A 230,686-nucleotide genomic window follows, 5' to 3' on the forward strand; every position below is an offset into this window, starting at 1 on the left:
TATCGGCCAAATAGGGCTCCAGAAACGGCTCGATCCGCCGGTTGAATGTTTGGGTAAGCTTGGCTGTCCCAACAGCCGACTGCGCAAACTGCACAGCCGAGGCCGAGAGTTCTGGGCTCAGTAACGGACTCGCCATCAAAGACGCCGTAAGCGGAGCGGCCGCTGCCAGCTGACTTTGGCGGGGTGCTGCTACGTCGGCGACAACGGGCTCGATCGGGCGGTCGAGCGGAATAAGGCTATACAAGTCCACCGTTGTGCCGTATACTTCGTTCAACCGACGGCTTTCGGCGGCGTAGGGTTTTGTTTTGTCGGCCGGATACGCGTCAACAAATACGGTAGCCGTCTGGTAATTGCCATTGGCCAGCTTAAACTCGATGGTGTGGCTCCGGCGGCCGGCGTTCCGATTTTGCTGAATCCGGTGAATTTCTTCTTTTCCATTGACGCCGGGGACAGCGCCGCGCCCGTAGAGTTGAATCAGCTTGACCGCGGCGATATGGTTGTGCATCTGCTCCGCGTAGGCATACCATTTTTGTGCTTCGGTGAGATTGGCCGGGGTGCCTAACCCTTTTTCATGGATGTAGCCCAAGGCGAAGTAAGCGAAGGAGCCAGTTTCTTTCCGAAGACTCTCGGTATAATCCTGAATGGCGGCTTTGTAGAGCTTGCTGCTGATAAACGGATCGTGCTCAACCGCCTGCTCATAGGCCTCGACCATCGGCTGCGTTTGCTTGGCAGCCCGGTGCAGTTCACTAACAAAGAGGTAGCCTTCCATCTGATCGGGCTGCATTGTCAGGGCCTTCTGATAGGCGGCGAGGCTTTCCTCAAAACGGCTCTGCATCTGCAAGGCATAGCCAAGCAGCACATAATGCTGTGGGGTTGCTTTGGACGAAGCGATCAACTCGTTTACCTGTTTTTCGAGCTGCCGGTAGGGCATTACCGCCCGAAGCACGGATATGGTATGGCTCGGCTGAAACAGCCCTTCGGCCAGCAGGTCGAGACTTTTCAGGTAAGCGCGCAGAGCCTGATCGGTGAGGCCCTGTCCCCAACGGGCATTTCCCAACAGCGTCCAGTAGCAGGCCGATTTCGGCGCTAGTGCCAGTGCCGCCGAGGCTTCGCGGTGCGCGTCGTCGTACCGTTTGGTCTGGCAGTAAATAGCCGACAGCATCGCGCGCACGTCGGGCTGCGTGCTATCGGTAGCTGCCAAGGCTTGAAACGAAACGGCCGCACTATCCAGTTGTCGTAAACTGTATTGCTTATAGGCCTTGGTCGTAAGATTCTGCCCTACAAGTACTTGCGCCTGAGTTGCTATCAACAAGAAGCAAAAGCTGAAAACGCGCATAAAGAATTCGTTAGCGTAGAGGCTCAAATTTCAAGTACTGAATACGTGTATTTACTTAAGTATATACCGTACCTAGTTTTGTTAAAATCAAGTTACATGTACGCTAGTTTATTAGCAAATTTTAGACCAGTTTCTTTGTGAACGGAAATGAAACGGGATTATTCGCTAAAGGGTTAATAGACAAACTATTACGGCGATATGGGTCGAGACTTTTTACGTACTGATATGAACATAAATCAGGTTGTATTAGGTGGCTACAAAATCGAATTTAGTAGCTACTTATTTACTCATGTATAGGATCGGTAAATGAATTTACAGAGTCGCTCCTTTTCTAAGTAATGACCTGACATATGTTGTGGTTGGCGACGAAGGACTGAGCTAGTGGCCGGTTCAACTACTTCGCTCGACCTATACCCGGCCAATGCTTACTTTATAGACTGCCTTTATTGGCGTGGTCACACAAAAAATAGGTAAGCGGTTGCCCTGGGTTGCGCCTAAACGCGGCTGATAACGCCTCGTGCGAACATGAACGAAGCCGGGTACGTTGATAGGATATGACGACACAGCCGTACACCGATATCGCACTGGGCGATCTGGAAACCTTCCGTCAGCAGCCGGGTGCGCTGGTGGTAGATGTGCGCGATGAGTGGGAGTTTGAGGAGTTTAACCTCGGCGGCATCAATATACCGCTGGCCGATATACGTACCCGGCGGGCCGAGCTAACTCCCTATGACCCACTGATCGTGCTCTGTACCAACGGGGTACGGAGCCGGGTAGCCGCCAAAGACCTCTTACGCCACCCCGACTTCAGCCACAAGATGATTTACCACGTGGCCGGTGGTCTGGTCGACGCCGAATAGCTGTAGCCAGGGTATAAGACGAGTGGGTCGACTCAGTAAGCCTAGGTCACGATCACGAACCCCGATTTTGCGGCTTCTTTCTCGACGGGGGGAACGTAGATCTGCATCAATTCATGCACGTTGATACGAATCATCTGCGAAATCTGATTGAGGGGCAGGTTGTTTCGTTCTATACCAAACGGATCCTGAATCTCTTCACCGATAATTTCCAGTCCAACCATGACATACGAAACCGCCATCACGGCCGGGATGGTGAGGTAACCATACTCGTCGACGATGGTGAAGGGCATGATGCCGATGTAGAAGAGGATAAAGAGCTTGATGAAAAAGCTGTAGGAGAACGGGATAGGGGTGCTACGAATGCGCTCGCAGATACCGGCTACATCAAGAAAGACAATGATCAGGTTGTTTAAATTGATAAGCTGGGGATCAGTCAGCAGGCCCTCGCGGTACAACGTCTCGGTCCGCTGCCGCATCTGCGCGACAATCCCGTTGGGTACGTGGTCGTAGAGGTTCAGCGTGCTTAGCTGGCCCTGGCTACTCTCTTCCAATTCGCCCGCATTGCTGGGCCGATCGTTGCGCAGGTGATTTTTCAGGGCAAAGGCGAAATTGGCAATCGCTTTGGTGAAAAACAGGCGGTCGTTGTGGCGTTGCGCCGGCAGCAGGGCACTCATGTAAGCCGCTAGGTTGCGGCTGTTGTTGACGAGCGTCCCCCAGGTACGTCGGCCCTCGTAGAAACGATCGTAGGCCGTGTTGGTGCGGAACAGGATCAGCAAGCTGAGCAGAATGCCCATCGTCGACAAGAACTCACTGGGCGTATCTTTCAGGCGGAGGTCAACGAAGCGAATCTCAACGATGGTGATCATGGTGACGTAGGCAAATACCCAAGCCAATCGCTTCATCAATGAACGGGCAGTAGTGCCGGTGTGGAAGTGCCATATGGCCCGGAACCAGTCGTCTTTCTGGTAAATAATCATACTAACGGTTGAGCAGCGGGCGTGAAAATACCCTATACGCCTAACTGCTCAACGGACTAAACTGTTAGCTCGCCCGTGAAGACTCGTTGGGCCGGCCCGATCAAATAGATGTCGGTAAAACGCCCGTCTGGCTGCGGACTGAACGACACCTGCAAGGCGCCGCCCACCACCCGGATGGCCACCGGGCTTGGCAGGCCGTGGTGCCGATAGGCGGCCAGTGCCGCCGCCGTTACGCCCGTGCCACACGAATAGGTTTCATCTTCCACGCCCCGCTCATAGGTACGTACCGACAGGCTTCGGCCGCCATCGGCCAGTTGCGTAAAATTGACGTTGGTACCACCCGGTGCAAAGGCCGCGCTGTACCGAATGGCCCGCCCCTCGGCTACTACATCGTATTCGTCGACGTCATCGATAAATTGAACCACGTGGGGCGACCCCGTATTCAGAAACGTGTGGCCGGGCTGAACGTCCATGCCGGCTACGTCGCTCATGTGCAGGTGAACCAGCTCGTTGCGGACCTCGGCGGTGTGCTCGCCATCGACGGCCAGAAAGCGGGTTGTGCGCTCAAAGAGGCCCAAATCATGTGCAAACCGCACGATGCAACGACCGCCATTGCCACACATGCTGCCTTCGGCACCATCCGCATTGAAATACACCATCCGGAAGTCATAGTCGGGGTGGTTTTGCAGCAGGATGAGCCCATCGGCGCCAATGCCAAACCGCCGATGGCACAGGTGAGCAATCAACGCCTGATCATGAGCCGGAAAGGTCTGCGCCCGATCGTCGATCAGCACAAAATCGTTGCCGGTTCCCTGGTATTTGTAGAAAGTCATGAGTGAGAGTATCGTTTGGGTGGAGTTTTGGGTTTTTAGTTTGATGTTCGCGGCCAGTTCAGGTTGAGATCGGCTCTCCGGTTAACGTTAAACTGGCAACGCCGAGCGGAACACGTCAAACTGAAAACGAAAAAAGGCCACTCGTGTGGAGTAGCCTTCTTATTGGTATGGGGAAGCGCAGTGCTTATGCGGCTACGGCTTTCTTTACGATGCGCTCCTTAACACGAGCAGCTTTACCCTGACGACCACGGAGGTAGAACAGGCGGGCACGGCGTACTTTACCGAGGCGCACGACTTCGATTTTATCGACGTTCGGCGACAGCACAGGGAAGATACGCTCAACACCAACACCGTTTGAAATTTTGCGAACCGTGAAGGTTTCGCCGTTGGTGTTCGGGTTGCGGCGCTGGATAACAGTACCCGTGAAAACCTGGATACGCTCTTTGTTACCTTCGCGGATTTTTACGTGAACATTTACCGTATCACCGGCGCGGAACACGGGAAGATCGGCCCGCCGTTGGGCGTTGTCGGCTTCCACTAATTTTATCAGATCACTCATGACCGTATTGTATATCGTCAGTAGATTTTTCAGAATCGAGGCGCAAAGATAGTATTTTATTCCTTGATAGAAAATAGTTTTGCCGAATACAGCCTTGCATTGCAGCCAGTTGCCGTAGCTTTCTGCCTTATTATGAAGATTTTGGACGTTGAGCAGATTCGCCAACTTGATAAATATACCATTGCCAATGAACCGATAGCCCCGATTCAGCTCATGGAGCGGGCCTCGCAAGCCTTCGTCGACTGGTTCAGGATGCGCTTCGATGCGCTGACGCCCGTGAAGATTTTTTGTGGGCTGGGCAACAACGGCGGCGACGGTCTGGCGATTGCGCGGTTACTCATTCAAGCCAATTACATTGTTGAAGTGTTTGTGGTGCGCCACGCGCCCCGCGAGTCCGACGACTTTGCCCACAACCACCGGCGGCTGAAGCTGCTGATCAACCCCCACTACATTGAAAAGCCGGGCGACATGCCCACGCTGCGCCAGAAAGACGTAGTGATCGATGCGATCCTGGGGTCGGGAATCTCGCGGCCGGTCGAGGGGATTGTCAAAGTAGTCGTCGAAGCGATCAACCGGGCACCAGCACAGGTCGTAGCGGTTGATATTGCCAGCGGGCTGTATGCCAACCAGCCCAACCAACCCGGTGAGGTGGCCGTTCAGCCCGACTATACGGTGACGTTTGAACTGCCTAAACTGGCGCTGCTGCTGCCCGGCAATGCCCGGTGGGTAGGCGAGTGGCACATGGTGGATATTGGCCTGCATCAGCGCTTTATCGATCAGGCACCCACGCCTTTTTACTACACGACCGACGACGAGGCACGCCTGCTGCTCCGGCGGCGCGACAAGTTTTCGCATAAAGGCACGTTTGGTCATGCGTTGCTGCTGGTCGGCAGCTACGGCAAAATGGGCGCGGCGGTGCTGGCGGCGCGCGCCTGCCTGCGGTCGGGTGTGGGCCTGCTGACTGTGCAGGTGCCGCACTGTGGCTATGAGGTACTGCAAACGGCCGTGCCGGAGGCCATGTGCCGCCCCGATGTGAACGAGCGCGTGCTGACAGGCCCGAGTGAAGTCGACGGACCGGCGCTGGCCGATTACTCGGCACTTGGGCTGGGGCCGGGCATTGGCAAAGCCCCTGAGACGGTGCGGTTTCTGCGCGAAGTGATGACCGCTTTTAACCGCCCGATGGTGATTGATGCCGACGCGCTGAACCTGATTGCCGAGCACCGCGACCTGATGGGGTTGCTGCCCGAAAACAGTATTCTGACGCCTCACCCAAAGGAATTTGAGCGACTGACGCAGCGGTGGCAGAACGATTACGACAAACTCGAATTGCTGCGTGATTTTGCTCAGCGTAAGCAGGTGATCGTGGTGCTGAAAGGAGCATACACGGCCGTGGCCTTACCGAATGGCGAAGTGCATTTCAACTCAACCGGCAACCCCGGCATGAGCACGGGCGGCACCGGCGATGTGCTGACGGGTGTGCTAACGGCCCTGCTTGCGCAAGGCTATGACCCTATCGAGGCAGCGGTGTTGGGTGTGTTTGCGCATGGGCAGGCGGGCGATGTAGCCGCCCGTGAACGCGGGCAGATTGGCCTTACGGCCTCCGATGTGGTTGATGGATTGCGGTGGGACTAGTGTGGCAACGCTTCCCGATAGCTGTAGATAAAATTCTACAGTGGTAACCCTGTTGACTATTAACTGGATAGCCCGTACGCTAAACTTTTACGTACCCAAAAACGCCGCTCAATCAACCACGTAATTGTACGCGGCCTCCTTCCGTACTTCTGCGCTATAGGCCTTTTTCTGTGGGCATCATCTTTGTTGACTGCTTAGCAAGCTCAACTAAACGCAACCACGACCATGGCAAACTACACACAACGAGAATGGCGTATGGGCCAATCGGCTCCCAAAGCACGTACTGATTTGGGGCAGACAGCTACCCTGGGTGGTATCACGCTGGCGCTCTTTGCCTACATCGTTTACCATTTCATCTATCCGCTGGTTGCGAAAGGACTTCTCTTTTAGCGAAAACTTGCTGAAAACATAACAAGGCCTGGTTCTGTCTGAACCGGGCTTTTTGTTTTATCGAAGCAACAGGTACGTTGCCCAGGCCGATACGTAAGCCAGCACGCTCATGTAGCCTAGCTGCACGAGGGGCCATGTCCAGCCTTTAGTTTCGCGGTAGGTGGTGGCGATGGTGCTCATGCACATCATAGCGAAGACGTAGAAAACCAGCAGCGACCACGCTACGGCGGGCGTATACATGGGCCCACCTGTATCGGCGTTCCGTTCGGCTTTTAGGCGCTGCCGAATGGTGGTGTCATCGCCGGTATCGCCAGCACCCAGGCTGTAGATTGTCGACATGGTGCCAACAAACACCTCACGGGCGGCAAACGAAGCCAGCAAGGCCACGCCGATTTTCCAGTCGTAGCCCAGCGGTTTGATAGCTGGTTCGATGAAGTGCCCGAAATGACCCGCATACGAAGCTTCCAGTCGTTGAGCGGCAACGGCGTTGGCAACCTGCTCCTCGGGCTGGCCTTGTTGTTGCTGACGAATCCGGGCTTCGGCGTCGTCCATACTGTTGCCAGGGCCGTAGCTCGCCAGCACCCACAGGATAATCGAAATGGCCAGGATAACCCGACCTGCTTCAAACACAAACGACCGTACGCTTTCCCAGACCGTCAGCCCGACGTGATTCCAGCGTGGGGCTTTGAAGGTGGGCAGTTCCATCACAAACAGGCTGCGTTCCTTTGTTTTCAGCACGAGTTTAAAGACCCAGGCCGCCGCCAGTGCCGATAATAGCCCCAGCAGATATAGACTCATCAGGGCCAGCCCCTGTAGGTTGAACAAGCCCAACACCCGTCTGTCGGGCACGACGAGCGCGATCAGGATGGTGTAAATGGGTAGACGTGCCGAGCAACTCATGAGCGGCGTAACCAGAATAGTAATGAGCCGATCGCGGCGGGAACCGATGGCGCGCGTGGCCATGATGGCCGGTACGGCGCAGGCAACGCCCGAAATGAGCGGCACGACCGACCGGCCGTTCAGCCCGAATTTCCGCATGATGCGGTCCATCAGAACCATGACCCGCGACATATAGCCCGATTCTTCGAGCAGCGAGACGAGCAGGAACAGAAAAGCGATTTGCGGGATAAACACCAGAATGCCCCCGATGCCCGCCAATACGCCATCCGTCAGCAGATCGGTGAGCGGGCCCGCCGGCAGGCTGTCTTTGAGGGTGCCATTCAGCCAGGCAACGCCTTCGTCGATGGCATCCATGAATGGCGTGGCCCAGGCAAAAATGACCTGGAAAATCAGCAGTAAAATAAACCCGAAAATGGCGTAGCCCCAGATGGGATGCAGCAAAACCCGGTCGAGCCGTTGGCTCCAGGTGGGTTGATTCGCCGGGCGGCTATCGGTGACGGCATCGGTGATGATGCCCGCGATGAGTTCGTAGCGGCGGATGGTTTCACGAACCTGAAAAGCCGGTTCGCTGAATTCGTATTTGCTGATGAGGCGGTCGAGCCCTTCGCGTTGCTGTTTGGTTAGGAACGTAAACCCATCGTGCTGGATAATGTATTGCAGCGCGAGGTAATTGTTGCTCAGGTTGTACTGCTGCTTGGTCTCAGCGATGAGGCCGGGCCGCGCTTGGCTGGGCCACGTTTGGTCGGCCTTTGTTGGATCTACCTGCGTTTGGCCGGGGCCTGCCTGGTTGGGTAGGTCCGTGTCAGTGTCCAGCAGGTTAGGTGCTGCTTGAATCAGGTCGGGGCGGGTCAGGCTTTCCAGCGTGGAACCCGGCATAACTGGATCAGGTACGTTGCTGGTAATGCCTTCGGCCAATACGGGGTCGGTTTCGGGGTCGAAGAAGAGCGATTCGGCAATGACCGGCTCATCAAGCTGCTGCAAAATGGCTTTACGAAGCAACTCGAGGCCTTCACCCGTCCGGGCGTTGATCCGCACAACGGGGATGCCCAGTCGCATGGACAACCGTACCGCGTTGACCTCCTGCTGTTGCTGACGGGCTACGTCGAGCATGTTCAGAGCCAACACCGTAGGCACGCGCAGGTCCATGATCTGCGTGAAGAGCAATAAATTTCGGCGTAGGTTAGACGCGTCAAGCACAACGACCGCCACATCCGGATAGTCGGGGTGGGTGGGATTCGCCAGAATGTCGGTGACAATCTGCTCGTCGAGCGACTTGGGGTAGATGGAATAAACGCCGGGTAAGTCAACGACGGTGGCGTCGAGCTGGGGCGTCAACGACATGACGCCCGACTTTTTGTCCATCGTTACACCGGGGAAATTCCCGGTTTTCTGACGGAGGCCCGTGAGCTGATTAAAAAGAGACGATTTTCCGGCGTTGGGATTACCTACTAACGCCAGGACGGGCGACGTTTTCAAAGGAACAAACGACCCCGAAGGGCCGCACTACTCAACAACAATGGTGGCGGCTTCGGCCCGGCGCATCGACAGGCAGTAGCCCGACACGTTCAGGCAAATGGGGTCGCCGAGGGGGGCCTTGCAATGCAGGCAAACCTCTTCACCCGGTAAACAGCCCATTTCGAGCAGTTTAATCGACGCCCACTGATCGCTAAACGATTTGATCCGGGCGCGTTCGCCGGGTTTCAGATCTGCTACCGTTCGATTACTCATGGTGTCGTTTATTTAGACTTCGTTTAAACTAACGCAAGTTTACAGCGGAAAGTTTTTCTTTCCAAAAGGTGATTGGCTCTTATTTGTCAGCCGCTGTTCTGATCGCCGTCAGCGCAAGGCAGGAAAGGAGGATACAAGCCCGTTGGGTACCGGATTCTGCTGGTTCAGGCGGGACAACGGACGTTTCGGGTAGTTTGTGTTACATTCGATTAACGAAATCACGAATTTTGCCGTTAACGAAATGGGCAATGCGTTACGACGTTTTAAGCGGCGTCTTTCGTTGCTGATACGGCCCCTGTTTACCCACCCCTGAATGCAGTCGTTCATTAAGATACTCCTGAAAACGCTGTTGCTGCTGGTGCTGGCATTGGCGACGCTATGGGTATTGTTGCAGTTGCCGCCGGTACAGACGATGGTGGTGCAACGTGCGGCCAAATGGGCCACCGAGAAGCTGGGTATGGACGTGAGCATCGGGCGGGCGTCGATCAAGTGGTTTGATACGCTGACGCTCGAAGAGGTACAGGTACGTGATTACGAACACCGGCCCATGATCCGAATCGGGCGGCTCGAAGTTGACTATAACCTGCAAAACCTGCTCGATTCATCGGCGCACAACCTACACCTCGACGAGGCCGTACTCTACCGGCCCGACGTGCAACTGGTGTATAACCCGAAGACGGGTGACCTGAATCTCGACGAATTTATTGCGGCTATCGAGCGGTTGACGTCGGACCCCAAAGCGCCTCCGAGTGATGTCCACACGCCCTTTACCATCGGGCGGGTTACGCTGGTTGATGGGCAGTTTTCGCTCGACGATCCGAATGAGCCACGCATGAAGAACCCCGCCGATTTTGACTACAATCATTTTCGACTAACGGGGATTCAGGGAAAAGCGCGCAATTTTCTGGTGCTGGGCGATACCATTGCCATCGAAACGCAGGGGCTTCAGACGGTCGACAAACGGTCGGGGTTGCGGGTGAAAAAGCTGGATACGCGCTTTCTGTATTCGGCCAAGAAAATGGAATTCGCCAACCTGTATCTGGCGGTCAACAATTCGGTGATTCGCAACTACGTCTCTTTCCTATATAATAGGGCGGGCGATATGGGCGATTTCAACGAGAAAGTGGCCATCCGGGCGCAGTTCAAAAATAGCGTCGTGCAATCGGCCGATCTGGGTGCTTTTTCGGAGTATGTGCGTAGCCTGAACGAAACCTGGCGACTGACGGGTAGCCTGCGCGGGCGGGTAGTCGATCTGGCGCTGGTCGATACCGACCTGCGGTTTGGCGCGGGTGGCCGGAGCCGGCTGGTGGGGGATCTGGCGTTTGTGGGGCTGCCCGAAACCGACAAGAATCTGCGCGTCAATCTGCGCATTCGGCCGTCGCTGATTACAATGGCCGACATTCGGCAGTATTACCCCGACCCGGCGTTTAACCAGACGATGGGCAAGCTGGGGACGGTGGCCTTCAACACCAATTTCGCCGGTACGTTCAGCGATTTTACCATGAAGGGGCAGTTTAGTACGGCGCTGGGGCGGGTAGGGGGAGACCTGAAACTCAAACTGGCCGACGACCCCAACCAAACGACTTACGCTGCCGACCTGGTCGCCGATAATTTTCAGGTTGGCCAGTTGATTGATCAACCCGGGACCATACAGGCTGTAACGGGCCGGGGAAGACTGGTGGGCCACGGCACCGACCTGAGCCGGGCGGCCGCCGACGTCGACGGGCAGTTTGCCCGGTTGGGATTTGGCGGTTACGACTATAAAAATGTGGTGGTGCAGGGGAACTTGCAAAAGGCTTATTTCGACGGCCACGTGGCGTTGCGCGATCCGAATGCGAAGCTGGACCTCGACGGCGAGTTTGACCTGCGGGGCCCGAGAAACCGGTTCGATGTGCGGGGTACGTTGCAGGAAGCGAACCTGCGAGCCCTGGGCTTCACGCGTGATTCATTGGCGGTCAGTACCTATGTTCGGGCTGAGCTGGAAGGCAACACCATTGACCAACTGACCGGAACCGCCAACTTTCGGAACGCCACCCTAACGCTGAACCGCCGGAATCTGATTATCGATTCGTTGTCGGTCAGTTCGACCATCGAAGGGGCTGAAAATCGCTACCTGAACATCAATTCGGATTTTCTGACGGCCCGGTTGCAGGGTAACTACGCGCCCCAACGCACGATCGCCGATCTGCAAACGCTAGTCGACGAATACCGGCTTTATTTTACGGGCGATGCTGAAGGGCGTCAGGCGTATTACGCACAGAAGCAGCAGCGCTCATCGCGAACCAATCCGGCTCCGTATCATATCGATTACCTAACGTCTGTGCGGGATGCCCGCCCGTTGCTGGCCTTCCTGGGGTTGCCGGCGTATCTGGCGCCCGGCACCAAGCTGGTAGGGCGTTATAATGCCGACAATACGCAGTTTATCACGGCTAATCTGACGACGGATTCGCTGTATTACGGCGGCTACGGGTTTGGTGTAACGGACCTTGACCTCAACACGTCGAAGTTTACGAATAGCGAAGCCGTGCTGGCATCGGCCATCCTGAATTCGGAGCGCCAAAAGCTGGGTGGCCTGTTGCCCACCCAGGGGCTGGCTGTGGAAGCGTCGTGGGATGTCGACCATATTACCTTTACCAGTAGCGTACGGCAAACGGGCACAACCAATCAGGCCGATCTGAACGGGGAACTGGCGTTCAAAGGCGATGCCATTGACCTCACGTTCCGGCAGTCGAAACTGAAACTGCTGGATACTGACTGGACGCTGAACTCGGAAAGTCTGGTGCGGATGGTCGGTAATGAGTTTACGCTTCGGAACGTGACGGTATCGAACCAGAATCAGTTTGTGACGGCGTCGGGCAAAGTGTCGGCTGATTCGGCGCAACGGCTGCTGTTGCAGGCGCGTGATTTTCAGTTGAGCTCGCTCAATCCGGTGCTGAACACAAAACTCGGGGGGCTGCTCAACGGGACCGTCACGCTGCGTGATTTGTACCGTGCTGCCATTGTCGAGAGTCAGTTTAACGTGTCGGGATTGGCTTATGAAAATTCGATTATCGGTAATGTGCTGGGGCAGGGGGCCTACGATCCGGCGCAGGAACGGGTGAACATAGACGTGCGCCTGATTCGTGACCGCATCGACGTGCTGGCGCTCACAGGTACGTATACCCCGCAGCTGAAAACCAATTCGCTCAACTTAAGAGCGTTATTGAACAATACGGAACTGCGGCTGGTGGAGCCGTTTACCAAAGGGCTGTTCTCCAATTTTGCCGGCACCATAGCAGGTCAGGTCGATATCAAGGGAACGCCCAATGCCCCACTGCTGAGTGGTGCCATCGACGTGCAGCGCGGGCATGCTACGTTCGACTACCTGAAGGCTGATCTGTTTTTCGACAATAAAATCTATTTCGGCGAAAACGAGATCATCACGCGCCGCATGACGATCCGCGACGCCGACGGAAACACGGCGATTTTGCGGGGGGGCGTTTACCACGATAACTTCAAGTATTTCCAACTCGACTTTTCGGCTGATCTACAGCGGTTTAAAATACTGAACACGACCGCCAAAGATAACGACGTATTCTATGGGCAAGGGATCGTAACGGGTAACGCCAAAATATTCGGGCCGCTCAACAACCTGACGATCAATGCCGATGTACGAAGCGACAAGGGCACCCGTATTTATATTCCACTCGATGGCGCCGCGACCGTAGGGGAGCAGGATTACATTCAGTTCGTCAGCCGCCGCGCGCGTACCGACACGGTCAAAACGGCTCCCACGTCGGCAGTCGATGTGTCGGGGATCAAGATGGATTTTAAGTTCGATATTACGCCCGATGCGTATTGCGAAGTGCAGTTCGATAAGCAGGCGGGCGATATTATCCGCATGAACGGTGAAGGGCGGATTGCCATGCGGATCGACACGAAAGGCGATTTCACGATGACAGGTACGTATGGGATCACGCAAGGGGATTACACCTTCACGTTCCAGAACCTGATCAACAAAAAATTCCTGATTCGACCCAATAGCCGCCTCACCTGGACCGGCGACCCCTACGGCGCGATGCTTGACCTGACGGCGGCCTATACGCAATCAACGGCGTTAGGGGCTCTGTTGCCAGTTACTAACAGTAACGACGTATCGACCAACTCACCGGATCGGACGCGGCGTTATCCCGTTGACCTGCTGATCCGGCTGACAGGGTTGCTGACTAAGCCCGACATCAGCTTCGATTTGAACGTGAAAGAATACCCGGCCTCGTCGACGTTCCGGCAGGCGGTGACCGCGTTTGAAAACCGACTTCAGAGTAATGAACAGGAATTGAACCGGCAAGTCAGTAGCCTCCTGCTGTTCAACCAGTTGATCCCCGAAGGGTCAAATCTGTTCAACTCCGACGGGATTGGGAATGCCCTGGGCGAGATTGTCTCGAACCGGCTGAGCCAGTTGTTCTCCAATGTGGATGAAAAGTTGGACGTAGGTGTTTCGCTGGGTAACATCAACTCGCTGCTCGGTACCCCAACCGGCTCACAGCAGGCGGATAACCTGCTCAATAACCTGCAATTGCGCTTCTCGTACCGGCTCCTCAACGACCGGTTGCGCGTCAGCCGCGATGGCGGCTTTACCTATGGACAAAGCCAAGCAAGCGCTGCCAGCTTATTAGGTGAGTGGACCATCGAATACCTGATTTCGCCGGACGGCCGCCTGCGGGCCAAGGTCTATAACCGGAACCAGCAAAGTGCGCTGGTTCCGATTATCAACACCGCTACCTTGACGCCGAGTGGTGGGGTTAGCCTGCTGTATACCCGGTCGTTCAACCACCTGCTGGGTGCCCGTTCGCCCAAGCCCGGCATCGCGCCAGCCGAACCTGAACAGCCTGCGCCGCCCACCACGGGCACACAGCCGTTGGCTACGCCGCCATCGTCGGCCTCCATGGATCTGTCGGGCAATCAGTAAGGTTATTCCTTGTTTACCGTTACGCGTACGGTGTTGATGCGGGTTCCCTGCACCGATTCGACCACCAGCGTGTAGGGCGCTACCTCGAATACCTCACCGGCGTTGGGAATGTCTTCGTTGATCGACAGAATAAGCCCGCCTAAGGTATCGTAATCGCCTTCGGGCAGCGACCAGCCGTATTTTTCGTTCAAGTCGTCGATCTCGTGGCGAGCCGAGAGGCGGTAGGTACGTTCGTCGATCTGCTGTTCAGCCCAGTCTTCGTTGACGTCATATTCGTCCTGAATTTCGCCGAAAATCTGTTCAACAATATCCTCCACGGTGATCAGACCGGCGGTGCCGCCAAATTCATCGACCACCAGCGCCAGACTCTTTCGCTCGCTCAGAAAGCGCAGCAGCAGATCACGCGCGGCCATGGTTTCGGGCACCATCAGGATGGGCGAGAGTACGGCTTCGATCGAATGTGGATTGCCAAATAGCCCCAGTACGTGGCAATAGCCGATCACGTCATCAATGTTGTCGCGATACACCAGAATTTTAGAATGACCGCTTTGTTGAAACGCCAGCCTCAGGTTGTCGACGGTATCGTCGGCAGAGACAGCGGCGATTTCGGTGCGGGGGACGAGGCAATCACGTACCCGAACGTCGCGAAACTCGATGGCATTGTTAAAGATGCGGGCATCGACTTCCACCTCCTGTTCCGCTTCATTGGCATGAGTTGCGTTTGGGCGTTGGTTAAGCTGTTGCAGGTAGTTGTTCAGATCAGTGAGGCCAAACACGGGGCGCAGTTCGTCGATGTTGTGCCGGAGCACGTACCGGTTGAAGAGCCGCGCCATGCCCACCAGCACCTGCACAACGGGCGCAATGCCTTTGTAAATTACCCACAGCGGAACGGCCAGCTTTTCCAGAAATGCATCGGGATGGATCAGCGCCAGACTCTTGGGTACGTAATCCGCAAAGGGCAGGAAAATCAGCGTCAGAATCAGCGTTTCCAGCGCCAGCAGTGCCACGGGGCTGTCGAGGTGATCGGGCAGCGCGGCCTCCATTACGGGGTTCAATGCCGTTACGCCCAGCACCGCATACAACACCAAGAATAAGGTGTTGCCCGTCAGGGTGGTGCCAATAAACAGGATGGGATTTTTCAGGAAACCCGATACGAGTTTTTCGCTCAGCGGCCCCTGTTTGCTATGCAGATCGAAGTAAAGCCGGTTAACGGAGGTATAGGCCGTCTCGACGGCGGCAAAGAAACCCGTGGCCACCAGCGCCAGCAACGCACCAATCAGAAGCGAATATTCCATGTGTTATTGGCTAAAAACGATGCTGACGCGCAAGGGCTTGCGCGTCAGCATCGTTTCGGAAGTTAGTTCTTACCAGACTGTGGTTTTACCTTCTTGGTTGAATTGGCCTTCTTGCGGTCTTCGGCCATTTGCCTGATCGTGGGCGATACATCTTTGCTCGCCTGCCGGTCGCGTTGCCGGAAATACTGGAACGCGAAGAGGAAAATGAGCGCAAACAGCAGCAGATCGTAACTGCTCGAAAAGCCCACGCGCAATACTTCCAGCAGCCAGAGTAACAGCGCGCCGATGAAGGCACAGAGTAATAGGGTGTCGCGAAGTTTCATACAGATGAGGCCGAAGCGGTAACGTCGGCAGGGCTATACATGAGCAGCTTATTTAACAACCGAAACGGGGGCGTTGGTGTTACGCTTGCTCTTCTGCGTCTCCTTCTCATCTTTGTCGACCATCTTGCGGTTTTCGCGGTAACGCCGCCCGGCCGCCATCGTGAAGCCCACAACCAGCACCATCGTGCCAATCCAGAGCAGGTTGATGAGCGGTTTCTCCGACGCTTTCATCACGACATAATCGCGCTGGGTGCGGTTGGCGGCGAACGTAAATTTGCCCGTCTGCGGGTCGATGCTGTTCAGCGAGAGCCGGACGCCCAGTTCGTCGCTTGTTTCGGCGGGGTGCGCCACCATACCTTCCCGAATGATGAAGGCGGGCTGCATTAGTACCTCACGCTCTTTGTCGAGGATACGTACCTGTGCTTTCACCGCTGCATCGCCGGGACCGAGCGTCACGCCCTCCACTTCGTTAGTGCGGACGACGTTGTCCAAAATCGCCACGTAGTCGTTCAGGAAGAACGTGTCTTTCATGGCCACGGCATACGTTTCGGTCTTCGCCCACTGATTTTCGGCGTTCGGGTCAGGTACCGATGAGACGAAGGTGTAGAGATCACGACCAACGTTACGCTTGATGTCGGGGGAAGCCAACAAGCCCATCCGTTCATTGACCTGCGCGCGGGGATACAGCGAGAAGATCTTGCCGTTCGGGTCGCGGTACTCAATCTCGTAATAGGTGTTTTCGGGGTAAAGAGCGACCGTGTCACCTTTGGCGTGATATGCCTTGCCATTGAGCGTCAAATCCTGTTTGGCAACCCCGTGGAAGTCGCCGTCGATGACATCGACTGCCTTGCGGGGAACGTACCCAGGCATGTCGCGCACTTCCAGACGCTGTCCGCGGTAGGTGATCTGATAGTCGCCCATTCGTACGGGCTGATTGAGCCACAGCAGTACGTTCTCCTTGTTTTCGCGGTTATCGTTTTTGGTAAACTCTTCACTGCGCGAGATCATCAGGCCGCTGTTGTTCAGCGATACCACTTTCGAATAGCCCGACGAGAACAGAATCCCGATGAGCATCAGGGCCACGCCAATGTGCGAAACAGCCCCGCCCGACAGCCGGTAATTGCCCCGGACGATGCCCAGCAGGATCGACCCGTTGGCCATCACGGCAAACAGCGCCGTCGTCAGCAGCACCATGTAGACGGGATTCTTCACGCCACCCAGCACGATCATCGCCGCCGAGACCAGCAGAGTCAGAATCAAGGGGTTCATGAGGTTATTCATGCTGCCTTTGCCGGCTTTGCGCCACCACACGTATTGGCCCACGCCCGTCAGCACGGCGATCACGCTGAAAAACCAAATCTGAAACTTGTTATAGTGCGCCACCTGATCGGCCGGAAGGGCCAGGTTCGACGCTTTGCCGAACAGCTCGGCCACTTTATTGTAAACCGGAATCGACGTGGTCGATAGTACCTGAAAACCAGCCAGGCACAGCACCACCGCGCCCAGGAATAGCCAGAACTCTTTGGTATACACCGATACTTCCTGCTCATCGGCCGGTACGAGGTGCCATTTGGCAGCCACCAGCGCGATCGACAGGCCGACAAACACCAGCAGATAAACCAGCAATTGCCCCGACAGTCCCAGATCAGTAAACGAGTGCACCGACGCGTTGCCCAGGATACCCGACCGGGCCAGGAATGTTGAATAGATGATGAGCAGGAACTGCGCGATCGTCAGGATAATGGCGGTTTTCAGGCCGGTACTGCTCTTCTTGGCAATCAGCATGGTGTGCATGCCGGCTACCATAATCAGCCAAGGAACGTAGACGGCGTTCTCGACGGGGTCCCAGTTCCAGTAACCGCCGAAGTTCAGGGTTTCATAAGCCCAGTAGCCACCCATCAGAATGCCAACGCCCAACACAACGGCGCCAACCAGCATCCAGGGTAACGATGGACGTACCCAGCCCAATGGTTGGTTGCGCCACAAACCGGCGATGCAGTAAGCAAACGGGACCAGCGCCAACGCAAAACCCAGAAACAGGGTTGGCGGGTGAATCACCATCCAGTAATTCTGCAACAGCGGGTTCAGGCCTTTGCCGTCCTCCGGAATAAACGCCGGGTCCATGGTGTACACCGGCGCGTCGGGCATCGCTTCTTTCAGCAGCAGGAAAGGCGATGAGCCAATCTTCAAATCACCGAACACGACGCCCAGAATCATCGACGCCAGAAACGCCTGAACCAGCGCAAAGACGGTCAGCATGGGGCCTTCCCAGCGGCTACCGGCCGTGCGGGTCAGCACAATCCCGATCGTCGCATTCCAGAAAAGCCACAGCAGAAAGCTCCCTTCCTGACCTTCCCAAAAGCAGGAGATCATGAAATGCACTGGCAGGGCCAGCGACGAGTGGCTCCAGGCGTACTGGTACTCAAACCGGTGATTATAAATGATATAGAATAGACTGGCGACTACGCCCACAATGGCCAGGCCGTGCACGTAAAAGGCCAACCGGGCCAACTGCTTCCAGTTTGCTTCTTCGGCAGGCGTGTCGGCTGCCAACGTTGTTTTCAGGTATGCAAACGTGGCCACCAGCGCCGTCACAAACGACACGATCACAAACAAATGGCCCAGATTCCCTACGGATAAATCCATAAATCAGAGATTGTTCAATGTTCAAGGTCCAAGGTTCGAAGTGGCTCTACCAAAGCGCAGCCCTGAACGGTGAACGTTGAACTATAATATGATTACAGCTTCGCCGTTTTCGCTTCGTGCTCGGTCGTTTCCAGCTTGCCTTCCTGGTATTTCGATGGGCATTTGAGCAGAATTTTCTGCGCCTGGAACTGATCGTTCTGCATGGCACCAATTACCACAACCTGCTCCGAACGGTCGAAGTCGGCGGGTTTGGGGCTGTGGTAAACGCACTTTTGCACGCGGTTCTCATTGTCGACCAGCGTAAATTCAAAATGGTTGGGGTCAACTTGCGGCTGGTAGACCATACCCTCGGCTTTGCCATTGGCGTCCTTTTTCAGCTTACCAACCACGTGAACCTGATCGGCGTCGCCATCCTGCGCCAGCTCAATGGCTTTCCCGAACGTAACATATGTGCTGGCATCGCCGTAGGAGGTAACCACGATGCCGATCGCAATGGCGATCACTACGATACCGATGATGTGAGAGAGTTTCATAATAAACGGTAGAACGAATGAACTCAGCGGGTAGGCCGGTCTGCCGAGGTAGCCGACCGGTTGGTTAATGGACGTTTCTGGTCGTTTACCTCACGCTCCAGCTTGCCGATTTTGCTGTCGAGCCGAACCAGATAGATAACGATCCCTACGAACACAATGGCAATGACGGCCACAACGACCCATATTTTGCCATCGGCCCGGAGTTGGTCGGCCATCTCGACCGGCTGTTGAGCCATTACAGACTGGCTGCCCAGCAACAGGGTCAGCAACGGAAGAAAACGAAGCATTGATAAACGAGTCATTGGTCGATTGTCGGCAGCACGTTTGTATCCGCCACCAATGACGAATGCCTCATGCCTACGGACGAAAAGAAAACGGGCGGCCCGCCGCTACGGCCATACCCTATTTTCCAACAAAGATACGGCCCGTTTTATTCCTCTCTACTGATAGATTTAAACCTCTTCCATGATTACCCGCAGGCGGCGGTAACGTACCCGGAGTTGGGTAATCCAGACGCCCAGCAGCGTAAAGCCAATAATGGCCGGATAAAAGACCATCCGCATCTGATTATCCATGTCGTATTTGCCAAAAGCAGGGTTCCCGCCATTACCGGGGTGTAACGAATCGGTTTGGCGAGGCAGGATGAAAATGAGTGGAATGAAGACGCAAAACGCCAGAATGTTATAGACAGCGGAAATACGCGCCCGCCGTTGTTCGTCGTCAAAAGCGCCGCGCAGCACCAGATACGCCATATAAAGCAGCATGCTGACCGCCACACCGTTCAGTTTGGGGTCGTTAGGCCAGGGATCACCCCAGGTAAAGTTGGCCCACATGGAGCCGGTTGCGCACCCTAATAGCCCAAAGACGATGGCGGTATTGGCAAACTCGACCGAGAGTAGGTCGTCGTCCAGCTGGTTTTTCCGAAGAAACCGAACCGCAAAAAACAACGAGGCTAGCATAAGCGTGATCATGCCAAACCAGAGCGGCACGTGAAAGTAAACGTTGCGGATGCTCTCGTTCAGAACTGGTTGGCGGGGCGTTGGACCCAGCAACCCCCAGAAAAGCGTATACGTCAGAATCAGGACCGCCAGGCCCTTCCACCAGTTTTGTTTCATGGGTGTATGTGTCGAAGGTCTAATGTTCAAAGGTGTTTCCTGTTGGCGTCAGCTACATAGGCCAGTAAACCTCGAACGTTGAACGTAGTATTTAGCTCTTCCACAAAAACGGGAAGAGGAGGTAAGAAAGTGCCAGCACAATGGCGTCGATGGCCAGAATAGTCCGCAGTTCGTCGAAACTAACGGAGCGGTCTAGGCCATCCATCGCATTCTTTGACACATTTAAGAGCAAGAGTAAAAGCGGCAAAATCACGGGGAAGCTCAGAATCGCCATGAGCGTAGCCGCGTTTTCGGCTTTGGCCGCAATGCCCGCCACCAATGTCAGCGAGGCCGCAAAGCCAATAGCCCCCAGCAGCAGACTACCCACGTAGAGCCAGTGGTCTTCCACGGGGCTACCCAGCACAAAGGCGTATACACTATACCCCAACAGCGCCAGCGCCAGCATTAGCCCGGTGTTGTACACAATCTTGGCGACGATGATCTGCTGCGGACTGGCCAATGTATGGTAATAAAGCTGTCGGCCGGCCCGTTCCTGTACAAACGTCTTGGCAATGGCGTTAATCGCCGTGAACAACTGAATCAGCCAGAAGAGCGTGTTCCAGACAATGGGCGATAACTCACCCCGTTTGGCATTGAAACTTAAATAGCAGATGAATACGGCCCCGACGATGTACAGCAACATGCCGTTGAGCGCATACCGCTGCCGCCATTCGAGGCGAAATTCCTTTTCAATGAGTGTACCGATCTGCGCTAACGATTCCCGCATAGACCACAAAAGTACGGCAGAACGAGCAAGTATGCGTTACTTAGCCGGGCACTTCCAGATTAGAAAAAAGAAAGCGTCGGCCCATCTCTGCTGGTGTAGTTCTGGCAGGGCACACGACCGAATTGCTGACGATTTCAGGGGTATGCCGCTGACATCGTAGCCCCCCGCCCGATACACCCCCAACGTGACATTACCCGCCTATTCATGTCTTAACAGCGTTCGTTTGCCGGTAACCCAACTGTATGCTTGTTCACTCGTCACTTATTGCTTCACCCAGGAATGCTGCATTTCGCTCCAAGGCTGCTTTCTACGAGCTGTCGGTTGTGTTACCGTGCCTGAATGAAGCTGAAACGCTGGCAACCTGTCTGGACGACATCTGGACAGTGGCCGATGGGCACGAGATGGACCTCGAAATACTGGTGGTGGATAATGGCAGCACCGACGGGTCGGCTCAAATTGCCGAAGCCAGCGGTGCACGCGTGGTAAACGTGGCGCAGCGAGGCTACGGAAATGCCCTGATCGGAGGAATAAGCGCGGCGCGGGGACGCTACGTCATCACAATCGACGCAGACGGTTCTTACGATGTCAACGATATGCCCCGGTTGCTCGATCAGCTTCGGCTGGGCTACGATCTGGTTATCGGGAATCGATTTCTGGGTGGTATTCAGCGCCGGGCTATGTCGGTACTGGAGCGCTACCTGGGCAACCCGATCCTGTCCATTATTGGCCGGGTGCTGTTCAACGTAACCCTAGGCGATTTTCACTGCGGGTTGCGCGGTATCAACCGGCAGGCGGCACTACGCTGGCAACTCACCGAACCGGGTATGGAGTTTACCAGCGAACTGATTGTGAAGGCCGCGTTGCATAAGGCTCGCATGGCCGAAGTGCCCGTTTCACTGCGCCCCGACGGTCGGTCCCGGTCGCCGCACCTGCGCCCCTGGCGCGATGGCTGGCGGCACCTGAGCCTGATGCTCCGTTATTACCTGCACCCACCCATCCGCTGAGTAACATCTGGCTGGGTACGTTCACGTTCCGTTAGAAAAAGTTTTTGTCAAAAGTTTGCCCGAATGAGTTTCATTTGTTTACTTTGAATCACAAAGTACTTTCAGCACAATGTTGTATCCAGAGAAGTTTTTTGGAACACAGCAGTATCCCACCGTTTCGTCGTCACAGGGAGAGGGCCTTCGGGCACTCGCCTTGCTGACGGGAGCCTGCTTGGTTATGGCCTCGGCCCGTGGCGTCATCAGCCACAATTGGTGGTTCTTCGTCTGTTTGACCTGGAACCTGTTTTTAGCCTGGTTTCCGCTGGGCATCATGCTCATACACCGTGATCTGTTTGAGTCGGGGTTTCTGAAGCGGGGTACGTTGGCCAAACGCGTGACGCTGGTCTTCCTGGCCTTCTGGCTGCTGTTCATGCCCAACGCCCCTTACATCATCACCGACCTGTTTCATCTGCGTCAGGTGGGGGGCGAGTTAGTCTATTTCGACACGCTAATGATGTTTCTGGGGGCGTTGACAGGGCTGCTGGCTGGTTTGTACAGTACCTTGCTGGCGCATCGGGCGCTGCTGGGCATCACAGATCGGCTACCTTTGCAACCTCTGCTGGTGTGGGGGGCGATGCTGGGCTGTCAGGCACTGGCTGGCTTTGGGATCTACCTCGGCCGGTTCATCCGCTGGAACAGCTGGGATCTGGCCACCAACCCGATGCTGCTAACCCGAAGCCTGTGGGCCTCGCTCCACGATTCGCTGGCGCAGAAAGTATCGCTGACCTATGGCCTCGGGCTAATGGTCATCTACGTCGCTTTTTATATGTATGCTAATGCTCGACGTTCGTAAAGTATGGCGAAGCTTTCGGTATGCCGGTCAGGGTATCATCGATCTCTTTCGGTACGAAAACAACGCCAAAGTTCACTTGCTGGCGGCGGGCGTAGCCCTGGGGCTGGGTCTTTGGCTGGGCCTCACCAACCTTGAGTGGGCGCTGCTCACGATGCAGATTGGGCTGGTCTGGGCGGCCGAAGCGTTCAATACTGCCCTCGAAAAGCTAGCCGATCGCGTCACGACGGCGCACGACCCGCTGATTCGCGCCACCAAAGATTTAGCGTCCGGGGCCGTTCTGCTCGTGGCAATCATGGCGGTCGCGGTTGCCTTGTTTATCTTCGTGCCAAAACTGGCGCTACTGTACACGAATTGACCCCAACCAGCCTACGCATCGCTAAACGGCCCCTTATCGCTTTCCTACTCCCATGACAGAATCGCGCGAACATCTACAAACGCTGACCGAAATCAGGGGTCTGATGGAGCGGTCGACGAAATTTTTGTCGCTGAGCGGCCTGTCGGGCGTATCGGCGGGGCTGATTGCGCTGGCGGGTGGTATCGTAGCCTACCTGCGGCTGCGCACCAACTGGCTGACGGTTTTCGAATCGGAACAATACACGCAAAATGGTCGGGCTATCCTGAGCTACCGCGCCCTGTTTGAATTTCTGGCCTTCGACGCGATGGCCGTCCTGATCGGGTCGCTGCTGGCCGCCTGGTATTTTACCTCGCGCAAAGCCCGCCGACAAGGCCAAACCGTCTGGACGGCCGCCTCGCGACGACTCTTGTGGGCGTTGCTGGTGCCACTGGGTGTGGGCGGTCTGTTTTGCCTGGGCCTCGTCTATCACCGGCTGATCTGGCTGGTGTGCCCAACCATGTTGACCTTCTATGGTCTGACGCTCCTGAACGCCAGCCGGTATACCTATCGCGATCTGGAATACCTGGGTTTGTGCCAGATGGGGTTGGGGCTGATTTCGCTCTTCCTGACGGGCTACGGCCTGCTATTGTGGACGATTGGCTTTGGGGTGCTACACATTGTGTATGGTACGCTTATGTGGTACAAATATGACCGGCCCACGGCAGGGCATACTACTGCATGACGAACGATTTGCTGGCCCGATTTAATAAAGCCTTCGAAAGTAAGGCCCGCCTCAGCATCATGTCGGTGCTGATGGTTAATGACGCGGTCAGTTTTAACGAGTTGAAAGAACTGCTGGGCCTCACCGACGGTAATCTGGCCACACACCTGCGCGCACTGGAAGAGCAGGGCTACGTGCTAGTGCAGAAGCAGTTTGTGGGCCGGAAGCCCAATACAACGTACCTGGCTACCGAAGCCGGAAAGCAGGCATTCGCCGACCACCTCAACGCTCTGGAAGCCTTCATTCGGGGGGCAGTGTAAGCCAACAAGCAAAACATGGATAAAAAGTAAGCCACTGGCGACACCTGATCGTTTATAGGTCATACCTGTCTCGCTCGCCTCGCTTACTACCATGAAAGACCCCATTGTGCCGTTCGATCTGGAACGGATGTTCATCGATCAATTTCCGATAACGTACCTGGGCGAGGTCGCCCTCCGAACACTGATCATGTTCGTGATTCTGCTGGCGGCGCTGACCGTATCGGGCAAGCGCGAGGTACGGCAACTCTCGGTTTATGAACTGGTATTGCTGATCGGGCTGGGCTCGGCGGCGGGCGACCCCATGTTTTACCACGACGTGCCGCTGGGGGCCTCCATCGTCGTTTTTGTGGTCATGATGAGCGCCTACAAGTTCATTACTCGCCTCAGCGACCGCAACAAGGCGATCCGTGAACGTATAGAAGGCAAACCCGTCTACGTGATTCAGGATGGCTGCATACTGACCCAAAACTTCGACGATGAAGACCTAGGCCAGGACGAATTGTTCGTCGACCTGCGACAGGCCGGGCTGGAGCACCTTGGGCAGGTCCGGCTGGCCATATTGGAGCCCAATGGGTCGCTGAGTGTCTATCCGTATCCCGATGATGAGGTGCGTCCGGGGTTACCCGTGTTACCACACCTGCTCAAAGAGCAAAACCGCCTGGTCGAAACAACAGGTACGTATGCGTGTTCACACTGCGGACACACACAAATCAGGCACCCTGGTACAAACCAATCTGTACCTTGTCCGGTATGTAACCACGAGCAGTGGGTGAAAACAATTGGCCCTGTTGGCGCTTATACCGCTAAATAAGTTGATCCCTTTTGCCCCAATTTAATATACTAAATATGTCGCTGTATTCCGTTAGAAGCCCATATTGCGCCCTTTCGCCAAGGACAGATTTCTCCGTTCGGTCAAAAAGTTGAATCTGGCAATGAAGGGGTTGCTTGTGTCGGAGGCAGTCGCGAACTTAGAAAAACTAAACAAATTGGTTAATCAGACTACAAGCACCTAACTATGTTCAATTTTGATAATACAATGCCCGGCGCCTGGCCTGGCTTGCGCGAGATTCCCCCCAGTTTGTCGCCCATCAGCATGAACAAGACGTTGTACGTCGCTAAGTTCACCGATGAGCTACCTATGCAGCCCGAGGCCGTTCCCGAACTGGAATCGGTCGAGGATGTAATGGAACACTTCAAGCCGGAAGTAACCGTGATGCTGGAAGACGGCGACGGGCAGCAGATGGCCGAAACCTTCAAATTTTCCCGACTGGGCGATTTTACGCCGGAAGGCATCGTCGACCAAAGCCTGTATTTGCAGGAGCTGACCAATCAGATGAATGATCTACAGCGGATCAACCATCAGCTGCGGTCGAATCGGATGCTGCAATACGCGCTGCAAAACCAACAGGCAAAAAGTACCATGCTGGCGATGATTCAGCAGATGATCGATGAAATTGATCAGGCCGACTAACGCGAAACGATCAATCCACCCTGCTTCTTCCCCCCAACAACATGGCTGAACAGCGCACAAACCAACCGGCGGCCCAACAAGCTGCCGAACGCGAGGCTGCTACCTCACGGACGTTTACGCAAAATATTGCCGAGCTTCAACAGCTCAAATTCGGTGGTTTCAAACTGCTCGAAACCACGATCGAGGGCGCTGATAGCCTGAACCCGGAACGCCGCGCCAAACGGGAAATTTTCCTGAAAGAAAACGATCGGCGTCGCGACCGGCAGGCCCTGAAAAAACGCCTTGAACTCTGGAAAGAAATCCTCTCGACAGAAGGCGCCAGCGTAGCCGATATGGCCGAAACAACGCAACAGAAGTTCGATACCACGGAGGCGCTTTACAAGCAGAATATCAAAGAAGTCATCGAAAACAGCCGCGAACTGGAAGCGACCTATCGCGGGCTGGCGCTCTACTTCGCCAACTCGCACCAGAGTGGGTTCAAAGTTCGGAATGTGGTGTTTGTCAATGCAGGCCTGAGTCAGCTCGACCCGGCCAACGTGTACAACAACGACATGATCGATTTTATCCGCAACGAAGTGCATCAGGTCTACAACCGCTTCGATTTGCAGGAAAGCTACTCGCTCATGGTGATTCCCGGCTATCTGGGCAAGAAAACCGTAGTTGATGCCTGGGCCAAGATTGCCTCCGATCACAAGCTTATGCTCATCACCGACTATCGGAACATGGGCGACCTGAAAGATACCATCAAGGAATTCCAGCGTGAGCGGCTTTCACAGGACGTACCCCGGTTTGCCAACGTCATCATGACCGTGAACCACCTGGTCGGGCGGGGTAAATATGATGAGTTTGAGGAAGAAGAAGACCTGTATATCGACCCATCAACGGCCCTGGCGGGCAAGATGCACCAGAACCTGATTTCGCAGGTATCGGCCGGTTTGCAGTTTGGCGCCCTCGAAGAAGTCGACGGGGTTCGGATGGATCTGCTCAAAACCGAGGTAGGCGAACTGGAAGGGCTTGGGCTAGTACCCATGACCAAAGAGTTTGCCCGGATTATTCCGTTCTCGGGCAAAACGCTCTTCGCCGGTAACAACGTAGGTCTGAAAACCTACTCGGTTGTGCGGGTTTTCGACTGGTTGATGAAAGTCATGATGAACTTCCTCAACAAGCGGGCCATGGAAAACTGGAGCGGCAAGGTGGAAAAGCAACTGACCGACGAGATTGTGGCGTTCCTCGACCGTATCAAAGGACCCGGCAAGATCATCGACAAATTTGATCCGCCTAAATTCCGGCAAGACCCGATTCAGCCCGACCGTATTATCGTGGACTTGAACATCACTCCCTTCTTCCCGGCCAAAACATTTATTATCAACCTGACCGGCGAGCGCGGCCGAAACGAAGAGACGGGCCGTCGTAACGATTTCAAAGCCGAAGTTCGGTAAGTAATTCTCTTTTTGGGCAAAAGCAGGTAACGTATTCTGAGTACGTCTGCTATGCTTTTGCCCACACCTGCCCACGTTGCCTTTGTCTAGGAATACGTGCCGTTAACTAATTCAAATGACGGCTGTGTATGGCGCTCTTAGTAAATTTAGATTGCAAAATCGGTCATATAGCGGGAGCAATGACCAGCCGCATTCAGTTCTCATTTTAGTTTAGTTTGCTGGGCCTAACCTATTGGCAGGTCATCGTTACTAGTCAACACATGCGATACTCTGTGGCTGAATCAGAAACGGATTCGTAATGTTCAGACCAATCGAAAACGCTTATGGCTCAACAGGTTAAACCAGAAATTGTAATTGGGGGTACAACACTGGAGCATTTCACCCATTTGCAAATCGACCAGTCGCTTTTCACGCATCATACGTTTCAAATTGCCGTACCCTTTGAGGTACTGGAAAATAAGAATGACTTCTTTTTCAAGAAGTCGCACAGCTCGATGGTTGGCAAACCGGCCTCCATCAAGTTCAAGCCAATCTACAAAAATGTCTCTGCCGATTTTCAATTTGCGGGTATCGTAACGGAACTGACGCTGATTAATAACAGCGACATGACCAATAGCTTCCTCATCAAAGGGCACAGCCCGACGTTTCTGATGGAAGATGGCGTACAACGCCGGGCCTGGGTGGAGAAAGACCTGAGTACGATTGTAAATGATGTCTTGGGGGCTTACTCGTTCAACAAAGGTGTAAACGTCAATTTCAAGGATAAGATTGACTACAAGACGCAATACGACGAGAGTAACTGGGATTTTCTGCGGCGAGTGTGTCAGGAGTATGGCGAATGGTGCTATTACACAGGAAACAAGCTGATTGTGGGCGAAACGCCGCTCAAAGAAGAACCGTTTGTGGCGGATGGCGTACAGCATTTTTCGATGTCGGTAGGAGTGAAGCCCAATCAGATCGAGATGATGCACTACAACTACAAGAAGCACGAACGCTACAGCGGAAAAAGCAAGCCGTTGAGTGCGCTGGGTACGTTCGGTACGTTTGCCTACCAGACCTCATCGTCCCTGTTTGGTAATTCGTCGTTGTTATGGCCACTCCGCGATGCCCAATCTAAAGGCGATGTGGATTCAGCCGTCGACGCTATGAACAAAACCAATGCGACGGATATGGTGCGGTTCAACGGCCACGGCGAAAATCCGAATTTGGGCGTAGGTGTCGTAGTGAATGTAACGGCGCAAAAACTGGAGAAACCCAACGTATTCAAGCAGGAGAGCGGTGGCAAATACCGGATCAATCACATCACGCACACGGTGGATGAAGTCGGTAATTACGCCAACGATTTCGAGGCGGTTCCGTATTCGGCCGAGGCACCACCGCGCAACCCGTATGTGCATACACCCACGGCTCTGCCAGAAATTGCTACGGTAAAATTTAATAATGATCCGTTGCAATTGGGGCGCGTAAAAGTTGAGTTTCACTGGCCCAATCAATTAGTGGCCAAATCGAGTTGGATTCGGGTGGCTTTCCCCTATACGGGAAGTGATCGGGGTTCGTTGTTCATTCCGGAAGTAGACGATCAGGTGGTGATCAGCTACGAAGCCAATCACGTTGATTTCCCGATGGTTGTCGGAAGTATTTACCATAAAAGCCCGAGTACGAATTATTGGTTTCCCAACAACGAGCAGAAGATTATTCGCACGAAAGGCGGGAATAAAATTGTAATGAAAGATAAACCTGGCGAACAGGAATTTTTTATTACCAATGCCAATAACAAAAACGTGGGTTTGCACGTCTCATTCAAAGGCGATGGTAAAATTCAGATTTATGCCGAAAATGGCGAGATCGAAGTACGAGCGAAGAATATAAAAATGCACGCGAAAGAGAATATTGAATTGCAGGCAAAGAATATTCAAATGCAGGCTAGTCAGAATGCAAGCTTGAAATCAGGTAGTAGCACCGAGATAAACGGCACAACTACTGATGTGAAGGGTAGCACTGTGAATGTGAAAGGGTCGATTGTGAAAATTAATTAGCACCAATAGTAGTATCCGAATCATAAATTAAGTTTCAACCAAACCAATTTACAACTATGGCTGCATCAGCAGTTGCCGCATACTTTACCGCCGGTGGTGGCGAAGTAGAAGTCGTGCACCTCTCTTACGAGTTGTCGCGTTCGATTGATATGAAAGGCCGTCCCTCATCAGTAACGCAGGGCGGTGTAATTCACGTAGAGTTGGCCTCATCGGCGGAAGATACCGATCTGGCTAACTGGCTGGCTAACTCATACCTGGAGAAAGATGGCACGATCCGGTTCGTCGATCAGGATCAGGCTACGCTGAAGACCGTTGAGTTTAGCAAAGGCCGTTGCATTAAGTATGCTGAGCGTTTTGACAAGAAGCCTGCTCAGGAGACCACGGATCGTCCGGCGGCGACGTTCACGCTAACCATCTCGGCTGAGAAGATCACCTTCGCCGGCGCCGAGCACGATAATAACTGGTCAGACAAAGCATAAGCTTATCAGATTGTATCTGGTTCACCCGTCAGAATATGTTCCCCTGACGGGTGAATCGTTTTATCTAAAAAGAAGTCAACTGCTATTTATCTTATTGGGCTGTAAGTATATTTTGTGAACTATGTTTATAAAAAGAGCGGTAAGTCTTCACTGAATTTATATCCTCTCCGGATCGATTGGCCCTTCTGTATTGCCCTCCACTATGTCTGTGCCAACATCAACATCTGAAGCACTTCAGTTGTCAATACAAACCGTTCCGCGTTCATATCTGATCAGAACGGATACGGAAATGTATGTAGGAGATTTGTCGTATCACAATGTAAGTGAAGCCAGGTTACAGCTAGTTCGTCCAGAAAGCAGTCGGGTGGTAATGCGTAGCCTGTCGTATCGCCAGACAAACAATGAAGGTGAACATCAGAAAGAGGCGGCCTTGGCACAGCTCCGTCATACGCTCTCGCTAACACTCTGGCCTGATGGACGGATCAACTCCCTCGGTAATCAGCCCGAGTTATTGACCCGTTACAGGGCTATTCGTGCCAATTGGCGAAAACAGTATCCAACTGACAACGATTTTACGCCAGCTCATCTAGAATCTATAGAGCGTGTTTTTGCTGATCCTGATCACTTGATACGTACCATTAGTCAGGCACCTGAATTTGAACTGTTGCTACCTGCCATCTACGATCGCATCTACACCTATGATCAGCCGATTGCCGGGCCGCCGGCGATTATCACACCACTGACTGGATCGCTGACGATGCCTTTGCAGACCACCATTGTGCGCCGAAAGCCACAGTATCCTGACGTAGCGCTTGATTTGATGTTGACTGGACAGCTTGATAAAACGCTGTTTCCGTTTGACGACGCACGACGATGGCTACAGACATTGACAGGTGTTGTGGACATAGACCCTATGCCCTCTCTTCAGTATATATTGACGTTTGAATTCGACAAGCAGGGTAACCTGCTGTACGCTGGCCGGTTCGTGACCTGTATCTATGAAAACGTAGCCATGAGCAAAATGGTGACAACGGTTGGCCCAGATTCTCCCGTGTCATCTGCGACTAAACACTGAGCCATGTCTGAAAAGAAATACGTTCCAGATGGTACGTTCACAACCTGTGATAAAGGGGCCGGTTTCAGTACGTTGGGGGTGTTGCCAACGAGTTCACAACTGTATGGGAAGCTGCTCGCTAACGAGAACGATAAAATTACGGCGGTCAACATCAGACCGATGGGGCTTTGTTCCATCACTAAAATAGTATGTGTACCTGCTCCATTAATGTGGACGTCGGTCAAGAACAACGTTCAACGCGACGGAGGGCGCCTGTTGCAGGAAGATTCGACCATTCAGTGCACAATCGGGGGTAAAATCAGCCTGTCGTTCATCATGCCTGCCGGAGGGGTGGATGAGAACGAAGAACCCGGCTTCTGGGACCAGTTGGGGCAGAAGTACAACGATATTACGGGCAGTATCGAAAAGTGGAATGAAGAAAATCTGGGACCTCTGGGCAGTTATCTGAATTTCCAGATGGGTGTGACCGAAGGTTTCGTCAAAGGAGCGGTGGGGCTGGTCGAGGGGGTGTGGGGCCTTGCCAAATTTGCCGGTCGTATGGCTGCCGACCCCGTAGGCACGACGGTAAGCACGGCTAAAGCAGCCTGGCAGGCGGGTGGCGCCGCCATCGACTGGGCCAGTAAAGGTGAAAACTGGCAGAATCTAGGCAACCGGATTGCTAATGCGTCGCCGCGTGACTGGGGCAACGTGGTGGGGCAGGTTGGTTTTGAAGTAGCCGCTACGGCTGCTACCGGTGGGGCCGCTCAAGCAGCCCGTGCTGGTCGATTAGGCGCTGCGGCCGTGCGGGGCATGGAAATGGCCGATAAACTAGGCGATGCCGCCAGGTTAAGTCGGTTAGCGAGTGGAGCGAGCCGTGTGGCAGGAAAGGTAGCCCCCAGGGTGTTGGGGGCGGTAACCGACGGGGCGAAAGCGGTGGAGCGGGCGGGGCGGCGCCTACTGGACAAGTTGCCGCAGCCCCTTAAGTGTACGCTGCGGCTGGAGCCCGTCGATATGGGGTCAGGCACGATGCTGTCGATGCTAACCGATGTGACATTGCCCGGCCCGATCCCTTTCGAGTGGCAACGTACCTGGTATTCGCGCTCTGACTACAGTGGGCCTATGGGCCACGGCTGGCACCATCGCTACGACCTGGCACTCCGGCTGGAAGCGGAAGACGGAACCGCCGTACTGCGCATGGCGGATGGCCGCCAGACTGACTTCGCGCCGCCATTGCTGCCCGGCGAACCCGTTTTCGACCGTATCAACCGGCTGAGTCTGTACCGGGGCGACGAGGCCCAGCGTGAATGGCGGGTATGGCACCACGACGAGCATGTCTGGTATATGTTTGAGGCCCCCCGGCCCGACGGACCCATGCAGCCGCTGCAACGGATCGAAAACCGGGCGGGGCAGGCTATCCAGTTCAGCTATACGCCCGCGGGTCACCTGACCCGCATCATCGACTCGGCGGGGCGCGAACTCACCCTCGATACCGACGCACGAGGCCGCATTATCGCCTTGTATGGCCCAGATCCCGAGGAGCCCACGCAGCGCATACCCCTGATGGCCTACAGCTATGATGAACTTGGTAACATGGCCACCTACACCAATGCCGAGGGTTATCAGTCGGTGATGTACTATCAGGGACATCTGATGGTCAAGAAGACAGCGCCCAACGGCTTGTCGTTCTACTGGGAATACGACGGCCCCGACCATCACGCCCGTTGTATGCACAGTTGGGGCGATGGTGGCCTGCATGAGGGCTGGCTCAGTTACCCCGATGAAGAAACGACCATCCTGACTACTAGCGACGGTAAAACGACCTTCACGCATTACCGGGGGCTGGTTACCGACGAAGTGGACCCATTGGGGCGGTACAAACAATGGCTTTATAACGGATTTGATGAACTGGAAGTCGAGCGCGACGGAGCCGGGAACACCACGACCTTCGACTACGACCGCTGGGGGAACCTGATCGCCGTGGGCCACGCCGACGGGGCCACCGAAGCCTGGCAATATGACCCCGAAACCGGCGAACGCCTGATGGCCTCGACCGACGCCCGCGGGGGCAGCTATACGTACGGGTACGACGAGGCCGGTAATCTGGTCGAACGTACCGACCCGATGGGCGGCGTTACCCGCTATCAATACGACGGGCAGGCGCGGCTGACCAGCCTGACCAACGCGCTGGGGCAAACCACGCACCTGCGCTATGACGCCCACAGCAACCTGACGCACCTTGTAGCCCCCGACCAGACCATCCGCTCACGTACCTACGATGCGCTGGGTCGGCTGGTTACGCTGACGGACGAGGCAGGCTACCAGCAGCAACGTACCTACGACCGACTGGGCCAGCTCCTGACGGTTGCCGAGCCGGACGGAAGCCGACAGACGATGGCCTACGACGCGCTGGGCAATGTGGTGCAGGCCACGGGCGGGGGGCAGTCGGTCAGCTTCGACTACGTTGGGCTGGGGCAGTTGGCCTCGCGGCACCAGGGTGGCACCCGCATCGATTTCAGCTATGACCTCGACGAGCGGCTCACGGGCCTGCGCAACGAAAAAGGCGAGCAGTACCGCTTCGTGCTGGACCGGGCCGGGCAGGTTGTCGAAGAGATTGGGTTCGATGGGCTGCGCCGCCGCTACGAGCGCGACGCCGCCGGTCGGGTGGCGCGGGTACACCGACCCGACGGGCGCACGACGGCCTACGCCTACGATGGGGTGGGGCGGGTGACGGGCGTACGCTACGACGAAGGCCCCGACTCGCCGGGGGTGGTGCAAACCTACCGCTACGACGGGGTGGGGGCCGTGCTGGAAGCCCGCAGCGGCACTAGCCGCGTGGTGCTGGAACGCGATGCGCTGGGGCGGGTGGTAGCCGAGGTGCAGGACGGCGAGCGCATCGAGAGCACCTACGACGCCCTGGGCCAACGTACCCGGCTGACCTCCTCACTGGGGGCAGATCTACATTTTACCTACGACGAGGTAGGACAACTCCGGCAGCTTAGTAGCCAATCGGGGCCGCAGACCCAACCCTGGCAGGCGGGCTTTGCCTACGATAGCCGGGGGCTGGAAGTGCACCGGCAGTTGAGCGGCACCAGCCTGCGCTGGCAGTACGACGCCTTGGGCCGCCCCACCGAGCAAGGCATCGTGCTGGGGCGGGGCGGCTCCCAACGCCAGCGCCGCTACCACTGGCAGGGCTTCGATCAGCTAGCCCGCATCGAAGACAGCCTGCTGGGCACGACTAGCTTCGGCTATAACGCCCAGGGCTACCTCACCCAGGCCCGTTACACCGATGGGGGCCTAGACATCCGGCAGGCTGACGCGGTGGGTAACCTCTTTGGTAGCCTCCAGCAGCAGGATCGCCAGTATGGAGCGGGTGGGCGGCTGCTGGCCAGTGCCGAGGGCGTACGCTACCGCTATGACGGGGAGGGCAACCTCATCGAGAAACGCCTGCCCAACCGGCAGGGCAGTTGGCACTATCGCTGGGACAGCGCCGGGCAGTTGGTGAGCATCAGGCGGCCCGATGGCTACCGGGTGCAGTGTCAGTATGATGCGCTGGGCCGACGCACCCACAAGCAGTTCAGAGGCAAGCTTACCCGCTGGGTGTGGGACGGGGATGTGCCCCTGCACGAGTGGAGCCACTACACCCTTGACGGCCAGGCGGGCAGCCCCGATGAGTTGATCACGTGGCTGTTTGAAGATGGCAGCTTTGCCCCGCTGGCGCGGCTGACGCCCCAGACCCGCTACAGCGTAGTGGCCGACCACCTGGGTACGCCCCTAGAGCTAGTCGATGAGGGCGGGCAAGTGGTGTGGGGGGCGCAGCTCGACAGCTACGGGCGGGTTCGCCAAGGCACGGGCAAAGCATCCCTATGTCCGTTTCGCTATCAGGGTCAGTACGAGGACGCTGAGACGGGGCTGTACTACAACCGATTCCGCTACTACTCCCCGCAGGAGGGTTGCTATATTTCCCAGGATCCGATCAGATTGATAGGGGGCAAATCTACATTATACGGATATGTAGGCGACATTAACCTAGAAACCGATGAGTTAGGTTTACAAGGCGGAGGCTCTTACTCCCGAACCAGAAAAGCGAACGTAGGGGGGGAAACTAATCATATTCCAGCTTGGAACTCGATAGAACGAGCAAAGCAGCTTAACCCCAATTTGCCAAATGTGCCAACACATGGATCTACCCCTGCTACGCACATGGACACGCCTGATCATAGGCGGATGACTAGTACTGGAAGTTCGAGGGCGGCACGTCGGTGGCGACAGCAACAGGCTGACTTAATTGCAAGAAATAAGTTTGGCAAAGCCATGGAGATGGACATTCGTGAAATTCGCCGCAGATATGGTAATACGTACAATACTCATGTTCGCGAAATGCTTGATTATGCACACAATCAAAGCTTGATATCAGCTGCCGAACGAAATCGCCTTGCTAGGAAACTTTGTAGGGGCTAACAAAGAATCTGAAACTATTTCTCAATTAACAAACGGTCTTATGGATTTTGTCATTAAGCCTTATGAAGGCGCTTTACCATTGGTATTTGGAATGAATCGTGAAGAAGTGAGTTCAGTATTTCCTCAGATTGAGAAAAGTGACATCGAATCTTTTGGGTCATCTCAAGTAAATCTTGGCGATGATATTTATTTGAATTTTGAAGATGGTAAGCTTTCCGAGATAGAGTTTTATACAGCGAAGAATGATTATACTACAGGCGAACTAAGTGAATTGACACCAGACTTAAATCTAATCCTAGCTATTAATGGGCAGCAATTAGCTATACTGCAATTCGACAATACGTTAGATTTACTCAATCAAATTGATACGCCTAAATACGCAGATGGCGTTTGGATTTATCCAGCGATAGGCGCTACATTCTACGGCTATGATCGCTCTCAAGACTATCGTAGCTTTTGCTTATTCGACAAAACGTTGCTCTCGTTTCATATGGAAGGTGCAGAGGAGGCACCAAAGTCAACCAATCTCAGATCAATCGACTGAGCATAATTATATACGACTGAGCGAGCAACCTCATCGAGAAGCGCCTGCCCAACCGGCAGGGCAGTTGGCACTATCGCTGGGACAGGGCCGGGCAGTTGGTGAGCATCAGGCGGCCCGATGGCTACCGGGTGCAGTGCCAGTACGACGCGCTGGGCCGACGCACCCACAAGCAGTTCAGAGGCAAGCTCACCCGCTGGGTGTGGGACGGGGATGTGCCCCTGCACGAGTGGAGCCACTACACCCTTGACGGCCAGGCGGGCAGCCCCGATGAGTTGATCACGTGGCTGTTCGAGGCCGACAGTTTCGCCCCCCTGGCTCGGTTGAGCGCTCAGGTACGTTGCAGCGTGATGGTGGATCATCTGAACACGCCTTTGGAGCTGGTTGATGAGGGTGGTAAGATGTCAGCGTGATGTAGGGCGCGTCGAAGGAGGACTACTTGGCGCTTAGGCGTAGTACGTTGGCCGTCGGGCAAGAAGTAGTGCGCTCCGATGGTCAGTGGGTGGCTGTCACTCAGGTGGATCATCAGACGGAGCTCACCGAACCAATGGTGGTTTACAACATCGAGGTGGCCAACGCCTACACCTACTTTGTGGGCAAATGGATGTGATGGGTTATATTGCCACGGCCTGAGAAAAGAAGGCTAAGTAATTTGTAAAAAGATTATACCAAGGTAACAGTAGAAGCTGCGCAAAATAAGGCTGGTAATCTTACTGTATTCGGAAATACGATTGAAATATAGTGCTGCATAGCTATTTGCCAGAACCGACTAGAATCAATAAATAACTAACTCGTATGTGATATGGAGATGATAATACTGTCCTAGCAAAAGGGCTTATATGGTAATGTATTAAGTGCAAAACACATGTGAATAAGAATGGCACTGAAGTAAGTCCAAGAATAATGAAAATTAGCCCTTACGGTTCACTTAATGAAAGTGAATTAATAACTTTAGAGCAACATATTGGTTTCAGACTACCAGATGATTATCGTCGCTTCTTGGCGCGCACCAATGGCGGTCGGGTTGAAAATAGTATTTTTCATATTAGCGAACTTGACGAAGATGTATTATTAAATGTTTTCTTCGGTATTAATGTTGAAAAGAATAAAGTATTAAATCTATCATTTTGGTTTGATAAATATAGAGATGAGATCCCTGAACATAGTTTACTAATTGGTAATGAGCCTGGTGGCGGTTTTTTGCTATACATACCTTACGGTGAAGATTGCGGCGTTTATTTTTACGATGATAGCTATACGTTTGAGCAATCAAACGATGATGGTAATACGTATTATATCACCGAGACTTTTCAGGAATTTATTGATTCATTGTAAGAGCTTAAGAACTAATCTACTCTTATTCAACAGAAAATATAACTGATGATTTCTGTTAAGCAGATGTGGTATTCGGCGTAGTGAAATTTAGTCAAATAGTTTGTTGCAACAATTGTGTAATCCATTGGAAATCAATGCTTCTATGTATTATAGTTGACTCCAATGCCCAATGGTGGCCTATTACCTCGATAACTATCCGCTTGCTGCTATTTCCGGTGAGTCACGTTTAAGCAAAAGGAATATCTGCTGTACAGAGGCATTAATATTTCAACTTACCTGAAAGCAAACTTGGTTGTGACCACTATGAGCCGGGAAACGGACCACCCGATTTACTTACGGCTGGGCGGAGAGCGGCTTCAGACTCTGTCGTAACACTAATACGTCGATCGTCCTGTCTTACCAAACAAGGACAGGTACGCTGAGTTTATCAGCCCGTACCGGGAATCGCCGATAGGGGGTTATTTTTGTCGATTGACCAACCGACGGATAACGCACCTTATGAAGAAGCAACCGGCTGCTAAAGCCTCTACCCAACCAGCCACCAAACCTTCGCCTTCCACAGTTGCCCATACTGACCCTACGCTCGCTGATATAGCCGGTCAGCAGCGCGTTCGGATCGAGCGTGTATCGCCCGAAGTCGACGCTGGGTATGATCGGCCCGGCCGCTACCCCATCAAGGCAATCGTTGGTGATACCATTCCGGTCGAAGCCGATATCGTAGCAGACGGGCACGATATGCTGGCGGCGCGGCTGCTCTACCGCCATGCCGACGAGAAAGCGTGGCAGGAAGCTCCGATGACGCTGCTCGTCAATGACCGTTGGGCTGGTTCGTTTACGGTACAGAAGCTGGGTCGTTATCACTACACCATCGAGGCGTGGGTCGACCATATCGCGTCGTGGCAGCACGAAATTGAACTGAAAGTAAAAGACGGGCAACGGATCAGCAGCGAGCTGAAAGCGGGCGCGGTGCTGGTCGATGGTATGGCGCACCGGGCCGCCGGTGGCCCCAATGCCAACGCCCACGATGCGGCTGAGCTACTCCGTGCAGCGGCCCTGTTCCGCGAAGGGGCCAACCATGTTGCCGATGCCGAACCCGGCGATCCGTACGCCCGCGCCGTGGAACTGGCCGAGAGTGAGCAGTTTCTACACTGGGCGCAAACGTACCCGGAGCGGCAGCACCCTGCCCGCTATGCTGATCTGCCCAATGGGCTGAGCGTGGAGGTCGATCGGGCGGAGGCGGGTTTCAGCACTTGGTATTGCCTGTTTCCGCGTTCGGCCAGCCGGGAGGCGGGGCGCCACGGTACCTTCCGCGATGTGGAGGCGCTGCTGCCCCGCATTGCCGGTATGGGTTTCGACGTGCTGTATCTGCCGCCAATCCACCCCATCGGGACGGCGCATCGGAAGGGCAAAAATAACTCGGTAACCTGCCAGCCTGGCGAACCCGGGGTGCCTTATGGCATTGGGTCGGCTGAAGGCGGGCACGATGCGATCCACCCTGAATTGGGCACGGTCGATGACTTTAAACACCTCATCGCCGAGGCGAAAACGTACGGGATGGAGATTGCGATGGACCTGGCCATTCAATGCTCACCCGATCATCCCTGGGCAACCGAGCACCCTGAATGGTTCAAAAAACGGCCCGATGGCACCATTCAGTACGCCGAAAATCCGCCGAAGAAGTACCAGGATATCTACCCTGTTTACTTTGAAACGGAAGATTGGAAAGCACTTTGGGAGGAACTGAAGCGGGTATTGCTGATTTGGGCCGAGTGGGGTGTCAAGATCGTACGCGTCGACAATCCACATACCAAGCCGTTTGGCTTCTGGGAGTGGGTGATCGCCGAAGTGAAGAAGCATCATCCCGATATGCTGTTTCTCTCGGAAGCCTTTACGAAGCCTAAGGTGATGCAACAGCTGGCGAAAGTGGGCTTCGCGCATTCGTATACCTACTACACCTGGCGGACGACCAAAGCGGAGTTGCAACAGTATATGACCGAGCTGACGGCTGGTGAAATGCGGCACTACTTCCGACCAAACTTCTGGCCAACTACGCACGACATCAACCCGTACATTTTGCAGTCGGGTCACGAGCCGCAGTTTCTGATCCGGTATTTTCTGGCCGCCACGCTGTCGAGCAACTACGGCATCTACGGCCCCTCGTTTGAATTGATGGAGCACGTACCTGTGCCCAATAAAGAAGAGTACCTGAACTCAGAAAAGTACGAGATCCGGCTGTGGGACTGGGATCGGACCAACAAGCTAACGTACCTGATTGGCCTCACCAACCGGCTCCGGCGGACCAACGCGGCGTTGCAACAGACCAACAACCTCACGTTCTGCACCATCAATGACGACTTCCTGCTGGCGTACCTGAAAGTAACGGGCGACAACCGCCTGCTGACGATCGTGAATATGGACGCGTATAACCGGCGTAGTGGTGTAGTGCAGGTGCCGATCTGGCAGCTTGGTATCGCCCCTGACCAGCCTTATACCGTGCATGATCTGCTCACCGACAACCGCTACACCTGGCACGGCGAGTGGAACTACGTCGAACTCGACCCGTACATTTTGCCGATGCATATGTTCCGGATTGACTTATAAGCCGTTCAATGTCTAACGTCCAAGGTCCAAGGTTGGATGGCGCACGACTAAGATGCGTCAGCCAACCTTGGACCTTGGACGTTAGACATTGAACGGTTCAGTATCCCCCGTTGTACTTCCGAATGGCCCATTCGGTACCGGCCAGACCGAGGATGAGGAAAAAGAGCCAGCGCCAGTTGATCAGCTCGTTGAGCGACTCGGTGCTGCTGAGGCGGGCGGGCGTGTCGCGACTCGTAATTGCTTGGGCTACAGCGCCTGCGTTGGCGGCCTGATAAAATTTGCCACCCGTTTGTGACGCCAACTGCCGCAACATGGCGTGGTCGGCGGTTGTGTTGAGCGCTTCCAACTGAACCGTGCGGACAATGAACTGACCCGACGATTGTTCGGCCCGGTTATTCAGCGTGGCCGTTGCGCGATAGCGATAAACACCCTCGGGCAGGCGACTAACGTCGAACCGGCTGCTGGCTTCGGTGGGCGTGAACGTATACGTGCGGGTAATGTCGCGCTCATCGATTACTTCCAGCTTCACCGGTATGTCGTAGAGCCGTTCGTAAATGTCGTTGTAGAGTTCGGTTTCAAACGACACCGTTTCGCCCGCCGTAAACTCGTTGCGGATGGGGTAAACGCGCAGTTTTCGCCGGTCCTCTTTCACCGAGATCAGCTGCAATACTTTCTGCATCAGCTCGTCGATCACGTCCTGCTTGTCTGTCAGGGCGTATTCTTCGAGCCGCCATTGCCAGATGCCTTCCCCCATCAGTACGGCCGTTTTGCGGGCTCCGGTGGTGTTCAGCGCCAGCAGGGGCTTGGCCGTTTTCACCGTCCCGATCTGCTGCCACAATACCGTTTCGCTGCCCGGCTGAAGCTTGTACTCGCCGTAGGGCGACGTGAGCGGAGGCAGCTTATCGAGCAGTTCGAGCCGGGTAGGGTCGAGGTTGAGTTGCTTGAAATTGGTATTGAAAAACGCCGTTGCTTTGTCGGTCTGGTTGGGCGTTCCCTGAATGCTGACAACCGGGTTGATGGGGTTCAGGCCAGCCGTCGAGGTTTGCGTGCCGATTATGAAGAGCGTCGGGGTATTTTTCGCCAGCAGTTTCGTGAGGGCGGCATTGCCCAGATTGCTCAAATCAGGCAGCTGATGCAGAATCAGCAGGTCATACGCCTTGTCGATGGGAATACTGGTGCCCTCGGCGGTCGAAAGCGTACGCACGTCGACTTCGTAATTCTGATTTTTTTCGAGAATTGTCCGTAGCGCTTTCAGGTCGGGGTGGGGGGCCAGGCCCAGCAACAGCACCTTCTCGCGGCCATCGATCACCTCGATGTAAACATCCTGCCGGTTGTTGGCCGTGCTGAATTCACCCGCCTGTGGCAGCACCTCTACCGTGAGGCGCTGAACGCCCTTCTGCGTAGCCGATGTCTGGAACGAGACCTGCGCAAAGCTGCTCGCCTGATCGAATCGGACGGTTTGCCGACCCACTTCCCGCGTGCCCTGACGTAACACTACCGTCGCGCTGCGCCCCTGAAAACCATTGCTGACCACATCGGCCTGCACCGGAAAGGCATTGTTGAGGTACGCCACGCGGTTGGCCACGATGCCTTTCAGCGCGACGTCTTTCTTCGGGATAGTATCGCCCAGCCCGACCGTCTGCACCGCAAACGGGTAGGTGCCAAACGTGGGCGAAACGCCCTGATTGGTGATGCCGTCGGAAAGCAGAATCACGTCGGTCAGGTTGCGGCCCTCGTAATCGGAACGGATGCGCGACAGCATGCCCGACAGGTCGGTGGTGCGCTGCCGAAAAGGCGTTTGGCTGAGGTCGTCGGGTGCAGTTGTGTCGGAGAGGGTACGCACGGCCACGTCGAACCCTTTATCGACCAGTTGTTGCCGGGCCGATTGCAGAAGCGTAAGCGTCTGATTCAACGCCGGCCGACCCGCCGCCGCTACCGATTCGGAGTTATCGATCGCCAACACGACCGTCGGCTTCTCCCGAAAGGTCTGGGTGCTGCGGATCAGCGGATTCAGCAGCAGGAATGCCAGCAGCGATACCACCACAAAGCGTAGCACAGCCAGCCCCCACGTGAGCGCCCGGCTCCAGCCATTGGTGGGTACGTTGCCACTCGCCGTGGTGCCCGCCAACCGCCAGGGTTGGTAGAGCGCAGCCGCATACACCACGCCCGCCAGCAAACAGGCGAGAATCCAGACCGGCGACGTTTGAAAGATCAGGTTCATTCGTTAATGTATAATGCACAATGAACGATGTACAATGGACGATATTTTCTACTAACGTACCTGGCTGTTGGCAGCCCTTTATGCATTATATGTACATCGCTCTCTATACATTGTTCATTATACAGTATACATTGATTGTACGGGTCTCTAGGTCAGCATCCCGCCGTCCACCTGCAGCACCTGACCGGTGATGTAGCGGGAGAGGTCAGACGCCAGAAACAGGCAGGCATCGGCTACTTCGTCGGGTTGTCCCCCACGCTTCAGCGGAATACTCTGTTTCCATTCCTCAATCGATTTCTCGTTCAGTTCGCCCGTCATTTCGGTCTCGATAAAACCCGGTGCAATCGCGTTCGACCGGATGTTACGCGAGCCCAGTTCAAGCGCTACCGACTTCGTAAAGCCGATGATACCTGCCTTCGAAGCGGCGTAGTTAGCTTGTCCGGCGTTACCACGCAGGCCGACCACCGACGTCAGGTTGATGATCGAACCGGCTTTGGCTTTCATCATGGGCCGGATAGCTGCTTTCGTGAGGTTGAAGACCGACTTAAGATTTACCGTCAGCACCTCGTCCCACTGTTGTTCCGACATCCGCATCAGTAGCCCGTCGCGGGTGATACCGGCGTTGTTGATCAGCACGTCGAGGGTGCCAAAATCAGCCAGGACCTGCATAACGAGGTCATCGGCGGCTTTAAAATCAGACGCATCGGAGCGATAGCCTTTGGCCTTGATGCCAAAGGCGGCGAGTTCGGCTTCCAGCGCCTGCCCTTTTTCAACGCTCGACAAATAGGTGAACGCCACATTGGCCCCTTCCTGCGCAAACCGGAGGGCAATGGCCCGCCCGATCCCGCGTGATGCGCCCGTGATGAGGGCGACTTTTCCGGCAACTAAATTCATGAAATAGACTAATTGTATCGGCGACTTTCCAACGCTTCGGGCCAATCGGTGGTCATGTAACCGTTCTGTCTGACAACGTACCTGATCACGAAGCGCGATGACCGTTGAGCCAAAAATACAGTTTCGCCGCCGAAACGGATTACTTTTTCGTGCCGGTTACCGTAGTTGTTTTCTTGAGGCCCGAATCTTCCGACACACCCGTATAGATAAACTCACTATTGGCGGTGATTTGCCCCGTGGCCGAGTACTGCCCCGTGAAGGTGGTACCGTTCAGGATGATGCCCTCCGTCTTCTTGTCGATAACGGTGAAATTGTTGCCATTAAGCTCGCCCGTGACCCGCTCTTTGGTACCCGGAAAGTCGAAGTCGATAAAGATTTGAGAAGCCTGCTGCGTGCTTTTGCTGACGGTTACCGTACCACTGTTGCTTTCCGGGTTCAGTTCTTTACCGGCAAAGGTGATGCGGATATTATAGCCAACGGCGTAAGCGCCAACCATGCGGTCGCGCGGATCAATCGGTGTAACGTTATCACCTCCGCCCGATTTTTTGCAGGAAGCAAACAAGCCGACGCAGACGAAAAGTAGGAGTGCAAAGCGTTTCATGGGATTTGTGTCTATGGGTAATGAATCGGTGTCAAAAACCGTGCCTTTTGGCCTAGATTGATGGTGGATTTGGTAACGCCGCCAGCATCCGTAGAGGACAAAGGATCATTGACTAAACGAATAAACCCGCCCAATTAAGATTGACCAGTGCATAACTCTTTCCTAAACTGATTGTACCGATGCATAAACTACTTCTTTCCACGCTGCTTTTTCTGGTGACCGGCTGGGCTACGGCCCAGCAGCGCACCATCCGGGGGCGCGTGATCGACGCCGCTGACCGAACACCGCTGCCCGGCGTGGCTATCGCCTTAGAAGGCGGAGCCTTCGGCACAACAACCGACGCTAAAGGCCAGTTTAAGCTCACGATTCCTCTGGCCAGCAAAACGCTGCTGGCAAGCTACATCGGGTACGTTACGCAATCGGTCAACGTCCCGGCTGCAACCGATTCCGTGCTGATTCGGCTGGTCGCCGACGGCAAAAGCCTCAACGAAGTGGTGATTACAGGATACGCCACCGCTGCTAAACGGGAGGTCATGGGTTCGGTAGCGACCGTTCCGGGTAGCCGAAGAGCCCCCGCGCCCGGAAGTGCGCACTATTCAACCGCCGCCATCACGCCCGGTCGTAGCGTGTATGTCACAGTAACCCCTGACCGCGAAGCCGGGCAACTGACGGCGGGCGAAATTCACGATTACAGCAAATGGACGTTATGGGGCGACATTGCCCAGAAGGAACTGCGCGACTACCGGACCCTGTGGCGTGTGGCTCCCGCCGAACGGTATTCGGTGCAGGTGGTGTCGGCCAATGGCTTCCCGCTGATCGACGTACCCGTGCGGCTTTTCGACAACCAACGGCACCTGATCTGGGAAACCCGCACCGACAACACGGGTCGGAGCGAACTGTGGGCCAACTTGTTTCAGCCGGCCGATTCTACGGCGACGAATCGAGTTAAGGGCAAGGTGAGCGCTGAAGCGGTGGTAGCCGGAAAAACCTACACGCTGAACCGGCTCAGCCCGTTTGGCAAAGGCGACAACACACTGACCATTGAGCAACCTTGTGGGGATGCCGCCCAGACCGTCGACGTGGCGTTTGTGGTGGATGCCACCGGCTCGATGGGCGACGAAATTTCGTACCTCAAAGCTGAACTGACCGACGTGATCAGCCGGGCCAAACAGGCAGCGCCTAACAGCACCATCCGGCTGGGGAGTGTCTTTTACCGCGACCGCGGCGAGCAGTACCTGACCCGCCACAACGACTTCACCACGCAGCCCGATTCGGCCGTGGCGTTTATCAAAAACCAGGAAGCTATGGGTGGCGGTGATTACCCCGAAGCGGTCGATACGGCGCTTGCCGTCGCGCTGACGAAACTGACGTGGAGCCCAACGGCCAAAACCCGGCTGCTGTTTCTGGTGCTTGACGCCCCGCCGCACGACGATGCGGCGGCGATTGCCTCCTTGCAGCGGTCGGTGGCCAAAGCGGCGGCTATGGGCATCCGGCTTATTCCGCTGGCGGCCAGTGGCATCGATAAAAGCACCGAATACCTGTTGCGGTCGATGGCGCTCGGCACCAACGGCACTTACGTGTTCCTGACCGACGACAGCGGCATTGGCAACCCGCACATCAAGCCCACCACCGATCAGTACACCGTCGAGAAACTGAATGCGCTGCTGGTGCGGCTCATCGCCAAGTTCACCCAGACGACTGACTGTCAGCCGCCAACTGTCGCCAACGTACCCAACGCGACCCCGCCAGTGCGGTATACCGAGCAGGGGCAACCCGTCGACAGCACGGCCGCGCCCGCCCCGACGTTCCGGTATTTTCCGAACCCCACGCGCGACTACCTGACGATCGAAAACACGACCGCCATCGACGAACTCTTCGTGATGGACATCACGGGGAAAGTGCTGATGCGCGAAACGCCCAACCGGCCAGTCGCTCGCCTCGATATGCAAACGTACCCAACCGGTACGTACCTATTCCGCTTCAACGCCACCCAACGATGGCAAGCCGGCCGGTTTATCCTGCACCGGTGAGAATGAATAATGGATAATGTAGGATGTATAATGGGCGGGTGCATCAGTAATCGTGCGCCAGCCCATTATACATCCTACATTATCCATTATTCATTCTCTATTGAATCGGCGAGTAGTCGGTGGGTTTGAGGTAGAGCGACTCGACTTTGGTGGTCAGGCTGCCGTTGACCTCCGAGTCCGCCTTGACTTTGACCCAGCGTTTGTCTTTGCGGAATTCGTCAAAATGCTGCTTACCCTCGGCTTCGCTGGGGTGCGCCAGAATGTACATCAGCTTGGGCTGTTCGCCGTTTTTGGTTTCGGTCAGCCAGTAGGCAACGTTTTCCATGTCGTGCTTGCGGAACAGCTTGCGGGTGTGATCACGAAAACGAGTCAGCAGGTTGGGCAGCTTGTCGGGCGAAGCGGTGTAGGTACGTAGCTCGAACGTGCGCGGCGTCTTGGCCTGATGCGGTTCAATCTTGGGCGACAGATCCGATTCCATCATAAAGATCGACTCCACGCGCTCGACCAGCTTGCCGTTGGCCTCCGTCTTGGCCACCACAGCCCGCCATTCGGGATCGCTGCCGAAGGCTTTCCACGATGAGTCGCGGGCGGCGCGGCTGGGGTAGGCCAGCACGTAAATCAGCTCCTGCTTTGCCGGGTCGGTCGGTACCCAATAGCCAATGTTCTGCATCCCGTGTTTCTCGAAAATCTTGGTGGTATACTGCCGAAACCGGTCGACGATAGCGTCGTATTTACCGGGCATCGGGTAGTAGATCCGCATTTCGTAGTAGCGGGACGAAGCCGGAGGCGTTTCGGGCGGGGTTGCCAAAGCCGACAGCACACTGGTGAACAGACAGTACGTGAGGAGATAAACGGTTTTCATGGGACGATGAATGAAATAGAGGCTATTGAACGAGCCGGGGCCGGTGCCACGGGCGAATACCAAGCAATAAAGGGAATAGTCGGGTTGTCTACCGGTTTACCGTACTGGAAAGTGATAAACTCGATCGGCCCGAATGACCAGTGACAACAAACCCCATACAGCCGGATAACCAACCGACGTGGGACGCGTCCCAAACCGATTCCGGCATGGAAAGCAACTTACCAGACAGGGCGTTGAAAAATTGGGTATAATTGTCAGGTTAGCCGCTATTTTTGACGAAGACACCTGAATGATACCCACTTTATGCTGAGCCGCGTTGCCAACTCGATCTACTGGATGAATCGCTACATCGAACGGGCCGAAAATTACGCCCGCTTCATGAGCGTCAATTTCAACCTCGCCCTCGACCTGCCGCCCAACGTACCGCCGCAGTGGGAGCCGCTGCTGATTGCGACGGCCGACAATTACGGGTTCTACGAACATTACAAGGAAGCGACGCGCGAAAATGTCATCGAATACATGACGTTCGACAAGCGCAATCCGAATTCGATCGTGACGAGCCTCAACTACGCCCGCGAAAACGCCCGCACCGTGCGCGAAACGATTTCAAAGGAAATGTGGGAAAACCTGAATCAGCTCTACCACAAAGTGCAGAATTCGGCGGGTAACCATACCGACTGGAGCCTGGCACGTACCCAGTCGTTTTTTACCGACATCAGCCACGGCGCGCAGCTCTTCTATGGCATCATCGACGCGACAATCACGCGCAACGAAGCCTGGCATTTTGCCCGCGTGGGCCGCTTCACCGAACGGGCCGACAAAACCACCCGCTTTCTGGACGTAAAATACTTTACGCTGCTGACTCCCGCCGGCGGGGCGGCCTCTTCCACCCTCGATCTGGTGATCTGGACGGCGGTGTTGAAATCAGTATCGGCCTATAACATGTTTCGGCAGCAATATCGGAACCTGAGCCCGGCCAATATCGTCGAGTTTCTGATTCTCGACCGGCTGTTTCCGAGGTCGGTGGCGCACTGCATCCGGCAGGCCGAGCTGTCGCTCTACGAAATATCGGGTGTGCCCGTGTCGCAGGGGTTCAGCAACGGCGCTGAGCGGGCCATCAGCAAGTTGCGCAGCGACCTCGAATTCACGATCGTCGACGATATTTTCAAAGCGGGGCTGCATCAGTTTCTCGATCATTTCCAGACCGAGACCAACGTGATCGGCGATGCGATCTATAAAACCTATTTCGACCGAAAAGCCGTCGAAGCTTAACAGAAAGGGGCGATACCATCCGGCATCGCCCCTTCTTGTTATTAGTTAACAGTCATCCAAATCGCAGAAATAATAGGTCGTGGTCTGGCTCGCTCCGTCGGCGTCGGTAAAGGTGTAGGTCCGTTCGATCGGCTCGCCGGGCCTGACGGCGATAGGCGAGGTGAAGTAGGGCGCGTCGAATACAAAGGTGTGAAACTCCCCGTTTTCGCCGCAGGGATCGACACCTGCTGGCAGGTCGGCCACAAACTGCCGGTCGAGCACACGACCGCAAAACGACCGGTCGAGCACCTGCCCATTTACCGCGACGACGATCGTCTGGAAACCGGCCGCCCAGAACGCGTCGAGCAGGGCCATCGAATCGACTTTCCAGAGCGGGAATACGCCCGACAGACCGACCTGAGCCAGCTGCGTTTCGCGCCAGGTACGTAGGTCTTCCAGAAAAATATCGCCGAAGGCCGCGTGCGTGACGCCATCCGCCACCAGCGGCCGCAGCGTATCGGCCATTTGCTGGCTGTAATCGGTCATCGACGTAGTTTCGGGCAGGGCCAGTAGCTGAAGGTGTAACCCCAGCCGGTCGGCCTGCGCCTGCACAAGTTCCTGCCTGACGCCATGCATCGATACCCGGCCGTAGGCGCCGTTCACCGTGGTCAGCAGGCCCGTAATGGTATACTGGTCCTGCTGCTGAAGCCGATACAGTGCCAGGGCCGAGTCTTTACCCCCCGACCAGTTCATCAGCAGTTGTGGCCGTTCTGAATGCCGAGTCAGAAACGACGGGGTTGCCTTGCCTAACAATGGCTTACTTGATAAAAAAGGCCGTGGGTGCGATCTCAACCCGTACCGAGTCGATCAACTGGCCGGTTGCCTGATACCGATACACGTACCCCGCCTGCTTGTAGCTGGGCGTTACCCCCGCATACACCACGTTCGACTTCGTATCGAAGCCCAGACCCGTCAAGCCCGTGAACGTGCGGTTGAAAACCGGGGCCGTCGGGGTAATCGTGGCGTCGGTGATGCCGAAGCGATAGATCTGCCCCACCGGGTTATAATTCGCGTCGTACGAGGTGTATTTGTAGTATAGCGAACGACCGTCGGCGCTGGCCACCAGCCCGCTGGGCGAGCTGGCACTGGAGTTAGCACTGTTCGACGTACCCACGGGAATGGTGGCTTCGATGGCTTTGGTGGCCGGGTCGATACGCACCACGTTTTTACCTTGCGTACCCCACAGTTTACCGTTGGCGTCCACCACCAGCGGGCTGATCGAGCCCGTCACGGCGATGCTGGTTTTTAGGGCATCCGTTTGTGTGTCGATTACCTGGATGATGCGTTCGCCGCCCTGACCTGTCACGTACGCTTCGTTGCCCACGACCGTAACGCCCTCAGCTCCCTTTTGTAGCGTAATCCGTTTCGTGACTGTGTTCGAGGCCAGATCAACGACGGCGATATAGCCCGGATTGACGTAGAACGGTGATGAGCCGGTAGCTCCCCAGCAGGTAACATACACCTTGGTATCGCTGATACGGGCGGCAGCGCGTGGGTTTTCGATGTCGGGCGATGCCAGCGTTTTCACCGAGCGCAGCGAATCAGCCGTAACGATTTCCACCTTATCCAGCCCAGCCGCCGAATTATCGACTAGAATCAGCCCGCGGTTACCGGCTTCTACATACCCCGCGACACCCCCCGTCAGCGGACGGCCGTTTCGTACCTGAAACAAATTGGTTTGGGCCGTACTGCCCGTGCGCGGCAACCACGACAGCGTGCCGTTGTTGTCGGTGAAATTGCCGGAATTCAGCACAAAAACGCCGTCGGTATAGAGGCTGGCGGCGGGTTGGGGATCGGTGTTGCGGTTACAGGCCAGCAGCAGGGAGGTAAGCGTGGCTGCGCTCAACAGGCGCACCGAAAAAGAAGTCAGTTTCATTGTGTTGGGGAATTGGTGTCTACCAGCAGCACGAGCGTGAGTGCTACCGTGCGGCCCGGCATGACGTTACGTTTGACATTCAGGTAAAATTCATTGAAGAGGTTATCGACCTGCACCGTGGCCTGCCCGCGATAATGGCCCAGTCGCACGCCCGTTTGCGCCAGCAGGTTGACCAGCGTGTAGGGCGGGAGGTAGCTGCTGTTATCGAAGGTGTTGGGGCGGCGGTCGACGCCCTGCCAGGTCAGCGTAAGCCGGTGTTGGCCCCGTTGGGCAAAGGCAGTGGCAGAGGCCGTGTGCAGAGGCAGGTAGATGAGTTGCTTCCCAATCACGTCGCCCGCATACGGGTCATACACCGCCAACTGGCTCGACCGGGTGTAGGCGTATTGCCCGAAGCCGCCCAGCCGCCATACCCCCGCCGTAGTGGCCAGTTGGAGTTGGGCTTCGAGACCACGTGCCAGTACCTCCTGTAGATTCTCGACCCGGTAACCCCGGCTTGGATTCCAGTAGGTCCAGTCATACATGTGGTTGCGGAACGCGCTGAGGCTGAGCGAGCTGTTAAGGTTACCGGCGGAGCGCCCCAGCGTCAGGCCTACGTCTTGCGTGAAGCCGCGTTCGGGCCGGATGTTGGGGTTGCCCAGATCGCGCCAGTAGCGTTCGTTGAGCGTAGGCACGCGGTAGCTCCGCGCCACGTTGGCCCGCCCGTCGAGCCGCCAGCCGCGCCGGTCCAGCAGGCGATATTCCAGCCCCGCCGACGGGGTGAACGGTGGGTCGAAACGCGTGACAAATGCTTGCCGCAGGTTGATGGCCGCTACCAGCCGCGCCACCGGTTGATACCGAACCAGCGCGTAGAGATCAGACCGGTATTCGTGCAACGTACCGGCGACGTACCCATCGACCTGCGCTTCGTACCGCACGCCTTCGGCCCCTAACCGGATGGAAAGGTGCTGGCTGCCCATTGTCTGCTCGATTTCGTGCTCGGCGCGGAGCAGGAGCCGGTCAGTGCGCGTCCGGCTGGGATTGGTTTCGAAACCTGCCCCACGGCCGTAGTCGAGCAAATCGCGGATGTAGCCCAGCCGGAGCAGCGTATGCCCCGACAGGAAGCGACCCGCCTTCGCTTCGCCAAACGAATAATTGAGCAACGCCCGGTACGCGCCGCTTTGAGTGGTCTCGCGCCCCACCGGATCAGACGGCGAAACCGTCAGTTTAGTATCGGTAAACCAAAGGTTCAGCGACCATTGCCGGTTGCGGCTGTCGCGAAGGAAGAGGTCTTGAATAAGGCCGCGTTGCCCCGTTTGCAACGGTTCGACGAGGTAGCCGTTACGTTCAGTATAGGCTGGTTTGTAGGCCAAGAAACCACTGTACAGGTGCGTTTTACCGCTTAGCTGCCAGCCGTTGGCCCAGCGGTTAGCGTAGCGCGCCCCGGCCTGTGTCTGGTAGCTGCCCCAGGCACTCTGCCGGTGCCCGATGCTCGCCGTCAAGCCGCGTTGTTGCCAGGCGGGGGTGGTGTTGAGCAGGATGCTGCCGCCCACCGCATCGGACCCAACGCAGGAAGCCGCCGACCCGTATTGAATACTGAGTTGATCGAAGCCCGCGACGGGAATGGTCGAAAAGTCGGTTTGGCCGAGGCTGGGTACGTTGATATTGATGCCATTCCAGAGTACCGCCGTGTGGTTGGCCGACGTACCCCGCAGCCCTACCGTGGTGAGTTGGCCCGGTCCGTAATTCTTGAACTGCACCGGTGCTTGCAGGGCCAGCAGTTCGGCCAGCGACTGGTAGCGGTAGGCGTCGACCAGCGCCGAGTCTGCCCGTTGCACCTTGAGGCCGGCCATAAAACGTTCGGGCGACACACCGCGCACCATCACAGGCCGAAGTTGCCGTACCGACGTCGTATCCTGAGCCGTTGCAGCCAGCGAAACGACCAACCACGCCCAGGTGGTTAACCAGCGAAACATACACTTACAACAGAACGAGTGGCCCCTCCAGCGAACGGGACCAGGGTGTTCGGGCTATGGGCGGGACATCCTCCGTATCATCCCCAGAGCGGCGAATTGCAGGCAGGTCTCCTGACTTTGCTCACCGGTTCGCGCCTTCCCGATCGGGTCGATCAGTGGCGATGTAGCAAGAACCGGCTCGTTACGCGAGCAGTACAGTTGCGGGGACAGTCCCGGTTTCAACCCGAAAAATGGGCGTCCGGTGTTCCCTATTAAGCCGTCGGGCCAGCGCTGAGGCGGGCATTGGGCACCTGAATTCGCGGGCAAAGGTAAGGGCGAATCCGGGAAATGATACCGGGCTTGTGTAAAACAAAGCCTGTGGGCGAAGTCGACGATTGGCTATCGGCTTCGCCCACAGGTCGTTACTCCCACGTCAGGAACACCGATCGGTCGCGCAAAAAGGCGCTAATCCAGATGAGTACCATCGGCAATACCGCATTAAAGGGCGTGCCGTGCGACAGTTCCGTAGCAATGGCCCCGGCGAAATAGCAGGAGAGCAGAATGAAGCCCAGCTTTATGGTTTTGGGGTAGAGAAACAGCAGGGCAAAGCCAATTTCCATACACCCCAGCAGGATAGCGTATTGACCTACGCCCACTTTATTGAGGGTCTCAAGTATCTGTGCTGACTGAGTCAGTTTTAATACACCGCTCAAGATAACCATACCCGCAGCCAGCATCGTAACGATGATGGTCAGAATCTTTTTGATGTTAGCGTTCACAACTCGTCTTATTTAGAGGTCGATTTGGAGCCAGTGCCCCAGTGGCAGCCAGCCTTGGCAAACCTACAGCGGTATGGTTTCTTTTTGTTAGCAGTATCCCAAAGGATACCACTATCCTTGAGGATACCGGCCCGGTAATGGCGGCTGGGTATTATCTTTAGGGTATGAGCACACCAGTCGAAGCTACTGTGGCCGGTCAGGCTATTCCGCATTCCGAGCAAGCCTGTAACCAAAGCCTACAAGCCGTGCAGGATGCCCTGTATGTGCTGAATGGCAAATGGAAACTGCCAATTATTATTGCCCTGCGTTCGGGGCCCATCCGCTTTCGGGAGTTGCAGCGCGCTGTAACCGGCATCACGGCGAAAATACTCAGCAAGGAGCTGAAAGAGCTGGAAATGAATGAGTTTCTGACCCGCAACGTGTACCCAACCACGCCGGTAACGATTGAATACGAACTGACTCCCTATAGCGGTTCGCTCGACACGGTGATCGAGGCGTTGCGGGCCTGGGGCTTGCAGCATCGGACCCGCATCCTGAAAAAAGAGGTGCAGTAACGTACTTCACTTACGATACGCTGGGTAGCCGACGGGTTGTGGGGGTGGCTAATCCCAATCGGCGCATCCGGTAGGCCATGACCGCCGTTTGGCCCAGTTCATCGATAAGCCGCCAGTTGGCCACGACGCCCACGACCGCCCCAATGCCAGGCACCAGTTGCAACATTTTGGCCAGGTCGATATAATCGCGGTACTCCTGTTGAAAGGTGCGCCAGTCGAACTGATTGATGTCGTCGGGCAGGGTGTGGGCGTGTTCGTCCCAGCGTTCCATCTGGGCAAAAATGGCCTGCCGTCTGCTTTGGCTCGAAAACGCCAGTTGAAACACATGCAGCGCATACAGCCGTTCGCGGTAGTCTTTCACGTCGTAGCCATACAGCGCGGCGATATCGTACAACAGCTTCATTTTCAGGCTTAACAAAAGCGGAAAATCGGCCAGGCCAATCAGCAGGCCACCCGCGCCGGTGAGGCCGCCCTCGGCGGCACCCACCCGCTTGTACCAGGCAATGCGGTTGGCTACGTTGCTTTCGCACTCCGGCAGCGACTGATCGAGCACCGGCGTCGGGGCGGTGTATTCAGACCCCATCAGCACGGCCCGGGTCATGTGCTTGATGGCCCCGGTAATGACGGCATGGACTTTTTCGGGGATGATCCGGTTCATGCGCGTTTGCAGCGACTTTGCCAGACGGTTCATCACCGAGGGCCGTCGGCGCATCTGATCGGCCCAGGTTTGCATTTCGCGGCGGGCGGCTTCTTCGTAAGGGGTTGTGGGTACGTTCATGGCAGGATGTCGATGACCGGTAGGGCCAGCGTCTATTGCGTAAACAAAACAGCCCGGCGATTTGATTGATCGCCGGGCCATCTTCATGCTGCTGGGTACGTTCTACCGACCCGTATACCCGCCACCGTAGGCGCCTCCGCTGTTGGGTTGCCCCGGGTTGCCAAACGCGCTGGGCGCCACGCGGCGAGCCGGTTGACGGCGCGTAGCGATGATGCGGTCGCCATCGCGCAGGTGGTTTTCTTCGACGGTTTTGTAGGGGTCAACAAACTTCATGGGCTTCCACCAGGCGCGGCGCATGTAGAAATACCACTCGTAGAATTCGGCGCGGGCGTTGGCAATCTCGATCTGCCGGTTGGGGTGCTTGCGGTTGTCTTCGTCGAGGGTCAGTTTGAAGCCATCGCCCACCAGCATCACGTCGGGAATTTTCGAGCGCATGTCGTAGGGGTTGGGTTCGCCAAACTTCACGTCGAGGACAAACGTCACTACTTTGGTGTTGTTGCGGTCGCGCTCTGTGAGGTTGGGTAGCCGGATCAGCGGGTTGTATCGCCAGAGTTTGTAAATCTTCGGTGGAATCTGCTCGTATAGCTCAAACGCCCAGCGAATGAAGTAGGGGAGCGGAAACGCCATGATCGTGCTGGTGAGCGGTCGCACGTTGGCCTTGAATTCCTGTGCGGCCAGTGTTTCGAACAACCGGCCCCAACTGCCCATGAAAAACATGGTCAGCCCACCTACGATAGCCACACCGATGGTGAAGATCGACCCCAGCATGTAATCGTCGCGCCGGATCCAGCTCAGGCTACCCCGCATTATCACCACGTGCAGCATGCCAAGCAGGAAGACGATGCCCAGCAAGATGCCGTAGGTCCACAAAACAACGTTGGCGGTGCTAGGTAACAACTCGTTGATGATGATGGCATGACCCAGAAAAGCCAGTCCACCAAATACCAGAATTGTGCATAGCATGTACAGAATAATACCCCGTACTTCAGGCCGACGGATAAACCGCCCTTTCGCCTGGGAGACGGTGGTGGTAACTAACGAACGGGCTTCATTGCCAAAGTTGGGGGTATACATTCCTGTTGACGGTTGAGGGTTGGCGTTTAACGTTCAGAGCGGGTGCCAAAATAACGCAGCGACGGACACTAACGTTAAACGCCAGACGTCAAATGTTAAACTCCTTTATTAATCGTTAACTACTTCTGCTTCGGATTCGACTGTCCAGGTGAGCGCCGACTGATCGTCCAGATTGATGTGAAGCGTCGAGCCGGGGGTTAGCTCGCCGCTGATAATCATGCGCGAGATGGGGCGGCGTAGCTGACTGCGAATGACGCCTTTGAGCGGCCGGGCCCCATACCGCGGGGTAAATCCACTGAGGGCTAGTTGCTGCCGCGCCTCGGGGCTGATGGCCAGCGTAATCCCCTGTTTGCGCAGGGGCTCGGTGAGACCACGGAGGTGAATATCGAAAATCTTCACCACGTTGGCCTCCGAAATTGGGGCAAACGGCACAATCTCGGTAAGGCGGGCCAGGAATTCAGGCCGGAAGTGGCGGCTCATAATCTCCATTAGGTCGGCAGCGGCGGGGATGGTGCCTTCGCCAAACTGTTTCACCACAAATTCGCTGCCGATGTTGGAGGTAAACAGCACGACGGCGTTGCTGAAGTCGCCCTCTTTACCGAGTCGGTCGTGGAGTTTGCCTTCGTCCAGAATTTGCAGGAAGATGTCGAACACCGACGGGTGGGCCTTTTCGATTTCATCGAACAGCACGACTGAGTAAGGCTTCTCGCGGATTTTGTTCACCAGCAAACCACCCTGCTCGTAACCAACGTACCCGGGAGGGGCGCCGTACAGCAACGCGGCGGAGTGTTCTTCTTTAAACTCCGACATATCGAACCGGATCAGGAACGACTCATCGTTGAACAGGAAATCGGCTAGGGCTTTGGCCAACTCGGTTTTGCCGGTGCCGGTAGGTCCCAGCAGGAAGAAGGCCCCCGTGGGTTGCTTGCCAGTGCTGAGGCCCGCCCGTGCTTCTAGAATGGCCGCAGCCAGCGTTTCGACGGCATGGTCTTGCCCCACCACGCGCTGCCGCAACACCTCATCCATCCGTAACAGCCGGTCGCGCTCGTTGGTTTGTAGCTTACCCATCGGAATACCTGTTTTGGCGGCTACCAGGGCGGCAACGTCCTGCTTGCGTACCTGCTCGTGTGGGATGCTCGTCAGGGGGAGCAATTGGGCCAGCCGGTCGCGGAGGTAATCGGCCAGTACGTCGGGCAGTTCGATGGTGTCGGGCTGTGTTTCGTCGGGGAGTTGTTGTTGCAGAATGGGGCTGATCTTGTTCTGCATTTGCTGCAACAGCCAGCGGTATTCGGCCAGTTGCTCGGCGGGTTCGAGGTCGGCTACGCGCTCGCTCACGCTCTCCAATTCAGTCTGCAACGCCTTGATGTCTGACTCGGCCGTTTGGCCCATCGTGCGGATGGCGGCCATCGTGCGGTCAAGCAGATCGACGGCGGCGTCGGGTAGGCGACGGTCTTTCACGTACCGTTGCGCCAGCCGAACGGCTTCTTCAGCCACCCCCGGCTCAGTGGTCAGTTGGTGGTGCTCCTCGTAGCGCGGAATCAACGTACCCACCATGCGGGCGGCCGCTACGGTCGTGGGTTCATGCACGGGCAGCTGCTCGAACCGGCGGCTGAAGGCCTCGTCTTTCTCCACGTATTGCCGGTATTCGTCGAGGGTGGTAGCGCCCACGACGGTCAGCTCGCCCCGCGCCAGTTCGGGCTTGAGCAATTGGGAAACGCCCGCGCCCACCGACCCCTGCGGGTTGAGCAGCATGTGAATTTCGTCGATAAACAAAATCGGTTTATCGAGTTGCTTTAGCTCGCGGATAATGTTTTTGATGCGGTCTTCGACTTCCCCTTTGTAGGAAGCCCCCGCCACCAGTGAGCCCAGATCAAGTTCGTACAACTCAGACGCTTTGAGCGATTCGGGAACGGTGCCCGCCACAATGGCCTGCGCGAAGCCTTCCACGAGCGCTGTTTTGCCAACGCCCGGTTCGCCCAGCAACATCACGTTGGGTTTGGTGCGGCGCAGCAGAATTTCCAGCATCAGCCGCAGCTCGCGATCGCGGCCCAGAATCGGGTCGAGCTTGCCTTCGCGGGCTACGTCGGTTTTGTTCACGCAGAACCGGCTCAGGGCCGATTGACCCGTTTGGTCGGGTGCGCCCTCAGCCCCGCCCGCCGGAGCGGTACCGGTTGATTGCCCCGGTTGCAGTCCGTTCAGCACAATGCGTTCATCCTGAATGGCGTCGAGCACTTCTTTCTGGACCATCGGCAGCGACTTGAGCTGATCTTCCGAAAAGGCCACTTTGGGCTTGAGCAGGGCCGCCAGTACATGCACCGGCTCTACTTCCATGGTCTCGAACTGGGTGGCCATCAGATCGGCCAGTTGAAAGGCGGCCTGCGTCTGAAAGTCACTGGGCGGATTCTCAACGACTTTACCATTACGAGGCAGCAGTTCGATGCGGTAATCGGCCCAGTCGCGCAAAAAATGAACGTCTTTACCCAGCGCGGCTACCCAGCTAGCCAGGCCCACATCGTTGTGGAGCAGGCCTTTGAGCAGGTGGGGCGGCGACACGGCGGCATGCTGCGTTTCTTTAGCCAGCGCCTGGGCAATCTGAACGGCTCGTTTGGTGGAAGCAGATAAGGTCATGGGTGGAGGGAGGATGAACGGGCGTTGGGGCTTGTCGGGTTATCCGTTATTTATTTTGTTCATTTTCAATTAATTGGCCGGGGGCGCAGTTGGGGTCGTGGGGGAGTTGCTCCCAGCCAATTTTGCTCACCAGCATATGCTTCATTTCCTGTCGCTTAAAGCCGGTCAGGTTGGCTTCGTGTTCGGGAAACAGGCTCTGCGTATAGTTGACCATTGCTTTGGCCCGGATCACCGCCGAATTAACCAGACTGTCGTCATAGTCGGGGTTGCAGTGCACAAACGACCACAGATAGGGGTTCAGCTCGCCCGTTTTTTCATAAACGACCTGATACGCTTTGAACAACTTGAGCGCCTTGCGGTAATCTTCGCTCACCACCGGCGATGTCTGCCGGGCGGGGGCGTTGTTTTCCGTTGGGCCCGACGAATAAATCAGAACCGACGCCAGAATCAGGGCCAGACCGGCGAGGCTGATCATGCGGGTGTTGCGCTGCGTTTTCAGCCGATTGTATAACCCCTTCGACTGATCGCGCAAGTCGCCGACCCATTCCCGAACGGGCCACGGCTCACGAGGCGGAACTGGTGGTTTCGCGGGTGGTTGGGGGGGCGGGAAAACGGGGTCAGCAACGTCGCGCTGAGCCGGTACGTCTTCTACAGCAACATCCGGCGTTGCCGGCGCAGCCTGAGCCAGCGCTGTGTCGGCCTGGTCGGGTGCTGCCTCGGCAGTGTCTGTATTAACGTCATCCAACGGTTCGGTCAAGGTCAGCGGGCGCTCGTCGGGCAGGGTGGCTTCTGGCTGCTCGGCGACGGGCTCTTCGTCGACAAAAAAATCAGCCGGCCGATCGGGCGTGGGTACGTCCAGATCGGCGAAGGGCTCGTCGGGCGTTGGGGTCGCTACCTCAGCTACTACGGGCGTAGCCTCGGCAGGCTGGCTCGTCTTTTTGGTGCCTTTTTTCGTCGACCTGACCTCTGGCTCAGGCGTTACCCGAACAGGCTCAGGTACGTTAAACGACGCGAGCGGAGACACCGGGATTTTCTCGGCAGGAGTGGGCCAGATGGGGTCAAGCTGCTCGGTAAACTGCTGGGTACGTTGGTCATCGTCATCCGCTGGGTACGTTGGCCGGGGCTGGGCCTGTTCGGGTAATACCGAAACCGGTTCCACGGGGGGCAGCGATACCGAATCGAACGCGTCATCGTCGAAATCGACCGGGCGGTCGGCGATGGGTACGTCGGGTTCCAGAGGCTCAACGGGTTTGGCAAGGGCCAGTTGCAGCCGTAATTCGTTCAACTTCTGGCCCACCGACGGTAGCGAAGCCCGGCTCTCGATCGCTTCCAGTTGCTCGACGGCCTCTGCCAGTTGCCCGGCTTTGATGAGCTTGTCGGCTTCGATGAGCTGGGGTTGTATCGACAGCAATGCCAGCAGTTCATCCGTCGACTGAACACGTTCGGTAGGGTCGGCCAGCAAGCAGCGGCGGATAATCTGCTGATAGGGCTCCGGAATGGCTTCCATATCGGCCGGGTACCGCTGTTCGTCGGCGTTGCGCCAGAACGTGTACGCTTCTTCGCGTTGCAGATCGGGGAACGACCGCCGGGCAATCATGTATTTGCCCGTAATGATTTCGTACAGAATAATCCCGAAGGCCCACAGATCGGCGTTGTAGCTGAGGCTCTGCGAGCGCAACTGCTCAGGCGCCATGTAGGTAACCGTGCCGACGCGCATCGAATTTTGCATCAGCGTATGCGCCTCCGGGTTTTCGCTCAGCAGTTTACTGATCCCGAAATCGGCGATAACGGGCCGGTAGGCAGCTCCATCGGCATCAATGTATTTTACCAGCAGAATATTCTCCGGCTTGATGTCGCGGTGGATGACCTGATGACGGTGCAGGTGAGCCAGTCCTTTCAGAAACTCTTCAGTAAACCGCCGCTGTTGGGCTTCCGTCAGTTGATGCCAGGGGAGGGCATTGTGCGTCAGGTTACCATCGCGGTAGAATTTCATCACCAGAAATTCAAACGTACCGAAGGGCGTGGCGTAGCGGCCATAATACACGTAGCGCACCACAAACCGGTTGGGGGGCAGGGCCTGCGTGTGCGTAAACTCTTTCTCTAAGGTAATGAGATCACTGTCAGGGCTATACAGCCGTCGTTTGATGGCTACCTCTTCGTTGGTTTCCAGATCAACACCCCGATAAATTTCCCCATGCCCGCCCCTTGCCAGCGGCTGGCTGTAGTCGCAGGAAAATTGCTGGGTAAAGGCCTCGTAGGTTTCAAACTGTTGCTTACGGTATTCCACAACGTAGTGTGTTAAGCTGACATTCAATGAATGAATTCAGGTAGCCGACGCGACGGTTGCCGAGGGCAGCCTGTTTCACGTTGGCGGTTGATTCTCAACCCCTGTTCTTTTTTACCATCAGTTAATTTACGAAAAAAGCCGGTGTAACCAACCTCGTTCGCGGGGCTGTGGGTCGTCGAGTAATAAGGAGAAGTCGTTGGATGTCTCGGGGGGCGGGGCCGCCGTAGTTTCATGCAGCCGGGTCGACTGCGGCGGCGGCGGATAGTCGGGGTCGGGCAGCGGGGCAAGCGGCGCTACCTCCGCCACCCGGATGAGGTAACCCGAAAAATTGTCGCGGGAGCCGTCGGAGCAGGCCCGCAGAATATGACTTACCTTCTGGGAGTCGGAGAGGGTAGTCGTGCTCAGGATCCGAAGCAGGTCTTCGTTGTTCAGGCATTCCAGCACGCCATCGGTACACAGGAAAAAATAATCGTCGGCGGCAATGTCCTGGGTGATGTAGACGGTGATCGACGACGGCCGCCCGCTTCCCTGGATGGCCCGGGTAATCACGTTGCGGCGGGGATGATTGAGGGCTTCTTCGGGGGTGATCTGCTTGGCTCGGACCAATTCATTTACCAGCGAATGGTCGGTGGTCTGGTGGAGGATCGACGAGCCCCGAACGTGATAAACCCGGCTGTCGCCCACGTGCCCGATCGTCACGCCCTGTTCATGCAGGCTCAGCAGCGTCAGCGTTGTCGACATGCCCGTCAGGTTGGCTTCCGGCTCTTCGGCAATGGCCTGATCGAACGCTTCTTCAACGGCCTGCAGGGCCGACCGCACGAAGGGAGCCGTTACGGCAACGCCGGGATTGTTTTTGAAGTAACGAAACATGGCCTCGCCGGCCAGTAAGCTCGCTAGCTCGCCCCGTTGCGCCCCGCCTACACCGTCGCAGACGACAAACAGCCGGTCGTTGACAACCGCCCTGCCGGGCAAGGGCAGCACATAATCTTCGTTGTTGTCCCGACGGCCCCGTTCTGAGAAGCCAATGGGGGGGTAGATGGCCGTAACGCTATACATGGAGAAAAGGTCATTAGGCGTTGCCGTCATTCGCTTCGCTGTCATTTATTGATGATACACTCAACAAAAAATGGCAACGAATGACTTTGGATGACTACTTACTGACAGCGTTTATGTTAAAAAACGGTCGTTTTGTTCGGGTCATACTGCCCATCCTGTGTGTCGTTGGCATTGGATACCGAGCCGTCGGAGGCCTGATCAATCCCAAACCGAAGGATGGTGACACCGGCGGTGATAAAATCGTTGGGCTCGAGACAGATGCCGTCCTGCTGCTCTTTGACCTGTTTGTTGGCATACAATTGCAGCACGTGCGTTTGCTCTTCAGTCTGCCGCGTGATGCGGGTGCCATGCACACTGCCACAGTCAGACAGGATATAGGAAGGGCGGCGGTTATGAACCCGGCAGTCGATCTGGAAGTGCAGGCGACTCATCTTTTTATCTTCCGACGGGATGGGGTAATCGCAGACGTCGAAGTCCGATTTGCGGCCGTACGTCTGTACGCTGCCTTCCTCAATAGGCAGGCGGTGGATACCGCCATCGGTACTTTGTACTTCCAGATAGGCAATCTGCCGCCCGCTGGGTTCGTCGGCCAGGGCAATGGTTGGCGTGCCCGACGATGCGGGCGGAACCGGTCCCCCGTTTACGGCAGCGGCCCCCTGCGCCGTAGCTACGGCAACGGGTGGTGGAGCGGGTTCGGCTTCGCCGGCGCAGTAGACCAGGCATTTGGTGGGCTTGCCCGCCTGGCACACAACCATCGCCGTTTGGTCAACGGCCCAGGGAAGTGAGCTTTCGGTGTTGAAATGCTTTTTGCATTCCGGGCAGTTGAATCGGTAGAGTCCCATAGTAGACGTCGTGGTGGCTAAACCGTCCAAATCGCTCCGCATCCCGCCAGACAGCGGCCCTGCTTTTGATTGACTGAGCGTTGTAGTAGCATCTGAAAACTCGAATCGCGGGTTAGCGGAAACGGGGTGCCGCATTTGGGGCACGCATACAAGGTGGTCATTTTGGCGTCGATTTCGGCCAGCGTGCGGCGTTTCTGGGCCATCCGTTCAGCGCCCATCAGTCGACCCAATGCCATACCCACCACGGGCACGCCCATCAGCAGATCGGCGCCCTGATCAAGCAGGCTACGGCTTTCCAGTCCTTCTTTCAGGGATTCGTATTCGTTCCAGATGTGCTCCAGCTCCGCAAACTCCTTCGTGTAATCGTCGGGGTTACGCGTGAACGCTTTGGTGAGGCGGCGGTACGTAATTAACTGGTTGCCCATCCGAATCTGATCGTCGGGTTGCAGGCGTCGGCGCGTAATCCGAAACTCGTTGACAAACGTGCCGTTGGAACTGTTGTTATCTTCCAGCCAGAACTCATCGCCCAGCCGCATCACCTGCGCGTGCTGTTCCGATACCGACAGCGTCGGGATGACAATGTGGTTGTTCTTGCTCCGGCCAACCGTAACAACGGGCGGCTTCACGTTTGGTGCGGTCATAGGATGGATGGAAGGAAAGGGCATTCAGTGTGTCCGGTTTGCTGTCGACTCGCCAGGAAGCGGTCAACATCAAACCGGACACACCAAACGGTAAACGAACTGGTTACTCAGCCATGTGCAGGCCTACGTCGTGCCCACTGATCTGGTCATGCACCTGATCGTAATGATCGGCCACGTCGTCGTGCCCAACGATCTGATGGCCCATATACTCGTCTTCCGAGTCGATATGAGGGCCCATGCCGGTGGGCTCGACCGCGGCCAGCTGGGTATGCTCAGCAGCAACCGGCGTGATTTCGGGGTAGGCAGCAGCGGCACCCACGGCGGCAGCCATCGGAACGGCTACCGGGGTAATTTCAGGTACGTCATGCGCGCCTGCCGGAACGGGTTCAACGTCGGTATGGCTGGCCAGCATGGGCGCGGCCTGATGATGAACCTGGGACTCGTGGTGCTGAGCGGGCACGGGCGTTACCTCGGGCTGGGCGCCGTCGAGCGATGCCACGAACGCCTGCCGTTCGGTCGGCGTCAGCGCGTCCAGTTCTTCGGTGTAATATGTATTATAGGTATTGCCGTGCCAGGTAAAGTAATGACCGGGACCCACTAGGTGGCGGGCAGCGGCAAAGGCTTTGTCAAAGGTGTCGAGATTGTCCAGGTCGTTCATCGACGACACGCCGCTCGTATTCGAGATCGGTACAATCAGTGGTGGCTCAGTGGGGGTGACGCTGCTGTCGTAGCGGTTGGCATCCGACAGGTCTTCCTCGCTGACACTGCTGTTATCGCTGTCGTCGAGCATACCTAACCCAATGGCCGAGGCGGCCAGCAGGGTGGTTCCCCCAGCGGCCACAGCGACGTTTTTCTTCTGATCGGGCGATGTCACCCGGTTTGCTTCTACATACTCGGGCTCCTGGCCGTTGGTATATTCCTGCGCGTTATCGTAAGGATTCATACGTGCTGATGTGTTTACTGAGAAGAATAAAACCGTTGAACGACTAAAGTACGTTTTGTTGAAAACTAAACCTATATATTAACGCTTCAAAGGTATGCTTAGTCTACTTTTCGGTCAGTTAAGTGGCGCGTGAGCTGAGTTGCCCTACGTTTACTAAAGCGGTTTTATGTTTAGTTAATAAGCACTTCTTTTGTCATACTACTAATTGGGCCATACCGTAAAATTCGTTTCCTGTTATGTTGCCAAAAGTTGAACATCTGCCCGTAAACTGGGTAGACGGCATGAAAATAGCCCGCCGTCACTTCTCCGACTTCGAGCACTTCGTCACCGACCACGTGCGCGATGCGTCGGCGTTGAACCTGCTGTCTTCCACCTACGGGCTGCTCCTGTCCGACGCCCCGCCGTTCAACCTGCAGGTGATTATCGACCAGAACGAGAACATTCAGGTGCGGCTGAGCAACTGCCGGGCTATCACGGGCTCGGGCGGGCGGGTCGAACTGATCGACAAGCCGGTTGAGCTGTCGACGAGTTTGCAAGCTGTACTCGATAAATACAACATGCCGCGCTCCGACGATCTGAAACTGCTGATTGTGCTGACCGTCGATCCGTTCCGGCGGACGCCCGAGGGACAGCCGGCCAACAACGAGCCGTTTCCGCGGCCGCCATTCACGCTGCCGACCTACCAGCTGACGATCGTACCCAATTACCAGACCGATACCACTGCCGTCGATCCCAACGCCGTTCGGCCATCGGTTGGGTACGTCTCGCCCGACTTCGAATCGTATCACCTGGTGGTGGGGCAGCTTAGTGGCAAGTTTGGGGTGCTCACCAACGACGAGGCCTACATTCCGGCCTGTTCGGCGCTGGGGGCGCATTCGGGCCTGCTGGCCTGGGCCGATCGGTCGCAGAAACTGTTTGCCGAGGTGCAGCGCGATGCCGTTCAGATTGTGGCAAAAGTGATCCGGAAACGCCGGACCGATCAGGCCTTCCGGGCGGGGCCGCTGGCCGAACTGATCCGGGTCTTAGCGGAAGAAGTGGCCCAATCGCTCGACGATGTGCTGAACCACCTGCACTTTGGCGGGCGCGAGCAGGCACCGATCACGTACCTGCGCTACATCGTGCGGGCGACTCGGCAGCTGAAAACGACCCTCGACTGCCTTTGCGAACCCGATAAAAATTCGGCGTCATCGGGTCGGGAGCTGGTGTTGCCCTACTTCCAGAGCTGGACCAATCTGGAACCGGCGTTGGTGGAGAAGGCACTGGTCGAGGTGATCACCAAACCTTACCAACACGCGCAGTTGCAACCGTATACCGTGGCGATTGATCGCTGCTGGGGCATGATCCAGCAGATTTTTCGGAAAATGACCGAGCTGGAGTACATTGGTCAGGAAAACACCGACTACAATTTCGATACCCAGCGCCGGTCGACGCACGTCAGCGAAGCGCCCAACCAGCAACGTGTATTGGACCCCTTCAATGGCGGCTACAGCTTTCAGTAAACCATTCGTTCAACGTTCGACGGCTCGCGTTGAGCTGCTCTGGCAGGAGCCAGAGTTGGCTGTAGCGCCAGTGAAGCAACCGTAGCCGTTGCCCCTTAAACCATCAAACTTTTCCTCTCAATGGAAGCCATAAACAGTGCAGAGCGTAGTGCCTCTATTTTCAACTTCGCTTTGGTTTACTTGCTCATCACGGCGGTGCCGGTGGGCATTACGTACATTATGACCAAAAAGGCGGGCAGCACCAGCGCTAACGCCAAGGCGGTGGTTGAGCAACGCGATCTGGCCGAAGAGATGAAAGCCTGCCAGACGTTCGTGAAGAAGATGGAGGAAATCGACAAGACCCGGCCCGAAGAGACGGCTTCGTCGGAAACCTGGAATGCCTGGATCAACGACGCCGACCGGCAGAATAATCAGTTCAAAAACCGGGTCGATCAGTTTCAGAAGAATGCCCGTTTTTCAGGCGCACGGCTCGCCATGCGCGATATGGCCTGTTCGTATCTGTACCGGGTTTTCAACGAGCGCCGGAATTACCTCGCCAAACGGACCCAACTGCTGAATTTTAAGGATGACACCGCCGAGATTCAGGACCTGAAAGGCAAGGTGCAGGGCTTGGAGGGCGAAAAAACGAACCTCAATACGCAGAACGCCATGCTACAGGCCCAACTGGCCCAGATGGCCGCTACGGTCGGCAAGAGTGGAGGCGGCGGTGGCGGTAGTGGCGGAGGAGGAGGGGGCGGTGAACTCGACGCCCTCAAAGCCGAGTTGGAATACTGCGAAGCGTCCAGCGCGAAAGACAAGGCCGATTTGCTCGAAAAGTACAACGACAAAACCAAGCGCCGCGAGCTTTATACGGAGGCCCGGCAGGACATGATGCGGATCCGGCAGAACCCCAAAGCGAGTTTTGCCATTCGTAAGCAGATTCGGCAGGATCTGGACGAAATCGACCGGGCCATGGCCCGGCTGTAGGCCCGCTCATCGCGCTGGCCACGATCAGATGTAGGTGGTGCTGCCCAGCACACTCAGAGTGCTATCCAACTCGCTCTGTGGCGTTTTAACGGTGAAGGTTCGTTTCACTTGGGGGTTCTTCGACAGCCGCCCCGCGTGCGTTGGCACACTAAACGGCGTCGAGAGTTCGTCCCTGATTTTCAGGTTGACCACCACGTCCGTCTCATAGGGCATAAAGTACTCAATCAGCAGATTGACGATCTTCCGGCTATCGCCGACGAAGATGACTTTCCCGTCAAAATGAATTTCCAGAAACTCGTTGAGGCGGGTTGGATGCAACGGCCCGATGCTGATCTCATAGGCCGGCATCGTATCCTGATAAACGCCTTCCAGCGCAAAGCTGCCCAGTTCGGCTTTTGACAGTTCGCTGGGCGCGGGCGTCTCGTTCTCGCTCAGCGTAATCAGGTGCAACAGCGGCGGAATGGTACGGATTGCCACCGGCACGCCCAGAATAAGCGTGAACACCTGCGACACCAACTCGGTATTGTGCACGAGCCGGTGCGCAATGGGCAGCAGATGAAGCAGGTTGTTGAGCTGCCGCAGGTCGAGCAGATCGGGTGGCAGGCCCCAAAACTGCCGTAATACCGCTCCCTGATCGTTTTGGCGTAGGGTCTGCTCGTTGATGAGGTACTTGCGCTCCTCCAGCTCCATCGCCAGCCCCTGCAAGTAAAACTCCTGCTCGATCGGCTGGAAAAACTGCCGCATGCCCCGCTGCCGCCGGGCTTGCTCGTCGATGTCGTCGAAGACTTCGGCCTGATCGCGCCCCAGGTTGCTGGGCTGGTGAAAGAGGCCCTCGGGCAGGTAGTCGTAGATGCCGTCGCGGTGCACCTCGATGTTGATGTACTGCGGCCGTGACGGGTCGATAGATGCCGGGCCGGTGCCCCAGACGTCGGGGTTGCCCACGGTCGCGCGGCCGATGTCGTGTCGGAAGCTTCGCTCAAACAGGCCCGCCGGGTGGATGAGCAGTTCGCGCATGGGGTTGACGCCGTCGTAAAACAGTTCGGCCAGCACGACCTCCAGCCGCACGTCACTGCGCAGCCGCCCAATCTGTTCGGCAATGATATCGGGCCTCATAGTGTACGAATGGGAGCAAAGGTGGCTTGCATACGGACCCGGTAGGGCAGGTTCATGGCCGAGCGGGCCGCGAGGTGTTGCTGGCAGCGGTCGCACTCAGCGTCCCACTCAGTGGGCGTCAGATTGGTACGGCTGCGCGGTACGATCACCACGTCGAGGCAGCGAACGTACCCAGCCCCTTCGATGAGGTTTTCGGCGAAGGCTTTCTGCACCTGTACATCGACCGGAATACCGCCCAGCCGACCAAAAAAATAGGCTTTGCATTCGGCTTCGATATCGGCAATCGTGACGAGGCGCTGCCGGGTCAGCAGGGTTTGGCGCAGGTGATACTCTTTCTCGTCGACACTAGGCTTGTTTTGGCCACCCACCGTGCCTGTCACCAGAAAAAGGTCTTCGGGACCGGTGCGGATGGAGTCGTAGCCGCCGTAGTAGCTCAGGTACGTTCCCGCCGGAATATAGTTGGCCGATTTACCGTTGGTGCTCCAGAACTCAACAAACACGTTGCTATCGTTTCGGCGCGGCTTGATGAAGATGTAAGGGTGGCCCATCTTGAACCCTTCGGTTGGCATGGCCTGCAACTGCTGCCCGAGGTCGTCGAGGTTTCGTTTGAGTTCATCCAGCGTTTTCACGAACCAGCCCGACCCCAGTGCCCGGAACGCCCGGTTTTCGTCGAGCAGGAGTTGTTGCACCTGCTGAAGCAAATCGTGAGCGTTGCGTTCGTCGAACCGGCCCACGTCGTGCGGGCGCCACATGAACGAGTCTTCCTCCAGCTCATCGAAATCGCGCAGGGGCGACGACCGGAACAAATCTTTGCTGTCGGCATCGTAGACGCGCCGGATAAACAGAAACTCGATGTCGGATTTGAGCGGATAGACGTTCAGCGCCAGCGAAAGGCGTTGCTGCATGCGGTTGAGCTGCCGATTCATCACCGGGAAACAGTTCATCCGCACGTCCATATTGGCGACGGCCAGCGGCGGGAAATCCCGACTGAGCCGCAGCTCGAGCCAGATCAGGGGCCGGTTGCCAAAGAGCCGCGTTTGCTGCTCGTTGAAGAGGTAGCCCGGCGGCGTCAGGCTGCGCGCCAGTCCCCAGTCGTCGCGCGTGGGTACGTTGCCCAGCGTCATGAAGCTCCGGCTGTAGAGGTTCAGGACATCCTGCTCGAGCAGGTGCAACACGTCGAGTTGGGGCCCCAGGTGCGCCGCGTGCGTATCGGGGCTGATGAACCCCGGATACACGGGAATGGGTTGCCCGTTGAGGTGCCAGGTCGACTGGTAGCCGTCGTGCAGTTTTCGGTAATACACCGCTTTTTGCTGCGGCGACTCCGATTCCCAGTCGAAGTGCAGCGGCAAGCCACCAATCGACGGCACGTAGTCATCGAGTTCAAGCCCGATCCAGACCGACTGGTAGGGGGTGGTGAAAGTGGGCTGTGCCTGTTTCTCCCACTGCATCCGGTCGAAGCCCCGAAACTCGGTAATGCCCTGCTCGCTCACCAGAAAGCGCACTTCGCCATTGGCGAGGCGGCTCTTCACGACGGGCGAAAAAAAGACGTCGCGCTGAACGCCTTCCCGCACCGGCGGCCGGTGATAAAACTGAACCGACGGGTCGAGATCGAGCAGGAAATCGTCGGGACGGGCGTGGAAAATGGCGTGGGCGGGCCGGGGCAAGTCGATCACCTCCGGGCACATCACGCTCGCCAGCCGGTTGACAATGTGGCCCCGCGTTTGCTCGATGGCTTTGGCGGTATTTTCCAGCTCGAAGGCGCAGGCCTCCATCAGGTAACTAACCAGCGGATCGGTGGCTTCAACGTCTTTGCCGCGCATCTGCCAGATGGCCGAGGCGTAGCGGATCATGCGCTTCCGGATTTCGTCGCGCGTAAAATCTTTAGCGGTGAGTTGGTTCATAGACGAGGTGAGGATCGAGGGCTTGGGTGGTCGTTGACGGCTACTTCACAAACGACTTACCGAACGCGCGACGTAAAAGGCGCAACGGCAATCTCGCGCTGGTATTCGAACGGGCGCCGGTTTGAGGCGGCAATTTCGGCCCGTACGCGAATGATCACCAGTTTGTGGGCGTCGGGCGTGCCTTCCCGGTTGATGCTGACTTCGACCTTTACGCGTTCCAGGCGGGGTTCGTAGCGGTAAATGGCATCGCGCAACGACTTCTCGATCCGGTCAGTCCAGAGCACCGATACGGAGTCGTTGGTAGTGCTGAAATCATCGTCCCAGATCGTGCAGCCAAAGCGGCCATCATACCGGGCCTCGTTGAATTGGGTGGTTGTGATCAGAAACAGATTCTGCTGAATCGACGCTTCCATCGAGCAATAAACCTGCTTGTTGGTGGCTGCCGTTTGCCGGGCGCTGGGTGGCTTAATCAGCAAGTCCAGCCGCAGTGGCAGTTTGTAATACTCGTCGGCCATGGGAAGAAGGAATAGTTTAGCGTTGACAGGTTAGGGGTTGGCGTTGGCTGGCGCCCGAGTACGCCTGTGCCAGCTAATCGCAACCGCTAACCTGTAGACTGTTCCCCAAGGTACGTGTCAAATGCTTACGGTTTCACCTGTTCTTTTAGAAAGGCCAGCAACATTTTTTCAACGCCATCGAGGCCAGATGGGCTGCTTTGTTTGAAGCGGTTTCGGCGTTTGATGTACGGGTTCAGGTCCTGGCATTCATAGGCCTCCAGCAACTGCGGATGCACGTAATGTTTTCGGCAGACGGTGCGGGTATTACCCAGGCGGTGGGCCACCTCATCGAGAACCGTATTGACGTTCTTTTTCGCTTCTTTATCCGACGCACAGGGTTCCAGTTCGATCAGCAGGCGCAGGGCGTTGGTTGTCCCCGCCCAGGTGCGAAAATCTTTGGCCGAAAACTCATCGCCCATCGTCTCCTGCAGGTACGTGTTGACCATGCCCGAGTCGATGCTGTGGCGCTCCCCGGCTTCGTCGAGGTATTGAAACAGTTCTTTCCCAGGCAGTTCGCGGCAGGCTTTCACCAGGCGGGTGAGGCGACGGTCGCGCAGGGTGATGTCGTGATAGATGCCTTTTTTGCCTTTAAAGCTAAAGCGTAGCGCGTCGCCCTGGGCTTTCACGTGCCGGTTCTTGAGGGTCGTCAGGCCATACGAGCCATACTCTTTTTCATAGGCGGCATTCCCGACCCGGATCAGGGTTTGTTCCATCACGCTCAGGGCCACCGCAATTACTTTCTCTTTAGACAGTGTCCGCTGTTTAAGATCCTGTTGCAGGCGTTTTCGCAGCAGCGGCAGCTTCTCCCCGAAGGCAATCATCCGGTGAAATTTGGTCTCGCTGCGGGCGGCGTTCCAGTTGGCATGGTAGCGGTACTGTTTTCGCCCTTTGGCGTCGATGCCGGTGGCCTGCAAGTGGCCGTTCGGCCGGGGGCAAATCCAGACGTGCTGGTAGGCGGGCGGCAAGGCCAGCCGCCGGATTCGTTCCAGCGTGGCGTCGTCGTCGATAGGCGAGCCTTTGGGGTCGAGGTATTCGTACCGATTGCCGTTTTGCCGCCGCGCAATGCCCGGCATGGTATCGTTTACGTAAACCAGCTTGGCGGCTCTGGCCAGTTGCACGGCATCGGATTGGCCTGTTGATGGGTTCATTAGGTTGTTGAGTAACTAGGATGTAGCAACAACCGTCAGAGTAGGAGCGGGGTTTTGGTAAGTACTAAATAGGCGACCTTCTTACAATTGTTTACCTGCCTTGCCGAAACAAAGCAACGCCAGCGCGATCAGGTAATGATAGGTGTCGGTAGGGTGAATGGGCAGGCTGAAGCTCGTCACTTTGGTGGCCAGCGCCATCAACATAACGGCCACAATGAGCCAGCCCATGCCCGGCAGGCGTTGCCGAAGGCCAAATACCGACAGAATCATCACCAGCAACATGCCCAACGACGAGAGAACGGGCGCAAACACGCCAAACCGGGGTGAAACCAGCAGGGCAATAAAAAGGGCCATCCCGATCAGGGCGGTCAGACTAAAGGAAAGCTGTGAGGCGGGCCGTTTCAGCACAGCCGTATAAACGGCCACGACGATGCACACAACCCCCATGCTGCCCGCCAATAGTGTCAATGATTCGTGCAACGGCTCCAAATCGGCGAGGCCGGCGAAGGTGAAAACCCCGGTGAGGGCGGCCAGTGAGATGGTGGAAAAGAAGAAACCCCAAAGCAAACGGCTGTAAAAAGGAACACCTTGAAAGCAGGTAACAAAGACCCAGAAACCCACGCCAGCCAGCACCGCGTCGGAGATCATGTGCGAAAGAATCATATCGGAAGATAACGTTTTTCGGTCTACTTTTGCCCCACTTTAAGCAAAATAAGGCGTCCACGCGACGGGCATTGACCACGATTCAAAAAAAGCAATGAGCGTATTAGTCAACAAGAACTCAAAAGTTATCGTACAGGGCTTCACCGGCTCGGAAGGCAGTTTCCACGCCCAGCAGATGATTGAATACGGCACCAATGTGGTGGGCGGCGTGACGCCAGGCAAAGGCGGCCAGACGCACCTCGACAAGCCCGTGTTCAATACGGTGTACGAAGCGGTGGAAAAAGCCGGTGCCGACACGTCGATCATCTTCGTACCGCCTGCCTTTGCGGCCGATGCGATCATGGAAGCCGCTGACGCGGGTATCAAGGTTATCATCTGCATTACGGAAGGGATCCCAACCGAAGACATGGTGGCCGTGAAAGCCTACCTGCGCGACCGCGACGTACGCCTGATTGGTCCGAACTGCCCCGGCGTAATGACGGCCGAGGAATGCAAAGTGGGGATTATGCCCGGCTTTATTTTCAAGAAAGGGAAAGTGGGCATCGTATCGAAGTCAGGTACGTTGACCTACGAAGCCGTTGACCAGCTGACCAAAGCCGGTCTGGGCCAGACAACCGCCATCGGTATCGGCGGTGACCCCATCATCGGTACCACGACCAAAGAAGCGGTTGAACTGCTGATGAACGACCCCGAAACGGAAGCCATCGTGATGATCGGCGAAATCGGTGGGGGTATGGAAGCTGAGGCGGCCCGCTGGATTAAAGCTGACGGCAACCGCAAGCCCGTGGTTGGCTTCATTGCTGGCCAAACCGCTCCCAAAGGCCGCCGCATGGGCCATGCTGGTGCCATCGTAGGCGGTGCCGACGACACCGCAGCGGCCAAAATGGCCATCATGCGCGAGTGCGGCATTCACGTGGTTGAGTCGCCCGCGCTCATCGGCGATACCATGTTGAAGGCACTAGGGCAATAAACAAAGCCTGAAAGACAGAACGAGTGAAAGAGCGACTTTGGCGAATGAACAGGGGGCAACTACGTGGTCTTACCCAAGACAGGTACGTTCGCCTTGTTATTGTCTGGCTCGTTCTTTCACTCGTTCGTGTTTTTACGCAACCCGTAATTGCCCAGGGACGGCAGGAGGGAGTCGGGCCCGCAAACGGTTTCTTTCCGGTGCACGATTTCCAGAATGACTTCGTCGTATACGATGAAGCGTTTAAAGCCTACGTCCCGTTTATTCTGGAGCAACATGCCGACGAGCAAGCCGTTAGCGCGTTTGTGGATCTGGAAAGCAACCGCCGGTACAAGCTGTTGATCCAAAGTAAACAAGATGGCTTTCTGTTTGTCGACGCGGCGCTGCGCCGGAAGTGCCCGGCGGGGCAGTGGGTCGTGCTCGACATCGATAGCCTGCACCGGCTCTACCGAAAGCCGCAGGTATTCATCACGCTCTATGGACCGGCTGTGGTCAACAACTGGCAATTGCTGATTGGCCACGCACGGGCCATGTCGCAACAGACCATCCGGCTCAACGACGATCTGTTGAGCGTTCGCCCCCGACCCTTGTCGGGCTTCATCGATTTCTTCAGTGTCGGTCTGCTATTCCTGCTGGCGAGCCACGCGTTTCTTTATACCTTTTTCCGGCGCGGTTTCCTGACGTACTACAGCCCGCTGAATCTGGTCAGACTCGACCCGCCCGACGAATCGTCCCTGATCAGCAGGCCATTGGGAGGCGTGTCTATGGCCTTTACGCTCAACCTAAGCCTGGGGCTGGCTTTTCTGTTTCTTTACGTACAAAGCCAGCATATCAGCCTGTTTGGGGCTGGTGCGTTTCTGCCACAGGGGCAAACATTTGGCCAATTGCTATTAAGTTATTTAGCGGTGACAGCGGTCGTTTTCGGACTTATGCTGGGCAAGTACGCCCTGATCGCCACCGTAGGTAGCCTCTATAAGTTCGATAGCATCGTCAGCCTGCACTATTTCCGGATTGTGGAGGCATCGCTGGTTTTCACCACGATACTGCTGTTGCTGACGGCTGCCATTAGCCCCTACAGCAGCAACTTTGAGCCATCGCCGAGTTTGGTAGTGATCCCCTTCATCGTTTACTACCTAGGGCGTTTAGGCTGGCTTTACCTGACGCTGGTACGACAGATGCCGGTCAAGAATCTCTATTTATTTTCGTACCTTTGCATCGTGGAATTGATACCGCTCGTCATCGGCATCCGGTTTGCCGTCTGACGGGTTTTGCTTCCCCGGAAGCCAGGTTCCACCCCTGTTTGCACCGGAACGATTTTAATGAGGTAGATTCTAATGAGCCAAACCAGCACTCAGACCACAGAAGAGCGCCAGACCAAAGTCAGCCAAGTATTAGTAACTCAATCTAAGCCCGCCGACGACAAATCGCCTTATTTCGAATTAGCCTCTAAGTATAACATTACGATCGACTTTCGCCCGTTCATTCAGATTCAGGGCGTATCCTTCAAAGATTTTCGCCGTAATAAGGTCAACATTCTTGACCACACGGCGATCATCTTTACCAGCCGTAATGCCATCGACCACTTCTTCCGGATTTGCCAGGAGGGCCGTATTGAGGTGCCTGCCGATATGAAGTATTTCTGCATCTCCGAACAGACGGCCAATTACCTCCAGAAATACATCGTCATCCGGAAGCGGAAAATCTTTTCGGGCACGAAAACCGCTAAAGAACTTTTCGATCTGATTCGGAAGCATAAGACCGAGAAGTTCCTGTTCCCCTGCTCGAACATCCGCAGCAACGATATTCCTGATTTTATGGACACAAGCGGTTTGCACCTCACGGAAGCCGTGATGTATGAAACCGTGGCAACCGACCTTTCCGACTTGGACATCAACCAGTATGATCTGATTGCGTTCTTCAGCCCGTCGGGGGTAGCCTCGTTGAAAAGTAACTTTCCTGATTATCAGCAGAATGGTACGCGGCTGGCGGCGTTTGGCCCCACCACCGCCAAAGCGATCGTGGAAGCCGGCCTGACGCTCGATATCGAAGCGCCGCTGCCCAATGCGCCTTCGATGACCGGCGCGTTGGACCTCTACATTCGAAAAGCCAACAATCCGTAACAACACCGGGTTGTTAAGAGGCCGAGACCAGTAGTTAGCCCTGATAAACTACCGGTTTCGGCCTTTTTCTTGACCAATATTTTGTGTTTACGGGCGTTAATCAATTACTTGGTCAAAACGCTATCGGTTTGGATCCCTTGCTCTATGCTTCGCAAACTCTACGTGCTTATTGGTGGGTGTTTACTGGCCACGTCGGCCTATGGTCAGCAAGACCCGCAGTTTAGCTTATTTCCGTTTACACCTACAGTCGTCAATCCGGCAGCGGTTGGGTCAGAAGGGGTGACCCGCATTCAGTTTATCCATCGTACACAGTGGGCCGGTTACCAGACGTCGTCGGGCGCGAGCGGCTCGCCCACCACGCAACTGCTCACGGCAAGCTTACCCCTCACGCGCCTTAACAGTGGCGTAGGTATCTATGCCTTCAACGATCAGCTTGGCCCGATCAGCAATCAATCGTTCCAACTGGCCTACGCGTATCGCTTACCCCTAAAGTCAGGTACGTTGGCGGTGGGTGTACAGGCCGGGCTGTTCAACAAACGAATCGATTACACGGGCGCAATCATCAACGATCCGAACGACCCGCTGGTGCCAACCGGGATTTACTCGCAGATGCAGCCTGATATCAGCGCCGGTATCTATTATAACACGGTCGACTACTGGATTGGGGCGAGTCTCTTCCACATCAATTCACCAGCCTACAAGCTGGGTACCGACCGGGCGATCAACCCGCTGTCGCGCACGGCCTATCTGTCGGCAGGGTATCGGCTGGGGCTGACCTACGAGATTGACCTGCAGCCGTCGATTCTGTACAAATACAGCACCGAGCCGGGGCCGCAGGCTTCGTCGCTCGACGCCAACCTGCTGGCTACCTATAATGGCCGCTATTTTGCCGGGTTGAGTTACCGGGTGCAGGAGTCGATCACGGTCATGGCGGGGCTGAATATGCTGGCCAATAATGCACTACGATTTGGGCTGGCCTACGACGCCGTGGCATTCGGTACGCAGGCTAAGAACCCGGCGTCGTACGAGCTGATGCTGAGCTATGCCTTACCGGCGCCAAGCACCAACAAGAAGCCCATTATCCGGACGCCGCGCTTCCGGTATTAATGCCGTGACGTACCAAAAAATCGCTTCTCGCTACATCTGGATAGACAAATTGGCTTTATTCTTGTTAGGCACTTTGCATCCATCCCCTTAATTTTGACCTTCCCTCGTTTAATTCGCTGCTTTTGAAGCCTCAAATGAGCTTTTTCGGAAAAAAAGGAGGGTATACAATAACAGAACGGATTTTCGTTCTATCGCTGAGTCTTGCACAAGTTTTATGCTTTATACAAATATGGAATCGAACCGAATGCCTGCACTAACACTCCGGGGTGCGTTGGTTGTGGCAACAGTGTTGATTTTACAGAGCTGTGGCTTTTTAAAATCAAAAATGGGAGGTGGGAAAGGTAGTGACGTGGGCGTAGCAAACGGTGAAATCGTGGCTAAATCGCGTCCTGGTTATCGGCAGACAACCCCATACGGCATGGTGCTGGTGCCTTCAGGCTCCTTCATCATGGGTCAGGCTGATGAAGATGTAGCGGCTACGCAAATAAACATGAACCGCCGCGTAACGATTAGCTCGTTCTACATGGATGATACCGAGGTGACCAACCACGAGTACCGTCAGTACGTCAACGCGCTGTTGGCCGACTCAGTGGCAACGCTGGGTGAGGAAGAAATCATGGCGCGCTTCTACCCGGATACGACCGTCTGGAAAAACGACTTCACGTACCACAACGGTGACCCCATGCTGGAATACTACTACGGGCACCCGGCCTTTGATACGTACCCAGTCGTGGGTGTAAGCTGGAAAGCAGCACAGCATTTCTGCCAGTGGCGTACTAACCTCTACAACGACTACCGCACGAAAGAAGGCATGGTTAACTCACCCCGGTTCCGCCTACCATCGGAGGCCGAGTGGGAATGGGCTGCCCGCGGTGGCAAGCAAGGCGCTAAGTACCCCTGGGGTAACCCATACGTGGCTAACGGCAAAGGCTGCTACCTGGCTAACTTCAAGCCGCAACGGGGTAACTTCGATGCAGATGGCTACCCATATACGGCTCCAGCCAACTCGTACAACGCCAACGAATACGGCTTGTACAACATGGCGGGTAACGTGTCGGAGTGGTGCCGCGATGCCTACGCCGATAACTCAAACGCCATCGTTTGGGATATGAACCCCGACAACCAGAATGCCGACGAACCCCGTAAAGTAATCCGGGGCGGATCGTGGAAAGATATTGCGTACTACTTGGAATCAGGTACGCGTGCCTACGAAGACGAGAATGCGCGTCGCTCATACATTGGCTTCCGTTGCGTAATGGATAACCTCGAAGGTCGCACGGCGGCTGCGCGGGGTGGTCGGGCTGCCGCTTCGTCAAAATCGAAGTCATCGAAGAGCAGCAACAGCAGCAGCAAAGGCATGCGTAACAGCAAAAAGGCTTAATCCTTTCTAATCCACTTCTTATAATTTTCTACAGTAAAACTGACTCATGGCAGCAGGTAAAGTAAATTTCTTCTGGGATCGTCTCGTTCCTACTATCTATAGCGCTGGGGCCGCCGTTGTTATCATGGGAGCCTGGGCAAAAATCACCCACAACGAACAATTTGGCTGGATGCTGACGGCTGGTCTTCTGACCGAGGTTGTCATCTTCGCCCTGTATGCCGTTCAGAGCTTCACGATGCCGGCTACGGCCGCATCGGACTACGAATGGGAGCGTGTGTACCCCGAGTTGGCCCCCGATTATAAAGGTGAAGTTCGGAAAGCGGTTGCTACGCCGCAGGCCAATGGGCTGACGGCCAATATGGATCAGATGCTGGCGCAGGCCAAAATCACCCCCGACGTGTTTGAAAAGCTGGGCTCTGGCTTCCAGAACCTGAACAACACGGTGTCGAAACTGACCGACCTGACCGATGCAACCGTAGCGACTAACGACTACGCCCGCAATGTGAAGTCGGCCTCGGGCGCGATCTCTGAAATGAACAAATCGTACGGTACCGCCATCACCGCCATGAACTCAATGGCCGATGCGACGACCGACGCCAAAGATTACCGCGATCAGTTCCAGAAAGTAACCAAGAACATGGGTGCGCTGAACGCCGTCTATGAACTGGAATTGCAGGATACCAACAAGCACCTGAAAGCGATGAACGCTTTCTACGGTAACCTGACGAGCGCGATGCAGAATATGGCCGATGCCAGCAAAGACACGCAGCAGTTCAAAAATGAGCTGTCGAAACTGACGGGCAACCTGGCTTCACTGAACAACGTATACGGCAGCATGCTGACTGCTATGCGCGGCGGTAACTAATCAAGTTTGGCGTTTTGGGTTTGACGTTTGGTGTTGTTGACACTGCACGCGGTGTGTTGTGGCTGCGCAGTACCAAACGTCGGACGTTAGGCATCAATCCTTTTCTCTACACACAATATTAATCTACCCCAATAATGGCAGGTGCTAAAGAGACACCCCGTCAGAAGATGATCGGGATGATGTATCTGGTATTGACCGCGCTGCTTGCTTTGCAGGTGACGTCGGCCATTCTGGAAAAATTCGTCCTGCTTAACAACTCACTGGAACAATCCACAGGATCAACGAACCGGGTTAACCAGGAGACGTTGGACAAAATTCGTTCGCAGGTCAGCAAAACCGGCAACCGTCCGGCCGACGCGGCTGTTCTGCAACAGGCCGATCAGGTACGTAAGATGTCGTCGGACATGGTTGCTGAACTCGACCGTTTGAAGACACAGATCGTTGAAGCGAGCGGTGGCACGGATGAGCAGGGCAACATCAAAAACCTGAGCGAAGAAGAAAAAGTAGCGCAGGTGATGGTTGGTAACAACCGCAATGGTGAAGCTTACAAACTGCAAACGACGTTGAACACGTTTGTCAATAACCTGTCGAAGCTAGCCAACGCCAAGTTTGCGCCGATGGCCGTTGATGGAAAGGACGACCCCATTGCTGCGCGGTCGCCGGAGCAACGAACCAAAGATTTTGCTACCCTCAACTTTGCCCAGACGCCCGTCCCCGCTGCCTTGGCCGTACTGAGCCAGAAGCAGGCTGACGTGCGCCGGATTGAAGGTGAAACGCTCGATGCCCTGGCTGCCCGTGTGGGTGCGCAGGACGTTAAGTTCGACAAAATCATGGCCATGCTGAGCATGGAATCGAAGGTAGTCGTGGCCGGTACGAAGTTTAAAGGTGAGATGTTCCTGGCCGCTTCGTCGTCTGGTATCCAACCGCGCATGAGCTTGAGTGGTGGTCCGGTACGTATGGATAATGGCCGGGGTATCATCGAGTTTACGGCACAGGGTGGTGGCAGCTACGATAAAAATGGACTGGCCCGCCGCGTGCTGTCAGGTTCGATTTCGTACAACGCACCCGACGGTACGGTGAAAACGGTGCCGATGCAGGCTGAATATTTCGTGGCCAAACCGACCTACAACATCGAGACAGGTACGTTGCCACCGATGTATCTGGGTTGCGAAAACAAACTGAGTATTCAGAGTCCGCAGTTAGGTGCACTATGGAATCCTAGCATTACCGGAGCCGGTGCGCAGGTGATTCAATCTGGTGAGCGTGGTAAAGTAACGGTTGTGCCCAACTCGGCTTCAGTTCGCCTGACGATTTCCAACCAGGGAAGTGTGCTTGGTTCGGAAGATTTCCGGGTTCAGCGTGTGCCCCGCCCAACCATCGAATATTTGGTTGGCGGACGGCCTGCCACTGATCCGCGTGGTGTACCCGTGGGTTCAGCGCGTAGCCTTCAGGTACGTGCTGTCGCCGATCCAAGCTTCCTGGCAGCAGCACCGAATGATGCCAACTTCCGGGTGACGGGTATAACCGTAAACTTGGCGCGCGGTACTCGCCGTATTTTTGGACCTGTGGCGTTAGGGCCTGGAGGTGGTTCACTAGGCGCTATGGCAGCTGAAATGGAACCGGGTGATCGGATTTCAATTCAGGTCGAAGGCGTGCAGCGGCGTAATTTCCGGGGCGATATTAGTGAGGTGCCAATGGGTAACCTCATTCAAAACATAGCGCTCTATTAATGTACTAAAGCGGGCGTTGGCCCGTTTTTAGCTTAGACAGTTAATGACCTTATATCCAGCGATGAAGCAGGCTACGATGATACGGACAATGGCGCTATCGGCAACGGCAGTGTTGACCTTGGCGGGCAGTGCAGCCATAGCCCAGGAGCGCGACAACAGCAAATACAACTCGATGTCGGTGCGCCCGATCAACGAGAACGATATTATGATGAAGAAGACGCTCTGGCGTCGGATTGATCTAAAAGAAACGCAGAACGCCAGTATGTTTTCGAAGAACAATGAGATTACTAAGTACCTCATTGACGCGGTGAAAGCGGGCTTGCTTGATGCTTACGCGAATGACTCGTGTACCCGGAAAATCGATCCGTCGAAATTCCACGAGGCGATTTTGGTACCGAACACTGACGGCGGTCTGTCGAAAGAAGAGATCGAAGCTGGTTTTGGTCAGCAAGCGGCCGGTGGCAAAGACGATGGCTGGGGAAATCCAGCGAAGAAGGACGATCCCAAGGCAACGGCTAAAACCAAACCGGCGGATGACGGCTGGGGGGCTCCTGCCCCCAAGAAAGCCGCTGCTGACGATGGTTGGGGTGCTCCCGTGAAGAAAACGGCTAAAGCAAGCAGCAAGAAAGGCAAGAAGGCTACGCAGCCCGTTGCTGAAGCTAAACCCGAAGCGGTTACAACAGCAGCACCAGCTAGCTCAACCGCACCGACCTTCTCAGGCGACGAGCGTTTTGCCAAGGAGTTCAACGTACTTGAAGTGAAAGAAGACTGGATCTTCGACAAAAAGCGGTCACGGCTGTATTATGATATTCAGACGGTAACCATGTTGCTACCGGCTGACAAGAATGCCGCTGGTTTTGAAGTACCGGTAGCGACGTTCAAATACAAAGATCTGGACAAGCTGTTCCGCTCAGACCCGAAGAAATTTGTGTGGTATAACCCGCAAAATCAGGCCCAGCACAAGAACCTCGCTGATGCCTTCGACCTTCGCTTGTTCTATGGTCGGATCACGAAAGTGGCTAACCCGGAAGATAAAGACCTCGTTGGTATTTACGGCGATAAAGAAGGTCTGATGAAGTCGTATCAGAGCGAGTATGAACTGATGGAGATCGAGCACGGTCTCTGGGAATACTAAGAGACGTTTAACGTAAAAAGTCCACAGTCCGCTGTTCTCAGTTGCATTGCGTCGACCAATCGTTTGGACGATGTAGCACAACCGAGAACAGCGGACTGTGGACTTTTTAACTGTTTCTACGCTTCCTGCGCTTCGAAGTATTGCTTCACTTTCAGCGCTTTGTCGGCACCGATCACCTGCGCAATGGCGTCCGTATCAGCCTCGCGGATTTTCTTTACCCCTTTGAAATAGGAGAGCAGTTTGGTGGCCGTGACCTTGCCAATGCCTTCGATGCCTTCCAACTCACTGATCAGGCTGTTTTTGCTGCGTTTGTCGCGGTGGTGCGTGATGCCAAACCGGTGCGCTTCGTCGCGGCATTGCTGAATGAGCTTGAGCGACTCTGACTTCTTATCAATATAGAGGGGCAGCGAATCTTCGGGGAAATAAATTTCTTCCAGTCGTTTAGCGATGCTGATGATCGGAATTTTTCCGTACAGATCCAGCTTTTTCAAGGCATCGCAGGCGGCGCTGAGCTGGCCCTTCCCACCGTCAATAACGATCAGGTCGGGGAGGGGGGCGTTCTCTTCGAGCAGGCGACTATACCGGCGCGTGACCACTTCGTGCATACTGGCGAAGTCGTTAGGACCCACGACCGTTTTGATGCTGAAGTGACGGTACTCTTTGGTGGCTGGTTTGCCATCAATAAAGCACACCATCGCCGACACCGGGTTTGTGCCCTGGATGTTAGAGTTATCGAAACACTCGATGCGCCGGGGCAGGTTTTTGAGTTGCAAGTCCTGCTTGAGTCGGATGAGCACCCGATCTTTCTTACTGGCACTGGCCGAGGCTTCAGCGGCCTGTCGTTCCTGCCGTTCGCGCCGGAAATAAAGCACGTTTTTCAACGACATATCCATCAGTTTCCGCTTGTCGCCAATCTGCGGCACGGTTATCTCCGCTTTCAGGTCGGTTTCCAGCGGAATGTTCGTGATAATCTCCTTCGCCTGGCTGCCGTATTGGTCACGGAATTCCACAATCATCATCGTCAGCAGATCGGCGTCGGTTTCGTCGAGCTTTTTCTTGATCTCGACCGTATGCGTCTGGATGATGGTGCCGTTCACCACCTTCATAAAATTGACGTAAGCGGCCGTTTCGTCGGAGGCAATCGTAAACACGTCGGCATCGGCGATTTTCGGGTTCACCACCGTCGATTTGCTTTGAAAACGCTGCAAGACATCGAGCTTGTCTTTGTACTGCTGCGCCTGCTCAAACGCCAGATTGTTGGCCGACTCCACCATGCGGTTACGAAAATACTCCTGCGCGGGCTTGAGCTGCCCTTTCAGAATGGCGTGAATCTGCTCGATGTCGGCATCGTAATCGGCTTCGGCCTGTTTGCCTTCGCAGGGGCCTTTGCAATTGCCGATATGGTACTCCAGGCACACCTTGTATTTGCCCGCCTCGATGTTTTCGGGCGACAGGTTGTAGTTGCAGGTACGTAGCGTAAAGAGCTGGCTGAACATTTCCAGCACGGCATACATGGGCTTTAGCTGCGCGTAAGGGCCGTAGTGTGTTCCCTGCCCGCGCTCGATGCGCCGCGTGGTTACGACGCGCGGAAAATGCTCGTTGGTAACCAGCACGAACGGGTACGTCTTGTCGTCGCGCAGCAGGATGTTGTAGCGCGGCTGGTATCGTTTGATAAGCTGATTTTCGAGCAGCAACGCATCGAACTCGGTATGCACGATGGTAAACTCGATCTTGCGAATCTGGCTTACCAGCCGCTGCGTTTTGCGGTCGTGTTGGTTCGATTTATTGAAGTAGCTGCTGACCCGGTTTTTCAGGTCCTTGGCTTTGCCCACATAGATTACCTCGCCCGTCGCGTCGAAATACCGATACACGCCGGGTTCGTGGGGCACCTTGGCTAGCTCCTTCTTGTAATCAAAATCTGGCATAGAGACGGGTCGTTCGGTTGTCAAACCCATAAGGTTTCGGAAACCTCATAGGTTTAGTAGATAATGCCAATGAATGACTACCTGGTAAACAAGTGCAGAAAGGTAAAGGTTGCCCGACAAAGGGTACGGCAAGTCCCAATAATAGCCCTTTGGCACGCTGAGTGCGTGTTTATAACGAAGACCGTAGCGCGCCTGCAAACGCCAGATGAACCCGCTTACTCGATCCAGTTTTCGAGCGTACCGATGCCATCGATGGTGATCTGAACCTGATCGCCCGACTGAAGGGTGAACGTGTTGGGCGGCACGATGCCCGTACCGGTCATCAGGAAAACGCCGTCGGGAAACGAGCATTCACGGAACAGGAATGACACCAGTTCGGTATGGCTCCGCTTCATCTGATTGATGGCAATGCGCTGATCGAACGCGGTGTCGCCCTTACGTTGAATGACGAGCCGGATTTCTGATTCGGGGGCGATGGGTTGGCCAGGTACGTAGAGGCAGGGGCCAATGGCGGCGCAACGGTCGTAACTTTTGGCTTGAGGCAGGTAGAGCGGATTTTCGCCCTCGATGCTGCGCGAGCTCATGTCGTTGCCGACGGTATAACCCACGATGGTGCCCGAAGCCGTGATAAAGAGCGTTAGTTCCGGCTCAGGTACGTCCCAGGTTGAGTCTTTCCGGATGCGGAGGGCGTCGCGGGTGCCGACGGTGCGCTGGGCCGTGGCTTTGAAAAACAGTTCGGGCCGCTCAGCGACGTACACTTTGTCATAAAACGTATCGCCACCGGCTTCTTTCGACTCATCCATACGGGCGTCGCGGCTCCGCAGGTACGTTACGCCCGACGCCCAGATTTCCTGCCGCTGAATGGGCGCCAGAATCGTCTGCTCGCTCAGCCAGTTGGCGTCTTTAGCCTCAGCCGTGTCGAAATCAGCTGAAGCGGCGGCGTACAGATCGTCGCGGTTGATGTAGGTATCCCAGTTGGTATCGCTTAAGAGCTTGATCTGGTCGTTTTGGGCTAAAACGATGCCGGCGGATGTGCGGTAGATGTGCATAGAGGCAAAAGAACAAACCCCTCCGAAACTATTCGTAAGTCAGGAAAGGTTGTTTTACTGGTTCGGGATAACAGGTCGGCATCGACCGCGTAACCGGGCGACGATGCCCGCTCCCGAAACCCCTGTCAACACAGTTAATCATCGCCGGACTTTGAATCCGGTTAGATACCATGAGTAAACACGGACGCATTCTGGTCGCGATGAGCGGCGGAATTGACTCGTCGCTCGCAGCGGTGATGCTGCACGATGAAGGGTACGAGGTCATCGGGATGACCATGAAAACCTGGGACTACGCCTCGAGCGGCGGGACCAAAAAAGAAACCGGCTGCTGTAGTCTCGACAGCATCAACGACGCCCGAAACATCGCCGTCAGCCTCGGTTTCCCCCACTACATTCTCGACATCCGCAACGAATTTGGCGATGCTGTCATCGACTACTTCACCGGCGAATACATCGAAGGCCGCACGCCCAATCCCTGCGTGATGTGTAATACCCACATCAAGTGGGATGCCCTGTTGCGCCGCGCCGACCGCCTCGACTGTGAATTTATTGCGACGGGCCACTACGCCCACATCCGGCAAGATGACTCCCCTGGCGCCTCCAACGGCCGGTACGTGATCTCGAAAGGCGTGGATACGCTCAAAGATCAATCGTACGTGCTGTGGGGGGTGTCGCAGGAGAGCCTTGCTCGCACGAAACTGCCCCTGGGGCATCTGCGGAAGACTGAAATCCGGGAGATGGCCACTGAGCGCGGCTTTGTCGAACTCGTGACCAAATCAGAATCGTACGAAATCTGCTTCGTGCCCGACAACGATTACCGGGGCTTCCTGAAACGCCGGGTGCCGACGCTCGAAGCCGAGGTAGCGGGTGGTAATTTCGTGATGGAGTCGACGGGCAAGGTCGTGGGTAAACACGAAGGCTATCCGTTCTACACGATTGGTCAGCGTAAAGGGCTGGGTATTGCCCTGGGTCACCCGGTGTTCGTGACCGAGATTCGGAAAGACACCAACGAGGTGGTGCTGGGTCTCGATACATCGCTCTACCGCGATGGTATGACGGTGAGCCGACTGAACCTACAGAAATACTCGAGCCTCGACGCGCCACTGGAAACGGTGACGAAGGTGCGCTACAAAGACGCCGGTACACCCGCCCTGATTACCCAAACCGGCCCCGACCTGATCGACGTTCACTTTGCCGAGGGCGTGTCGGCTATTGCGCCGGGGCAGGCCGCTGTGTTCTACGAAGGCAACGACGTCATCGGCGGCGGCTGGATCATGAAAAGTTATAAGCAAACTAAAGAGTGAACAAGCGAATGAGTGAAAGAGTGATGGGTTCGCGCCACTCTTTCACTCATTCGCTTGTTCACTCATTCAGTCTTTATGATCCTTACCGAATGCCCTCGTGATGCGATGCAGGGGCTGGCGCGGTTTATCCCGACAGCCGACAAGATTCGCTACCTGAACGTGCTGCTGCAAGTAGGCTTCGATACGCTCGATTTCGGTTCGTTTGTATCGCCCAAAGCAGTGCCGCAGATGCAGGATACGGCCGAGGTGCTGGCCGGCTTAGACCTGGCAGGTACGTCGACGAAACTGCTGGCGATCGTGGCGAACAGGCGCGGGGCCGAGCAGGCCGTAGGCTACGAGGCAATCCGGTACGTTGGCTTTCCATTGTCGGTGTCCGAGACGTTTCAGCAGCGCAACACCAACCGATCCATTGCCGAAGCCATAACCGATGTCGCCGCGATGCAACGACTTTGTCAGGAGGCCGACAAGGAGTTGGTGGTGTATCTGTCGATGGGATTTGGTAATCCCTACGGCGACGCCTACAGCCCGGCGCTCGTGGTCGACTACGCCCGGCAACTCGACGAACTGGGGATTCGCCATATCGTGCCGTCCGATACGATCGGCACGGCCACACCGGCTGGCATCGAAGCGTTATTCAATGAGTTAGCTGATGCCCTGCCGTTTCAGCGGTTTGGGGCGCACCTGCACGCCCGCCCCGACGAAACCGCCGCGAAAGTAACGGCCGCCGTGCAGGCTGGGGTTCATCGCCTTGATGGGGCTATTGGCGGCCTAGGTGGTTGCCCGATGGCGGCCGATACGCTGACAGGTAATCTGCCGACCGAGGCTGTTGTGGGTACGTTGCAGGCGTTGAACGTACCTGTCACACTCGATCTGGACCGGTTGGCCGAGGCCGTACAACTGTCGCACGAGGTGTTAGGGTAGGAAATTTAGCGTAAAGCTTTGTAGACAACTTCCTGTTGGTTGGCGGTCAACACCAGATCTGTTGCGGTCAATTTCGTAATCCGCCAACGTTGACCGGTTAGCAACTCGTCGCCGACGCAACGAATCAGCATGCATTCGGGATGGGACAAGCCATCACCGTGGAACAATATGGAGTCCGGCTTAGCAACAAACCCGCCTGCTCCACAACAACCGCCGTATTGTCGCCCCACCTCATCCGTCAGCCGGCCATCTTCATTGAAACGGACGACTGTCAGTTGACCGTAGGTAGGCGGCCACGCTTGTCCCTGATACGTACCTGATTGCCGCTCCCAGGTTTTGTAGAGCAGTTTGGTAGGTTCGACGTCGGTTGACTGGCAGGCCATTCCGATGAGCAGAATAAGTAGCGCGAGCGTCCGTATCATGGCAATTAACGGGATTTGAACAGGATACGCTGGTCTTTATTGCTGATAATCAGCTCTGTTGAACTGAGCGTTTCGATCTGCCAAGGCGAATCAGCGGGTAGATCTGTCTGGCCGCAATAAACGTAAGCGCACGCAGGTTTTGCGTAGTCGGTGAGCAATGAAAGCTGATTGTTGGTGAACCTGAACCGATCGGGGTAACAACAACCGGCTTCGGCCTGATTCGCCCCGTAACGTACCTGACCATCCGCCCGGAAGGTGAGTAGTTGACTAAGGCCGGTCGACGTAACCGGCTGCCGCTCCCAGGTTTTGTAGAATAACCTAGATGGCCCAACATCAGCTGATTGGCAGGCGATCAAGAGGCTGAAGAGCAGGAAGCTGAGTAGCACTGTCCGCATGGGTACGTTGGGTGTTTAGAGGCAAGACTCCCAGCGGCACAAAACCGTTGGAATGGCTACATAAACAACTGCTGAATCTCCTCCTTGACGGCGCGCAGGGCGTCGGAGGTGGGCTGGCGGTCGCGCTGGATGATGCGCTCGAAAATCCGCTTCGACAGGTCGAGGGCGGGCGCATCGGGCCGAACGTCGCCGCTCGCCTGGTTAATGAGCGTGGCTACGTCGTTCATGGCGCCCTGAATCTGCTCCCAAACTGCCTGACTCATGTAGACCTGCTGCGAGAGGTTATGGTTAAACTCGTCGCGGATGTCGCGTAGTAGCAACTGTTGCAGATCGAGGGCGGTGTCGGCCTGCCCGCCGAGCCGAAGCAATAATTGGTTGGGGCTAATGCGTTCCAGAAACAGAACCATGCGCTCGTAGGCCTGTAGCCGAATGGGCACCACCGTTTCGGTATAGCGTTGTTTAACGTCGTTGTGGTGGCGGTCGGCCTCGCGTTGCAGCAGTAGCTTTACGGTCAGGTACATGCCATACAGAACAAGCGCCGCCGGAATAAACAGTTTAATCAAGTCACCAAGGACAGCCATTATCTTTGTAGTTTTAATAGAGTTTAGTCGTTTGTCGATTGCGTTGCCATCACTGGGTTAGTAGCCACGGGATGCACCGCCTGGTCAACCGACCAATGCCCCATCACCTATGACCATTCAGGCCCCTGTTCAGCTACGCCCCGACGCCCGCGACCGGATAATTGACACGCTAACAACGCAAAAAATTCCGGCTGAGTATGGCTTACGCGTCGGTATACGTGGGGGCGGCTGCGGCTCATCATGGCTGTTGGGGTTCGACCTGCCCGGCCCGGCCGATGAAGTGTATCTCATCGATGACGTTCGGGTCATTATCGATAAGCGCCACCTGCTGTATGTGCTCGACGCCACCATCGGCTACGAAGAGTCGGAAGACGGGCGGGGGTTTGTGGTGGAGAAAGGGGGTTGATGGTGGTAATTTGTCGGTTCAGTAAGGATAACAAACCGACAAAGCGAAAACATTAACGTCCAGCGTTGCGTCTGTGGCACGATTTTAGGTAACCTATGGGTTGACTGCCATTTTTCTTACTTCATCCGTGGTCTTCATCGAACGACACATATTCTTACTGCTTGCCTGTATAGCCCTGCTTTTTTCGGGGCTGTGCTATGTGTTGCTGGAGCAGGATGCCCCGGGCGCAACCGATGAGCAGTATGTGGTGGCGTTGCAGGAACGCATCCGGCAGGAGACCCGCGTCAGCGCCACCGAACTAAAGCAACTGGCGGCCAAAGTAGCCAATACGCCCAGCTATGCCTTCGGCACGCTGGAGCAGCCTACTCAGTATCCCTATTACATTTTTCGGAATAAAAAGCTGCTTTACTGGTCCGATAACCGGTTTATTCCTGACTACGAGCGCATCGCCAACATCCCCTTCACCCGGCTGATCGACTTTGATCAGGGGCGGTTTATCGTTAGCCGGATCAAGACGTACCACAAGCGGGATACACTCGAGATTTTTTCGCTCATCAACGTCTATCGGCAGTACAACAATACCAATACGTACCTGCAATCGGGCTATAACCCGGCCCTGTTCTCGGTTGATCCGCAGTCGGTAACCACGCAGAAAGGACCGTCGCATCAGAATATCTACGATGCGACGCCGGTGTTTCTGTTTTCGGTTATTCCGCCTAAAGTCGATCCGTACCGCAACCACACTACCCCCGTCAACACGGTGATTCTGGCTACGTTGGGGGTATTGCTGCTGGGTATTTACGTGATCCGGCAGATTAGCCGCGCGGCCCGGCGACGGCGCTACGAAGCGGGTTTCCTGTGGCTGGCGGGCTACCTGATCTTGCTGCGGGGGCTGATGCTCTACGTGGGCGTGCCTTATCTGTTCATCGAAAACGATCTGTTCAACGCCAAGCACTACGCCTCGTCGGAACTGTCGCCCTCGCTGGGTGATCTGATGCTCAACGGGGTCGCGCTGGTCATTCTGGCGTTTTATATCGCCAACAACTACTTCCGGTCACGTACCTACCGCCGTTTACTGCATCAGAAACCCACGGTCTGGCTCCTGCTGTCGGTGGGCTGCGTGCTATTGAGCTATACGGTCTTTTACTTTTGCTTCACGCAGTTGAATGATCTCTACGAGAAGTCGCAGTATACGCTCGACCTGTCGCTGAGCATCGAGTTTTCACCCCTGAAGATCGCCTGTCTGCTGTTCTTCGTCATCCTGTCGCTCGTATACTTCCTGGCGCAGCACACGCTTGTCAGCCTCTTTACGCGCTTCAACGATCATAATCGCTGGGTAGGCGTTGGGTTGTTCGTGGGGGCTTCGTTGCTGTCGGTGGGTATTTGCTGGCTGCTCAACCTGACGGTCGAATGGGTGTATGCACTGAATGGCGCGTACTTTCTGGCTCTCTACCTGAGCGGGTTCCCGCGGTATCTCTACACCTTTCAGTACAAAACATCACTGTACCTGTTTCTGGGCGCGCTGATCTGCGCGGCTACGGCCGCCAACGTGGTCTACGAGCAAAGCATTCGGAAAGACTGGCTCGCCAAAAAAACGCTGGGTAAACAACTGCTGGCCGAAAACGACGAGTACGGCGAACTGTTGCTGTTCAAAGCCCACGAAGGGATTCAGAATGACCTGAACATCCGGCAGGTGCTGCACCCCGACTCGGCGTTGCGGCGGGAGAAAATCCAGCAGCGAATCAAGAGCCGGTATCTCGATCGCTACCTCGACAAGTACGATACGGAAGTCATTTCCTTCGACGCGCAGGGCAATTCGCTGGATGTAAGCATCAACGCGACGCCGCTCAGCGATTACCTCAGCCGGTTTCAGCAACCCCGCTACAAAACGATCTACGAAGACCTGTACTTCGTCAATGAGGTCGGTAATCATTTTAATAAAGAGTACGTCAGCTTCATTCCTATCCGCAACGGTACCGGTGCTGTGGCTGGGTACGTGGTGCTCGACCTCAAACTGCGGCCGATCACGCCGGGCAATGTGTACCGCGAGTTGCTGGTCGACAGCAAGACGATTCAGAGCCCCGACGTGCGGGAGTACAGCTACGCGTTTTTCGAGAAAGCCGGGCGCACGGCTACGCCACGGCTGGTCGAAAGCACGGGTAGCTACAACTATGAACGCAAGCTGCCGGTATCGCTGCTGAACAACCCGGCGCTCTACGACCGGGGAATCACGGTTGAGCGCACGAGCCACCTGGGTATACAGGGCAGCAACGGGCGGATTCTGGTGGTGTCGTCGGCGGCCTATCCGCTCAGTACGGTGCTGGCCAACCTGTCATTTCTGTACCTGATTCTGGTGCTGTCGGTCATTCTGGTCATTATTCTGTATGCCGTGCAGTATGGGCTGTCGCGGTTTAGCATCAACTATTCGACCCGCATTCAGATCCTGCTCAACGTGGCGTTCTTCCTGCCGCTGGTGCTGGTTGTGGTGATTATTCTGGGTGTAATCAGCGCCAATTACGTCGCCAATCAGGAAACCAATTACATCAGCAACACCAAGAACATCGCGGCCAAAGTATGGACGTACCTGGACGAAAACCTGAAGGGTATTCGCAGCAAAGAAGCGATGGAAGAGGAGTTGCAGTCGATTGCCCGCGACGCCGACATCGACATCAACCTGTTCGATACGGCCGGGCGACTTTACACCTCCACGCAAATGCTCATTTACGAGAGTGGCAACCTCTCGAAATACATCAACCCGCAGGCGTTTGTCCACATTGCCGAAGACAAGGAAAACCAGAAGCTCTTGTACGAACAACTGGGCACCAAGCAGTACAGCACGGCCTACGTGGGGGTAAAATCGCCCGATGGCCGGCTACTGGGCATCATGAGCGTACCTTACTTCTACGCGCAGCCCGAACTCGATAAGCAGTTGCTCGAAGTGGTATCGTCGGCCCTGAGTGTCTTTACTACGCTGTTTGTGGTGTTTCTGGTGCTGTCTTATTTCGCCGCCGGTAGCCTGACGCGCCCGCTCAAAATGCTGACGCAGCGGATTCGCCGGACGAGCCTCGACCGGCTCAATCAGCAAAAGATCGAGTGGAAGTCCGACGACGAGCTGGGCCTGCTGATTCAGGAATACAACCGGATGCTGTCGAAACTGGAAGAGAGCAAGGTGTCGCTGGCGCAGAGCGAGAAGCAGTCGGCTTGGCGCGAGATGGCCAAACAGGTGGCGCACGAGATCAAAAATCCGCTGACGCCCATGAAGCTGACCCTGCAACAGCTACAGCGGACGCTACCGGGCATGAACCCCATCACCGACCGGGCCGTGAGCCGCACCCTCGACTCGCTGCTGGAACAGATCGACAACATCAGCGACATCGCCACCTCGTTCTCCGATTTTGCGAATATGCCCATGCCGCAGAACGAACTGGTCGAGCTGTCGGCGGTGCTGCACAAAGCGGCCGATCTGTTTGCCGACGACCGCCGCGTTACCATCCGCCGCCATATCGATGCCGGCCCGGTTTGGGTGATCGGCGACCGGCAACTGCTGATGCGCATTATCAATAACCTGATCATCAATGGTATCCAGTCTGTCAGTGCGGACGTACAACCCGTGATCGACCTGCGGTTGTTTGCGCACGACGGCAACGCTAATATTGAAGTGCATGACAACGGCGAAGGCATTCCCGAGCCCATTCGGCCCAAGGTGTTCCTACCCAATTTCAGCACCAAGCAGGGAGGCACCGGCATTGGGCTGGCGCTGTCCAAACGCGGTATCGAACACGCTGGCGGCAATATCTGGTTTGAAACCACGGTGGGCGTCGGCACGTCGTTCTTCATCGATATGCCCCTGGCGAGCCCAGCGCCAGCGCTGGTGGCTGTCAAACAAAAAGGGTAGCAATCGCTACCCTTTTTGTTGCATGCTATAGTAAGACGCCTGTTCCTGCACCGGCTGCTCATCGTCGAGCACCACGTGTTTCCAGTTTTCGCCCGATCGAATCCGGTTCAGCTGCGTGTGGGTGATGCCAAACTGCCGGGCAATCATTTTCAGGCGATTCTTGTCGTTGCGCAGCAGCTTCTTGATCATCATCACCTTACTTTCGGTCAGCTTGTAATTGCGTGTCCGTTTGGGTTGCGGCCGGTTCAACACGTTGGGGTTGTTCCGGTTGTGTTCGATCATAGCCTCTTTCGACGCCCAACGCAGGTTCGAGGCCCGGTTGTTGAGTTTGTCGTGATCAAGGTGAATGACATAGGTCTGATCGTCTCGCCCGGGTTCCAGAAAATACTCGGCGACGAGCTTATGGACATACCGATTGAGAATCTTACCCTTGATGCGAATGTTGAGTGATCGGTAGCCCTGAATGACCGACCCCTTGATGATTGTGCCTTCAGCCCCTGCCCGAAAGCTGCGCAATCGGCCAAAGTTTGATACCTCATAGGTTGGAGATTCGTTGATACCCTCAAACCTGATCGGCACCCATTGTTCGTTCCAGAAGGTAGCCATCGTTGAATCGTTTATGAAGTGTGAATGCCCAATACTATCACTACAGTTAGTGAAGAATAAATGTTTAACAAAAGTTGAACATTTAAATTCTGCCGAAGGTAGCAAAAGAACGCGGATATGTATTAATTATCAATAGTTTATCGTGAAAAGCAACGTATATAACCGAGCGTTTAAGGGGGCATACGACCAGAATGTGGAGTGAAGAATTAACAAAAATAATGACCTAAACCGTATTTTGAACAACTAGATGTATGTTTTTGTCAATTAGGGACAACTATTGAAACGACTATGAGTAAGAAGACATTGGTGATTGGCGCCACTGAAAATACGGCACGCTACGCCAACCGGGCTACCCGCAGTTTGTTGCAACACGGCCACGATGTTGAACAGATTGGCCTGAAGGCCGGCACCGTGCAGGGCGTACCCATCCAGACGGGCCTCCCCGACCTGACGGACATCGACACGGTGACAATGTATGTGGGCGCCCGCAATCAGGCTGGGTACGTCGACTACCTGAAAAAGCTGAAACCCCGCCGGGTGATCTTCAACCCCGGTGCCGAAAACCACGACCTCGCCCGCCAACTACAGCAAGAAGGCATCGAACCCATCGAAGCCTGCACACTGGTGATGCTGTCAATCGGGAATTATTGATTTGGCTACGCCGTCATTGGTTGTCATTTGCCTGCGGCGTCATTAATTGTCATTTGTGGTCATTGATTGTTTTTTACAACGAATGACAACGAATGACAACGAATGACAACGAATGACAACCAATGACAACCAATGACACTTCCTTATATCCGCTCGAAGACCAGCCGGTGATGGTCCATGGTTTCGCGCTCGAAGCAGACCCGGTTGGGGCTCACGCGGAACACCGCGATGAGGTCGCGGAAGGCCGGGTTGGTGAGCAAACGCGGCAGGAGGGAAGCGTAGAGCAGGTATTTCTCCAGGTCGAAAGCCCGGAAGCGTTTGCGCCACTGACCAATGGTTTCGATGTAATCGAGACGGCCGCTGCTTTCGGAAACCAGTTTGAAGTGAGCGCTTGCCGCCCGCTCGACCTGCTGGTAGCCGTAGGGTAACCACGAACCTGGAAACTGGGCGATCATTAGCGCGAGCGCGTAGGCGTCGGAGTCTTTGGGTGCGTCGAGGCTGATCTGATCATAATCGATCATGTTCTTGCCGAACACCATCGTCTGCATGTAGAACCGCTTGCCCTTGGGCAGGAGTTGCGCCAGATTGGCGAAGAAGTTGGCGTAAACGGCGTCCTGCTGCCCGGCTTTCCATTGCTCGATGGAGCAGAAATGTTCGAGCCCACCGATGCACGAAACGGCGTCGAACGTCCCGTAATCGGCGGGGGTGATCTGCCGACAGTCTTTCACCTCGACCGTCAGCCCGTTTTTGGTGCAGGCCGCCGCCTGAGCTGACGAGAGCGTGACGCCCCGGGCGTTGGCGCCCCGCCCTTTGATGTAGGTAAGAAACGGCCCCCAGCCGCAGCCCATGTCGAGCACCTTGGTACCCTGCCCGATCCCGAGGCTATCGGCAATGAACTGGTGTTTCTGGCGCTGGGCTTCTTCGAGGGTGAGCGTAAAATCGCCATTGTACATCGCACCGCTGTAGTCGCCGGTTTCGCCTACGCTACGCCGGAAGATAGTGTCGATGGTGGAGTAGGTAAACTCCAGATCGGATTGAGAAGCCATAGCCAGGTGATTAAGGGGCAGGTACGGGTTAGCCTGTTAATCGCCAAGGTAGCGTATTCTCCTGACTATCTGCTACTTATTTTCGGCCGAAATCGGCGGGGTTTTCACCCCATTCGGTGGTCTCCCATTTCAGGATCGCGTTGGCAAACCGGTGGGTCGTCAGCCAGGTTTCGGCGCGGTCGAGCAGTTCGAACAGCTCGGCGTTGCGGGGTGTGGGGTCGAGTTTGGTGTTGGCCTTTTTCTTTTTCACCCAGCTGATAGCCGTGCGCGAATCCGAATAGATGGGCAGGTTGCTGTTGCGCTGATGCAACAGGGCTAGCGCGTGCACGATCGCCAGAAACTCGCCGATGTTGTTGGTACCGTCGGGGTAGGGGCCGCGGTGGAAGATTTTCTCGCGGGTGGGCAGGTAGATGCCCTGGTATTCCATGTCGCCGGTGGCCGTGTTCCAGGCGGCATCCACTACGACACTATCCTCGATGGGTGGGCGTTGCAGGCTGCTGAGCTTCAGCTGTGGCGCGGTTTTAGGCTTGTTTCCCACGTACCGGCGCGGGTCGTCGGTGTAGGCTTTCATCGCCTCAATCTTGCTGTCGAACGACTTGTACAGCGCCTTATCGAACCCCTCGACCTGCTTGCGGCACACGTCCCAATCGTCGAACACGCCCGTTTGCCGTCCCTGCCACACCACGTAATATTTCTGCTTCTTCTTCGCCATACTGGTTAAACGCGAAGGCGCAAAGGTACACGCGAAGGGCGCAAAGAATACCATTCGACATCCTTTACGCCCTTCGCGCATTCTTTGCGCCTTCGCGTTTACGCTATCTTCTCCAGGTTCATGGGCAGGCGGCGGAGGCGTTTGCCGGTGGCAGCGAAGATCGCATTGGCCAGCGCGGGGGCCAACGGCGGCAGGCCCGGCTCACCCACGCCTTTGATCGTGGGGCCGCCGTCGGCCAGGATGTGCACCTCTACCTTGGGCATCTCGTTGATCCGCAGCATCCGGTTCGTGTCGAAGTTGGCTTGTTGCGCCTGCCCGTTGGCGAAGGTGATGCCGTCTTTGGTAGCGGCCACCAGCCCCATGCAGATGGCCCCTTCAATCTGCGCCCGTACCATGTCGGGGTTGACGACCGTGCCGAGGTCGATCACGCAGTACACCTTCTCGACCTTCACCGAGCCGTCGGCCTGTTTGGCCACTTCGACCACCTGACCGGCCAGCCCCGCGAAAAATTCCCACTGCGCCACGCCCCGGCCTTTGCCCACCGGTAGCGGCTTGTCCCAGTTCGACACCTCGCGCAGCTTCGTCAGCACGCGTTTGGCGTCCGAGTCTTTCGTCAGCAGCGACAGGCGGTAGTGCATCGGGTCTTTGCCGGCTTTGTGGGCCAGTTCGTCGAGGAATCCTTCGTGGGCGAAGGCGAGCGTGGTGCTCGTCACGGCCCGCCACGCCGCCATCGGGATGTGCGATTCGGCGTAGACGTAGCGGCTTTCCAGGTTCGGCAGTTCGTACTTCTGCTCGCCGATGCCTTCGGTCATGGTCTTGTCTACCTTCTTGCCGTCGTGGGGTTTGCCCAACGTGGCATCCAGCGATGGCGAAATGACCTTATGCTGAAACGCCAGCGGTTTGCCATCGGCCGACATCCCCGCGCGCATGGCCGAGAAGGTCATGGGGCGGAACGGGCCGAGTTGCGTATCGTCTTCGCGCGTCCAGATCGCCTTCACCGGCTTCCCGACGGCCTTGGCGATGTGGGCTGTTTCGAGCACGTAATCGGGGTACAACCGCCGACCAAACCCGCCGCCGTTGAACGTAATGTGCACCGTCACGTTGTCGGGGCTGATCTTGAACTCGCCCGCGAGCTGACTCTTAATGCCGCCCGGCACCTGCGACGACGTCCAGATTTCGACGGCATCCGGGGCGGTCCAGCTCACGAGGCAGTTCATGGGCTCCATGGGCGAGTGGCTCACCACGGGCGTTTCGTAGAAGGCTTCGAGCTGAACGGGGGCTTCGGCGATAGCTTTGGCAAAATCGCCCACGCTATGGTCAACGAGGCCATCGGTTTTGGCCAGGTCGCGCAGGTGCTGTTCATACTGCGCACTGCTGAAGGCGTCGTGCCCCTGATGGTCCCAACGTACCTGAAGGGCTTTCCGGCCCTGCAATGCCGCCCAGTATGTATCGGCTACCACGGCCACGCCCTCGAAACGGCGGCTTTCGAGCACCCGCTCGGCTTTCAGCACCTGCCGCACGCCTTTGATCTGCTTTGTTTTCGCATCGTCGAAACTAACGACCTTGCTGCCGAAGACCGGGCTGCGCTCGATGGAGGCGTAGACCATCCCCGGCACGCTCATGTCGATACCAAACTGCGCCTTGCCCGACGATTTCGCGGGTACGTCGGGGCGTCTGGCGTCTTTGCCCAGAATGACAAAATCGTTCGGGTCTTTCAGTTTCGGGTCCGTCGGCACGGGTAGTTTCGCGGCGGCTTCGGCCAGTTCGCCGTAGCCCAGGCTCCGGTTCGAAGCCTTGTGCAGTACCCGCGCGTTGGCGACGGTGCACTCGCTCGCGGGTACGTTCCAGGTATTGGCCGCCGCCTGCACGAGCATCTCGCGGGCCGAGGCCCCTACCTTGCGCATGGGCAGGTAATCGGTCCGCACCGACATGCTGCCGCCCGCAAACTGCGCCCAGCCGAACGCTTTCTGGCCGCCCGTCTGCCGGATCGTGACCTGATCAAGCGTGACGCCCAGTTCTTCGGCAATCAGCGCCGGGATCGACTGGAACGTACCCTGCCCGATTTCGGGGCGGGTGTTCATGAGAGTGATCTTGCCGGTGCGTTCAATAATGACGTAGGGCGTCAACTCGACCGGGGCGGGCAGGGCATCGGGAGTAGCGAACGTACCCAGCACGCTGGCGGCGTTGCTGGCCGACGTACCCAGCACAAAGGCCGCGCCCGTGAGGCCGAGGGTTTTCAGCACGTCGCGGCGGGCAACGTACCCAGCCCCTGAAGAAGTGGTTTTCTGGCTCATCGCTTACCGAGTTTAGCGGCTGTTTTGGGTAATTTCTGGGTCGTGTTCAACTCGGCCGATGCCGTGTGGATAGCCTGCCGAACGCGCACGTAGGTGCCGCAGCGGCAGATATTGCCCTGCATGGCGGCGTCGATATCGGCGTCGGTGGGTTTGGGTACCTGTTTCAGCAGGGCCACCGCGCTCATGATCTGACCCGACTGGCAGTAGCCACATTGCGGCACCTGATGCTCGATCCAGGCTTTCTGCACGGGGTGGTCGGCGTTCTTTGACAGGCCTTCGATGGTGGTGATTTTCTGCCCTTTCGCCGCCGAAACGGGCACGCTGCACGAGCGGATGGGCGCGCCGTCGAGGTGGACCGTGCAGGCCCCGCACTGCCCGATGCCGCAGCCGAATTTAGTGCCGGTAAGGCCCACTACGTCGCGGATAGCCCACAACAGGGGCATATCGGGGTCAACGTCGAGGGTCTGTGGCTGGTTATTGATGGTGAGTTTGACCGTAGCCATTGTTCTGGGAATAAGGAAGATAAGTTGCTAAGCGAAGGTCCGCAGAAAAGCCCATAGCCGGGCCGGGGGAAGGCGGACAGTTAATTCGGCTACAACAACCACAAATCTGGCTACGGCCGGGCGCGGGGCGGGGCGGACCTTCGTCCCAACCAAACCAGCACAATGTTATGATTTTAGTAACCGGAGCCACGGGGCAGCTAGGCAGCGCCGTCATTCAGCAACTCCTCAAACACGTACCGGCAAGCCAGATTGCCGCTTTTGTACGCGACCAAACCAAAGCCGACCACCTGCTCAACCAGGGCGTGACCCTGCGCGTGGGCAGCTACGACGACACCACCTCTCTCGAAGCCGCCATGCCGGGCATGGACACCGTGCTGTTGATCGCGGGAACCGACGAAGAAAACCGCGTGCGGCAGCACCAGAACGTGGTCGATGCGGCTCGGAAAGCGGGCGTCCGGCGCCTTGCCTACACGAGCCGGGCGCTGAGCGACCCGGCTACGCTGGTGAACCAGTTGATGAACGGCCATTTCCAGACCGAGGCGTTGATTAAGGCCAGCGGACTGCCCTACACGCTGTTTCAGAATAGCCTGTATATGGATGCCATCCCGCAGTTTCTGGGCGGCAACGCCATTTTTGAGCGGGGCATCAACGTACCTGCCGGGCAGGGGCGGGTGGCCCTGGCGTTGCGTAGCGAGATGGGCGAAGCCATCGCCAACGCCCTGGCTACCCCGGCCGAAGGCAACCGGACGTACCGCCTGACGGGCTCTACGGCCTACTCGTTTGAAGACATCGCCGCCGCCCTGACCAGCCTGACCGGCAAGCCCGTGACCTACACCCCCGCCGACCCGATCCAGTTCAAAAGCCAGTTGATCGGGCGCGGGTTGCCGGCCGTAATGGCGCAACGCATTGTCGGGTTTATCACCGACATTGCCAACGGACAGGAAGCAGACGTAACCACGGATCTGGAAACGCTGCTCGGCCGAAAACCCACCTCCCTCACCGACGGGTTACGGTTATTGTATACCTTGTAGGGTGAGTTGTGAAAGGTGAAATAAGCTTTTTTGTCATCCCGGCGAAGGAGGGATCTTGACGGTCCCTTGCTTGTGATTGAGGGAATGTCAAGATCCCTCCTTCAGCTGCGCGCCCCGGTCGGGATGACAAAAAAAGCTAGTCAACTTGTGAGTAACCAATAAGTTAGGTTGCAAACTGCTCGTAGCCAGTAGTAGTTAAATCGCCAAAATTCTGTCACCCTATGCCAACCGACTCGCTGCACCGAAACGACACCCTGTCGGCCTACCATAAACTGGCGGGCCTGCCCAAACCCGCGCACCCGCTCATCAGCGTGGTCCGGTTTGAAGACATTCGGCCGCAGTGGGTCGAGAAGCCAAAAAGTCTGGTGAACAATTTCTATTCGATCGCCCTGAAACGGAATTTCAGCGGGCGACTGACCTATGGCCAACAGCCCTACGATTTCGACGAAGGCGTGATGGTGTTTCTAGCCCCCGGGCAAGTGCTGACCGTTGCGGAGGAGGCGACGCACGAGCATTCGGGCTGGCTACTGCTGATTCACCCCGATTTTCTGTGGCACACGCCCCTGGCCAAGACCATCCGGCAGCACGACTATTTCGACTATTCGATTCGGGAAGCCCTGTTTCTGTCGGAGAAGGAGGAAGCCATCATCGTCGGTATCATGCAGCAGATTCAGCAGGAGTATCAGGCGCTCATCGACACGTTCAGCCACGGCATCATCATCGCCCAGCTCGAGGTGCTGCTCAACTACGCCGACCGGTTTTACCAGCGGCAGTTCATCACCCGCAAAATCACCAACCACAGCCTGCTCGACCGCTTCGAGGCCATTCTGGACACGTACCTGCGCAGCGACGCCCTCCCAACAGGCGGAGTACCCACGGTGGGCTACATGGCCGCCCAACTCAACCTGTCGCCAACGTACCTGAGCAGCCTGCTGAAAACACTGACCGGACAAACCCCGCAGCAGCATATCCACGACAAGCTGATCGATAAGGCCAAAGAGCAGCTATCGACCACCCAGTTATCCGTGAGCGAGATTGCTTACGGCCTGGGCTTCGAGCACCCCCAATCGTTCAGCAAGCTGTTCAAAAGCAAGACAAACGCCTCCCCCCTCGAATTCCGCCAGTCGTTTAATTGATTGTCTTTGCAAAATTGAGGTTTAGAGATAAACTTATGATTTTCCGAATTTTCTAAATGCCTGTATGAATTGATATAGAAAGAATGTAATGAAAATTTTAGAAATTCCTTCGCAAACTCTAGTATAGTTACTGATTTGAGAAGGATCGATCTCTTTTGTGTTTAATAATCCACTGATTATGTATTCTGGTTTGTGTAATGGATTGACGAATTCGAAAATATAAGACAAGATTCTCCTAAGTTCTGCAAAGTCATTTCCTAGTCTAAACCCTAACGAGTAACAGAATAGAGAAAAGAAGAATATTGACGATAAAACGATAGATATAAATGCCACGCCTATGTCATGACCATAGAAATTACTTTTCTTATTTAAGAATAATATAAACTTGTCGAAAAAATTTGTCCAGTTTGACCACATTGCCAAACTTTTAAAATGCTCGTCGTATTCATAAGGTGACAATGACATTTCTTGGATTTTGTCACCACTTTTGCTATATGCTAATTTGAGTTGTTTTATAGCATCTCTCGCCCCCGTGTGATCTATTTTGTTCTCTCCAATAATCTTTTTAGGGGCAGGACACATCGATAAATTGCAGTCTGATATTTTGCTGTCGATAACAGATATATGTTTTAATGAATCAAAAGCTACATTAATGAATTCAGATTTTCCTAAATCTGAGCTTAAAATTTCAATGATTGAGTTTTTGATAAATATATTATGTAGCTTTAACTTGCCATTGCAATTGAAATTTCGAAAGTTAATCAATTCAGATATCTTCAAATCTTTTAATATAGATGATGTTGATTTCAAATCACCAGCCAACCTTAATATCTTTAGGTGAACTTTATTAATTGTTAACTGGTCATTTATGTCATTGTTAAAAATTTTATAATCTAATATATCTATTGAGGAAAAACTAGATTTTTCTGAAGCAATTTCTTCGCCTATTACAACTTTATTTGAGGATGAATAAATATCTAACGTAGCGATAGTAGGAGTGATGATATTAATCTTATTAACCTGACAGTTGAGTATTGTCGTTTTATCTCCTTTTAAACCTCTACACAAAATTTCTTTACCTTCTAATTTTTCAAAATGTAAATTTTTGTATCCCTCTAAGGATATGTATGAATTGCTAGCTTTAATATTATGTAATCTTATATCTGATAAGGACTGGCCTGAAATATGTAATGAGCTTGTAGAAATATCCGCCAACTGTAGCTTTTTCTTAAATATACAATTGTTAAAGCCAATGGATTTAGTCGCTGTATAGTTAGATATAAGTAACTCACCTTCGAAGGTACAGTGAGACAAGCTAATTCCATCACTGTAGCCATATTCTCCATCGATGGTAACATCACCAATAATAACAAATGAAGGTTTGATGAAGTCCTCTAATTTTTCGACCTTTCTATGACTTAAAGGAACCTTGTAAAAATAATCAGCAAAGTTAAAGTTATAGTAATAGGGTGAGGGTATAGTTAAAGAGCTATCTAAGCTACTTTGGTTTAATCGGCTTGCTTGCATAGCGCTAAGCCTTTGTGAATCTTCTAAAATTTCTTTCACTAATTCATCACTATCTGGGTTAATTTTTTTTAGGATGTTAATAAATTGAGAAGATGATAACTCATATACGTAGGCAGACGTGTAAACCATAAATTACGATAGTTCAGTATTATTAGTGTTATAAGGCTCGACTAAAAAATTAAAATATAATCCAAAAATATACCCCCTCCAAATTTAAAATTTAGAGGGGGTATCAATCTAGTGGAGACGCAGGGAGTTGAACCCTGGTCCAGTCAAGGAAAACGTCGCGCTTTCTACATGCTTAGTGGTGATTAGGGTTGTCGGGCGGCAGACTGGCTCACCACTGGCCTATCTGACACCTTACGTTGTTTTGTCTCGCTTCTTGTCACAACGATTAACGAAGCCAGCGCTGCAGATCGACGCCTCCTGATCCAACCGGCAGCACGTAGGTCGGGGAGACGATGGCATTTGCTAAATCCTCCGGATTAAGCAGCCATGGCGTAGTTATACTCGCCAGTTATTGTTTTGGTGATTTGTTTGGACGGGAACTGTCACCCACTCCCGGCATGCTTACACGCGCTTTCAGCAAGCTGTCAATTCCAGTCGCCCCCAGGTTGTGTACCGATATAACCCGGCGCTACGGCCAAAAGTTTCACCCGCCTGCCCCCGTTCGGCGGCTTACGTGTCGCCCAAAAGAGACTACGCTGCCGGTAGGCTAAATTTGTTTAAACCATATTAAACAAAAAGCGTTAACTTGACTGACGTTTCCTCTTCCCCGTAACAGCTTGCCATACGGGCTCCGGCCCACCGAAGGCCATGATCCTTACGCCTTTTGAAACCAGCCTCTACAGGCAACTGGCTCGCTTCTTCGGCGACTATGAATTCGCCTTGCTGCCTGAAAAAAAGCAGTTCCGCCGCATCACACCTACCGGCTTCCAAAACGTTATCCTGTCACCGTCTTACTACGGCGACACCACGCTGCTCGACGTCAACTTCGGCTGTCGCAATGAGCAGGTCGAGCAGATTGCCCAGCAGTTTCTGCCCACCCTCACCGATTTCCGGGCCGACGCCAACACGCTGCTCATCTCGATTGGCAAGTACCAGCAGGTGACACCCCCGCGCTACAGCATCCGCTCCGACTTCGAGCTGGAAAGCGTATGCCGCCAAATCATGGAGTTCTTCACAAACGGCGGCTTCCAGCAGCTCAACGACACCTGTTCGCTCCGCAGCCTCGACCGCATCCTGAACGACGATCCGGCGCATCCCTGCCCTTACGTATATAACCAGACGTTCCGCTGTTACAAGGGGCTCACCGTCGCCAGCCTGACGCACAATCCGCATTTTCTCGGCCTGATCGACCTCTACCGGCACCAACTCGACCGGCAGTCGCCCAACGCTTACGAACAAATCAACTTCGACCGCCTCGTTTCGTATCTACAGCACTATTCGGCGAATTAGGGGAAAGGAAGGGCTAGGTATCAGTCATACACACGCGCCAGCCCCTTTCCTCATTTCACAAACCCAGCGATGGCATCCGCGACGGCGGGGAGAATGGCGCTGTTGGGGGCGGTGTAGCTGGCGACGTTACCGGCGCGGTCGGCGGGACCAGCTTTCAGAACGTGATTCATGCCGTCAATAAGCAGCAGTTGGGCGTCGGGGCGGGCGGCTTTGAGGCGTTCGACCTCGCTCACGGGCACCTGAATGTCGTGCCGCCCCTGAATAAGCAGCACCCGTCCTTTGTAGGCCTGTAGGCTCCGGGCGGGGTCGTACCGCATCCACGAGATCAGGTATGGCTGGTTGATGGGGCTAAACAAACTGGCCAGTGGAGCTACCGGCTGCTGCACACGCAGGCCCGCCCGCAGGGAGTCGAGGTCGCGGTGGGCGAGGGCGAGGTCGTTGCCCGTCAGGCCCCCGTCGGCAACCTGCGTTTTCAGGACGTCGGCGATGTTTTGCCCCGCCCCGGCAATCGACACAAACCGATCGACGTTGGTTTGTGCCGCCGCCAGCATCCCCACCAGCGACCCTTCGGAATGCCCCGCCACGATCACCCGCGAAAACCGCTTGTCGGCCTGCAACTGCCGGATCAGGCCAACGGCGTCGCTCACCACGTAGTCGAACGACAGCCCCGGTTTGATTAGTTGCGTGGCCGCGATAAAGCTGTTGGTGCCGCTGAGTCGTTTGTCGTAGCGCAGCACCGCCACCCCCCGCCGGGCGAGGCTGTCGGCCAGTTGGCGGTACATGTTGAGGGTGAGGCCCGGCGCGTTGCCGTTGCGGTCGGTGGGGCCGCTACCCGCAATCAGCAGCACAACCGGCAGGGGCTGGGTGGCGTTGGCGGGCAGGGTGAGTGTGCCGCCCAGCGTGACACTGACGCCCGCCGGTTGGGTGATGGGGTAGCTGACGGGCTCTTCGGTCTGGGCGAGCGCGTGGCCGGCGCCGGCCATCAGCAGCAACCCCACGCACAGGCCCTGCTTAAAGAGCCGGTAGGAATACGCCACCGGGATGAGGGCGAGCACCATCGGCACCCCAACGGCCAGCCCGATCTTGAACGACAGGGGCAGGAAGAAGTTGATGACCAACGCCAGCAGCCCACCCGCTACCCAGAGCTTGCCCGCAAGGCGGTGCGTTTTGCGCCAGTTGACCTCGCTGTTGAGCGTCCAGGGCGTGCGAATGCCCACGAGGTAGTTTCTGGGTACGTTCAGCAGGACGTTGCCAATGCCCGCAAACAGCAGAAAAACCGTCGAGAGAATCAGGTTGATTACGGCGGCACCGGTTTGCTGGGTGTGGATGATGTAGAGAATGACCGAAGCCAGCCCCACCAGAAAGACGGTCATTGTGAGGCGCATCGGCCCGTAGATCGTCGGGGTGAGGTGGCCGGTGGGGTCGATGCTGGGTAACACGCGCAGCAGGCCGTAGAGCAGCGCCATCCCCACGGCCATCCCAACAGCCAGACCCTCTTTCGTCGAGTAGCCGTTGGGTTGCCCGCTCGGGCCAAAATGAGTCGCCACGTCGGCGGGGAGTTGGTTATAAATAAGAGCCAGATAGAGCAGAGGCAGGGCCGTCAGCGCGATAAAGACCCATTCGGGTCTGGGCGACGGCGTTGGTAGGTTGGTAGACGAAGACATACTGGTAAGGGATGTGTCAGGTAGGTGATGATTGATCGGGTGAAGCGGCGTCGGGCGCGGGCGGCGACGTGTTCAGCACCGATGATCCCGTAAAGCCCATCAGCCAGGCGAGCAACTCGTCGAGCACGGTGGTGTTGAGCCGATACGTAATAAACTGCCCCTGTTTGGTGGAATCGACGAGGCCCGCCTGCCGCAGCAGATCGAGGTGGTGCGAAATGCTCGGCTTGCTCATGGCGAACTGCTCCGCGATTTCGCCTGCTGTCAGATCGCCCTGCCGAAGCAGTTCCAGCATCTGCCGCCGGGTGGGGTCGTTAAGGGCTTTAAAGAGCGTATTCATTGCATACTTATATAATTAGCCACATGTCTAAATACTAATCGAAAAAGCAAGTAAGGTTGTGATGAATGGTTCAGAAGAAGGATTTGGTATGACGGAGACAGCGATTAGCGAATGGGTAGCTAACGCGAAGCTTCGTATAGCGTCCTTCGATTACAACACAAAATTCAGTAAGCCAACTATCGAGCATAACCGGGTTACCTAGTTGATAGTGAGCAATTTGCTTGTTTTTTGTCATGCCGGTTTTGTCATCCCGGGTTTTGTCATCCTGACCGGGGCGCGCAGCCGACAGGAAGGATCTTGATGTCGCCTAATTCGCTAGTAAGGAGGCTTCAAGATCCCTCCTGTCGGCTGCGCGCCCCGGTCAGGATGACAAAAGCCCAGGATGACAAAAACCCTAGGACGGCAAAAAAACAGTTACGCCTCGAAAATGACACTCATAGCTTAGGTTAGCTAGTTGGACCCGGTTACAGATAAGCGCTGAGCTGCTCGCGCAGGTACGTATTTAGCTGGGTGCGGGGTACGCCCAGGTACGTGTCGAGAGCCTGATAAAGGCTGGCATCGCTGCGGCCCGCGTTCATGACCTGCTTGAGCAGTGGGTAGCCGCCTTTCTGGTGGATCAACTGGCAGAGCAGCCCACCCAGCGCGTAGCGGTAATCGGTATATTCGTCGAGGTTACGCAGGGCAAACAGGTTGGCGAGGTTCAACTCGGGGTGCTGAGCCAGGTACGTGGCCGTGCGTTGCAGATGCCAGGCAAGCGGCTGCCCCCGACTGCCGCCCAGCCAGGTGGCTATCCCCTCGACTACCCACGGATGCTGATTGGGGAAGTGTGGATTGAGCAGCACGTGCACCACCTCGTGGGGGTAAAACTCCCCCAGTCCACTGCAAAAGACGCGGTTATCGACGGCCCGGCCGGTGGGCTTGCTGGTGCCGCTGAGCGTCGCTTCGTAATCGATCCCGCGCAGTTGGCGCAGCTCCTCGGCGGTATCGGCGAGGTAATACTCGATGGGTTGCGGCGGTACCTCAAAATCGCGGCACAATTGATCGATAAAGTCGGTCAACTGCCGGGCTTTGCGTTTGTCAAACGCGTGGTAATGCGGAAAATAGTACTGCACATGACCCACGCGCTGCCCCTGCCATAGTCTGTCGCGGTTGATGGGCAGGGCGTTGTAGAGTTGCCAACGGCCGGTGCCGTCAGCATTGCCGGGGCGGGCGTAGACGTTGGTGATGGCGACCAGGTTCGGGCTGCGGCCTTTGGGGTTATTCCCGCCAAACAGCGATTTGATCTGGTACAGCCCGTTGTAGTTGACCACGCTCAGAATCTGCACCGGATAGCCCCGGTAGAGCGTCGGCTCAAACTCGCGCTCGAGCAGATCGAACCGGCCACCAAAGGCCGCCGATGCCCTTTTTTCGGCGTCGTTCCAATACGGATTGTCGTAGAGGCTGTCGGGATGCGCGCGCAGGTACGTTGTCCAGAGAGCCACCGCCTGCCGAATGTCGGCCTGCGTGGTATCGACCAGCGGGTGCAGCGAAATGCTCGATTGGGCAACCGATTGACCTACTGCCAGCAGGCTGATGAAAAAGGCCTGTTCCCACCCGCTGCGCCGTCGCTTCATCGAACGGTGTCGCGTTTCATGGTACCCTGGCTGGAATCGGGTGGCAGGGGTGCCTTATCCATGTTGCGTTTAGGGTCGGGCACGGTGCCGTATTTGGGGCTGGGCATGGGTTTGGCGGTGCCCCGGCTGCGGCGCGTGGGCATCGTTTCGGGCTTTGGCTGCGGCTTTTTAACCATCATCGAATCCTGCGCCTGCGCCGCCGTAGCGACCAGCAGCCCAAGACCGAGTAAGAGTGCGTTGATTTTCATGGCGTTGAGTTGGGGTTGACCCGGCCCGACGGGGTTGCCGGGCGGTCTATCTAAAACGCTCAGACTGATGCGGTTGTTGCCAGAAACCGATCCAGCAGGGCAACGTACCCGGCAATACCAGCCTCGATTTCGTGGAGGAAGATGAACTCGTCGGCGGTGTGGGAACGCTCCGAATGGCCGGGGCCGCACTTGAGCGACGGCACGGGCATCAGCGCCTGATCCGACAGGGTAGGGGAGCCGTAGGTGGTGCGGCCCAATGCCAGCCCCGCCTGCACCAACGGATGCTCGACGGCAATGCCCGACGACCGCAACCGCACCGAACGGGGCGTTACCTCCGCCGTGGGTACGTTGTCGCGCACGATGGCCAGTACCTCTTCCAGCGTGTATTGCTCCGTCACGCGCACATCGACGGTGAAGGTGCAGGTGTCGGGCACCACGTTGTGCTGAGAACCCGCGTTGATGATCGTCACGGTCTGTTTCACCGGCCCTAGTAACGGCGACACCCGTGTGTACTGGTACGTCTGAAACCAGTGAATGGCGGGCAGCGCCTTGTAAATAGCGTTATCGCCTTCGTCGCGGGCGGCGTGTCCGGCCCGACCACGCACGGTGCAGTCGAGCACCAGCAGCCCTTTTTCGGCGATGGCCAGTTGCATCTGCGTTGGTTCGCCCACGATGGCCAGGTCAATCGTTGGTAGGTCGGGCCAGAGTTGTTCGATGCCCCCGCGCCCCGAAATTTCTTCCTCCGCACTCGCCGCCATCACCAGGTTATGCGACAGGTCGGCGCGGTCGTAGAAGTGCACGAAGGTTGCCAGCAGGCTCACCAGACAGCCGCCCGCATCGTTGCTGCCCAGGCCATACAGCTTGCCGTCGACCACGGTGGGGCTGAATGGGTCGCGGGTGTACGAGGCGTTGGGCTTTACCGTATCGTGGTGCGAATTGAGCAGCAGCGTCGGTTTGGCGGGATCGAACTGGCGATTCTGCGCCCACACGTTATGCCCGTTGCGCTGGTATGGAATTCCGTGCTCGGTCAGGTACGTGGCAATACGATCGGCGGTACGGCCTTCGTCCCGGCTGAGCGACGGGATGGTAATGAGGTCTTTCAGCAACGAAACGGCGTCGTCTATAAGCGCAGGCGGGAGATTCATAACCGCGAAAGTACAGGGAGAATGTATAATGTATAATGAGTGATGTATAATGTATAATGAGTGATCAATGTCTGGGTAGGGCGGCCGTTACCCAGTAGACGCCCGTGTGCCTTCCAGCTTCATCGTCATTATCCATTATCCATTATCCATTACCCATTACCCACCACCTTCGCCGTGACCAGCAACTGCCCGGTATGGCGCATGCTGTGCTCGGCGGCGTGGAAAAGCAATCCGCCCACGGTAGACGGTAGCCCGGCGCGGCCAACGGGGCGGAAATCGGGCAGGGTGGCCGGGTCGGTCTGGCACAGCGCAGCCAGGGTGCGGTCGGTTTGCTGGCTCAGGCGATCTAGCAGCGCGGCAACGGTGTCTTGTCCGGCGGTGGGGTGGCCTTCCTGTTTGAGGGCGGCAAACTGCGCGTCGGTCAGGGCTTCGTGGCGGGCGTAGGTAAGCATCCGGTCCTGCACGCCGGCGATGTGTTGCAGATGAAAGCCCACCGACGCCAGCCCGGCGGGACGTACCCAGAGGGCCGAATCGGGGAAACCGACGAGGGCGTGCCGGATGTCGTCGCGGGCCTGCAACAGCGCGTGAGCAGCGGGTTGCAGCAGGGCCGGTACCGTTTGCCCCGACCCGGCGGGGTCGGTCAGTGGGCCGCGGAGCCAGTACTCAGGTACGTTGGTTGGCTGATTCATGGTGAGTTGTGGTTTTGTATCTTCGTAACAAACGCATACTGGTATGACACTCAGTCTCGAAAACCTGCCCCAGGAGCAACTGGAAGGAATGAACGTCAAATTTGGTCTCGACCAGATGGACGATGACGCCTTCTATGATTTTTGCCGACTCAACGAGGAACTCAAGTTGGAACAAAATCCAGATGGAACTATTGTTGTTATGCCGAATACCGGCGGGAAAACCGGAAATCGGAACTTGAAAATCGCGTCAAGACTCGATCTATGGACAGAAACATACGGCGGGATTGGCTTCGACTCGTCTACGGCCTTTAAACTGCCTAACGGGGCTACGCGTTCGCCTGATGCCGCCTGGATCAGCGACGAACGCTGGGCGGCGCTGACCGAGAAACAGCGGGAAAAATTCCCGCCGCTGGCCCCCGATTTTGTGGTCGAGTTGATGTCGGCGAGTGATCAGTTGCCGAGGGCTAAGGAGAAGATGCTTGAGTACATCAATAATGGGGTTCAACTGGGGTGGCTCATCGACCCTGTCCGGCAGGAAGTGTTTATTTACCGGGCCGATGGGACCATCAGTAAACACACTGATTTTGAGCAACCCCTGACCGGCGAGATCGTGTTGCCAAGTTTTACTTTCGACCTGCGTTTATTACTGCGTTAAAGGGCCATTCGCTCAAACTTTTACCGCAAACAGGCCGTTTCCTATACATATGGAAACGCTCGAAAAAATCCGTAAGGCATACACCGAGTATGTCCTTGAAAACGGCAAACAACCCACCTCCGTCTTCCAGTTTGCAAAAAAGCTGAAAATCACCGAGAGCGAGTTTTACGACCACTACGCTTCTTTCGACGCCATCGAAGCCGACGTATGGGTGGCCCTCTTCAACGACACCCTCAAACTGCTGGACGCCGACCCTACGTACCAGACCTATTCGGTGCGGGAAAAGTTGCTGGCCTTCTACTACACCTGGGTCGAACAGCTCAAAGCGCAACGCAGCTTCGTGGTCTATAGCTACGGCAATCTGCGGGCGGGTGGCGAACTCGCTGCCGATTCGCCCCGCGCCCGGCTAGCTATGCGCGGCCGGCCATCGGCAAGCCGTCAGGTGTTGATGCCGTTCAAAGAGGCGTTTTACGACTTTGCCCGGGATTTGCTGGCCGAAGGCCGTGAAAGCCGGGAGGTTGAACCCCGCCCGTTCCTCACCGACCGGTACCCCACCGCCCTCTGGACGCAGGCGCTGTTTATCCTCGATTTCTGGGTGAAAGACGTCAGCAAAGGCTTTGAAAAAACCGATACGGCCATCGAAAAATCGGTCAACACGACCTTCGATCTGATCGGCCGCTCGCCCCTCGATACCCTCTTCGACTTCGCCAAGTTCGCGTACCAGAACCGATAAAAGAGAATGTACAATGAACGATGTATACTGTACAATGGCTACACAGCCACTTGGCAAAGTCAGTTCAGTTGTACAGCATACATCGTTCATTATACATTCCAAAGCCCTTTTGGCCTATGAAAACGCAAAACTCCGTTCCAACCAGTAAAGTCGCCCGTGCCTCGCAGTTTGTGAAGGCCGGCGTGAAAGTGGGGGGCAACTACATTAAGCATTACACCAAAAAGCTCGTTGATCCCGACTCGGTGACGCGCGAAGACCTGCACGCCGATAACGCCGCCGACATCTACGACGCGCTGAGCGAGTTGAAAGGGTCGGCGCTGAAAATGGCGCAGATGCTGAGTATGGACCGGGGGCTGCTGCCAACGGCCTACAGCGACAAATTTGCCATGTCGCAGTACTCGGCACCCCCGCTCTCGGGGCCGTTGGTGGTGAAAACGTTTCGTACTTATTTCGGGAAAGCGCCCGGTGAACTGTTTGACAAGTTCGACGCGATCTCGGTCAACGCCGCGAGCATCGGGCAGGTGCATCAGGCCTGGAAATGGGGTAAGAAGCTGGCCGTCAAGATTCAGTACCCCGGCGTGGCCGATAGCGTAACCTCCGACCTGAAGATTGCCAAACCGCTGGCCGTACGGCTGTTGAATCTCGACGAACGGCAGATCGACCGGTTTATGGGCGAGGTAGAAAGCAAGCTGATCGAAGAAACCGACTACGACCTCGAACTGCGCCGCTCGGTGGAGATTTCGGAAGCCTGCGCGCACATCGACGGGCTGGTATTTCCTAAATACTACAAGGAGCTGTCGAGCAAGCGCATCCTGACGATGGACTGGCTCGATGGGCTGCACCTGAAAGAATTTCTGGCCACGAACCCGTCGCAGGAGGCCCGCAACCGCATTGGCCAACTGCTATGGAATTTCTACGATCACCAGATCCACAACCTCCGGCAGGTGCACGCCGACCCGCATCCCGGCAACTTCCTGATGCGCCCCGACGGCACGATGGGCGTCATCGACTTCGGCTGCGTGAAGGTCATTCCCGACTATTATTACGACAACTACTTCCGGCTGATCAACCCCGATACGCTGAAAGACGAGGCCCTCACGCAGCAGATTTTTCAGAACCTGGAGTTTCTGGTGCCGCAGGATACGCCGCAGGACCGCAAGTTTTTCTCCAACCTGTTTGTGCAGATGATCGAGATGCTCGGCGCGCCCTTTGCCGTTGACCGCTTCGACTTTGGTGATGATGAGTACTTCAACAAGGTATACGCTTTCGCCGACCAACTCTCGAAGCTGGAAGAACTACGTTCGTCGAAGGTAGTGCGCGGCTCGCAGGATGGCCTCTACGTGAACCGAACCTACTACGGTCTCTACGCCATGCTGAACGAACTGAAGGCCGTAGTCGATACCAAAAAGCCCGAGTGGCTGAAACCGCAAACCGAACTGGTCGCCTAACGTACCTGGCCTGTAATGCAAACGCCCCGCTGGAATCTGTCCAGCGGGGCGTTTGCATTACAGCCGACGGCGTACCGTAATGGGCAGGCAGCCGTTACCGTCGCAGTAAAATTCGTAAGCGCCGATATCGATCCGGTCGCCCTGAAAGCGCGGCTTATCGTCCAAATCGAGTGCAGGCAGCCCAGCAACGGGATAACCGGAGTCAACGGCCGGGCTACCATATAGCAAGCGAAAATTGCTCCCAGCCGCGTTTACGAATAGACTATTTATCGGGAATTCGCTTACCCTACGGTCAGCCCATAAGGCGCACGTTTGAGACGAAGACGGAACAGGAATGCCTGTCGTGTTACTGCTAGTACTCTCGCAGATAATGCAGTTAATTATACTGGCCGTAGAGGCCAACATACCGGATGAATTAGAGTCTGCATTCCGGGCGATGGTACAATTGGTCAGGGAAACGCGGCTATCGTTTTCTGAATAAATAGCCGACCCAATTCCACCTTGTGTAGCTGAGTTACTTGTAAACAGGCAATTGGTAATGATGGGTTGGCTACTGTTGACGTTGCAAATCCCACCACCCAGGTACGAAAAATTCTCACTAAACGTGCAGTTTATCAGTGTTGGACTGCTTCGGTCATTAACCATACCACCTCCTCTGCCGAGAGGAGTAAGGGTATTGTTTTTGGTTATCAAGCAGTTAGTAAAGAGAGCATAGCTATTCACGTTGATGATGGCTCCTTTAATACCTCTAGCGTTCTCACTGGTTATGGGTTCATCGGTGGAATTACCGCCAGTGATGACCAAGTTGTCCAAGTGGGTTTCCGCTGAAGCGTTTTTCAGCATAATCAGGTGATAGCTGTTGTCCGTATTATCGCCTCTGAGGCCTATATCACCTGATAACGACGTGCTGGACGGGTGAGTCATTTGTCGACTTGTTAGCGTATTCTCTGTACTCGCGAATCCCCCGTATAGCTTTACCCCCGATGCGATACTGAAGGAGGCCGTACGATCCGTCGTGGTGGTGGGTTTATATATACCCGCCGCTACCCAGAACTGGGTTCCGGCAGCGGCCGTTGGTAATCGGCTTGCCAGCAACGTACCTGGCAGGGCATTGGTCCATGACGTACCTGAGCCGTCGCCCCGGCCCGCTTCCGTCACATAGACAATGGGTTGGGCGTTAGCCAGCAGACAAACGAAAAGAAAGCAGTTGAGCAGGAAAAAGCGCATAGCGTAAATGGTTCCATCTATATAGACGGTCAGGCCAAATCAGGTCACAAACTATGCCAGTAGAGGCCAATAAATGACCAATCGTAGGCCATTTATTGACAAAATAAAAGCAGGTACTGGTGTCATGCTCCACCTGCAACGTACCCAGTAAGGGACGGTTAGTGCGTAGGCCTACCCGAACGGTCGACGCACCCGGTGAGGGCGCGGTAGGTATGGTAGGCGGCTTTCCAGATGTGCCCTTTGTTACCCGTCTGCCGCTGCGGGTCCTTGTCGAGGCCTTCTTCGTACCAGTCGCCGTGTTGATGGTCGATCAGGTACGTTTGGGTGTAGGTCCAGAGCCGTTTGTACTTCTCGAAATAAGCCATCGGGTCGTTGGGGTACAGGTCGGCCATCAGCAGCAGCGTGTTGAGGCCCTCCGCCTGCAACCACCAATTTTTGCTCTCGTCGATGATGGTCATGCCCGACGGCCCGCCGCCCGACTTGTCTTTGAAATAGTATCCCTGATCGTAGAAGCCGCCCACCTGCTTATCCCAGCCGTTGGCCAGCGCGTGATCGACCATCCGTTTACCCACTGCCCGCGTTTTCGCATCGTTTTTTAAGCCCAGCGCGTGCGAGGCTTCGAGCATCAGATACGCCGTTTCGACATCATGCCCGAAGGACACGTGATCGATGTAGCGGTGTTTCAACACCACCGCTTCCGACGAATCCCGGAAGGAAATCGGCGTCCAGTCGGGTTGGAAAAAGAGTACCAGATTGCCTTTAGGCGAGGTAATCACGTCGCGCACCAGCTGCAACATCTCGTTGAGGCGTTGGCGCACCAGCGGGTCGGGCCAGACGGCATAGAGTTCGGTAAAGGCTTCGAGCAGGTGAATCGAACTGTTCTGATCCTTGTAACCCAAATCCGAGGTCGACGCGACCGTTGCATCGCGTTTGATGGGCGTGCCATCGCGGCGCAGGTGCTGGAAATAGCCTTTGTGCACTGGGTCGTGGCTGTGCTGTTCGAGCCAGCCAAACGACTTTTTTGCCAAAGCCAGCGCCGCCGTATCGCCCGACTGATGGTAGTAAGCACTGAGCGCATACAGCCCAAAGGCGTTGCCGTAGGCTTCCTTGTTGCCCGGCCCCTGCACCTTACCGGCCCGGTCGACGAGCGTGTAAAAACCGCCGTATTCTTTATCCCACATGACATCGCGCAGAAAGTGGAAGCCATGCCGGGCGTTGGCTTTGTAATGCGCCACCGACGGGTAGCGCTCGGCGGCTTTGGCGGTGGTCCAGGTGTGGCGGGCCTGCGTCACAATCATCTTGTCCTGCGGGCCTGTCGGCTTGAAATCGTAGGTGAACGTGCTCAGAAAACCGCCGTGGACCGTGTCGACGGCCAGCGGATACCACTTGTTGAGCATCTCCTGCCGGATGGAGCGCTCCATCTCGGTCGCAATGCGTTTGCGCTCGGCCGATATCGATTGACTGAATCCGACCTGACTCAGGCTCAGAAGACAAAGGAGTCCGCCGTTTTGCAGGAGCTGACGGAAGGAGTTGAGTAGACGCATGCTAAAGGGACGGTTACCGACGCTGTTTTACAAGCAAAGCACCAGCCCCGGCTACCCTAATTGATAACCAGCAGAAACGTAGCCGCGTGGGCAGGGTCACCACATACCCAACTGGCAGCAATTACTCGACCAGACTACGGCGCTGCACCGTAATGGGCGCCGCCAACGACGACACCGTGGTTACGTACTCAAACGCGCCCAAGCTAACGGGTTGGCCCGGCTGCCGAACGTACCCGGCCAGGTCGCTCGCCGGCAGGTCAAACGCCCGAACTGATCCTTTGAACAAGGCGGGGCTGTCGGGTCGGAGCCGGTAGTCGCCACTCGTGGCATCCACAAACAGCGGGTCGACGGCCCGGTTTCCTTCGCCGGGGAAATCACCTTCGATGATCGAGTGAGTCACCGTAGCGTCGGCCTGTTTATCGCCCAGCGTTTGTGCCTTGAAAAAAGGCGCGTCGGGGGCCAGGTTGCCCCAACTGATGCAGTTGATGAAGAACGCTTTCGTGGGCGATACCTGGTGGGCAGTGGACTGGAACTCATGGCGCGACAACCGGGCGTTCATCACCCCACCACCAACGCTGGCGCTGTTGTCGGCAAAGGTGCAGTTGATGAACGTGGGGGCCGAGGGGCGCTCGTCGGAGAGGCTCTGAATGGCCCCGCCTTCGTCGGCCCGATTGCTGGCAAACAGGCAGTTCTGAAACGTGGGGCTATTGTTGAAACAGAACACGGCGCCGCCGCCGCTGCTCGCCCCGGTGGTCGACACTACTTTGTTGCCGATGAAGGTGCAGGCCTCCAGTTTCTCCACGCCGCCACCCGTGGTGATGCCGCCGCCCGTCGCCTCGGCAACATTGCGGCTGAACGTGCACTTGCTGATGCTCAGCAGATTGTCGGGTGAGTGCTCCACGAACCGGCTCGATACGGCGCCGCCTTCCTTACCCGTGTTCTGGTCGAAGGTCGAGTTGGTGATGACCGTGTTGAACGTGCCGCCCTGGGTGCTCAGGCCAATGGCGCCGCCGTAGCCCGCTTCGTTGCCACTGAAATAGCAATCCCTGATCGTCAGCGTCGAGCGGGCGTTGGTCTCGGTGAGCAGCGACACCGCCCCCCCGACCGTCAGCCCGCGGTGAATTTTGTTGTCGATAAACCGGCAGCGCGACAGTTGAACGGTCGACAGGCTCAGCGTAGCTTCAATGCTCAGCCCGGCCCCGCCGAAGTTGCCATCGTCGTAGGATTGGATGCGACCGTCGCGGATCGTCAGGTTGTCGAGCAGAATTGGTTGCTGGTTGTCGATGATCTGCACAACGTGGAAGCTATTGTCGGTACTGCTGGTCTCGTCGCCGATGTTGCCCGACAAAATCGTTTCATGGGTGCCAGGAACGCGCCCGCTCAGCGTGGTTTCTGTCCCCGCAAAACCGCCATAAAGCTGCACGCCTGAGGCCAGGATGAACGAGGCATTGCGGTCGTTGGTGACGGTGGGGTGGTAGGTGCCTTCAGCCAGCCAGAATTGGGTGCCGGGCCGCGCGTTGATAAGGGTGCTGGTGAGACGTAGGCCCGATAGCGCGTTTTTCCAGGATGTACCCGACTCGTCGCCGCTCCCAAACGGGGTTACGTAAACAACAGGCGGTGGTGGGCTCGCCGGCGCAACGAGCAGGTAACAGAGCAACAAAAGGTAACGCATGAGGTAGGCTGTGGGATAAAGCTGGATAAAACAGGTACACCGGCCATTTGCTACGTACAGGCAATAATATGATACTATTTGTTATCCGCTACTGCCAGTGAGCAAAATAGGTGTTGTCGCCTGCTGGGTCAGGTCCAGCCTTTTATGGATGAATGGAAGATCGTACTCGGCACATGGAAACAAGACGTCACCTGCGGTTCCTGAAACCGGTCTGGCAAGCGACCATACTGCGTGGGGAAGATGTTGCGCGTTCATCCTGTAGTGCCTGCTGGAATCATGCCAACCTACGCGCCTGATTGACACCATACCGAGGCCCTACGTTATCTTGACGCGAAGCGCAGAAGCGAGTCACAAACGAGGAGTCAAGTCATATGAACTTTTCTCCTTTAGCCTTTTTTCGGTGCCCCCTGGCGCCAATCCTCCACTGGATTATCGTTATTTTACAGCCTGACCGCTCAACTTACTGACTGGTCTACCAACCTGTGAAGCCCCGTTTCGACGATATTTTTATGGAATTGGCCGTGAATCTGGCCAAACGCTCGCACTGCATCAAAGCGCAGGTAGGGGCCGTATTGACCAAAGACACGCGCATTATCTCGATTGGCTACAATGGTCCCCCGGCCGGCACGCACAACTGCGACGAGGAATTCCCCGACGTGGGTTGCCCCCGCGACTCGAAAGGGTCGTGCTCGCTGGCCCTTCATGCCGAGCAAAACGCTATTCTGTACGCCGTAAAAAACGGCTCTACCATCGACGGCGCTACCCTCTACGTGACGCTATCGCCCTGCATTGCCTGCGCCCGGATCATTTACAGCATGAAAATTGACCGGGTTATTTACTTTCATTCCTACGCCGAATACAAAGGCATTCCGTCAGACGAAGGCGTTGATTTTCTGCGGAAATTCGGGGTGAACGTCGAGCGGTATACGCCTACGGAAGGCTTCCTGGTGCAGGATCAGCCCCCCTTGTCGGCGGCGCTGACCAACGTACCCAGCCCGTCCGCCTTATGAACCTGCTGGCCCACGCCTGGCTTTCCGACCGCAACGACGCCTGGCTGATCGGGAACTTCATCGGCGATTTCATCAAGGGCGATCCGGCCCACCCGCGGCACGGGCTGCTGCCGGCCGAGGTCAACGGCGTCCGGATTCACCGTGCCATCGACTCCTTCACCGATACCCACCCCGACGTGGCGGCGGTGCGCGAGCTGCTGCATCCACGCTGCCATAAATACGCCGGTGTGGCCGTCGACGTGTTCTTCGACCATTTTCTGGCGACCCAGTTCCGTGAGGTGACCGGCGACGACCTGACCGAGTTCACGACCTGGTTTTACCACAGCCTACGTACCCACGCCGACCGCCTGCCGACCGGCGCGGCCCGCATGGCACACTACCTGATGGAACAGGACTGGGTACGTAGCTACCAGACCACGCAGGGCATCGACCGTGCCCTCAGCGGCCTCGCCCGACGTACCCAGTACCCGTCGGGCCTCGACACGGCCGTTGAGGACCTCATCGCCCATTACGACCAGATCAACACCCATTTTCATCGTTTCTGGCCCCAATTGGTGGCTCATATAGCGCTTACCATCAGCATACAACCATGAAATCGCTTTTGCTTCGTTATGCCGTTTCTGTTCATTACTGCTTATTGGGGGCTGCGGCCAGTTATGGTCAGACAACGCCGCCCCGTACGATGTCGGTAGAGAAAGGAGTCGCCCAGGCCTTGGCGCAGGCGAGGCGGCAAACCATCAGCCAGTTGGCCTACGCGTTGCGGTTTGAACTACCCGCCCAGAAAAATCAGCCGATTCCGGCGAGCGAAACCATCCGGTTTACGTGGAAAAAATCGACGGCGCCCCTACAACTGGATTTCAAAGAACAGCCCGATCACCTGCAACGCATCACGGTCAACGGCAAACCCATTCCGATCGTGTTTCGCGACGAGCACATCCTGATCGAACCAACGTACCTGCGGGCGGGTGCCAACACGGTGGCCATCCAGTTTACGGCGGGCGATCTCTCGCTGAACCGCAACGACGATTACCTCTACACGCTGCTCGTGCCCGACCGCGCCCGCACGGTGTTTCCCTGCTTCGATCAGCCCGATTTGAAAGCATCGTTCCAACTCACGCTGACGCTTCCCCGCCCCTGGCAGGCGATGACCAACGGCGCCCTGCGCGACTCAGTCGTAGCGGGCGACCGGAAAACGATGACGTTCCGGCCGTCGGAAGCCATCAGCACGTACCTGTTTGCGTTTGTGGCGGGGCGTTTCACGGTGGTGACCGACAAACCCGGCAACCGCCCGATGACGCTCTTTCACCGCGAAACCGACACCACCAAAATCCGGCTGAGTGTGCCGTTCCTGTTCACGTTGCACGCCGATGCGTTGCGGTTTCTGGAGGCCTATACCGCGCGGCCGTACCCGTTCCACAAGTTTGATTTTGCCGCCATCCCTGACTTCCAGTATGGTGGAATGGAACATGCCGGGGCCATCGACTACAAGCTATCGAGCCTGTTTCTCGACAACGGCGCCACCCGCGATCAGCAGATGGCGCGGGCCACACTCATCGCCCACGAAACGGCGCACATGTGGTTTGGCGATCTGGTCACGATGCGGTGGTTCGACGATGTGTGGCTGAAAGAGGTCTTTGCCAATTTTATGGCCGATAAGATCGTGGAAACGGCCATGCCGGGGTCGAACTACGACCTGCAATTTGTGGTCGATCACCTGCCCGCTGCCTACGCCGTCGACCGTACGGAAGGCGCTAACCCCATTGGGCAACCGCTGGCCAATTTGCAGGAGGCCGGGTCGCTCTACGGCGGCATCATCTACCACAAAGCCCCGATCATGATGCGGCAGTTGGAGCGGATTATGGGTAAAACCGCCCTGCGCGATGGCCTGCGCGACTACCTGAAGACCTACGCCTTCGGCAACGCCACCTGGGCCGACCTCATCGCCATTTTGGACGCCCGAACGCCCGTCGATCTGCAAGCCTGGAACCACATCTGGGTCCGCGAAACGGGTCGGCCTAAGGTGACGTATCAACTCGATCAGCAGGATGGTAAAATCAGTCGCTTTGTGCTCCGGCAATCGGGGGAAGACGGCTCGCCGCGGCAGTGGCCGCAGGGGTTCGAAGTCGCCCTTGTGTACCCCGATCACGTCGAGGAATTGAGCGTGACCCTGAACGGGGCGGAAGCCAGCCTGCCCGAGGCTGTTGGTAAAGCAGCGCCCGCTTTCGTGCTGCTCAATTCGTCGGGGCAGGGCTACGGGCTGTTTCAGGTCGATACGGCCATGCTGCGCCGCCTGCCCACGCTGAAAAACCCGGTGATGCGGGCGTCAGCTTACATTAATCTCTACGAAAATATGCTGGCGGGGCAGGTCATCAGCCCGGCGCAACTGGCCGAACTGGAACAGGCGCTGCTGACGACCGAAACCGAAGAACTGAACCTGCGCCTGCTAACGGGCCACCTTGGCAACCTTGTCTGGAGCTTCACCCGCCCCGAAGGACGACTGGCGCTGGCGACGTCGGTGGAACAAAGGGCCTGGCAGGCGATGGAGGCGCAACGCACTCCCGGCATGCGCAAGTTGCTGTTTCGGCTCTACCAGCGCGTGGCACTCAGTAAACCCGCGCAGGACCGGCTCTATGCCATCTGGCGCGACCAGAAAGCCCCGGCGGGTGTTACCCTCACCGAAGACGACTACACGGCGCTAGCCCTCGCACTGGCCGTGCGCGACTACCCCGCCGATGGCCTGCTGGCCCAGCAACTGGCGCGGATCAAAAACCCGGATCGCCGCAAGCGGCTGCAATTCATGCTGCCCGCCTTATCCGGTAACGTAGCCGACAGGGATGCGTTTTTTGCGTCGCTGGCCAGTGCCACCAACCGCGAGCACGAAGCCTGGGTGACCGAGGCGTTGGGCTACCTGCACCACCCCCTGCGCGCCGCCACGTCGGCCCGGTACCTGCCCCAAAGCCTGGCTCTATTGGAAGAGATTCAACGCACAGGCGACATCTTCTTCCCGGCCTCGTGGCTGCAATCGACGTTGGGCGCTTACCAGACCCCCGAAACGGCCCAACTCATACGCCGGTTTCTGGCTGAACGCCCCACCTATAATACCCGGTTGCGCGAGAAACTGCTGCAAGCCGCCGACACCCCCTTCCGAGCCAGTAAGCTACTGTACTGACTGCTTTTGTCATCCCGACGATAGGAGGGATATTAATGTACCACAACGCTCAAACAAGGGAACCTCAATATCCCTCCTATCGTCGGGATGACAAAAGCAGCCAGATGTCAAAAACGCTATCATCAACCCGTTACCCTCAAACCAAACCTATGTACGCACGCTACCTCACCTTGCTGGCTGGCCTGTTCCTCACGCTGAACGGGTTTGCGCAATGGCAACCCCAATCGGTTGGCACCACGGCTCACTTTCGGTCCATCAGTGTACCCAGCGCCACGGTGGCCTGGATCGGCGGTACCAAAGGCACCTTCGTCCGAACGATCGATGGGGGACGTACCTGGCAGGCCGGCAACGTACCCAACGCCGACGCCTGTGATTTCCGGGATGTGAAAGCCTTCGACGGCCAGACCGCCTTCCTGATGAGCGCCGGACCCGCCGAAAAGGGTCAGGCCCGCATCTACAAAACCACCGACGGCGGCCAGACCTGGACCATCCAGTACCAGACCGAGCAGCCGGGCGTCTTTTTCGACAGCATGGATTTCTGGGATCGGCAGCACGGCATGGCCGTGAGCGACCCCGTGGAAGGCCGGTGGTTTATCGTCAAAACCGACGATGGAGGACGTACCTGGCAGCGTATACCCGCTGCTGCTTTACCGCCCATGGAACCCAACGAAGCCGCTTTTGCGGCCAGTGGTACCAACCTCATCGTGCAGGGTAGCCAGCACGTCTGGCTCGTGTCGGGTGGAGGACCGGCCGGGCGCGTGTTCCGGTCGACCGATCGAGGACGTACCTGGGCCGTCAGTACCACGCCCATTCCCGGCGGCGAGATGACGGGCCCGGTTGGGATGCAGTTTCAGAACAAAGACGTGGGGATGATTGTCGGCGGCACCTTCAAACCGCAAACCGAACAGCCCCAGCCCAACGCCGCCATCACCCGCGACGGCGGACGTACCTGGCAGCCAGTCACGCAACTCGACCCGGCGGGGCTCAAAGAATCCGTGGCTTTCCTGCCCGGCAACCGCATTTTGGTGGTTGGCTCGTCGGGAACGACGCTGTCGGCCGATGGAGGACGTACCTGGCAGAAACTCGACACCGAACCTTATTATTCGGTAGCCTGCGTGGGGAATACCTGCTACGTCGTCGGCGCCAAAGGGCGCGTTGCCAAGCGGGTGTTCAAGTAACGCCCGGCTCCTGCCGGGGACACCTAGGTGGGGCGTTACGGCAGGGGCGTTACCAGCAGGTTTTTCTGCTCGATGCGCGACAATTCGGTGAGTTTACCGGCGGCGTATTGCTGGTCGTAATGTTCGACCGAGCTGGTACCGTTCTTAGCACCCTGGTAGTTGATGTAATCCTGAAACCGGATACCCCCGACCACAACCGGGTTGATGGCTTTGCGGAACCGCGCCCCGCCTTCGCTGTAGGCTAGGTAATCCATCGTGTGGGTCTTCTGGTTGAACCAGTAATAAAAGGTGTCGCCGTGGTCTTTGCCGCCACCCTCGGCCCGGAAACGAACCCGAACTTTGTCGTAACGCTGCCCGTCGACGGTGCTTTCGCCCACGTGTTCGGCGATCACCGCCGGGTCGCGGAGCTTAAACGGCAGCAGCACGAAATAGGCCACCGAGTTGACCGCCCGGCTGTAGCGCCCGTATTCTGTCGTGTCCAGAATCTGTAGGCGGCCGTTCAGCGTGCGCCGGAACGACTCGTTGGTCAGTACCTCGCGCACCGTCGTGCCGGTCGAGTCGCGGTGGGTCCGTTCGTAGTGGAAATGCCCTTTCTGGTGCGCCAGTACCAAATGATAATTCCGGAAGTTGAAAGCGATCTGTTTGTTTTGCCAGGCATCGCCGCCGTGGGCCTTGATGGCCTGCTCGATGAGGCTCTGGGCTTTATCGTCGGATTGTTGGCAGGTGATCAGCAGAAACAGGGCCGGAAACAGGAGCAGTAGCGCGCGCGACATACAGGCAACGGGTGAAGGGTCTGCCGTACCAACACGGGGCCACGGCGCATTTGTTCGGGCCGGACGCGGCATTGGGTCGAAAATTGGTTACGCCGAAAACGGCAGCGGCCCGACCGCGAAGCCCGACTGCGTATCTTTGCAGCCCGGTGCCCGGTTGGTGCACCAGCTGTTAGCCGTTACTGCCTTGAGTGCCACCGTCGACACCGTTCTGAAAGACATTCGCAATAAGCGCATTGCCCCCGTTTACCTCATCCACGGCGACGAGCCGTATTACCTCGACCGCATCGCCGACGAACTGGAGAAGGTGGTTGTGCCGGTTGCCGAACGGGGCTTCAATCAGTTTGTGCTGTTTGGAAAGGATGCCGACGTGGGGGCCGTGCTTAACAACGCGCGCCGGTATCCGTTCATGGCCGAGCGGCAACTGGTGGTGGTAAAGGAGGCACAGCAACTGGCGGGCATCAAGGAAAAACCGGGGCAGCAACTGCTCGAAAGCTACGCCATGGAGCCGCTGGGCAGCACCGTACTGGCCATCTTCCACAATGAACCGCTCGACGAGCGAAAGGCCTGGGTAAAAGCTTTTGCCAATAAAGGCGTACTGTTGAATGCCAAGAAGTTATACGATAATAAGCTTGTCGATTGGGTGGGCGACTATTGCCGGGGGCGCGGAGCCAAAATCAGCCCGAAAGCCTGCCAATTGCTGGTCGACGCCATCGGGAACGACCTCAAACGCATGGCCGGCGAGGTCGACAAAATCCTGCTGAATCTGCGCGTCGATGAGGAGATTTCGGCCACGACCGTCGAGCGGCTGGTGGGCATCAGTAAGGAGTATAACGTGTTTGAACTCCAAAAGGCCCTCACCCAGCGCGACGTAGTCAAGGCCAACCGTATTGTCGATTATTTCGGCAAAAACGCCAAAGACAACCCCGCCGTGGTGATCCTGGCGCAGTTGTACCAGTATTTCAGCCGGGTGCTGCTGGTGCAGGCTAGCAAAGACCAGAGTGAGCGTGGGCTGGCAGCCGTGCTGGGCGTAAACCCCTTCTTCGTGAAGGATTACTTGGCCGCCGCCCGAACGTACCCACTGGTGAAAGTGGCCGACATCATCCACGCCATTCGCCGCGCCGACGCCCAGAGCAAAGGCATCGACGCAGCCACGATGACCGAAGCCGATATCCTGAAAGAGCTGGTCTTCGCCATCCTGCACTGACGGCTCCTGGAACGTACCCAGAACGGGTCAATTGGTAAAACAGGCGTCGCCTTTTTCGCCCATGTAGGCGCCCCAACGAACCGTTTTGGCGGGTAACCCACTCAGCGAGCGGCGTGCAAAATAGGTGACGGGCGCTGGCAGCGGGCGCATGACATCCACACCGGGGTAGTTGACCGACGTGGCGCCCAAAGACCCATACAGTACGTCGACCGAGCCGTCGTTGTCAAGGTCGCCGATGTAGGGCGTGATGGCGAAATTGGCACCGGGCAGGGCGTCGCTGATGCGCGATTGGCTGTTATTTCTAAAATCAAACCCGATCAGCTTGCTTTCTACCTTCGACCGCGGTCCGTGCGGGTCGTCGTCTTCGTTCACATTAAGGACCACGTCGTCAAAACCATCGTCGTTCATATCGAGCGTAAGCGGCGAGCCGTAGGAGAACCCCATCGTAGCGTATTCATGTACCGGCCGGCCCGTAGCCCCATCGAGCAGAAACTGGATGCCCCGCCCATAAACCGGGTACGTACCCACGGCGTAGGAGACGAAGAAATCCGGGATGGAATCGTTGCCAGTAAAATACCCGACGGCGGGCATGCTGTAGGTTTCGGCGCCCGGCGCCGAAAAGGTCCAAAGTACGCGGTCGGTCTTGCCATCGATGGCCAGAGTACGCGCCGCCACCGTTGTGACGAGGTAATCGGGCGTGCCATCGCGGTTCAGGTCACACACCAGCGGGGGCGCTACTATCCCTTTTTTCGCTTCTGTCACCAGCAGTTTGGCGTTGGCGAGGTTGTCGTGGAAGAGGTCTCCTAGTGTGGCTTTATACAGGCAGCCACCAATGGCTTCGCCGCCCGTACCAAACAAAACCAGCCACTGGGCCGGGTCGCTACCCCGTTTACTGATCACGGGCGAGCAGTAGGTTTCTTTGCCGTCGGGCACGCGGGCCTGATGCAGAATGTGGCCCGTACGGGTGCTCAGCAGCAGCAGGCGACCAACGGGCCGGGGCGATTTGGTGTCCATGATGGTGGCGTCGCCGCCGTTGGCAATCAGTAGGTCGTCGAGGCCATCGGCGTCCTGGTCGGGGATGAGCTGCCCATTGGTGAAATTGAACCACCCAGCCCGTTTGTGAGCCATGCTGTCGGTAGCCGTAAAAAATTCCCAGATCAGGTGGCCCGTTTTGCCGTCAATGGCCTGTAACTCCGCCGAGCGGCCCCCAATAATGACGTCGGGCGTCTGATCGCGGTTGATGTCGAGAAACGTGGCCGAACCAAATACCTGATTGCGGCCCGGCGTGTGCCAGAGCAGGTGCCCATCCTGTCCGTCGAAGGCGAGTACCGCCGAGTCGGAGTGCGCCCATTCGGGGCCACCGCCCCCCAGAATGATATCGTTGACGCCGTCGCCCGTCAGATCTGCGACCCGCGGCGACGACGTTGCCTGGACGCCGGGCAGGGTAATCAGCCAGTCCTTTTTCTTTGTTGTACAACCAATTAACTGAAATAGTGTCGCTAAACTACATAGGGTATATATACTTAAAATGTATCGAAAATTTGTAGAATTGCTCATCATAACGCGACACTTTACTTGATAATGATCAAATATAGTGACTGGCTACGGCCAGCGGGGCGCGTATAGGGATGCAGCGTGCGGTAAAAAGTTAACTGGTTGAGTATGCGGATGCTTCGGATAGTAGCAATGCGCTAGTTGTCAGGCAATTAGAGGTGTAATGACCCAGGCGCTGGTAGACGCTGCTCACCCCGTTTCTCTGCACCATCGACCCGGACTGGGTACGTTGCCTGCCCGATCGAGGCCACGATTGTGTTAGGTAGTCTGCCGATTCCGGGCGTTGAGCTGATTGATATACTGCGCCAACTCAGGTATGGTCAGCACGGCATCGACGGCTACGCGCTCAATGGCCTGTTGAGGCATGTAGCCGACCTGCGCCGTATCGGGGTGTTGAACGAGCGCCAGGCCACCCGCCCGCTTGATGGCGTCGAGGCCCTCGGTGCCGTCGGCGTTAGCCCCCGACAGCAATACGCCCACCACCGCCGAACCGTAGACATCGGCCAGCGACTCGAAGGTGACGTCGATGGCGGGGCGGCTGTAGTGCACTTTTTCTGAATCGTCGAGCGAGAAGCTGCCGTCGCGTTCCAGCAGCAGGTGGTAGTCGGCAGGGGCGAGGTAGATGTGGCCCGGCAACAGTTCGGTCTTTTCGTCGGCCTCCTGAACGGGCAACTTCGTTCGGAGTGCCAGCAAGTCGGCGAGGGTGGAGTCGGCGGTGTTTTTGCGGTGCACTACCACCACGATGCCGACCGACAGGGGCAGTTGCAGGGCGGGCAGGAGCTGAAGCAGCACGTCGATGCTCCCCGTTGACCCCCCAATCACAACGACCCGATAGCCCGTTTTTCCTGTACGTTCCATCACCCCACTTTCCGCCATAGTTTATCACTACCCACTTGCTTGTACTTGGGCTGAATGCTCGAAAAACGGAGCGTTTCTTTGGCCCCCAACGCCAGGTAGCCGAGTGTGCTCAGGCTGTCGTCGAAAAGCGTCAGGACCCGTTGTTGCAGGTCTTTGTCGAAGTAAATCAGCACGTTGCGGCACAGGATGAGGTCAAACTCGTTGAACGAGCCGTCAGACACCAGGTTATGGGTTGAATAGACCATGCGGGTGGCCAGTTCCTCATCAAATTTGGCGTGTCCATAGTGCGCCGTGTAATAGGTCGAGAAGTCCCGATTGCCACCCGACAGGTGGTAATTTTCGGAATACTGTTTCATGCTCGACAACGCAAAAATGCCTTTGCTCGCCACGGTCAGCACGTCGGGGTTCAGGTCCGTGGCGTAGAGCAGCGCCTTGTGCAGCAACCCGGCTTCGCGGAGCAGAATGGCCATCGAGAACACCTCCTCACCGGTTGAGCAGCCCGCGTGCCAGATCCGGATGAACGGTTTGGCCGCCAGGGTAGGCAGCACGTCGGTGCGCAGGCTTTTGTAGAATGACGGGTCGCGAAACATCTCGGTGACGTTCACCGTCAGTTCGGCCACGAAGCGCTTCAAGTAATCGGCGTCGGAACGGACCCGGTAGCGCAGTTCGGCAAAACTGGGAAATTTGTCGAGCAGCCACAGCCGGTTGATCCGCCGTTTTAGCGAAGCCCGCGTGTAGCGCGTAAAATCATAGCCCGACAGGTCCATGACGTCCGTTAGCAGTACATCAACTTGCTCTTCCTCAATCATAAAGCTGGTTAACTACGTGGTAACAAACTCAACAACCGATCCACGTCAATCGGCTTGGCGACGTAATCGGTAGCACCCGCCTGCAGGCATTTTTCGCGGTCGCCCACCATCGCCTGTGCCGTCACGGCAATGATCGGCAGCTGGCGGCGGCTGTCGATGTTTTTGATACGGGGAATGGCTTCGTAGCCGTCCATGTCGGGCATCATCATGTCGATCAGGATGGCGTCAACCACTTCATCGGTCTGAAGCAGATGCAGGGCATCCTGGGCATTCAGGCACGAGAGGCAATCGAACCCTTTGGCCCGCAGCGTGGCGGTCAGGGCAAAAATATTCCGCGCATCATCGTCGATAATCAAGACTCGTTTCCTGGTCATATGGTTTGCGAAGCCGATGGCTCGGCGTTAAGACCGGTCGTACAGCCAGACGCGCAGTAACGATACGAGCTGGTCAATGTCGACGGGTTTGGTGATATAGTCAGACGCACCGGCTTCGATGCATTTTTCGCGGTCGCCCATCATGGCTTTGGCCGTTACGGCAATGATGGGCAGATTTTTCCACTGGTACTGCTCCCGAATGGTGCGGGCCGTTTCGTAGCCGTCCATTTGGGGCATCATCATGTCGAGCAGCACAATGCCGATGCCCGGATTTTCGCGAAGTTTCTGCAGGGCTTCCTTGCCGTCCAACGCCGGAATCACGGTCATGTTGTACTGCTCCAGGGCCTTCGAGAGTGAGAAGATGTTCCGCACGTCGTCGTCGGCCACCAGCACCGTTTTGCCGTTGAGCACCTGGGTAAGGGCCCCCAGTTTTTTGGTGGGGCCGTTGTTACTGGCCTGCTTGTTTTCTTCCACCAGGTGCAGAAACAGCGACACCTCGTCGAGCATCCGCTGGTAGGAGTGGGCCGTTTTGACGATGATCGAGTCGGCGTACTGCTTGATCTTCAACTCTTCGGTCATCGACAGGCTCTTGCCCGTGAAAATGATGATGGGCAGGTTTTCGAGGCCGGGGTTCTTCTTGGCGACTTCGAGGGTTTCGTAGGCCTTGTGGTCGGGAATGCCCATGTCGAGAATCACGCAGTCGACCTCGTTGCGTTTCAGCGCGTCGACTCCTTCGTTGATGTTGCTCTTCAGCTCCGAATTGATGTTGAAGGTCTCCAGGAAGTACGCAAGGGCTTTGGCGTGCTTGGGGTTGTCTTCGATGATGAGCACCTTTTTGGGGTCGCGGTTGAGCACATACTCGATCTTCTTGAACACCTCCTGCAACTGCTCGAAGGCCATCGGTTTATCCACGAAATCGATGGCGCCCTTCAGCCGACTTTCGGTTTTCAGCTTGTGCGACGACATGATGTGCACCGGAATGGGCCGGGTACGTGGGTCGGCCTTCAGGGCGTCCATGACCTCCCAGCCGCTCATGATGGGGAGCTGAATATCGAGCAGAATGCCCAGGGGTTTGTATTGCGCCGCCAGCTTCAGACCCTCGTCGCCCCGCACCGACACCAGCCCTTTGTAGCCTTTGCGGCGGGCGTAGTCGAGCAGCGATTTGGCGAAATTGGTGTCGTCTTCGATGATCAGGATAACCTTGTCGCCCTCGGCAATGGTAGCCCGGTCGTCGGGGATGGCCTCCGGGATGGTCGGGCTGATGTACCGCTTGTCGGACGGGGCCGGTATGGCCTCGACTGCGGGGGGCGGCGGTGTGGCCGGTGCCGGGAAGGCGGGCTGAACCGGCGGAGCGGGTGGCGCCACGGTGACGTCGTCGGTGAGGGGCAGGCGCAGGGTAAACTCGCTGCCTTCGCCCACGGTGCTTTTGAGTGTGAGGTCGCCGCCGAGTAGTTTAGCCAGTTCGCGGCTGATCGACAGCCCCAGTCCCGTGCCGCCGTATTTCCGTTTGGTGGAGCCGTCGGCCTGCTGAAAGGCTTCAAACACCAGGGGTTGCTTCTCGAGCGGAATGCCGATGCCCGTATCCGATACGCTGAAACAGAGTACGCCCGCATCGGGTGCCTGCCGACTGATCGACAGCCCGATACGCCCCGCCGACGTGAACTTAAGCGCATTCGAGAGCAGGTTTTTCAGGATCTGCCCCAGCCGCATCCGGTCGGTTTCGATCAGGCTGGGTACGTCGGGGGCCACGGTGATCGCGAAGTCGAGCCCCTTTTCTTTGGCCAGCAGCCCAAACAGCGCCTGTAGTTCGTCGGTGATGTCGGCCACGGCCACGTCCTGGAATTCGAGCTTCATCTGCCCGGCTTCAATTTTCGACAAATCCAGGATTTCGTCGATGAGCCCCAGCAAGCCATTACCCGACCCCTGAATGACCTTGGCGTACTCAATCTGATCGTCGGTCAGGTTTTCTTCGTTGTTTTCGGCCAGCAGGCGGCTCAGCAGCAGTATGGAGTTGAGCGGCGTGCGCAGCTCGTGCGACATATTGGCCAGGAACTCCGACTTGTAGCGGGTTGCCAGCTCCAGTTCGTCGGCCTTTTTCTGGATGTCGTTGTTGCGTTCTTCCAGCAGTAGCCCCCGCTCTTCGAGTTCGGTGTTGGTCTGCTGCAATTCTTCCTGCTGAACGCGCAGTTCTTCTTCCGACGCCTGGAGTTTCTGGGCCTGCATTTCCAGTTCGGCGTTGAGGTTCTCCATCTCCGAGTGCTGCATCTGCAATTCTTCGGCCTGGGTCTGAGTCTCTTCCAGCAAACTCTGGAGCCGGATAAAATCGAGCGTGGCGTTGACGCCGATGGCCATCATCTCGCTGTTCTGTTCCAGAAAATGAACCTCCTGCTCGGTGGGCTCGCGCAACAGACCCAGCTCCACCGCACCCACGCAGGTGCCGTCGTAAACGAGCGGCGTGATGACCACGGTGCTCGGCGCGCTGCTGCCCAGCGACGAATTGATCGGGCTGTAGTCGGCGGGCAGTCCCGACACGACCGTCGTTTTTTGGGTGGCGATCGCCTGACCGACCAGCCCCACCCCGGCTTCTACGGTTGCGGGTGGCTGCTGCGCCGCATAGCTGCCCGCCAGTTTGAAGGTGCCGTCGGTATCGGTCAGGTACAACGTACCCAGCGGGGCCTTCAGGTAGCTGGCAATGGCGTCGATGAGGCGGGCGCCCAGCTGATCGAGTCCCTTTTCGCCCCGAATGGCTTCACCCAGCCTGACCACGCCCTGTTGCAGCCAGTTTTTGGTTTTCAGGTCGGTAAACGTCTGTTCGAGCGAGGCGGCCATTCCGTTGAGGGCTTTGGCAATCCGGCCCAGTTCGTCGTCCTGCTCGTCGGTGCTGCGCACGTCGTAGTGGCCGTCGGCAATCTGGCGGGTAATGCCTTCCATCACCGTAATGCGGTGGTTGGTGCGGCGGTACTCGGCTTCGGCCGCCAACTGTTGCGCCAGCCGGACGTCCATGTCCCGTTTGATGCGCACGTAGGCAAAGAGGGTAATCAGGATAGAGATAATCGCCGTCAGAACGAGCAGGTAAGGCGTAAACAGAATGTACGTCTGCTGTTGCTCGGTCCGGCGTTTAAGCAGCGTTTGCTCCTCAGTTTTCATCCGGTTGATCTTCAGCCGCAGGTCGTCCATGATCTGCTTGCCCCGCATCATCTCTTTGTTCCGGTTCAGGGTATCCCGGCCGAAGTACGGATTGCGTTCCGTCAGCTCGATCGTGCGCCGCATCTGGGCGAATTTGGCATCATAGAGGGCCTTTATGTCGGTGAGGGCCTGCTGCTGCACGTCGTTGTCGCGGGTCAGGGCGCGCAGCTCTTCGTAGCTGTTCTGCACCTTCTCGTAGCTGCCGGTATAGGGTTGCAGGAAGTTGCGGTTGAGCGTCACGAGGTAGCCCCGCTGCCCCGTTTCCGCATCTTTCATGTACGAAATGATGTTCTCCGATTCGAGCAGTACCTGATTGGTATGGTTGACCAGCTGCGAGTTGTCGATCAGCTGTCGAATGCTGTAAAACGAGGCCCCCAGGCTGATCAGCAGCAGCAGGGTGGAGAGGGAAAAAACAACCTGAAGTTGTCGGATAACCGAGTTGGCTAATTGCGGCATAAAAAAGAGGAGAAAAGGGCTAGGTACTGCTACCGGCCGACATGGGTAACGGCTGACTGACGGGCAGGACTACAATAAAGCTGGCCCCCTCACCCGCGCGGCTGCGGGCCGAGATCAGCCCGTTGTGTTTGTCGATATTCTTTTTGGCAATGGCCAGCCCGATGCCCGTGCCTTCGTAGCTGCTCTGGTTGTGCAACCGCTTGAAAATGATGAAGATCTGATCCGCAAACTTCTGATCGAACCCAATGCCGTTGTCCTGCACGACGAGGCGACAGAACGGCCCGTCGGGTGTGGGCTGCCCGTCGATCGCCTTGGTAGCAATGCGCTCGGCGGAGATATTGATGTGGGGCGGCACCCCCGGCCGGGCAAATTTGAGGGCGTTGCCCAGCAGATTCTGAAGCACCTGCCGAATGCGGGTCGGAATGCTGTCGATGACCGGCAGCGACCCCACCGACACGGTAGCTCCTTTGCGGGTGATCACGTCGTCGTAGTCGGCCAGCAGCTCATCAACGACCACGTTGAGGTCAGTGGGGTGGAACGGCTCGGGTACCGACAGCTGCGCATAGGCCAGCAGGTCGTTGATCAGGTTCGTCATCCGCGCCGACGACCGGATCGACCGGTCGAGGTAGGTGATCGCCTCGGGGTTGTCTTTCAGGTAAATGGCCTTGATGGTGTCGTTGAGCAGCTGAATTTTGCGCAGCGGCTCTTTCAAATCGTGCGACACCACCCAGGTAAATTGCTGCAACTCGTGGTTGGTGCGTTCCAGCTCCCCGTTTTTCAGCCGCAGTTCGTGGGTACGTAGGGCGACTTCCTGCTCCAGCAGCTCGGCGGTTTGTTTCTGCGCGTGGATGTCGGTAAACGTACCGATCCAGCGCGTTACCGCCTCGGCCTGCCGGATGGGCAGCACCCGCAGCAGGTGGTATTGAAACGTACCCGTGTCCCGGTTTTTCAGCCGCACCTCCCGCACCAGCTCCGTGCCGTTGGCCAGCGCCGTTTCCCAGTGGTGCCAGGGATCATCGTCGGGATGAGTCTCCGGAAAGGCCGTGGCCGTGGTTGCGTACCGAAACCAGTGCTCGTTGACGTATTCGAGCTGCCCGCTCGCGGTGGTGGTAAAGGCGATCTGCGGCAGCGAGGCCAGCAACGTCTGTAACTGAGCTACCTGCGCCGCCAGCGCCTGCTGCGCCTGTTTGCGCACCGCTACTTCGGCCCGCAGCGACTCCTGCGTAGCCCGGAGTTCCTGCTGCTGTTCGTAGAGCTTCTGGAGCGTTTTTACTTTCAGCACCAGAATATCCGGGTCGAACGGCTTGGTCAGGTAATCGACGCCCCCGGCCGTATATCCCCTGGTGATGAATCGTTTCTCTGTATTGACCGCCGACAAAAAGATGATGGACGTATCGCGCGTTTTGCTGAAACCGGCAATGGCATTGGCCACCTCGAAGCCGTCCATGTCGGGCATCTGCACGTCCAGGATAATCACCGAATAGGGGGTACTGAGCACCTTTCGAAGCGCTTCTTCACCCGACTCGGCCGTATCGACAGAAAACCGATGTAGTTCGAGAATTTTCTTTAAGGGTAAGATATTTTCCCGCCTATCATCAACAATGAGAATCATGGAAAACGACTTGTCTGTAGGGATGGTGTTGAGTAATGACTTCGTGAAGATAGAAGGGGATGGGCAGACTCCCTCCATCGTGCCCGCGAAGTAGCTCGTAAGTCGCTAGGAATAAGGCGTTTCGCTGAGGATACTTATTGTCTGGTCTGCTACCGGATTGGCTTTCCTTGGGTGTTGAGGTAGGCCGTTGGCTGCCGCTTGAAGCGCTCCCGGCACCCTTTTGAACAGAATCCGTAGTGTTTGCCGGCGTAGTGGGCCGTGTCGGCGACGGTTTTGACCACCGACATCCCACAAACCGGGTCGACGGTTGAGGCCAGTTCACTGGTGGGCTTGGGGCTCCGGGCGGCGGCTGACTTGCCTTTGGGCACCTCCTGCCCAACTGCCGACGTACCTGTTAGGGCCAGTAGCAGGCAACCGATGATGACATGGTTCATGATTGTTCGTTTAAAACAAAAAGGTAATGTGTGTGCTCAACTGATCGTTGGCGCGTAGCTCGCCTTCGGAAAGATGTTGCGCGATAGGGTGACGGTAGCTGACGCCCACCGAGATTTTGTTAATATACACTTCGGTGCCCAAGTTAAGATGCGCCGCGTAGCCGCCCGTCCGTTTGTTCATCACGCCCTGACTGCTGTCGTGCCCGGCCTGCTCGACAAACAAACCGGCGTTGGGCATGATCGACCGGCTACCGAGGCCCGACAGGTAAAACACCGAGGCCGAGGCATTGAGCCGGTTGCCAAACCGATAGCCGTTGGGGTTGGTCGTCGTCAGCCGGTACGAGACGTCGGCGTTGGCACCCCAATTTTTGTAGCGGGCGGTGTAAATGGCGTTGAGCATCCAGTCGGTGCTGCCGGTGCCGAGCTGAAAATTGGCGTTGGCGACTTCGGTCAGGCTGTTTTCGTCGTACTGATACCGGCCCGTGGGCAATTTTACGCCCCCGCCCACCAGCAGGTTGTGGTTGATCGTCCGCAGGGCGTCGGTATCCATAAACGTGTTCAGCAGGTTATACTGCACCAGCGCCGACACATCGCCCAGGCCGCGCAACGGCAGTTTCTGCCCTGTTTTAAGCAGCGTTTGTTCGTTGAACTGATACGGCACAAAGGCCAGCACCTGCACCCGTTTCAGCGGGTAAAAGCGCCCCCAGAGTTCGGTGGTCCGGAAGGTCTCGCGGCTGCTGAGGTTCAGGCTGCTCAGGTGCGAGTTGTAGGAACCATAGCGGTAACGTACCCCCACAAAGCCGCGGTGTGCCTGGGGCAGAATGCCGAAAAAAGAACCGCTGTTGCTACAGCCGCACAGATCGCAGGCCTGAACGGGTAGGGCAAGGCACCCCAGCAGCAGCATAAAGAAGTAGTGTTTCATACGAAGGATGTTAAGGCTCCACAAAGCGGGAGTCGCGTAAAAACTGATCGTCGGTCAGCGTTTTGAGGAAAGCGATAAGCTGACGTTTCTCGTTGGTAGTCAGTGCAATACCGGGTTTGGCCTGCCCGGCGGGTTGCAGCAGTGGGTCGAGGTTTTCGGTCGGCTGCACGTTGTCGGCGTAGTGGTTCATTACCGCCTCGAGCGAATAAAACCGGCCGTCGTGCATGTAAGGCAGCGTCTTCTCGACGTTGCGCAGGCTGGGCACCTTGAACCGGTAGCGGTCCTGCGCCCGCTCGGTGACGTGCGCGCGCCCCAGATCCTGGCTGCCCTGAATGAATAGCCCGTTGTTGCGAAAGCTGTTGTCCGTAAATAACTCGCCCGCGTGGCAACCGCTACACTTGGCCCGGAAAACCGTAAGGCCCGCCAGTTCATCGTCGGTGAGGGTGCCGCCGGGTTCCTTGCGGACCCATTTGTCGTAGCGCGAATTGGCCGACACCAGCGTGAGCATAAACTGCGACAGCGCCTGCAAGAAACGGGGTCCGTTGATGTCGTCCGTCCCGAACGCCGCCTTGAACAGAGGCGGGTATTTCGGGCTCTTCCGCAGCTTGGCGATGACGTTTGTCGATTGCTCATCCATTTCCACCGGATTCTCAATGGGCGCAATCGGCACCAGGTCCAGATCGTGCACCCCACCGTCCCAGAAAAAGCTGGACTGCCAGGCCAGGTTCTGTAGCGGCAGCGAGTTACGGGTGCCTACCCGGTTGTCGATACCGTGGCTCACGTCGTGCTGATGGTGCGTAAACGCGTAGGCCTGGTTATGGCATTCGACGCAGGCAATGGAGCCGTCGCGCGAGAGCAGGCCGTCGTAGAACAAGGCCCGACCCAACCGGAAACCGGCCTCCGTGGGCTGGTTCTGATCGAGGGCATACACCGGCTTCGGAAAATTGGCCGGCTGCTGAAACAGCACCTCCGGTTGCGCGGCCGGCTCCGTTGGCTGGCAACCCATCAGCCATAGGCAACTGGCTGTAAACCAGGCTACCATGAACACCCGCTTGTGTGCTTGCATAAGCCAAAGGCAAGGCCCCGGCCATTACTGGCCGGGGCATCGGCGTTACTGGTTGACGTTGTGGACGTGGTCGACCTGGAACATGGTCTTGTAGTTGTCGGCCACCGGGCCGGCCACCGCCGGGCTATGGATGGCGGTGGTTTTGGCTAGGCTCAGTTTAGTGGGGCCGTCGAAGATGTTCAGGGCATCGACAAACAGGTGAATTTCGGGCGCGATGTTGCCGCGGACGGTAGCCGGGGTTGTGATGGGAACCGTAACGGTGCGCAGGTTATTGGCTGTTTTGGCCGCCCCATTCCAGCCGCCACCGAAACCACCCACGTGGATCGCAAACGCCTGATTGGCACTGGCTGTTGTCGGAATGGCCGTCGATGTGCCTTCCAGCTTCATGAAGATATAGCCCGAATTCCACGACCAGTACATGCCATCATCACCGTAGCTGGTTGGGTCGAGCACGCCCGTCCGCTCGGCTACCGGCGAGATGCTTTTAAGGCTATCGACCCCCACCATAAACGACAGCTCGGTGTAGTTGCCCGATGGCACGTCGTTCAGCGTGATCTTTTGCGAACTGGCATCGGTCTGCCGTACCAGAAAGTACTGGTTCGGGAATGTGAGCACCGTACCGTTTTCGTTTTTCAACCTGATGTTGCTGACGAAGTAGTTGAATCGGGTCACGGCAAACGGTTCGCCCGCGGCATTTTTATAGGCAGGGGTGCCCAGCACCAGTTTCTGATCGCCGACGCGGTTTTCAAAGTCCAGCGAAACCTTATTTTTTACGTTGGGATCAACAGTGTCGATGCGCTCCTTTGAGCAGGCAACTAGTAGAACACCGGCCACAAGTGCGGTGCCCAGTACTTGAGTAAATGACTTGGTAATCATTTAGATACGAAAGAGAAATACTTGATTGTGAATGAAAAAGAACGCGCGGAAAGGGCCTGACTCGCGGTCGCGAATCGGCGGCTTCGGGCTGACAGATCGCCTGTGGAGCAGCACGCTACGAGGCGGCCTATAGGCTACGAAAGTGCCTATGGCAACGTACCTGAACGTACCGGACGGATGTGCAGCGAAGGGCTATCCCTGAGCAGGGATAGCAGGAGCCGAGGTTTGCCTGGTCGGCAACCGTAGCAAAGAGGAGTTAGGCCAGGCCGACGGGCGGGTGGAAGAGAGGTGCCAGCCAAACGCCATACGTACCCAAGGCATAGGCGAAGCGGGGCTTGGGCTGCCGGACCGGGGCGGCTGGCGCGAACGAGAAGGTAACGACATCGTCCCAGAACAGCTGGAGAGCGGGGATTTTCTGCACCCGTTCGGTCGTCTCCTTATCCTGCCGATCCTGTTGGGCTTTCAGCTTTTTGGCGAGGTAACACTTACCGTCGCAATGCAGATCGGGGCGGCTGCGGTTTTCGCAGAGCACGCGGGCGATGTAATCCTTATTGAGCTGGTAATAGGCAATGGTTCCCCACGGACTGATGCTGGGAAGCATCGTCGCGATAAGCAGGAGATAAACCAGCGCCGTTTTCATACCGCCGCAAAAGTAAAGCCGATCGGTCGATTAGTTGGGCAGACTAGGCAGATTTATGTGCGCACAGCGAGGCAAGCGGGTGGTAATGGCTTGGTAACTGATTGCCTTGCAGGCGCTTGGCTTGGCTTATTTTGATAGCGTTTGTACGGTGCTGTCAGTTAGGTTCTGGGGGCGAAAGCGGGCGGTTGGGTAGGTGCGGCAATACCAGCCGGGCAAACCAGTCGGCTTCGTCGATGAGCGGGTAGCCCGAGAAAATAAAGGCTCGGATGCCCATGTCCATGTAGCGGTTGATTTTCTCGATGATCTGCCCGGCACTACCTACCAGTGCCCCGCCAGCGCCCGAGCGGGTTTTGCCGATGTCGGTCCAGAGCAGCGGTTCAACAAACCCATCGGCGTCGGCCTGGGTACGTAGTTGATTCTGCCGTTGAACCCCCAGCGACCAGGCACTTTGTGACGCATTTTTCAGCGCCAGTCCACGAACCGGGTCAAATTTTGACATGATGTGCCGCGACCAGGCGCGGGCTTCCTCCTCCGTTTCGCGCACAATCACATGAATGCGTAACCCAAAATCAATAGTACGGCCGTAGTTGGCGGCCCGCTGGGCAACGTCCTGCATGGTTTCGTAGAGCATGTCTTCCGTCTCGGGCCACATCAGAAACACGTCGCAGTAGCGGGCGCAGAGGTCCCGGGCTCCGTCTGACGTACCGCCAAAATACAGCATCGGCCCTCCGTTGTTGTGGTATGGTTTGGCGGGAGCCGCATCCAGGCTAATCCGGCCATACACCGGCCCATCGTGCTCGATGCGGGGCTGGGTCCAGGCCTGTTTCAGAATTTGAATCGTTTCGGCGCAGCGCTGATACCGCAGCTCGGCCGCCTCCCGATACCCCGGCAAATCGGAGTTGATGATGTTGATGGCCAGCCGACCCTGAAGCATATGATCGAGCGAAGCCAGCGTACGGGCCAGCATCGGCGGGTGCAGTTCTCCGCAGCGAATCGCCGTCAGTAGCTTGATCTGGTGGAGCGCTGGGGCCACCCCGGCGGCAAAGGGAATGACTTCCTGCCCCACCATAAACGATGTTGGCAGCAGCAGGTTGCTGAAACCTAGTCGCTCGGCTGTCAGCGCAATGTCGCGGCAGTGGCTAAACGTCGCTTTGGCCGGGTCACGGATACTCAGAAACTCAGTGTCTTCGCCGCACAGGTCTGAAAACCAGGCTACCTCGCAAAGGCGTTCCGCTGTTCGGGTCGGTACGGCGGTGATGGGTTGATGAAGCATACAAACGAGAAAAAAGACAGCGTCGGGCAGGTCAGGCGGGACGGTTGGCCCGGCGCATGGTCACAAAAATAAGCAACCCCGCAACGCCGGTGATGGTTACGTCGCGGGCTTCGCGGATCGAGCTATTGCTCAGCAACCAAAGGCACAGCCCTATGGCCAGCCCCGAAATGACCCAGCCGCCCACCACCCGGAATTGCGCCGGGGGAAGCGCCGGGGCGTCCGTGTTGCCTTTCTGCCTGTCGCGCCAGCGGAGCATTGGCAGAGCCGCGCTGGTCAGGGTAAAATAAGCCAGGCGGATGATCGTGCTGAGGGTGAGGGCATACAGGAACGTACCTGTCAGGGCGAGTACCAGCTGTAGCGCCGCCGTGACCAGAATGGCCCGGTGTGGGGTGTGAAATCGGGAATGCGTAGCGGCCAGCCAGCGCGGAAGCTGCCCTTGCTCAGCCATGGCATACAGGAGGCGGGGTCCCGTCAGCATCAGCGCGTGGAGCGTACCCAGTGCCGTCAGCAGCGCCACCACACTCACCACGTAAGCTCCGGTGCTGCCAATAAATTGACCGGCCGCATCGGCCAGCGGGCGCTCCGACTGCGCCAGATTCGGGAGTGTGCCGATGCATACGATCTGCACGGCGATGAACAGCACCGCCACCGTGCCGATCGCCACGAGCAACGAAAAGGGAACCGTACGCTGCGGCTGCTGTACTTCACCGGCTGGAATCGCGGCTACATCGAAGCCCGAAAAGGTGAATATCAACAGCAAGACCGCTTTTGAAAAAGGCGCATAATCGGGCGGGGCGGGCAGGCTGAAGGCGGTGGGTTGCACGAAAAACAGGCCACCAAGGGCAAAGCCGCCGATAGCAAGCAGCTTGCAAATGGTGAAGAGCGTATTGACCCGCGCCGACCGCTGCACACCCACATAATTGAGTACGGCCAGCCCCGCAACAAGCCCCGTCATCAGAAGCGTTCGCTCGATCCCCTGGGCCAGTTGCGGCCGAAACAGGGCGGCGTAGCTGACAAAGAGGTTACAGATGGAAGCAAAGCTGGCAATCCGGGAGAGCCAGAACAGCCAGCCCACTTCGAAACCCACCAGTGGCCCAAAGGCGACACGGGCATACAGATAGGGGCCACCGCTACCGCTGAACCGGCTGCTGACCTCGGCAAAGCACAGGATAATCAGCGTGACCACGGCCGCGCTGACGACATACGCGATTAGACTCCAGGTGCCGACCAAGTCATAGAGTTTGGCGGGCAGGCCCAGAATACCCGCGCCGATGGTAATGTTGATGATGAGCGCGATGAAGTCGAATCGGCGAATGCCGCGCACTAGACTCGGCGGGGTTGAACTGGCTGACAAAAGCAGAGAGAGTATAAGACAACGTGTGCCCGACAAGCTGGGTACGTCTGGCAGCAGGCGTCAGCTTAAAGGTACTCGTTCCGGGGCTACAGATGGTCGCTACGGGTGGTTAAATCTAGCCAAATAGCACATAAGCGATGGCGAGGGTGATGATAATGTTGAATCCCTGCGCGATCAGAAACGCCCAGAGGGGCCGTCGGTTATCGGCGTTGATGAGATCGGCAAACCGGGTTTCCAGACCAATACTGGTGAACGCCAGCGCAAACCACAACCCTTGCAGGCTTTTCAGGCTGTCTTTCACCGTCGCGATTGTCGTGGATGGCAGTACGAACGAAAACAGCAGGGAGGCGGCCACAAAACCGAGAATGAATTTGGGGAAGCGTTCCCAGATAAGCCCAAACTGCGCCGAGGTGCCGGTGGGTTGTTGGGTGGCCGGATTGGCCGTTCCTTTTTTCGTGTAAGTCCAGTACAGGCTGATGGCAAACGCGGCTACGCCCAACAATACGTTTTGCGAAAACTTGACGATGGTGCTGATTTTCAGGGCCGCTTCGCCCGCCAGCGAACCCGACGCGACTACCGCGCCCGTTGTGTCGATGGTGCCACCCAGCCAGGCCCCGGTCACTTCGGGCGAGAGGCCCAGCCCCTGCGCGGCCCAGGGCATCAGCAGCATCATAGGAATGGCCGTTATCAACACCAGCGAGATGACATAGGAGAGTTTTTTGGAATCGCCCTGAATCGCCCCCGACGTAGCAATGGCCGCCGATACGCCACAGATCGACACCGCCGACGCCAGCATCATGGTCAGCTCCTCATCGACGCGCAGACGTTTAGCCACCCAAAAGGCAAAGTACCAGACGGATAGTACCACCAATAGCGCCTGAATCAGGCCCAGCGATCCGGCTTTCAGAATGTCGCCGAAGATGACACTCGTGCCTAACAGGACCAGGCCAATTTTCACCCAGAGTTCGGTCGATAGTGCTGCCGAGAGCCAGTCGGGAAGCCGGGCCAGATTTCCTACGGCCAGACCGATCGTAAGGCTGAAAATGACGGCTTCGAGGTTAAGGTCTTTCAGGGTTTTGTTGCCCGCGAGCAGGAGCGCCAGTATGGTCAGCCCAAACACGACCGGGAAGCCCAGCAGCATGGTTCGTAGGGGTTTGCGGAGCAGCGCCGCCCCCGCCAGTGCGATGCTGTAGGTAACCGCAAACTGCCCCAGCACCGCCAGCAGGTTACCGGGCGCGAAGACTTTCGTGAGTAATTCGCTTGGGTGGTTCCAGCCGAACGCTGGTGCCGGAACGATCACGCCCGCCAGCGAAACGGCAATAATCAGCAGACCCAGCGCCACTACGGTCCAGTCTTCGGTAAGAAACGGCCCCCGGCGGTCTGTCTGAGGCAAGGTGGTTGGTACGCTCATAGGTATGCTTATTGACGGTTATGCCCCGCTGATTGGAGCAAAGGGTTTATTGTTTTCTGACGGAAAACGCTTATCGCCAGTTTTCCGGTTTGTGCAGGACCTGCCCGTCGGCCTTCACCTGCCAGCTCGTGATCGGGTTGAGGTGATAACCGCCCATATCGGGTCCGCGGGCGTCGAGCAGTTGGCGAAAGGTGGGCTGCACGTAGCCCGTTTCGTCGGTCACGCGGCTCATGATTTCGGTAGCGGCCCCGTTCCACTGCCATAGGTGCCGGAATCGCACGTGCGCTTTGTCAAGTACCGGTTCATCCAGCTGGGCCAGTTGCCAGCTGTTGCCGGCGTCGGTGCTGACATCCACCCGAGCGACCTTGCCGCGCCCGCTCCAGGCCAGCCCGCGAATTTCGATCCAGCCGCGCTGCACCTGAACGGGGTAGGCTGGGTACGTGATAATGCTGCGGGCGTCGATGTCGAAGCTGAACTGACGAATTTTTCCCTCTTTGATGGGTTCGGAATACTTGGCCGTCTCTTCACGCGTTTGCCAGGGGGCGTCGCCGAGTTCCAGCCGCCGGAGCCACTTTACGCTGGCGTTGCCTTCCCAGCCGGGCAGAAACAGCCGGACGGGATAACCCTGTTCGGGGCGGAGGGCCTCGCCATTCTGGGCGTAGGCGATGATGGCGTCGTCCCAACCTTTCGCTACGGGTATGCTGCGCGTCATAACGGCGGCGTCGCCACCTTCGGCCAGAAACCAACTCGCCTTGGGTTTAACGCCCACCTCCCGAAACAGGGTCGACAGCCGAACACCCGTCCATTCGCTCTGGCTGGTGAGGCCGCAGATCTCCTGCGGCGTCATGGTTTCCTTACCCGTGCGGAAATTGCCCGAACATTCGAGAAACGCGATGCGCGACACGCCCGGAAACCGCTTCAGATCGGCCAGTGAGAAAACTGTTGGGCGCTCGACCAGCCCGTGAATGATCAGCTCATACTTGGCCGGATCGATGACCGGAACGCCGTTGTGGTGGCGTTCGAAGTGCAGGTCGGAGGGGGTAATGATGCCGTGAAAATCTTGCAGGGGCGACCGGGACGAAATGTCAGACGGGCTTTTGACCAGCTTTTCAAAGCCCGACCGGGTGCCTACCTGACCCGGCGGAGCACCCATCCGTTTGGTCGGGTCGTCGGGTACGTCGGGCAGGCCAATCTGTAGCCCTCGGGCAAACGACGTCTGCACGACGGCGACGGCCGCAGTGGCCGCCCCGCCCAGCAGCGTTCGGCGGGTTAGTTTCGGGGCGTTGTTACGGGAGGGCTCGGTAGTCATTTGGTGCTAGTGAATGTCGGGGCCGCCCCGCCGGTCGTCGGGAACGAAACGGGGTTGGGCGGGCATCTTTACGGTCGGTAAAAGGCGGGCATCCAGTTCGGTTTTTTCGTCGATCAACCCGTTGGCATGCAGCAGGTAAGCCGTTAAAGCGTACACTTCCTTGTCGGTTAGTGAACCGGGCTGGTTGAACGGCATAGCCCGCCGGATGTAATCGAAGACGGTGGTGGCGTAGGGCCAGTAGTTGCCGATGGTTTTTTCGGGGCGCTTACCCGCGGTAGAGTTGGTGGTCACCAGCGAACCGTTCGGCCCGCCCACACCACCGGGGCCGTGGCAGGCGGCGCATTTGGCTGCAAACAGCACCGCCCCCTGCGCCGACGTACCTGACCCGGCAGGCAGGCCGACGCCATCGGGCCGAACGTCGATGTCGAGTCGGGCAATCTGAGCGGGGGAAGCTGGTTTGCCAAAGCCAAACCGATCAGGTACGTTCTGGATAAGTGTATCGGCCGGCATGGGTACGTACCTGCCGGGCGACGGCATTTGCCAGCCGCCCGACAGGCCCATTAGGGGCAAGGCCATGAGCCATCGCTTACTCATACAAGCCTGCTTTAAGCGTGCTTTCGGTCAGTGCGTAGTTCCGTTTGTAACGGTCCAGCACCACGTAGATCGAATCCTTACGCTCGTTCAAGCCCCGCAGAATGACCCGGTTACCACCATCCTGAACGGTGTAGGCCAGCACCATCCGATTGCGTTTGGTCGGCTTGCTTTCGGCCTTGATGCCTTTGGTCCGGCGCGTCGAGCGGGCGATGGGGTCAATCTTCGGGTCTTCGGGGCCGATAATGGCCTGTACGTCTTTGGGGATAAAGGCAACCGCTTCCAGCGAATCCCGCGTGGCTGCGGCTTTGTCCGCTTTTACCGATGGCTCATTGGGCCCAACTGGCCGCGCGCCCTGCCCAACCGGACGCGGCCCGCCGAGATCGCGGTTGTTCACCAGAAACTCCCGATTCTCCTGGTTGCGGGCGCCCCGGTTTTTGTCCTGCAAATAGAGAACGTGATGAACCGTGTCGGCTTCGTAGTAGAACACCCGCTGTCCACCGGCTACGCCCGTCAGCTCAAACGTCCGGTTGATGTCGCGCATGGGCGCGCCGCCGCCGTTGGAGAGGTCAAGTTCAACGGGTTTGGCCGTTTTAAAGGTCAGCGTGGTCCAGTTTTCGAAGGTCGCCTGCTGCCAGCGGGTGGTGTCGGTAGCCGATTCGGGCAAGGCTTGTCCGTTGAGTTTAAACTCGCTGACGGCGTAGTTACCGCGCAGGGCTTTCAGCCCCTTTTGGGCGGGTTGTTTGTAGGGATCATAGCGGAAATTGACCCATTGCAGCCAGAAAAGCAGACCCAGGAAGATCCCGATCGTGGCCGTTTTCAATCCCACGCGCACGTATTGCTGCCAGCCGGTAAAGACGGGGGCGAAGTAGGCAGGTATCGTGGGCCGCTCTTCGATGAGCAGTTTGTACAGGTCTTTTACGTAATAAATCAGCAAAAACGCACTGAGCAATACGAAGTACGAACTGTAGACGTGCACGCCCCCGTCGTAGGCGAAATTGACGTAGACAATGTCGGCGAGCGCACCACACAGCAGCACGGCACCCCAGAAGGTGGTGGCCCGGAAGAACAGCAGCGCCCCCGCTGCCACTTCGACCACGCCCGTGAAGACCTCATACCAAGGTACGATGCCGATGCTTAGCCAGTAGATTTTCTGGGCGGTGAGGTCGCCAAAATCGGTGTTGAGAACGCCCAGCGACGGATAGGGTAACTGAGTGGGCATAAGCTTGGTAAACCCAAAACCGATGATGCCGATGCCCGCCCGGTACCGCACCACCACGCGCAGCCAGTAATAGAGCCGTTCGTAGTTCAGCACGTCGCGTTTCCGCCAGGTTACCACCGCCGTCCAGACACCACCGGCAACGATGGCAAAGGCCAGCGTGATGAGCCAGGTGGCGTAACCGTTGAGCGTAGAGCCGAACAGCCGGTTGCCAAACAGGTTGAGACCGGAGCCAAAGCGGGCCACGTCGTAGAGGTCGCGGTAGTGCAGGTGTAGCCAATCGAGCGACAGCACGTTTTTGTACCAGCTCCAGTCGTTGGGCAGCGACATGGCCACAAAAAACACAAAGGCGATGCGGAACAGTAGTTTCTGGGTGTTGGTCCACCGCCGTCTGGTGACGGGTTCGCTGGTAGCGGCCGGGGTTGGGTACGTTGGCGCGTCGGTGGGCCGGTTGCCCAACTCAATTTGTTCGGGAATAAGGTTGTACGTAGCCATAAACACGTGGATTAGAGGGTGAGAGCCCCGCGCCGACCCGCTTTGGCGGCCTCCTGCAACAGGTATTTTTTGTTCACTTTGGTCAGTTTCGCGACAATGGCATGCCCCTTCGCATCGGTGCCCGACAGCAGCAGGGTGCCCTCGTTGGGTCGCGTCATCGTGACGGTGCCCACCAGTAGCGCATCGGCCGGATTGGGTCCCGTCAGTGTCAGCGTCGTCTGGTTGGCCTGCGGGGTTGGCCCGGTGGTGTAGCGGTAGTAATGCCGCCCCTGCGAACCCGCCCGTTCGTAGTCGCGTTGTGCATCGCTGGTTGGGAGTTCTTCGGTAGTGGATGCGAGCAACGCAACCGGCTGGTTGGAGCGGATGCTCAGCGTATTCCAGGTTTCAAACACCACGTCCTGCCAGCGGGTCGGGTGGGTTTTCGAATACGGAATGGACTGCCCGTCGGTGGTAAACGCATCGACCCGGTATAGGCCCGCCACCCCCGGCAGGCCCGGTGTCTGCGGCAACCGAAGCTGACCGCTGCGGGCCGTAGTGAAGCCATATAGGCCGACTACCAGCACCAGAAAGGCACTTTTGAGCAATAGTCGGGCTGTTTGCTGGGGTTGCGTCAGGGCGAGTGTCAGCCGGTTGGGTTGTGCGGGTGCTTCGAGCGAGACCAGCCGGAATAACCGAACGGCATCGTGGCCAAATAGAAACAGCCCGAACGTAAGCAGCAGGCCGCTGTAGACGTATTCGCCGCCCTCGTAGGCCAGGTTGGAGAAGAAGACGTTACCTAGAAACGGCAGTAGAATCAGGGTGCCGATCACGGTCGTTTTGCGGTTCAACAACAGCAGCCCACCCAGCACTTCCACCGCGCCCAGAAAAGCCTCGTAACCCGGTACGACACCCAGCGAGAGTGAGAACAGTTTCCAGGCCGAATGATCGCCATAAGCCGTATTGAGGTTGCTCAGTGAGGGTAGCGGGGCCTGAATCGGGAACAACTTGATGAACCCGTAGGCCAACACCGCCAGCGCGAGCCGATACCGCACGGCCACCCGCAACCAGGCATACACCTGATTGTCGATCTGGCGATTGCGGCTAACGGCGTTCCAGATGAACGTACCGGCCAGCGCCAGCAGCGCCACCACGCCCCAGTCGGTAAAGGAAGGAGCATCGCCAACGAAGTGGGGCGCGTACTTCGACAGGCCAAACAGGTAACTGGTATAGTTGAATGGCCCCTGTTCGCCTAACCGGAACAGGTTTTTGACGAACGTACCATCAATCGGCAGAAGCTGAATACCGATGTACAGCAGGATAAACCGGAGTAGAATAGTCTCAGGTACGCTGCCCTCGCTGGGCTGGGGAAGGGAGGCCGCCGTTCGGGCTTCCCAGGCGGGGTGGGGCTCGTTGTAAGCCCATTCCTCCGCGATCGTGTCGCTGGTTCGTTTTGGCATGATCGTGCGTTGGTTAATAGCCTGGATTTTGGGTTAATGCTTTGTCGGATAGCAGCTGCTGCACCGGAATAGGCAGGATGTAGCGGTTGGGGTCGGTCAGGCCGAAAACAGCGCCGGCGCGGCCCGTTCTGACGACGTCGAACCAGCGGTGGGGTTCCAGCGCAAACTCGACGCGGCGTTCGTTTTCGATGGCCAGCAACAGGGCGTCTTTAGTGGCCGTGGTGGTGCTGGTGAGCGCGGTCAGCCCGGCCCGGTCGCGCACAGCGTTCAGGTCCGCGAGGGCATCAGTTGTTTTGCCCTGCTGTGCGCGGGCTTCGGCGCGTATCAGGTAGGCTTCGGCGATGCGGAAGATGTAGGACGGGTCGGAAGCCGGGTTCCGGTAATAGAGCGTGCCATACCAGCGGTTCTGGTTGTCTTTGGCCACCAGCACCGAGCGATTACCGCCCACGGCCGGGTCGTTCAGCAGGGCCACGAGGGCGTCGTTCGGTGCCCATTGCCGGGTGCCGCCGTTGGTTTGCGGTTGCCATTGCCCCCGGTGGCTGTTTACCTCGGTCGTGCCGTTGTAGAAAAGCTCCCAGACCGACTCAGTCGTGCCGCGGGCGTCGGCCAGGAAAAAAGCGCCGTAGGGTTTAGTCAGGCGGTAATTCGTGGCATCGGTAATGAGTCGCCCGGCAAAGTCCTCGGCTTTGGCCCAGTCCTGCTGGTAGAGGTAATACCGGGCTTTGAGGGCATACACTGTTTTGCGCGTGACCCGGTAGCGGTCGGTGGTGGTGGGCAGCAGGGGCTCGGCCGCGTCGAGGTCCTTGAGCACCTGCGCGTAGGTCTCGGCCACCGTGCTACGCTTTATGCCCAGATTATCCGTTGGGAGAATCGTCGGGTTGGTAATCAGCGGCACCCCGCCGAAGGTGCGGGCCAGATCAAAATAGGCCAGCGCCCGGATGGCGTAGGCTTCGCCGAGATACCCATTTTTCAGGGTCGTAGTCAGGGCTGGGTCGGTCACGGTGGGCACTTTGGCCAGCACATTATTGGCCCGGTTGATGGTCCGGTAAATGGCGATCCAGGCGGCGCTGATCGTCGAATTGTCGGCGTTGACCCGCTTGTTGATAAACTCCTGTACCTGCGACTGCGATCCCGTCCACTGAATATTGTCGCCCGAGAGGTAGCCGATGGACTGGAAGCTGGTACCGTAATAATCACTGCTGGCCAGCGCGCTGTAGACGCCCCGGAGCGCGGTCAGGGCTGAGTTCTGGTCGGTAATGGTCTGGGTGTCCGCAATTGATTCGAGGGGCTTGACATCCAGAAAGTTGGTGCAACTGCTGGTACTTAATGTGAGTAGCACCAGCAGGCGATAGGATTTGAAAAGCATAATCTATGGGAGTTAAGACCTATAAGGCCTGGGCGGCCCCGTCTAAAACCTTACAGGTCTAATTGGCAGAAGAATGATTCGCTTAAAACGTCAGGCTGATACCGCCCTGAATGCCAACGGGCTGCGGGGGCGTACCCAGGTCGATGCCCTGGGCGTTGGGGTCGCTGCTGGCGCTCGACTCGGGGTCGAGGCCGGTGTACTTCGTGAGGAGCCACAGGTTGGTGCCCACGGCGTAGACGCGCAGGTTTTGTATCCCCACCTTCTGCGTGAGGGTGTTGGGGAGGGTGTAGCCTACGGTCAGCGACCGAAGCCGCAGGAAGGAGCCATCTTCGAGCCAGCGGCTGCCGCCGTCGCGGTAGTTGTTGACGTTGATGCCATCGGGCCGGGGTACGTTGGTGATATCGCCGGGCTTTTGCCAGCGAGCCAGATTCGAGGCGAAAATGATGCGGGCGGCATCGCGCGCGCCACCGCCTTCGCCGAAGAACCGGTTGTGGTTATAGATGGAATTGCCGTACTGGAAGGCGAAGAAGAGGTTCAGGTCGAAGCCCCGGTAAGTGACGTTGTTGGTGAATCCGCCAAACAGTTTGGGCCAGATGTTTCCTACGATCTGCCGGTCATCGACGGTGATTTTGCCATCTTTATTAACATCCTCGTACACCGCGTTGCCCGTCTGCGGATCGACGTAGAGTTGCTTGTAGACCCAGAACGAATAGAGGGGTGAGCCCTGCTGTTGCAGAATCAGTTCACGGCTGCCATAGCGGAGCGGATTGGCCAGTTTCTCGATATTGTTGACGTTGCGGGCCAGGTTCAGGCTGGTGGTCCAGGTAAGGCCGCCGCGCTGAATATTCGTCGTGCTGATGGCAAACTCAAACCCCCGGTTGCTGATTTCGGCGGCGTTGCTCCAGTACTGGCTGAAGCCCGTGGTGCCTGGCAAAGCCAGCTGAATCAGGCCGTTGGTAGTGTATTTATCGTATAGGTTCAGCTCCAGCCGGATACGGTCGTTGAACAGGCCGATGTCAGCGCCCGCGCTGAACTGCTGGGTACGTTCCCATTGCAAATCCGGGTTGCCAAGCTGTTGAGGTGCAATGCCCGCGCTGCCCTGATAGCCCGCGCCACCCGTCCAGAGGCCCTGCGCGGCGAAGTTGCCGATGCCGTTCTGGTTGCCCGTGACGCCCCAGCTACCCCGGATTTTCAGCTCGCTGAGAAAGCCGACCTGTTGCAAAAACGACTCCTGCTTGGCCCGCCAGGCAACTCCCACCGAGGGGAAGTAGCCCCACTTGCGCGCCGCACCGAACCGGCTGCTGCCGTCGGCCCGCAGGCTGGCATCAACCAGGTAGCGCCCGGCGTAATTGTAGTCGACCTTGCCGAAGAACGACGCCAGTGTGCTTTTGCTCCAGTTCTGCGAGGCGGCCGTGGTCGCCGCCGACGAAATCTGGGTGAAGCTGTTGTTGGCAAAGCCGCGCCCTTCGGCGTAGGTACGGGTCAGCACGTCGCTTTGCAGCGTATTGCCGACCAGCACGCCGACGGAATGACGGGCTCCGAGCCGCTGCCGGTACGTAAGCGTCTGCTCATTGAGCCAGGTTGTGTACTGGCTGACGCTCGACGTGGCCAACCCATTCGGGCTACCCGCGATCAGGAGTGAATTCCAGTATTCCGATTCGTTGTAGTTGTTGTAATCGATGCCCCAACTGGTACGGAACTTCAGGCTGGCCGTTGAATTGCTCGGGAGGAGTTGGGCGTCGGCATACAGGTTGCCGATGTAGCGCAGGCTCGTCGTGTTGATGTTGTAATTGTCGAGCAGCAGCGTCAGGTTATCGAAGCCGGCGCGGCCGACCAGCACGCCCTGCTCATTGACGGGCGACAGGTACGTTGGCGTGTGGAGCGCGGCCTGAAGCAGCCCTCCGGCGGGGCCATCACCAGCGCGGGCCTGATTGCGGTACGTGCGCGTAAAGGTGTTGCTGACGCCCACCTGCACCTTGTCGCTCACCTGCTGATCGAGGTTGACCTTGAAGCTGGCCCGGCTGAAATCGACCGGCCGGATGATGGCTTCCTGACTGTTGTAGCCCGCTCCGATGTAGTATTTGGTCGTCTGGGTGCCACCACTCAGCGACAGGTCGTAGTTGCGGAGCTGGGCCGTGCGGAACAGTTCGCTCAGCCGGTCGTAGGTCTGCTGCTCTTCGGGCAGACCACGACCCCCTTCCGCTACGGGTCGAAATGGGCGGTTGGCGAAGGTGCGGTTGAGCGTGGGATCGTCCTTGCCGGTGTTGATCCACCATTCGTTGACCAGCGTGGCGTGCTCGGGGCCGGTGGTGAGGTCCCAGAGTTTCTGGGCTTTGGCGGCACCCGCCGAGGCGTCGAGCCGAATGGTGGGTTTCTGCCCAAAGGCACCCCGTTTGGTGGTGATCAGGATAACCCCGTTGGCGCCCCGCGACCCGTAGAGCGCGGTGGCTTCGGCGTCTTTCAGCACCTCGACACTCTCGATGTCGGAAGGATTGATGTCGGCGATGGGCGAGGTCGCTTTGCCCCCCGTGCCGATGGTCTGGAGGCTGTTGCCGTTGATGAACACCCCATCCACCACGTAGAGCGGATCATTGCTGCCGTTGATGGAGGTAGCGCCCCGCACCCGGATGTTGGTCCGCTCACCCGGCACGCCCGTGGCCGATGAGATCTGTACGCCGGCCACCTTACCCTGCAACTGCTGATCAAAACTACCGACGGGAATGTTCTTCGTTTCGGCGGGGTCGATTTTGGTGATGGAGCCGATCAGGTTTTTTCGCTCCGTGGTGCCGTAGCCCACCACCAGCACTTCGCTAAGTTGCTTGGAGTCGGTGGTGAGGCTGACCTGAATCGTGCTCGTTTCGGCGATTACTTCTTTTGGTTCATAGCCAATGAAGCTGATTACCAGCGTGAAAGGAAGCTTCTGGCCGGTTCGGAGATTGAAACGGCCGTCGACATCCGTCGTTCCGCCGTTGGTGGTTCCTTTGATAACCACCGTAGCGCCGATAAGGGGTTCGTTGGTTCGTTCATCGGTAATACGACCCGAAACGGTCGCATTAATGACAGGCCCATTGGGCTGAGCCTGGGCTATAAACGAAATAAACAGGCTTAATCCCAGCAGGAATATACCTTTTGTCATTATTTTGTAGTGGTTACGTGAAAAATGAGGGCTGCCAGGCCCTTGTTTAGTGCCAGCCGAAACGGTTGCCGCCGTTTCGGCTTTTTTATTCCCCCCGCTGGTTGCCGCCAGACAGGAGGTTATTAACTCCTTGGGTAAACCACTGGGGTGGTGTCGCCAAGGAGTAAGCCGTGTGCACCGCAGCGGCCAGTCAGGCCGGGGTACGTTCGCGCAACGGGACCAGACCGGTTCAGGTACGTTGGTCGGCCAGTTGATTCAGGTACGTTCGTTTGGTGCGTGTTGCCATGCGCTGTGTTGCAGTTAGTGCCATTGACGATGCCGACCTCGCCGACGCCCAGCAGGGACCAGGCATTGGCGGTAGCTTCGAATAGACCATTAATCCCTCGTGTAGATAGACTAATAGTACTTATAATCTATTGATATTGTAGACTTTGCAAAGAAAGTAGACCGATGGGCGGACTTCCAAATTTTAAGGAAAGAATTCTGAAAAAGAGGAAGGTTAGCGTTTACGCTCAGGAGTTCTCGGTCTCGGTTAGTTCACGCAGGCTGACGTTTTCGTAGACCGCCAGATTGGCGTCGCGCACACGTTCCATGATCGGGCGGAGTCGGCACGTTTCCTCATCGACGCAATCGTCGCAACGGACGTAAAAATGTTTGGAGACGCAGGGGGTGGGGGCAATCGGGCCGTCGATGATGCGTAGTACCTGCGCCAGATTAATTTTCTCGGGATCAATCCGCAGCATGTAGCCGCCCGTTTTTCCTTTTTGGCTTTGCAGCAAACCGTGGTTCCGGAGGTCCAGCAAAATGGTCTCCAGAAAACGCTGGGGAATGTCGCCCTGGGCGGCTAACCAGCTGATTTGCACCGAGCCTTTCCCATACTGCTCAGCCAGTTTTACTAGGGCCTTTAAGGCATACTTAGCTCGCTTCGATATCATAACCAGCTAAAAAATTATTGCTCAGAATTTGGAAACGAGTGCAATCTACTACTTTCTTTGAAAATCCTATTAAATCAATAGACTATAAGTACTAATAGTCTATCTAACACCGGGAGTATTAGGACTAATCAACATGAACACGTTTTGGGCTAGCCAACTGCCTCCATTTACACCTGATATGAACTCATTCACGGACCACTCAGCACCGCAGCGTCAGCCTGTCGGCAACCAGCCACTATAGTCATCCACACCACAAACTCGGGCTGTCGATTGGTGCCGTCGGCGTGAGATACGCCTGTTCCGTACCCATCTGTCCACTCAAATGAATACAACTACATTTTACTCGTTTATGAAACAGTACGCTATTGCGCTTCTTTTGGTGTCTACGTTGCTATTGCCCTGGTGGGCCGTTGCGCAGAATGCGCCCGTTATCAATGCCACCGTATCGGGGCGGGTCGTCGATGCCAGTACCGAAAAACCACTGATTGGCGCGACCGTCGCGATTAAAGGCACCACCAACGCCTCTCCAACCCGGGAAGATGGCCGGTTTACACTGCTTACGGGTCAAAAAATTCCCTTCACGGTAACCGTCTCCTTCGTTGGCTACAAAACGACCGACGTGGTTATCTCAGACAATAACATCGAGATCAAGCTGGAAGAAGGAACCAACGAACTGGCCGACGTGGTCATTACCTCGCGCCGTCGGCAGGAGTCGGCACAAGCCGTCCCCATCCCGATTTCGGTGGTGCGGGGGGCGCTGGTCGAAGATGCCGGGGCGTTCAACGTCAACCGGCTGAAAGAGATCGTGCCGTCGGTGCAGCTCTACTCGTCGAATGCCCGTAACACCACGCTCAACATCCGGGGCTTAGGCTCAACCTTCGGGCTGACCAACGACGGCATCGACCCTGGCGTGGGGTTCTACGTCGATGGGGTGTACTACGCCCGCCCGGCGGCTACGGCTCTCGACTTCGTCGATATTGATCAGATTGAGGTGCTGCGTGGGCCGCAGGGTACGTTGTTTGGTAAAAACACAACGGCCGGGGCATTCAACATCACCACCCGCCCCGCCAGTTTTGTGCCGGGTGCCACCTTCGAGGTGAGCTACGGCAACTACAATTACATACAGGCCAAGGCGTCGATTACCGGTCCGCTGACCGACAAACTGGCGGCCCGCCTGTCGTTTTCCGGCACGCAGCGTAACGGAGTCATCTACAACGTGCGGACGCAACAACCGCTCAATACGCTGAACAACCTCGGCGTCCGGGGCCAGTTGCTGTATACCCCCAGCGACAACGTTAAGCTGACGCTGACCGGTGACATGACCGACCAAAAGCCGGTGGGGTATTCGGTGATCTATGCCGGGGCCGTCACGACCCAACGGCCTGCCTATCGCCAGTTCAACGCCATTATTGCTGATTTGGGCTATAAACTACCCTCTACGAATCCGTTTGACCGGATCACCGACCAAGACACGCCCTCGCGGGCTGGTAACCAGCTGGGTGGGGTTTCGCTCAACGCCGACATTAAACTTGGCAACGGTACGTTGACCTCGACTTCGGCCTGGCGCTACTGGAAGTGGGACCCGCTCAACGACCGGGATTACATCGGGTTGCCTGTGTTCACGATTTCGGCCGGTAACTCCAAACACGACCAGTATTCGCAGGAAATCCGCTACGCGGGGAGCCTGTCGTCGCGGCTGAGTGGGGTAGTGGGGGCGTTCTACCTCTACCAGGATTTGCAGTCTGACCCCGTGCAGACCGAAGAAGCCGGTTCGGCGCAATGGCGGTTTGCCCAGAGCTCAACCAGCGCACTCTGGAAGACGCCCGGTCTGTTCGACAACTTCGGTATCCGCACCACCAACCGCATTCGCAGCACCAGCGCCGCCCTGTTTGCACAGGCCGACTGGGCCATTACCGAGAAGCTCCACGTGTTGCCCGGTATCCGCTACAACTACGACAAGAAAATCGCCAATTATAAGCGCGAAACCTACGGCGGTCTGCAAACGACCGATCCGGCGCTGCTGGCGCTCAAGAATGCCGTTTATACCAACCAGGCCTTCGACGCCAACGTAGACGAAACCAATTTTTCGGGCCAGCTCACGCTGCAATACAAAGCCAGCGAACGCCTCAACGCGTTTGCGACTTATTCGACCAGCTACAAGCCCATCGGGATTAATATTGGTGGCTTGCCGACGGCCAACGGGCAGGTACTGACCGACCTGGCGCGGGTGAACCCTGAATTTGTGACGCACTACGAGGTGGGCATTAAAACCAAACCGTCGCCGAGTTCGGTGCTGAATCTGGTGGTTCACAACAGCGACATCAAAGACTACCAGACGCAGGTGCAAACGCCCGAGCCCGGCGTGAATCGGGGTTACCTGGCCAATGCCGAAAAAGTGCGGGTATGGGGCGTAGAACTGGATGGTAACCTGCGGGTTAGCAACGCGTTCTCACTCTACGGGGCGCTGGCCTACACCGATGCCAAATACGTTACGTTCCGGAACGCGCCGGTGCCACTCGAAGAAACGGGGGCGGCGCAGGCATTCAAGGATGTGTCGGGCGGGGCGCTGCCGGGCGTGTCGAAATGGGCCGGTTCGCTGGGTGGCGAAGTAAGCGGTGCGGGTAAATTCCTGTCGCAGGAGGGGCGGTACTTCGTAGCGGCTGATACCTACGCCCGGTCGTCATTTTCGTCGAGTCCGTCGCCGTCGCAGTTCCTCAACATTGATGGCTATTCGCTGGTGAACGCGCGCGTTGGCTTCCGGGCCTCCAACGGCACGTCGATTTACGTGTGGAGCCGCAACCTGCTGAATCAGAATTACTTTGAGCAGTTGCTGCCGGCACCCGGCAACGCCGGGCAGTATGGAGCGGTGCTGGGCGACCCACGTACCTACGGCATAACGGTGCGCTATTCGTTCTAGACATTGCGGCAGGCGAGGGGCGCTACGGTTGCCCCGCCGATCGATTGGTTTTGGCAACGTACCTGAGCACTCAGGTACGTTGCCAACGCCTACGGATTCGCACCAAAACGGCTGACTGGCCGCATGGACAATGAAACGAGGTAACGCGCTGGCTCGCCTGGTTGGTTTGTGGCTGTTTGGGCTGGGTATCAGCGCTCCTGCTTTCGGGCAGGCGCACTACCAGCATCGGGTTGTCTGGGGGCGGCTGGCCCTGACCGACACCATCAACAGCCGACTGCGCTGGGAACTCTACCTACAGGGACGGTTGCAAAATCGGGAGCCCGGCAGCCTCAATGCGTTTGCTGCCCCGCAGTTTGTCAGTTACTGGCCCTGGCTCACCTACGCGGTACGTCCTACGTTGCGGGTTGGGCTGTCGCCGGTGGGCTATTTTAAGAGCTGGCTGCTGATTGCCAACCCCGCCGAGGCCGAACGGCAGCCCGTTGCGGAATGGCGGATTGCCCTCCGGCTCGATCAGGAGCAGCGCTTTCGCCGGTTCAGCTACACCAACCGGTACAGCCTGGAACGGCGCTGGCGCGATCTGGCGAGCAACGGGGTGTTCCTGCCCAACTGGCGGGTACGTTACCAGGCTCGCTTCGACGTACCCATCCGGGCCAGCTGGGTGAAGTACGGGCTCACGGTGTCGGTGTCCGACGAGTTATTTCTTCAGTTTGGGGAAGCGGTGCGCGCCAACCCGAATGTCTTCGACCAGAATCGGCTCTACGGGGGCATTACTTATGGGCTCACCAAAAGTGTGCGTGCCAGCATCGGCTACATCAATCAGATTCAGCAACGCAATTCCGGGAAGGAGTTCGATCACGCGCACGTGCTGTTTGGGGTGCTGACTGTCGATAACCTGCTGGCGCCGTTGCGACGGTGGCGAAAAGGTGGGAAGCTGCCAGCCAGCAACCGGGGCGACTCCTGATCCTGGATCGGATCGACGTAAATCGGGTAACGGGGAGGCGAATGCCCACTACGGCGTCGCTTGGACTTTTAAGATGCACTAAATCGATAGAATATAAGTGCTAACTACCCACTGACAACGGGCACTAGTACACAGGTATCGTTTTGCTGACTTGACTATGGATACGAACTGGCTTGCCTACGCTATTCCTTTTTTCCTCGCGCTGATTGGGCTGGAATACTGGCTGACGAAACGACAAGGGAAAGCGTATTTCCACTTCAACGAAACCGTTGCCAACCTGAGTACCGGCATTGCCGAGCGACTGCTGGATGTGTTTGCGGCGGGGCTCATTTACGGCTTCTACGACTACCTGCATCAGCGGTTCGCCCTGTTTGCGATCCGGCCCACCGTCTGGAGTTGGGTTGCCCTGCTCCTCGTTACGGACTTCGTCTGGTACTGGTACCATCGCCTGGGGCATCAGGTCAATTTGTTCTGGGCGGCTCACGTGGTGCATCATCAGAGCGAAGAGTTCAACTTCACCGTTTCGGCCCGGATTACCGTGTTTCAGGCGATCATCCGCACGGGCTTCTGGAGTGTCCTGCCCATCCTTGGTTTTCCGGCGGGGATGATCACCACGATCTTGCTGGTGCATGGCCTGTATCCCTTCTTTCTGCACACCCGCACGGTTGGCAAACTGGGCTGGCTCGAATACGTGCTGGTCACGCCCTCGCACCACCGGGTTCACCACGCCAACAATCCCCAGTACCTCGACAAGAACTACGGCGACGTGTTCATTATCTGGGACAAACTCTTTGGCACGTTTGCCGAGGAAACGGACGAGCCGACCTACGGCCTCACCAAGCAACTGAAAAGCCACAGCTTTCTGTGGCAGCAGTTTCATTTTCTGCTCGAACTGCTGGTGGCGGTCTGGCGAACGCCGGGCTTTGGCCCCAAACTAAAACTGCTCGTTGGCCGCCCCGACACGGTAGACGCGGGCATCCGGGCCGAGCTGGAAGCGCGGTTGCTGCAACGGTCGACCATCGTGGCCAATCGGGGCCGATTCCGGGGATACGTGCTGGGGCAGTTGGTTGGGGTGCTGCTCATTCTGTTTGTGTTTCTGCTGCTGGAACAGCACATCCCCGGCTGGGTGCAGGCCCTGACGGCGCTGTTTATGCTCCTGACGCTCATCAACATGGGGGCGCTGCTGGAACAACGGCGGTGGGTGCTGAACCTGGAGCTAGCCCGGCTGCTGGTACTCTGGGGGTTGCTCTACGCGGCGTCAGGCGTGCAGATGCTGATTGTGCTGGCCTACATCGGGGGCCTGTCGTGGTGGGTGTACCAGACCACCATTCGGCGCTACTATTTCACCTTTCTCTACGGCTCGCCCCGGCTGGCTTAGCGCCCCGGCCTGCGCCACGAGCCCGAATCCGTCTTTCATTGAACACGATAAATACAATCTGTTATGTATGCTAACTCAACACGTTTTCGCTCGGCCAGCCTGTTGCTGACTGGCCTGATCGGGCTATCGTCCGGGGTATGTGCGCAGTCGGCCGCGCCGCTGCCAGAGGGCCCTTACCGGGGCGAGTTTCAGACGGCCACCGGCAAGGTACCGTTCAACTTTGCGGTAAAGGGCACAACGGCCTATCTGCTCAACGCGGGCGAGCGAGAAGCGCTGCCGGGTATTCGGCAGCAGGGTGACTCGGTGTTTATTGCCATTCCGCTCTACGACGCGACACTCCGCTTTAAACGGGAGGGCAACCGCCTGACGGGCAGCTACCGGGCCGGGTCGGGGCAGCCGATTCCGGTCACAGCCGAGTTCGGTCGCAGCGATCGCTACGAGCAGGGGGCAGCCCCCACGGTCAGCCTGGAGGGCAAATGGGACATCGGGATTCAGCGGTCGGCGGGGAATCCGGCCGACGTTAACCAGACGGTCGGGGTATTCTCGCAGCAGGGAAGCCGCGTGACGGGCACCATCCTGACAACCACGGGTGACTATCGCTACCTCGACGGCCACGTAACGGGCAATCGGTTTGCATTATCGGCGTTTTCGGGCGCGTCGCCCGCCGTTTTTCAAGGCGAAATCGGCCCGGATGGCAAGCTGACGGGTGAGTTTCGGTACGTGCGGGGCGCCTCTCCGGCAACAGGGGTTAAGAATCCGGCGGCCAAACTGCCCGACCTCTACAGCTTGACGTACCTGAAGCCCGGCTACAAGAAACTGGACTTTACTTTTCCGGCCGTGAATCGTGGCGACGAATCGGGTAAACCCGTGTCGCTGACCGACGCCAAGTACAAAGACAAAGTGGTCATCGTGACGATTTTAGGGAGCTGGTGCCCCAACTGCATCGACGAAACCGCTTTTCTGGCTCCCTGGTACAAGGCCAACCGGCAACGGGGTGTCGAAGTGATCGGGCTGGCGTTCGAGCGCAAAAATGACCTGGCCTTCGCCAAAACGGCCCTGTCCCGGCTCATCAACCGCTACGACGTGCAGTATGACATTCTGTTTGCGGGTCTAGCCGATAAGAACGTGGCGTCTGCCGCCCTGCCCGCGCTGAACAAAGTACTGGCCTTCCCCACGACCATCATTCTGGACCGGCAGGGGAATGTCGCGCAGATCCACACGGGCTATACCGGCCCGGCTACCGGTACGTATTACGACGAGTACGTGGCAGAATTCAACCAGACGATTGACAAACTGCTTCGGAACGAACCACTGACTGCCGAAACGGCTCACGGCGGTAACTAATCCGATTCGCACGCGACGTAAAAACGAGTAGCGCCAGCTGGTCTTCGGCAAAGGAACAGGTGGTGTCAACACCAGCCAAAACGGCGGCAACCGGTCTGGCTGGCACTAAGCAAGGGTCTGGCAACTGAAGCGTTGGTCCGACCCCATTTTTCACGTAACCAACACAAAAGAATGCACAAGTTTTATCAACTGGTAGTGGTTTTACTGCTACTGAGTCGTGGTTTGCTGGCACAGAACGCGACGGTTTCGGGCATCGTACAGACGGCAGACGGGGAAACCTTACCCGGTGTCACGATTGCCCTCAAAGGCACCAATCAGGGAACGACGACAAATGCCGAGGGGCGTTTTGTGCTCTCGTTATCCGGTACGAATCCAACCCTGATTGTCAGTGCCATTGGGTACGTTACCCAAGAGGTCAATCCCGTAGGAACGACGCTGACGCTTACCTTGCAGCCCGACGTAAGGCAGCTCTCTGAAGTGGTCATTACGGGTTATGGCGAGCAAAGCCGCAAGTCGCTGACCAGCGCCATCTCGACGGTGAAAGGGGCCGACCTCAAAACCATTCCCGTGGCTAGCCCCGACCAGCTGTTGCAGGGGCGGGCGCCGGGCGTACAGGTGCAGGCCAATTCGGGCGTACCTGGGGGCGGCATCTTCATTCGGGTACGTGGTACCAACTCGGTCAACGCGGGCAACGACCCCCTGTATGTGGTGGATGGGGTGTTTATCAACAACACCAACCTGGTAGCGACCGGGCTGGGCAACCAGGTGCCTTCCAACCCGATAGCCGATCTGAACCCCGCCGATATCGAGAGCATCGAGATTCTGAAAGATGCCAACGCCACGGCTATTTATGGCTCACGCGGGGCCAACGGCGTGGTGCTCATCACCACCAAACGGGGCAAATCTGGTAAGACGCGGCTCACTTTCGACACCTACCAGGGTTGGTCGCGGGCGGCGAAGGTGTTTTCGCTGGTCAACGGTCCCCAACTGGCCCTGCTAGAAAACGAGCGCTTCATCAACGACGGGGGCAACCCTGCTCAGGTTCCTTACCGGTCGGTGGCCAGCGGGGGGCTGGGTCTGCCCGACGAGCAGCCCACCTACGACCGCATCAGCGACCTGTTCCGCACCGCCCGCACGAGCAACTACGAACTCTCGGCGTCGGGTGGCAACGACAAAACCCAGTTTTACGTGGGCGGGGGCTACTTCCGGCAGGAGTCGATCGTTCGGCCGTCCAACTTCGAACGGTATAGCCTCCGGATCAACGTGGATAACCGCGTGAATGACCGGTTCAGGCTGGGCACTAGCACGGCCCTGGCCCGAACGGTTCGGAACGTGAGCAGCAACGACAACAACCCGGCGGGCGTGATCAATTCGGCGCTATACCCGCGCTCCAACCTGCCCGTTTTCAACACCGACGGGTCGTATGCCAAATATGGCAACTTCGACAACCATCTGGCGCTGATTCAGAACCTGAATAACAACGCCGTTGGGTCGCGCATCATCAGCAACGTGTTTGGGGTCTATGACCTATTGCCGACGCTCAGTTTGCGGAGCAGCTGGAGCATCGATTTCAACGACATGTATGAAAACAACTACAACAACACGCTGCTGCTGGCCGGGCAACCGCGCGGCACGGCCACGTCGTTTCTGTCGCGCGACATAACGCTGCTCAACGAACAGGTGCTGACCTACCGCCAGACCTTCGCCGACCGGCATTCGGTACAGGTGCTGGTGGGCAACACGATTCAGCAAAACACCTTTCAACGGACCACGCTCAGCGGACAGCAGTTTCCGTCAAATGATCTGCAAACGATTGCTTCTTCGGCCACGCAGACGGGCTCGTCGACCCGCTCACAGGCTGGACTGCTCTCGTTTTTCGGTAAGGCTAACTACAGCTTCCGAGACCGCTACTCGCTCGATGCCAGCCTGCGGGCCGATGCATCGAGCCGGTTTGGGGTGTCGCGGCGGTGGGGCTATTTCCCGTCGGTCGGGCTGGGCTGGCGGTTATCCGAAGAGGCGTTCGTGCGCGACCTGAATACCTTCGATGAACTGAAACTTCGGGCGAGCTGGGGGCTCACCGGCAACCAGGCCGGCATCAGCGATTTTGCCTCGCTGGGGCTATGGCAGGGTGGGGCCAACTACCTCGATCTGCCCGGCACGGCCCCGCTCCAACTGGCCAATTCGGACCTGAGCTGGGAAACGACCCGCCAGTGGAACGTAGGTCTGGACGTGGCGGTGCTGAAACGGCGCCTGTTTGTCGAACTCAATTACTACGATAAATACACGTATGGGCTGCTGCTGAACGTACCTGTACCGCGCAAACTGGGCTACAGTTCGGTGGTGCAGAATTTTGGGGCGGTCAGCAACCGGGGCGTTGAAGTGCAACTAACCGGTAACTGGTTCAACCGGGCTGGGTTTACGTGGAGCAGCACGCTCAACCTGTCGCGCAACATCAATCGGATCGAAACGCTCGCGGCCCCCATTACCACTGGCTCCCGCGATATTTTCCGGCTCGAAGAGGGAGCGCCCCTCTATTCGTTCTGGCTGTATCATCAGACGCGGGTGAACCCCCAAACCGGTGATGCCGAATACCAGGACGTGAACGGCGATGGCGCGCTGACCGTGGCCGACCGACGATTGGTGGGCAATGCCTGGCCTAATTTCTTCGGTGGGTTCACCAATAATCTGACCTATAAAGGATTCGATCTGGGGCTGAACCTGTATTTCGAGCAGGGAGCCAGAATCATGAACATGAACCGGTTTTTTCTGGTGCATGGCGGCACGCAGCGAAACATCGGCTACTTCCCTGAGCAACTCGACCGCTGGCAGCGGGACGGCGACGTGACGACCGTTCCCCGCCTGACCACTAACCCAAACAACAATAACTACGGCGGCATTGTGCAGAACCTGAGCGACCGCTATCTCGAAGACGGATCGTTTGTGCGACTCCGTACGCTGTCGCTGGGCTACACCGTGCCGCAACCCGTCGTGAGTCGGCTGGGGCTTGCGTCGGTGCGGGCCTACGTGCAGGCGACCAACCTCTTCACGCTGACGCCTTACTCGGGGCTCGATCCTGAGGTGAATTCACAGAGCGGCGTCGGCAACACCAAAAACTTCGACTGGGCCACCGTGCCGCAACCCCGCACGCTACAGGTCGGCTTGACCATTGGCTTATAACCCATCTCCACTAGTGTATGAAAGCATTTGCCTACCTCTTCCTGTTGGTCGCGCTGGCGTCGTGCAACACCCTCGACGTACAACCGTTCCAGCAACTGCCCGATAATCGGGCCATTACCGATGCCGGTAGCGCCCGCGCGGCGCTGCTGGGTACGTATAGCCAGGTACAGAATTACTACCAGCTGAATTACCCGGTGCTGGGGTATCTGCCCGGCGACAATGTCCGCTTCAACGGTACGCTCAACCAGTTTAACCAGCTCGACCAGAATGCGCTGAGTGCCGACAATGTCATTATTACCGACACTTGGACGCAGCTTTACCAGACGATCAATTCGGCCAATAACGTGCTGGCGGCCCTGCCTGACCTCACCGATCCGCTGCTGCCGACGGCCGAGAAAAACCAGTTGCTGGGCGAAGCCTTCTTCATCCGGTCGCTGGCCTATTTCGACTTGGCACGGGGCTGGGGGGGCGTGCCGCTGGTGCTGAAGCCCACCCGCTCGGCGGCCGATGGGCGAGGTATCCGGCGCAGTACGGTGGCGCAAACCTACGATCAGGTGCTGGCCGACCTGACCGAAGCCGAACGCCTACTGCCCGATGCTGCCACCCGCAACCGGGCCACCAAAAACACGGCGCGTGCCCTGCGGGCGCGGCTGCACCTGTACCGGCAACAGTGGGCCGAGGCCGAAACCTACGCCACGCAGGTGCTGGGCAACACCAATTACCGGCTGGTTACCCCATACCGGGCCTTTTCAGCGGCCCCGTTTGGGAGTACCGAATCGGTGCTGGAACTGACCTACAGCATCGCCGACCAGAACAACCAGTGGAACAACTGGTATCCGAGTGCGCTGGGCGGCCAGTATACCCTGCAACCCACGCCGGAACTCATAACGCTCGTTAACAACGCCAGCGCAGGGGGCAACCGCAGTGCTGCCCTGCTGGCTACCGTGCGGGTTGGCTCGACTGATTTTGTGTACGGAAACCTTTACAACCGGGCCGCCCAGCGCGATGACCCGGCCTACATTATCCGTATCGCCGAGGTCTACCTGATCCGGGCAGAGGCCAGAGCGCGTCAGGGTAAACTAGCTGACGCGCTGGCCGACCTGAATGCGGTGCGTAGTCGGGCCGGCGTGCCGGCGGCAACGGCCACTACGGCTGAGGCGGTGTTGCTGGCGATTGAAGACGAGCGGCGCGTTGAATTTGCCTTTGAAGCCCACCGCTGGTTCGATCTGGTCCGCACGGGCCGCGCCGGCGCTGTGCTGGGCATTACCGACGCGCGCAAGTGGCTATTCCCCATTCCGTTCAACGATATTGCCGCCGACCCCGATCTGGAACAGAACCCGGGGTACTGAACCAATTTTTCATCCCAAGAACATGAGTACTCAACAAACGCCGGGCGTGGACCGCCCCATTGGCATCTATTACGAACACCCGGAATGGTTTAAACCACTCTTCGCCGAGCTGGATCGGCGGGGTATTTCCTACGACCGCATCGACGCGGCACATCATCAATATGACCCGTCGGAGACGAGTAGCCCGTATAGCCTGGTCGTGAACCGGATGAGTTCGTCGGCCTACCTGCGGGGCAATGGGCAGGGTATTTTTCACACGGCGGGTTACCTGACTCATTTGGAACGCCTTGGCGTGCGGGTCATCAATGGAACGGTCGCTACCAGCATCGAAACCAACAAGGCCCGCCAGCTTTCGCTGCTGGCCCAACTGGGGCTGGCTTTCCCGAAAAGCCGCGTGGTCAACCACGTGTCGCAGATTCCGCTGGCGGCGGCGCAACTGCGCTTCCCGCTGGTGGTCAAGGTGAATATCGGCGGGGCCGGGGCAGGGATTGTCCGTTTCGACACGCCGGAGGGGTTGCAGGCAACTGTCGAGGCCGGTCAGATCGATCTGGGTATCGACCAGACGGCGCTGGTGCAGGAATTTGTGCAGCCGCGTGGCGGGCATATCGTGCGGGTCGAGACACTGAACGGCCGGTTTCTGTACGCCATGAAGGTCTTCACCACCGGGCAAAGTTTTAACCTGTGCCCCGCCGAAATCTGCGCCATACCGGAAGCTCCTTCCGCTGAGTTCTGCCTTACCGACGCCCCCAAAAAAGGCATTCAGGTGGAAGTGTATATGCCCCCTTCGGCCATTATTGCCGACGTCGAGCGTATTGCGAAAGCCGCTCAGATCGACGTGGGTGGGGTGGAGTACCTGATCTCCGACGAAACGGGGTCGGTGCTGTTCTACGATATCAACGCGCTGTCAAACTTCGTGGCCGATGCGGTCAACGTGGTGGGGTTCGACCCGTATGCCCGCTTTGTCGATTACCTCGAAACACAACGCCAGACGTATCGGCAGGCTGGCTCGGACCAGCAGGCCGATACCATCGCTTCATTTAAACATACCTACGCTCCATGAAATTTGGCTATTGGCTCCCCGTTTTTGGCGGCTGGCTCCGCAACGTCGATGACGAACAGATGCGCCCCGACTGGTCGTATGTGAAACAACTGGCCCGGAAATCGGAAGATTGGGGCTACGACCTGACGCTCATTGCGGAATTGAACCTCAACGACATCAAGGGCGAAGATGCCCCGTCGCTCGACGCCTGGTCTACGGCGGCTGCGCTGGCCGCCGTCACGGAGCGCATCGAATTGATGGTCGCCGTTCGCCCCACGTTTCACCAGCCGGCCTTGCTGGCGAAACAGGCCGCTAACATCGACCACATCAGCGGGGGGCGCCTGACCCTGAACGTCGTCTCGTCGTGGTGGCAGGACGAAGCCCGCAAGTACGGGGTGCATTTTGAGCAGCACGATGACCGCTATGCCCGCACGGCGGAGTGGCTGCACGTGGTCGATAACCTCTGGAAGCGGGACCATTTCTCGTTTGAGGGCAAGTATTACCGCGTTGAGGACAGCATCCTGCAACCCAAACCGATCGCGCAGCCCCGCCCGTTCATCTACGCCGGGGGGGAATCGGAAGCCGCTAAAAACCTGATTGCCGCCCAATGCGATGGGTACGTGATGCACGGCGACGATCCGGAAGGCATCGGTCGGCGCATTGCGGATCTTCGCCACCGGCGCGAGCGGCTCCGGCCCGACCTGCCGCCCATGAAATTCGGCGTGGCGGCTTACTCGATTGTGCGGAACACGGAAGCCGAAGTGAAACGGGAAATCGACCGAATCACGAATGTCAACGGTTCGGCTGCGGGCTACAAAAACTACCAGCAATGGCTGGCCGGCACGCAGCTGGAGAAAAAGCCGTCGCTGGAAGATTACTCCGTTTCTAACCGGGGCCTGCGTTCCGGTCTGGCGGGTACACCCGATCAGGTGGCGGCGCGGGTAGCCCAGTTTGAGGCCGTCGGCGTTGATTTTTTGCTGCTGCAATGCAGCCCGCAACTGGAAGAGATGGAACGCTTTTCGGAAGCGGTCATCCGGGTACTGGCGTAGCTCGAACCGGTCATGATCTGGTCAGCGATTTAGGAATTCTTTTTAAGCCAAAAACAGAATACGACAATGACAAACAGGTTACTACGTTGCCTTGCCCTGCTGGTGTTGTGGGGTGTGGCGTCGCGCGTACAGGCGCAAACCAGCTACTATTTTCCCGACGAAAAGGGTGGTTTCGACCCGGCTATTCCGACGCCGGAGCAATTTCTGGGTTACCCCGTGGGGTCCCACTTTACGCGCTACGACCGTATCGTTGACTACCTGAAAGAGCTCGATCGGCTGTCGGATAAGGTCAGTTTGCAGCCCATCGGGAAAACGTACGAAGAACGGCCGCAGGTGATTGCGTTTTTTACGTCGGCCGCCAACCAACGTAATCTGGCGCAGTTGCGGCAGCAGCACCTTACGCTGGCCGACCCGAAAACGCCCGCCCCCGACTACGCCAAACTACCCGTGGTGGTGCATTTGGCGTATACCGTACATGGCAACGAAAGCTCGAGCAGCGAAGCCGCCATGCTCACGGCCTATTACTTGACCGCCTCCACCAACGCCGAGGTGACGCGCTGGCTGTCGGAAGCCGTGGTCACGATCGACCCCGCCGAAAACCCCGACGGGCGCGACCGGGCTACGCAATGGTTCAATCAGCACAAGTCGTTTCCGGCCGTAACCGACCCCGCTGACAGGGAGCATAACGAAGGCTGGCCCAACGGACGGTATAACCATTACCTCAACGACCTCAACCGGGACTGGCTGCCGCTGGCGCATGTGGAGAGCCGCAACCGCATGAAGTTTCATCACGAATGGCTCCCCAATGTCATGATCGACTTTCACGAGATGGGGACGAGCAGCACGTACTATTTTGAGCCGTCGAAGCCCTTCAGCACCGAAAACGACCTGATTCCCCGGGCTACCTACGACGTGCTGAACGTGCGGCTGGCCCGGTATTTCGCCCGCGCGCTCGACGGCGTTGGCTCGCTCTACTGGACCAAAGAACAATTTGATAACCTCTCGCCCATCTACGGCTCAACGTACCCCGACTTCACGGGCGGCGTAGGCGTTACGTTTGAAGTGGGCAGCTCGCGGGGGCTGGCGCAGGAGGGGAGCAACGGTACGGTTACATTTCCGTTTACCATCCGCAATCACCTGCGCACCGGACTGGCTGCCGTGCAGGGTGCCGTCGAAGAGAAAGAGCTATACCTGAAACACCAGCGCGATTTCTTTGCTTCGGCGCTGACGGACGCGGCTAAGTTTCCTACCAAAGCCTACGTGTTCGGGGCCGCCACCGATCCCAACCTGACCCGGCGGTTTGCCGACGTATTGCTGCAACACAACATCCAGTTTTATGCCCTGCAACAGGCTGCGCAGGCTGGTGGTAAATCATTCGCGCCGGGCGCGGCATACGTGGTGCCAACCGCACAGCCGCACTATCGGCTGGTGCACTCGCTGTTTGAGGAGGTGACCGCTTTCCACGACAGCGTTTTTTACGATGTTACGGGCTGGTCGCTGGTGCACGGGTATGGCTTGCCGTATGCCAAGCTGAAAGAAACGTCGTTGGTGAAGGGGGAGCCGGTCAAAAACCTGCCGACCATCGCCGGGGGCGTGGTGGGCGGCCCTTCGCCGGTCGCCTACGTGGTCAGCGGAGCCGACTACCATACGGCGCAGGCCGTATCGCGGTTGCAGCAGGCCGGAGTGCTCACCAAGGTATCGTTCAAGCCGTTTCGGATTCAGTCACCCGTAGCGCAGACCGGATCGGGGGCGCAGTCGTTACCACGACCGGCTGGAAACACAGACTATAGCTATGGCTCTATTATAGTGCCGGTAGCCGGGCAGAAGCAGGCGCCCGATTCACTATATCGGCTGGTAGCGGCCATTGGGCGGCAGGCCGGCGTGACCTTTACGGGCGTGTCGACGGGCTTCAGTGCGCAGGGTATCGATCTGGGTAGTAACAATATCCGAAGCCTCCGTAAGCCGGAGGTGGCCCTGGTGGTGGGGCCGGGCGTGAACCCGTCGGAGGCCGGCGAAGTCTGGTTTCTGACGAGCGAGCACCTGCAACTGCCCGTTACCAAACTCGACCTGGGTAGCCTGGCCCGCGCCGACTGGAGCCGCTACAACACCGTCGTGCTGGTGGGTGGTCAATACAATTCGATCGACAAGAATACGGTTGGGAAACTAAAAAGCTGGGTAGAGAACGGCGGTACGCTCATCACTACCAAAACGGCGTCGGAATGGGCCATTCGCCAGGGGCTGGTGCGCGAGAACCTGCTGGCTACCAGCAAACCCGATACGACCAAAGCCGCAGAGCGAGTCGATTTTGAGCGGGTACGTGAGCGGGAAGGCACCCGTGCTGTGGCGGGCTCGATCTACACGGCCGATGTGGACATTACCCACCCCCTCGGTTTTGGCTTGACCGACCGGCGGCTGTTTGTTTTCCGCAATGGAACAACGTACCTGAAATCGGGCAGTAGCCCGTACAACACGGTGGTGAAGTACACGGCTACACCCTTTGTGAGTGGGTACGTATCAAAAGATAACCTGAAGAAAATCGGCAACTCGGCGGCGGTCGTCGTTAGCCCCGAGGGGCAGGGCCGGGTCGTGCTGTTTGCCGACGACCCGGCGTTTCGGTCGTACTGGCACGGTACGTCGCGGTTGCTGGTTAATGCCTTGTTATATGGTCCGTTGCTGAATGCTCCTACGGCCTTGCCAACCGCCGAGGAGTGATATTTGGCGTACAAGCCTGCGCCCGGCAATGCGGGCCACTATGGAGCCGTGGTGGGTAATCCACGTACCTATGATATACTACCGCGCTACTTGTGCTATTGGCTCAGCCTATAGCGCGTAGCCTGCGCCTGATGCAGCGCTGCTCCATCGATAAGTCTGAACATGCATGACTGGTCGATGGAGCAGCGTTACGTTTTAGCTAATCGCCGCATTGGCACGGCGATAACTGCGCCGGCCCGCGATCGAACAGATCACTCGATTCTAAACACGGCCGATGTCTTGCATGACCCGTCCTGGGGGTAAGTGATTCGTAGCCCTTCTGCCGTTTGTCTCCACGTTACGGCCTTTTTATAGCCTAACAGGTTTACGGTCTTGATGGGTTTGTCGAGCAGGTTGGCAGTAGTCCCCAACGACTTAATGAGCAGTTCGGTGCTTGGCTGGGGCGCCACCATGCTGAATGCGTACAAAGCGCCATTCTTGCCGACGGTGAATCGGAAGTCGGCCGACGTAAAGACAAATTCGGCGTGACGACGGCCCAAGGCGCCTCCCGGTAGCATGTTAAGTTTGCCGTTAACCTGTTCGCCTTCGCCGGGTATCCGCCAGGCCCGACTACCATAAACAGCTTCGCCGTTTCGCCGCATCCAGTCTCCTACTTCATTCAGCATCGTCTGGCTTCCTTTGTCCAGTGAGCCATCCGGCAGCAGCGAAATACAAATGGCGGCATTACCGTCCCGGGCTATGGCTTCGATGATGTATTTCAGCATCATCCCTGAATCATAGACAAAATTGGGGGCGTAAAACCAGTCGCCCACGGGCGTTTCGGCGATCCAGGGTTCCGACGAATTAATCGCTTCGGGGATACCAAATTCCTCCGTATTCACCGTGCCGTTGGTATGGTGACGGAATTTGACGATGCTGAACACATCGGCCTTTCCTCGGCGCTGAAGCGTTCGGTTGTAAAAGTCGGCAATGACCCGCTGCATAGCATCCGCCTTTAACCCTACGCCCGTACCGTTCCCACTGAAGGGTTGATCAGACGTGCCGTCGGTGTAGATAAAATCGGGACTGTACTGGTCAACGACATCCATCATGCGCTGAGCCCATTGGGTTGCGTACCACTTGCCGTAGTCGAGGTGCTTACTGAAGATACCCGCGGGCGGTGGTGACCATTTCGAATAAGCAGCTTCAGAGACGCCCTTATACTCGCGAAGATCGATCCCATACAACAGGCGGGGGTCGAGCCCTTGCCACCATTTTCCTTTCCCGTCGGCAAGCGTCAGGTTCGCGTCATAGGGAACGCCCTTCATACTTCCCTCTTTGTCGCTGCCGAAGGCCGCCTGCCACCACCACCAGGTATACTCGTGGTGGAATGTAACGCCGAAACGCAGCCCCTCGCTTTGGCAAGCTTTTGCCCATTCGCCAATCAGATCACGTTTGAGGCCAACGTTAACGGAATTCCAGGGGTGGTAGCGGGAATTCCATAGATCGAAATTATCATGATGAACGCCCTGAATTAACAGGAACTTGGCCCCGGCGTCTTTATAGATCTTGGCCAGTGTGTTCGGGTTAAGTTTCGTTGGGTTCCAGTCGCGCAGCACTTCCTTATAGCCAACCTTTGAGGGGTGACCATAATTTTTGAGGTGGTTCTTATAAGCGGGAGTCCCTTCTACGTAAAGCTTTCGGGCATACCAGTCGCCACTTTGCCCCGCAGACTGTGGCCCGAAATGTACCCAGATGCCAAACTTGGCCTCTCTGAGCCAGGCCGGTACACCGGGGTAGTTTTTCTCGATCGATTCCCAGGTTGGCTGGAACGGACCACTCGCAATGGGCAGCGTAAGCTTAACTTCTGGAAACGTTTTCCAGTCGGCTATCGCTACGCTGTCGATGGGTTGTTTGGGCGGCAATGAGGGGATGGCTGCCGGTACAATGGATAAGGACTTGCCTGGCGATACGGCGCGTTGGGCTTGCAGGCCCAACGGCAACGTAGCCATCACGAAGAGTAGTCGAACTGTTGTTTTCATGCGTCTCTAGTACAAACCAGATTGGCTTTTATGCCCGTCAATTGTCGGGCAATAACCGCAAAAAGGCCGTTACTTGACCGCTCAGGCAAGAATAGGCTCAGCAAACGATCCGATTGTATCATAGCGAATCGGGCCTTGCCACCAACCCTATGGTAGTCCAAAAGCAGCAGGCTTATCGGGGTGACTACGTTACGTTAGGCCCATTCCCGGCGCCGAGGGCCTGTTTTGTAACGAAGTGGGCAGTCGTGAGCCTGGTGTACTGGTCTCCGAGCTTTTCCATCTTAGGCGTCGTACGGGATGGGCCAACGTTTGGCCAGGCCGCCCTTTCGGGACGTAGAGACGGGCACAAAAAAAGCCCGCTGGGTGAGCAGCAGGCTTGAGCATGTAGCGGGGAGCAGGATCGAACTGCCGACCTTAGGGTTATGAATCCTACGCTCTAACCATCTGAGCTACCCCGCCGTAATGTTCTGCAAAAGTACGCTTTTTATTTTTTTCGGTCAACGGCCGGGCCTTGTATTTAGTATATTTTTTCCGTTACCTTGCTAAAACCTTACCCGCACCACCCCCGGATCAGCGCCCGTTTCCCAAGTGAAACTGAGTGGCTTGCAGGTAACAAGTACGGTTAGATTGATCACGTTTTTTGTTGACTCCCTACCATGGAGAAATTAAAGTTTGTGACTGAGTACGAACTCCGGGCCTCTCCCAAAGTACTCTTCCCCTACATCAGCACTGCCTCGGGGCTATCGCAGTGGTTCGCCGCGAAAGTCAATACCTTACCCGACCATAAATACGATTTCATCTGGGATAACGAGAGTCACCCGGCCCGCCAGACCTCACTGCGCCAGAACAAAAGCGTACGCTTCGAATTTCTGAACACCGGCGAAAATGGCCACGACAGCAACTACGTCGATTTCCGCCTCGACGTGAGCGAACTGACGCAGGCAACGTACCTACGCATCACCGACTACTCGACCAACCTTGACGAAGACGAATTGCAGGATATGTGGGATGGCCTCCTCGACAAACTGAAGGAGATCGTCGGGTCCTGACTGTTAAAAATAACTAATGAGTGCCCTACCCGTGAACAATGCAGCCTGTGGCGGTCGTTACGTACGTAGCCTTCTGTGGGCACACCGCCGCACGAACTGTTCATTTGTGGAGTGAAAAAAATAGATAAACTAATCCTCAAGTCGTTTTTCGGGCCTTTCTTCCTCACGCTAGCCGTCGTCATCTTTATCTTCCTGATGCGGCTGCTGATGTTGTATATCGACGATTTTGTCTCGAAAGACATTACGCTGGTCACGTTTGGGCGGCTGCTCTACTTCTTTGCCGTTCTGACCATCCCGACTGCCCTGCCGCTGGCGGTGCTGCTGTCGTCGCTGATGACCTTCGGGAACCTGGGCGAGTTCTTCGAGCTCACCGCCATGAAGAGCGCGGGCATCTCACTCACGCGTGCCCTGCGCCCGCTGCTGTTGCTGGCGTTTGTGTTCATGGGGTTCTCGTTCTGGTTCAATAATAGTGTGTCGCCCTGGGCCAACCTCAAGGCCTACAGCCTGCTGTACGACATCAAGACGGCCAAAGCAACGCTCAACATCAAGGAGGGGATTTTCTACAATGACCTGCCCGGCTACAGCATTAAAGTCGACCGGAAGTTTGGCGACTCACTAACGAACCTGGTTATCTACAAACACAATACGTCGGGCGTCGAAACGGGTAACCGGGAAATCATCCTGGCAAAATCGGGCCGGATGTATACCGATCCCAGCCGGTCGTATCTGGTTTTTGAACTGAATAACGGCAACGATTATCAGGAATATAACGATGGCCGGTCGGTGTCGTATACGGGTACCGGTATTCCGAAAGCCACTCAATTTCTGCGCAACGGCTTCAAGCATTATAAGCTGGTCATCAGCCTCGAATCCTTTGGTCTGCACCGCACCGACGAACAGCAGTTCGAGTATCACCCTTATATGAAAACGCTGTCGGAACTGCGCGCCATTTCCGATTCGCTGCAAAAAGACGCCGTTCGGGCCAGTATGGGCGTGGCCGGTTCGTCGCGTAACTATTACAACTACCACTTCAAAGCCGACGCGGTCGTGCAGGCCAAGCGGGTGCGCGACGGCAAGTGGGTCGACAGCCTGCTGGCCTTTACACCGCGCACGTCGAACCCCATTGAAATTGAAGCGCAGGCCGTGACGCAGGCGCAGAACATGCTGTCTTACGCGCAGTCGAATATTATTTACCTGAAAGAGAAGGAGAAAAGCTCGTATCAGTACGACCTGGAGAGCCACCACAAATTCACGCAGGCGATCTCGGTATTTATCATGTTCCTGATCGGGGCGCCGCTGGGGGCCATCATCCGCAAGGGGGGCTTTGGCCTGCCTGTGCTGGTGTCGATCATCTTCTTTATCGTCCTCTATGTGCTGACGTTGCTGGGCGATAAGTTTGCCAAAGACGGCGCCTGGCCCGTACCGATGGGCGCCTGGCTGGCCAACATGGTGCTGTTTCCCATTGGCCTGTACCTACTCCGGCAAGCCCGAATCGACTCGGCCATCTTCGACAAAGACGCTTACGCCGTCGCGTGGGGGAAACTTAAGAAACGCTTCAAAGGGCTAGAGGCAACGGCCAGCGTAGGCTGACAAAAGGCGTTACTGGCAAAAAAGTCTCCCGTTTCGAATTGATAGAGGCGTCTGATTCAGGCGTCAAACAATTCAAAACGGGAGACTTTTTTGTAGGGTATCCGAAACCTTAAACCGGGATTTGCTCGAATTTAACTGCTGCCTGGCCCTGCTCGTTTTTGAAAGCAGCGCGGGGTTTGATGTTCAGCGTCTGGAATAACTGCTGATCGGCGTCGACGTCGGGGTTGGGTGTGGTAAGCAGTTTGTCGCCCGCGAAGATCGAGTTGGCACCGGCCAGAAAGCACAGCGCCTGTTCTTCGGTGGTCATGCGGACCCGCCCGGCTGAGAGCCGCACCATCGCGTTGGGCATGGTAATGCGGGCCGTGGCAATCATGCGAACCATTTCCCAAACCGACACGCGTTCCTGCTCCTCCAGCGGTGTGCCTTCCACCGGCACCAACGCATTGACCGGCACCGACTCGGGGTGTTCCGGCAGCGTAGCCAGCGTCAGCAACATACCGATCCGGTCGTTGTGCGATTCGCCCATGCCGATGATCCCTCCCGAGCAAACTGAGATACCCGCGTCGCGCACGTGGCCGAGCGTATCGAGGCGGTCGTCGTAGGTACGTGTCGTGATGATGTCGCCGTAAAATTCTTCGCTTGTATCCAGATTATGGTTGTAGGCGTAGAGCCCCGCTTCCTTCAACTTTTGGGCCTGGCTGTCGGTGAGCATGCCGAGGGTGCAGCACACCTCCATCCCCATGGCGTTGACGCCACGCACCATGTCGAGTACCTTGTCGAAATCGCGGTTGTCGCGTACTTCGCGCCAGGCTGCCCCCATGCAGAACCGGCTGCTGCCCGAGGCCTGCGCCCGGCTAGCGGCTTCCAACACTTCGCCTACTTCCAGCAGCTTGTGTGTTTTCACGTTGGTGTGGTAGCGCGCGGCCTGCGGGCAATAGGCGCAGTCTTCGGGGCAACCACCCGTTTTCACCGACAGCAGCGTACATACCTGCACTTCCTGCGGGTCATGGTGTTGGCGGTGAACGGTCGCTGCCCGGTAGATGAGGTCTAACACCGGGCTATTGTAGATGTCGGCAATTTCGTCGCGAGTCCAGTCGGTACGCATAGGGTTTGAACGATGAGTGATGGGTGATGCATGATGAGTTGGCTGACGCACATACGCTTTGTCCAGCGTTGGCAAATTCGTCATTCATCGCTCATCACTATTTGAGTTTGTTAAGCTGGTCTGTATTTCGTTTGGTGTCGATCTGACCGGCGCGGGCCAGTTCGAGTGAGCGTTGAGCGGCCTGTTTGGCGTCGGCGGTTTTGCCAGCGCGGCGGTAGGCGTCGGCTTGCTCGTAATAGAGGTCGGCCTGCTCACCGGTAGTGGTTCTGAGCGAAAGCGCTTTACCAATCCATTTGGTCAGGTACGTTACGTCGGCGGCGTCGGGCGAGGCGCGGTTGAAAAGGCGGGCCACGTAGATATATTCCGGCACCGACAACGAATGCGTGTTGATGTGGTTGTTCATCCGCTCGGCGGCGCGGGCGCCCTGCCCCAGTTTGAAATAAGCGTTTACTTCGGGCAGCAACGTGCGCGATGAGGCCGTTTTGGGGTCGATACCGATCTGTACCAGCCCGTTGTACACCTGCTGAATCTGGGCGGGGGAATAGCGCAGGCCCCTGCTGCTATACAGCGACGACATCAGGATGTTCTCGGCCACGTCGACCGCCGGTTTGCCGTACTGCTGCTTGTACAGGTTGATGTTGCTGACCAGGCTTTTGGCCAGCGGATTGTTCATGTCGATGATCAGCTTCTGCAACACCAGCCAGTTGTTCTGGTTGGCATGGGTGTTGGCGGGCTGCTGGGCGGCGTAGGCTTCCATCGCCGCGATGTTGGTGTTGGTGTCACAGGTGACCCGGCTATACATGGCCAGATCGATCAGGAAGTTGGGCGACTTATCCCCACTCGCGAACCGCTGCTTCCAGGTGTTGCTCCGGGCCGAGGCCGTTACGGCGTTGTTACCGTGGCGGATGACTTCATCGGCGCTGTTCTGGCTCATGGCGAAGTGAATGATGTCGCCGCTAGAATCGAGGTACAGAAACAGAGGCAACGAAGGCACGTATAACTTTTTGGCCTTCAGCCAGTTCTGCGTGGCCGGTTGCCCGATGTCGAGTTTCGTGCTGACAAACTTGCTGTTGTACGATTTGCCCACCCGGCTGTCGGCCAGAATCGGGATGAAGCTCTGGCACACATGGCAGTCAGGCGAATAGATCTCCACGAAGACCGGTTTCTGCGCTTTCTGCGCGGTCTTGAGCACAACGCTGATGGGTGCCTGCTGAAAGGCGATACCCTTCTGGGCCAACGTGTTGAGCGTAGCCAGGCAAAAGAGCAAGATGAACGAAACGCGCATGGGCATAGGTGGGGTGGTTTGAGGGTTGACGGTTGACCGTTTGATGTTAACGAATGAACGAGCAGTTACCTGTACTTAAGTCAACAGCAAACGGTTAATCGTCAACCCTTAAACGCATTGATCATTTCTGGTTCTCGGCGCGGAATTCGGCTTCGATTCGCTTGCTGAGGGAACGGCACAGGTTGTCGATATCATCGGCCATGGCTTCGTCGCCGGTCGCGCCGCGCACGGTGCTGGCAATACCACCCATGATCTCGACCATAAACCGCTTCATATCGCCCACTTCCATGTCTTTGGTCCACAAGTCGATTTTCAGCGTGTTGCGGTGGTAGTTATCCCAAACGGCGACCGAAATGGCTTTCGTGTCGTTGAGGCCTTCGTTGGGGTTGTCGGTCGCGTCCCAATAGATTTTGTCGGGTACGTTCTCGTTGTCTAATTCAATCGTGAAGTTGATTTCGGACTGGCGCATTGGCTATACTGTTTGCCGTTGATCGTCTACCGTCTCAAGTTAGCTTGCGCGTCAGCAGTACGCCTGCGGCAGCCAACGTCAGGCCGTAAACGACAAACGTCAACTCTTTTTTTGATCAAAATTACGCTTTTTCGGTCAGTACTGCCTCGGTCAGGTGTTTCCAGATTACGTCGTACACGTCGATAGCGTCGATTTCGGAAGCCGACGCGGGCTGGTCGGTGACAAGGATGGGGTAGTATTCCTGCCCCACATCGACCCCGCCGTGCGAGCCTTTCACCAGCGTGGCGTCGAGCGAAATAACATCCATCAAATACCGGAATCCCAGCAACTTACGGGCCAGTTTATACCCGGCTTTGGCTTTGATGAGCGGGTTGGTCTGGTCCATGAAGAGCTCGGCGGGGTCGTAGCCGGGCTTGCGGTGAATGTCGACGAGCTGGGCGTAATCGGGCTTTTTGGCGTCGTCGAGCCAGTAATAATACGCAAACCAACTATCGGGCTCGGCAATGGCGACCAGATCCCCCGACCGTTCGTGGTCAAGGTGATGGGCTTTTTTACCCGCTTCGTCGAGCACCTCGGCCACACCCGGCAGTTTCTCCAGCATCGCCTTCACGCGCGATACCTGCGCAGGGTCGTTCACGTAGACGTGGGCAATCTGGTGGTCGGGGGCGGCAAACGCGGCTGATGCGCCCGCATCGAGCAGTTCGCGGCCCGCCTCGACCCGCACGGCAATCAGGCCCGCTTCGCGCAGGGCCCGGTTGATGTAAACAGGGCGGTTAACGTTGTTGATGCCGTATTCCGACAACAGGATGACCCGCGTGTCTTTCTTCTCGTAAAAGGCCACCAGTTCGGCCACAAGCTGGTCGATCTCGCGCAGGTCGGGCGCGATACGGGCCAGGTCGACGCCGTATTTCTGGAGGCAGTAATCGAGGTGGGGCAGGTAGATGAGCGTCAGCGTCGGGTTGTGCTGATCATCCACGTACATCGACGCGTCGGCAATCCACTTCGATGATTTCAGGCTGGTGTTGGGGCCCCAGAACGTAAACAGCGGGAACGTACCCAGCTTGGCCGTGAGCTCGTCGCGGAGGGAGGCGGGGTGAGCGTAGCAGTCGGGCATTTTCAGGCCGTCGGCGTGGTACTGCGGCCGTGGCGTCACTGAATAATCGACCGAGGCGTACATGTTGTACCACCAGAACATCTTCGAGCAGGTGAAGCTCGGGTCCTCGCGTTTGGCGCGTTCCCAGATCTTCTCGGCCTCGACCAGCCGGTTCGACTGCTTCCAGAATTTGACTTCGGCGTCGCGGCGGTCATACCAGCCGTTGCCCACGATCCCGTGTTCGCTCGGCCATTTGCCCGTGATGTAGCAGCTCTGGGCGGTGGTGGTCACGGCGGGCAGTACGGGCCGCACGTGGGTCAGGTGCCGCTTGGCGATGTACTGCGTCAGGAAGGGTGTATGCTTACCCAACACGCTCGTACTCAGGCCAACAATATCAATGACAACGGTCTTTTGCATAACGAAGGTCGACGCTGAGCGTCTGTTGCTTGCGTAGAAATAGAGACAGCGCGGTTACCCCTCCAGACAGGTTTTTACCCACGCCAGTTCGCGGGCGATGGATTCGCTGATGGGTAGTTGGGCATCGGCGGGCAGCACGCCCCAGGTGTAGGTTTCCACTTCCAACTGATCGGTAAATGGTTTGGTACGTTGCCAGTGAAGGGTCGTAACCACGTCCTGTTGGGTGGAGCCCAGCAGCCCGTAGGTTTCCAGAAACAAGGGTACGTGGAAGTGGATGCGCCACTCGCGGTGCGTGTCGGGATCGTAGGCGGCGAGGGCGTCGGGCAGGTCGGCGAAGCGCTGACGGGTGCCGTCGGCGAGGCGGGCTACCACCTGATGCAGGTACGTTGGTTCGTCAAACGCCCGGATGGCATCGAGCTTGGCCGCTCCATCCATCGAAAAGTCGATGTGCAGGGCCGAACTGATCTGAATTTTTCCGACCCGAATCCCCGCTTCGGTCAGCTTCTGAATCGCCTGATCGGTGGTTTCGTAGGTAACCGCCATGTGGCAGATGTCGTAACAAAGCTGAATGTGGTCGTGCACAGCCGCATCGGCTTCGGTGGCGCTGAGGCCACGTTGCTCGGCCAGGTACGTTCGGGCGGCGGGGCGTAGCGTGTTGGTGTACCAGTCCAGAAAATCGTCGAGGTTATCGAGCAGACCGTCGGGTTCGGGCTCGATGTCGAGGTGGAGCACCTTGCCGGTTTCCGTGCGCAGCCGCATCAGTTCATCGAGTACCAGCAGGATGTGCTGCGTGCTTTTCAACATGGCCTTGTAGGCCGCGGCCGGGGTTTCCCACCAGTGCTGGTAGGAGAGGGGCGAGGTCGACACGCCGCCTTCGGTCAGGTCGTCGGGCAGCAGTTGCGCCAGCAGCCGGAAGAGCCGGATGGTGTAGTCAACGCGTGCGGTGGTGGTCCAGTCGGGCGCGTGCACGTGGTCTTTCACCCGCTGATCGTGGAAGCCGCCATAGGGAAAGCCGTTCATCGTAAAGACGTAACAACCGGCCTCGGTCAACCAGCGTTGAAGCGCAGCCACCCGCTCGGGTTGGGCCAGATCCAGGCTCGCCTGATTGGCGACCCGCAGGCCCAGTCCCAGCGGCGCATCGGGCGACTGAGCCGCTTTGACCGCCGGTACCTGCTCGCGAAGGTGCCGAAAATGATCGTCCCACGCCTCACCAGGGTGGATATTTGTGCAGTAACCGAAATGCATAAGGGGGTAATGGACCATGCGTAATGCACAATGTATAATGTACGATGCGGTCCGCCGCTGCGGCACAATGGATGCCGGGTGGCTCACCACTGAAGCAAAATCATTGTGCCGCAGCGGCGGACCGCATCGTACATTATACATTGTGCATTCGTTCAGTGGGCATTGTGCATTAATGTATTTTCCAGCTTCTCGATGGCCTGCTGAATCAGCGCGGTATCCATCTCGTGGACTTCCACGCCCTGCCCGAGCGCATCCAGCAGCGTAATCGTCAGTTCGCCACCGAGGTGTTCCTGGAATTCGGTGAGGCCCCGGCGGAGGTTTTCGCCCCCGTTCTCGGCCAGCGCCGGGTGAAACAGGTCGAAGCCTAGCCGTTGCAGCACCGACAGCACCCGGTCGGCATCCGTAGCGGTAATGCGGCCCGCCAGTTGCGAATAGACCGTATCAAGCGCAATGCCGATGGCGACGGCCTCACCGTGCCGCACCGAGAAATCGGTGAGGTATTCGAGCTTGTGGGCCGCCCAGTGACCAAAGTCGAGCGGGCGGGCTGAGCCCATCTCAAACGGATCGCCCCCCGCAATGTGCTGCATGTGCAGTTGGGCGCAGCGGTAAACGAGGTAGCTCATGGCCTCGGCGTCCCGGTTGGCCAGGGCATCGGCGTTGGTGTCGAGCCACTCAAAAAACGGCCGGTCTTTGATGAGCGCCACTTTGATGGCTTCCGAAATGCCCGAGCGCCAGTCGCGATCGTCCAACGTACCCAGAAAAGCGGCGTCGTTGAAGACGGCAACGGGCGGGGCAAACGTACCCACGAAGTTCTTTTTGCCGCCCCAGTTGACGCCGTTCTTGACACCCACGCCCGAGTCGTTCTGCGAGAGCACCGTCGTGGGGATGCGGATGTGCCGCACGCCCCGGTGGGCAATGGCCGCCGCATACCCAACCAGATCGAGTACGGCTCCACCACCGATGGCGGCGATGTAGGAATGCCGGTCGATCCCGTAGCGGTCGACGGCGTCGATCAGTTGGTCGACCAGTTCGGGGCTGTTTTTGGCCAGTTCGCCACCCGGTACCACCATCGGTTCATCCACGACGCGCAGGCCAGGTACGTCGGCAAAATACGTCTGGATGTTGGCCGGCAGTGTGGGATGGGCTGCCAGTACACCGCTATCGATGACAAACAGAAGTTTACGGGTGAGTTGGGTGCCCGAACGGCGGGCCGATTGCGTCAGCCAGTCGCGGAAAAGCGTATTGTCGGAAGCGAACAGGTGCTCGGTAAATGATACGGTATACGTAAACGGCACGCTGAACGACTGTTCAAGTTGGTTCATCACATTGGTTTCTCCTCTAAACCAAAAGCCAAAATTACCCACGATTACCCGGCTTTTGTTGACTGAACGGTAAATCGACGGTATTGTAGCACCATTGGCCCACGGCTACGGTCTCTTTCTTAATAAACGGGAAATCGCGGTTTTGGTGCAATCAGCCCCCGTTTTGATTCATTTTTAACTAAACCTTTATCCGGTCTGTCTGTCCAAGCCCAAACAAACCGAATCATCCCATGAACCTACGCCATCTGTTGCTGACCGGCGCTGCCGTTTTGACTACCCTGGTCACTTACGCCCAGACGCCCGCTCCGCAGTCGGAAAAACACCGCCTCACCAGCCAGCAGCGCGCCGCCCGCAAAGCTGAACACAAAGCCAAGCTTGCCGCCATGAGCCCCGCCGAGCGCCAGGCGTTCAAACAGGCCCACCGCGAACGCCGGGAAGCCAAACTCGCCGCCATGACACCCGAGCAGCGCGAGCGCGTGCTGGAACGCCACCGCCAGCGCAAAGAGCATCGGAAAGGAAGCCGGGGGTAACCAGTAGCACCTCAACCCCGCTCCGGATCGACTTAGCCAGCTGACAAGGCTAAGTCGATTTTTTGTGTCGTTTACTTACCCGGCAAGCCCGTGGATAACTCGGTATAGTCAATGATATAGGTTATTGGTATATTTGATTATAAATCAGATCGACTCAACTGGTATGAAAAGGAACTGGCTGTTAGGGGCGATGGGCGTGTTGTGGCTGGCGGGCTGCACAGCTAGTCCCGATGTCGCCCCTAACGATGATATCGACGCGCTGCACGAGCGCTTTCACGGGAAGTACAGTATTGTCAGTTCGGTGAGCAATGAGGCCATCGATGTGAACATGGACGGCTATGCCTCAACGAACCTGCTGGATGAGATCAAGGAACTGGCCCCCGAATACTGTTGCGAATTAATCTTACACGTCAGGGGCAAAGGCCAATGGAACACGCAACCCGTGCGGCTTATGGTGGAGGCCTGGCCTGAGCAGTACATCTGGTCAGGAAACGACCAATGGAACTGGGAGCCGCTGGCCTACGATCCGAAACTAACGGTGAACTATGCGAGGCAGGGGGCAAGCCGGTCTATCTCGTTCGCGCCTGATCTGAAATCGATCATTGTCGCCGACGAACCGAACGCCGACGCCTCCGTGCGCTGGAAAAAGCCCGTGTCGGTCAGAATCGTGGGGCAGCATACCATTGAACTGGTGAGTCGGAAGACGATTTACACCCGCGCAGGCACCAAAACGGTGCTCATTACCACCCGCTACGAGCGCTACACCATGACGACCTAGGCGTTATCTTCGCCTCTATGCGTCTACTCTCCCTATTTCTGCTCTGCGCGTCGCTGACTGCCCACGCGCAACGTACCCGCCAAGGTGAGCCGTTTGCTCATACGTTTTCCATTGTGGCCCGCGACGAAGCCACCGGCGATCTGGCCGTGGGCGTGCAAAGTCACTGGTTTTCGGTGGGCACCACTGTGTCGTGGGGTGAGGCGGGCGTTGGCGTGGTGGCTACCCAGTCGTTTACCAATAAATCGTTCGGGATCCGGGGGCTGCGACTGCTGAAAGAAGGCAAAACGGCCCAGCAGACCCTCGACGAACTACTCCAGACCGATGAAGGGCGTGACGTCCGGCAGGTAGCGATTGCCGATGCCAAAGGCAACGTAGCCGTGCACACGGGCGCTAAATGCATCGACTTCGCTGGTCATCACAAAGGCGCCACTTATTCGGTGCAGGCCAACATGATGCTCAACAGCACCGTGCCCGATGCGATGGCGGCGGCGTTCGAGAAAAACAAGGCGATGCCCCTGCCGGAGCGGGTGCTGAGCGCCCTCAACGCGGCGCAGGCAGCGGGTGGCGACATTCGCGGGCGGCAGTCGGCGGTGTTGCTGGTGGTGAAAGGCAAAGCCACAGACGCCCCCTGGGACGATAATCACCTGGTCGATCTGCGCGTCGACGATGCCGAACAGCCGCTGGCTGAACTGGGGCGGCTGCTACGTACCCACCGCGCTTACGAGTATATGAACGCGGGTGATCTGGCGACGGAGAAAAACGACATGAAAGGAGCCATGGACGCCTACGGGGCAGCCATGAAACTCTTTCCGAAGAACCTCGAAATGAAATACTGGACGGCTATTGCGCTCGCCAACACCAAACAGGTCGCTAAAGCCGTGCAGCTGCTAAAGCCTATCTACGCCCAGGATGCCAACTGGCGTGAACTCACCCGCCGCCTCCCCAAAGTAGGCTTGCTGACCGTTTCCGCCCCCGAACTGGCCCAACTGGTGAAGTAATGTATAGCCCGGCTGGAGCCGGGTTATAAGGTGGAACATACCATAGCTGGCCTTTACCTTAAAGCCCGGCTGGACCCGGGCGCTACGTTACGGCAAAATACCGGGCTACAGGTAGCGAGAGGGGTAGCAGGACTAGCAGGCAGAGAGCCAGTAGCCAGTGGCCCGAGAGCGCGGCCCAGGCGGCATCCATCACGATGAGCGACAGCACACCTGCTTTCACCGCCTGCCCGATGTTGGGCCCGATGGGTTGCTGAATGGCGGTCCATAGGGGGCGCAACACTAGTAGCAGGTGCAACGCTACAAAACCGATAGCCAGCCACAACGTACCCAGCTCCACTGCCGTCCCGATTTGCAGGCCGCTGACGAGCGTAAACAAGGCGGCAGCACCCCACAGCGTCGTCCGGCTTCCGCCATGCACTTCGCCCCGGCTGATCATGGTGACGGCGGCAATGTAGATGACCGGTATCAGCGCCGCGGGCCATAACACCTTGATGGGCAACGTACCGGCCGCGCTGATCCCCAGCAGCAGGTTGACGCCCCGGCACAGGCCCATGTTCAGCGGACCAAACAGGGCGTGGTGTTTGCCAAATCGATCGTAAAAAACAGCCAGCCCGGCAATGATCAGGGCGAGCCAGGCGCTCATAGGGCTATACAGATAGGCAGCCCCAATGCCGATAAGCAGCAGCCCGATGCCCAGCACCGACGCCTGCCCAACCGATACGCGCCCGCTTGGGATGGGCCGCTCGGGCCGCTCCACGGCATCGAGTTTGGCATCGAACACGTCGTTCAGCACCACGCCACCGCCATACAAACCGACAGTCGACAGCACCAGCAGCCACAGATTCACCGGTAGGGCCGACGGGGGCGCCGTTTCCGTGGCGCCAAAGGCCAGCGCGGCACCCGCCAGTACGTCGGCAGCGGCCGTCAGCAAGTTGGCCGGGCGCATGAGTTGCAAATAAGACTTCATACCCTCAATTGATAATGATCGACTTGCTATCCCGGCGGGGTTGTTGGCCACCGCGCAGGATGGTGTTGCCGTTGAACGTCTGGCTTTGGTCGATTTCGGAAGGCGACTCAAAATCGGCTACGTTGATCTGACCGCTCTGGGCGAAGGCGTCGATGGCGTTCTGGTAGGTCACCTGCCGGATGTGCTCGACGGGAATGCCCCGCATCATCATCAGGGCTGCGGTTTTAGGTATCGCCAGCGGATCGCTGATGCCCCAGTCGGCGGCCGAGTTGACCATGATGCGCTCGGGACCGTATTGCTCAACCACCGCGACCATGCGCTCGTTGCCCATTTTGGTAAACGGGTAGATTGTGAAAGCCGCCCAGAATCCTTTATCCAGCACCGACTTCACCGTCTCTTCATTGTTATGGTCCACGATCACCATGCCGGGGTCGAGGCCGTGCTCCAGCGCGATGGCCATGCTGCGCTCGGTACCCTCCTTTTTGTTGCGGTGCGGCGTATGAATCTGCACCGGCAGGTTGGCTTCTTTGGCCAGTTCCAGCTGCGCCCGGTAGAATTTCTCTTCGGCCGCCGTCTGATCGTCGAAGCCGATTTCGCCAATACCCACCACGCCTTCTTTATAGGCAAAAAGTGGCAGCAACTCCATCACCTGCTCGGCCAGCGGTTCGTTGTTGGCTTCCCGCGAGTTGAGCCCGATGGTGCAGTAATGCTTAATGCCAAACTGCGACGACCGGAAGCGTTCCCAGCCAACCAGGCTGCTGTAATAGTCTTTGAAAGTCGCCAGGCCCGTGCGGGGTTGCCCCAGCCAGAAGGCCGGCTCGATAATCGCCACAATACCCGCGTCGGCCATCGCCTGGTAATCGTCGGTGGTGCGCGAAGTCATGTGAATGTGCGGATCGAAGAAGGTCATGCCCTTGATGGGGGTCATGAAATCAACGGGTTCGTGCACCGACTCGTCGACCCGAATTTCTTCTTCCTGAGCGTGTGAGGGGTTCATAAGGCTGAAATGAATAATGTATAATGCACGATGTACAATGGGTGCTAGCGCAGAAATTGTACATCGTGCATTATACATTATTCATTAAATAAGTTGTTTAGCGGGTTGATAGTCCGTCGTCTGGCATACCTGCCGGGCAGCAGCCCGGTCGGCCTCGCTGGGCGACTGGAGTAATTTGGTTACATCAGCCAGCAGCGTTTCGTTCATAAACCGGGGGACCAATTGCCAGGCTTCGGCCGGTACGCTCCGGCCGGCGGCCCATCGTTCATGCGCCAGATTCGATAAATCGTTGGCCAGCGTCTGGTTGGCCCGGTCGAGCAGGCCCACGATGCGGGTGAGGGGCTTATCGTTGAAAATGCACTTCAGTACCAGCTGATTCCAGGCGGCTTCCGAGAAATGATCGGCTGGGTACGTGTTCTCAAAGGCGATGGCATCAAATACCGGCCCCATGTTTGACCGGACGGCGTCGGTCGCCCGCAGGAGCCAGCGTTTGGGCTGGGGTAGCAGGGGCAGTGCCGAATAGAGCGCGGCCAGTTCCTGTAACTCGGCCGAGTCGAACAGCATCTCGATGGCCTGTAGACCTTTCACCGGTTCGGCCTCGCAGATCGATTGCAGCAGCAGGACCCGCGCCAGCCGGTCCATCGTCCATTCGGGTTTGTCAGGTACGTTACGCCGGTCGATGAAGCGCGGTGCGGCGACAAAAGCAGCCATCTGCGCGTTCAACGGGCCCTGTTGTTTCGTCTGTAACCACTGCCGTTCGGCATCTGTGGCCGCTTCGTTGAAAAGAGAGGATAAATTCATGGAAATGTTACCACAAATGGCGAGCCAGTAAACGAGCTTGCAAAGGTCGCAAATGTGAACCTGACTACGGCGAGAAAGAACGTAACAAAAGTCAGTTGTTTAGCCCGATTTAATCATAAAAAAAGTGGGCGTCAGCCCATTATTGCGCCGACGCCCACCCAAAATTAGCCCCTTTACTTGCTGCCGAATACCCGTTTCAGGATGTCGCTTACCCGGGCGACGGGGTTTTCGCGGATTTTTTTCTCTTCCTGCGCCACTAGAATGAACAGACCATCGACGGCCTTGTTGGTGGCGTATTCGGTCAGGTTGGCATTCACCGGCTGCACAAACGGCAGCTTGTTGTACGTACCGGCCAGCGAGTTGTAGTAGCGCGTGGCGTTGTTTTTCTGCAAGGTGCTGTCGATAATCGGCGTAAACTCGGCTACCAGTTGCTGCCCGGCGGTGCGGCGCAGGTATTCCGTGGCGGCGTTGTCGCTACCGCGCAGAATGCCCACGGCGTCCTGAATGCTCATCTGCGTGATGGCCTTCCAAAACACGGGTTTGGCGCGCTTGGCGGCATCTTCAGCCGAGCGGTTAAGCGCCAGCACGAACTGATCGACCTGTTTGCCAAAACCGAGTTGCCGCAGCCGTGACTCGATGCGCTGGGCTTCGGGCGGAAAAAGAATTTTAATAAGGTTGTTCTTGAAAAAGCCGTCGAGGGCCGACGCCTGCGTGGCGCCTTTGTCGATTCCCACGCGCAGGGCTTCCTTCAGGCCCGACGCAATCTCGACGGCCGTCAGCCCGGTGCTCGTGCCCGACGCGTTCGATGGGGGTAACACTTTCTCCAGCACTTTACCCAGCCCGCCCAGCGGGTTGCGCCGGGTTTCGGTTGGCTTGGGCGCCGAAGTAGTATCCTGAGCCTGAGTGGATAAGGTCAGTCCGGTGGTCAGCAGCAGCGCCGCGGCAAGAAGGATAGGGCGGGTCGCCGAATAAAACGTTTTCATCGCTCAAGGTTGTTTTATGTACTTTTGACAGCTGTGACTGGAGAATGTAAAGTCGGCCGAAGAAAATTCTTCCTGTCAGGGAGTAACGGCTAATACCCGGCTCATTGTTCAGTTCATAACGTGCCTTGTCCATTGATTTGTATGCCAGCTACTATCCGTGCCGAAGTCATCACGATCGGCGACGAAATTTTATTCGGTCAGATAACCGATACCAACACCCAGTGGATTAGCACCGAATTGACCAACATCGGCATCCGAACGGTTCGTAAAACATCGGTGGGTGATCAGGCCGACGTGATTCTCGACGCCCTGCGCGAGGCCACGACCCGCGCCGATGTGGTTGTGATTACTGGTGGCCTTGGCCCGACCAAAGACGATATCACCAAGCGAACGCTCTGCCAGTTTTTCGGCGTGGGACTGGTGCGTAACGAACAGGCGCTCGACCTGGTGACGAGCTTTTTCCTGAAGCGGGGTCGCGACATGACTGACCTCAACCGGGGACAGGCGGACCTACCCGAGAATGCCGACTACGTGCAGAACGATTGGGGTACGGCCCCCGGCATGTGGTTCGACCACAACGACACGGTCTACATCTCGCTGCCGGGCGTGCCTTTCGAGATGAAAAACCTCATGACCCACCGGATGCTGCCGAAGCTGAAAGAGCGGTTTGAGATGCCCGTGATCCTGCACAAGATGATCCGGACCATCGGCATTGGCGAGTCGTTTCTGGCTGAGCGCATTGAAGCCTGGGAGGATGCCCTGCCACCGCATATCCGGCTGGCTTACCTGCCAAGTTTCGGGCAGGTAAAACTGCGCCTCACTGCTACCGGCACCGATGCCGATGAACTGACCCGTGACCTAAACGAGCAGGTGGCCGCGGTGTTGCCCTTGATTGAGCAGCACGTCTATGGCTACGACGGCGATGAGATCGAGCAAGTGGTGGTGAACCAGTTAAAGGAGAAAAACCTGACGCTGGGCGTCGCCGAGAGCTGCACGGGCGGGCAGGTGGCGGCTACCCTCACCAAGCTGCCGGGCGTTTCGTCGGTGTTCGTGGGCGGGGTCGTGGCCTACAGTAACGACATCAAACACATCGCGCTGGGCGTCAGCTCCGAATCGCTGGCCCGGTTTGGGGCCGTGAGCGAACCCGTCGTCTGCGAAATGGCCGAAGGGGCCCGCGTGATGCTGGGTGCCGACGTAGGCATTGCCACGAGTGGCATCGCCGGACCCGATGGTGGCACGCCCGACAAACCCGTGGGCACCATCTGGATTGCCTGCGCCACTGCGACCGGTACCACCGCCAAATTGCTGCGCCTTGGCCAATACCGCGAGCAAAACATTACCCTTACCACTACATACGTATTGAATCTACTTCGTGAACAACTGAAAAAGGAATCATCGATTAAGGACTTTAAATTATGAGCTATCAAGGATGGATTATGGATTGGCTTACGCAGGAGTCCTGTGCGCGTAAACCAATTCATAATACAGCATTCATAGCTTTTAGTCATCACTCCTACTTCTTGATTCCATCCTGAACGATGGCCCTTATTGATCTGGTAATGCCCAAAATGGGCGAGAGTATTATGGAATGCACGGTCATCACGTGGCTCAAAAAGCCCGGTGACCGCTTTGACGCCGACGAATCGCTGCTGGAAGTAGCGACCGACAAGGTGGATACGGAAGTACCCGCACCCTACGCTGGCGTGCTGAAAGAACTGCTGGTTAACGACGGCGACGTGGTGCCCATTGGCCAGCCCATTGCCCGCATCGAGACGTCGGAGGCGGTAGGCGCAGATGATACCCCCGCCAACGCACCAACGGGTGGCGATGCGGCCCCGCTGCCGTCGCTGGAAGAGGTGGGCGTGGATGCTGCCGCGGTCAACGACGTGGAAGAGGCCGAAGCGGTGGCGAGTGCCGCTGAACTGGAGGCCAGCATCGGCGCCATGAGCAGCAAATCGGCGGCGGCGCAACCAGGCAACGTACCTGCATTTGAAGGGCGGTTCTATTCGCCCCTGGTGCTGAATATCGCCAAAGAAGAAGGCATCAGCCGCGCCGAACTCGATCGCATTCCCGGCAGCGGCTCCGACAACCGGGTGACCAAGAAAGACATGCTGGCGTATGTGCTCGACCGCGCAGCGTCGAGCAAGGGGCAGGGGATGCCTGCGGCGCAGGGCATGGCCGGGAACGTACCGGTCCACCAATCCCCGCCGCCCCCCGCTACCCCTGCGGTGAAGCCAGTCCCCGCCCAAAGCCTGAATGGTTCGGCCGACATCATTCAGATGGACCGGATGCGGAAGATGATTGCGCAGCGGATGGTGGAGTCGAAGCAGATTTCGCCGCACGTGACCTCGTTTGTCGAGGCCGACCTGACCGCCGTGGTGCAGTGGCGCGCGGCCAACAAAGACGCGTTTAAGAAACAGACCGGCGAAAACCTGACGTACACGCCCATCCTGATCGACGCCATTGTGAAGGCCGTTCGCGATTTCCCGATGATCAACGTATCGGTAGAGGGCGACAGCATTCTGGTGAAGAAAGCGATCAACGTGGGCATGGCCGTGGCGCTGCCAACGGGTAACCTGATCGTGCCGGTCATTCACGACGCGGCCCAGTATAACCTCATCGGCCTGACCAAAAAGGTCAACGACCTGAGCAAACGCGCCCGCGAAAACAAACTCACCGCCGACGATCTGGCGGGTGGCACCTACACCGTTTCCAACATCGGTACGTTTGGCAACCTCATGGGTACGCCCATCATCATGCAGCCGCAGGTGGCGATTATGGCCTTCGGGGCAATCGTGAAGAAGCCCGCCGTGATCGAAACGCCGCAGGGCGACCTGATCGGCATCCGGCACATGATGTTCCTGAGCCATTCCTACGATCACCGCGTGGTCGATGGCGCGTTGGGCGGGCAGTTTGTCCGGCGCGTAGCCGACTACCTGGAGCAGTGGAACGAACCAAACCTATAAAGTTTCCAAAACCTTATAGGTTTACCTGGCGCAAACCAAAAAATCCCCGCTGCCAGAGGCGGCGGGGATTGTTGGTAAACCCGATGAGTGACCAATCAGGGTAGTTTAAAGAGCTTGTCGTTTAGTCCACGGTTTACTTTGATGGAGCTAATCGCGAGGGTGGCGTCTACCGACCCAAACGTCTGGCTGCGGGCGAAGGGCAACACCACCCCATTGACGGTTTTGTAATCCCAGAATTTAGAGGTGCTGGTTGCCAGCCCATTGGCGGTGCGGTAGTAGAGTACGCGCTGCATCCGCAGGCCCGTTTCCACGTCGAACCAGTCCTGCCATTTTTCACCGTTTCCGGTCGAGAATTCCACTTTGTACATATCGCGCCCATTGAGTGGCTCGCGGCCCAGCGTCCGGCGGATCACGTTGTATTGGGCGTAATACTGCTCGCCGAAGAGGGAGCTGCTCAGTAACTGCCGCAGGGCTGCCGCGCCTTCGTTGGCGCTGATGACCTTGCCGCCCCGGATGGTCGTGACTTTCTGCCCGTCGGAGATGGTACGGCTCACTTCAGTGCCACCCATGTAGATCACCTGCGAAAACTTGTGCCCCTGTTTGGCGTCGACGTCGATGACGGCGAGGCCATTGGGGGTGTCGGCTTTCAGGCTGAAGCTCATGTCCTGCACTTTGTCGATGGCGTCTTTGCCACCACAGGCTTTCAGGTAACGATCAACGATCGCGTCGGCAGACGGCAACTCCTGCGCGCTGACCTGCGTGGCCAGCAATAAACAGAGCGAGATAAAAAGGATGCGTTTCATGGTGAAAAGGGGTTTGGTTGGGATTGGTTATTAGTTGGCTGCGGCGTCATTTGCTGCGCGTCATTGGTAGTCATTAGGCTGCGCCGTCGTTGGTAGTCGTTAATAGTTATTGATTGTTTTTACAACGAATGACTATCAATGACGCGCAGCAAATGACGCCGAAGGCAAATGACCCTTACCACCTACTGTTCCAGCTTGACGCGGCTGCGTTCGTCGTCGGCAGTGGTGGTGCGCTTGCGGGATGATTTCAGCTTGGTGTTGCCGAAAGCGTGGGTCAGGGTGAGGCGATACTGCCGACTCTCCCAGAGCGAAAAAATGCGCAGGTTCATCTGCTGATAGTTGACCGTGCCCACGATTCGTGATCCGTAGAAGAGGTCGTTGGCCGACAGGCGCAGCTTGGTTTGCTCGTTGGCGAGGCTATACTGCATGCCCATGTTGACCACGCCGTAACCGTTGTAGCGCACCAGCCCCAGCACACCCGGCCCCTGATACGAGCCCGACAGCTCGACCGAGAGCCGCGAGCCTACTTTGGCTGTGGCCGTGGCGAAGGCCGTATACGACCAGCGAGCGTCGGCGTAGAGGCCATCCAGGTACGTGGAGGTGTAGCTGTTTCGGAAGCCCGTCAGGCTACCGTAGCCCGACAACCATTTGGCAAACGAAAGCGGGAAGTTGAGCGTGGCGTAGGCGTTGTGCTGCTCGTCGAGGTTGGCCATCGTCGAGAAGGCGGCCCGGCTGTTGGGGTCCTGCTCGGTCACCTGCGTGATCACGTTGTTGGTGACGCTATAGCCCACCGAAAACAGGGGCAGTTTCTGGTACGTCAGCGTGGCTTTCCAATTGTTGGTCAGCTGCGGCACCAGGTTGGGGTTGCCCCGCTGGTAGGTGTACGGGTCAATGTAGTACACGAACGGGTTCAGGTCCTGGTAGCCCGGCCGGTCGATGCGGCGGCTGTACGATACCGATACGCCCAGGATGCTCGTCAAGGCCTGATTGAAAAACACGCTGGGAAACCACTGCCAGTATTGTCGGCTGTTGCGTTGGTTCAACGTACCTGAGACGCCCTCGGTATCGGTGTATTCGGTCCGCAGACCAACCTGCAAATCGGCGCGTTTCCAGTTTTTGTGCATTGTCACGTACCCCGCCCGCACATCTTCGCTGTAGGTGAACTGGTTGGACCGGCTGCGGTCGGGTTGCCATTGCTCGGCTACCTGCACCTCGGCGGCCAGATCGCTGTCGATAAGCGTACCACTGAGCTTGAACCCCATTTCCAGCTTGTAGCTGTTGGGCAGTGGCCGCACGTAGTCGAGCTTGACCGCCTTGTAGTTGACCGTTGTGGGCAGGTTGTTCCGAATGGCCTGACTCACGGGTAGCGTATCGGCGAGGCGTTGGGTGGTCAACAGCGAGTGATTCCGCAGGTTATAGCGGGCCATGTCGGCGTCGACGGTCAGCTCATGACCCCGGTCGTTGAGCGTTAGTTTGTAGTTCAGGTTGGCCGTCAGGTTCTGCCAGCGGCGATCGGTCTGGTTGCGGGTTTTGAGCAGGTTCTGCGTCTGCCCCGGCGTGGTGGCGTCGGTGTCAGTTTGGCCGTTGGCGTCGCCTTCGCTGTCGAGGCCGTTCAGCAACACGCCCAGCAGGCTCCGTTTGCCCAGTGACCAGTCGGCCCCCAGCCGGAAGGTGCTGCCCTGCGTGGTGCGGGGTTCGTAGGTCTGTTGCCGCAGCACAAACGGCACCCCATTTTCGACCAGATCACGTTCGAAGGTATTCTGGTTGAAGGTTTTGCGGTAACTGTAGCTATACGTACCGAAGAGGTTGATGGGACCGGTGCGGTGGTTGAACGACAGCCCGCCCGACGATTTGGCGTAGGTGCCGTAGCCCACGCTGCCTGTCAGTAGCACGTGCGTGCCTTGGCGGTCGCTCTTTTTCAGCACCACGTTGATGATCCCCGCCGAGCCGGCCGCGTCGTAGCGGGCACCGGGCTGACTGATCAGCTCGATCCGGTCGATGGTGCTGCTCGGAATGTCGCGCAGCAGTTGGGTCATGTCGGTATGGGCCGAGGGTTTGCCGTCGATGTAGATGGCCACGCCCGTGCGTCCCGCCAGCGAAATCCGGTCGTTGATGACCTGGATACCGGGCGCTTTCTCAAGCGCGTCGAGGGCCGAGCCGCCACTCACCGCCAGGTTGTTGCCGACATTGAGCACCAGTTTGTCGTTGAGTTGCTCGATAAACGGTTTCTGGTCCACCACCTTTACTTCCTGCAACTGCTTCACGTCGGGGATAAGCGCAACGGTAGGTACGTTGGTGGTCTGTCCGGCCAGCGTCGTGGGCAGGGCGATTGTCTGGCGGCGATAGCCCACCACCGATACGACGAGGCGGTAAGTGCCTGCGGGTTTGCTGAAGACAAACGAGCCATCGGCCTCGGTGTAGCCCGCGCCCACTTCGACCGAGTCGGCGGCGCGTTGCAGTACCACGGTTGCCAGTTCGAGCGGACGTTTGTATTCGTCGATAACCTGCCCCGTGATGCGGCTGAGCGAATCGCTTTGGGCCAGCGTGAGCATGGGAAGGCCAAGGGCCAGGCTGAGGCCCAACAGCCAATGTAGCGGTTTTGTCATGGTCTGGAAGGGATGAGGTTAGCAGACAATGGCCTGACCAACGAGCATATCGATCAACTCGGGTTTGCGGATGGCATCGAGCCGGAAGTGAGGCGTGTTCAGCAGCTCGCCTAACTGGCGCGTCACCCGAAACGACCGGTAGAGGTGCTTGTCGAACAGCACCGTTGTATTGCCGTCCGGTACGTTGGCGTAGCGAGTGTGGTTAAAGAACCAGTCGGTTTTATCGGTGACGGCGGGTGCGTTGGTGGCTGGGTACGTTGCCCGCAACCGATTCAGGTCGAGGTATTTCTGCACGTATAGCCAGCCTTCCCACTGCGACGGGTATTGGCGTAGCGTCGTGGCAAAATCGTCGTAGAGCCGCTGCGTGATTGAGGCGCAGACGGCCTCGCGCTCGGCAGCGGGCGTTTCGGTGGGCGTGATGGGCGCAAACACCTGCACGGCGTTGGTGTAGGCGTCGGGGCGGTAGGCGAAGATGGGCACGATGGGCGCCTGCGTGGCCACCGACAGGAAGGCAATGCCTTTTCGGGCGAGCAGCGGTTTACCCAGAAAATCGATTCCAACCAGTTTGTCGTCTTGCCGGGTGACGCCGCCCGCGCCGGTGTTGCCGTCGAGGTAGGCGATCAGGATGCGGCCCTGCTTCAGCGCCCGTATGAGCTGAATGCCCGCCGAAGGTTGTTCGGCGTCGATCAGCGCCATGTCGGCGTTAGGCTGGTTGAACAAGGCTGCGGCTTCGCGCTGGATGCGCAGGAATTTGTCGCCTTGTTTCTGAAAGGTGTTCGTGTCGATCAGCAGGCTGAATTTCAGTCCCAGCCGCGTCAGCAGCAGGCCCAGTAGCCGGTAGGAGCCGAGGTGGCAGGTACAGAAAATCGTTGGCTTGCCCGCGGCTGCGTCCCAAAGGCCGTCGGCATCGCCGGTGATGACGAGTTCAGCCGCTTTGGTCACGATCTTTTCATCCATACCGGCCAGGTGCTGGTAGTAGAGAATGTCGGCGAAAAAACGGTTGTAATCGGCTGCGGGCAGGTTGGGCAGAAACGTTTGCAGGTTGGCCGACACCATCAGGTGGCTCTGCGGACGCGACGTAATCAGGTCGGTCGTGTCGTAGTGAATGCGGAGCGCATCCACGGCTTGTTCATACGTAAGGTTCGGATTCATGGTCACTCAGGGGAGGAATTGTGAATAATGCTTAGTGTCGTGGCGGCTGATCGTGGAGCTGCCCTCACCTCTTTGTCAGACTACATAGCTGGCGAGGAGCAGCAGCAGTTGGGCGGCGGTTTGTACCGTGACCTGGTCGCGGTCGCGGTCGGGGTTTACTTCCACCAGATCGACGCCCACGACGCGTTGACCTTGCAGGAAATGCGCGAGCAGGTGGCACACTTCGTCGTAGCTGAAGCCGCCGGGTACGGGCGTAGCGGTGCCGGGCGCTACCGCCGGGTCGAGCACGTCGATGTCGAAGGTGACATACACGGGCCAGTCAGTCGGGAGGGTGGGCAGGGTGTTGGCGATCAGCGCCTGCCGGGCGTCTTCGGCCCAGAGAATGTGACGGCGGCTGGTGTCGTGCTGCGAAATATTGGTGAAGCCGCGCAGGCCGATCTGCGTGACCCGTTTCAGGCCGGGCAGTTCAAGGCTGCGCGACATAAACGTGCCGTGGCTGTGAGCCCCGCGCCGGGCGTAGAGCCGGTTATAGCTCGACTCGTAGGTGTCGCAGTGGGCGTCGAAGTGCAGCACCTGGATGGCCCCGTATTGCTCGGTAATCGCCTGAATACCCGCGTAACTGATCGAGTGATCGCCACCGAGCAGTACCGGCACCTGCCCGCGTTGGGCCGTCAGTTGCACGGCCCGCCCAATCTTGGCGTACACGTCGGTGGCCGATTCGAACGGAAAAAAGAGCAGATCGCCCCAATCGCGGAGGTCACCGGCGAGCAGGCGGTCGGTGAGGCGGGTGGGCGGCGTGGTGGCGTAGAGGCCCCGGAAATGCACGTTGGCCAGGTTGGCGTCGGGCCCCAGGTTGATTTTCTGCTGCTTCGTGTAGGCCCGCACCACCGACGGGAACCGATCGCAACCCGGCGAGATGCCGTTTCCCCCACCATACGGCACCCCGATGAACACTACGCCGGGGTCTTCACTGCGCCGCTGGTGATCGGGCAGGTTGAACAGCCGGTTGGTAAGCTGGTTGATGTGGAACAGGTCTTCGTGGGCGCTGTGGGCGGCGTCGATGATCAGCTTTTCGGAGGTCAGAAACCGGATGGTGCGGTCGATGGCCGTCGGGGGCAGGTCGGGCAGGGCGTCGCAGAGCTGGCTCGGCGTGGCGGTTTTCTGGAGCAAGGCCAGAATCCGGGCAACGTCGGCCGTGATCTGGTACTGCTTGCCCGTCAGCAGGTGCGCAATCTGGTAGTTGCCGGCGCTGCGGCTCCGAACACTCAGGCAGGCCGAGAGTGTGTACTGGGTTTCGGCAGGAAGAACGAGCGTTTCCATAAGCATGGGGCGAAACGGTTAAACCGGGCTGGATACAGAGGCTGGGCGACGGCGGGCTTTGATGAGCCGATGGCCGAAAAAGCCCGAGATAATGAGCAGGAAGAGCGTGCGGGCCAGCGTCAGCAGGTCGTCGGGGTGATACTCGGCCAGGTGCCAGTGGCCGTAGTAGCTGAACACTACACCCACGCCCACGAGCGACGTATAGAGGACTTTCACAAACACGATGGCCAGTATGGTAATCACGACCGTACTGCTGACGGTGTAGACGAACAGCGGCCATTCGGTGGACCGGACGAGCTGCCGCATGGGTACGTTGCCCCAGCGTTTTTTCAGCGTCGCCCAGTACCGGCGCGACTGGGTACGTAGGTTGGGCAGGTTGAAGAGGTCGCTGTAGATCCAGTAGCCATCGTAGCGCAGAAAGGGGTTCAGTGAGTAGAGCATCACCAGCGAGTTCAGGATGATGATCGGGCTCAGGAACAGGTACGTTGCCGGGAAGGCATAGGCCACCGCCACAAACAGGCCGTTAAGCAGCAACTGGAAATAGATGCCGCCCAGGTTGACAACGATGCGGCGGGTACGGTCGAGCGCCCAGATCACCGACACGTCGGCGTAGAAGACGGGGAAGATGAGGTAAAAGCCGAACCCGATGTCGCCGGGGTCGAGGCCGAAGCGGCGGGTGGCGCTGGCGTGGCCCAACTCGTGGCAGATAAACACGGTGAAGTAGATTATGTAGGCCACTACGAGCCAGATACCTTCGTTGCCGCGCCAGATGCTGCGGTGCTGGCTGATGAACGTGTCGGTTACCTGGTAGAAGTAAAGCCCCGTTGCCAGCAGGCAACTTACCACCAGCACCGGCATCAGGGCGGGGTTGAAGAGGTGACCCAGCAGGCGTAACAGCCGCGGGAGCCGGGCCGGACGCAGCAGCGTAATCTTGCCAAAAACATACTGCATGTTGGCCACGACGTCGGACTTGGCGGCGGCCGACTCGTTGAGGCGGGTGAGCGTGGTTTCGGCCAGTTCCTGCACCGCCTGCTCAGGTACGTTCAGCCCGTCGGCTTGCAATTGAGCCGAAATCTGGGCGTAGGTGAGGCCCTGCCGCAGCCCTTCGATGATTCGGTAAACCGACTCGCGGACGTAAAACGAGGTGGCGGGCGTTTTCAGCAGGTACGTTGTTGGCATGCCGGTGCCAACCTGAGCGATTTCCAAATGGCTCAGCGCGGAAGCGGGCGAAGTTGTCATGGTACGTGGGGAAGGAGAGGAGGGAAGCGACGGGCCGTTAGCCTCAGGCTGAAAGCCCCCAGGCTGATCAGGCCGTAGCGACGGCGCGGCTGGCCCGGAGGTGGGCGATCAGCCGGGCGGGCAACCGAAGCTGCCCGTTGATGTACTGACTCAGCCGGGGCCGGAAGGCCTGCACCGAGGCGTCGGCCCGGAACAGGAGCTGGTTCAGGTCGCGCACCAGCGAGAGCTTCATCTGGTCGTAGGCTGAGGGGTATTGCCCCAGGAAATAGGCCGTTTGCAACAGAAAATCGCGGTAACGGTGAGCCGCCAGGTCGCGTTTGGCTTCGGCCCAGTCGAGCAGGGCCGAGTAGGGCGAAGGCGCGGCGGGCAGGGTATTGGTCAACGACAGACTAACGTCGGTCAGGATGTCGTTCAGAATGGTCGGTTCAAGGTCGGGCCGTTTCAGGGCCAGAAAGGTCAGTTCGTTCACGATCTCCATGAACTGAACGCTCAGAAGTTGGGTGGGTAGCTGCCGCAGCATGGGCTCGTGCCAGTAGCCCGGCAGGGTGGGCAATTGGCCAGTCGCGAGGTAGTTGATGAGTTGCCGGATGGTGTCGAGCCCCAGTTCGTAGCGACCCTCAGCCAGGTCGATCCGGCTCAGGTTGAACAGCTGCTGAATCCGGTGCATGTGCAGCACGGTGTAGCGGTGCTGCCACTCGTTGCTGAGGGCGATCGACCGGTCGGCGTAGCGGCGGGCCGTGTCGAACTGGCCCTTGCGGTAATGGTAAAACGAAACCATCGGGCTCACCAGCGTTTCGGCCAGCGCGTTGGCGTCGGTGGGTAGGGTGGGGATGGCCGCCAGCACGGGTTCCAGGCGGGCAAAGCCCTCGTCGAGCTGCCCTTTTTTCATCGCCTGAAAGCCCGATACGGCCTTCAACAACAGCATCATCAACTGATCGGCCCCCGCCGGAACGGTGGGCAGCAGCGCGATGAGCGTTTGCTGGAACACGTTTTCCTGCGACGACCCCGGCCCGGCGTCGGGGGCAACGGGTGCAGCCGTCGTCAGGCGGTCGAAAAACTGCTGATAGTCGTGCAGACTCGGATACGAACGGGTCGATGAGGGTGTCATGGTTCAGGAAAAGGAAAGGGTGAACAAGGGGTGGAAAGGTGGCCCCAAACACCCGATGGGCGGGGTTTGGGGCCGGGTCACTCGGGCTTACAGCGGCAGATCGGGGTACTTGTTATCGTTGCAGCGGTCGCAGCGGCCTTCTTCAGCAGCGGTAGCCAGCTCAAGGCGGTCTTCCAGCTCAATGATCATCAGCAGGTCGTCGGCAGTCGGTTGCTCAGCGGGGAGGAGGGACAGATTTTCCATTGGTGTATTATTCGGATTTAGGGATGTAGAAAAGGGTAACTTGGTTGGTAATTAGCCGATTACAGGATCACCGTGTCGGGGTAGTCGTTGCCGTTGCAGCGGTGGCAGCGGCCTTCTTCGGCGGCCGAGGCCAGCTCGAGGCGGTCTTCCAGTTCAACGATCATCAACAGGTCATCGGCGTTGACTTGCTCGGCGGGGAGATTAGTTTGGTTTTCCATGAGTTTTAATCGTGATTAAGGGGTTGAATGAGGATGAGATAAACAGATGATTGAGAGAAACTACAAGGCGATGGTATCGGGGTAGTCGTTACCGTTGCAGCGGTGGCAGCGGCCTTCTTCGGCGGCCGAAGCCAGCTCGAGGCGATCTTCCAGTTCAACAATCGTCAACAGGTTGAGCGTGTTGTCTTGCTCAGCGGGGATTACTTGGTTTTCCATGAGTTTTGGAATTAGTTAAGGGTGAAAAATTTGGTTTGGCTTTGTGGCGTGGCCCTGACCGAAAACATTCGCGACTGCTTCGTTTGGGGACCGTTGCGCCGTTTGACTGTGACAAAACAAGCACCGCCAACCGCCCGGCTAAAGTTCTTTCGACCAATGCCCCACCTTCCTTCGACCAATGCTGCCCTTCCACCTACCAATCCTTTCACCGACGGCGTATGAGTAGACCTCTAACTTGCTATCTGGTCGACGATGAGTCGGCCGCCCACACCATTTTGTCGAAGTTTATCAGCCGGGTGCCCTACCTGCAGCTGCTGGGGCAAAGCCTCGATCCGTTCGATGGCCTCGAGCAGGTGGAAGCCCTGCGGCCCGACGTGCTGTTTCTGGACGTGGAAATGCCCGACATGAGTGGGGTGGCGTTTCTGAAGTCGCTCACGCCGCCGCATCCTGCCGTGGTAATGGTGACGGCTTCGCCGCAGTATGCCGCCGACACCTACAACTTCGAGGCCGTGACGCACTATCTGCTCAAGCCCGTTGGGTACGACAAATTCATGGAGGCCGTGGCGCGCGTAACCAAGCGCCTGCACTACGATCCCAACGGTACGCCCCCCGCCAACGTACCCAGTGCCCCAGTCGCCAACGTACCTGAGGTCGATCCGCGCGAAAACGTGCCGTACTTTCTGATCAAGGAAGACAAGAAGCTCGTGCGGGTGGCGCCCGAAGACATCGTGTTTGTGGAGGGGATGAAAGATTACCTCAAAATCCACCTCAACAGCCGCATGATCGTCACGCACATGACCATGAGCAAGCTGGAAGAACTGCTGCCGCCCTCGCAGTTTCTGCGGATCAACCGGTCGTACATCGTGCGGCGGCTGGCCATCAAAGAGATCGACGGCAACCAGATCACCACGCTCGACGGCAAGAAGGTCTACATCGGGGTGACGTACCGCGAGGCCGTGATGAAGGAGTTGAAAAAGAACATGATCTAATCCCTCGCCATGCCAAATCAATCGGTGCGGGCGCGGTTCTGGGCGCTGCTGCAAGGGGCGTGGCGCTGGCTGTCGGCGCGGCCGTGGCTGCGGCGGGCGCTGCTGTGGGGGCTTTGTTATTACTACGTGCGGTACGTCTACTACGGCGAGTTCTTCCAGGCGTCGGCGCGCACGCTCGACGTGCTGGCGCTGGTGTTGCAGGCGCAGACGATGCTGATCTACTACGTGTTTGGGTACGTCATCTTCCCGCGTACGCTCTACAAAGGCAAGATCCTCGAGTTTGTGGGTACGTTGTTCGTCACCCACGCGCTCATCTACCAGACTAACTACTGGCTGTTTTACGGGCTGGCGAAGACCGGCGAGCCGGGCCGGTTGCAGCGGCTGTGGGCGCTGGTCGAAACCTGGGGCCTGTGGGGCTGGATCAACAACGGCACGGCTGCCTCGTGGAGCTTCTTCTGGACGTTTACGGTCGTCATCTTCCTGCTGGCCGTGCGGGCGGTGATCGACATCATCCGCCTCCGTACGCACGTCATTCAACTCGAAAAAGACAAGCTGCAACTTGAGCTCGACTTCCTGAAGTCGCAGGTGAATCCGCATTTTCTGTTCAACACGCTCAACAGCGTGTATGCCCGCGTGTTCGACACCGACGAAAGCGCCGCCGACCTGCTGCTGCGCCTGTCGGAACTGATGCGCTACAACCTCTACGAAACCAACCAGCCCCGCGTGGCGCTGACGAGCGAACTGGCGTACATCCAGAACTACCTCGACCTGGAACGCAACCGGCTTGAAGGGCAACCCGTCGAGATTACGTATGCCCAAACCGGTGAAGCGACCACGCACACCATCGCGCCCCTGCTGCTGATTGCGTTCGTCGAGAATGCGTTCAAGCATGGCGTCAAGGGGGCCACCAAACCGGCGTTTGTGCGGGTGGCAGTGCAGGTGGCGGGGGGGCAACTCCTGTTTACGGTTGAAAACAGCGTGTTTCCCAAGCGGCAGTCGGTGAGCCCTGACCCCGTGAAGCAATCGGGTGGCATCGGGCTCGACAACGTGCGGCGGCGGTTACAGACCCTGTACCCCAACCGGCATAGCCTGACCGTTACGCCCGGCGACGCCAGCTATCAGGCGCAGGTCACGCTGGAGTTGTGAGGCCGGGGCGTTTTCATTCATCGAACAATGGGCCACATTGGTCGAAAAAGCGGCAGGTATCGGTCGAAAGGAATTGAAACAGGACCTTGGCAGTGAATAAGTTTGACTCGTCGGACAGGCACAAACGCCGCTGACGCCTAGACCCTTAATCGCCTCATCTGCTCCTTTTCTTCTCCTATCGACCATGAAAAACCAAGCTACTGCCCCCGCTTCTCGTTTCGTGTTGAAAAAACAACGCCTCGTTTGTTTGAGCACGCTGGCCAACCCCACCGCTGTTCGCACCGGTGGCCGCACGCACCCTACCGTTACCATTACGACCTACTAATTCGTCCCTACCCCTTGCAACAGTATCACCTGCTTAACTACCCGTTGGTAGGTCGGCGGCTGCTGACCTATTACCTCCAGCGTACCGGATGGCTCTGCGAAGGCAGCGTGGGTACGTTCTCGGAGGCCATGCTGGAGAGCGTCCTGGGCAACCGGGACGCCATTCTCTTTTTACACCTACCCGACCCCGACGATAACGACCTGCCCGGCTCGTTTCGGGACGCGCTTTGCCAACACCCGGCCGTGATTGTTACCTCGCCCTACCCGGCCCATCTGTTCAACTGGCTTCCTTTCCGGCCCTTTGCGTTCATGACCGAGCCATTTTCCTACGATCAGTTTGCGGCCTGTCTGGAAAAATACGTGGCTGTTTTTGGGTAATAACCGGACAATCATGGATATGATTATCCATTGATACAATTTTCGATTTTTATAGGCCTGCATCGGCTACCTTGTCAGGATTGCTGTCTATCCCAACGAGCCGCCCATGCAGGTAAGTGACTTCTTTATGGTGCGTCGGCCAACGTACCCGCTCCAGACGTTAACGCAGTTTTATAAACTGCTTACGACCAACCCAATCGACGACGTACTGCGAACGTATTACCGCGACCCGGTAATGCAGGAAGCCATCTTCGTGGCGTCGCCCGGCCTCTACGAACGGCTGCAACGCTGGCTTGATGGCGAGCCGCTCCCCGAGCAGAAGAAGCTGATCAACACCCTGCACAAATACCTGGTCAGAATGTGCAGCCGCTCCACGCCCTATGGCCTCTTTGCCGGTTGCTCGCTGGGTACGTTTGCCGACGAATCGCGGCTGCGTGCCGATCTGCCCGACGCCTTGCGGGCGCACGTGCGCGTCGACACCGACTGCCTGCGGGCTATTGGCCAGTGGCTTACCCAGCAGCCCCACCTCCGAACCCAATTGCTGCTGTTTCCGAATTCGTCGCTGTATCGGGTGGGCGCGTCGTGGCGCTACGTGGAACAACAGCGGGGTGCCGATCAGCGGCTCCAGTATTTCATCAGCGCCGTGGAGGCCGAAGCCGCGCTTAATTGCCTGCTGACGGCGGCGCAATCCGGCGCGACCATTCACCAGCTGGCCCACCAACTGACGGCCGATACCCCCACGGACGGGCTGGGTGATGCTTTCGAGGAAGCCTTCGCCGAAGCCGTTGATTTTGTCGAGCAGCTGATCGAGAGTCAGTTGCTTGTTTTTGAGGTGGAACCCGCCGTAACCGGCATCGATTCGTTGAACCAACTGGCTACCCGCATCGGTCAACTGCCCGACGCGACCGAGGTGGCGCAATCGCTCTGGGCCTTGCACGACCAACTGCGGCAACCCGACCGGCTACAGGCCTACAACCACACCCGGCGGTGGTTTGCCGAGCGGCAGATCGACGCTCCCTCCACCGATGTGGTGCAGGTGAATGCCTTCTTTCCCAACACCATCACCATCGGGCAATCGGTGATCCGGCTGTTGCAGCGCGACCTCGATAAGCTGCTGGTGCTGAATCAGCCCGCCCACCGCCCCGACCTCGACGAATTTGCCCGGCGGTTCACCAATCGCTACGAAGAAGAGGAAATTCCGCTGTCGCTGGCGCTCGACAATGAGTTTGGCGTTGGTTACGGTAACGTCTCGACGCTGGGTGTTGGCTACGCGCCCCTTATCGACGACCTCAGCGTGGGCATCACCACCGCGCTGCCCACCGCTACCTGGGACTGGTGGCACACGCTGGTGATGGAGAAATACACGGAGGCGCTCCGTACCCGGCAGGCCGAAATCGAGCTGACCGACGACGACCTAGCCTACATTGGTCGGCAGCAACGCCCCACTACGCCCCTGCCCAGCAGTTTCTACGCGGTTGGATCGCTGCTGGCGTCGTCGGAAAAGGCGCTCGACGCGGGCGATTTTCAGTTCAACCTGCTGGGGTGCGGCGGTCCGTCGGCCATGAACCTGCTCAGCCGCTTTGGCGAAGGCGAACCCGCTCTGGCCGCGCACATCCGCGCCTGTGCCGCTGCCGAAGAGGCCCGCCACCCCGACGTGGTTATTGCCGAGATCATTCACCTACCCGAAAACCGCGTCGGCAATATCCTGGCGCGGCCGCCCATCCATCAGTACGAAATTCCGTATCTGGGGCAGGCCTCGGTGGCGGCCGACTGCCAGATTCCGATTACCGACCTGCTGGTGTCGACGCGCAACGGCCGGGTGGTGCTTCGGTCGAAACGGCTCAACAAACGGGTGATTCCGCGCCTGACCACCGCCCACAATTTCAAGCAGGGCCTGCCCATCTACCGGTTTCTGTGCGACTTGCAGGCGCAGGATGCCCACCTCAACGTAGCCTGGAACTGGGGCGTGCTGCGCGAACAAACGTACCTGCCGCGGATACGTTATCGCCGCGTGGTGGTGAGCCGGGCTACCTGGCAGCTACCCACCCAGACGCTCACGCCCGACAATCCCCTACGGCTGGTGGCGCAGCTGACGGCGGCGGGCCTGCCCGATCAGTTTGTGGTGGCGCAGGCCGACCATGAGTTGCTGATTTCGATGCACGTGCCGGCTTCCCTCGAGTTGCTGAGTCAGGAAATTCGTAAAACCGACCGGATCAAGCTGATCGAATGCCTCGCTACCCCCGACCGCTGCCCACTCAGGCGGCAGCGGGACACCTACACCCACGAGCTGGTGATTCCGTTCTGGAACCCCGATGCGCCCGTGTTTTCGGGGCTACCGCAGGCGGCCGAAGCGGGGCCGCAGCGCCGGTTTTCGGTGGGGAGCGAGTGGTTTTATCTGAAAATCTACACGGGCGAAAAAATGTCGGACCTGCTCCTAACCGACAGCATCTACCCGGTGGTGCAGCAGTTGCTGAAAACCCAGATCATCTCGGCTTTCTTTTTTGTACGCTACCAGGATACCGACCCGCACTTGCGCCTGCGGTTTCGGGGCAATCCGCACGTCGAGTTCTACCAGTATGTGGTGCGGGCGGTGGAGCAGGCCCTGCGTGAGGCCGTGGGGTCGGGGGTGGTTCATCGGGTGCAGGTCGAAACCTACCAACGCGAGCTGGAACGCTACGGCATGGCACAGATCGAGCAATGTGAAACCCTGTTTCATTACGATAGCCTGTCGACACTGGCCTTACTGGCGCATACGGGTGGCACGTTCGACGAAGACCTGCGCTTTGCCGCGGGGGTCGCCAAAATCGACCGCCTGCTCACCGGGCTGGGTTGGGCGACGGCGGCCCGGCGGCGATTGCTGAATCAGTTGAAAGAGCGCTTTTTTGCGGAATTCGGGGGGGAATCGACGCTACGGCAGCAACTCAACGACAAGTACCGCCACTACCGGCCGGTGCTGGCTGAGGCCCTGTCGGTCACGTTTGACCCCGCCGATGGACTGTGGCGCTGGGAGCGTGAGCAAACCGCCGTGCTGACCGAACTGGCCACGGGCATCACCGACGCCGAGCAGCTGTTCAGCCTTACCGGTAGCCTGGTGCACATGATTCTGAACCGTTTGTTCCCGTCGAAACAGCGCCTCTACGAGCTGGTGGTCTATCACTGTCTGGCCAAACACTACGATGCCCTGGCCGCTCGTGAGTCGACAGTCGTGGAAGGCTAGCCGCTGCGTCGGGGGCCTGTTCATCACTTCTGGCCGAAAAACAGAACTTTCCCGGCGCTACCAGGATTTCATTTTTATGAAGAAACGCATTTGTATCGACCAGGACGACGTGCTGGCTGACACCCACGCCAAGCTCATTCAGATCTACCTGAATTCCGACGCACCCCGTTACGAACTGGCTCAACTACAGGAAAAATCATTCCACGAACTGCTGACCGACGACGAGCAGAAAGCCATCTATCAGGCCATTCATCAGCCCGGTTTCTTCCGCGACATTGCCGTGATGTCGGGCGCCCAGGAAGCCATTGTCCGGCTACAGGAACACTACGAAATTTTTGTGGCGACGGCCGCGATGGAGTTTCCCGACTCGTTCCGGGATAAATACGACTGGCTGGCCGAACACTTCCCGACCATTCACTGGCGGAATATTATCTTTCTGGGCGACAAGAGCATTCTTGGGGCCGATTACCTGATTGACGACATGCCTTACAATCTGCGCACATTTGCGGGCAAAGGACTGCTGTTCGACGCCCTGCACAACCGCGATGAAGCCGATTTTACGCGCGTCCGGAGCTGGCAGGATGTGCTGGATTTGCTGCTTGATTAAAAAGTTTTTAGTAAACTTTGTATACGGTCTAACATCTGCACTAAACGTACCGTTGTGAGCAGTACCGCCTGGTATACGACTGTACAGATAGCTAGTAAGTGATACGTGTAGATATAGCTGGATAGATCATGTACCGGGCACTTCCGTTTTAAGCCACAAACGTTGAACGACTTTTTCCTCCAATCGTTGTATGCCACAAATTAGTTGCTCGTTCTGCGGCCGTCGCAAGAACGAGGTCCAACTGCTTCTGTCGGGCATTGATGCCCACATCTGTAATCATTGCATCGAGCAGGGCTTCGAGGTGGTGGTTGAAGAAACGCGCCCCCGCCGGAATCAGAACTCCGAACCGCCCAGCCTGAACCTGATCAAGCCCGTCGAGATGAAAAACTTCCTCGACCAGTACATCATCGGGCAGGACGAGGCCAAAAAGGTGCTGTCGGTAGCGGTCTACAACCATTACAAGCGGCTGATGCAGCCCCGCACCGACGATGAGGTGACGATCGAAAAGTCGAATATTCTGATGGTTGGCGAAACCGGCACGGGCAAGACGTACTTGGCCCGCACCATCGCCCGAATGCTCGACGTGCCGTTCTGCATTGCCGACGCCACCGTGATCACCGAAGCCGGGTACGTTGGCGAAGATGTCGAAACGGTGCTGACCCGCCTGCTGCAAGCGGCCGATTATAAAATCGACAAGGCCGAGATGGGTATCGTGTATATCGATGAGATTGACAAAATCGCGCGCAAGTCAGACAACCCGTCCATCACGCGCGACGTCAGCGGCGAGGGGGTGCAGCAGGGGTTGCTGAAACTGCTCGAAGGCTCTACGGTGAACGTACCCCCGCATGGCGGCCGCAAACACCCCGACCAGCGCCTGATCTCAATCAATACCGAGAACATTCTGTTTATCTGCGGCGGCGCCTTTGACGGCATCGAGCGCCACATCGCCAAGCGCGTTACGTCGCGGCCCATCGGCTTCACCGACGAGCGCCGCCTGCACGCCATCAGTGACCGCAGCCACCTCATGCGCTTCGTGTCGGCGCAGGATCTGAAATCGTTTGGGCTGATCCCCGAACTGCTCGGTCGCCTGCCCGTGCTGACGCACCTCGACGCCCTCGACCGCGACGCGCTCTACCGCATCCTGACCGAGCCGAAGAACGCTATCACGAAGCAGTATGATAAATTATTTGCGATGGATGATGTAAAAGTTATTTGGGATGATTCGGCCCTGAATTACGTCGTCGATCAGGCCATGGTTTTTAACCTCGGTGCCCGTGGTTTGCGCTCCATTTGCGAGTCGATTATTACCGACGCCATGTTTGAAATGCCCTCGCAAACGGGCGAAAAAACGCTGATTATCACCCACGAATACGCTTCTGAGAAGTTCGGCCGCACGGCCGTGCAACAACTACGGCAGGCTGCCTGAGCGCAACCACCCGGCAACGACCGACGGCCATTTCTGGCGTGCGCATTCAGGGCGCATCGACCGGAAATGGCCGTCGGTCGTTTAACGCTATGCTCGGTTTTCCGCAACAAAGCGAAGAGGTCAAGGTTATGACGCTGAAAACATTTTTTTTTCACCAACACAGAAGCGTCATGAACACGTCGACCAAACACACACTGATTGCCCTATCGTTTACTGCCCTCCTGGGTGCCTGCAGCCGTCCGGTAGCGACCTTCCAGCCCTCGAAAGCCGAGCGTTTCTATACCCAGCAAACCACCGCCGCCCCGGTTGCCGCTGCTGAAACGGTAGCGCCTGAAGCCACGCCTGTCGTTGCTGAAGCCTCAGCTCCGGCCGTTGCTGCCCCCGCCGCTACCAAAGCCGACATCGAAACGATGCTGGTAAAGGCCGAAGCCGTAGCGTCAGCCAAAGCCCGCCCAGCCGAAGCCCGCAAACTGGAGCGCCGGATCACCAAAATCCGGGAGGTGCTGAACACCAGCCCGGCTTCTAGCCTCGCCCCGGCTGCCCCGGTTAAGAAAGCGGGTCTGGCTCAACGCCTGATGATGAAGTCGATGGATAAGAAAATCCAGAAGCACCTGGCCCCCGAGCAACCCATGCGGAGCAGCACGCTCACCGCTGGTCTGGTTATCGGTCTGATTGGTCTGCTGCTGCTGTTGCTCACGACGGGTACGGCGGCGACCATCGGTCTGATCGCCCTGGTTGTGGGTATCGTACTGGTGATTCTGGGTCTGTTGTAATTACCAACGAGTTTACCTAGACAGGTATACGGGATGAGTCGGTGGCTATTTTGCCCAAACGGATGAAATAAAAGTCGGCTCATCACGTATCCTGTCTGATACGATTTTTACTTTAACGCTGAACACAATTACTGTACAATGATGAAACGCGTCCTCAACTCTGTCTCGATTGCGCTGGCTGGTGCCGCTCTGTTAACTGCCTGTAGCCGCCCGGTTGCCACGTTCCAACCCTCAAAAGCTGAGCGTTTTTATACGCAGCAAACCACGGCTACGCCAGTAGCTATGCCCACTGAAGCGCAGGCGACTCCCGTTGCCGAAGCGACAACCAACGTACCTGTAACGGCCCAAACCGCGCAGCCGACGCCCGATATTACGGTGCAAACCAAGCAGGCATCGGAAGCACTGGCTAGCCTGAAGGCGACGCACGCCACCGATAAGCGCATGACCCGGCGTATCGAGCGGGCCGAAACCATGCTGGCGGAAGCTTCAGCAAAAGCCAACGCATCGGCCACGGCTCCGGCCCAACCCGTTGCCACGACCAAGAAAGCGGGTCTGGCCCAACGCCTGATGCTGAAGTCGATGAACCAGAAAATTCAGAAGCACTTGGCCCCTAAGGAGACGAAAGCTTCCTTCACCGGCTACGTGCGGCTTGGTGCCATCATCGGTCTGATCGGTCTACTGCTGTTGCTGATTGGCAATGGCGTGGGGGCCACCATCGGTCTAATTGCCCTGATCGCCGGTCTGGTGCTCCTCCTGCTCGGCGTTATCAACGAAGGGTAAGCCTACCACTTAAAAATGGCTCTGCTGATGGACCCAACGGTGCATCGGCAGAGCCATTTTTTATAACTAACCGCCATGAACGATAAACCTACACTGGTGCTACTACACGGCCACGGGGTTGGCCCGGCCATCTGGGACGCCCTGCAAGATGCGCTGGCAGCCACGTACCGTATTTTAAAACCAGATTTCTCGGCGATGACCAGCCATACGTCGGTAGAAGGCTACGCGGAGCAACTCCACAGCATGCTGGCTGCCTCGCAGATCGACCGTTGCGTGTTGATTGGGCATTCGATGGGTGGGTACGTCGCGCTGGCGCTGGCCGCGAGCCATCCTGAGCTGGTAGCGGGCCTCGTGCTGTTCAACTCGACTGCCTTCGCCGACCCCGATACCGACGAGCAACGGGCCAAACGCGACGCCGCCAAAGCGCAGTTGCAAACTGAAGGGGCTGCGGCCTTTGTCGAAAAAGCCGTCACCAGTATGTTTTCCAAACCCGATCAGCAGAAAAAAGCCGATCTGGTGCGTCAGACCGTAGACCGCTACAAGACACTGCCGGCCGACGCTCTACTGGCCGGTTTACAGGCGATCCGCACCCGCCCCGACCGCTCAGAGATGCTGGCAAACGCAACGTACCCAGTACTCATCCTGGCGGGGCGTCACGACATGGCCGTGCCTATCGAGCGCTCACAGGCGCTGGCCGATAAACTGCCCAACGCCCAACTGGTCATCCTCGAAAACTCGGGGCACCTGGGTATGCTGGAAGAACCCGAAGCGGCCGAAGCCGCACTAAAGCGGTTTTTAATGAATGATGTATGATGGATAATGTATAATGGGGCTGGCGCAAACCTGCTAGTGCGCCAGCCCCATTATACATTATCCATCATACATCATTCATTATCCCGTATCGCTCATACATTTTCCCGGACTACCCGTAGTTTTGCGCCCTCAATCTGATGGGACATCACTATGGCACAGCTTTTTAATGTATACCCGCTCTACGACATAGAGCCGGTTCGGGCGCAGGGCAGTTACCTCTGGGATAACAACGGCATCCGCTATCTTGATCTGTACGGCGGCCATGCCGTGATTTCGGTAGGCCATACGCACCCCCGGTATGTGCAGGCCCTAACCGATCAGCTCCATAAGATTCAATTTTACTCGAACTCCGTCCGGATTCCGCAGCAGCAGGAACTGGCTGACAAACTGGGCGAACTGTCGGGCCACCCCGATTATGCGCTGTTCCTGTGTAATTCAGGGGCCGAAGCCAACGAGAACGCGCTTAAACTGGCCTCGTTTCATACGGGCCGAAAAGGTGTTGTCGCCTTCACCAAATCGTTTCACGGCCGCACAGCCGGGGCCGTTGCCGCGACCGACAACCCCGCGATTGTGGCCCCCGTCAACGCGACGGATCACGTCACGTTTTTGCTCTTCAACGACCCCGACGCCGCTATGGCGGGTATCACGACGGACACTTGCGCGGTGATCGTCGAGGGCATTCAGGGCGTGGGGGGCATTCAGGTAGCGTCTGACGCGTTTCTGAAAGCCCTCCGTCAGCGTTGCGACGAAACCGGGGCGGTGCTCATTCTCGACAGCGTGCAGTGCGGCTATGGCCGGTCGGGGAAATTTTTCTCGCATCAGTATAGCGGCATCCGTGCCGACATTATTTCGATGGCCAAGGGTATGGGCAACGGCTTTCCCATTGGTGGTATCCTGATCGCGCCCGAGTTCAAAGCGTCTTACGGCCTGCTGGGCACTACCTTTGGCGGCAATCACCTGGCCTGTGTGGCGGGTATTGCCGTGCTCGACATCATGCGCGAGGAGGGACTGATGGACAACGCCGCCCGCATCGGCACGTACCTGATGGATGGTATTCGGCAGATCGGGGGTTACAAAGACCTGCGTGGCCGCGGCCTGATGATCGGCATCGAATACGATTTCCCGGTCGAGGCCCTGCGTCATCAGTTGCTGTTCGAGCACAAGCAGTTTACGGGCGTGGCGGGTAAGCACACCATCCGCCTGCTGCCCTCGCTCGCCCTCGGCACCGACGAAGCCGACCAATTCCTGGAGGCACTGGAGAACTGTCTGCTTAAACACAGAGATACAGCGACTGCACAGAGCTAACCTAGATAGATCAGCTTTCAGAGAAAGTGATTGGTTGTACTATTCAGGTTCATCGACTTATTAATTGACGAACAACTCGTGGTGGATTTGAAAGCTGTTGACAGTCTTTTATCTATCCATACAGCGCAAATTCTAAAGTATTTGCGAGTTGCAAAATGCCGCTTCGGGCTACTGATAAATGTCAATGTTACGCAGTTTGTAAATGGAGTGAAACGGATAGCCAACGGCCATTAACTCTGATTACTCTGCCTAATCTCTATATCTCTGTGTTTAACTAACCATGCACCATTTCATATCGCTTGCCGACGTAACGGACCTCGATGCCCTCATTCGATCGGGGCTGATGGCCAAAACAAACCCCTTTGCCGACGAACACCTCGGCCATCATAAAACCATTGGGTTGCTGTTTTTCAACTCCAGCCTACGTACCCGGCTCAGCACCGAAAAAGCCGCCCGCAACCTGGGCCTGAACGTGATGACCCTTAACGTGGGCTCGGATAGCTGGGGCCTGGAAATGGAAGACGGCGTCCTGATGAATGGCGACAAAGCCGAGCACGTCCGGGAAGCCGCCGCCGTGATGGGCCGCTACTGCGACATTCTTGCCATTCGAGCCTTCGCGGGCCTCACCGACCGCGCCCTCGACTACAAAGAGCAGGTCATGACGCAGTTTGCCCGGTTTGCCGGGGTGCCCATCGTCAACCTCGAATCGGCCACCCGCCACCCGCTGCAATCGCTGGCCGACTGCATCACCATCGAAGAAGCCCGGACAACGTACCCACTGGTGCCGGTACGGCCAAAAGTGGTGCTTACCTGGCTGCCGCATTTCAAACCGCTGCCGCAGGCCGTGGCCAACTCATTTAGTGAATGGATGAACGCCCGCGCCGCCGCCGGTAAGGTCGAGTTTGTCATCACCAACCCCGAAGGCTACGACCTCGCCCCGGAGTTTGTAGGCAACGCCCGCATCGAACACGACCAGAACAAGGCTTTTGAAGGAGCCGATTTCATCTATGGCAAAAACTGGTCGTCGTACGAGCACTACGGGCAGGTCCTGACGCAGGACCCTAGCTGGGCCGTGACAATGGACAAAATGAACCTGACTAACAACGGCCATTTCATGCACTGCCTGCCCGTGCGGCGCAACCTCAAAGTGTCCGACGAGGTGCTCGACAGCCCCCGGTCGCTGGTGATTGAGCAGGCCGCCAACCGCGAATGGTCGGCCCAAGCCGTGCTGCGTGAAATCTTATTGAGCTTATAAAAAACACCGCGAAGGGCGCTAAGGTAGACGCAAAGGACGCAAAGACGTTTTACATCAACTGGTTGTGAAAAATCGTCGCGCCCTTCGCGTTCATCTTGGCGCCTTTGCGTTCTAATTCCAAATGAACCCACTAACCGTACTGAAAATTGGCGGGAACGTCATTGATAACCCCGCCGCGCTGACGCGCTTCCTGACCACATTCTCGACCCTGACGGGCGATAAACTGCTGGTGCATGGGGGCGGCAAGATTGCCACGCAAATTGCCGAGAAACTGGGCGTACAGACCACGATGGTCGATGGACGCCGTATCACCGACAAGCCCATGCTCGACGTCGTTACGATGGTTTACGGCGGATTGGTCAACAAGCAGATCGTGGGGCAGTTGCAGACGCTGGGCACCAACGCCATTGGGCTGACCGGTGCCGATGCCGGGGTGGTGAAAGCTAACAAGCGACCCGTCAAAGACATTGATTATGGCTTCGTGGGCGATATCACCGAAGTTGATTCAGGGCGGCTACTGTCTTTTGCCAACGAAAGTCTGGTACCCGTGATGGCTCCGCTAACGGTAGACGCGTCGTCAGGTACGTTGCTCAACACCAACGCCGATACGCTGGCGCAGGCCATTGCGGTAGACCTTGTTCATAAGCGCGACGTGACGTTGGTGTATTGCTTCGAGAAAAAAGGCGTACTCGCCAACCCCGACGATGATAACAGCGTCATCAATCAGCTGACGCCTGAGGTGTATGCCGAACACAAAGCCGCTGGCAGCATCAACAAGGGTATGATTCCCAAACTAGACAACGCCTTTGCCGCCCTCAACGCTGGTGTGGCACGCGTCATCATCTGCCACGCCGACGAACTAGCCGCCGCCCTGGCTGGCACCGCGGGAACGAGTATTGTAATGAATAATGAATGATGGACAATGAATAATGGGCTGACGCACGAGTGATTTCGCGTCAGCCCATTATTCATTGTCCATCATTCATTATTCATTACAAAGCCAGCTCCTTCTCACTCACAATTGTGAGGATTTCGGTGTCTTTGAGGCGGGCGGCGAGGCCGAGGGTTTTGGGGACTTCATAGTGGAAGAAGTACTTCATCGTGTGGATCTTGCCTTCGTAAAAAGCCAGTTCGTCGCCCTGCGGATTCTGGGTGAGCATGGCCTGTTTGGCCACCACGGCCTGCTTGAGCCATTGCCAGGCCACCACCACAATACCCATCTGCTCCAGGAACAGCGTGGCATCGCTGAGGTAGCGCTCGTAGTCACCAGCCCCGGCATGCGGCATTAGCGCCTGCACCACCTCCTGCAACCGCCCCAGTTCCGCTTTCAACATGCCCGCATAGGGTTTGAACTCGTCGTGGGCCGAGGCGTCGGCGATGGTGCTGCCGATGGCCTGCATGAGCAGTTGGGCGGCTTTGCCCCCTTTCATGGTCATTTTGCGGCCCAGCAAGTCCTGCGCCTGAATGCCCGTGGTGCCTTCATAGATCGGCGTAATCCGGATGTCGCGGTAGAGTTGCTCGACGGGGAAATCCTCCGTAAAGCCGTAGCCACCAAAGGTTTGCACGCTTTGGCTCACCGACTGCACACCCATCTCCGAGGGATACGTTTTGGCCATCGGCATCAGGATTTCGAGCAGCAACTGTGCATTTTCTTTTTCCTCGCCCTCGGCTGCGTGGGCAATGTCGTACTGCTTGGCGGCTTCGAGCAACAGCGACAACGAACCTTCCGTCACCGCCTTCTGGAACAACAGCATCCGCCGCACGTCGGGGTGGTTGATGATCGGTGTCTGAGGCGCGTCGAGGATGCCTTTCTCGTTCAGGCGGCGGCTTTGCGGACGCTCTTTGGCGTATTGCAGTGCCGCATGGTAGGCCGCCGTGGCGATGCCCGCCGCTGTCATGCCCACGCCGAGCCGGGCTTCGTTCATCATCTGGAACATGTAGGGCAGGCCCATGTGCGGTTGCCCCACCAGGTACCCGATGCAATCGTCGCGCTCGCCCATGGTCAGATGCATCGCCGGCACACCCTTCTGCCCGAGTTTATGATACACGCCCGTCGACGTCACGTCGTTGTCGACCGGACCGTTTTCCGTATCCCGAAACTTAGGAACGACAAATAACGAAATACCCTTGGTGCCCTTTGGTGCCCCGTCGATGCGGGCGAGCATCAGGTGGATGATGTTGTCGGCGGCATCGTGGTCGCCAGCCGAAATAAACACTTTCTGCCCTTTGAGTTTGTAGCTGCCATCGGGTTGCGGCGTAGCCGTCGTAGTGATGTCGGAGAGCGACGAACCCGCCTGCGGCTCGGTGAGGGCCATGGTGCCCTGCCACCGCCCCGAGAGCATATTGGCCACGTACCGGTCGTTCAAGTCGTCGGAGCCGAAGGTGGCGATCAGGTTGGCCGCCCCCGCCGTGAGGCCGGTATACATCATGCCGTTGTTGGCCGCCATCAGGATGAAGCCAATGCACGAATTGATGAGTTCGGGCAGTTGCTGACCACCGCGCTCAAACGAAAAACCGGCGCCAATCAGGCCCGCTTCGCCCATCGCCTCCAGAAACGCCTTAATGCGTGGGTGCACCGTCACCTGCCCATTCTTTAATTCAGGCTGGTTACGATCCACGTCGCGCACGTAGGGGTACATGAGCGTGTCGGCAATGTGGGTAGCCGAATCGAGGGCCATGTCGAACGTACCCCGGTCGTGGGCCGAGAAGTACGGGTACTGCGTCAGGTCTTCGGCGTGGAAGACTTCATGCAGCAGAAAATTCAGGTTGCGTTTGCTGAAATAAGCCATTTTAACGAAGGGTTTACCGTCTAGCGGTTAAGGTTGGGTTGCCAAATCGGACCGACACATGGGCGCGAAGCCGTTTTAACCGTCAGCCCTCAACCGTTATACACCACTTTATTATGCATGCATACTACTTTTTCAAAAGTAAGAAAAAATGGGACGTAAAACAGAAAAGGATATATTGACGTTCTCTGGTTGGGCTGCCCGCTGTATCGGTCTGATAAGGCAGCGCCAACCAGATTCAAACCAAAAAAACCGTTTACTCATGAAACGATTTGTTGCTTTTCTATTTGTATTGTCGGCCCTCACGATGGGGTACGGCACGGCCTCGGCCCAAATGAATAACCGCAAGAGTCCGCATATCACTGCCGAAAGCCCCGACAAGTCGATCAAAGTGGTCTATGGCCAACCCGCCAAAAAAGGCCGGGTGGTGTTCGGGCCGGATGGTCTCGAAAAATATGGCAAACCCTGGCGCACCGGTGCCGACGAAGCCACCGAAATTACGTTTAAAAACGACGTGATGTTTGGCGGTAAGATGGTCAAAGCCGGTACGTACACGCTCGTGACCTTCCCCGACGCAAAGGAGTGGGGCGTGGTGCTCAACAGCCAATTGGGCCAATGGGGCGCCTATGATTACGACAAGTTCAAAGAAAAAAACGTGGTCGAAGTGAAAGTACCCGTATCGATGAACAAAACGCCGATCGAGAAACTGACGATCACGCCAAGCAATAAAAGCCTGACCATCGCCTGGGACAACATGACGGTATCGGTACCGGTCATGGCCCACGGCATGAGTGGCGCGCCCGGTGCCGACAAAGGCAAGTAAGCGTATACTGGTTATACAAGAAAAAGCCCCGCTGGTCAGCCAGTGGGGCTTTTTCTTGTTGCCTTGCTAAGGCGAAGCAGGGTCGATCACTTCAGCAGTTTGTAATTCTTCCACTCGCCAAAGCGGTGCTTAAGTCGGTCCTCGATGGCGTAGATAATTTTCTCTTTCAAGGATGGCTTGTAGGAAAGCTTAGTCGGATCGAAGTCGTAGTTGCCATTGGCGATCCATTCCCGCATAACGGCCGGGTGCGTGCCTTCAAACCGCTTGACCCGGAAGATGTTATAATAATTAAGCTGCTTGGGCGCGGCAGTGGGTTCGGTTGCTTCCTCAGGCTTGGCGCCGTAGAACGTTGAGAAATAGGCCCATTTCTTATACATGGCTTCTGGCGGGCGCACATAGCTATAGTGATGAACCGGCACAGGCACGTACCTGACCCAAAGTTTAGTCCCTTTTTCGCCTGACAGGTACGTCTCGTAGGACTGGTAACGCCGAAACCCCTGCGAATCGCGGTAGGCGTAGGCGTTCAGCCCATTACGAAATACCCGGATTTCCTTCTTATGCTGTTTGCGGGTATTGTTGAGGTAATCATAGCTGCCGTAGAAGTTCAGGAAATCAAACAGTAGTCCTTCTACCCGCGGATCGGGATCGGCATCCACGATCGCCTGCCGGATCGTGGGCAGGTCGCGTTCGTGGATAATCTCATCGGCCTGAATATGAAAGAGCCAATCGCCGGTGCATTCACGAAGGGCGGTATTGGCTTGCAGCGCGAAGATTTTACCGTTCTGCCGCATCGCCTCGTCCCAAACGGTGTCGACGATGCGGATTCGCGGATCGCCGAGGGCTTCAATGGCCTCACGCGTGCCATCCGTCGAATCGCCAACCGCCACTACAAACTCATCGCAGATTGGTAAAATGGATTGAATCGCTTCCAGAAACGGGTACTGATAGGAGAACCCATTCCGGATATAAGAAAAGCCGCTAATTGTCATGCAGTAAAACTAATTGGCAATTGCGACACTTCTGCCGATCAGAACGGATAACCTACGGCGATGTTCAGCACGAGGTTTTCCTTCCGCCAGCTTGGGTCACGGAAATTGATCTGATTGAGCACCCAACGCTGCCCCTCGTCCAGATACGGTTTGTGGAAGGGCGTCGCTAGGTCGGCACGAATCAGGAAATACGACAGGTCGATGCGCAAACCGACCCCGCCACCGATGGCGAGTTCGCTCAGAAAATTTTTGTTGAACTGAGTGTCCAATCCACCGACGGTTTCATTCGTGTAGTTCCAGACGTTGCCAGCGTCGACGAAAGCCGCCAGTTGAAAGAGCGATCCCAACTTTGCCCGTAACTCGGTATTCACCTCCAGCTTGATGTCGCCGCCACCATCCTGCCGCAGAATGCCACTGTCGACAAACCCAATGCGGCCCGGCCCGACGGCGCGGGGTCTGAAGGCTCGTACGCTGTTAGCACCTCCAATGAAATATTGCCTTACAAATGGCATGACGTTGATGTTGCCGTAGGGAATCCCGATGCCGCCAAAGAAGCGGTTAGCCCAGGTTAGCTTGGGGGTCAGCTGGAAGTAATGCCGGGTATCAACGTCAGTCCGGAAGAACTGGGCAAATTGAATCCCAAAAATTCGGCGGTATTCGTCTTCGCCCAACGGGATCAGCAGACCGGCCAGATTTCCAGCGGGTTCTACATTCCACGTCAACCGATTCGTGTAACGGCTCTTCGTTCTGGGATCTGAGTTGTAGTTGAGCGTGTAAATGCTGCTCAGAATAAACTGCGGATCTAAGAGCCGAATGGCTGCGCTCTGTATCGCTGGGTTAGGATCGATCAGTTGGTTAAAAAAGGCGGGTTTCTCGTTGAAAATGAACGCGTAGGCGATATTGAAGGGCGTAACACTATGCTCGATCCGATTACTGGTCCGAAAAGCGTAGCCAAATGACGCCCGGAACGAGTTGAGGTCGTAGAGCGAATCGCGGCGTAGTAGTTCATAACCTACTGTCAGCAGCGTCTTCGGCAATACCTGCCGCCGATCGTAGCGAATTTTGAAAGGCGACACCAACCGAGGAAACGACAGAGTAGCATCGACACCATAGCGATAATTGGTTACGCCTTGACCTAATGCCCCGATTTGTAGATCAATCCCCGCCGTACCGTTAATCGTCAACTGCTCGGCTCGTCCCAAGAAATTCCGTTGGATCCAGCTCAACGTAAGTACTGTTCCGGCCAGGTTATTCGACCGGGAGTTGCCTGAGAGCTCAAGGCGTAGCGACTTGCGGGGGAGGGGCGTCAGGTAATAATTGACGTCGAGCAGGGCCGAGTCCTGCCCATACTGACCGGCCGGCTCAAAGCGATTACGGACGTACTTGAACGTACCCAGATTGACCAGCCGCGACAGCGACAGATCCTGCGCCCGGCTGTTGTAGCGTCGGCCCGGCCGCAGACCGATTACATCATTGAACAATTGCGGTTTGAAGACCCGCCCCGAATCGACGATGAAAAAACGGCGTAGCGACCGGCCTGTATCAGCCGCGTTTTCCACGGGCGGGCGGTAGGCTTCCGTCCGGTTGGTATCGGTGCGGGCCGTAGCCAGGTTATAATTCGGGAAAATGTAAATGTTGCGGATGAAGTAAGGCACCTTCGCTGCCGCCGGAATATCAGGTTTGACCGCCACGTAGAACCGGGCTTTGTGATTTCCCACCGCCGTATCGCTCAGAATCGCCACGTAATCGGGCTGGAAATAGTAAAAGCCACGCTGCTTGAGGGCCGTGCTGATACGTTCCTGCTCGGCTTTCAGCACATCGAGGTTAAACGGGTCGCCCGGCTTGATTAGGGTTCTGGGCGATACGTTGTACATCGCCTGGGCAACCTGCGTTGAATCGCCCACAAACGAGACCGAATCGACGACGTACCGCTGAGGCAGTTGCACCGTGTAGCGCGCTTTGGTCTGGGATTTGTTCAAGTCGGCAAATTCACCCTGCACGCTGTTGCGGAAGTAGCCCGAATTCTCGAGCACATTGCTCATTAACTGACTGTTGGCCGTAAGGCCCCGGGCGCTGGCTAACACGGGCGCTTCGCCAAACCGACGCCGCAAACTGGCCCGGAAGCCTGTTTCTTTCTTCGGCTCGCCAATCATATAGTAAATCCCTACCTTATACGGGTAGCCAAACAGCCGCTTGTTGGGCCGGGGCCGCGCCAGCGCCGCCAGTTGATCCTCAACGCGCTCCTGTTCATCCTTCGACACCGTCGAGTCGGCATTGACCACGAAATCGGCGCCAATGTACAGCTTCTCGCCCGCAGGCAGGTGTTTGGCCACGTTGCAGGACTGGAGGGAAAAAATGAATACTGTAAAAGGGAAAATGTAAAATCGGACGTTGCGTGGGCAAAGCTTAGTCAGGGAGAGAATACTATGTTGAGCTGGCAAAATCATTATACATGTTTCATTATTCACTTTTCATTATTCGGTCTCTGGTTCTTCCCGCCGCCGCCGGGTCAGGTCGGCCAGGGTATTGAAGTCGACGGTAATGACAAAGCCCACGCCGGTTTCCACCACAAACCCTTCCAGAATTGTCCGTTCGGTGTTGTTACGGCGGTAGGCACGAAGCGCGTAACGCCCATCGCGGGTAAGGTTGTAATTGAGCGACAGGTTATCGAACACGGCATTGTTGTTCTGGGCAGCCCGCACGTCGCTGGTGCCGTCGACCAAGAAGTTACGGCCCACCGAGACCGTCAGGCGCCCTTGCAGGAAACTCCGCGAGAGGCCGATGTTCAGGTCGGTGCGGTTGGCCGTTGCGCTACCCGTCTGCGCCAGCCCGCTTTTCGAGTCCAGGTTTACGTCCAGATCGACGCCCTTGATGAGACCCGAAGCGAACTGCTGCAACTGCTGCGAGATCACTTTACTCACGCTGCTCCGGGCCAGGTTTTCGGCGGTGTTACCCACGTTGAAATCGGAGTTGGAGCCGTTCGACGTTTCGGCGATGAAGTTGCCCAGAATGAGCAAGCCAAAGACCTGCTTGTTCATGTCGTTGGGGTTGTCGCGCAGGGATTGCAGCTTGCGCGACACCGGATCGGCCGCCGCACCCAGGCGCGTCAGCGTTTCGCGCGGAGCCAATATGTCGAAGGTAATGCTGGGGGCCGAGAGGTTGCCGCTCACCGTCAGGGCCACGTTGTAAGGCACCTGAATCTTGGTGGTGGGGGAGGTTTGCGTCGAAACCTCGCTCGAAATTAGGGCGTCGGATGTCGTGCGTGCTTCGTAGATGGCCGTCAGGTTCAGGTCGGCTTTCAGCGGGTCGCCGGTGAAGTTGATGTAACCCCCTTTTTGCAGAGCAAACTCGCGCTGAAGCACCTGATACGTCAGCGAGTAGCGGCCTTCGGTCACTTCATACCGCCCCAACACCGAAATCTCGCCACTGGGTGCTACGTTGACCGCCAGGCGCGCGTTGCCCCGTGCCCGCAGGTTGTCGCCGTTTAGCTCATCGACCACGATGGTGATTTCCGACTGCTCATCGGCTTCGAGCGTCAGGTTGATGTTTGATTTATTGAGCTGGTCAAACTGCAACGGTGCCCTGACCGAATCGACGCGGGGTTTCAGGTACTTGCTCAGCGCCAGCGTGTCTTTGTGGTCGATGAACGTCACGACTTCGCGGGCATCTTCAAGGCTGGCGTCGTCGCTGGGCAGCACCGTCGTTACTTTGCTGCCGTCTTCCAGCCGCACGTTGCCGTCGATGGCGGGCGACGACCCTTTTCCTACCACGTGTAGGTTAGCCGAGATCGACGCCTGGCCGTAGACGAAATCATTGTCTTTGCGGGCGGCGTTCAGCGCCAGGAAGTTATTAGCCCGAACCCGCAAGTCGTACGACACATCGGGGATGTTACTCAGCACCACCTTGCCGTCGGTTGTCAGGGTACGGCCTAGCGTATCACGTAGGTTGAAATCAGTGAAGGTGACGGTTTGCCCCGCCAGCCGGATGCGTTCCTGATCGATCCGGTAGGTAGCATTCAGCCGCTTGATGTTGAAGGCAACCGAGTCGAATGAGATACCGCCATTCAATTGGGGCGAGGTGGTGCTACCCAAGATGTCGGCTTCACCGTGCAACGTACCCCGCGCCCGCCGCAACTCGCCAAAGCTGAAGGCCTCGATGGTGCGGGCATCCAGCCGGTTGAGCTGCAACAGAAAATCAAGATTGGATTTGGGGTCGTTCGGGTTGTAAAAGCCCGACAGTTTGGCGTCGTTATACGTACCCAGCAGGCTCACATCAACCGAGATACGCCCGTCCGATGCGTTGGCAAATTTGCCGTCCACATTGCCGATAGGCTTATCCATCACCCGCAGGCTATCGACACGCAGATCACCCGTGAAACCCAGTTTGGTGAAGTAATCGCGCACGACCACGTTGCTGTTGAGCGTGCCCGACACCGTCGACGTATCCTGGTTAGCAATAGCCGCCAGGTCACGCAGGTTCAGGTTACGGGCCTCCACCCGTAGGGGGGTGTTGGGCTTCGGCTCGGTGCTGTTCACGACCAGCGTTTGCTCCCCTTGCCGGATCAGGAAGCCCTGCGCCAGCACCCCCGCCGGACCATATTGCAGGAAACCCGTGCTATCGGCCGTCCAGGTGCGGTAGTTAGTGAGCAGGCCGCGCTGCCCTACCTGTAGCCGGTAATCGTTGCCAACCAGCGACACTAGCCCCGCCAGCCCGTGTCGGTCGCGGTCGGCCGAGTCTTTGCTGACGACCGAGAACGTGAACTTGTTGTTGGCGGCTGAGCCGCTCAACTGGGTTTTGTAGAGTTTTAGGCTACTCGTCTGCACGCCGTTGAGCTGCCCCGCCACGTTCAACTGGTTATTGTAAGCCAGCAGCGCCAATGAGGAGCCTTTGATTACTGTCGTGTCATAGTCGACGAGGCCGGTGTTGATGCGGGCCGCAAACGTGGTGTCGCGGGTATTGTCAAGGTAAGCGTCGAGTTTGACGGGTTCCAGCTTGCGGATACCGGGAACAAACGCCTGCAACAGCGGATCCTGACGGACCTGCCCCGTGACGTAGAAACTATAGGGGGGCTGGATGGTCTTGTAAGTAAGGTTCGGAATGCGGAAATACTTCCCGATTTCGCCCGCCACGATATCATATAGATTGGTGTATTCAAACTGCCCGCTTAGCGCCAGTTGCCCAAACGGCAGGCCCAGCACCAGCGTCTTGCGGTTGGGGTTCACGGTGCCTGCTTTCAGGTACAGCGTGTCGATGGGGTAGCTTTTGCCCTTCAGGCTCACCACCGCATCCTGGGCGTAGATGGTCCCCTCGGGCCGGACGGGGTCAGTCGAGGTCATCGCCAGCTGAATGTTGCCTTTGATCGAGAGCGGGTCGGCATAAAGCTTGAGCTTGTCGAGGTTCAGCTCGTTGATGTTGATGGTGCCGTCGATGCTGGGGTAATCGGTTTTTAGCCCCACGCGGGTGTCCAGCGCCAGCCGGATGTTGGGGTCATTGATACCCCCTTTTAGCGTCAGCGTACCACCCGATAACGTACCGGCTACGTCGGCGTTCTTATAATTATAGCCATTAAGATCCGCCTGATCGACCACCGCCCGGAAGTTGGTCGAGAGCGTTTTGGGATCGATGCCGCGCCCGTTTACGGCAGCCCGGGCCGTGATGAGGCCAAACTGCTTCGGATTCATCAGCCACTTGCCCGCATCGAACTTGTCCAGTATGGCTTTGCCTTCGTAGGCTTGGTTTTTCCCCGCGTAAAAGTTGCGCAGCGTACCGTCGAACGCTGCCGTGCCCCAGTTGGTGGCTAGTTTTGCATCGGTCGTCAGGTTGTCCAACGTACCTCGGATGCGGCCCGTCAGGTTTAGTTGCGGCGCCAGTGCCACCGAGTCGGGCAACGTACCTGCGGGCAGGAGTTTGCGCAGGTCGGCGCGGTTGGTGCGGGCTTCGGTGAGGGTTATATCGAGGCCCAGCCGGTCGGGGACCGTAACGTTGGTGAAGCGCCCCGCCATTTTGAGCGATGTACCGGAGAGCATCGCCAGTTCGGCGTTGGGGATACGTAGATCGGCCAGCGTACCGCGTAGCTGCGTGTTGAGGCGGACCACCTCGCGGCTGTTGCCCGCTAGAGGCGGCGTGTTGGCCAGAAACGGGGCCAGTTGCAGCACGTCGGCAAAGGCGAGGCGACTCTGGCGCAGGTTTACGAGCACACGTACCCGGTTCAGGTTGCGTCCCTCGGTTGCCCGTGTGAGCTGGCCCAGCGAATCGTAACGCAGTTCGAGTCGGTCGCGGAGAATGGTGCCGGGGCTACCGGGCGAGGCCGTGCGGATAAATAGGTTGCTCAGCAGAGTCTGTTTTTCGCCGTACTGCGCATCCACGTCGAAATGTTGCAGCACAAACCCACTTTTGTCGCGGAAGCGCCCTTGCCGAATCTGGCCCGAAATCAGGGCGGGGCTGTACAGCAGGTTTCGGCCTTCAATGCCCAGTCCCTGCATATCGAGGTGCCCATAGTCCAGCCCTTTGGCTTGCCGGGGCTGCGTTTGATCGTCGAACCGGAGCCGGTTGTCGGTGAAACGTACCCGACCCACGCGCGCTACCCAGCCCGCCGGTTGCGCTTCGGCGGCTTTAGCCGCATTTTTCACGCGCGGGTCCGCCTGCTGAATGGCAACCGCTGCCGCCGTGGAGCGGGCCTCTTTTTTAGCCCGTGTCGGGCGCAGCAATGTGGTCGTGATGTCTGATTTATCGAGCAGCAGCGATTTGATGCCGACTTTTTCGCCGTTGAGGTAGAAATAGTCGCTTTCCATCGCCAGCCGGTTCACCTTACCCGTCGTGGCAAAATCTGCCGTTTCCACGCGAACGTCCCACAGGGTGTTGGTTAGCTGCCAGCTGCCCAGCCCCAGATCCAGTGTGTCAGATGACGTCTCGGGTGTTTCGGGGGTCGGCAGGCCTTCGTAAAGGCGGGTCTTGATGTTCAGCCGATCGCCCCTCACGTCCCGAATGCGGTAGCGCGACTGCGCCACGTTGACCGCCTCGAAGTTGACGTGCAGGCTGTCCATGTAGGCATCCACGTTGGCCCCGGCAACGTCGTCTTCGTACCGGATCAACACCTGCCGAAGCGCTACCCCCGACAGGCTGATGTCAAGCGGAGTCGAGGTGGTGTCGGCCGGTGGGGCCACTTTCGTCGCCAGGCTTGCGGTGTCGGGCTTAGCCGTATTGAAGGCGTCGAGGATGTAATTGAAGTTGAACGCCGTGTCGGGCAGGGTGCGCGTCACGTGCAGCCGAACGCCTTCCAATTCAATCTGATTGAGCGAAATCTTATTTTGTAACAGCGCCAGCATGTCGACATCGACGCGCATCCGGCGGCCACTCAGCAGCGTATCGCCCTGGGGTGTTTTGAAAAAAACGTCCTCCAGTTCAATCCAGTCGGGAATTTTGTAGCGGATGCGCCCAATACGAAACGGCGCCTTTATCTTCTTGCCTAGATAATTGTTAACCTGCTGGGTAACAAACTGTTGCCCAAAAGGAGTGGTCGCAATAACCGTGACAAAACCAACCACTAATAACACAATGGTTAGTATGACAAGGCCGGTTGTCAGCAGGAATCGTTTCACTAAATCCGTGTAAAGTCTGATGGATTATCCATTGGTATAACGGCTAAGGGTGGGGGATGTTTGAGTGTTTTCAGTTTAGGGTTTGGGAGTTTTCTGTTTGGCGTTGGCTTACGCTGGTTGAGCTCACGCTGACAAACTCCAAACAGAAAACTCCCCAACGCTAAACTATCAAACTTCCTCCCTCACCCAATTGCCCACGCCTGCACGACCGTTCCGGCCGGGAAGTTGCTCTCCGTGGCCGGGAATTCCAGGAAGGCGTCGGCGGCGGTGAGGTTGGTGAAATCAGCGGAGCCACTGCCCGGTAACGGTTCGGCCAGCAACGTACCCTCGGTCGAGGTCGTCAGGTGGGCGGGTGTGAAATAGGTGAGCGGTGGCGCAAACGTAACGGGCTTGGCCAGTTGCACGTAGAGCGGCGGTTCGCCGGGCAGACCCATCGCCGTTTCGAGGTAAGGGCGAACGTACCGGTAAAAGCAAAGCGTGGTGGAGACAGGGTTACCGGGCAACGCAAACACCACCCGCTGGTTATCGGGGCTGGTGCCAAACCACATGGGTTTGCCGGGCCGCTGTTCAATTTTATGGAAGTGTTTGCGAATACCCAGCCCCGCCAGGATATCGGGTACGTAATCGGCTTTGCCGGCCGATACGCCGCCCGTCATCACCAGCACGTCGTGGCCCGACAGTAAGGCCGACAGACCGCTCGTGATGGTGGCTACGTCGTCGGGGTAATGATGAATCGAGGCGTCGATGCCCATCTCGTGCAACGCCGCCCACAGCAGGTGCGCGTTGGATTGCCGAATCTGGTGGGGCAACGGTGTTTGTTCAATCGTAACCAGTTCGTCGCCCGTCGAGACGACCGCCACGCGGGGCCGCTTCCGCACCGACAGCGACGTTTGCCCCACCGACGCCACCACTGCCAGATCGACGGGCCGCAGGCGCACCCCTGCCGACAGGACTACGTCGAAGGTGCGGCGGTCGGTGCCTTGTTTGTGCACGTTGAGGCCACGGCTTATCTCTGCAGCTGGGATCGTCAGCGTGGCAATGCCGTCGGTGATGGACAGGTCTTCGTACCGGATGACGGTATCGGCGCCGCTGGGCAACACCGAGCCGGTCATCACCTCCATGCAGCCGGTGGGGTCGGGGAGGGGTTGCTGGGGTTCGCCCGCCCGCCCGATCGCCAGGATCGAAAAAGCCGTTTGGCCATCGGCCAGCGCGTCGTACTGAATGGCAATGCCGTCCATCGCCACCCGGTCAAACGGCGGGAAATCGCGGTCGGCCAGAATGGTCTCGGCCAGTACGCGGCCCGGCGCCTCGGTAAAGGCAACGGTTTCGGTCGTGAGCGATAACTGGTGCGACGCGAGCAGGTCGTCGGCTTCGGCAACGGTCAGCATAAGGCAGTAGAGACAGTTTGAAGAGCGAAGAAACACGCATTCTGGTAAAGAAGCAGCATTAGCCAGACCACTTTTGGGATACAAAGTCGTTTTGACCGCACAAAGAAAGAGCGCCGCCCTCACTGACTATTAGGCAGCGGGGGCGGCGCAAGACAAACGGATACAGGCTACTGCTTGAGCGCTGCCAGCGTTTTTTCGTAATCAGCCGCGTCTTCTCCGGTCTTTTTGGCGAGGGCAAGTGCCTCTTCTTCATACTTGATCGCTTCCGGCTTGCGCCCCAGTTTACCGAGCAGTTGCGCGTAAGTGTCGAGTGAGGCCGCCGACCGATTTAATTCCAGCGAGCGTCCCGACCAGGCCAACGCCTGGTTCAGATCGGCAGGGTCGGTAAGGGTTTCGAAGTAGCCCCAGGCCAGACTGTTCAGGGCCTGCGCTGTTTGTTGGGTAGCCCCGTTTTTCATCTGATCGGCATACCGCTTGAAATTGGCGGTTTTCTTCACGGAGTCGGGGAGCGATTGCGTCTGGGTTAGAAACCGCTGATAGGCTTCGTCGTTCCTGGTCTTCAGCGAGTCGGCAGAGACGGCCATCAACGGCTGGGCCGATTTGGTGGCGAACTCGCGGTATTTGGGTACGTTTTTGGTGCGTTTGTAAAAATTGAGCCACATGCCGTCTGTCGCTGTGGTGCCCGCTGGCCCTTTCATGCCCAGTTTCTGGGTCAATTTCATCCGATTGGCAATCACGCGCTCCATCTCGGCTTCGGAGGTGGCTTTGCGCTCGTCGCGGGCCAGTAGCTGGCTAACCGCCATCACGGCTTTCTGAACGGCAGGTGCCGACGTGCGCTGGCCCTGATTGGCCTTGATCCCATCCAACAGCCAGTCAAACCCTTTCGAGTTTGTGGTGGTCAGGTTACCGCTGATGAGTTCCAGCCCAGCCGGGGTGGTCAGGTCGGCTTCAGGGGCCGCAAGCAGGTAGGCGTCCAGTGCGTCGCCATTGGGGAGGCCAAGTTGAGCTCGTTGGGCCAGATACGTCTTCAGAAAGTCAGCATCACGTTTACCATTAGCAAACTCTTTGTCCCAAAGGGCAATCGGTTTAGCCGTTCGGGCCGCTTCGATAGCTTTGTTGGCTTCATCGACCAGGCCCTTGATGCCGCCATATCCTACTGTGCGCTGAATCAGGTCGCCGTCGGCTGATACGAACAGCGAGGTTGGGTAAGCCGTGACGTTGTATTTTTTCGCCACCTCAATGCCTTCGCCTTTCTCGGCGTCGATCTGGTAAGAAATGAAATTGGCGTTGAACAGGTCGCCCACGGCCTTGTCGGGGAAAGCCTGCTTTGCCATCAGTTTGCAGGGGCCGCACCAAGTGGTATAAACGTCGACAAACACGGGCTTCTTCTGCTTTTTGGCCTCAGCCAGCAACTCGTTCCACGTACCCGTAAAGAAGTGGATGCCTACGTGGTCATCGGGGGGCAACGAAGCGAAGACGTGGGACGGGGCGGTCAGACCCAAAAGCGCCAGCCACAGGGCCAGCACACGGACATAAAGGCGTGTTTTCATGGGATTGCTTGTGCGTAGTTATACGGAGATTTAGTAAAGTAGGGGTAAGGTAGTAAACTGTTTTGTTAAATCCATGTAGTAAGGGCCGTTGAGACGTTGAACCAACCGGCGAATTGGCTTGTCCTATAGGTGTATGACACCCACAACAAATACCCATGAAAAAGGAGGCAACCGCCGGTCGGCATCAACCAAACCCACTGGCGACGTAAGCGATCAGGTCAGCTGGCGCGAACGCTTTGCCGCCCTCGGCAACCTACCCACGTTTTTTCGGCTCGTCTGGGCTACCTCGCCGCCGCTGTTTCTGGCCGATGCGCTGCTCCGGCTCGTGCAGGCAGCTATCCCGGCGGCCACGCTCTATGTCGGCAAACTCATTATCGATCAGGTCGTTAGTCGCACGCAGGGCGGCGCTGCCGACACCACGTACCTGTGGGAACTGGTGGCCATCGAGTTTGGCCTGGCCGTGCTCTCAACGGCCATCGGGCGGGCGGTGTCGCTCATCGACGGGCTGCTGGGCGACAAGTTTGCCAACCAGACGTCGATCCGGCTGATGGAGCACGCTGCTGAACTCGATCTGGAGCAATTTGAAGACGCCACCTTCTACGATAAACTCGAACGCGCGCGCCGCCAGACCAACGGCCGCACGGTGCTGTTATCGGGCGTGTTTGGGCAGGTGCAGCAACTCATCTCGGTGGGCTTTCTGGCGGCGGGGTTGGCCGTGTACAATCCCTGGCTGTTGCTGCTGATTGCCGTGGCCGTGACGCCCTCGTTTATCGGTGATAATTACTTCAACCGGAAAAGCTACTCGCTCTCGCGCAGCTGGACGCCCGAACGTCGCGAACTCGATTACCTCCGGTACGTTGGGGCCAGCGACGAAACAGCTAAAGAAGTCAAGATTTTCGGGTTGTCGGGCTTCCTCATCGACCGCTTCCGTACGCTGTCGACCGAGTACCTGAAGAAGAATCAGGCCATCGCCGTGAGTCGGGCGGGCTGGGGTACGTTGCTCACGGGCCTCGGCACGGCGGGCTACTACGGCGCCTACGTCTGGATTGTGCAACGCGCCGTGACGGGCCAGATTTCGCTGGGCGACCTCACGTTTCTGGCGGGGTCGTTCCGGCAGGTACGTAGCTCGCTCGAAGGCATTCTGTTGCAGTTCAGCAGCCTGACGCAGGAGGCCGTTTACCTACAGGACCTGTTCGATTATTTCGCCATTCAGCCGCTCATTCATTCGCCCAAGACCGCCCTGCCGTTTCCGGCTCAGGTACGTTCCGGTTTCACGTTCGAGAATGTGGGCTTCAAATACGCTAACAGCGACCGCTGGGCGTTGCGCGGGCTGTCGTTTACCCTACAGGCGGGCGAAAAACTGGCGCTGGTGGGCGAAAACGGCGCGGGCAAAACTACGCTGGTGAAGCTGCTTGCCCGCCTCTATGACCCCACCGAAGGCCGGATTCTGCTCGACGGCCATGACCTGCGCGACTACGACCTCGACGATCTGCGCCGCCACATTGGGGTGATTTTCCAGGATTACATCCGGTTCAAAATGTCGGCGGGCACCAACATTGCTGTGGGCGACATCGACGAGCGCACCAATCAGCCGCGCATCGAAACGTCGGCGCAGCGCAGCCTGGCCGATACGGTCATTGCCAAGCTGGCCGGGGGCTACAGTCAGCAGTTGGGCAAGAGCTTCAATCAGGGCGTCGAACTGTCGGGGGGCGAGTGGCAGAAGGTGGCGCTGGGCCGGGCCTACATGCGCGACGCCCAACTGATCATCCTGGACGAACCCACCGCCGCTCTCGACGCCCGCGCCGAATACGAGGTGTTTCAGCGGTTCAACGCCCTTACCGAAGGCAAATCGTCGGTCATTATTTCGCACCGGTTCAGCACCGTTCGGATGGCCGACCGTATTCTGGTGCTCGAAAACGGGCAGTTGCTCGAAATTGGTTCGCACGAGGCGCTGCTGGCGCAGAAGGGTCGTTACGCCGAACTGTTCACTTTGCAGGCTCGGGGGTATCAATAACGGGTGCGTCAGCAATCAACCAGAAATCTTTCTAACTTGATTCGCCTAAGCCAGCCTTGACCATGAACCGTTTACTACTGCTGATTGCCGCCCTACCTGGGCTGTCTACTGTCCTGTATGCGCAGAATTCTGTCGTACCGTCGCCCGATGTTCAGGTGAAAACAGCCGTGCTGGCTGCGCCTGAAGACAAACGGGCTGGGGCAACCGTCTACGGCTACTCACCGACGAATGCATTTGTGTTACTGCGAAAAGGAACCAACGAACTGATCTGCCTCGCCGACGATCCGCGGCAGAAAGGGCTCAACGTATCGTGCTACCACCGGGACCTGGAGCCCTTTATGGAACGCGGCCGGGTGTTGAAAGCCGAAGGAAAGAAGCCCGACGAAATCCTGAAAATCCGCGAGCAGGAGGTGAAGGAAAAGAAACTGACCATGCCGGCGCATCCCTCGTCGCTGTATGCGTATACCGCCAAAGAGGAAGAGTACACGCCCGCAACGGGTGAGGTCAAAAACGGGTATTTGCGCTACGTGGTCTATATCCCCTACGCCACCGCCGAGAGCACCGGCCTGCCGCTGAAACCCGAAGCCCCCGGCATGCCCTGGATCATGGATCCCGGTACGCACCGCGCGCACATCATGATCAACCCGCCCGTTTCGGCAACGGCAAACCGCTAACCGCCTTTACCACCTCACCCCATGCTGTTCACTACGCGTAGTTGCCTCCTCGGCGGGATGCTGTCGGTGCTGTTTGCCTGTTCGTCAACTCAGGAACGTGAGCAGACGAAGCCGTTCAGCCCGGCTTTCAAACTGATCAAAACCAAGCCCATCTACTTCAACTCGTTTGTCGACTGCAACATGGCAGAGGCGTGGGTGGGCGACACGTTTCGGATTTTTCCGGGCAAATACGGCGAAGATCCGCTTTGGGGCGATGCCCGCGACCTGAAGTTTGCCGATGGCCCCAACGCCGAAGCTACGTTCCGCAACAAAGCCGAGGCCTTCACCGAACCCCAATTGCCCAAGAACGCGCCCGTTGGAAAGCCGGGCCTGCACGGGGCCATCTGGTTTGAGACGGTGTATCAGGCCAAAGCCGATTCGTCGGGCCGGACGCTGTATGCCGTTTACCACAACGAAAACTACCCGTCGACGCTGCCGTACGATGCCAAAACGGGTGAGGGCTACCAAATAAAGGACTGGCCCGAAGGCATCAAGGAACCCGGCTCGATGGCCGCCGTTTGCCGGATCGGCATCATGAAATCGACCGACGGCGGGCGTAGCTGGACCAACCGCGGGTTATTCCTGGAAGACAAGCAGCCGCGCATGATTCTGCGCAAACACAACACGGGCAATACTTTCGCCGGGGGCGTAGGCGACCCGTCGGCGGTGGTCAGCGGCGATTACCTGTACCTGTTTTACGGGGAATATGGCTACCCCGGTACGTATCAGGCGGCGACCTACGACCCGCAGGTTGAACGGCGTGGGCAGTGCATCAGTGTGGCCCGTATCCGGCTGGCTGACCTCGATCAACCGCAGGGCAAGGCCCGCCGCTGGGATGGTAAGGCGTTTACGGTTCCCTTCGACGAGGTCGGTAAACCTGTCGCCAGCCTGCAAATCCCGGAAGCGGCGGGGGGCGGCCCCACGTCGTCGCCCAAAGCGGGCTATCATTGGGGGCCGTCGGTGAGTTGGAACACGCACCTCAACGCCTGGGTAATGCTCATGGCGAAAGCAACGGGGCCCTCCTGGGCGGGCAGCAGCATTCACATTTCGTTCAATCCCCACGCCGATCTGGGTGAAGCGCTGAATTCGCAGGACTGGACCCAACCCAAGCAACTCCTCGACCGCCCCGGCTCCTTCCTCTGGTACCCGTCCCTGCAACCCACCAAAACGCCCGACGACATCAAAAACCGGCACACCTGCCTGCGGCTAGGGCAGCGGGCCCGGCTCTTCGTCAAAGATATTCAGTCCAAACAGAGCCAATACCTGTCGGAATACGTGATCGAGTTTGAGTGAGAATTGCGTGCGGTCAGATCGGATATTGGGCAGCACATCCGTTCGCTTGGCTTACCGCAACAGCATAAGTTTACCCCGCAAGGGCGGAAAGAGGGGCGAATACCGGATGACGTAGGTATACACGCCGCCGGGCAACTCAACGCCATCGAGCCGCCCGTCGAAGCGGGGTTGATCGGCGCCGCTGCCGTGAAAAATGGCCGAGCCCCAGCGGTTGAAGACCGTCACGTCGAGGTCGGGGAAGGCGGCGGCATTGACGATTTCCCATTGGTCGTTGTCGCCATCGCCGTTGGGTGTAAAGGCATCCGGGGCATAGAGCCGGTCGACCACGTCGATCTCGATGGTGGCGGTGGCCGTGCAGCTACCGGCATTGGCTACCCAAAGTGTGTAGGCAATGGGCTGCCGGATATCGTCGATCTGCGCGTTGGCCACCTGCGCGTCCCGCAGCCAATCGGCGGGCGACCACAGAAATTGCGTGGGGTCGCCGGTTAAGCCCGGTTGTAGCGTAAACGAGTTGCCCCGGAACGTCAGCATCTGTTCGGGCAGATCGATCGTCGGGATGGGATACACGATGGCCGTCTGCGACGTGGTCACCGCCACGCACTCGGGGGCGGGGCGCAGGCTGTAGGTGATCGTATGCTGCCCTACGCCCGCCGCCGCCGGGTTGAACTGCGACCCGGTGACGCCCGGTCCGGCAAACGTACCGCTGAGGGGTTGGCCGATCAGCGTTTGCGCGGCGGCCACCGTGCCGCACATCGGCGGAAGCACGTCGAGCGCGGGCGCAACGGGTGGAACGGCACTCAGCGTGAGCGGTGGCGACGTACCCGTACAACCGTTGGCATCGGTGGCCGTCAGGCTGAACGTACCCACCGCGCTGGTACTGTGGGTGCTGCCCGTTTCGCCCGCAAGCAACTGCCCATTGGCCGTCCATTTGTACTGGATGCCGCCATCGGCCAGCAAGTCGAGGCTGCCGCTGGGGCAGATACGGTTGAAGCCACTCGCCGACAGCAGGGTTGCCACCACCGCCGGGGCGCGGGTAAGCTGCCGGGGCTCGCTAAGCACGGAACAGCCCAGCGTGAGGTGGGTGAGCCGGGCCTGGTACGTACCTGGCTGGCTAACGAGCAGTTCGTCGGCGATGGCCCCCGGTACTACCTGCCCATTGACCAGCCATTGATAGCCCATGTCGGGGAGCGTCGAAACCGTCATCGTTACGGATCCGTCGGTCGCGCACAGCTGTCCTTTAGCCGTCAGTGTCGGCGTGGTGTTCATCGAATTAATGGTCAGGCTCTGGGTGCCGCCGGCCTGCGTGCAGGTGTTTTTGAGCGACACCTGCACTGTATACACGCCCTGATCGTTCACGGTCAGCTCGCTGTTGGTCGCGCCGGGCATATTCAGGCCGTCGCGTTGCCACTGGTAATTCCAGGTTGGGTCGTTGGTGACCACGAGCGTGGCCGATTCGCCGGGGCAAAGCGTGGTTTTGGTCGCCGTAACGGGCAGGCCTTTGATCTGCGCCGTGGGGGTGGGTGTTTGGGTAGGGGGGCAGTCGACCACCAGAAACTGGAAATCGCGCCGCACTTCGCCGATCTTTTGCCCGCCCCGGTATTCTTCCACCAGCACGGCGAAAACAAACAGTCCCGTTTTGGTCGGCGTTACCGACAGTTGACCCGTTGCCCGATCGACCGAAAGCGACGGGCTCCCCGGAATGGCGTTGTCGGCCGAGTACCCTGACCCGAAACTAACCGATGGGTAGGGGCCCGCCGAAACGCCGTTATTGCTGTTGGTGCGCTGATTCAGCGGCGTAATCATGCTGTAACGCAGCTCATCGCCGTCGGGGTCGGTGCCACCAAACGGGAACGTGAACGGGTTGTTGAGACATAGGTATTCGCCGTTGACCGGCGCAAACGACGGCGACGAGTTATTGCCAAATTTGCCCGTTGTGCTGAGCGCCGGAAATTCAAGGTAAAACGTAAAGCCCGTGTTCAGCGGATTCACGAGATTATCGACGCTGCCGTTGCGGTTGCGGGTCTGGTAGGCGATGTAGTAGCCCTGCGAGTCGTTGTACTGCGCTGGCGACAGCTGAAGGTCGGCGACAAACGTGGCCGAGATGAAATTCAGGTTTCGCTGGCTGGCGCAGAAGGCGTTGGCGTACACGATCGGGCTGCGCTTGACCGTCCCCGTTTCGTAGGCGATAAACTGCGTCATCTGCACGTTGTCGCGCTTCCGATAAATGCCGATAGCCCCGTTGGAAACGGCCGCGGCCCGGTTGTTATTCTCGAAATAGTTGGTAACCGTAACGATGAAATGACCGGGTTGGTCGCCCACCGCCCGCATCTCCAGATGGCCGCCCACCAGGTGCGTGGCCGACGTAAACCGGGGGCACAACAGACCAATCAACAGAAAGAGTGCGTAAAACGTACAGCGCATAGCGTAGGGGTTACTGGAATGACGTAGGAAAGCGATCCCGGCTCTCAGATGAACCGGTTGTCAATCAAGAGAATACGGCGATGGGTGGCGTACGGTTTACTGCGTCAAGATACGCAGAAAGCAAACCAATGGTTGCGGTCATTCTACTAGAAAAAGGGGCCGCACCAATCGAATTGGTGCGGCCCCTTTTCCGAACGGGCGTATGTGGTTGTTCTAGTACTCTTCGCCGTTGCCGTTGCCGCCACCCTCGCGGTTGGTACGGCGCTTCTTGGGCTGGAACGTCATCTTGCCGAAGCGGTAGTTGAACGTCAGCTTCACGTTCTGGTTGTAGAGCCGCATCACGCTCTCCTGCTGCAAGGTGGGCGACGAGAAGGTCGATACCATCTGCACCCCACCGGCAAAGTTTTCGGCGGCGAGGCCAATGCTCCCCTGTTTGTTGGCGAAGTTGCGCAGTACCCCCACCGAGTACATGTACATGCCGCCCTGCTGCCCCTGTAGCTGAATCCGTGGTCCGCTCACGAAGCCGTTGGCCTGAATGCCCCATTTGCCCAGCGACCACTGGCTGGTCAGGCGGCCGCTCAGGATCGTACCGGCATTCTCGCGGGTTTCCGACCGACCGCTGGCGTCGGTTACCTGACCCCGCATGAGGCGGTAATACAGGTCGACGCCACCGTTGATGCTCCACTTCGGCGTCAGCTGCACGTTGCCAAACACGTTGGTGCCGATCGTCCGCTCGAAGCCGATGTTGGCAAACGTCGTGATGATGGCCCCCGGCACCGAATCCGACGCGATACGTACCTGCGTGATTTCGTTGTTGGTCTGGCGGCCAAACACGCTCCAGTTCAGGTACACCTTCTTCACCGTCGTGCTGAGGCTCAGCTCCACGTTGTCGGTCAGTTCGGGGCTGAGGTAGGGGTTCCCCTTCGTGATGTTCAACGGGTTGGAGGCGTTTACGTTGGGGTTCAGCATTTGTAGGAAAGGCCGTTGAATACGCCGGTTATACGCCGCCTTGAGCGTGGTGGTCTGGCTCAGTTGCTTCGACAGGTTGACGCTGGGTACCAGGTTGCCGTAGTCGGGGATACCCAGTGACTTGCCGTCGGTGCCGAAAGCCGAGATGCCCGTGTGTTCGTAACGTACCCCCGCTTTCAGGGTGTATTTGCTGCGGCTGGCGTAGGTATACGACACGTACCCAGCCTGAATACCCTGCTGGTAGTCGAGCGAACCCGACGGGCTGTTCAGGTCAGG

At 57.3% G+C, this 230,686-nt stretch carries 188 protein-coding genes, 1 tRNA gene, 1 other RNA gene and 1 riboswitch (2 of these 191 only partly in view); of the genes, 84 read left to right on the forward strand and 106 right to left on the reverse strand.

Translation table 11 applies throughout. From position 1 onward, the window contains the following. Positions 1 to 1,336 carry the 5' portion of a tetratricopeptide repeat protein gene (locus FAES_RS09490; protein ID WP_015330982.1) on the reverse strand. The gene continues 563 nt to the left of window position 1, outside the view, so 1,336 of the gene's 1,899 nt are visible here — the first part of the coding sequence; its start codon is at positions 1,334 to 1,336; the stop codon falls past the left edge of the window. 554 nt (positions 1,337 to 1,890) lie between these two features. Here FAES_RS09490 and FAES_RS09495 point away from each other — a divergent pair. Beyond that, the gene (locus FAES_RS09495; protein ID WP_015330983.1) at positions 1,891 to 2,196 is read left to right on the forward strand and encodes a rhodanese-like domain-containing protein; all 306 of its coding nucleotides are present in this window, start codon (positions 1,891 to 1,893) and stop codon (positions 2,194 to 2,196) included. Positions 2,197 to 2,237: 41 nt separating this feature from the next. Here FAES_RS09495 and FAES_RS09500 read toward each other — a convergent pair whose 3' ends face one another. The 3 genes from FAES_RS09500 to rplS all read right to left on the reverse strand — a co-directional run bounded on the left by FAES_RS09500 (position 2,238) and on the right by rplS (position 4,565). After that, entirely contained in the window at positions 2,238 to 3,173 is a 936-nt protein-coding gene (locus FAES_RS09500) for a bestrophin family protein (RefSeq protein ID WP_015330984.1), read from the reverse strand. A gap of 56 nt (positions 3,174 to 3,229) precedes the next feature. Further along, entirely contained in the window at positions 3,230 to 4,006 is a 777-nt protein-coding gene (gene dapF, locus FAES_RS09505; protein ID WP_015330985.1) for a diaminopimelate epimerase, read from the reverse strand. Between the two features lie 184 nt (positions 4,007 to 4,190). Further along, positions 4,191 to 4,565 (reverse strand): 50S ribosomal protein L19, encoded by a 375-nt coding sequence (gene rplS / locus FAES_RS09510; RefSeq protein ID WP_015330986.1) that lies wholly within the window; start codon positions 4,563 to 4,565, stop codon positions 4,191 to 4,193. 132 nt (positions 4,566 to 4,697) lie between these two features. Here rplS and FAES_RS09515 point away from each other — a divergent pair, with 132 nt between their 5' ends. Together FAES_RS09515 and FAES_RS30480 are read left to right on the forward strand one after the other, a co-directional pair. Continuing rightward, the gene (locus tag FAES_RS09515; protein WP_015330987.1) at positions 4,698 to 6,197 is read left to right on the forward strand and encodes a bifunctional ADP-dependent NAD(P)H-hydrate dehydratase/NAD(P)H-hydrate epimerase; all 1,500 of its coding nucleotides are present in this window, start codon (positions 4,698 to 4,700) and stop codon (positions 6,195 to 6,197) included. 225 nt (positions 6,198 to 6,422) lie between these two features. Next, complete coding sequence (locus FAES_RS30480; RefSeq protein WP_015330988.1) at positions 6,423 to 6,587, forward strand: hypothetical protein; 165 nt, start codon at positions 6,423 to 6,425, stop codon at positions 6,585 to 6,587. Between the two features lie 57 nt (positions 6,588 to 6,644). On the opposite strand, the gene feoB is transcribed toward FAES_RS30480, so the two are convergent. Continuing rightward, complete coding sequence (gene feoB, locus FAES_RS09520) at positions 6,645 to 8,963, reverse strand: ferrous iron transport protein B (RefSeq protein ID WP_015330989.1); 2,319 nt, start codon at positions 8,961 to 8,963, stop codon at positions 6,645 to 6,647. Positions 8,964 to 8,990: 27 nt separating this feature from the next. Next, entirely contained in the window at positions 8,991 to 9,215 is a 225-nt protein-coding gene (locus FAES_RS09525) for a FeoA family protein (protein ID WP_015330990.1), read from the reverse strand. 313 nt (positions 9,216 to 9,528) lie between these two features. Between FAES_RS09525 and FAES_RS09530 the strand changes: the two genes are divergently transcribed. Beyond that, positions 9,529 to 14,163, forward strand: coding sequence for a translocation/assembly module TamB domain-containing protein (locus FAES_RS09530; protein ID WP_015330991.1), 4,635 nt, complete (start codon positions 9,529 to 9,531; stop codon positions 14,161 to 14,163). Between the two features lie 2 nt (positions 14,164 to 14,165). Here the strand turns inward: FAES_RS09530 and FAES_RS09535 are convergent, their stop codons facing one another. The 7 genes from FAES_RS09535 to FAES_RS09565 form a co-directional block, all read right to left on the reverse strand. After that, positions 14,166 to 15,458: a hemolysin family protein gene (locus tag FAES_RS09535; protein ID WP_015330992.1), complete on the reverse strand. Its 1,293-nt coding sequence runs from the start codon at positions 15,456 to 15,458 to the stop codon at positions 14,166 to 14,168. A 62-nt stretch (positions 15,459 to 15,520) separates the two neighbouring features. Continuing rightward, positions 15,521 to 15,781 carry a hypothetical protein gene (locus FAES_RS09540; RefSeq protein WP_015330993.1) on the reverse strand — a complete coding sequence of 87 codons (261 nt, stop codon included), beginning with the start codon at positions 15,779 to 15,781 and terminating at the stop codon, positions 15,521 to 15,523. A 48-nt stretch (positions 15,782 to 15,829) separates the two neighbouring features. Then, entirely contained in the window at positions 15,830 to 18,427 is a 2,598-nt protein-coding gene (gene ccsA / locus FAES_RS09545) for a cytochrome c biogenesis protein CcsA (RefSeq protein ID WP_015330994.1), read from the reverse strand. A gap of 92 nt (positions 18,428 to 18,519) precedes the next feature. Then, on the reverse strand, positions 18,520 to 18,960 hold the full coding sequence (locus FAES_RS09550; RefSeq protein ID WP_015330995.1) for a cytochrome c maturation protein CcmE domain-containing protein: 441 nt from the start codon (positions 18,958 to 18,960) through the stop codon (positions 18,520 to 18,522). A gap of 23 nt (positions 18,961 to 18,983) precedes the next feature. Then, positions 18,984 to 19,247 carry a CcmD family protein gene (locus FAES_RS09555; RefSeq protein ID WP_310589916.1) on the reverse strand — a complete coding sequence of 88 codons (264 nt, stop codon included), beginning with the start codon at positions 19,245 to 19,247 and terminating at the stop codon, positions 18,984 to 18,986. 165 nt (positions 19,248 to 19,412) lie between these two features. Next, a complete protein-coding gene (gene ccsA, locus FAES_RS09560; protein WP_015330997.1) occupies positions 19,413 to 20,075 on the reverse strand; it encodes a cytochrome c biogenesis protein CcsA in 663 nt (220 codons plus the stop codon). A gap of 91 nt (positions 20,076 to 20,166) precedes the next feature. Further along, a complete protein-coding gene (locus FAES_RS09565; protein WP_015330998.1) occupies positions 20,167 to 20,841 on the reverse strand; it encodes a heme exporter protein CcmB in 675 nt (224 codons plus the stop codon). A gap of 242 nt (positions 20,842 to 21,083) precedes the next feature. Here FAES_RS09565 and FAES_RS09570 point away from each other — a divergent pair, with 242 nt between their 5' ends. The 17 genes from FAES_RS09570 (at position 21,084) to FAES_RS09645 (ending at position 39,466) form a co-directional block, all read left to right on the forward strand. Beyond that, the gene (locus FAES_RS09570; protein WP_015330999.1) at positions 21,084 to 21,845 is read left to right on the forward strand and encodes a glycosyltransferase family 2 protein; all 762 of its coding nucleotides are present in this window, start codon (positions 21,084 to 21,086) and stop codon (positions 21,843 to 21,845) included. A 109-nt stretch (positions 21,846 to 21,954) separates the two neighbouring features. Continuing rightward, the gene (locus FAES_RS09575) at positions 21,955 to 22,677 is read left to right on the forward strand and encodes a DUF1361 domain-containing protein (RefSeq protein ID WP_015331000.1); all 723 of its coding nucleotides are present in this window, start codon (positions 21,955 to 21,957) and stop codon (positions 22,675 to 22,677) included. Beyond that, entirely contained in the window at positions 22,661 to 23,032 is a 372-nt protein-coding gene (locus FAES_RS09580) for a diacylglycerol kinase (RefSeq protein WP_041257716.1), read from the forward strand. The genes FAES_RS09575 and FAES_RS09580 overlap by 17 nt, the downstream gene beginning before the upstream one ends. 52 nt (positions 23,033 to 23,084) lie before the next feature. Further along, complete coding sequence (locus FAES_RS09585) at positions 23,085 to 23,753, forward strand: hypothetical protein (protein WP_015331002.1); 669 nt, start codon at positions 23,085 to 23,087, stop codon at positions 23,751 to 23,753. After that, positions 23,750 to 24,052 (forward strand): winged helix-turn-helix domain-containing protein, encoded by a 303-nt coding sequence (locus FAES_RS09590; RefSeq protein ID WP_015331003.1) that lies wholly within the window; start codon positions 23,750 to 23,752, stop codon positions 24,050 to 24,052. The genes FAES_RS09585 and FAES_RS09590 overlap by 4 nt, the downstream gene beginning before the upstream one ends. Positions 24,053 to 24,143: 91 nt before the next feature. Next, positions 24,144 to 24,863 (forward strand): DUF421 domain-containing protein, encoded by a 720-nt coding sequence (locus FAES_RS09595; protein ID WP_015331004.1) that lies wholly within the window; start codon positions 24,144 to 24,146, stop codon positions 24,861 to 24,863. A gap of 204 nt (positions 24,864 to 25,067) precedes the next feature. Continuing rightward, positions 25,068 to 25,523: a type VI secretion system contractile sheath small subunit gene (locus tag FAES_RS09600; RefSeq protein ID WP_015331005.1), complete on the forward strand. Its 456-nt coding sequence runs from the start codon at positions 25,068 to 25,070 to the stop codon at positions 25,521 to 25,523. A 41-nt stretch (positions 25,524 to 25,564) separates the two neighbouring features. Continuing rightward, positions 25,565 to 26,962 (forward strand): hypothetical protein, encoded by a 1,398-nt coding sequence (locus tag FAES_RS09605; protein WP_015331006.1) that lies wholly within the window; start codon positions 25,565 to 25,567, stop codon positions 26,960 to 26,962. Positions 26,963 to 27,285: 323 nt separating this feature from the next. Then, positions 27,286 to 28,998: a type VI secretion system Vgr family protein gene (locus tag FAES_RS09610; RefSeq protein WP_015331007.1), complete on the forward strand. Its 1,713-nt coding sequence runs from the start codon at positions 27,286 to 27,288 to the stop codon at positions 28,996 to 28,998. 56 nt (positions 28,999 to 29,054) lie between these two features. Continuing rightward, on the forward strand, positions 29,055 to 29,477 hold the full coding sequence (tssD, locus tag FAES_RS09615) for a type VI secretion system tube protein TssD (RefSeq protein WP_015331008.1): 423 nt from the start codon (positions 29,055 to 29,057) through the stop codon (positions 29,475 to 29,477). A gap of 202 nt (positions 29,478 to 29,679) precedes the next feature. Continuing rightward, positions 29,680 to 30,552, forward strand: a complete 873-nt coding sequence (locus FAES_RS09620) for a hypothetical protein (RefSeq protein WP_015331009.1) — start codon at positions 29,680 to 29,682, stop codon at positions 30,550 to 30,552. A gap of 3 nt (positions 30,553 to 30,555) precedes the next feature. Next, positions 30,556 to 34,989, forward strand: a complete 4,434-nt coding sequence (locus FAES_RS28935) for a DUF6531 domain-containing protein (RefSeq protein ID WP_015331010.1) — start codon at positions 30,556 to 30,558, stop codon at positions 34,987 to 34,989. Between the two features lie 40 nt (positions 34,990 to 35,029). Then, complete coding sequence (locus FAES_RS09630) at positions 35,030 to 35,533, forward strand: hypothetical protein (RefSeq protein ID WP_041257718.1); 504 nt, start codon at positions 35,030 to 35,032, stop codon at positions 35,531 to 35,533. 98 nt (positions 35,534 to 35,631) lie between these two features. Continuing rightward, positions 35,632 to 35,943, forward strand: coding sequence for a hypothetical protein (locus tag FAES_RS09635; RefSeq protein WP_158408759.1), 312 nt, complete (start codon positions 35,632 to 35,634; stop codon positions 35,941 to 35,943). 26 nt (positions 35,944 to 35,969) lie between these two features. Next, a complete protein-coding gene (locus FAES_RS30345) occupies positions 35,970 to 36,140 on the forward strand; it encodes a hypothetical protein (RefSeq protein ID WP_158408760.1) in 171 nt (56 codons plus the stop codon). 257 nt (positions 36,141 to 36,397) lie between these two features. Further along, entirely contained in the window at positions 36,398 to 36,865 is a 468-nt protein-coding gene (locus FAES_RS09640; RefSeq protein ID WP_083891476.1) for an SMI1/KNR4 family protein, read from the forward strand. Between the two features lie 498 nt (positions 36,866 to 37,363). Then, positions 37,364 to 39,466 carry an alpha-1,4-glucan--maltose-1-phosphate maltosyltransferase gene (locus FAES_RS09645; protein ID WP_015331013.1) on the forward strand — a complete coding sequence of 701 codons (2,103 nt, stop codon included), beginning with the start codon at positions 37,364 to 37,366 and terminating at the stop codon, positions 39,464 to 39,466. 97 nt (positions 39,467 to 39,563) lie between these two features. Here the strand turns inward: FAES_RS09645 and FAES_RS09650 are convergent, their stop codons facing one another. The 3 genes from FAES_RS09650 to FAES_RS09660 all read right to left on the reverse strand — a co-directional run bounded on the left by FAES_RS09650 (position 39,564) and on the right by FAES_RS09660 (position 43,182). Then, a complete protein-coding gene (locus tag FAES_RS09650; protein WP_015331014.1) occupies positions 39,564 to 41,687 on the reverse strand; it encodes a vWA domain-containing protein in 2,124 nt (707 codons plus the stop codon). A 147-nt stretch (positions 41,688 to 41,834) separates the two neighbouring features. After that, complete coding sequence (fabG, locus tag FAES_RS09655; protein ID WP_015331015.1) at positions 41,835 to 42,581, reverse strand: 3-oxoacyl-[acyl-carrier-protein] reductase; 747 nt, start codon at positions 42,579 to 42,581, stop codon at positions 41,835 to 41,837. Positions 42,582 to 42,720: 139 nt separating this feature from the next. Next, positions 42,721 to 43,182, reverse strand: a complete 462-nt coding sequence (locus tag FAES_RS09660) for a hypothetical protein (protein WP_015331016.1) — start codon at positions 43,180 to 43,182, stop codon at positions 42,721 to 42,723. Between the two features lie 179 nt (positions 43,183 to 43,361). Between FAES_RS09660 and FAES_RS28940 the strand changes: the two genes are divergently transcribed. Next, positions 43,362 to 45,212 carry a carboxypeptidase-like regulatory domain-containing protein gene (locus FAES_RS28940; protein ID WP_015331017.1) on the forward strand — a complete coding sequence of 617 codons (1,851 nt, stop codon included), beginning with the start codon at positions 43,362 to 43,364 and terminating at the stop codon, positions 45,210 to 45,212. A 97-nt stretch (positions 45,213 to 45,309) separates the two neighbouring features. Here FAES_RS28940 and FAES_RS09670 read toward each other — a convergent pair whose 3' ends face one another. Further along, positions 45,310 to 46,074 (reverse strand): NIPSNAP family protein, encoded by a 765-nt coding sequence (locus FAES_RS09670; protein WP_041258760.1) that lies wholly within the window; start codon positions 46,072 to 46,074, stop codon positions 45,310 to 45,312. A gap of 303 nt (positions 46,075 to 46,377) precedes the next feature. Here FAES_RS09670 and FAES_RS09675 point away from each other — a divergent pair, with 303 nt between their 5' ends. Next, a complete protein-coding gene (locus FAES_RS09675) occupies positions 46,378 to 47,346 on the forward strand; it encodes an alpha-E domain-containing protein (protein ID WP_015331019.1) in 969 nt (322 codons plus the stop codon). A gap of 45 nt (positions 47,347 to 47,391) precedes the next feature. Here the strand turns inward: FAES_RS09675 and FAES_RS09680 are convergent, their stop codons facing one another. From FAES_RS09680 to FAES_RS09695, 4 genes are all read right to left on the reverse strand, one after another. Then, entirely contained in the window at positions 47,392 to 48,078 is a 687-nt protein-coding gene (locus FAES_RS09680; RefSeq protein WP_015331020.1) for a Dph6-related ATP pyrophosphatase, read from the reverse strand. A 64-nt stretch (positions 48,079 to 48,142) separates the two neighbouring features. After that, the gene (locus FAES_RS09685; RefSeq protein WP_015331021.1) at positions 48,143 to 49,261 is read right to left on the reverse strand and encodes a DUF5074 domain-containing protein; all 1,119 of its coding nucleotides are present in this window, start codon (positions 49,259 to 49,261) and stop codon (positions 48,143 to 48,145) included. Continuing rightward, positions 49,258 to 51,213 carry a TonB-dependent receptor plug domain-containing protein gene (locus tag FAES_RS09690; protein ID WP_015331022.1) on the reverse strand — a complete coding sequence of 652 codons (1,956 nt, stop codon included), beginning with the start codon at positions 51,211 to 51,213 and terminating at the stop codon, positions 49,258 to 49,260. Before FAES_RS09690 ends, FAES_RS09685 begins: the two co-directional genes overlap by 4 nt. A gap of 84 nt (positions 51,214 to 51,297) precedes the next feature. Then, a riboswitch (cobalamin riboswitch) is annotated at positions 51,298 to 51,521 on the reverse strand. Positions 51,522 to 51,614: 93 nt separating this feature from the next. Next, the gene (locus FAES_RS09695) at positions 51,615 to 51,971 is read right to left on the reverse strand and encodes a DoxX family protein (protein WP_015331024.1); all 357 of its coding nucleotides are present in this window, start codon (positions 51,969 to 51,971) and stop codon (positions 51,615 to 51,617) included. Positions 51,972 to 52,135: 164 nt separating this feature from the next. Between FAES_RS09695 and FAES_RS09700 the strand changes: the two genes are divergently transcribed. Further along, a complete protein-coding gene (locus FAES_RS09700; RefSeq protein WP_015331025.1) occupies positions 52,136 to 52,525 on the forward strand; it encodes a winged helix-turn-helix transcriptional regulator in 390 nt (129 codons plus the stop codon). 10 nt (positions 52,526 to 52,535) lie between these two features. Here the strand turns inward: FAES_RS09700 and FAES_RS09705 are convergent, their stop codons facing one another. The 8 genes from FAES_RS09705 to FAES_RS09740 form a co-directional block, all read right to left on the reverse strand. Beyond that, positions 52,536 to 53,303: an EcsC family protein gene (locus tag FAES_RS09705; protein ID WP_041257719.1), complete on the reverse strand. Its 768-nt coding sequence runs from the start codon at positions 53,301 to 53,303 to the stop codon at positions 52,536 to 52,538. 102 nt (positions 53,304 to 53,405) lie between these two features. Next, positions 53,406 to 54,377, reverse strand: a complete 972-nt coding sequence (locus FAES_RS09710) for a TssN family type VI secretion system protein (protein WP_015331027.1) — start codon at positions 54,375 to 54,377, stop codon at positions 53,406 to 53,408. 108 nt (positions 54,378 to 54,485) lie between these two features. After that, positions 54,486 to 57,005, reverse strand: coding sequence for an ATP-dependent Clp protease ATP-binding subunit (locus tag FAES_RS09715; protein WP_015331028.1), 2,520 nt, complete (start codon positions 57,003 to 57,005; stop codon positions 54,486 to 54,488). A gap of 46 nt (positions 57,006 to 57,051) precedes the next feature. Continuing rightward, the gene (locus FAES_RS09720) at positions 57,052 to 59,292 is read right to left on the reverse strand and encodes a serine/threonine-protein kinase (protein WP_158408761.1); all 2,241 of its coding nucleotides are present in this window, start codon (positions 59,290 to 59,292) and stop codon (positions 57,052 to 57,054) included. Positions 59,293 to 59,418: 126 nt separating this feature from the next. Beyond that, on the reverse strand, positions 59,419 to 60,348 hold the full coding sequence (locus FAES_RS09725) for a PP2C family protein-serine/threonine phosphatase (RefSeq protein WP_051054058.1): 930 nt from the start codon (positions 60,346 to 60,348) through the stop codon (positions 59,419 to 59,421). A 116-nt stretch (positions 60,349 to 60,464) separates the two neighbouring features. Then, the gene (locus tag FAES_RS09730; RefSeq protein WP_158408762.1) at positions 60,465 to 61,190 is read right to left on the reverse strand and encodes an FHA domain-containing protein; all 726 of its coding nucleotides are present in this window, start codon (positions 61,188 to 61,190) and stop codon (positions 60,465 to 60,467) included. A 17-nt stretch (positions 61,191 to 61,207) separates the two neighbouring features. Beyond that, positions 61,208 to 61,831 carry an FHA domain-containing protein gene (locus tag FAES_RS09735; protein ID WP_041257722.1) on the reverse strand — a complete coding sequence of 208 codons (624 nt, stop codon included), beginning with the start codon at positions 61,829 to 61,831 and terminating at the stop codon, positions 61,208 to 61,210. A 103-nt stretch (positions 61,832 to 61,934) separates the two neighbouring features. Then, positions 61,935 to 62,774, reverse strand: a complete 840-nt coding sequence (locus FAES_RS09740) for a hypothetical protein (protein WP_015331033.1) — start codon at positions 62,772 to 62,774, stop codon at positions 61,935 to 61,937. A 236-nt stretch (positions 62,775 to 63,010) separates the two neighbouring features. On the opposite strand from FAES_RS09740, the gene FAES_RS09745 reads away from it, so the two are divergent. Continuing rightward, a complete protein-coding gene (locus FAES_RS09745; RefSeq protein ID WP_148289332.1) occupies positions 63,011 to 64,273 on the forward strand; it encodes a hypothetical protein in 1,263 nt (420 codons plus the stop codon). Between the two features lie 120 nt (positions 64,274 to 64,393). Further along, positions 64,394 to 65,239 (forward strand): hypothetical protein, encoded by an 846-nt coding sequence (locus tag FAES_RS09750; protein WP_015331035.1) that lies wholly within the window; start codon positions 64,394 to 64,396, stop codon positions 65,237 to 65,239. Positions 65,240 to 65,263: 24 nt separating this feature from the next. Here FAES_RS09750 and FAES_RS09755 read toward each other — a convergent pair whose 3' ends face one another. The 5 genes from FAES_RS09755 to FAES_RS09775 form a co-directional block, all read right to left on the reverse strand. Continuing rightward, positions 65,264 to 66,352 carry a hypothetical protein gene (locus FAES_RS09755; protein ID WP_015331036.1) on the reverse strand — a complete coding sequence of 363 codons (1,089 nt, stop codon included), beginning with the start codon at positions 66,350 to 66,352 and terminating at the stop codon, positions 65,264 to 65,266. Then, positions 66,349 to 68,253 carry a type VI secretion system baseplate subunit TssF gene (locus FAES_RS09760; protein ID WP_015331037.1) on the reverse strand — a complete coding sequence of 635 codons (1,905 nt, stop codon included), beginning with the start codon at positions 68,251 to 68,253 and terminating at the stop codon, positions 66,349 to 66,351. The genes FAES_RS09755 and FAES_RS09760 overlap by 4 nt, the downstream gene beginning before the upstream one ends. A gap of 56 nt (positions 68,254 to 68,309) precedes the next feature. Further along, a complete protein-coding gene (locus tag FAES_RS09765; protein ID WP_015331038.1) occupies positions 68,310 to 68,768 on the reverse strand; it encodes a GPW/gp25 family protein in 459 nt (152 codons plus the stop codon). A gap of 125 nt (positions 68,769 to 68,893) precedes the next feature. Beyond that, the gene (locus FAES_RS09770) at positions 68,894 to 69,955 is read right to left on the reverse strand and encodes a DNA topoisomerase IB (protein ID WP_015331039.1); all 1,062 of its coding nucleotides are present in this window, start codon (positions 69,953 to 69,955) and stop codon (positions 68,894 to 68,896) included. Positions 69,956 to 70,036: 81 nt separating this feature from the next. Further along, on the reverse strand, positions 70,037 to 70,618 hold the full coding sequence (locus FAES_RS09775; protein ID WP_015331040.1) for a DUF6962 family protein: 582 nt from the start codon (positions 70,616 to 70,618) through the stop codon (positions 70,037 to 70,039). A 94-nt stretch (positions 70,619 to 70,712) separates the two neighbouring features. Between FAES_RS09775 and sucD the strand changes: the two genes are divergently transcribed. The 8 genes from sucD to porN all read left to right on the forward strand — a co-directional run bounded on the left by sucD (position 70,713) and on the right by porN (position 79,923). Further along, positions 70,713 to 71,588: a succinate--CoA ligase subunit alpha gene (sucD, locus tag FAES_RS09780; RefSeq protein WP_015331041.1), complete on the forward strand. Its 876-nt coding sequence runs from the start codon at positions 70,713 to 70,715 to the stop codon at positions 71,586 to 71,588. 197 nt (positions 71,589 to 71,785) lie between these two features. Next, entirely contained in the window at positions 71,786 to 72,847 is a 1,062-nt protein-coding gene (locus FAES_RS09785) for a DUF4271 domain-containing protein (protein ID WP_051054059.1), read from the forward strand. Between the two features lie 72 nt (positions 72,848 to 72,919). After that, a complete protein-coding gene (locus FAES_RS09790; RefSeq protein ID WP_015331043.1) occupies positions 72,920 to 73,705 on the forward strand; it encodes a uroporphyrinogen-III synthase in 786 nt (261 codons plus the stop codon). Between the two features lie 144 nt (positions 73,706 to 73,849). Further along, entirely contained in the window at positions 73,850 to 74,812 is a 963-nt protein-coding gene (locus tag FAES_RS09795; RefSeq protein WP_015331044.1) for a PorP/SprF family type IX secretion system membrane protein, read from the forward strand. 244 nt (positions 74,813 to 75,056) lie between these two features. Continuing rightward, positions 75,057 to 76,193 carry a T9SS ring complex lipoprotein PorK/GldK gene (porK, locus tag FAES_RS09800; protein WP_041258768.1) on the forward strand — a complete coding sequence of 379 codons (1,137 nt, stop codon included), beginning with the start codon at positions 75,057 to 75,059 and terminating at the stop codon, positions 76,191 to 76,193. A gap of 46 nt (positions 76,194 to 76,239) precedes the next feature. Beyond that, a complete protein-coding gene (gene porL, locus FAES_RS09805) occupies positions 76,240 to 77,058 on the forward strand; it encodes a type IX secretion system motor protein PorL/GldL (protein ID WP_015331046.1) in 819 nt (272 codons plus the stop codon). A 134-nt stretch (positions 77,059 to 77,192) separates the two neighbouring features. Continuing rightward, complete coding sequence (gene porM / locus FAES_RS09810) at positions 77,193 to 78,788, forward strand: type IX secretion system motor protein PorM/GldM (RefSeq protein ID WP_015331047.1); 1,596 nt, start codon at positions 77,193 to 77,195, stop codon at positions 78,786 to 78,788. A 61-nt stretch (positions 78,789 to 78,849) separates the two neighbouring features. Next, entirely contained in the window at positions 78,850 to 79,923 is a 1,074-nt protein-coding gene (gene porN, locus FAES_RS09815) for a type IX secretion system ring subunit PorN/GldN (protein WP_041257724.1), read from the forward strand. 116 nt (positions 79,924 to 80,039) lie between these two features. Here porN and uvrC read toward each other — a convergent pair whose 3' ends face one another. Further along, positions 80,040 to 81,848, reverse strand: coding sequence for an excinuclease ABC subunit UvrC (gene uvrC, locus FAES_RS09820; protein WP_041257725.1), 1,809 nt, complete (start codon positions 81,846 to 81,848; stop codon positions 80,040 to 80,042). A gap of 215 nt (positions 81,849 to 82,063) precedes the next feature. After that, a complete protein-coding gene (locus FAES_RS09825; protein ID WP_015331050.1) occupies positions 82,064 to 82,897 on the reverse strand; it encodes a fumarylacetoacetate hydrolase family protein in 834 nt (277 codons plus the stop codon). Positions 82,898 to 83,067: 170 nt separating this feature from the next. Between FAES_RS09825 and mnmA the strand changes: the two genes are divergently transcribed. Continuing rightward, entirely contained in the window at positions 83,068 to 84,201 is a 1,134-nt protein-coding gene (mnmA, locus tag FAES_RS09830) for a tRNA 2-thiouridine(34) synthase MnmA (RefSeq protein ID WP_015331051.1), read from the forward strand. Between the two features lie 75 nt (positions 84,202 to 84,276). Further along, on the forward strand, positions 84,277 to 85,122 hold the full coding sequence (locus FAES_RS09835; RefSeq protein ID WP_041257726.1) for a hydroxymethylglutaryl-CoA lyase: 846 nt from the start codon (positions 84,277 to 84,279) through the stop codon (positions 85,120 to 85,122). A 5-nt stretch (positions 85,123 to 85,127) separates the two neighbouring features. Here FAES_RS09835 and FAES_RS09840 read toward each other — a convergent pair whose 3' ends face one another. Genes FAES_RS09840 through FAES_RS09850 form a run of 3 tightly spaced genes read right to left on the reverse strand, consistent with a single transcriptional unit; the run spans position 85,128 to position 86,520 of the window. Then, positions 85,128 to 85,544, reverse strand: a complete 417-nt coding sequence (locus tag FAES_RS09840) for a hypothetical protein (RefSeq protein WP_041257727.1) — start codon at positions 85,542 to 85,544, stop codon at positions 85,128 to 85,130. A 5-nt stretch (positions 85,545 to 85,549) separates the two neighbouring features. Further along, positions 85,550 to 85,939 (reverse strand): hypothetical protein, encoded by a 390-nt coding sequence (locus FAES_RS09845; protein ID WP_015331053.1) that lies wholly within the window; start codon positions 85,937 to 85,939, stop codon positions 85,550 to 85,552. Positions 85,940 to 85,995: 56 nt separating this feature from the next. After that, on the reverse strand, positions 85,996 to 86,520 hold the full coding sequence (locus FAES_RS09850; protein WP_015331054.1) for a DUF7935 family protein: 525 nt from the start codon (positions 86,518 to 86,520) through the stop codon (positions 85,996 to 85,998). A 109-nt stretch (positions 86,521 to 86,629) separates the two neighbouring features. Here FAES_RS09850 and FAES_RS09855 point away from each other — a divergent pair, with 109 nt between their 5' ends. Together FAES_RS09855 and FAES_RS09860 are read left to right on the forward strand one after the other, a co-directional pair. Next, positions 86,630 to 86,926 (forward strand): HesB/IscA family protein, encoded by a 297-nt coding sequence (locus FAES_RS09855; RefSeq protein WP_015331055.1) that lies wholly within the window; start codon positions 86,630 to 86,632, stop codon positions 86,924 to 86,926. 127 nt (positions 86,927 to 87,053) lie between these two features. Further along, entirely contained in the window at positions 87,054 to 90,821 is a 3,768-nt protein-coding gene (locus FAES_RS09860; protein ID WP_041257728.1) for a sensor histidine kinase, read from the forward strand. A gap of 6 nt (positions 90,822 to 90,827) precedes the next feature. Here FAES_RS09860 and FAES_RS09865 read toward each other — a convergent pair whose 3' ends face one another. Continuing rightward, entirely contained in the window at positions 90,828 to 91,427 is a 600-nt protein-coding gene (locus tag FAES_RS09865) for an HNH endonuclease (protein WP_015331057.1), read from the reverse strand. A 288-nt stretch (positions 91,428 to 91,715) separates the two neighbouring features. Here FAES_RS09865 and FAES_RS09870 point away from each other — a divergent pair, with 288 nt between their 5' ends. Next, on the forward strand, positions 91,716 to 92,078 hold the full coding sequence (locus FAES_RS09870; RefSeq protein WP_015331058.1) for a CoA-binding protein: 363 nt from the start codon (positions 91,716 to 91,718) through the stop codon (positions 92,076 to 92,078). Between the two features lie 143 nt (positions 92,079 to 92,221). Here the strand turns inward: FAES_RS09870 and FAES_RS09875 are convergent, their stop codons facing one another. From FAES_RS09875 to FAES_RS09890, 4 genes are all read right to left on the reverse strand, one after another. Further along, positions 92,222 to 93,124, reverse strand: coding sequence for an SAM-dependent methyltransferase (locus FAES_RS09875; protein WP_015331059.1), 903 nt, complete (start codon positions 93,122 to 93,124; stop codon positions 92,222 to 92,224). Between the two features lie 76 nt (positions 93,125 to 93,200). After that, on the reverse strand, positions 93,201 to 93,836 hold the full coding sequence (locus FAES_RS09880) for a ribonuclease H1 domain-containing protein (protein WP_041257729.1): 636 nt from the start codon (positions 93,834 to 93,836) through the stop codon (positions 93,201 to 93,203). A gap of 98 nt (positions 93,837 to 93,934) precedes the next feature. Further along, on the reverse strand, positions 93,935 to 96,130 hold the full coding sequence (locus FAES_RS09885; RefSeq protein WP_015331061.1) for a xanthine dehydrogenase family protein molybdopterin-binding subunit: 2,196 nt from the start codon (positions 96,128 to 96,130) through the stop codon (positions 93,935 to 93,937). Further along, positions 96,127 to 96,633: a (2Fe-2S)-binding protein gene (locus FAES_RS09890; protein ID WP_015331062.1), complete on the reverse strand. Its 507-nt coding sequence runs from the start codon at positions 96,631 to 96,633 to the stop codon at positions 96,127 to 96,129. The genes FAES_RS09885 and FAES_RS09890 overlap by 4 nt, the downstream gene beginning before the upstream one ends. A gap of 167 nt (positions 96,634 to 96,800) precedes the next feature. Between FAES_RS09890 and FAES_RS09895 the strand changes: the two genes are divergently transcribed. Together FAES_RS09895 and FAES_RS09900 are read left to right on the forward strand one after the other, a co-directional pair. Next, positions 96,801 to 97,664 (forward strand): SDR family oxidoreductase, encoded by an 864-nt coding sequence (locus FAES_RS09895; protein ID WP_015331063.1) that lies wholly within the window; start codon positions 96,801 to 96,803, stop codon positions 97,662 to 97,664. 221 nt (positions 97,665 to 97,885) lie between these two features. Further along, positions 97,886 to 98,800 carry a helix-turn-helix domain-containing protein gene (locus tag FAES_RS09900; RefSeq protein ID WP_015331064.1) on the forward strand — a complete coding sequence of 305 codons (915 nt, stop codon included), beginning with the start codon at positions 97,886 to 97,888 and terminating at the stop codon, positions 98,798 to 98,800. A gap of 33 nt (positions 98,801 to 98,833) precedes the next feature. Here the strand turns inward: FAES_RS09900 and FAES_RS09905 are convergent, their stop codons facing one another. Then, the gene (locus FAES_RS09905) at positions 98,834 to 100,456 is read right to left on the reverse strand and encodes a hypothetical protein (RefSeq protein WP_041257731.1); all 1,623 of its coding nucleotides are present in this window, start codon (positions 100,454 to 100,456) and stop codon (positions 98,834 to 98,836) included. A 109-nt stretch (positions 100,457 to 100,565) separates the two neighbouring features. Next, positions 100,566 to 100,938, reverse strand: a transfer-messenger RNA (tmRNA) gene (ssrA, locus tag FAES_RS29415). Between the two features lie 205 nt (positions 100,939 to 101,143). Between ssrA and FAES_RS09910 the strand changes: the two genes are divergently transcribed. Beyond that, positions 101,144 to 101,785, forward strand: coding sequence for a hypothetical protein (locus FAES_RS09910; protein ID WP_015331066.1), 642 nt, complete (start codon positions 101,144 to 101,146; stop codon positions 101,783 to 101,785). 50 nt (positions 101,786 to 101,835) lie between these two features. Here the strand turns inward: FAES_RS09910 and FAES_RS29545 are convergent, their stop codons facing one another. The 6 genes from FAES_RS29545 to FAES_RS09940 form a co-directional block, all read right to left on the reverse strand. Beyond that, entirely contained in the window at positions 101,836 to 103,449 is a 1,614-nt protein-coding gene (locus tag FAES_RS29545; RefSeq protein ID WP_015331067.1) for an alpha/beta fold hydrolase, read from the reverse strand. Positions 103,450 to 103,465: 16 nt separating this feature from the next. Further along, on the reverse strand, positions 103,466 to 103,786 hold the full coding sequence (locus FAES_RS09920; RefSeq protein ID WP_015331068.1) for an autorepressor SdpR family transcription factor: 321 nt from the start codon (positions 103,784 to 103,786) through the stop codon (positions 103,466 to 103,468). Between the two features lie 464 nt (positions 103,787 to 104,250). Continuing rightward, complete coding sequence (locus FAES_RS09925; protein WP_015331069.1) at positions 104,251 to 105,399, reverse strand: hypothetical protein; 1,149 nt, start codon at positions 105,397 to 105,399, stop codon at positions 104,251 to 104,253. Next, positions 105,396 to 105,647, reverse strand: a complete 252-nt coding sequence (locus FAES_RS09930; RefSeq protein ID WP_015331070.1) for a hypothetical protein — start codon at positions 105,645 to 105,647, stop codon at positions 105,396 to 105,398. The genes FAES_RS09925 and FAES_RS09930 overlap by 4 nt, the downstream gene beginning before the upstream one ends. Before the next feature lie 59 nt (positions 105,648 to 105,706). Further along, on the reverse strand, positions 105,707 to 106,792 hold the full coding sequence (locus FAES_RS09935) for a M20 family metallo-hydrolase (protein ID WP_015331071.1): 1,086 nt from the start codon (positions 106,790 to 106,792) through the stop codon (positions 105,707 to 105,709). A 149-nt stretch (positions 106,793 to 106,941) separates the two neighbouring features. Next, positions 106,942 to 107,481: a DinB family protein gene (locus FAES_RS09940; RefSeq protein ID WP_015331072.1), complete on the reverse strand. Its 540-nt coding sequence runs from the start codon at positions 107,479 to 107,481 to the stop codon at positions 106,942 to 106,944. Positions 107,482 to 107,524: 43 nt separating this feature from the next. On the opposite strand from FAES_RS09940, the gene FAES_RS09945 reads away from it, so the two are divergent. From FAES_RS09945 to FAES_RS09955, 3 genes are all read left to right on the forward strand, one after another. Then, positions 107,525 to 108,136: a Uma2 family endonuclease gene (locus FAES_RS09945; protein WP_015331073.1), complete on the forward strand. Its 612-nt coding sequence runs from the start codon at positions 107,525 to 107,527 to the stop codon at positions 108,134 to 108,136. 49 nt (positions 108,137 to 108,185) lie between these two features. Further along, complete coding sequence (locus FAES_RS09950) at positions 108,186 to 108,869, forward strand: TetR/AcrR family transcriptional regulator (RefSeq protein WP_015331074.1); 684 nt, start codon at positions 108,186 to 108,188, stop codon at positions 108,867 to 108,869. 116 nt (positions 108,870 to 108,985) lie between these two features. Beyond that, on the forward strand, positions 108,986 to 110,317 hold the full coding sequence (locus FAES_RS09955) for an ABC1 kinase family protein (RefSeq protein WP_041257732.1): 1,332 nt from the start codon (positions 108,986 to 108,988) through the stop codon (positions 110,315 to 110,317). A 57-nt stretch (positions 110,318 to 110,374) separates the two neighbouring features. On the opposite strand, the gene FAES_RS30015 is transcribed toward FAES_RS09955, so the two are convergent. The 3 genes from FAES_RS30015 to FAES_RS09965 all read right to left on the reverse strand — a co-directional run bounded on the left by FAES_RS30015 (position 110,375) and on the right by FAES_RS09965 (position 114,760). Then, entirely contained in the window at positions 110,375 to 111,544 is a 1,170-nt protein-coding gene (locus tag FAES_RS30015) for a right-handed parallel beta-helix repeat-containing protein (RefSeq protein ID WP_148289333.1), read from the reverse strand. Positions 111,545 to 111,702: 158 nt separating this feature from the next. After that, positions 111,703 to 113,088 (reverse strand): AGE family epimerase/isomerase, encoded by a 1,386-nt coding sequence (locus FAES_RS09960; RefSeq protein WP_015331077.1) that lies wholly within the window; start codon positions 113,086 to 113,088, stop codon positions 111,703 to 111,705. 121 nt (positions 113,089 to 113,209) lie between these two features. Continuing rightward, the gene (locus FAES_RS09965) at positions 113,210 to 114,760 is read right to left on the reverse strand and encodes a hypothetical protein (RefSeq protein WP_015331078.1); all 1,551 of its coding nucleotides are present in this window, start codon (positions 114,758 to 114,760) and stop codon (positions 113,210 to 113,212) included. 509 nt (positions 114,761 to 115,269) lie between these two features. On the opposite strand from FAES_RS09965, the gene FAES_RS09970 reads away from it, so the two are divergent. The 4 genes from FAES_RS09970 to FAES_RS09985 all read left to right on the forward strand — a co-directional run bounded on the left by FAES_RS09970 (position 115,270) and on the right by FAES_RS09985 (position 120,117). Beyond that, positions 115,270 to 115,770: a deoxycytidylate deaminase gene (locus tag FAES_RS09970; protein ID WP_015331079.1), complete on the forward strand. Its 501-nt coding sequence runs from the start codon at positions 115,270 to 115,272 to the stop codon at positions 115,768 to 115,770. After that, positions 115,767 to 116,363: an acyl carrier protein phosphodiesterase gene (locus FAES_RS09975; RefSeq protein ID WP_015331080.1), complete on the forward strand. Its 597-nt coding sequence runs from the start codon at positions 115,767 to 115,769 to the stop codon at positions 116,361 to 116,363. The genes FAES_RS09970 and FAES_RS09975 overlap by 4 nt, the downstream gene beginning before the upstream one ends. Next, positions 116,360 to 118,939 (forward strand): M1 family aminopeptidase, encoded by a 2,580-nt coding sequence (locus FAES_RS09980; protein WP_015331081.1) that lies wholly within the window; start codon positions 116,360 to 116,362, stop codon positions 118,937 to 118,939. The genes FAES_RS09975 and FAES_RS09980 overlap by 4 nt, the downstream gene beginning before the upstream one ends. Positions 118,940 to 119,088: 149 nt before the next feature. Continuing rightward, on the forward strand, positions 119,089 to 120,117 hold the full coding sequence (locus FAES_RS09985) for a WD40/YVTN/BNR-like repeat-containing protein (RefSeq protein WP_041257734.1): 1,029 nt from the start codon (positions 119,089 to 119,091) through the stop codon (positions 120,115 to 120,117). A 35-nt stretch (positions 120,118 to 120,152) separates the two neighbouring features. Here the strand turns inward: FAES_RS09985 and FAES_RS09990 are convergent, their stop codons facing one another. Next, a complete protein-coding gene (locus FAES_RS09990; RefSeq protein ID WP_041257735.1) occupies positions 120,153 to 120,890 on the reverse strand; it encodes a DUF6503 family protein in 738 nt (245 codons plus the stop codon). Positions 120,891 to 121,074: 184 nt separating this feature from the next. Between FAES_RS09990 and holA the strand changes: the two genes are divergently transcribed. Further along, positions 121,075 to 122,094: a DNA polymerase III subunit delta gene (gene holA, locus FAES_RS09995; protein WP_041258778.1), complete on the forward strand. Its 1,020-nt coding sequence runs from the start codon at positions 121,075 to 121,077 to the stop codon at positions 122,092 to 122,094. Between the two features lie 27 nt (positions 122,095 to 122,121). On the opposite strand, the gene FAES_RS10000 is transcribed toward holA, so the two are convergent. From FAES_RS10000 to FAES_RS10100, 21 genes are all read right to left on the reverse strand, one after another. After that, the gene (locus tag FAES_RS10000; RefSeq protein WP_158408763.1) at positions 122,122 to 123,651 is read right to left on the reverse strand and encodes an outer membrane protein assembly factor BamB family protein; all 1,530 of its coding nucleotides are present in this window, start codon (positions 123,649 to 123,651) and stop codon (positions 122,122 to 122,124) included. 255 nt (positions 123,652 to 123,906) lie between these two features. After that, positions 123,907 to 124,524 carry a chemotaxis protein CheB gene (locus FAES_RS10005; RefSeq protein ID WP_015331085.1) on the reverse strand — a complete coding sequence of 206 codons (618 nt, stop codon included), beginning with the start codon at positions 124,522 to 124,524 and terminating at the stop codon, positions 123,907 to 123,909. Then, positions 124,506 to 125,315 (reverse strand): CheR family methyltransferase, encoded by an 810-nt coding sequence (locus tag FAES_RS10010; RefSeq protein ID WP_015331086.1) that lies wholly within the window; start codon positions 125,313 to 125,315, stop codon positions 124,506 to 124,508. The genes FAES_RS10005 and FAES_RS10010 overlap by 19 nt, the downstream gene beginning before the upstream one ends. Before the next feature lie 8 nt (positions 125,316 to 125,323). Continuing rightward, positions 125,324 to 125,689: a response regulator gene (locus FAES_RS10015; RefSeq protein ID WP_015331087.1), complete on the reverse strand. Its 366-nt coding sequence runs from the start codon at positions 125,687 to 125,689 to the stop codon at positions 125,324 to 125,326. Positions 125,690 to 125,716: 27 nt separating this feature from the next. Next, the gene (locus FAES_RS10020; protein ID WP_015331088.1) at positions 125,717 to 129,331 is read right to left on the reverse strand and encodes a response regulator; all 3,615 of its coding nucleotides are present in this window, start codon (positions 129,329 to 129,331) and stop codon (positions 125,717 to 125,719) included. A 19-nt stretch (positions 129,332 to 129,350) separates the two neighbouring features. Beyond that, positions 129,351 to 130,943 carry a response regulator gene (locus FAES_RS10025; protein ID WP_041257736.1) on the reverse strand — a complete coding sequence of 531 codons (1,593 nt, stop codon included), beginning with the start codon at positions 130,941 to 130,943 and terminating at the stop codon, positions 129,351 to 129,353. A gap of 149 nt (positions 130,944 to 131,092) precedes the next feature. Further along, positions 131,093 to 131,377, reverse strand: a complete 285-nt coding sequence (locus FAES_RS10030; RefSeq protein ID WP_015331090.1) for a YHS domain-containing protein — start codon at positions 131,375 to 131,377, stop codon at positions 131,093 to 131,095. Positions 131,378 to 131,387: 10 nt separating this feature from the next. Next, entirely contained in the window at positions 131,388 to 132,299 is a 912-nt protein-coding gene (locus FAES_RS10035; RefSeq protein WP_015331091.1) for a hypothetical protein, read from the reverse strand. A gap of 10 nt (positions 132,300 to 132,309) precedes the next feature. Then, complete coding sequence (locus tag FAES_RS10040; RefSeq protein WP_015331092.1) at positions 132,310 to 133,365, reverse strand: cytochrome-c peroxidase; 1,056 nt, start codon at positions 133,363 to 133,365, stop codon at positions 132,310 to 132,312. A gap of 45 nt (positions 133,366 to 133,410) precedes the next feature. Then, positions 133,411 to 134,241: an MbnP family protein gene (locus FAES_RS10045; RefSeq protein WP_015331093.1), complete on the reverse strand. Its 831-nt coding sequence runs from the start codon at positions 134,239 to 134,241 to the stop codon at positions 133,411 to 133,413. A 256-nt stretch (positions 134,242 to 134,497) separates the two neighbouring features. Next, the gene (locus FAES_RS10050; protein WP_015331094.1) at positions 134,498 to 134,881 is read right to left on the reverse strand and encodes a hypothetical protein; all 384 of its coding nucleotides are present in this window, start codon (positions 134,879 to 134,881) and stop codon (positions 134,498 to 134,500) included. A gap of 154 nt (positions 134,882 to 135,035) precedes the next feature. Next, positions 135,036 to 136,154 carry an LLM class flavin-dependent oxidoreductase gene (locus FAES_RS10055; protein WP_015331095.1) on the reverse strand — a complete coding sequence of 373 codons (1,119 nt, stop codon included), beginning with the start codon at positions 136,152 to 136,154 and terminating at the stop codon, positions 135,036 to 135,038. Positions 136,155 to 136,185: 31 nt separating this feature from the next. Further along, positions 136,186 to 137,508, reverse strand: a complete 1,323-nt coding sequence (locus FAES_RS10060) for an APC family permease (RefSeq protein ID WP_148289334.1) — start codon at positions 137,506 to 137,508, stop codon at positions 136,186 to 136,188. 115 nt (positions 137,509 to 137,623) lie between these two features. Beyond that, positions 137,624 to 138,919 carry a YeiH family protein gene (locus tag FAES_RS10065; RefSeq protein ID WP_015331097.1) on the reverse strand — a complete coding sequence of 432 codons (1,296 nt, stop codon included), beginning with the start codon at positions 138,917 to 138,919 and terminating at the stop codon, positions 137,624 to 137,626. Positions 138,920 to 138,989: 70 nt separating this feature from the next. Further along, the gene (gene soxC / locus FAES_RS10070; protein WP_015331098.1) at positions 138,990 to 140,228 is read right to left on the reverse strand and encodes a sulfite dehydrogenase; all 1,239 of its coding nucleotides are present in this window, start codon (positions 140,226 to 140,228) and stop codon (positions 138,990 to 138,992) included. A gap of 6 nt (positions 140,229 to 140,234) precedes the next feature. Beyond that, positions 140,235 to 140,738, reverse strand: coding sequence for a c-type cytochrome (locus FAES_RS10075; RefSeq protein WP_015331099.1), 504 nt, complete (start codon positions 140,736 to 140,738; stop codon positions 140,235 to 140,237). Positions 140,739 to 140,814: 76 nt separating this feature from the next. Beyond that, complete coding sequence (locus tag FAES_RS10080) at positions 140,815 to 142,533, reverse strand: hypothetical protein (RefSeq protein WP_015331100.1); 1,719 nt, start codon at positions 142,531 to 142,533, stop codon at positions 140,815 to 140,817. Positions 142,534 to 142,544: 11 nt separating this feature from the next. After that, positions 142,545 to 143,969 carry a hypothetical protein gene (locus FAES_RS10085; protein ID WP_015331101.1) on the reverse strand — a complete coding sequence of 475 codons (1,425 nt, stop codon included), beginning with the start codon at positions 143,967 to 143,969 and terminating at the stop codon, positions 142,545 to 142,547. Between the two features lie 13 nt (positions 143,970 to 143,982). After that, positions 143,983 to 145,335, reverse strand: coding sequence for a RagB/SusD family nutrient uptake outer membrane protein (locus tag FAES_RS10090; RefSeq protein WP_015331102.1), 1,353 nt, complete (start codon positions 145,333 to 145,335; stop codon positions 143,983 to 143,985). Positions 145,336 to 145,417: 82 nt separating this feature from the next. Further along, on the reverse strand, positions 145,418 to 148,471 hold the full coding sequence (locus FAES_RS10095) for a SusC/RagA family TonB-linked outer membrane protein (protein WP_015331103.1): 3,054 nt from the start codon (positions 148,469 to 148,471) through the stop codon (positions 145,418 to 145,420). A 512-nt stretch (positions 148,472 to 148,983) separates the two neighbouring features. Further along, positions 148,984 to 149,406 carry an RrF2 family transcriptional regulator gene (locus FAES_RS10100; protein ID WP_015331104.1) on the reverse strand — a complete coding sequence of 141 codons (423 nt, stop codon included), beginning with the start codon at positions 149,404 to 149,406 and terminating at the stop codon, positions 148,984 to 148,986. Positions 149,407 to 149,755: 349 nt separating this feature from the next. On the opposite strand from FAES_RS10100, the gene FAES_RS10105 reads away from it, so the two are divergent. The 9 genes from FAES_RS10105 (at position 149,756) to FAES_RS10145 (ending at position 165,332) form a co-directional block, all read left to right on the forward strand. Further along, positions 149,756 to 152,323 (forward strand): TonB-dependent receptor, encoded by a 2,568-nt coding sequence (locus FAES_RS10105; protein ID WP_041257738.1) that lies wholly within the window; start codon positions 149,756 to 149,758, stop codon positions 152,321 to 152,323. 130 nt (positions 152,324 to 152,453) lie between these two features. Next, the gene (locus tag FAES_RS10110) at positions 152,454 to 153,284 is read left to right on the forward strand and encodes a DUF2490 domain-containing protein (protein ID WP_015331106.1); all 831 of its coding nucleotides are present in this window, start codon (positions 152,454 to 152,456) and stop codon (positions 153,282 to 153,284) included. 157 nt (positions 153,285 to 153,441) lie between these two features. After that, positions 153,442 to 154,662, forward strand: a complete 1,221-nt coding sequence (locus tag FAES_RS10115; protein ID WP_015331107.1) for a sterol desaturase family protein — start codon at positions 153,442 to 153,444, stop codon at positions 154,660 to 154,662. A gap of 63 nt (positions 154,663 to 154,725) precedes the next feature. Then, positions 154,726 to 156,006 (forward strand): peroxiredoxin family protein, encoded by a 1,281-nt coding sequence (locus FAES_RS10120; RefSeq protein ID WP_015331108.1) that lies wholly within the window; start codon positions 154,726 to 154,728, stop codon positions 156,004 to 156,006. 171 nt (positions 156,007 to 156,177) lie between these two features. Then, entirely contained in the window at positions 156,178 to 159,183 is a 3,006-nt protein-coding gene (locus FAES_RS10125) for a SusC/RagA family TonB-linked outer membrane protein (RefSeq protein ID WP_015331109.1), read from the forward strand. Positions 159,184 to 159,200: 17 nt separating this feature from the next. Beyond that, positions 159,201 to 160,532 carry a RagB/SusD family nutrient uptake outer membrane protein gene (locus FAES_RS10130; protein ID WP_015331110.1) on the forward strand — a complete coding sequence of 444 codons (1,332 nt, stop codon included), beginning with the start codon at positions 159,201 to 159,203 and terminating at the stop codon, positions 160,530 to 160,532. Positions 160,533 to 160,554: 22 nt separating this feature from the next. Further along, a complete protein-coding gene (locus tag FAES_RS10135; protein WP_051054062.1) occupies positions 160,555 to 161,592 on the forward strand; it encodes an ATP-grasp domain-containing protein in 1,038 nt (345 codons plus the stop codon). After that, positions 161,589 to 162,620 (forward strand): LLM class flavin-dependent oxidoreductase, encoded by a 1,032-nt coding sequence (locus FAES_RS10140; RefSeq protein WP_015331112.1) that lies wholly within the window; start codon positions 161,589 to 161,591, stop codon positions 162,618 to 162,620. The genes FAES_RS10135 and FAES_RS10140 overlap by 4 nt, the downstream gene beginning before the upstream one ends. A 66-nt stretch (positions 162,621 to 162,686) precedes the next feature. Beyond that, the gene (locus FAES_RS10145; RefSeq protein ID WP_015331113.1) at positions 162,687 to 165,332 is read left to right on the forward strand and encodes a M14 family zinc carboxypeptidase; all 2,646 of its coding nucleotides are present in this window, start codon (positions 162,687 to 162,689) and stop codon (positions 165,330 to 165,332) included. Positions 165,333 to 165,583: 251 nt separating this feature from the next. Here the strand turns inward: FAES_RS10145 and FAES_RS10150 are convergent, their stop codons facing one another. Both FAES_RS10150 and FAES_RS10160 read right to left on the reverse strand, forming a co-directional pair. Continuing rightward, positions 165,584 to 167,353, reverse strand: coding sequence for an alpha-L-fucosidase (locus FAES_RS10150; RefSeq protein ID WP_015331114.1), 1,770 nt, complete (start codon positions 167,351 to 167,353; stop codon positions 165,584 to 165,586). A gap of 385 nt (positions 167,354 to 167,738) precedes the next feature. Continuing rightward, positions 167,739 to 167,812, reverse strand: a tRNA-Met gene (locus FAES_RS10160). Positions 167,813 to 168,009: 197 nt separating this feature from the next. On the opposite strand from FAES_RS10160, the gene FAES_RS10165 reads away from it, so the two are divergent. Further along, positions 168,010 to 168,402: an START-like domain-containing protein gene (locus tag FAES_RS10165; protein ID WP_015331115.1), complete on the forward strand. Its 393-nt coding sequence runs from the start codon at positions 168,010 to 168,012 to the stop codon at positions 168,400 to 168,402. A 111-nt stretch (positions 168,403 to 168,513) separates the two neighbouring features. Then, positions 168,514 to 169,992, forward strand: coding sequence for an LptF/LptG family permease (locus FAES_RS10170; RefSeq protein WP_041258788.1), 1,479 nt, complete (start codon positions 168,514 to 168,516; stop codon positions 169,990 to 169,992). 109 nt (positions 169,993 to 170,101) lie between these two features. On the opposite strand, the gene bioB is transcribed toward FAES_RS10170, so the two are convergent. From bioB to FAES_RS10200, 6 genes are all read right to left on the reverse strand, one after another. Beyond that, positions 170,102 to 171,097: a biotin synthase BioB gene (bioB, locus tag FAES_RS10175; RefSeq protein ID WP_041257740.1), complete on the reverse strand. Its 996-nt coding sequence runs from the start codon at positions 171,095 to 171,097 to the stop codon at positions 170,102 to 170,104. Between the two features lie 97 nt (positions 171,098 to 171,194). Next, positions 171,195 to 172,388, reverse strand: coding sequence for a thioredoxin domain-containing protein (locus tag FAES_RS10180; protein ID WP_015331118.1), 1,194 nt, complete (start codon positions 172,386 to 172,388; stop codon positions 171,195 to 171,197). A gap of 115 nt (positions 172,389 to 172,503) precedes the next feature. Beyond that, complete coding sequence (gene gldC, locus FAES_RS10185; protein WP_015331119.1) at positions 172,504 to 172,851, reverse strand: gliding motility protein GldC; 348 nt, start codon at positions 172,849 to 172,851, stop codon at positions 172,504 to 172,506. 121 nt (positions 172,852 to 172,972) lie between these two features. After that, entirely contained in the window at positions 172,973 to 174,361 is a 1,389-nt protein-coding gene (locus FAES_RS10190; RefSeq protein WP_015331120.1) for an alkaline phosphatase family protein, read from the reverse strand. Positions 174,362 to 174,415: 54 nt separating this feature from the next. Further along, positions 174,416 to 175,606, reverse strand: coding sequence for a metabolite traffic protein EboE (eboE, locus tag FAES_RS10195; RefSeq protein ID WP_041257742.1), 1,191 nt, complete (start codon positions 175,604 to 175,606; stop codon positions 174,416 to 174,418). A 152-nt stretch (positions 175,607 to 175,758) separates the two neighbouring features. Continuing rightward, entirely contained in the window at positions 175,759 to 176,928 is a 1,170-nt protein-coding gene (locus FAES_RS10200; protein ID WP_015331122.1) for a 3-dehydroquinate synthase, read from the reverse strand. Positions 176,929 to 177,158: 230 nt separating this feature from the next. Between FAES_RS10200 and FAES_RS10205 the strand changes: the two genes are divergently transcribed. From FAES_RS10205 to FAES_RS10215, 3 genes are all read left to right on the forward strand, one after another. Next, positions 177,159 to 177,458: a hypothetical protein gene (locus tag FAES_RS10205; RefSeq protein ID WP_015331124.1), complete on the forward strand. Its 300-nt coding sequence runs from the start codon at positions 177,159 to 177,161 to the stop codon at positions 177,456 to 177,458. Positions 177,459 to 177,621: 163 nt separating this feature from the next. Continuing rightward, positions 177,622 to 178,236, forward strand: a complete 615-nt coding sequence (locus FAES_RS10210) for a hypothetical protein (protein WP_015331125.1) — start codon at positions 177,622 to 177,624, stop codon at positions 178,234 to 178,236. Positions 178,237 to 178,253: 17 nt separating this feature from the next. After that, on the forward strand, positions 178,254 to 179,234 hold the full coding sequence (locus FAES_RS10215; protein ID WP_015331126.1) for a DUF1028 domain-containing protein: 981 nt from the start codon (positions 178,254 to 178,256) through the stop codon (positions 179,232 to 179,234). A gap of 82 nt (positions 179,235 to 179,316) precedes the next feature. Here the strand turns inward: FAES_RS10215 and eboC are convergent, their stop codons facing one another. The 4 genes from eboC to FAES_RS10235 form a co-directional block, all read right to left on the reverse strand. Further along, positions 179,317 to 180,201 carry a UbiA-like protein EboC gene (gene eboC, locus FAES_RS10220; protein ID WP_015331127.1) on the reverse strand — a complete coding sequence of 295 codons (885 nt, stop codon included), beginning with the start codon at positions 180,199 to 180,201 and terminating at the stop codon, positions 179,317 to 179,319. Positions 180,202 to 180,205: 4 nt separating this feature from the next. Then, the gene (locus FAES_RS10225) at positions 180,206 to 181,198 is read right to left on the reverse strand and encodes a TatD family hydrolase (protein WP_041257745.1); all 993 of its coding nucleotides are present in this window, start codon (positions 181,196 to 181,198) and stop codon (positions 180,206 to 180,208) included. A gap of 84 nt (positions 181,199 to 181,282) precedes the next feature. After that, positions 181,283 to 181,999: an EboA domain-containing protein gene (locus FAES_RS10230; protein ID WP_015331129.1), complete on the reverse strand. Its 717-nt coding sequence runs from the start codon at positions 181,997 to 181,999 to the stop codon at positions 181,283 to 181,285. Positions 182,000 to 182,172: 173 nt separating this feature from the next. After that, positions 182,173 to 182,982 (reverse strand): DUF4197 domain-containing protein, encoded by an 810-nt coding sequence (locus tag FAES_RS10235; protein ID WP_015331130.1) that lies wholly within the window; start codon positions 182,980 to 182,982, stop codon positions 182,173 to 182,175. A 141-nt stretch (positions 182,983 to 183,123) separates the two neighbouring features. On the opposite strand from FAES_RS10235, the gene FAES_RS10240 reads away from it, so the two are divergent. Beyond that, positions 183,124 to 184,401, forward strand: coding sequence for a competence/damage-inducible protein A (locus tag FAES_RS10240; protein ID WP_015331131.1), 1,278 nt, complete (start codon positions 183,124 to 183,126; stop codon positions 184,399 to 184,401). Between the two features lie 119 nt (positions 184,402 to 184,520). Further along, on the forward strand, positions 184,521 to 185,948 hold the full coding sequence (locus FAES_RS10245; protein WP_015331132.1) for a dihydrolipoamide acetyltransferase family protein: 1,428 nt from the start codon (positions 184,521 to 184,523) through the stop codon (positions 185,946 to 185,948). A 95-nt stretch (positions 185,949 to 186,043) separates the two neighbouring features. On the opposite strand, the gene FAES_RS10250 is transcribed toward FAES_RS10245, so the two are convergent. The 9 genes from FAES_RS10250 to FAES_RS30495 all read right to left on the reverse strand — a co-directional run bounded on the left by FAES_RS10250 (position 186,044) and on the right by FAES_RS30495 (position 194,853). Then, complete coding sequence (locus FAES_RS10250) at positions 186,044 to 186,751, reverse strand: LolA family protein (protein ID WP_015331133.1); 708 nt, start codon at positions 186,749 to 186,751, stop codon at positions 186,044 to 186,046. 182 nt (positions 186,752 to 186,933) lie between these two features. Then, positions 186,934 to 189,357, reverse strand: coding sequence for a TonB-dependent receptor (locus FAES_RS10255; protein ID WP_015331134.1), 2,424 nt, complete (start codon positions 189,355 to 189,357; stop codon positions 186,934 to 186,936). 18 nt (positions 189,358 to 189,375) lie between these two features. Beyond that, positions 189,376 to 190,509: an LpxL/LpxP family acyltransferase gene (locus FAES_RS10260; protein ID WP_015331135.1), complete on the reverse strand. Its 1,134-nt coding sequence runs from the start codon at positions 190,507 to 190,509 to the stop codon at positions 189,376 to 189,378. Positions 190,510 to 190,584: 75 nt separating this feature from the next. Then, entirely contained in the window at positions 190,585 to 191,829 is a 1,245-nt protein-coding gene (locus FAES_RS28945) for an arginase family protein (RefSeq protein ID WP_051054064.1), read from the reverse strand. Positions 191,830 to 191,847: 18 nt separating this feature from the next. Beyond that, positions 191,848 to 193,068, reverse strand: coding sequence for a hypothetical protein (locus tag FAES_RS28950; RefSeq protein WP_015331137.1), 1,221 nt, complete (start codon positions 193,066 to 193,068; stop codon positions 191,848 to 191,850). A 67-nt stretch (positions 193,069 to 193,135) separates the two neighbouring features. After that, positions 193,136 to 194,176, reverse strand: a complete 1,041-nt coding sequence (locus tag FAES_RS10275; protein ID WP_015331138.1) for a hypothetical protein — start codon at positions 194,174 to 194,176, stop codon at positions 193,136 to 193,138. An 87-nt stretch (positions 194,177 to 194,263) separates the two neighbouring features. Further along, complete coding sequence (locus tag FAES_RS30485) at positions 194,264 to 194,419, reverse strand: hypothetical protein (RefSeq protein WP_015331139.1); 156 nt, start codon at positions 194,417 to 194,419, stop codon at positions 194,264 to 194,266. A 59-nt stretch (positions 194,420 to 194,478) separates the two neighbouring features. Next, positions 194,479 to 194,637 carry a hypothetical protein gene (locus FAES_RS30490; RefSeq protein ID WP_015331140.1) on the reverse strand — a complete coding sequence of 53 codons (159 nt, stop codon included), beginning with the start codon at positions 194,635 to 194,637 and terminating at the stop codon, positions 194,479 to 194,481. 60 nt (positions 194,638 to 194,697) lie between these two features. After that, complete coding sequence (locus FAES_RS30495; protein ID WP_015331141.1) at positions 194,698 to 194,853, reverse strand: hypothetical protein; 156 nt, start codon at positions 194,851 to 194,853, stop codon at positions 194,698 to 194,700. A gap of 218 nt (positions 194,854 to 195,071) precedes the next feature. On the opposite strand from FAES_RS30495, the gene FAES_RS10280 reads away from it, so the two are divergent. From FAES_RS10280 to argB, 14 genes are all read left to right on the forward strand, one after another. Further along, on the forward strand, positions 195,072 to 195,842 hold the full coding sequence (locus FAES_RS10280; RefSeq protein ID WP_015331142.1) for a LytR/AlgR family response regulator transcription factor: 771 nt from the start codon (positions 195,072 to 195,074) through the stop codon (positions 195,840 to 195,842). 9 nt (positions 195,843 to 195,851) lie between these two features. Next, entirely contained in the window at positions 195,852 to 196,988 is a 1,137-nt protein-coding gene (locus tag FAES_RS28955) for a sensor histidine kinase (protein WP_015331143.1), read from the forward strand. Between the two features lie 184 nt (positions 196,989 to 197,172). Then, positions 197,173 to 197,313, forward strand: a complete 141-nt coding sequence (locus tag FAES_RS30350) for a hypothetical protein (RefSeq protein WP_158408764.1) — start codon at positions 197,173 to 197,175, stop codon at positions 197,311 to 197,313. 14 nt (positions 197,314 to 197,327) lie between these two features. Continuing rightward, entirely contained in the window at positions 197,328 to 197,690 is a 363-nt protein-coding gene (locus FAES_RS10290; RefSeq protein ID WP_148289335.1) for a hypothetical protein, read from the forward strand. A 106-nt stretch (positions 197,691 to 197,796) separates the two neighbouring features. Next, positions 197,797 to 200,907, forward strand: a complete 3,111-nt coding sequence (locus FAES_RS10295) for a lantibiotic dehydratase (RefSeq protein WP_148289336.1) — start codon at positions 197,797 to 197,799, stop codon at positions 200,905 to 200,907. Positions 200,908 to 200,983: 76 nt separating this feature from the next. Beyond that, complete coding sequence (locus FAES_RS10300; protein WP_041257746.1) at positions 200,984 to 201,514, forward strand: 5' nucleotidase, NT5C type; 531 nt, start codon at positions 200,984 to 200,986, stop codon at positions 201,512 to 201,514. 190 nt (positions 201,515 to 201,704) lie between these two features. After that, a complete protein-coding gene (gene clpX / locus FAES_RS10305; RefSeq protein WP_015331147.1) occupies positions 201,705 to 202,940 on the forward strand; it encodes an ATP-dependent Clp protease ATP-binding subunit ClpX in 1,236 nt (411 codons plus the stop codon). A gap of 170 nt (positions 202,941 to 203,110) precedes the next feature. Further along, positions 203,111 to 203,713 (forward strand): hypothetical protein, encoded by a 603-nt coding sequence (locus tag FAES_RS10310; RefSeq protein ID WP_041258794.1) that lies wholly within the window; start codon positions 203,111 to 203,113, stop codon positions 203,711 to 203,713. Positions 203,714 to 203,854: 141 nt separating this feature from the next. Next, positions 203,855 to 204,493, forward strand: coding sequence for a hypothetical protein (locus FAES_RS10315; RefSeq protein WP_041258795.1), 639 nt, complete (start codon positions 203,855 to 203,857; stop codon positions 204,491 to 204,493). A gap of 75 nt (positions 204,494 to 204,568) precedes the next feature. Beyond that, the gene (locus tag FAES_RS10320; RefSeq protein ID WP_015331150.1) at positions 204,569 to 205,306 is read left to right on the forward strand and encodes an alpha/beta fold hydrolase; all 738 of its coding nucleotides are present in this window, start codon (positions 204,569 to 204,571) and stop codon (positions 205,304 to 205,306) included. A gap of 150 nt (positions 205,307 to 205,456) precedes the next feature. Next, positions 205,457 to 206,611: an aspartate aminotransferase family protein gene (locus FAES_RS10325; protein WP_015331151.1), complete on the forward strand. Its 1,155-nt coding sequence runs from the start codon at positions 205,457 to 205,459 to the stop codon at positions 206,609 to 206,611. A gap of 30 nt (positions 206,612 to 206,641) precedes the next feature. Next, the gene (locus FAES_RS30815; protein ID WP_083891478.1) at positions 206,642 to 206,845 is read left to right on the forward strand and encodes a GxxExxY protein; all 204 of its coding nucleotides are present in this window, start codon (positions 206,642 to 206,644) and stop codon (positions 206,843 to 206,845) included. 46 nt (positions 206,846 to 206,891) lie between these two features. Beyond that, positions 206,892 to 207,866, forward strand: coding sequence for an N-acetylornithine carbamoyltransferase (locus FAES_RS10330; RefSeq protein ID WP_015331152.1), 975 nt, complete (start codon positions 206,892 to 206,894; stop codon positions 207,864 to 207,866). A gap of 121 nt (positions 207,867 to 207,987) precedes the next feature. Then, a complete protein-coding gene (argB, locus tag FAES_RS10335; RefSeq protein WP_015331153.1) occupies positions 207,988 to 208,782 on the forward strand; it encodes an acetylglutamate kinase in 795 nt (264 codons plus the stop codon). 76 nt (positions 208,783 to 208,858) lie between these two features. Here argB and FAES_RS10340 read toward each other — a convergent pair whose 3' ends face one another. Further along, a complete protein-coding gene (locus tag FAES_RS10340) occupies positions 208,859 to 210,655 on the reverse strand; it encodes an acyl-CoA dehydrogenase (RefSeq protein WP_015331154.1) in 1,797 nt (598 codons plus the stop codon). A gap of 259 nt (positions 210,656 to 210,914) precedes the next feature. On the opposite strand from FAES_RS10340, the gene FAES_RS10345 reads away from it, so the two are divergent. Then, a complete protein-coding gene (locus FAES_RS10345; protein ID WP_041257748.1) occupies positions 210,915 to 211,475 on the forward strand; it encodes a DUF2911 domain-containing protein in 561 nt (186 codons plus the stop codon). An 86-nt stretch (positions 211,476 to 211,561) separates the two neighbouring features. On the opposite strand, the gene FAES_RS10350 is transcribed toward FAES_RS10345, so the two are convergent. The 5 genes from FAES_RS10350 to FAES_RS10370 all read right to left on the reverse strand — a co-directional run bounded on the left by FAES_RS10350 (position 211,562) and on the right by FAES_RS10370 (position 223,000). Continuing rightward, a complete protein-coding gene (locus FAES_RS10350; RefSeq protein ID WP_015331156.1) occupies positions 211,562 to 212,464 on the reverse strand; it encodes a glycosyltransferase in 903 nt (300 codons plus the stop codon). A gap of 38 nt (positions 212,465 to 212,502) precedes the next feature. Further along, positions 212,503 to 214,911, reverse strand: a complete 2,409-nt coding sequence (gene tamL, locus FAES_RS10355) for a translocation and assembly module lipoprotein TamL (RefSeq protein WP_015331157.1) — start codon at positions 214,909 to 214,911, stop codon at positions 212,503 to 212,505. A 27-nt stretch (positions 214,912 to 214,938) separates the two neighbouring features. Next, positions 214,939 to 220,062 (reverse strand): translocation/assembly module TamB domain-containing protein, encoded by a 5,124-nt coding sequence (locus FAES_RS10360; RefSeq protein ID WP_015331158.1) that lies wholly within the window; start codon positions 220,060 to 220,062, stop codon positions 214,939 to 214,941. 182 nt (positions 220,063 to 220,244) lie between these two features. Continuing rightward, on the reverse strand, positions 220,245 to 221,450 hold the full coding sequence (locus FAES_RS10365; RefSeq protein WP_015331159.1) for a molybdopterin molybdotransferase MoeA: 1,206 nt from the start codon (positions 221,448 to 221,450) through the stop codon (positions 220,245 to 220,247). Positions 221,451 to 221,617: 167 nt separating this feature from the next. After that, positions 221,618 to 223,000: a thioredoxin family protein gene (locus tag FAES_RS10370; protein ID WP_015331160.1), complete on the reverse strand. Its 1,383-nt coding sequence runs from the start codon at positions 222,998 to 223,000 to the stop codon at positions 221,618 to 221,620. A 133-nt stretch (positions 223,001 to 223,133) separates the two neighbouring features. Here FAES_RS10370 and FAES_RS10375 point away from each other — a divergent pair, with 133 nt between their 5' ends. From FAES_RS10375 to FAES_RS10385, 3 genes are all read left to right on the forward strand, one after another. Beyond that, positions 223,134 to 225,014, forward strand: a complete 1,881-nt coding sequence (locus FAES_RS10375) for an ABC transporter ATP-binding protein (RefSeq protein WP_015331161.1) — start codon at positions 223,134 to 223,136, stop codon at positions 225,012 to 225,014. Between the two features lie 62 nt (positions 225,015 to 225,076). Then, a complete protein-coding gene (locus FAES_RS10380) occupies positions 225,077 to 225,688 on the forward strand; it encodes a hypothetical protein (RefSeq protein WP_015331162.1) in 612 nt (203 codons plus the stop codon). A gap of 21 nt (positions 225,689 to 225,709) precedes the next feature. After that, positions 225,710 to 227,020, forward strand: coding sequence for a hypothetical protein (locus FAES_RS10385; RefSeq protein ID WP_015331163.1), 1,311 nt, complete (start codon positions 225,710 to 225,712; stop codon positions 227,018 to 227,020). 51 nt (positions 227,021 to 227,071) lie between these two features. Here FAES_RS10385 and FAES_RS10390 read toward each other — a convergent pair whose 3' ends face one another. Both FAES_RS10390 and FAES_RS10395 read right to left on the reverse strand, forming a co-directional pair. Then, positions 227,072 to 229,441, reverse strand: a complete 2,370-nt coding sequence (locus FAES_RS10390; RefSeq protein ID WP_015331164.1) for a T9SS type B sorting domain-containing protein — start codon at positions 229,439 to 229,441, stop codon at positions 227,072 to 227,074. Between the two features lie 213 nt (positions 229,442 to 229,654). After that, a protein-coding gene (locus FAES_RS10395; protein WP_041257750.1) for a TonB-dependent receptor domain-containing protein crosses the window boundary here: on the reverse strand, positions 229,655 to 230,686 show its final stretch. It continues 1,560 nt past the right edge of the window; 1,032 of the gene's 2,592 nt are visible here — the last part of the coding sequence; the start codon falls outside the window, past its right edge; it ends in the stop codon at positions 229,655 to 229,657.

The sequence above is a fragment of the Fibrella aestuarina BUZ 2 genome (assembly GCF_000331105.1).
GTDB classification, from domain to species: Bacteria; Bacteroidota; Bacteroidia; order Cytophagales; family Spirosomataceae; genus Fibrella; species Fibrella aestuarina.

Bases quoted from the DNA above. Each gene is read 5' to 3' on its own strand.
- FAES_RS09495 (WP_015330983.1), top strand. From the start codon at position 1,891: ATGACGACACAGCCGTACACCGATATCGCACTGGGCGATCTGGAAACC.
- FAES_RS09500 (WP_015330984.1), bottom strand. From the start codon at position 3,173: ATGATTATTTACCAGAAAGACGACTGGTTCCGGGCCATATGGCACTTC.
- dapF (WP_015330985.1), bottom strand. From the start codon at position 4,006: ATGACTTTCTACAAATACCAGGGAACCGGCAACGATTTTGTGCTGATC.
- rplS (WP_015330986.1), bottom strand. From the start codon at position 4,565: ATGAGTGATCTGATAAAATTAGTGGAAGCCGACAACGCCCAACGGCGG.
- FAES_RS09515 (WP_015330987.1), top strand. From the start codon at position 4,698: ATGAAGATTTTGGACGTTGAGCAGATTCGCCAACTTGATAAATATACC.
- FAES_RS30480 (WP_015330988.1), top strand. From the start codon at position 6,423: ATGGCAAACTACACACAACGAGAATGGCGTATGGGCCAATCGGCTCCC.
- FAES_RS09525 (WP_015330990.1), bottom strand. From the start codon at position 9,215: ATGAGTAATCGAACGGTAGCAGATCTGAAACCCGGCGAACGCGCCCGG.
- FAES_RS09530 (WP_015330991.1), top strand. From the start codon at position 9,529: ATGCAGTCGTTCATTAAGATACTCCTGAAAACGCTGTTGCTGCTGGTG.
- FAES_RS09535 (WP_015330992.1), bottom strand. From the start codon at position 15,458: ATGGAATATTCGCTTCTGATTGGTGCGTTGCTGGCGCTGGTGGCCACG.
- FAES_RS09540 (WP_015330993.1), bottom strand. From the start codon at position 15,781: ATGAAACTTCGCGACACCCTATTACTCTGTGCCTTCATCGGCGCGCTG.
- ccsA (WP_015330994.1), bottom strand. From the start codon at position 18,427: ATGGATTTATCCGTAGGGAATCTGGGCCATTTGTTTGTGATCGTGTCG.
- FAES_RS09550 (WP_015330995.1), bottom strand. From the start codon at position 18,960: ATGAAACTCTCTCACATCATCGGTATCGTAGTGATCGCCATTGCGATC.
- FAES_RS09555 (WP_310589916.1), bottom strand. From the start codon at position 19,247: ATGCTTCGTTTTCTTCCGTTGCTGACCCTGTTGCTGGGCAGCCAGTCT.
- ccsA (WP_015330997.1), bottom strand. From the start codon at position 20,075: ATGAAACAAAACTGGTGGAAGGGCCTGGCGGTCCTGATTCTGACGTAT.
- FAES_RS09565 (WP_015330998.1), bottom strand. From the start codon at position 20,841: ATGCGGGAATCGTTAGCGCAGATCGGTACACTCATTGAAAAGGAATTT.
- FAES_RS09570 (WP_015330999.1), top strand. From the start codon at position 21,084: ATGCTTGTTCACTCGTCACTTATTGCTTCACCCAGGAATGCTGCATTT.
- FAES_RS09575 (WP_015331000.1), top strand. From the start codon at position 21,955: ATGTTGTATCCAGAGAAGTTTTTTGGAACACAGCAGTATCCCACCGTT.
- FAES_RS09580 (WP_041257716.1), top strand. From the start codon at position 22,661: ATGCTCGACGTTCGTAAAGTATGGCGAAGCTTTCGGTATGCCGGTCAG.
- FAES_RS09585 (WP_015331002.1), top strand. From the start codon at position 23,085: ATGACAGAATCGCGCGAACATCTACAAACGCTGACCGAAATCAGGGGT.
- FAES_RS09590 (WP_015331003.1), top strand. From the start codon at position 23,750: ATGACGAACGATTTGCTGGCCCGATTTAATAAAGCCTTCGAAAGTAAG.
- FAES_RS09595 (WP_015331004.1), top strand. From the start codon at position 24,144: ATGAAAGACCCCATTGTGCCGTTCGATCTGGAACGGATGTTCATCGAT.
- FAES_RS09600 (WP_015331005.1), top strand. From the start codon at position 25,068: ATGTTCAATTTTGATAATACAATGCCCGGCGCCTGGCCTGGCTTGCGC.
- FAES_RS09605 (WP_015331006.1), top strand. From the start codon at position 25,565: ATGGCTGAACAGCGCACAAACCAACCGGCGGCCCAACAAGCTGCCGAA.
- FAES_RS09610 (WP_015331007.1), top strand. From the start codon at position 27,286: ATGGCTCAACAGGTTAAACCAGAAATTGTAATTGGGGGTACAACACTG.
- tssD (WP_015331008.1), top strand. From the start codon at position 29,055: ATGGCTGCATCAGCAGTTGCCGCATACTTTACCGCCGGTGGTGGCGAA.
- FAES_RS09620 (WP_015331009.1), top strand. From the start codon at position 29,680: ATGTCTGTGCCAACATCAACATCTGAAGCACTTCAGTTGTCAATACAA.
- FAES_RS28935 (WP_015331010.1), top strand. From the start codon at position 30,556: ATGTCTGAAAAGAAATACGTTCCAGATGGTACGTTCACAACCTGTGAT.
- FAES_RS09630 (WP_041257718.1), top strand. From the start codon at position 35,030: ATGGATTTTGTCATTAAGCCTTATGAAGGCGCTTTACCATTGGTATTT.
- FAES_RS09645 (WP_015331013.1), top strand. From the start codon at position 37,364: ATGAAGAAGCAACCGGCTGCTAAAGCCTCTACCCAACCAGCCACCAAA.
- FAES_RS09650 (WP_015331014.1), bottom strand. From the start codon at position 41,687: ATGAACCTGATCTTTCAAACGTCGCCGGTCTGGATTCTCGCCTGTTTG.
- fabG (WP_015331015.1), bottom strand. From the start codon at position 42,581: ATGAATTTAGTTGCCGGAAAAGTCGCCCTCATCACGGGCGCATCACGC.
- FAES_RS09660 (WP_015331016.1), bottom strand. From the start codon at position 43,182: ATGAAACGCTTTGCACTCCTACTTTTCGTCTGCGTCGGCTTGTTTGCT.
- FAES_RS28940 (WP_015331017.1), top strand. From the start codon at position 43,362: ATGCATAAACTACTTCTTTCCACGCTGCTTTTTCTGGTGACCGGCTGG.
- FAES_RS09670 (WP_041258760.1), bottom strand. From the start codon at position 46,074: ATGAAAACCGTTTATCTCCTCACGTACTGTCTGTTCACCAGTGTGCTG.
- FAES_RS09675 (WP_015331019.1), top strand. From the start codon at position 46,378: ATGCTGAGCCGCGTTGCCAACTCGATCTACTGGATGAATCGCTACATC.
- FAES_RS09680 (WP_015331020.1), bottom strand. From the start codon at position 48,078: ATGAACTGGTCGGGGGGTAAAGACTCGGCCCTGGCACTGTATCGGCTT.
- FAES_RS09685 (WP_015331021.1), bottom strand. From the start codon at position 49,261: ATGAAACTGACTTCTTTTTCGGTGCGCCTGTTGAGCGCAGCCACGCTT.
- FAES_RS09690 (WP_015331022.1), bottom strand. From the start codon at position 51,213: ATGTTTCGCTGGTTAACCACCTGGGCGTGGTTGGTCGTTTCGCTGGCT.
- FAES_RS09700 (WP_015331025.1), top strand. From the start codon at position 52,136: ATGAGCACACCAGTCGAAGCTACTGTGGCCGGTCAGGCTATTCCGCAT.
- FAES_RS09705 (WP_041257719.1), bottom strand. From the start codon at position 53,303: ATGAACGTACCCACAACCCCTTACGAAGAAGCCGCCCGCCGCGAAATG.
- FAES_RS09710 (WP_015331027.1), bottom strand. From the start codon at position 54,377: ATGTATACCCCCAACTTTGGCAATGAAGCCCGTTCGTTAGTTACCACC.
- FAES_RS09715 (WP_015331028.1), bottom strand. From the start codon at position 57,005: ATGACCTTATCTGCTTCCACCAAACGAGCCGTTCAGATTGCCCAGGCG.
- FAES_RS09725 (WP_051054058.1), bottom strand. From the start codon at position 60,348: ATGTATAGCGTTACGGCCATCTACCCCCCCATTGGCTTCTCAGAACGG.
- FAES_RS09730 (WP_158408762.1), bottom strand. From the start codon at position 61,190: ATGGGACTCTACCGATTCAACTGCCCGGAATGCAAAAAGCATTTCAAC.
- FAES_RS09735 (WP_041257722.1), bottom strand. From the start codon at position 61,831: ATGACCGCACCAAACGTGAAGCCGCCCGTTGTTACGGTTGGCCGGAGC.
- FAES_RS09740 (WP_015331033.1), bottom strand. From the start codon at position 62,774: ATGAATCCTTACGATAACGCGCAGGAATATACCAACGGCCAGGAGCCC.
- FAES_RS09745 (WP_148289332.1), top strand. From the start codon at position 63,011: ATGTTGCCAAAAGTTGAACATCTGCCCGTAAACTGGGTAGACGGCATG.
- FAES_RS09750 (WP_015331035.1), top strand. From the start codon at position 64,394: ATGGAAGCCATAAACAGTGCAGAGCGTAGTGCCTCTATTTTCAACTTC.
- FAES_RS09755 (WP_015331036.1), bottom strand. From the start codon at position 66,352: ATGAGGCCCGATATCATTGCCGAACAGATTGGGCGGCTGCGCAGTGAC.
- FAES_RS09760 (WP_015331037.1), bottom strand. From the start codon at position 68,253: ATGAACCAACTCACCGCTAAAGATTTTACGCGCGACGAAATCCGGAAG.
- FAES_RS09765 (WP_015331038.1), bottom strand. From the start codon at position 68,768: ATGGCCGACGAGTATTACAAACTGCCACTGCGGCTGGACTTGCTGATT.
- FAES_RS09770 (WP_015331039.1), bottom strand. From the start codon at position 69,955: ATGAACCCATCAACAGGCCAATCCGATGCCGTGCAACTGGCCAGAGCC.
- FAES_RS09775 (WP_015331040.1), bottom strand. From the start codon at position 70,618: ATGATTCTTTCGCACATGATCTCCGACGCGGTGCTGGCTGGCGTGGGT.
- sucD (WP_015331041.1), top strand. From the start codon at position 70,713: ATGAGCGTATTAGTCAACAAGAACTCAAAAGTTATCGTACAGGGCTTC.
- FAES_RS09790 (WP_015331043.1), top strand. From the start codon at position 72,920: ATGAGCCAAACCAGCACTCAGACCACAGAAGAGCGCCAGACCAAAGTC.
- FAES_RS09795 (WP_015331044.1), top strand. From the start codon at position 73,850: ATGCTTCGCAAACTCTACGTGCTTATTGGTGGGTGTTTACTGGCCACG.
- porK (WP_041258768.1), top strand. From the start codon at position 75,057: ATGCCTGCACTAACACTCCGGGGTGCGTTGGTTGTGGCAACAGTGTTG.
- porL (WP_015331046.1), top strand. From the start codon at position 76,240: ATGGCAGCAGGTAAAGTAAATTTCTTCTGGGATCGTCTCGTTCCTACT.
- porM (WP_015331047.1), top strand. From the start codon at position 77,193: ATGGCAGGTGCTAAAGAGACACCCCGTCAGAAGATGATCGGGATGATG.
- porN (WP_041257724.1), top strand. From the start codon at position 78,850: ATGAAGCAGGCTACGATGATACGGACAATGGCGCTATCGGCAACGGCA.
- uvrC (WP_041257725.1), bottom strand. From the start codon at position 81,848: ATGCCAGATTTTGATTACAAGAAGGAGCTAGCCAAGGTGCCCCACGAA.
- FAES_RS09825 (WP_015331050.1), bottom strand. From the start codon at position 82,897: ATGCACATCTACCGCACATCCGCCGGCATCGTTTTAGCCCAAAACGAC.
- mnmA (WP_015331051.1), top strand. From the start codon at position 83,068: ATGAGTAAACACGGACGCATTCTGGTCGCGATGAGCGGCGGAATTGAC.
- FAES_RS09835 (WP_041257726.1), top strand. From the start codon at position 84,277: ATGATCCTTACCGAATGCCCTCGTGATGCGATGCAGGGGCTGGCGCGG.
- FAES_RS09840 (WP_041257727.1), bottom strand. From the start codon at position 85,544: ATGATACGGACGCTCGCGCTACTTATTCTGCTCATCGGAATGGCCTGC.
- FAES_RS09845 (WP_015331053.1), bottom strand. From the start codon at position 85,939: ATGCGGACAGTGCTACTCAGCTTCCTGCTCTTCAGCCTCTTGATCGCC.
- FAES_RS09850 (WP_015331054.1), bottom strand. From the start codon at position 86,520: ATGGCTGTCCTTGGTGACTTGATTAAACTGTTTATTCCGGCGGCGCTT.
- FAES_RS09855 (WP_015331055.1), top strand. From the start codon at position 86,630: ATGACCATTCAGGCCCCTGTTCAGCTACGCCCCGACGCCCGCGACCGG.
- FAES_RS09865 (WP_015331057.1), bottom strand. From the start codon at position 91,427: ATGGCTACCTTCTGGAACGAACAATGGGTGCCGATCAGGTTTGAGGGT.
- FAES_RS09870 (WP_015331058.1), top strand. From the start codon at position 91,716: ATGAGTAAGAAGACATTGGTGATTGGCGCCACTGAAAATACGGCACGC.
- FAES_RS09875 (WP_015331059.1), bottom strand. From the start codon at position 93,124: ATGGCTTCTCAATCCGATCTGGAGTTTACCTACTCCACCATCGACACT.
- FAES_RS09880 (WP_041257729.1), bottom strand. From the start codon at position 93,836: ATGGCGAAGAAGAAGCAGAAATATTACGTGGTGTGGCAGGGACGGCAA.
- FAES_RS09885 (WP_015331061.1), bottom strand. From the start codon at position 96,130: ATGAGCCAGAAAACCACTTCTTCAGGGGCTGGGTACGTTGCCCGCCGC.
- FAES_RS09890 (WP_015331062.1), bottom strand. From the start codon at position 96,633: ATGGCTACGGTCAAACTCACCATCAATAACCAGCCACAGACCCTCGAC.
- FAES_RS09895 (WP_015331063.1), top strand. From the start codon at position 96,801: ATGATTTTAGTAACCGGAGCCACGGGGCAGCTAGGCAGCGCCGTCATT.
- FAES_RS09900 (WP_015331064.1), top strand. From the start codon at position 97,886: ATGCCAACCGACTCGCTGCACCGAAACGACACCCTGTCGGCCTACCAT.
- FAES_RS09905 (WP_041257731.1), bottom strand. From the start codon at position 100,456: ATGGTTTACACGTCTGCCTACGTATATGAGTTATCATCTTCTCAATTT.
- FAES_RS09910 (WP_015331066.1), top strand. From the start codon at position 101,144: ATGATCCTTACGCCTTTTGAAACCAGCCTCTACAGGCAACTGGCTCGC.
- FAES_RS29545 (WP_015331067.1), bottom strand. From the start codon at position 103,449: ATGTCTTCGTCTACCAACCTACCAACGCCGTCGCCCAGACCCGAATGG.
- FAES_RS09920 (WP_015331068.1), bottom strand. From the start codon at position 103,786: ATGAATACGCTCTTTAAAGCCCTTAACGACCCCACCCGGCGGCAGATG.
- FAES_RS09925 (WP_015331069.1), bottom strand. From the start codon at position 105,399: ATGAAGCGACGGCGCAGCGGGTGGGAACAGGCCTTTTTCATCAGCCTG.
- FAES_RS09930 (WP_015331070.1), bottom strand. From the start codon at position 105,647: ATGAAAATCAACGCACTCTTACTCGGTCTTGGGCTGCTGGTCGCTACG.
- FAES_RS09935 (WP_015331071.1), bottom strand. From the start codon at position 106,792: ATGAATCTCCCGCCTGCGCTTATAGACGACGCCGTTTCGTTGCTGAAA.
- FAES_RS09940 (WP_015331072.1), bottom strand. From the start codon at position 107,481: ATGAATCAGCCAACCAACGTACCTGAGTACTGGCTCCGCGGCCCACTG.
- FAES_RS09945 (WP_015331073.1), top strand. From the start codon at position 107,525: ATGACACTCAGTCTCGAAAACCTGCCCCAGGAGCAACTGGAAGGAATG.
- FAES_RS09950 (WP_015331074.1), top strand. From the start codon at position 108,186: ATGGAAACGCTCGAAAAAATCCGTAAGGCATACACCGAGTATGTCCTT.
- FAES_RS09955 (WP_041257732.1), top strand. From the start codon at position 108,986: ATGAAAACGCAAAACTCCGTTCCAACCAGTAAAGTCGCCCGTGCCTCG.
- FAES_RS30015 (WP_148289333.1), bottom strand. From the start codon at position 111,544: ATGCGCTTTTTCCTGCTCAACTGCTTTCTTTTCGTTTGTCTGCTGGCT.
- FAES_RS09960 (WP_015331077.1), bottom strand. From the start codon at position 113,088: ATGCGTCTACTCAACTCCTTCCGTCAGCTCCTGCAAAACGGCGGACTC.
- FAES_RS09965 (WP_015331078.1), bottom strand. From the start codon at position 114,760: ATGCGTTACCTTTTGTTGCTCTGTTACCTGCTCGTTGCGCCGGCGAGC.
- FAES_RS09970 (WP_015331079.1), top strand. From the start codon at position 115,270: ATGGAATTGGCCGTGAATCTGGCCAAACGCTCGCACTGCATCAAAGCG.
- FAES_RS09975 (WP_015331080.1), top strand. From the start codon at position 115,767: ATGAACCTGCTGGCCCACGCCTGGCTTTCCGACCGCAACGACGCCTGG.
- FAES_RS09980 (WP_015331081.1), top strand. From the start codon at position 116,360: ATGAAATCGCTTTTGCTTCGTTATGCCGTTTCTGTTCATTACTGCTTA.
- FAES_RS09985 (WP_041257734.1), top strand. From the start codon at position 119,089: ATGTACGCACGCTACCTCACCTTGCTGGCTGGCCTGTTCCTCACGCTG.
- FAES_RS09990 (WP_041257735.1), bottom strand. From the start codon at position 120,890: ATGTCGCGCGCGCTACTGCTCCTGTTTCCGGCCCTGTTTCTGCTGATC.
- FAES_RS10000 (WP_158408763.1), bottom strand. From the start codon at position 123,651: ATGAGCAATTCTACAAATTTTCGATACATTTTAAGTATATATACCCTA.
- FAES_RS10005 (WP_015331085.1), bottom strand. From the start codon at position 124,524: ATGGCGGAAAGTGGGGTGATGGAACGTACAGGAAAAACGGGCTATCGG.
- FAES_RS10010 (WP_015331086.1), bottom strand. From the start codon at position 125,315: ATGATTGAGGAAGAGCAAGTTGATGTACTGCTAACGGACGTCATGGAC.
- FAES_RS10015 (WP_015331087.1), bottom strand. From the start codon at position 125,689: ATGACCAGGAAACGAGTCTTGATTATCGACGATGATGCGCGGAATATT.
- FAES_RS10020 (WP_015331088.1), bottom strand. From the start codon at position 129,331: ATGCCGCAATTAGCCAACTCGGTTATCCGACAACTTCAGGTTGTTTTT.
- FAES_RS10025 (WP_041257736.1), bottom strand. From the start codon at position 130,943: ATGATTCTCATTGTTGATGATAGGCGGGAAAATATCTTACCCTTAAAG.
- FAES_RS10030 (WP_015331090.1), bottom strand. From the start codon at position 131,377: ATGAACCATGTCATCATCGGTTGCCTGCTACTGGCCCTAACAGGTACG.
- FAES_RS10035 (WP_015331091.1), bottom strand. From the start codon at position 132,299: ATGAAACACTACTTCTTTATGCTGCTGCTGGGGTGCCTTGCCCTACCC.
- FAES_RS10040 (WP_015331092.1), bottom strand. From the start codon at position 133,365: ATGCAAGCACACAAGCGGGTGTTCATGGTAGCCTGGTTTACAGCCAGT.
- FAES_RS10045 (WP_015331093.1), bottom strand. From the start codon at position 134,241: ATGATTACCAAGTCATTTACTCAAGTACTGGGCACCGCACTTGTGGCC.
- FAES_RS10050 (WP_015331094.1), bottom strand. From the start codon at position 134,881: ATGAAAACGGCGCTGGTTTATCTCCTGCTTATCGCGACGATGCTTCCC.
- FAES_RS10055 (WP_015331095.1), bottom strand. From the start codon at position 136,154: ATGCTTCATCAACCCATCACCGCCGTACCGACCCGAACAGCGGAACGC.
- FAES_RS10065 (WP_015331097.1), bottom strand. From the start codon at position 138,919: ATGAGCGTACCAACCACCTTGCCTCAGACAGACCGCCGGGGGCCGTTT.
- soxC (WP_015331098.1), bottom strand. From the start codon at position 140,228: ATGACTACCGAGCCCTCCCGTAACAACGCCCCGAAACTAACCCGCCGA.
- FAES_RS10075 (WP_015331099.1), bottom strand. From the start codon at position 140,738: ATGCCGGCCGATACACTTATCCAGAACGTACCTGATCGGTTTGGCTTT.
- FAES_RS10080 (WP_015331100.1), bottom strand. From the start codon at position 142,533: ATGGCTACGTACAACCTTATTCCCGAACAAATTGAGTTGGGCAACCGG.
- FAES_RS10085 (WP_015331101.1), bottom strand. From the start codon at position 143,969: ATGCCAAAACGAACCAGCGACACGATCGCGGAGGAATGGGCTTACAAC.
- FAES_RS10090 (WP_015331102.1), bottom strand. From the start codon at position 145,335: ATGCTTTTCAAATCCTATCGCCTGCTGGTGCTACTCACATTAAGTACC.
- FAES_RS10095 (WP_015331103.1), bottom strand. From the start codon at position 148,471: ATGACAAAAGGTATATTCCTGCTGGGATTAAGCCTGTTTATTTCGTTT.
- FAES_RS10100 (WP_015331104.1), bottom strand. From the start codon at position 149,406: ATGATATCGAAGCGAGCTAAGTATGCCTTAAAGGCCCTAGTAAAACTG.
- FAES_RS10105 (WP_041257738.1), top strand. From the start codon at position 149,756: ATGAAACAGTACGCTATTGCGCTTCTTTTGGTGTCTACGTTGCTATTG.
- FAES_RS10110 (WP_015331106.1), top strand. From the start codon at position 152,454: ATGAAACGAGGTAACGCGCTGGCTCGCCTGGTTGGTTTGTGGCTGTTT.
- FAES_RS10115 (WP_015331107.1), top strand. From the start codon at position 153,442: ATGGATACGAACTGGCTTGCCTACGCTATTCCTTTTTTCCTCGCGCTG.
- FAES_RS10120 (WP_015331108.1), top strand. From the start codon at position 154,726: ATGTATGCTAACTCAACACGTTTTCGCTCGGCCAGCCTGTTGCTGACT.
- FAES_RS10125 (WP_015331109.1), top strand. From the start codon at position 156,178: ATGCACAAGTTTTATCAACTGGTAGTGGTTTTACTGCTACTGAGTCGT.
- FAES_RS10130 (WP_015331110.1), top strand. From the start codon at position 159,201: ATGAAAGCATTTGCCTACCTCTTCCTGTTGGTCGCGCTGGCGTCGTGC.
- FAES_RS10135 (WP_051054062.1), top strand. From the start codon at position 160,555: ATGAGTACTCAACAAACGCCGGGCGTGGACCGCCCCATTGGCATCTAT.
- FAES_RS10140 (WP_015331112.1), top strand. From the start codon at position 161,589: ATGAAATTTGGCTATTGGCTCCCCGTTTTTGGCGGCTGGCTCCGCAAC.
- FAES_RS10145 (WP_015331113.1), top strand. From the start codon at position 162,687: ATGACAAACAGGTTACTACGTTGCCTTGCCCTGCTGGTGTTGTGGGGT.
- FAES_RS10150 (WP_015331114.1), bottom strand. From the start codon at position 167,353: ATGAAAACAACAGTTCGACTACTCTTCGTGATGGCTACGTTGCCGTTG.
- FAES_RS10165 (WP_015331115.1), top strand. From the start codon at position 168,010: ATGGAGAAATTAAAGTTTGTGACTGAGTACGAACTCCGGGCCTCTCCC.
- bioB (WP_041257740.1), bottom strand. From the start codon at position 171,097: ATGCGTACCGACTGGACTCGCGACGAAATTGCCGACATCTACAATAGC.
- FAES_RS10180 (WP_015331118.1), bottom strand. From the start codon at position 172,388: ATGCCCATGCGCGTTTCGTTCATCTTGCTCTTTTGCCTGGCTACGCTC.
- gldC (WP_015331119.1), bottom strand. From the start codon at position 172,851: ATGCGCCAGTCCGAAATCAACTTCACGATTGAATTAGACAACGAGAAC.
- FAES_RS10190 (WP_015331120.1), bottom strand. From the start codon at position 174,361: ATGCAAAAGACCGTTGTCATTGATATTGTTGGCCTGAGTACGAGCGTG.
- eboE (WP_041257742.1), bottom strand. From the start codon at position 175,606: ATGCATTTCGGTTACTGCACAAATATCCACCCTGGTGAGGCGTGGGAC.
- FAES_RS10200 (WP_015331122.1), bottom strand. From the start codon at position 176,928: ATGAACCAACTTGAACAGTCGTTCAGCGTGCCGTTTACGTATACCGTA.
- FAES_RS10205 (WP_015331124.1), top strand. From the start codon at position 177,159: ATGAACCTACGCCATCTGTTGCTGACCGGCGCTGCCGTTTTGACTACC.
- FAES_RS10210 (WP_015331125.1), top strand. From the start codon at position 177,622: ATGAAAAGGAACTGGCTGTTAGGGGCGATGGGCGTGTTGTGGCTGGCG.
- FAES_RS10215 (WP_015331126.1), top strand. From the start codon at position 178,254: ATGCGTCTACTCTCCCTATTTCTGCTCTGCGCGTCGCTGACTGCCCAC.
- eboC (WP_015331127.1), bottom strand. From the start codon at position 180,201: ATGAAGTCTTATTTGCAACTCATGCGCCCGGCCAACTTGCTGACGGCC.
- FAES_RS10225 (WP_041257745.1), bottom strand. From the start codon at position 181,198: ATGAACCCCTCACACGCTCAGGAAGAAGAAATTCGGGTCGACGAGTCG.
- FAES_RS10230 (WP_015331129.1), bottom strand. From the start codon at position 181,999: ATGAATTTATCCTCTCTTTTCAACGAAGCGGCCACAGATGCCGAACGG.
- FAES_RS10235 (WP_015331130.1), bottom strand. From the start codon at position 182,982: ATGAAAACGTTTTATTCGGCGACCCGCCCTATCCTTCTTGCCGCGGCG.
- FAES_RS10240 (WP_015331131.1), top strand. From the start codon at position 183,124: ATGCCAGCTACTATCCGTGCCGAAGTCATCACGATCGGCGACGAAATT.
- FAES_RS10245 (WP_015331132.1), top strand. From the start codon at position 184,521: ATGGCCCTTATTGATCTGGTAATGCCCAAAATGGGCGAGAGTATTATG.
- FAES_RS10250 (WP_015331133.1), bottom strand. From the start codon at position 186,751: ATGAAACGCATCCTTTTTATCTCGCTCTGTTTATTGCTGGCCACGCAG.
- FAES_RS10255 (WP_015331134.1), bottom strand. From the start codon at position 189,357: ATGACAAAACCGCTACATTGGCTGTTGGGCCTCAGCCTGGCCCTTGGC.
- FAES_RS10260 (WP_015331135.1), bottom strand. From the start codon at position 190,509: ATGAATCCGAACCTTACGTATGAACAAGCCGTGGATGCGCTCCGCATT.
- FAES_RS28945 (WP_051054064.1), bottom strand. From the start codon at position 191,829: ATGGAAACGCTCGTTCTTCCTGCCGAAACCCAGTACACACTCTCGGCC.
- FAES_RS28950 (WP_015331137.1), bottom strand. From the start codon at position 193,068: ATGACAACTTCGCCCGCTTCCGCGCTGAGCCATTTGGAAATCGCTCAG.
- FAES_RS10275 (WP_015331138.1), bottom strand. From the start codon at position 194,176: ATGACACCCTCATCGACCCGTTCGTATCCGAGTCTGCACGACTATCAG.
- FAES_RS30485 (WP_015331139.1), bottom strand. From the start codon at position 194,419: ATGGAAAATCTGTCCCTCCTCCCCGCTGAGCAACCGACTGCCGACGAC.
- FAES_RS30490 (WP_015331140.1), bottom strand. From the start codon at position 194,637: ATGGAAAACCAAACTAATCTCCCCGCCGAGCAAGTCAACGCCGATGAC.
- FAES_RS30495 (WP_015331141.1), bottom strand. From the start codon at position 194,853: ATGGAAAACCAAGTAATCCCCGCTGAGCAAGACAACACGCTCAACCTG.
- FAES_RS10280 (WP_015331142.1), top strand. From the start codon at position 195,072: ATGAGTAGACCTCTAACTTGCTATCTGGTCGACGATGAGTCGGCCGCC.
- FAES_RS28955 (WP_015331143.1), top strand. From the start codon at position 195,852: ATGCCAAATCAATCGGTGCGGGCGCGGTTCTGGGCGCTGCTGCAAGGG.
- FAES_RS30350 (WP_158408764.1), top strand. From the start codon at position 197,173: ATGAAAAACCAAGCTACTGCCCCCGCTTCTCGTTTCGTGTTGAAAAAA.
- FAES_RS10295 (WP_148289336.1), top strand. From the start codon at position 197,797: ATGCAGGTAAGTGACTTCTTTATGGTGCGTCGGCCAACGTACCCGCTC.
- FAES_RS10300 (WP_041257746.1), top strand. From the start codon at position 200,984: ATGAAGAAACGCATTTGTATCGACCAGGACGACGTGCTGGCTGACACC.
- clpX (WP_015331147.1), top strand. From the start codon at position 201,705: ATGCCACAAATTAGTTGCTCGTTCTGCGGCCGTCGCAAGAACGAGGTC.
- FAES_RS10310 (WP_041258794.1), top strand. From the start codon at position 203,111: ATGAACACGTCGACCAAACACACACTGATTGCCCTATCGTTTACTGCC.
- FAES_RS10315 (WP_041258795.1), top strand. From the start codon at position 203,855: ATGAAACGCGTCCTCAACTCTGTCTCGATTGCGCTGGCTGGTGCCGCT.
- FAES_RS10320 (WP_015331150.1), top strand. From the start codon at position 204,569: ATGAACGATAAACCTACACTGGTGCTACTACACGGCCACGGGGTTGGC.
- FAES_RS10325 (WP_015331151.1), top strand. From the start codon at position 205,457: ATGGCACAGCTTTTTAATGTATACCCGCTCTACGACATAGAGCCGGTT.
- FAES_RS10330 (WP_015331152.1), top strand. From the start codon at position 206,892: ATGCACCATTTCATATCGCTTGCCGACGTAACGGACCTCGATGCCCTC.
- argB (WP_015331153.1), top strand. From the start codon at position 207,988: ATGAACCCACTAACCGTACTGAAAATTGGCGGGAACGTCATTGATAAC.
- FAES_RS10340 (WP_015331154.1), bottom strand. From the start codon at position 210,655: ATGGCTTATTTCAGCAAACGCAACCTGAATTTTCTGCTGCATGAAGTC.
- FAES_RS10345 (WP_041257748.1), top strand. From the start codon at position 210,915: ATGAAACGATTTGTTGCTTTTCTATTTGTATTGTCGGCCCTCACGATG.
- FAES_RS10350 (WP_015331156.1), bottom strand. From the start codon at position 212,464: ATGACAATTAGCGGCTTTTCTTATATCCGGAATGGGTTCTCCTATCAG.
- tamL (WP_015331157.1), bottom strand. From the start codon at position 214,911: ATGATTTTGCCAGCTCAACATAGTATTCTCTCCCTGACTAAGCTTTGC.
- FAES_RS10365 (WP_015331159.1), bottom strand. From the start codon at position 221,450: ATGCTGACCGTTGCCGAAGCCGACGACCTGCTCGCGTCGCACCAGTTA.
- FAES_RS10370 (WP_015331160.1), bottom strand. From the start codon at position 223,000: ATGAAAACACGCCTTTATGTCCGTGTGCTGGCCCTGTGGCTGGCGCTT.
- FAES_RS10375 (WP_015331161.1), top strand. From the start codon at position 223,134: ATGACACCCACAACAAATACCCATGAAAAAGGAGGCAACCGCCGGTCG.
- FAES_RS10380 (WP_015331162.1), top strand. From the start codon at position 225,077: ATGAACCGTTTACTACTGCTGATTGCCGCCCTACCTGGGCTGTCTACT.
- FAES_RS10385 (WP_015331163.1), top strand. From the start codon at position 225,710: ATGCTGTTCACTACGCGTAGTTGCCTCCTCGGCGGGATGCTGTCGGTG.
- FAES_RS10390 (WP_015331164.1), bottom strand. From the start codon at position 229,441: ATGCGCTGTACGTTTTACGCACTCTTTCTGTTGATTGGTCTGTTGTGC.